At 70.6% G+C, this 227493-nt stretch carries 220 protein-coding genes, 8 tRNA genes and 3 pseudogenes (1 of these 231 only partly in view); 92 read left to right on the top strand and 139 right to left on the bottom strand.

Features of this window, described 5'->3' with window-relative positions:
• The 10 genes from KALB_RS01130 to KALB_RS01085 form a co-directional block, all read right to left on the bottom strand.
• On the bottom strand, positions 1–1153 hold the beginning of the coding sequence (locus tag KALB_RS01130; protein ID WP_042220093.1) for a DUF8508 domain-containing protein. 1331 nt of this gene lie to the left of the window's left edge; only the first 1153 of its 2484 coding nucleotides appear in the window; it begins with the start codon at positions 1151–1153; its stop codon lies beyond the left edge, outside the window.
• A 143-nt stretch (positions 1154–1296) separates the two neighbouring features.
• Positions 1297–2538, bottom strand: a complete 1242-nt coding sequence (locus KALB_RS48395) for an HNH endonuclease (protein WP_148309313.1) — start codon at positions 2536–2538, stop codon at positions 1297–1299.
• A gap of 216 nt (positions 2539–2754) precedes the next feature.
• Positions 2755–2839 (bottom strand) — tRNA-Ser (locus tag KALB_RS01120).
• Between the two features lie 30 nt (positions 2840–2869).
• A complete protein-coding gene (locus tag KALB_RS01115; RefSeq protein WP_025353884.1) occupies positions 2870–3166 on the bottom strand; it encodes a hypothetical protein in 297 nt (98 codons plus the stop codon).
• The gene (locus KALB_RS01110) at positions 3163–3597 is read right to left on the bottom strand and encodes an Asp23/Gls24 family envelope stress response protein (protein ID WP_025353883.1); all 435 of its coding nucleotides are present in this window, start codon (positions 3595–3597) and stop codon (positions 3163–3165) included. The genes KALB_RS01115 and KALB_RS01110 overlap by 4 nt, the downstream gene beginning before the upstream one ends.
• Complete coding sequence (locus tag KALB_RS01105) at positions 3594–4172, bottom strand: anti-sigma factor family protein (RefSeq protein WP_025353882.1); 579 nt, start codon at positions 4170–4172, stop codon at positions 3594–3596. The genes KALB_RS01110 and KALB_RS01105 overlap by 4 nt, the downstream gene beginning before the upstream one ends.
• Complete coding sequence (locus KALB_RS01100; RefSeq protein ID WP_042221499.1) at positions 4163–4741, bottom strand: RNA polymerase sigma factor; 579 nt, start codon at positions 4739–4741, stop codon at positions 4163–4165. Before KALB_RS01100 ends, KALB_RS01105 begins: the two co-directional genes overlap by 10 nt.
• A gap of 104 nt (positions 4742–4845) precedes the next feature.
• Positions 4846–5055, bottom strand: coding sequence for a CsbD family protein (locus KALB_RS01095; RefSeq protein WP_025353880.1), 210 nt, complete (start codon positions 5053–5055; stop codon positions 4846–4848).
• Between the two features lie 96 nt (positions 5056–5151).
• Entirely contained in the window at positions 5152–5607 is a 456-nt protein-coding gene (locus tag KALB_RS01090; RefSeq protein WP_025353879.1) for a nucleoside deaminase, read from the bottom strand.
• Positions 5604–6092, bottom strand: a complete 489-nt coding sequence (locus KALB_RS01085; RefSeq protein WP_025353878.1) for a tRNA adenosine deaminase-associated protein — start codon at positions 6090–6092, stop codon at positions 5604–5606. The genes KALB_RS01090 and KALB_RS01085 overlap by 4 nt, the downstream gene beginning before the upstream one ends.
• 102 nt (positions 6093–6194) lie before the next feature.
• On the opposite strand from KALB_RS01085, the gene KALB_RS01080 reads away from it, so the two are divergent.
• Positions 6195–7433: a M20 metallopeptidase family protein gene (locus KALB_RS01080; protein ID WP_025353877.1), complete on the top strand. Its 1239-nt coding sequence runs from the start codon at positions 6195–6197 to the stop codon at positions 7431–7433.
• A gap of 39 nt (positions 7434–7472) precedes the next feature.
• Positions 7473–8450 carry a prephenate dehydrogenase gene (locus KALB_RS01075; protein ID WP_042220089.1) on the top strand — a complete coding sequence of 326 codons (978 nt, stop codon included), beginning with the start codon at positions 7473–7475 and terminating at the stop codon, positions 8448–8450.
• A 100-nt stretch (positions 8451–8550) separates the two neighbouring features.
• On the opposite strand, the gene KALB_RS01070 is transcribed toward KALB_RS01075, so the two are convergent.
• From KALB_RS01070 to KALB_RS01060, 3 genes are all read right to left on the bottom strand, one after another.
• Positions 8551–9084 carry a hypothetical protein gene (locus KALB_RS01070; protein WP_025353875.1) on the bottom strand — a complete coding sequence of 178 codons (534 nt, stop codon included), beginning with the start codon at positions 9082–9084 and terminating at the stop codon, positions 8551–8553.
• 55 nt (positions 9085–9139) lie between these two features.
• On the bottom strand, positions 9140–9784 hold the full coding sequence (locus KALB_RS01065; RefSeq protein WP_051913439.1) for a putative glycolipid-binding domain-containing protein: 645 nt from the start codon (positions 9782–9784) through the stop codon (positions 9140–9142).
• Positions 9785–9927: 143 nt separating this feature from the next.
• Entirely contained in the window at positions 9928–11118 is a 1191-nt protein-coding gene (locus KALB_RS01060; RefSeq protein ID WP_158510698.1) for a thioester domain-containing protein, read from the bottom strand.
• Between the two features lie 651 nt (positions 11119–11769).
• Between KALB_RS01060 and coaA the strand changes: the two genes are divergently transcribed.
• The gene (gene coaA, locus KALB_RS01055) at positions 11770–12696 is read left to right on the top strand and encodes a type I pantothenate kinase (protein WP_025353872.1); all 927 of its coding nucleotides are present in this window, start codon (positions 11770–11772) and stop codon (positions 12694–12696) included.
• A 119-nt stretch (positions 12697–12815) separates the two neighbouring features.
• Here coaA and KALB_RS01050 read toward each other — a convergent pair whose 3' ends face one another.
• From KALB_RS01050 to KALB_RS01040, 3 genes are all read right to left on the bottom strand, one after another.
• Complete coding sequence (locus KALB_RS01050) at positions 12816–13718, bottom strand: LysR family transcriptional regulator (RefSeq protein ID WP_025353871.1); 903 nt, start codon at positions 13716–13718, stop codon at positions 12816–12818.
• Between the two features lie 11 nt (positions 13719–13729).
• Positions 13730–14872: an NAD(P)/FAD-dependent oxidoreductase gene (locus tag KALB_RS01045; RefSeq protein WP_025353870.1), complete on the bottom strand. Its 1143-nt coding sequence runs from the start codon at positions 14870–14872 to the stop codon at positions 13730–13732.
• Between the two features lie 75 nt (positions 14873–14947).
• On the bottom strand, positions 14948–15253 hold the full coding sequence (locus tag KALB_RS01040; RefSeq protein WP_025353869.1) for a hypothetical protein: 306 nt from the start codon (positions 15251–15253) through the stop codon (positions 14948–14950).
• Between the two features lie 359 nt (positions 15254–15612).
• Between KALB_RS01040 and KALB_RS01035 the strand changes: the two genes are divergently transcribed.
• Complete coding sequence (locus KALB_RS01035) at positions 15613–16308, top strand: GntR family transcriptional regulator (protein ID WP_025353868.1); 696 nt, start codon at positions 15613–15615, stop codon at positions 16306–16308.
• Here KALB_RS01035 and KALB_RS01030 read toward each other — a convergent pair.
• Together KALB_RS01030 and KALB_RS01025 are read right to left on the bottom strand one after the other, a co-directional pair.
• Entirely contained in the window at positions 16280–17758 is a 1479-nt protein-coding gene (locus tag KALB_RS01030; RefSeq protein ID WP_025353867.1) for an aromatic amino acid ammonia-lyase, read from the bottom strand. The genes KALB_RS01035 and KALB_RS01030 overlap by 29 nt on opposite strands.
• 18 nt (positions 17759–17776) lie before the next feature.
• Positions 17777–18172 carry a rhodanese-like domain-containing protein gene (locus tag KALB_RS01025; protein WP_025353866.1) on the bottom strand — a complete coding sequence of 132 codons (396 nt, stop codon included), beginning with the start codon at positions 18170–18172 and terminating at the stop codon, positions 17777–17779.
• Between the two features lie 62 nt (positions 18173–18234).
• On the opposite strand from KALB_RS01025, the gene KALB_RS01020 reads away from it, so the two are divergent.
• Entirely contained in the window at positions 18235–18690 is a 456-nt protein-coding gene (locus KALB_RS01020; protein ID WP_025353865.1) for an Lrp/AsnC family transcriptional regulator, read from the top strand.
• On the opposite strand, the gene KALB_RS01015 is transcribed toward KALB_RS01020, so the two are convergent.
• Positions 18678–19235, bottom strand: a complete 558-nt coding sequence (locus tag KALB_RS01015) for an HAD family acid phosphatase (RefSeq protein WP_025353864.1) — start codon at positions 19233–19235, stop codon at positions 18678–18680. The two genes, KALB_RS01020 and KALB_RS01015, sit on opposite strands and share 13 nt — an antisense overlap.
• A 230-nt stretch (positions 19236–19465) precedes the next feature.
• Here KALB_RS01015 and KALB_RS01010 point away from each other — a divergent pair, with 230 nt between their 5' ends.
• From KALB_RS01010 to KALB_RS48990, 6 genes and pseudogenes are all read left to right on the top strand, one after another.
• A complete protein-coding gene (locus tag KALB_RS01010) occupies positions 19466–20296 on the top strand; it encodes a transposase family protein (RefSeq protein ID WP_025353863.1) in 831 nt (276 codons plus the stop codon).
• A gap of 966 nt (positions 20297–21262) precedes the next feature.
• Complete coding sequence (locus KALB_RS43540; protein ID WP_051912865.1) at positions 21263–22069, top strand: hypothetical protein; 807 nt, start codon at positions 21263–21265, stop codon at positions 22067–22069.
• Positions 22059–22430 carry a roadblock/LC7 domain-containing protein gene (locus KALB_RS01000; RefSeq protein WP_025353861.1) on the top strand — a complete coding sequence of 124 codons (372 nt, stop codon included), beginning with the start codon at positions 22059–22061 and terminating at the stop codon, positions 22428–22430. The genes KALB_RS43540 and KALB_RS01000 overlap by 11 nt, the downstream gene beginning before the upstream one ends.
• Before the next feature lie 102 nt (positions 22431–22532).
• Positions 22533–22937, top strand: a complete 405-nt coding sequence (locus KALB_RS00995; protein WP_030107774.1) for a hypothetical protein — start codon at positions 22533–22535, stop codon at positions 22935–22937.
• Positions 22938–23263: 326 nt separating this feature from the next.
• Positions 23264–23491, top strand: a pseudogene (locus tag KALB_RS50150) (transposase family protein); the annotation flags it as partial.
• Positions 23492–23652: 161 nt separating this feature from the next.
• Positions 23653–23805 (top strand): hypothetical protein, encoded by a 153-nt coding sequence (locus KALB_RS48990; protein ID WP_236650149.1) that lies wholly within the window; start codon positions 23653–23655, stop codon positions 23803–23805.
• 198 nt (positions 23806–24003) lie between these two features.
• Here the strand turns inward: KALB_RS48990 and KALB_RS00985 are convergent, their stop codons facing one another.
• Both KALB_RS00985 and KALB_RS00980 read right to left on the bottom strand, forming a co-directional pair.
• Entirely contained in the window at positions 24004–24561 is a 558-nt protein-coding gene (locus KALB_RS00985; protein WP_025353859.1) for an HAD family acid phosphatase, read from the bottom strand.
• 59 nt (positions 24562–24620) lie between these two features.
• On the bottom strand, positions 24621–25433 hold the full coding sequence (locus KALB_RS00980; RefSeq protein WP_025353858.1) for a TetR/AcrR family transcriptional regulator: 813 nt from the start codon (positions 25431–25433) through the stop codon (positions 24621–24623).
• A gap of 73 nt (positions 25434–25506) precedes the next feature.
• Between KALB_RS00980 and KALB_RS00975 the strand changes: the two genes are divergently transcribed.
• The 3 genes from KALB_RS00975 (at position 25507) to KALB_RS00965 (ending at position 29443) form a co-directional block, all read left to right on the top strand.
• Positions 25507–27765, top strand: a complete 2259-nt coding sequence (locus KALB_RS00975) for an ATP-binding cassette domain-containing protein (RefSeq protein ID WP_025353857.1) — start codon at positions 25507–25509, stop codon at positions 27763–27765.
• An 11-nt stretch (positions 27766–27776) separates the two neighbouring features.
• Positions 27777–28613, top strand: coding sequence for a siderophore-interacting protein (locus KALB_RS00970; RefSeq protein WP_030107773.1), 837 nt, complete (start codon positions 27777–27779; stop codon positions 28611–28613).
• A 116-nt stretch (positions 28614–28729) separates the two neighbouring features.
• Positions 28730–29443 (top strand): DUF5710 domain-containing protein, encoded by a 714-nt coding sequence (locus KALB_RS00965; RefSeq protein ID WP_025353855.1) that lies wholly within the window; start codon positions 28730–28732, stop codon positions 29441–29443.
• Here KALB_RS00965 and KALB_RS00960 read toward each other — a convergent pair.
• The 4 genes from KALB_RS00960 to KALB_RS00950 all read right to left on the bottom strand — a co-directional run bounded on the left by KALB_RS00960 (position 29440) and on the right by KALB_RS00950 (position 31334).
• Entirely contained in the window at positions 29440–30741 is a 1302-nt protein-coding gene (locus tag KALB_RS00960; protein WP_236650148.1) for an FAD-binding oxidoreductase, read from the bottom strand. The two genes, KALB_RS00965 and KALB_RS00960, sit on opposite strands and share 4 nt — an antisense overlap.
• Positions 30742–30897 carry a twin-arginine translocation signal domain-containing protein gene (locus KALB_RS48985; protein ID WP_236650147.1) on the bottom strand — a complete coding sequence of 52 codons (156 nt, stop codon included), beginning with the start codon at positions 30895–30897 and terminating at the stop codon, positions 30742–30744.
• Positions 30898–31136: 239 nt separating this feature from the next.
• Positions 31137–31209 (bottom strand) — tRNA-Arg (locus tag KALB_RS00955).
• 35 nt (positions 31210–31244) lie between these two features.
• Positions 31245–31334 (bottom strand) — tRNA-Ser (locus tag KALB_RS00950).
• Positions 31335–31603: 269 nt separating this feature from the next.
• Between KALB_RS00950 and KALB_RS00945 the strand changes: the two genes are divergently transcribed.
• Together KALB_RS00945 and KALB_RS00940 are read left to right on the top strand one after the other, a co-directional pair.
• Positions 31604–32356, top strand: a complete 753-nt coding sequence (locus KALB_RS00945) for a CoA transferase subunit A (protein WP_025353854.1) — start codon at positions 31604–31606, stop codon at positions 32354–32356.
• Entirely contained in the window at positions 32356–33000 is a 645-nt protein-coding gene (locus KALB_RS00940) for a CoA transferase subunit B (RefSeq protein ID WP_025353853.1), read from the top strand. Before KALB_RS00945 ends, KALB_RS00940 begins: the two co-directional genes overlap by 1 nt.
• A 125-nt stretch (positions 33001–33125) precedes the next feature.
• Here KALB_RS00940 and KALB_RS00935 read toward each other — a convergent pair whose 3' ends face one another.
• The 5 genes from KALB_RS00935 to KALB_RS00915 form a co-directional block, all read right to left on the bottom strand.
• Positions 33126–33881, bottom strand: a complete 756-nt coding sequence (locus KALB_RS00935; RefSeq protein ID WP_025353852.1) for an ESX secretion-associated protein EspG — start codon at positions 33879–33881, stop codon at positions 33126–33128.
• A complete protein-coding gene (locus tag KALB_RS00930) occupies positions 33874–34104 on the bottom strand; it encodes a hypothetical protein (RefSeq protein ID WP_025353851.1) in 231 nt (76 codons plus the stop codon). Before KALB_RS00930 ends, KALB_RS00935 begins: the two co-directional genes overlap by 8 nt.
• 81 nt (positions 34105–34185) lie before the next feature.
• Positions 34186–34872 (bottom strand): dienelactone hydrolase family protein, encoded by a 687-nt coding sequence (locus tag KALB_RS00925; RefSeq protein ID WP_025353850.1) that lies wholly within the window; start codon positions 34870–34872, stop codon positions 34186–34188.
• A gap of 130 nt (positions 34873–35002) precedes the next feature.
• Positions 35003–35755 (bottom strand): sulfite exporter TauE/SafE family protein, encoded by a 753-nt coding sequence (locus KALB_RS00920; RefSeq protein WP_025353849.1) that lies wholly within the window; start codon positions 35753–35755, stop codon positions 35003–35005.
• Positions 35752–36348 carry a class I SAM-dependent methyltransferase gene (locus KALB_RS00915; RefSeq protein WP_025353848.1) on the bottom strand — a complete coding sequence of 199 codons (597 nt, stop codon included), beginning with the start codon at positions 36346–36348 and terminating at the stop codon, positions 35752–35754. Before KALB_RS00915 ends, KALB_RS00920 begins: the two co-directional genes overlap by 4 nt.
• A gap of 167 nt (positions 36349–36515) precedes the next feature.
• Here KALB_RS00915 and KALB_RS00910 point away from each other — a divergent pair, with 167 nt between their 5' ends.
• Complete coding sequence (locus tag KALB_RS00910) at positions 36516–36887, top strand: hypothetical protein (protein ID WP_025353847.1); 372 nt, start codon at positions 36516–36518, stop codon at positions 36885–36887.
• A gap of 47 nt (positions 36888–36934) precedes the next feature.
• On the opposite strand, the gene KALB_RS00905 is transcribed toward KALB_RS00910, so the two are convergent.
• From KALB_RS00905 to KALB_RS00895, 3 genes are all read right to left on the bottom strand, one after another.
• On the bottom strand, positions 36935–37492 hold the full coding sequence (locus KALB_RS00905) for a hypothetical protein (protein ID WP_025353846.1): 558 nt from the start codon (positions 37490–37492) through the stop codon (positions 36935–36937).
• A 535-nt stretch (positions 37493–38027) separates the two neighbouring features.
• Positions 38028–38112: transfer RNA gene (locus KALB_RS00900), tRNA-Ser, on the bottom strand.
• Between the two features lie 36 nt (positions 38113–38148).
• Positions 38149–38583 (bottom strand): MarR family winged helix-turn-helix transcriptional regulator, encoded by a 435-nt coding sequence (locus tag KALB_RS00895; RefSeq protein WP_042220081.1) that lies wholly within the window; start codon positions 38581–38583, stop codon positions 38149–38151.
• Between the two features lie 178 nt (positions 38584–38761).
• Between KALB_RS00895 and KALB_RS00890 the strand changes: the two genes are divergently transcribed.
• The 4 genes from KALB_RS00890 to KALB_RS46205 all read left to right on the top strand — a co-directional run bounded on the left by KALB_RS00890 (position 38762) and on the right by KALB_RS46205 (position 43758).
• On the top strand, positions 38762–40474 hold the full coding sequence (locus KALB_RS00890) for a bifunctional metallophosphatase/5'-nucleotidase (protein ID WP_025353844.1): 1713 nt from the start codon (positions 38762–38764) through the stop codon (positions 40472–40474).
• A gap of 144 nt (positions 40475–40618) precedes the next feature.
• Complete coding sequence (locus tag KALB_RS00885) at positions 40619–41611, top strand: EamA family transporter (protein ID WP_025353843.1); 993 nt, start codon at positions 40619–40621, stop codon at positions 41609–41611.
• A 362-nt stretch (positions 41612–41973) separates the two neighbouring features.
• Positions 41974–42894, top strand: a complete 921-nt coding sequence (ypfJ, locus tag KALB_RS00880) for a KPN_02809 family neutral zinc metallopeptidase (RefSeq protein ID WP_025353842.1) — start codon at positions 41974–41976, stop codon at positions 42892–42894.
• Between the two features lie 153 nt (positions 42895–43047).
• On the top strand, positions 43048–43758 hold the full coding sequence (locus tag KALB_RS46205) for a hypothetical protein (protein ID WP_148309311.1): 711 nt from the start codon (positions 43048–43050) through the stop codon (positions 43756–43758).
• Positions 43759–43780: 22 nt separating this feature from the next.
• Here the strand turns inward: KALB_RS46205 and KALB_RS00870 are convergent, their stop codons facing one another.
• A complete protein-coding gene (locus KALB_RS00870; protein WP_025353840.1) occupies positions 43781–44443 on the bottom strand; it encodes a GNAT family N-acetyltransferase in 663 nt (220 codons plus the stop codon).
• Between the two features lie 53 nt (positions 44444–44496).
• Between KALB_RS00870 and KALB_RS00865 the strand changes: the two genes are divergently transcribed.
• The gene (locus tag KALB_RS00865) at positions 44497–45483 is read left to right on the top strand and encodes an NAD(P)H-quinone oxidoreductase (RefSeq protein ID WP_025353839.1); all 987 of its coding nucleotides are present in this window, start codon (positions 44497–44499) and stop codon (positions 45481–45483) included.
• Positions 45484–45913: 430 nt separating this feature from the next.
• Here KALB_RS00865 and KALB_RS00860 read toward each other — a convergent pair whose 3' ends face one another.
• Together KALB_RS00860 and KALB_RS00855 are read right to left on the bottom strand one after the other, a co-directional pair.
• On the bottom strand, positions 45914–46546 hold the full coding sequence (locus KALB_RS00860) for a class I SAM-dependent methyltransferase (protein WP_025353838.1): 633 nt from the start codon (positions 46544–46546) through the stop codon (positions 45914–45916).
• A gap of 3 nt (positions 46547–46549) precedes the next feature.
• Positions 46550–47749, bottom strand: a complete 1200-nt coding sequence (locus KALB_RS00855; protein WP_025353837.1) for a cysteine desulfurase-like protein — start codon at positions 47747–47749, stop codon at positions 46550–46552.
• 126 nt (positions 47750–47875) lie between these two features.
• Here KALB_RS00855 and KALB_RS00850 point away from each other — a divergent pair, with 126 nt between their 5' ends.
• The 4 genes from KALB_RS00850 (at position 47876) to glfT1 (ending at position 51211) form a co-directional block, all read left to right on the top strand.
• A complete protein-coding gene (locus tag KALB_RS00850; RefSeq protein ID WP_025353836.1) occupies positions 47876–48433 on the top strand; it encodes a bacterial proteasome activator family protein in 558 nt (185 codons plus the stop codon).
• A gap of 129 nt (positions 48434–48562) precedes the next feature.
• Positions 48563–49480 (top strand): galactan export ABC transporter permease subunit Wzm/RfbD, encoded by a 918-nt coding sequence (gene wzm / locus KALB_RS00845; RefSeq protein ID WP_025353835.1) that lies wholly within the window; start codon positions 48563–48565, stop codon positions 49478–49480.
• A 13-nt stretch (positions 49481–49493) separates the two neighbouring features.
• Positions 49494–50309, top strand: a complete 816-nt coding sequence (gene wzt / locus KALB_RS00840; protein WP_025353834.1) for a galactan export ABC transporter ATP-binding subunit Wzt/RfbE — start codon at positions 49494–49496, stop codon at positions 50307–50309.
• A complete protein-coding gene (glfT1, locus tag KALB_RS00835; RefSeq protein ID WP_025353833.1) occupies positions 50306–51211 on the top strand; it encodes a galactofuranosyltransferase GlfT1 in 906 nt (301 codons plus the stop codon). The genes wzt and glfT1 overlap by 4 nt, the downstream gene beginning before the upstream one ends.
• 51 nt (positions 51212–51262) lie before the next feature.
• On the opposite strand, the gene KALB_RS00830 is transcribed toward glfT1, so the two are convergent.
• From KALB_RS00830 to KALB_RS00810, 5 genes are all read right to left on the bottom strand, one after another.
• Positions 51263–53194 carry a glycosyltransferase gene (locus KALB_RS00830; RefSeq protein ID WP_025353832.1) on the bottom strand — a complete coding sequence of 644 codons (1932 nt, stop codon included), beginning with the start codon at positions 53192–53194 and terminating at the stop codon, positions 51263–51265.
• 1 nt (position 53195) lies between these two features.
• A complete protein-coding gene (gene glf / locus KALB_RS00825) occupies positions 53196–54383 on the bottom strand; it encodes a UDP-galactopyranose mutase (RefSeq protein ID WP_025353831.1) in 1188 nt (395 codons plus the stop codon).
• Between the two features lie 161 nt (positions 54384–54544).
• Positions 54545–55765 (bottom strand): MAB_1171c family putative transporter, encoded by a 1221-nt coding sequence (locus KALB_RS00820; RefSeq protein ID WP_025353830.1) that lies wholly within the window; start codon positions 55763–55765, stop codon positions 54545–54547.
• Positions 55762–56268 carry an ImmA/IrrE family metallo-endopeptidase gene (locus KALB_RS43535; RefSeq protein WP_025353829.1) on the bottom strand — a complete coding sequence of 169 codons (507 nt, stop codon included), beginning with the start codon at positions 56266–56268 and terminating at the stop codon, positions 55762–55764. Before KALB_RS43535 ends, KALB_RS00820 begins: the two co-directional genes overlap by 4 nt.
• A gap of 10 nt (positions 56269–56278) precedes the next feature.
• Positions 56279–56713 carry a helix-turn-helix domain-containing protein gene (locus KALB_RS00810; protein WP_025353828.1) on the bottom strand — a complete coding sequence of 145 codons (435 nt, stop codon included), beginning with the start codon at positions 56711–56713 and terminating at the stop codon, positions 56279–56281.
• A 500-nt stretch (positions 56714–57213) separates the two neighbouring features.
• Between KALB_RS00810 and KALB_RS00805 the strand changes: the two genes are divergently transcribed.
• Positions 57214–59184 (top strand): DUF6541 family protein, encoded by a 1971-nt coding sequence (locus KALB_RS00805; RefSeq protein ID WP_025353827.1) that lies wholly within the window; start codon positions 57214–57216, stop codon positions 59182–59184.
• 110 nt (positions 59185–59294) lie between these two features.
• Complete coding sequence (locus KALB_RS00800; RefSeq protein ID WP_148309310.1) at positions 59295–61232, top strand: DUF6541 family protein; 1938 nt, start codon at positions 59295–59297, stop codon at positions 61230–61232.
• Positions 61233–61281: 49 nt separating this feature from the next.
• On the opposite strand, the gene KALB_RS00795 is transcribed toward KALB_RS00800, so the two are convergent.
• Positions 61282–62529 carry a hypothetical protein gene (locus KALB_RS00795; RefSeq protein WP_051912899.1) on the bottom strand — a complete coding sequence of 416 codons (1248 nt, stop codon included), beginning with the start codon at positions 62527–62529 and terminating at the stop codon, positions 61282–61284.
• Positions 62526–63569 (bottom strand): glycosyltransferase family 2 protein, encoded by a 1044-nt coding sequence (locus tag KALB_RS00790; protein ID WP_025353824.1) that lies wholly within the window; start codon positions 63567–63569, stop codon positions 62526–62528. Before KALB_RS00790 ends, KALB_RS00795 begins: the two co-directional genes overlap by 4 nt.
• A gap of 55 nt (positions 63570–63624) precedes the next feature.
• On the opposite strand from KALB_RS00790, the gene KALB_RS00785 reads away from it, so the two are divergent.
• Positions 63625–64722 (top strand): UDP-N-acetylglucosamine 2-epimerase, encoded by a 1098-nt coding sequence (locus KALB_RS00785; RefSeq protein ID WP_025353823.1) that lies wholly within the window; start codon positions 63625–63627, stop codon positions 64720–64722.
• A gap of 130 nt (positions 64723–64852) precedes the next feature.
• On the opposite strand, the gene KALB_RS00780 is transcribed toward KALB_RS00785, so the two are convergent.
• The 8 genes from KALB_RS00780 to KALB_RS00745 form a co-directional block, all read right to left on the bottom strand.
• Complete coding sequence (locus KALB_RS00780; protein WP_025353822.1) at positions 64853–65893, bottom strand: IS630 family transposase; 1041 nt, start codon at positions 65891–65893, stop codon at positions 64853–64855.
• 122 nt (positions 65894–66015) lie between these two features.
• Positions 66016–67905 (bottom strand): DUF6541 family protein, encoded by a 1890-nt coding sequence (locus KALB_RS00775; RefSeq protein ID WP_025353821.1) that lies wholly within the window; start codon positions 67903–67905, stop codon positions 66016–66018.
• Positions 67906–68237: 332 nt separating this feature from the next.
• Positions 68238–69434 (bottom strand): L-2-hydroxyglutarate oxidase, encoded by a 1197-nt coding sequence (gene lhgO / locus KALB_RS00770; protein ID WP_025353820.1) that lies wholly within the window; start codon positions 69432–69434, stop codon positions 68238–68240.
• Complete coding sequence (locus KALB_RS00765; protein WP_025353819.1) at positions 69431–69808, bottom strand: DUF2304 domain-containing protein; 378 nt, start codon at positions 69806–69808, stop codon at positions 69431–69433. Before KALB_RS00765 ends, lhgO begins: the two co-directional genes overlap by 4 nt.
• Positions 69805–70593, bottom strand: a complete 789-nt coding sequence (locus KALB_RS00760) for a glycosyltransferase family 2 protein (protein WP_025353818.1) — start codon at positions 70591–70593, stop codon at positions 69805–69807. The genes KALB_RS00765 and KALB_RS00760 overlap by 4 nt, the downstream gene beginning before the upstream one ends.
• Before the next feature lie 42 nt (positions 70594–70635).
• On the bottom strand, positions 70636–71310 hold the full coding sequence (locus KALB_RS00755) for an N-acetylmannosamine-6-phosphate 2-epimerase (RefSeq protein ID WP_025353817.1): 675 nt from the start codon (positions 71308–71310) through the stop codon (positions 70636–70638).
• Positions 71307–72221, bottom strand: a complete 915-nt coding sequence (locus tag KALB_RS00750; RefSeq protein ID WP_025353816.1) for an ROK family protein — start codon at positions 72219–72221, stop codon at positions 71307–71309. The genes KALB_RS00755 and KALB_RS00750 overlap by 4 nt, the downstream gene beginning before the upstream one ends.
• Entirely contained in the window at positions 72218–72931 is a 714-nt protein-coding gene (locus KALB_RS00745; protein WP_025353815.1) for a GntR family transcriptional regulator, read from the bottom strand. Before KALB_RS00745 ends, KALB_RS00750 begins: the two co-directional genes overlap by 4 nt.
• Before the next feature lie 121 nt (positions 72932–73052).
• On the opposite strand from KALB_RS00745, the gene KALB_RS00740 reads away from it, so the two are divergent.
• Positions 73053–74411, top strand: coding sequence for a sugar porter family MFS transporter (locus KALB_RS00740; protein WP_025353814.1), 1359 nt, complete (start codon positions 73053–73055; stop codon positions 74409–74411).
• 31 nt (positions 74412–74442) lie between these two features.
• Complete coding sequence (locus KALB_RS00735; RefSeq protein WP_025353813.1) at positions 74443–77475, top strand: LamG domain-containing protein; 3033 nt, start codon at positions 74443–74445, stop codon at positions 77473–77475.
• A gap of 19 nt (positions 77476–77494) precedes the next feature.
• Here the strand turns inward: KALB_RS00735 and KALB_RS00730 are convergent, their stop codons facing one another.
• Positions 77495–78307 (bottom strand): HAD family hydrolase, encoded by an 813-nt coding sequence (locus tag KALB_RS00730; RefSeq protein WP_025353812.1) that lies wholly within the window; start codon positions 78305–78307, stop codon positions 77495–77497.
• A 55-nt stretch (positions 78308–78362) separates the two neighbouring features.
• On the opposite strand from KALB_RS00730, the gene KALB_RS00725 reads away from it, so the two are divergent.
• Together KALB_RS00725 and KALB_RS00720 are read left to right on the top strand one after the other, a co-directional pair.
• Positions 78363–79241 (top strand): LLM class flavin-dependent oxidoreductase, encoded by an 879-nt coding sequence (locus KALB_RS00725; protein WP_025353811.1) that lies wholly within the window; start codon positions 78363–78365, stop codon positions 79239–79241.
• A 217-nt stretch (positions 79242–79458) separates the two neighbouring features.
• Positions 79459–79911, top strand: coding sequence for a helix-turn-helix domain-containing protein (locus KALB_RS00720; RefSeq protein WP_025353810.1), 453 nt, complete (start codon positions 79459–79461; stop codon positions 79909–79911).
• Between the two features lie 63 nt (positions 79912–79974).
• Here the strand turns inward: KALB_RS00720 and KALB_RS00715 are convergent, their stop codons facing one another.
• The 6 genes from KALB_RS00715 to KALB_RS00690 all read right to left on the bottom strand — a co-directional run bounded on the left by KALB_RS00715 (position 79975) and on the right by KALB_RS00690 (position 85634).
• Positions 79975–81450: an MFS transporter gene (locus KALB_RS00715; RefSeq protein ID WP_025353809.1), complete on the bottom strand. Its 1476-nt coding sequence runs from the start codon at positions 81448–81450 to the stop codon at positions 79975–79977.
• Complete coding sequence (locus KALB_RS00710; RefSeq protein ID WP_025353808.1) at positions 81447–81998, bottom strand: TetR/AcrR family transcriptional regulator; 552 nt, start codon at positions 81996–81998, stop codon at positions 81447–81449. Before KALB_RS00710 ends, KALB_RS00715 begins: the two co-directional genes overlap by 4 nt.
• Before the next feature lie 87 nt (positions 81999–82085).
• A complete protein-coding gene (serS, locus tag KALB_RS00705) occupies positions 82086–83351 on the bottom strand; it encodes a serine--tRNA ligase (RefSeq protein ID WP_025353807.1) in 1266 nt (421 codons plus the stop codon).
• Between the two features lie 14 nt (positions 83352–83365).
• Positions 83366–83791 (bottom strand): DUF350 domain-containing protein, encoded by a 426-nt coding sequence (locus KALB_RS00700; RefSeq protein ID WP_025353806.1) that lies wholly within the window; start codon positions 83789–83791, stop codon positions 83366–83368.
• 13 nt (positions 83792–83804) lie between these two features.
• Entirely contained in the window at positions 83805–84971 is a 1167-nt protein-coding gene (locus KALB_RS00695) for a glutathionylspermidine synthase family protein (protein ID WP_025353805.1), read from the bottom strand.
• Positions 84972–85634, bottom strand: coding sequence for a hypothetical protein (locus KALB_RS00690; RefSeq protein WP_025353804.1), 663 nt, complete (start codon positions 85632–85634; stop codon positions 84972–84974).
• Between the two features lie 66 nt (positions 85635–85700).
• Here KALB_RS00690 and KALB_RS00685 point away from each other — a divergent pair, with 66 nt between their 5' ends.
• Positions 85701–86669, top strand: coding sequence for a septum formation family protein (locus KALB_RS00685; RefSeq protein WP_025353803.1), 969 nt, complete (start codon positions 85701–85703; stop codon positions 86667–86669).
• An 11-nt stretch (positions 86670–86680) separates the two neighbouring features.
• A complete protein-coding gene (locus KALB_RS00680; protein ID WP_030111347.1) occupies positions 86681–87019 on the top strand; it encodes a metallopeptidase family protein in 339 nt (112 codons plus the stop codon).
• Here KALB_RS00680 and KALB_RS00675 read toward each other — a convergent pair whose 3' ends face one another.
• Together KALB_RS00675 and pheA are read right to left on the bottom strand one after the other, a co-directional pair.
• Positions 87020–87646 carry a histidine phosphatase family protein gene (locus KALB_RS00675; protein WP_318296742.1) on the bottom strand — a complete coding sequence of 209 codons (627 nt, stop codon included), beginning with the start codon at positions 87644–87646 and terminating at the stop codon, positions 87020–87022.
• A 61-nt stretch (positions 87647–87707) separates the two neighbouring features.
• Positions 87708–88628 carry a prephenate dehydratase gene (gene pheA / locus KALB_RS00670; protein ID WP_025353800.1) on the bottom strand — a complete coding sequence of 307 codons (921 nt, stop codon included), beginning with the start codon at positions 88626–88628 and terminating at the stop codon, positions 87708–87710.
• A gap of 112 nt (positions 88629–88740) precedes the next feature.
• Between pheA and KALB_RS00665 the strand changes: the two genes are divergently transcribed.
• Positions 88741–89340, top strand: coding sequence for a macro domain-containing protein (locus KALB_RS00665; RefSeq protein WP_025353799.1), 600 nt, complete (start codon positions 88741–88743; stop codon positions 89338–89340).
• A gap of 25 nt (positions 89341–89365) precedes the next feature.
• The gene (locus tag KALB_RS00660; protein WP_025353798.1) at positions 89366–89959 is read left to right on the top strand and encodes a flavin reductase family protein; all 594 of its coding nucleotides are present in this window, start codon (positions 89366–89368) and stop codon (positions 89957–89959) included.
• Here the strand turns inward: KALB_RS00660 and KALB_RS00655 are convergent.
• The gene (locus tag KALB_RS00655) at positions 89943–90446 is read right to left on the bottom strand and encodes a GNAT family N-acetyltransferase (RefSeq protein WP_025353797.1); all 504 of its coding nucleotides are present in this window, start codon (positions 90444–90446) and stop codon (positions 89943–89945) included. The two genes, KALB_RS00660 and KALB_RS00655, sit on opposite strands and share 17 nt — an antisense overlap.
• Before the next feature lie 47 nt (positions 90447–90493).
• On the opposite strand from KALB_RS00655, the gene KALB_RS00650 reads away from it, so the two are divergent.
• Positions 90494–91138 carry a response regulator gene (locus tag KALB_RS00650; protein ID WP_025353796.1) on the top strand — a complete coding sequence of 215 codons (645 nt, stop codon included), beginning with the start codon at positions 90494–90496 and terminating at the stop codon, positions 91136–91138.
• Positions 91139–91280: 142 nt separating this feature from the next.
• On the opposite strand, the gene KALB_RS00645 is transcribed toward KALB_RS00650, so the two are convergent.
• The 4 genes from KALB_RS00645 to KALB_RS00630 are packed head-to-tail and all read right to left on the bottom strand — an operon-like array spanning position 91281 to position 98195.
• The gene (locus KALB_RS00645; protein ID WP_025353795.1) at positions 91281–92408 is read right to left on the bottom strand and encodes a GAF domain-containing sensor histidine kinase; all 1128 of its coding nucleotides are present in this window, start codon (positions 92406–92408) and stop codon (positions 91281–91283) included.
• Between the two features lie 15 nt (positions 92409–92423).
• On the bottom strand, positions 92424–95687 hold the full coding sequence (cydD, locus tag KALB_RS00640; protein WP_042220068.1) for a thiol reductant ABC exporter subunit CydD: 3264 nt from the start codon (positions 95685–95687) through the stop codon (positions 92424–92426).
• Positions 95684–96691: a cytochrome d ubiquinol oxidase subunit II gene (gene cydB / locus KALB_RS00635; RefSeq protein ID WP_025353793.1), complete on the bottom strand. Its 1008-nt coding sequence runs from the start codon at positions 96689–96691 to the stop codon at positions 95684–95686. Before cydB ends, cydD begins: the two co-directional genes overlap by 4 nt.
• 13 nt (positions 96692–96704) lie before the next feature.
• Positions 96705–98195, bottom strand: coding sequence for a cytochrome ubiquinol oxidase subunit I (locus KALB_RS00630; protein WP_025353792.1), 1491 nt, complete (start codon positions 98193–98195; stop codon positions 96705–96707).
• 327 nt (positions 98196–98522) lie between these two features.
• Here KALB_RS00630 and KALB_RS00625 point away from each other — a divergent pair, with 327 nt between their 5' ends.
• A complete protein-coding gene (locus tag KALB_RS00625) occupies positions 98523–99125 on the top strand; it encodes a TMEM165/GDT1 family protein (RefSeq protein ID WP_030109130.1) in 603 nt (200 codons plus the stop codon).
• Between the two features lie 133 nt (positions 99126–99258).
• Here KALB_RS00625 and KALB_RS00620 read toward each other — a convergent pair whose 3' ends face one another.
• Genes KALB_RS00620 through KALB_RS00610 form a run of 3 tightly spaced genes read right to left on the bottom strand, consistent with a single transcriptional unit; the run spans position 99259 to position 101947 of the window.
• The gene (locus tag KALB_RS00620) at positions 99259–99900 is read right to left on the bottom strand and encodes an IclR family transcriptional regulator (protein WP_025353790.1); all 642 of its coding nucleotides are present in this window, start codon (positions 99898–99900) and stop codon (positions 99259–99261) included.
• 2 nt (positions 99901–99902) lie between these two features.
• A complete protein-coding gene (gene fahA, locus KALB_RS00615) occupies positions 99903–101084 on the bottom strand; it encodes a fumarylacetoacetase (RefSeq protein WP_025353789.1) in 1182 nt (393 codons plus the stop codon).
• Complete coding sequence (locus KALB_RS00610; RefSeq protein WP_081789138.1) at positions 101081–101947, bottom strand: hypothetical protein; 867 nt, start codon at positions 101945–101947, stop codon at positions 101081–101083. Before KALB_RS00610 ends, fahA begins: the two co-directional genes overlap by 4 nt.
• A gap of 79 nt (positions 101948–102026) precedes the next feature.
• Here KALB_RS00610 and KALB_RS00605 point away from each other — a divergent pair, with 79 nt between their 5' ends.
• Complete coding sequence (locus KALB_RS00605) at positions 102027–103214, top strand: homogentisate 1,2-dioxygenase (protein ID WP_025353787.1); 1188 nt, start codon at positions 102027–102029, stop codon at positions 103212–103214.
• A 1-nt stretch (position 103215) separates the two neighbouring features.
• Here the strand turns inward: KALB_RS00605 and KALB_RS00600 are convergent, their stop codons facing one another.
• Positions 103216–104292 carry a hypothetical protein gene (locus tag KALB_RS00600; RefSeq protein ID WP_025353786.1) on the bottom strand — a complete coding sequence of 359 codons (1077 nt, stop codon included), beginning with the start codon at positions 104290–104292 and terminating at the stop codon, positions 103216–103218.
• A gap of 124 nt (positions 104293–104416) precedes the next feature.
• On the opposite strand from KALB_RS00600, the gene KALB_RS00595 reads away from it, so the two are divergent.
• The 11 genes from KALB_RS00595 (at position 104417) to KALB_RS00545 (ending at position 117384) form a co-directional block, all read left to right on the top strand.
• Positions 104417–105664 (top strand): SWIM zinc finger family protein, encoded by a 1248-nt coding sequence (locus tag KALB_RS00595; RefSeq protein ID WP_025353785.1) that lies wholly within the window; start codon positions 104417–104419, stop codon positions 105662–105664.
• 145 nt (positions 105665–105809) lie between these two features.
• Entirely contained in the window at positions 105810–107192 is a 1383-nt protein-coding gene (locus KALB_RS43530) for a DUF5691 domain-containing protein (protein ID WP_025353784.1), read from the top strand.
• Between the two features lie 73 nt (positions 107193–107265).
• Positions 107266–108366, top strand: a complete 1101-nt coding sequence (locus tag KALB_RS00585) for an ATP-binding protein (RefSeq protein WP_025353783.1) — start codon at positions 107266–107268, stop codon at positions 108364–108366.
• Entirely contained in the window at positions 108366–110549 is a 2184-nt protein-coding gene (locus KALB_RS00580) for a DUF5682 family protein (RefSeq protein WP_025353782.1), read from the top strand. Before KALB_RS00585 ends, KALB_RS00580 begins: the two co-directional genes overlap by 1 nt.
• A complete protein-coding gene (locus KALB_RS00575; protein WP_025353781.1) occupies positions 110546–111706 on the top strand; it encodes a VWA domain-containing protein in 1161 nt (386 codons plus the stop codon). Before KALB_RS00580 ends, KALB_RS00575 begins: the two co-directional genes overlap by 4 nt.
• Before the next feature lie 112 nt (positions 111707–111818).
• Complete coding sequence (locus KALB_RS00570; RefSeq protein ID WP_025353780.1) at positions 111819–112628, top strand: DUF2470 domain-containing protein; 810 nt, start codon at positions 111819–111821, stop codon at positions 112626–112628.
• Positions 112629–112657: 29 nt separating this feature from the next.
• The gene (locus KALB_RS00565; protein WP_025353779.1) at positions 112658–113464 is read left to right on the top strand and encodes a CPBP family intramembrane glutamic endopeptidase; all 807 of its coding nucleotides are present in this window, start codon (positions 112658–112660) and stop codon (positions 113462–113464) included.
• Positions 113465–113614: 150 nt separating this feature from the next.
• Entirely contained in the window at positions 113615–114850 is a 1236-nt protein-coding gene (locus KALB_RS00560; RefSeq protein WP_025353778.1) for an arginine deiminase, read from the top strand.
• Between the two features lie 70 nt (positions 114851–114920).
• A complete protein-coding gene (locus KALB_RS00555) occupies positions 114921–115985 on the top strand; it encodes an aldo/keto reductase (protein ID WP_025353777.1) in 1065 nt (354 codons plus the stop codon).
• Positions 115986–116050: 65 nt separating this feature from the next.
• Positions 116051–116590 (top strand): hypothetical protein, encoded by a 540-nt coding sequence (locus KALB_RS00550; RefSeq protein WP_025353776.1) that lies wholly within the window; start codon positions 116051–116053, stop codon positions 116588–116590.
• A gap of 248 nt (positions 116591–116838) precedes the next feature.
• Positions 116839–117384 carry a ferritin gene (locus KALB_RS00545; protein WP_025353775.1) on the top strand — a complete coding sequence of 182 codons (546 nt, stop codon included), beginning with the start codon at positions 116839–116841 and terminating at the stop codon, positions 117382–117384.
• Positions 117385–117438: 54 nt separating this feature from the next.
• On the opposite strand, the gene KALB_RS00540 is transcribed toward KALB_RS00545, so the two are convergent.
• From KALB_RS00540 to KALB_RS00530, 3 genes are all read right to left on the bottom strand, one after another.
• Entirely contained in the window at positions 117439–117792 is a 354-nt protein-coding gene (locus KALB_RS00540) for a DUF952 domain-containing protein (protein ID WP_025353774.1), read from the bottom strand.
• A gap of 117 nt (positions 117793–117909) precedes the next feature.
• On the bottom strand, positions 117910–118863 hold the full coding sequence (locus KALB_RS00535; protein ID WP_025353773.1) for a DUF5926 family protein: 954 nt from the start codon (positions 118861–118863) through the stop codon (positions 117910–117912).
• Between the two features lie 21 nt (positions 118864–118884).
• Positions 118885–119727, bottom strand: a complete 843-nt coding sequence (locus tag KALB_RS00530; protein ID WP_030111301.1) for a glycerophosphodiester phosphodiesterase family protein — start codon at positions 119725–119727, stop codon at positions 118885–118887.
• A 102-nt stretch (positions 119728–119829) separates the two neighbouring features.
• Here KALB_RS00530 and KALB_RS00525 point away from each other — a divergent pair, with 102 nt between their 5' ends.
• Positions 119830–121014, top strand: coding sequence for a cytochrome P450 (locus KALB_RS00525; RefSeq protein WP_025353771.1), 1185 nt, complete (start codon positions 119830–119832; stop codon positions 121012–121014).
• Positions 121015–121132: 118 nt separating this feature from the next.
• On the opposite strand, the gene KALB_RS00520 is transcribed toward KALB_RS00525, so the two are convergent.
• The 9 genes from KALB_RS00520 to KALB_RS00480 form a co-directional block, all read right to left on the bottom strand.
• Positions 121133–122047: a DUF4328 domain-containing protein gene (locus KALB_RS00520; protein ID WP_025353770.1), complete on the bottom strand. Its 915-nt coding sequence runs from the start codon at positions 122045–122047 to the stop codon at positions 121133–121135.
• Between the two features lie 2 nt (positions 122048–122049).
• Entirely contained in the window at positions 122050–122385 is a 336-nt protein-coding gene (locus tag KALB_RS00515; protein ID WP_025353769.1) for a rhodanese-like domain-containing protein, read from the bottom strand.
• A 45-nt stretch (positions 122386–122430) separates the two neighbouring features.
• Positions 122431–123333 (bottom strand): hypothetical protein, encoded by a 903-nt coding sequence (locus KALB_RS48390; RefSeq protein ID WP_025353768.1) that lies wholly within the window; start codon positions 123331–123333, stop codon positions 122431–122433.
• The gene (locus KALB_RS00505) at positions 123330–123845 is read right to left on the bottom strand and encodes a SigE family RNA polymerase sigma factor (protein ID WP_025353767.1); all 516 of its coding nucleotides are present in this window, start codon (positions 123843–123845) and stop codon (positions 123330–123332) included. The genes KALB_RS48390 and KALB_RS00505 overlap by 4 nt, the downstream gene beginning before the upstream one ends.
• A 77-nt stretch (positions 123846–123922) precedes the next feature.
• A complete protein-coding gene (locus KALB_RS00500; RefSeq protein ID WP_025353766.1) occupies positions 123923–125731 on the bottom strand; it encodes a sodium/solute symporter in 1809 nt (602 codons plus the stop codon).
• 10 nt (positions 125732–125741) lie between these two features.
• Entirely contained in the window at positions 125742–126149 is a 408-nt protein-coding gene (locus KALB_RS00495; RefSeq protein WP_025353765.1) for a DUF485 domain-containing protein, read from the bottom strand.
• Positions 126146–127000, bottom strand: a complete 855-nt coding sequence (locus tag KALB_RS00490; protein ID WP_081789136.1) for a LytR/AlgR family response regulator transcription factor — start codon at positions 126998–127000, stop codon at positions 126146–126148. Before KALB_RS00490 ends, KALB_RS00495 begins: the two co-directional genes overlap by 4 nt.
• A gap of 80 nt (positions 127001–127080) precedes the next feature.
• Complete coding sequence (locus tag KALB_RS00485; RefSeq protein ID WP_030108396.1) at positions 127081–127962, bottom strand: S49 family peptidase; 882 nt, start codon at positions 127960–127962, stop codon at positions 127081–127083.
• Between the two features lie 28 nt (positions 127963–127990).
• Entirely contained in the window at positions 127991–129280 is a 1290-nt protein-coding gene (locus tag KALB_RS00480; RefSeq protein ID WP_025353762.1) for a sensor histidine kinase, read from the bottom strand.
• A gap of 144 nt (positions 129281–129424) precedes the next feature.
• Between KALB_RS00480 and KALB_RS00475 the strand changes: the two genes are divergently transcribed.
• The 3 genes from KALB_RS00475 to KALB_RS00465 are packed head-to-tail and all read left to right on the top strand — an operon-like array spanning position 129425 to position 132178.
• Positions 129425–130159 (top strand): (Fe-S)-binding protein, encoded by a 735-nt coding sequence (locus tag KALB_RS00475; protein WP_411931137.1) that lies wholly within the window; start codon positions 129425–129427, stop codon positions 130157–130159.
• Positions 130141–131565 (top strand): LutB/LldF family L-lactate oxidation iron-sulfur protein, encoded by a 1425-nt coding sequence (locus tag KALB_RS00470; protein ID WP_025353760.1) that lies wholly within the window; start codon positions 130141–130143, stop codon positions 131563–131565. Before KALB_RS00475 ends, KALB_RS00470 begins: the two co-directional genes overlap by 19 nt.
• Positions 131558–132178, top strand: a complete 621-nt coding sequence (locus KALB_RS00465; RefSeq protein WP_025353759.1) for a LutC/YkgG family protein — start codon at positions 131558–131560, stop codon at positions 132176–132178. The genes KALB_RS00470 and KALB_RS00465 overlap by 8 nt, the downstream gene beginning before the upstream one ends.
• A 16-nt stretch (positions 132179–132194) precedes the next feature.
• On the opposite strand, the gene KALB_RS00460 is transcribed toward KALB_RS00465, so the two are convergent.
• From KALB_RS00460 to KALB_RS00450, 3 genes are all read right to left on the bottom strand, one after another.
• The gene (locus KALB_RS00460; protein ID WP_025353758.1) at positions 132195–133061 is read right to left on the bottom strand and encodes an Fpg/Nei family DNA glycosylase; all 867 of its coding nucleotides are present in this window, start codon (positions 133059–133061) and stop codon (positions 132195–132197) included.
• Between the two features lie 14 nt (positions 133062–133075).
• Entirely contained in the window at positions 133076–133513 is a 438-nt protein-coding gene (locus KALB_RS00455) for a hypothetical protein (RefSeq protein ID WP_025353757.1), read from the bottom strand.
• Positions 133514–133676: 163 nt separating this feature from the next.
• The gene (locus tag KALB_RS00450) at positions 133677–135206 is read right to left on the bottom strand and encodes a sigma-70 family RNA polymerase sigma factor (RefSeq protein ID WP_025353756.1); all 1530 of its coding nucleotides are present in this window, start codon (positions 135204–135206) and stop codon (positions 133677–133679) included.
• Positions 135207–135468: 262 nt separating this feature from the next.
• Between KALB_RS00450 and KALB_RS00445 the strand changes: the two genes are divergently transcribed.
• Both KALB_RS00445 and KALB_RS00440 read left to right on the top strand, forming a co-directional pair.
• Positions 135469–135855: a DUF7674 family protein gene (locus KALB_RS00445; protein WP_025353755.1), complete on the top strand. Its 387-nt coding sequence runs from the start codon at positions 135469–135471 to the stop codon at positions 135853–135855.
• Positions 135856–135898: 43 nt separating this feature from the next.
• Positions 135899–135971 (top strand) — tRNA-Gly (locus KALB_RS00440).
• A gap of 130 nt (positions 135972–136101) precedes the next feature.
• Here the strand turns inward: KALB_RS00440 and KALB_RS00435 are convergent.
• Complete coding sequence (locus KALB_RS00435; RefSeq protein WP_236650145.1) at positions 136102–137805, bottom strand: TIGR03767 family metallophosphoesterase; 1704 nt, start codon at positions 137803–137805, stop codon at positions 136102–136104.
• A gap of 144 nt (positions 137806–137949) precedes the next feature.
• Between KALB_RS00435 and KALB_RS00430 the strand changes: the two genes are divergently transcribed.
• Entirely contained in the window at positions 137950–139125 is a 1176-nt protein-coding gene (locus tag KALB_RS00430) for a DUF445 domain-containing protein (protein ID WP_042220059.1), read from the top strand.
• Here KALB_RS00430 and KALB_RS00425 read toward each other — a convergent pair.
• Both KALB_RS00425 and KALB_RS00420 read right to left on the bottom strand, forming a co-directional pair.
• The gene (locus KALB_RS00425) at positions 139122–139385 is read right to left on the bottom strand and encodes a hypothetical protein (RefSeq protein ID WP_148309309.1); all 264 of its coding nucleotides are present in this window, start codon (positions 139383–139385) and stop codon (positions 139122–139124) included. The two genes, KALB_RS00430 and KALB_RS00425, sit on opposite strands and share 4 nt — an antisense overlap.
• A gap of 164 nt (positions 139386–139549) precedes the next feature.
• A complete protein-coding gene (locus tag KALB_RS00420) occupies positions 139550–141148 on the bottom strand; it encodes a chitinase (protein WP_025353751.1) in 1599 nt (532 codons plus the stop codon).
• 204 nt (positions 141149–141352) lie between these two features.
• On the opposite strand from KALB_RS00420, the gene KALB_RS00415 reads away from it, so the two are divergent.
• Positions 141353–141760, top strand: a complete 408-nt coding sequence (locus KALB_RS00415; RefSeq protein WP_025353750.1) for an ATP-binding protein — start codon at positions 141353–141355, stop codon at positions 141758–141760.
• Positions 141761–141789: 29 nt separating this feature from the next.
• Here KALB_RS00415 and KALB_RS00410 read toward each other — a convergent pair whose 3' ends face one another.
• The 3 genes from KALB_RS00410 to KALB_RS00400 all read right to left on the bottom strand — a co-directional run bounded on the left by KALB_RS00410 (position 141790) and on the right by KALB_RS00400 (position 143769).
• Positions 141790–142671: an alpha/beta fold hydrolase gene (locus tag KALB_RS00410; RefSeq protein WP_025353749.1), complete on the bottom strand. Its 882-nt coding sequence runs from the start codon at positions 142669–142671 to the stop codon at positions 141790–141792.
• A 12-nt stretch (positions 142672–142683) separates the two neighbouring features.
• On the bottom strand, positions 142684–143052 hold the full coding sequence (locus KALB_RS00405; protein WP_025353748.1) for a hypothetical protein: 369 nt from the start codon (positions 143050–143052) through the stop codon (positions 142684–142686).
• A 75-nt stretch (positions 143053–143127) separates the two neighbouring features.
• Entirely contained in the window at positions 143128–143769 is a 642-nt protein-coding gene (locus KALB_RS00400) for a zinc ribbon domain-containing protein (RefSeq protein ID WP_236650144.1), read from the bottom strand.
• Positions 143770–144061: 292 nt separating this feature from the next.
• On the opposite strand from KALB_RS00400, the gene KALB_RS00395 reads away from it, so the two are divergent.
• A complete protein-coding gene (locus KALB_RS00395; protein WP_025353746.1) occupies positions 144062–144904 on the top strand; it encodes a class I SAM-dependent methyltransferase in 843 nt (280 codons plus the stop codon).
• Positions 144905–145032: 128 nt separating this feature from the next.
• On the opposite strand, the gene KALB_RS00390 is transcribed toward KALB_RS00395, so the two are convergent.
• The 6 genes and pseudogenes from KALB_RS00390 to msrA all read right to left on the bottom strand — a co-directional run bounded on the left by KALB_RS00390 (position 145033) and on the right by msrA (position 147157).
• Positions 145033–145407, bottom strand: a complete 375-nt coding sequence (locus KALB_RS00390) for a type II toxin-antitoxin system death-on-curing family toxin (protein ID WP_025353745.1) — start codon at positions 145405–145407, stop codon at positions 145033–145035.
• Positions 145404–145610 carry a YlcI/YnfO family protein gene (locus KALB_RS00385; protein ID WP_081789134.1) on the bottom strand — a complete coding sequence of 69 codons (207 nt, stop codon included), beginning with the start codon at positions 145608–145610 and terminating at the stop codon, positions 145404–145406. Before KALB_RS00385 ends, KALB_RS00390 begins: the two co-directional genes overlap by 4 nt.
• 43 nt (positions 145611–145653) lie before the next feature.
• A pseudogene (locus KALB_RS46195) lies at positions 145654–145761 on the bottom strand (peptide-methionine (S)-S-oxide reductase MsrA); the annotation flags it as partial.
• Positions 145762–145801: 40 nt separating this feature from the next.
• A complete protein-coding gene (locus KALB_RS00380) occupies positions 145802–146098 on the bottom strand; it encodes a helix-turn-helix domain-containing protein (protein WP_025353743.1) in 297 nt (98 codons plus the stop codon).
• Between the two features lie 5 nt (positions 146099–146103).
• Positions 146104–146457, bottom strand: a complete 354-nt coding sequence (locus KALB_RS00375; protein ID WP_025353742.1) for a type II toxin-antitoxin system RelE/ParE family toxin — start codon at positions 146455–146457, stop codon at positions 146104–146106.
• Positions 146458–146488: 31 nt separating this feature from the next.
• Positions 146489–147157, bottom strand: coding sequence for a peptide-methionine (S)-S-oxide reductase MsrA (gene msrA, locus KALB_RS00370; RefSeq protein WP_025353741.1), 669 nt, complete (start codon positions 147155–147157; stop codon positions 146489–146491).
• A 134-nt stretch (positions 147158–147291) separates the two neighbouring features.
• On the opposite strand from msrA, the gene KALB_RS00365 reads away from it, so the two are divergent.
• The 3 genes from KALB_RS00365 (at position 147292) to KALB_RS00355 (ending at position 153168) form a co-directional block, all read left to right on the top strand.
• Positions 147292–148260, top strand: a complete 969-nt coding sequence (locus tag KALB_RS00365; RefSeq protein ID WP_025353740.1) for a hypothetical protein — start codon at positions 147292–147294, stop codon at positions 148258–148260.
• Between the two features lie 106 nt (positions 148261–148366).
• Positions 148367–149509, top strand: a complete 1143-nt coding sequence (locus KALB_RS43525; protein ID WP_025353739.1) for a hypothetical protein — start codon at positions 148367–148369, stop codon at positions 149507–149509.
• Complete coding sequence (locus tag KALB_RS00355; RefSeq protein WP_081789133.1) at positions 149506–153168, top strand: glycosyltransferase; 3663 nt, start codon at positions 149506–149508, stop codon at positions 153166–153168. The genes KALB_RS43525 and KALB_RS00355 overlap by 4 nt, the downstream gene beginning before the upstream one ends.
• Position 153169: 1 nt before the next feature.
• Here the strand turns inward: KALB_RS00355 and KALB_RS00350 are convergent, their stop codons facing one another.
• The 4 genes from KALB_RS00350 to KALB_RS00335 are packed head-to-tail and all read right to left on the bottom strand — an operon-like array spanning position 153170 to position 160105.
• Positions 153170–155095: a glycosyltransferase gene (locus tag KALB_RS00350; protein WP_025353737.1), complete on the bottom strand. Its 1926-nt coding sequence runs from the start codon at positions 155093–155095 to the stop codon at positions 153170–153172.
• Complete coding sequence (locus KALB_RS47395; RefSeq protein WP_158510697.1) at positions 155092–156384, bottom strand: hypothetical protein; 1293 nt, start codon at positions 156382–156384, stop codon at positions 155092–155094. The genes KALB_RS00350 and KALB_RS47395 overlap by 4 nt, the downstream gene beginning before the upstream one ends.
• A 36-nt stretch (positions 156385–156420) precedes the next feature.
• The gene (locus tag KALB_RS00340; protein WP_025353735.1) at positions 156421–157737 is read right to left on the bottom strand and encodes an alginate O-acetyltransferase AlgX-related protein; all 1317 of its coding nucleotides are present in this window, start codon (positions 157735–157737) and stop codon (positions 156421–156423) included.
• Between the two features lie 22 nt (positions 157738–157759).
• Entirely contained in the window at positions 157760–160105 is a 2346-nt protein-coding gene (locus KALB_RS00335; RefSeq protein ID WP_025353734.1) for a thiamine pyrophosphate-binding protein, read from the bottom strand.
• Between the two features lie 359 nt (positions 160106–160464).
• Between KALB_RS00335 and KALB_RS00330 the strand changes: the two genes are divergently transcribed.
• Positions 160465–160842, top strand: coding sequence for a hypothetical protein (locus tag KALB_RS00330; RefSeq protein ID WP_025353733.1), 378 nt, complete (start codon positions 160465–160467; stop codon positions 160840–160842).
• Between the two features lie 136 nt (positions 160843–160978).
• On the opposite strand, the gene KALB_RS00325 is transcribed toward KALB_RS00330, so the two are convergent.
• On the bottom strand, positions 160979–161716 hold the full coding sequence (locus tag KALB_RS00325; RefSeq protein ID WP_025353732.1) for a GNAT family N-acetyltransferase: 738 nt from the start codon (positions 161714–161716) through the stop codon (positions 160979–160981).
• Between the two features lie 87 nt (positions 161717–161803).
• Between KALB_RS00325 and KALB_RS00320 the strand changes: the two genes are divergently transcribed.
• The 3 genes from KALB_RS00320 to KALB_RS00310 all read left to right on the top strand — a co-directional run bounded on the left by KALB_RS00320 (position 161804) and on the right by KALB_RS00310 (position 163478).
• A complete protein-coding gene (locus tag KALB_RS00320; protein ID WP_025353731.1) occupies positions 161804–162175 on the top strand; it encodes a MerR family transcriptional regulator in 372 nt (123 codons plus the stop codon).
• The gene (trxA, locus tag KALB_RS00315; protein ID WP_025353730.1) at positions 162160–162471 is read left to right on the top strand and encodes a thioredoxin; all 312 of its coding nucleotides are present in this window, start codon (positions 162160–162162) and stop codon (positions 162469–162471) included. Before KALB_RS00320 ends, trxA begins: the two co-directional genes overlap by 16 nt.
• A 101-nt stretch (positions 162472–162572) precedes the next feature.
• Positions 162573–163478 (top strand): hypothetical protein, encoded by a 906-nt coding sequence (locus tag KALB_RS00310; RefSeq protein WP_051913064.1) that lies wholly within the window; start codon positions 162573–162575, stop codon positions 163476–163478.
• Positions 163479–163483: 5 nt separating this feature from the next.
• Here the strand turns inward: KALB_RS00310 and KALB_RS00305 are convergent, their stop codons facing one another.
• From KALB_RS00305 to KALB_RS00285, 5 genes are all read right to left on the bottom strand, one after another.
• Positions 163484–163993 (bottom strand): DUF4232 domain-containing protein, encoded by a 510-nt coding sequence (locus tag KALB_RS00305; protein WP_148309308.1) that lies wholly within the window; start codon positions 163991–163993, stop codon positions 163484–163486.
• Positions 163994–164106: 113 nt separating this feature from the next.
• Complete coding sequence (locus KALB_RS00300; protein ID WP_025353727.1) at positions 164107–165594, bottom strand: ABC transporter substrate-binding protein; 1488 nt, start codon at positions 165592–165594, stop codon at positions 164107–164109.
• Positions 165591–167453: a hypothetical protein gene (locus KALB_RS00295; RefSeq protein WP_158510696.1), complete on the bottom strand. Its 1863-nt coding sequence runs from the start codon at positions 167451–167453 to the stop codon at positions 165591–165593. The genes KALB_RS00300 and KALB_RS00295 overlap by 4 nt, the downstream gene beginning before the upstream one ends.
• Before the next feature lie 90 nt (positions 167454–167543).
• Positions 167544–169343, bottom strand: a complete 1800-nt coding sequence (locus KALB_RS00290) for a gamma-glutamyltransferase family protein (RefSeq protein ID WP_025353725.1) — start codon at positions 169341–169343, stop codon at positions 167544–167546.
• Positions 169344–169350: 7 nt separating this feature from the next.
• Positions 169351–170664, bottom strand: coding sequence for a UDP-glucose dehydrogenase family protein (locus KALB_RS00285; RefSeq protein WP_025353724.1), 1314 nt, complete (start codon positions 170662–170664; stop codon positions 169351–169353).
• Positions 170665–170800: 136 nt separating this feature from the next.
• Here KALB_RS00285 and KALB_RS00280 point away from each other — a divergent pair, with 136 nt between their 5' ends.
• Both KALB_RS00280 and KALB_RS00275 read left to right on the top strand, forming a co-directional pair.
• Entirely contained in the window at positions 170801–171763 is a 963-nt protein-coding gene (locus KALB_RS00280; RefSeq protein WP_025353723.1) for an aldo/keto reductase, read from the top strand.
• Positions 171764–172136: 373 nt separating this feature from the next.
• Positions 172137–172895, top strand: coding sequence for an SDR family NAD(P)-dependent oxidoreductase (locus KALB_RS00275; RefSeq protein ID WP_025353722.1), 759 nt, complete (start codon positions 172137–172139; stop codon positions 172893–172895).
• Between the two features lie 4 nt (positions 172896–172899).
• Here KALB_RS00275 and KALB_RS00270 read toward each other — a convergent pair whose 3' ends face one another.
• Positions 172900–174528, bottom strand: a complete 1629-nt coding sequence (locus KALB_RS00270) for a TM0106 family RecB-like putative nuclease (protein ID WP_025353721.1) — start codon at positions 174526–174528, stop codon at positions 172900–172902.
• Between the two features lie 80 nt (positions 174529–174608).
• On the opposite strand from KALB_RS00270, the gene KALB_RS00265 reads away from it, so the two are divergent.
• The gene (locus KALB_RS00265) at positions 174609–175040 is read left to right on the top strand and encodes a DUF6474 family protein (protein WP_025353720.1); all 432 of its coding nucleotides are present in this window, start codon (positions 174609–174611) and stop codon (positions 175038–175040) included.
• A gap of 103 nt (positions 175041–175143) precedes the next feature.
• On the top strand, positions 175144–175695 hold the full coding sequence (locus tag KALB_RS00260; protein WP_025353719.1) for an EF-hand domain-containing protein: 552 nt from the start codon (positions 175144–175146) through the stop codon (positions 175693–175695).
• 117 nt (positions 175696–175812) lie between these two features.
• On the opposite strand, the gene KALB_RS00255 is transcribed toward KALB_RS00260, so the two are convergent.
• Genes KALB_RS00255 through KALB_RS00240 form a run of 4 tightly spaced genes read right to left on the bottom strand, consistent with a single transcriptional unit; the run spans position 175813 to position 179357 of the window.
• The gene (locus tag KALB_RS00255) at positions 175813–176832 is read right to left on the bottom strand and encodes a glycine betaine ABC transporter substrate-binding protein (protein ID WP_042220047.1); all 1020 of its coding nucleotides are present in this window, start codon (positions 176830–176832) and stop codon (positions 175813–175815) included.
• Positions 176829–177575, bottom strand: coding sequence for an ABC transporter permease (locus KALB_RS00250; protein WP_025353717.1), 747 nt, complete (start codon positions 177573–177575; stop codon positions 176829–176831). Before KALB_RS00250 ends, KALB_RS00255 begins: the two co-directional genes overlap by 4 nt.
• Positions 177562–178716 (bottom strand): ABC transporter ATP-binding protein, encoded by a 1155-nt coding sequence (locus KALB_RS00245; RefSeq protein WP_025353716.1) that lies wholly within the window; start codon positions 178714–178716, stop codon positions 177562–177564. Before KALB_RS00245 ends, KALB_RS00250 begins: the two co-directional genes overlap by 14 nt.
• Positions 178713–179357: an ABC transporter permease gene (locus KALB_RS00240; RefSeq protein ID WP_025353715.1), complete on the bottom strand. Its 645-nt coding sequence runs from the start codon at positions 179355–179357 to the stop codon at positions 178713–178715. The genes KALB_RS00245 and KALB_RS00240 overlap by 4 nt, the downstream gene beginning before the upstream one ends.
• An 81-nt stretch (positions 179358–179438) precedes the next feature.
• Between KALB_RS00240 and KALB_RS00235 the strand changes: the two genes are divergently transcribed.
• The 4 genes from KALB_RS00235 to KALB_RS00220 all read left to right on the top strand — a co-directional run bounded on the left by KALB_RS00235 (position 179439) and on the right by KALB_RS00220 (position 182372).
• Positions 179439–179966, top strand: coding sequence for a hypothetical protein (locus tag KALB_RS00235; protein ID WP_052360420.1), 528 nt, complete (start codon positions 179439–179441; stop codon positions 179964–179966).
• A gap of 68 nt (positions 179967–180034) precedes the next feature.
• Positions 180035–180805 (top strand): YcnI family copper-binding membrane protein, encoded by a 771-nt coding sequence (locus tag KALB_RS00230; protein ID WP_025353713.1) that lies wholly within the window; start codon positions 180035–180037, stop codon positions 180803–180805.
• Complete coding sequence (locus tag KALB_RS00225) at positions 180802–181341, top strand: copper resistance CopC family protein (protein ID WP_025353712.1); 540 nt, start codon at positions 180802–180804, stop codon at positions 181339–181341. The genes KALB_RS00230 and KALB_RS00225 overlap by 4 nt, the downstream gene beginning before the upstream one ends.
• Positions 181338–182372 carry a copper resistance D family protein gene (locus KALB_RS00220; RefSeq protein ID WP_025353711.1) on the top strand — a complete coding sequence of 345 codons (1035 nt, stop codon included), beginning with the start codon at positions 181338–181340 and terminating at the stop codon, positions 182370–182372. The genes KALB_RS00225 and KALB_RS00220 overlap by 4 nt, the downstream gene beginning before the upstream one ends.
• Before the next feature lie 49 nt (positions 182373–182421).
• On the opposite strand, the gene KALB_RS00215 is transcribed toward KALB_RS00220, so the two are convergent.
• The 5 genes from KALB_RS00215 to KALB_RS00195 all read right to left on the bottom strand — a co-directional run bounded on the left by KALB_RS00215 (position 182422) and on the right by KALB_RS00195 (position 186546).
• A complete protein-coding gene (locus KALB_RS00215; RefSeq protein ID WP_025353710.1) occupies positions 182422–183222 on the bottom strand; it encodes an alpha/beta fold hydrolase in 801 nt (266 codons plus the stop codon).
• Positions 183223–183358: 136 nt separating this feature from the next.
• Positions 183359–183766: a hypothetical protein gene (locus tag KALB_RS00210; protein ID WP_025353709.1), complete on the bottom strand. Its 408-nt coding sequence runs from the start codon at positions 183764–183766 to the stop codon at positions 183359–183361.
• Between the two features lie 142 nt (positions 183767–183908).
• Positions 183909–184217, bottom strand: a complete 309-nt coding sequence (locus KALB_RS00205) for a hypothetical protein (RefSeq protein ID WP_025353708.1) — start codon at positions 184215–184217, stop codon at positions 183909–183911.
• A 101-nt stretch (positions 184218–184318) separates the two neighbouring features.
• The gene (locus KALB_RS00200) at positions 184319–185233 is read right to left on the bottom strand and encodes an aminoglycoside phosphotransferase family protein (protein WP_030108327.1); all 915 of its coding nucleotides are present in this window, start codon (positions 185231–185233) and stop codon (positions 184319–184321) included.
• Positions 185230–186546: a helix-turn-helix transcriptional regulator gene (locus KALB_RS00195; RefSeq protein ID WP_025353706.1), complete on the bottom strand. Its 1317-nt coding sequence runs from the start codon at positions 186544–186546 to the stop codon at positions 185230–185232. Before KALB_RS00195 ends, KALB_RS00200 begins: the two co-directional genes overlap by 4 nt.
• A gap of 276 nt (positions 186547–186822) precedes the next feature.
• Here KALB_RS00195 and KALB_RS00190 point away from each other — a divergent pair, with 276 nt between their 5' ends.
• Positions 186823–187047, top strand: a complete 225-nt coding sequence (locus tag KALB_RS00190) for a hypothetical protein (RefSeq protein WP_025353705.1) — start codon at positions 186823–186825, stop codon at positions 187045–187047.
• Positions 187048–187059: 12 nt separating this feature from the next.
• On the top strand, positions 187060–187425 hold the full coding sequence (locus KALB_RS00185) for a hypothetical protein (RefSeq protein WP_025353704.1): 366 nt from the start codon (positions 187060–187062) through the stop codon (positions 187423–187425).
• 238 nt (positions 187426–187663) lie between these two features.
• Here KALB_RS00185 and KALB_RS00180 read toward each other — a convergent pair whose 3' ends face one another.
• Both KALB_RS00180 and KALB_RS00175 read right to left on the bottom strand, forming a co-directional pair.
• Positions 187664–188938, bottom strand: a complete 1275-nt coding sequence (locus KALB_RS00180; RefSeq protein ID WP_025353703.1) for an MFS transporter — start codon at positions 188936–188938, stop codon at positions 187664–187666.
• A complete protein-coding gene (locus KALB_RS00175) occupies positions 188938–190251 on the bottom strand; it encodes a GH1 family beta-glucosidase (RefSeq protein WP_025353702.1) in 1314 nt (437 codons plus the stop codon). Before KALB_RS00175 ends, KALB_RS00180 begins: the two co-directional genes overlap by 1 nt.
• A 219-nt stretch (positions 190252–190470) precedes the next feature.
• Between KALB_RS00175 and KALB_RS00170 the strand changes: the two genes are divergently transcribed.
• On the top strand, positions 190471–191082 hold the full coding sequence (locus KALB_RS00170; RefSeq protein WP_411931139.1) for a TetR/AcrR family transcriptional regulator: 612 nt from the start codon (positions 190471–190473) through the stop codon (positions 191080–191082).
• An 8-nt stretch (positions 191083–191090) separates the two neighbouring features.
• On the opposite strand, the gene KALB_RS00165 is transcribed toward KALB_RS00170, so the two are convergent.
• Positions 191091–192296, bottom strand: coding sequence for an amino acid deaminase/aldolase (locus tag KALB_RS00165; protein WP_025353700.1), 1206 nt, complete (start codon positions 192294–192296; stop codon positions 191091–191093).
• Between the two features lie 88 nt (positions 192297–192384).
• Here KALB_RS00165 and KALB_RS00160 point away from each other — a divergent pair, with 88 nt between their 5' ends.
• Entirely contained in the window at positions 192385–193728 is a 1344-nt protein-coding gene (locus tag KALB_RS00160; protein ID WP_025353699.1) for a D-arabinono-1,4-lactone oxidase, read from the top strand.
• A gap of 220 nt (positions 193729–193948) precedes the next feature.
• Here the strand turns inward: KALB_RS00160 and KALB_RS00155 are convergent, their stop codons facing one another.
• Positions 193949–194608 carry an NAD(P)H-binding protein gene (locus tag KALB_RS00155; protein WP_025353698.1) on the bottom strand — a complete coding sequence of 220 codons (660 nt, stop codon included), beginning with the start codon at positions 194606–194608 and terminating at the stop codon, positions 193949–193951.
• A gap of 15 nt (positions 194609–194623) precedes the next feature.
• Complete coding sequence (locus KALB_RS00150; RefSeq protein WP_025353697.1) at positions 194624–195259, bottom strand: hypothetical protein; 636 nt, start codon at positions 195257–195259, stop codon at positions 194624–194626.
• Between the two features lie 639 nt (positions 195260–195898).
• Here KALB_RS00150 and KALB_RS00145 point away from each other — a divergent pair.
• On the top strand, positions 195899–196984 hold the full coding sequence (locus KALB_RS00145; RefSeq protein WP_025353696.1) for a hypothetical protein: 1086 nt from the start codon (positions 195899–195901) through the stop codon (positions 196982–196984).
• Between the two features lie 159 nt (positions 196985–197143).
• Here the strand turns inward: KALB_RS00145 and KALB_RS00140 are convergent.
• Positions 197144–197226 (bottom strand) — tRNA-Leu (locus tag KALB_RS00140).
• Positions 197227–197341: 115 nt separating this feature from the next.
• Between KALB_RS00140 and KALB_RS00135 the strand changes: the two genes are divergently transcribed.
• The 7 genes from KALB_RS00135 to pknB all read left to right on the top strand — a co-directional run bounded on the left by KALB_RS00135 (position 197342) and on the right by pknB (position 206959).
• On the top strand, positions 197342–198520 hold the full coding sequence (locus tag KALB_RS00135) for an FHA domain-containing protein (protein ID WP_025353695.1): 1179 nt from the start codon (positions 197342–197344) through the stop codon (positions 198518–198520).
• A gap of 44 nt (positions 198521–198564) precedes the next feature.
• Positions 198565–199026, top strand: coding sequence for an FHA domain-containing protein FhaB/FipA (locus KALB_RS00130; protein ID WP_025353694.1), 462 nt, complete (start codon positions 198565–198567; stop codon positions 199024–199026).
• Positions 199023–200453, top strand: coding sequence for a PP2C family protein-serine/threonine phosphatase (locus KALB_RS00125; RefSeq protein WP_025353693.1), 1431 nt, complete (start codon positions 199023–199025; stop codon positions 200451–200453). Before KALB_RS00130 ends, KALB_RS00125 begins: the two co-directional genes overlap by 4 nt.
• Positions 200453–201904, top strand: coding sequence for an FtsW/RodA/SpoVE family cell cycle protein (locus KALB_RS00120; RefSeq protein ID WP_025353692.1), 1452 nt, complete (start codon positions 200453–200455; stop codon positions 201902–201904). Before KALB_RS00125 ends, KALB_RS00120 begins: the two co-directional genes overlap by 1 nt.
• Complete coding sequence (locus tag KALB_RS00115; protein WP_025353691.1) at positions 201901–203388, top strand: peptidoglycan D,D-transpeptidase FtsI family protein; 1488 nt, start codon at positions 201901–201903, stop codon at positions 203386–203388. Before KALB_RS00120 ends, KALB_RS00115 begins: the two co-directional genes overlap by 4 nt.
• 2 nt (positions 203389–203390) lie before the next feature.
• Complete coding sequence (locus KALB_RS00110) at positions 203391–204824, top strand: serine/threonine-protein kinase (protein WP_025353690.1); 1434 nt, start codon at positions 203391–203393, stop codon at positions 204822–204824.
• A gap of 134 nt (positions 204825–204958) precedes the next feature.
• Entirely contained in the window at positions 204959–206959 is a 2001-nt protein-coding gene (gene pknB / locus KALB_RS00105; RefSeq protein WP_025353689.1) for a Stk1 family PASTA domain-containing Ser/Thr kinase, read from the top strand.
• Positions 206960–207012: 53 nt separating this feature from the next.
• Here pknB and KALB_RS00100 read toward each other — a convergent pair whose 3' ends face one another.
• Genes KALB_RS00100 through KALB_RS00095 form a run of 3 tightly spaced genes read right to left on the bottom strand, consistent with a single transcriptional unit; the run spans position 207013 to position 208864 of the window.
• Entirely contained in the window at positions 207013–207657 is a 645-nt protein-coding gene (locus tag KALB_RS00100; RefSeq protein WP_025353688.1) for an aminodeoxychorismate/anthranilate synthase component II, read from the bottom strand.
• 18 nt (positions 207658–207675) lie between these two features.
• Positions 207676–207831 (bottom strand): hypothetical protein, encoded by a 156-nt coding sequence (locus tag KALB_RS48150; protein ID WP_169743522.1) that lies wholly within the window; start codon positions 207829–207831, stop codon positions 207676–207678.
• Position 207832: 1 nt separating this feature from the next.
• Entirely contained in the window at positions 207833–208864 is a 1032-nt protein-coding gene (locus KALB_RS00095; protein WP_081789786.1) for a class E sortase, read from the bottom strand.
• A 146-nt stretch (positions 208865–209010) separates the two neighbouring features.
• On the opposite strand from KALB_RS00095, the gene crgA reads away from it, so the two are divergent.
• Together crgA and KALB_RS00085 are read left to right on the top strand one after the other, a co-directional pair.
• Positions 209011–209277, top strand: coding sequence for a cell division protein CrgA (crgA, locus tag KALB_RS00090; RefSeq protein WP_025353686.1), 267 nt, complete (start codon positions 209011–209013; stop codon positions 209275–209277).
• Positions 209278–209524: 247 nt separating this feature from the next.
• A complete protein-coding gene (locus tag KALB_RS00085) occupies positions 209525–209932 on the top strand; it encodes a PH domain-containing protein (RefSeq protein WP_025353685.1) in 408 nt (135 codons plus the stop codon).
• Here the strand turns inward: KALB_RS00085 and KALB_RS00080 are convergent.
• On the bottom strand, positions 209921–210790 hold the full coding sequence (locus tag KALB_RS00080; RefSeq protein ID WP_025353684.1) for a rhomboid family intramembrane serine protease: 870 nt from the start codon (positions 210788–210790) through the stop codon (positions 209921–209923). The genes KALB_RS00085 and KALB_RS00080 overlap by 12 nt on opposite strands.
• A 3-nt stretch (positions 210791–210793) precedes the next feature.
• Positions 210794–211339, bottom strand: a complete 546-nt coding sequence (locus tag KALB_RS00075) for a peptidylprolyl isomerase (RefSeq protein ID WP_025353683.1) — start codon at positions 211337–211339, stop codon at positions 210794–210796.
• Positions 211340–211390: 51 nt separating this feature from the next.
• Between KALB_RS00075 and KALB_RS00070 the strand changes: the two genes are divergently transcribed.
• The 3 genes from KALB_RS00070 (at position 211391) to KALB_RS00060 (ending at position 213899) form a co-directional block, all read left to right on the top strand.
• The gene (locus KALB_RS00070) at positions 211391–211792 is read left to right on the top strand and encodes a hypothetical protein (protein ID WP_025353682.1); all 402 of its coding nucleotides are present in this window, start codon (positions 211391–211393) and stop codon (positions 211790–211792) included.
• 140 nt (positions 211793–211932) lie between these two features.
• A complete protein-coding gene (locus KALB_RS00065) occupies positions 211933–212283 on the top strand; it encodes a DUF485 domain-containing protein (RefSeq protein ID WP_025353681.1) in 351 nt (116 codons plus the stop codon).
• Positions 212280–213899, top strand: a complete 1620-nt coding sequence (locus KALB_RS00060; protein ID WP_025353680.1) for a solute symporter family protein — start codon at positions 212280–212282, stop codon at positions 213897–213899. Before KALB_RS00065 ends, KALB_RS00060 begins: the two co-directional genes overlap by 4 nt.
• Positions 213900–213936: 37 nt before the next feature.
• Here KALB_RS00060 and KALB_RS00055 read toward each other — a convergent pair whose 3' ends face one another.
• From KALB_RS00055 to dnaA, 12 genes and pseudogenes are all read right to left on the bottom strand, one after another.
• Positions 213937–214476: a DUF2020 domain-containing protein gene (locus tag KALB_RS00055; RefSeq protein WP_025353679.1), complete on the bottom strand. Its 540-nt coding sequence runs from the start codon at positions 214474–214476 to the stop codon at positions 213937–213939.
• 164 nt (positions 214477–214640) lie between these two features.
• A tRNA-Ala gene (locus tag KALB_RS00050) sits at positions 214641–214713 on the bottom strand.
• Positions 214714–214770: 57 nt separating this feature from the next.
• A pseudogene (locus KALB_RS48980) lies at positions 214771–214887 on the bottom strand (DLW-39 family protein); the annotation flags it as partial.
• Between the two features lie 219 nt (positions 214888–215106).
• Positions 215107–215180 (bottom strand) — tRNA-Ile (locus tag KALB_RS00045).
• Positions 215181–215230: 50 nt separating this feature from the next.
• Positions 215231–216103: a DUF3566 domain-containing protein gene (locus KALB_RS00040; protein ID WP_025353678.1), complete on the bottom strand. Its 873-nt coding sequence runs from the start codon at positions 216101–216103 to the stop codon at positions 215231–215233.
• A gap of 42 nt (positions 216104–216145) precedes the next feature.
• Positions 216146–218665 (bottom strand): DNA gyrase subunit A, encoded by a 2520-nt coding sequence (gene gyrA / locus KALB_RS00035; protein WP_025353677.1) that lies wholly within the window; start codon positions 218663–218665, stop codon positions 216146–216148.
• A 51-nt stretch (positions 218666–218716) separates the two neighbouring features.
• The gene (gene gyrB / locus KALB_RS00030; protein ID WP_025353676.1) at positions 218717–220690 is read right to left on the bottom strand and encodes a DNA topoisomerase (ATP-hydrolyzing) subunit B; all 1974 of its coding nucleotides are present in this window, start codon (positions 220688–220690) and stop codon (positions 218717–218719) included.
• 264 nt (positions 220691–220954) lie between these two features.
• Entirely contained in the window at positions 220955–221602 is a 648-nt protein-coding gene (locus tag KALB_RS00025; RefSeq protein ID WP_411931184.1) for a DciA family protein, read from the bottom strand.
• 79 nt (positions 221603–221681) lie between these two features.
• Complete coding sequence (recF, locus tag KALB_RS00020) at positions 221682–222836, bottom strand: DNA replication/repair protein RecF (protein ID WP_025353674.1); 1155 nt, start codon at positions 222834–222836, stop codon at positions 221682–221684.
• Positions 222836–223720, bottom strand: coding sequence for a phosphogluconate dehydrogenase (NAD(+)-dependent, decarboxylating) (gene gnd, locus KALB_RS00015; protein WP_025353673.1), 885 nt, complete (start codon positions 223718–223720; stop codon positions 222836–222838). Before gnd ends, recF begins: the two co-directional genes overlap by 1 nt.
• A gap of 27 nt (positions 223721–223747) precedes the next feature.
• Entirely contained in the window at positions 223748–224884 is a 1137-nt protein-coding gene (gene dnaN, locus KALB_RS00010; RefSeq protein WP_025353672.1) for a DNA polymerase III subunit beta, read from the bottom strand.
• A gap of 1055 nt (positions 224885–225939) precedes the next feature.
• Positions 225940–227493: a chromosomal replication initiator protein DnaA gene (gene dnaA / locus KALB_RS00005; RefSeq protein WP_025353671.1), complete on the bottom strand. Its 1554-nt coding sequence runs from the start codon at positions 227491–227493 to the stop codon at positions 225940–225942.

Here is a 227493-nt window from a genome sequence, read left to right as displayed (position 1 = left end):
GGGACTCGTAGTAGTCCAGCGCGTACTTGTCCGGCTGGAGGGCCTGCGTCTCGATGTTGCCGCCGGTGGGCGAGAAGGCCGCGGGCACCGTGTCCGCACCGATCACCTCGGCAGCGGGCAGGGCGTTGCCGGAGGAGACCACCGACACCTTGGGGTTGCTCAGCTCCGTGATCGACTGGTACGCCGAGCTCGTGCCCTTCTCGTCAGGGTAGAACTCGTGCACGGTGCCGGAGACCAGCACCGAGTCGCCCGGCTTGACCGTGATCGCCGCCGAACTGGTGTAGGCGAACAGGCCCTCACTGGTGCGCGGATCGTTGTCCGGGTTCGGGTCCTGGAAGAAGAAACCCTTGCTGGAGCCGAAGTTGCGCACGCCGGTAACGATGCCCGGCACGTTGGTGACCTGCTTGCCGTCCAGCGGCGAGAGGCGGCCGGTGCCCTGGATGTCGTGGATCCGCGCCGTGCCCGGCTGACCGGGGTCGGTCGGGTCCCCGCCGCCACCCGGCGCGGTCTCGCCCTTGCTGTTGACCGGGGCCGGGGCGCCCACCGCGAAGTCCGCGGCGTTGTCGTCGGTGTCGGCCAGGCTCGCCACCCGGGCCAGCGCCGTCGCGTTGGCCGGAGCCGGGGCCGCGTTGCCCTCGCGGACCACCGCGCCGCCGAAGCCCACCAGGTCGCGCACCCTGCTGTCGGCCGCGCAGTCCGCCGCGGTCAGGCAGGTCAGCGGGTCCTTGCCCGCCACCAACGCCACCGTGCCCGCCGTCGCCGACATGTTGATCGTCCCGCTGGCGTCCGGGCCGGGCAGCGCCGCCGTGCCGCCAGCGCCCTTGCCCTCACCGACCAGGTACTTGCCGCCCGCCGCGATCGAGCCGGTCAGCGCCGTGACCTGCCAGGTGCTCGTCGGCTTCGGGGCCGCGGGCAGGTACTGCACGCTCCAGCCGTCCACCGACACGGCCGCCGCCGCCCGGTTGGCCAGCTCGACGTAGTCGCTGGTCAGGGTCGCGCCCGAGTTGCCGCCGCCGCCGTACACCTCGGCGATCAGCGCGTCGGCGCTCGGTGCCGCGCCCGCGGGCGGTGCCGTGACGGCCAGCCCTGCGGTCAGCAGCGCGGTCGCCGCCGTGCCGGCCAGGGCTCTGCGGCGGTGCGGAGATGGGGTCACCCTCGTCCTCCTCGATCAGTGGTCGGGGCATCCTCTCCCGCGATCCTCAGCCAGTGAAGGCTTTTCGCCGAAGGTTCACGCAGGCCAGCCGATCGGCCGGGCAGTTCACGTCCTGTTTGGACGCCGAAGAGCGGTTTGGACGACTACCTGGCCCAGTTCGCAGTCGCCGCCTCGAAGTGCTCGGCGAGCGCCGTCCGGTCCGGGCACTTCTCCTCGGCAATGGCCAGGGATCGGCCGTTCAGAGCGGCGTAGCCCGGGTGGTCCAGCAGCCTGGGGTCGACCGCGATCACGAGCGATTCCGGGTCGACCGCGAGCATGCCGCAGTCGAACAGGGCGTGGATGTCGGAGCGGAGCAGCATCCCCTCCTCGACCACGTGCTTCTCGTGGACCGCGAAGGAGCGCAGGTGCGCTGCCTGCAGTGCCTGCCCCGGGCAGGGCCCGGTGACCGCGCAGACGAACCCGTACTTGTCCACGAGGGCCTTGCGGAACCCCTTCTGCCCCTTGCGCACGCTGACCAGCGCTTTCCGCCTCCCCGCGGCCAGGCTTCCAGTGGGCGCGTCCTGCGTGGTCGTCGTCGGCGGCGGCACCGGGACGGAGAGCTGTTCCAGGAGGTTCACCACGCCGTTCAGGTGCAGCTCGCGGATCACTGGCTGCTTCGAGCCATTGACGGCGACCGCATCGACCTGGGCCATCGAGATCGCCCCCTCCAACTCCTGCCAGGTGCCTGCGTAGTGGGCGGTGTAGCGGTCGACAACCACCGCCTCCTGCACTGGTGTGTCGAATGCGCTCTTGCACGCCGAGCACCAGTAGGTCGGCTTGGTCTTCTTGCGGCGCTTGAAACTGGTCGAGCGGCACTGCGGGCACCGCAGCCTGGTCTTGGGCTGATCGCGCTCGACGTCGATGCGCTGGATCCGCCCCACCCCCAGCACGAACTTCTTGGCGCGCAACAGGACCAGGTCGCCCACAGCGGGTTGGCCGTGGTTCTGCACAGCGGAGTCGTACGCGTACTCAGAGTCGACCACGTCTGCGTAGCCGTCGTTGCCCTGGAAGTCACGCTGGTCACCGAGCGCCGCGAACGCCCAAGCCTTCGCCACCCGCTCGCCCTGGTTCAGCTCGCGCTCGACGATGTAGCCAAGGCGTTCCAGCAGCCTGGCCACAGTGGCCTCACCGCCGCTGAAGTCCGCAGGCCGCCAGAACTGCCCGGTGGCGTACCCGTGCGCGACCCCGACGATCGCCTTGGAGTCGTACCGTTCCCCTTCGTGCACGAGGAAGTACGACCGGGCCACACCGAACCTGTACTTGGCCAGGAACTCCAGGCGCCCGAGCCGCCTGCACTCCCCGATCGCCTCAAGCACCGCTTCACGCGTGATGTCCTCTAGCGCCACACCCCGACCCTAGAACCCACCCCCGACAAGTCAGCCCGCTCCTCAGGTGCCCCCAGCGGCGAACCCGTCCCCACCCCCCAAAGTCTGGAGCCCGCCCCCCAGATCGGGGGCCGTGGGGGCAGCGCCCCCACACCGGGGGTCTGGGGGTCGCCCCCCAGAACAAACGGCGAAGGGGCCTGTCCGCGCTTTCTGCGGACAGGCCCCTTCGACCCTGAGCGGTGACGGTGGGATTTGAACCCACGGAGGGTTGCCCCTCACGCGCTTTCGAGGCGCGCTCCTTCGGCCGCTCGGACACGTCACCGGGGAGAACAATACAGGACCGGTCGGGGGCCTATTCGTCGGGTGGTCGATCGACCAGGTCCACCAGCCGCAGTTCGACGTCCAGCTCGAAGGCACTGGTCAGGGCCTGCCGGGCGAGCAGTAGCTTGGGCAGCACGGGCATGGCCTCGGCGTCGGCGACCACGCTCACCACCAACCGGTCGGCCGTGGCTGTGATCCACGGCTCGTCCACGCCGGGCACCTTGGTGATCGGCGCGTCCTCGGCGACGGCCGGGTGCAGGCCGCCGACCTCGGCGAGCACGGCCCGCACGGCTGTGGCCAGGTCCTCGCCTGTGTCGGGTTCGGTCACGGCGCCACCGCCGCGACCTGTTGCTGCGGGACGCGCGCCTCGGGCGGGATCAGCGCCACGTCGACGACGGTGACCCGCACCTCGTCCACGCGCACGCCGAGGTTGTGCTGCACGTTGTCGCGCACGGTCCGCGAGACCTCGACCGACACCTCGCGCGCTGGCCGCCCGCCAACGGACAGCGCAACGCCGAGCCGCACGGCGGCGGGCTCGGCGCTGACCTGGATCCCGTCCACGGGGTCTGCGACGTCCCGGCCGGTGATCACGTCTCGCAGCTGTCTGCCCAGGTCGGCGACGAAGCCGAGCAGGGTCGGCTCCAGGCTGACCACGCCGTCCACCGACCGCGCGGCGGTGGCGGTCAGCCGCGCGATCGCCCGCGACTCGACGACCACGCCCTCGGCCACCTCCACCGCACCGCCCAGCGCAGTGGTCATGTCGCCCCCTCCCTGGTGTCCGCCTCGACCACGTCGAGGGTGAGTTCACGCAGCCGCATTCCCACGTGCGCGGACACGACCGCCTCGATCCGTTGCCGCAGCGCGGCCTCGTGCAGCCGGTACCCCTCGGGCACGAGCACCTCGACGCGCACGTCCAGCACGTCAACGGCGTCCACCGGGGCGTGCACCTCGCAGCGCCGCGCGCGCAGCACGGCGCCGGGCTGGGTGTCCACGGCGAAGCGCACGACCGCGGCCACCGCCTTGGTCGAGATGCGGGCCGGGTCGGGGCCGGACACCAGTGGCACCGTCTCGCCGCTGCGCGCCTCGGTGCGGACCACCCGCATGACCCGCTCCAGCAGGCTGGGCGGGGCGGAGACCTCCTCGTCGACGAGTTGTCTGGTCGCCGAGTGCAGCGCACGCAGACCGTCCAGCGCGGTCTGGCAGTGCGGGCAACTCGCCGAGTGGTGGTCCAACTCGGCGCCCGACACCACCGAGTCCCAGAGCGCGTCGACCGAACGCCCACAGGGCAGTCGTCCGGTCGAGGGGAAACGACGGCGGGGCGGGTTCAACGCCATGCGCGCATCACCTCCGCCAGTTTCGCCCGTGCCCGCGACAACCTGCCGCGCACCGACTGCTCGGAGGCGCCGACGACGCCAGCGATCTCGGCGTAGGACAGGCCGTCGACCTCCGCGAGCAGCCAGACCGCGCGTTGCGGGGCGGGCAGGCCTGCCAGTGCCTTGCGCAAAGCCTCCACCCCCGCCCCGGTCTGCGCGGCGCGCTCCGGATCGTGTCGTGTGACGGCCGCGGTCTCGGGCACGGTATCGGTCGGTTCAGTCTTGCGGCTCTTGCGTTTGCGCAACAGCACGAGGCACTGCCTGTGCGCGATGCGGAACAGCCAGGTCCGCACGGCAGCGGGTTCGGCGAGCTCCCCGAGCCGCCGCCACGCCGTCACGAAGACTTCCTGGGTGACGTCCTCCGCCTCGGCCCGGTCGGCCAGCATGCGCAACGCCAGGCCGAAGACCCGGTCCTGGTAGCGGCGCAGCAGCATCTCGAACGCGGCGACGTCCCCGTCGGCGGCCCTGGTGGCGAGCGTGGCGTCGTCGATGTCCGCGCTGGACGTCTCCTCCTGCTGGAGGTCCGACACCACTCACCTCCTCAAGCGCACCTGGGCCCACTCCCTGTGAACGGGAATGAGCCCATGGTGACAGTGGACCGCTCATGCCGCTGGGGACTGCTCCCCCGCACGGGTTACTTGCCGGACAGCTTGTCCTTGACCTCGTCCACCACGCCCGCGGCCTTGTCGCGCAGGTCGTGACCGGCCTCCTTGACCTCGCCGACGACCTGGTCCTTCTTGCCCTCGGCCTGGAGCTTGTCGTTGCCGGTGAGCTCGCCGATCTTCTCCTTGGCCTCGCCGATGAGCTGCTCGGCCTTGTCCTTGGCCTTGTCGAAGACGCTCATGGTGGTTCCTCCAGTGGGAAGGGGCCGGACTGCTTCCGACCCGGACAGAGGAGAGATGCCCGGTGCGCGCACAACCTCACGAACTTGTGACTGGGGTCACATTCGATGGTGGCGGAAGAACTCGTCCACCAATTGCGCGCACTCCTGCTCCAGCACCCCGCCGACCACCTCGGGCCGGTGGTTGAGCCGCCGGTCGCGCACCACGTCCCACAGGGAGCCGACCGCGCCCGTCTTCGGTTCCCACGCCCCGAACACGACCCGCGCCACCCGCGCCAGCACCAGCGCGCCCGCACACATCGTGCAGGGCTCGACCGTCACCGCGAGCGTGCAGCCCTCCAGCCGCCAGCCGTCCCCGTGCCGCCGGGCCGCCTCGCGCAGCGCCAGCACCTCGGCGTGCGCGGTCGGGTCGCCCAGCGACTCGCGGGCGTTGCACGCGCTGGCCAGTTCCGTGCCGTCCGGGCCGACGACGACCGCACCGATCGGCACGTCGGAGCCGGACAGCCGGGCCGCCCGCAGCGCCGCGCGGACCAGCTCCTCGTCCCCGGGCCTCACTGCTCCACGCGATCCACCAGCGCACTGAACTCGGCGCCGAAGCCGCAGCGCTGCGCGATCATCTGCAACTGCTCGTCCGGGTACAGGTCGACCTCGTCCACGATCACGTGCAGCTCCCCGTCGGGCAGCCCCAGGTCGGCGAGCAGCCCCAGGTCACCCTCGGGCCACAGCCCGTCGTCCTCCTCGTCCGGCGGCTCGACCCGCAGCAGGTCGAGCACGTCCGCCGCGATGTCGTAGTCCAGCGCCGCCGCGGCGTCGGACAGCAGCAGGGACACCCCGCTTGGACCGGGTCTGAGCAGGACGAAGAACTCGTCGTCCACGTTGAGCATGCCGAAGACGGCGCCGGTGGAGCGCATCCGGCGCAGTTCGGTTATCGCCGCGTCGAGCTCCCCCAGCGCGGTGCTGTCCATCGAGCTGCAACGCCACTTGCCGTCCTCACGGACGACCGCGACGCCGAAGCCCCCTAGCGGCTCGTGCACCGACATGCGCATACCGTATGCGCCCAGCCCATCACCCGGAAGCACCATCCCCCTCAGGCCGCTGATCTGTGCCCAGCCACGAGGCCGATCAGGTGGGACCATCGGGGGATGACCACTTCCGCTGCGCGCCCCGCCCGCACCCAGTCCAGTGACCCGCGGTTCACCGGGCTGATCGAGGCGGCCCGAGCCCTGCAACCCAGGACGGTCGCGTTGCGCAGGCAGGTGCACAAACACCCTGAGCTGGGGTTGCGGCTCCCGGGGACGCAGGCCGCCGTGCTGCACGCGCTGGAGGGTCTTCCGCTGACCGTGACCAAGGGCGAGTCCTGCGACTCCGTGGTCGCGGTGCTCCAGGGGGCACGCCCCGGCCCGACCGTGCTGCTGCGCGGGGACATGGACGCGCTGCCGCTGACCGAGCAGACCGGCTGCGGCTTCGCCTCCGAGGTGGACGGCGCCATGCACGCCTGCGGGCACGACACGCACGTGGCCATGCTCGCGTCCTCGGCCCGCCTGCTGTGCTCGCGCAGGGAGGCGCTGACCGGCCGGGTGGTGTTCATGTTCCAGCCCGGTGAGGAGGGCTTCCACGGCGCCAAGCTGATGCTGGACGAGGGCGTGCTCGGCGCTTCGGGGGTGCGCGTCAACGAGGCGTTCGCCCTGCACATCACGTCCACGCTGAAGTCCGGGGTGATCACCTCGCGGCCCGGCGCGATCATGGCGGCGGCCGACGTGTTCCGGGTCAAGGTGGTCGGCAGGGGCGGGCACGCCTCCATGCCGCACAACGCGCTGGACCCGGTGCCCGCGGCGGCGGCCATGGTCGGCGCGCTGCAAACGATGATCACCCGGCGGATCAGCGCCTTCGACCCGGCCGTGCTGACCGTCGGCCGCATCGCCGCGGGCACGACCAGCAACATCATCCCGGAGGTCGCCGAACTGGAGGGCACGATCCGCACCTTCTCCGAGGCCTCACGGGCCCAGGTGCACGCCGAGGCCAAGCGGGTGTGCGAGCACGTGGCGGCGGCGCACGGCTGCGCGGCCACCTTCCAGATCGAGCGCGGCTACCCGGTGACCGTCAACGACGAGGAGGTGGCCGCGAAGGTGCTGGGGCTGGCGAGCACCGTGCTCGGCAGCCGGTGCAGCGAGCCGATGGCGCAGCCCATGATGGGCTCCGAGGACTTCTCCTACGTGCTGCGCCAGGTGCCCGGGTCGATGGCCTTCCTGGGGGCCTGCCCGCCCGCGGTGGAGCCCGAGCGGGCGGCCCCGAACCACTCCAACCGGGTCGTGTTCGACGAGTCCGCGATGGAGCACGGGGTGGCGATGTACGCCGCGTTCGCACTCGACGCGCTCCGCTGAGCCTGGGGTGGTTTCGCTGAACCACGAGTTGGCGGCAGGATGGTGCGCGTGCTGCCTGTCTGCGTGCTCGGGTTGGGACTGATCGGGGGTTCGGTGCTGCGCGCTGCCAGCGCGGCCGGCAGGGCCGTGTGGGGTGCGACAGCCTCCACAGCCGACGCCGAGGCCGCGACCGCGGCGGGGTTCACCGTCGAGGCCAGCTTGGACGACGCGCTGCGGCGGGCCGACGAGGAGGACGCGCTCGTCGTGCTCGCCGTGCCGCTGACGGCGCTACCTGAGGTGCTGCGCTCGGTGGCCGCCTTCGCACCCGGGTGCAGGCTCACCGACGTCACCAGCGTGAAGGGCGCCGTCACCGAGGCCGTGCGGAAGATCAACCCGTACGCGCGCTACGTGGGCGGGCACCCCATGGCGGGCACCTCCCGCTCCGGCTGGGCCTCCGGGTCGGCCGAGCTGTTCCGGGACGCGCCGTGGGTCGTGACCACCGAGGACGACTCCGACCAGGAGGTGTGGGCCGAGGTCGTGCAGCTCGCGCTGAGCTGCGGGGCACACGTGGTGCCCACCTCCTCGGCCGCGCACGACGACGCCGTGGCCCGCATCTCGCACCTGCCGCACCTGCTCGCCGCCGTACTGGCCTCGGTCGGCGCCTCCGGCGGGCCGCTCTCGCTCGCGCTGGCCGCCGGGTCCTTCGGTGACGGCACGCGGGTCGCCTCCAGCAGGCCCGAACTGGTGCAGGCCATGTGCGAGGGCAACCGGGCCGCGCTGCTGGACGCCGTGGACGACGCGCTCGGCCGGCTCGGCGCCGCCCGCGGCTCGCTGGCCTCCACCGGCGGGCTGGCCGCCACCGTCAACGCTGGCCACCTGGCCCGCCGCGAACTGGAACAGCACCGGTCCGGCCCGCGCCAGGCGGTCAAGGTGGACCTGACCGCGGACAACGCCATGGCGACCCTGCGCGACCTGGGCAACCGGGGCGGCAGGCTGACCTCACTGGACGGCACGGTGGCCGTGGTGAAGACCCTCTGAGCTTGCCCGTGTCGGGTAGAGTGGAGCCAGCCGCGGCCCGTAAGCCGAGGAAGTGAGCCCGAACGACCGCCGGACGACGGAAGTTCGGGCTTCGCGCTGTCTAGAGCAGATCGGTGTCCACGCAGCGCACGACCAGCTTGGCGACTCGTCGCCGCCAGTCACCTCCGCCACCGAAGCACCAGGCGACGGCATCGGGCACCCAGAGCAGCGGTTCCTCGTGCGGGCGCAGGTGCTCGTAGACCAGGCCGGTCCGACGCGCGTGGTGGCCCATCGCGGTGCGGAGTACTCGCAGGTCGAGCCGATCACCGCTGGCCCGGCTCTCCAGCACCAGGCGCCGTGCGTTGGCCTCGACCAGGTCGGCTACGAGGCCGCGTAGGCAGTTCTCCCGCGCGAGTTCGCCGGGCTCCTGACTGGTGTACATCGCGACCCGCAGCCCGAGGCACTCCAGCCGCGCGATGATCTCGCGGCGGCGTGCGCATCCCTCGTCCTTGAAGTGGATCCGGCGCTGGCCACCCAGGCACAGGGAGCGCAGAGCTGTCCTGGTTCGTCCCAGCTTGTCCGGCTGCATGTGGCTGGCGGCCAGGAAGTAGGTGGCTCCCCGGCGGGACTCGTCGACGAACACGTGCACGCTCACCGGGCCGATCATCCCGCACCCGTCACGGAGTGCAGCGATCGGCCACGCAGAGCGATCAGACCCGGCTGGCGAGCCCTGGGTAGTCGATGACCAGGCCGTCGGGGTCCACCGTCAGGTCGTTGGCCGACTCGTCGCGCGCGAAGGACACCACGGAGCCGGTGTCGGACAACGAGACGGTCCGGTACCGCTCACGGACCAGTCGCACGGACAGGTCGGGCAGGGACACCCAGACCACCGGCAGCTCGTGCTCCCCGGATTCGCGGTGCAGTCCGAGCCTGCGGATCGGTAAGGCGTTGAACAGAACGCTGCTCTCCACGTTGACGTCCACGGCGCCCTCGAACTCGCTGCGCTCGGCCCCACGCCCGCGGTCGACCAGCCAGACCCCGTCCTCGGTGCGGCTGATGGACACCTGCCGCTCGTCCTCGGCGGTGGCGCTGCGCAGCAACAGCCGGGACACCACCCCGTCCTCGCCGACGGACAGCTCGAACGAGGCGTTGTAGGCCTCGTGGTCGCCGGACCTGGCCGCGACCACGCGCCCGGACGCCTTGATCCGGCTCTCGGAGAGCACCAGCCGCGCCGACTCCAGGCGGGGGCCGGTGAGTGCCTGCCAGGTGACCATGATGGGACGCCTGCCGAGCGGGGCAGCGGGGTGGTTCCGCCCCTCGGAGGGGGTCCGCTCAGTGGTGTTCGGGAGGTTCACAGTCCACCTTCGGCCGTTGCTCGCGTCGTTTCAGACCTGACTTCGGAGCGTACCCAAACGGGTGCCCCGATCACACCGTCGACAGCACTGAGGGCCTCCCAACACAGCCCGGGAGGCCCTCAGTGCTCAGTCGAGCGGGGTGATCAGTTGGCCCTGCGGCGACGCACGAAGAACAGCGCGCCGACACCGGCACCGACCAGCACGACACCGGCCACGATGGCCCCGATGACGGAGGCACCGGTGTAGGCCAGCGGGGTGTCGTTGGAGGCGGGCACCGGGACCGGCACCGGGGTGGTGGTGGTCACCGGGGTGCTGGGTGCGGGGGCGCTGGTGGTGGTGCTCGGCACCGGCGTGGTGGTGGTCACCACGGGGGCGACGGTCCAGTTCGCCTTGGCTTCCTGGTGCAGCTTCACGTCGGTGGGCTTGGCAACGATCAGCGACTGGGTCAGCGCGTTGCCCTTGGCGTCGGCGCCGACGAACAGGCGACCCGCCTTGAGGTGGGCCTCGGCGTCAACGGAGAAGCCGCCGTTGCCCTCCTTGGCGTCGGCCGGGACCTTGACGTAGATCTCGGTGCCGTCGACGACCTTGTCGATCGCCTTGCCGTCCTTGTCGGTCAGGGTCACGCCGTTGGGCAGGTTCTTGCTCAGGTCCACCTTGCTCGCGGTGGTCTTGACCGTGAACGGCCCGATCAGCTCACCGGTCTTGCCGGTCTTCTCGCTGGGCAGCAGGGACAGGCCGGGGGTCGGCTCCTGCACCGCCTTGGCGTTCTTGAGCAGGTACTTGTACGCGGCGACCACGTCGGCACCGGCCTCGGCACCGTTGTAGGGCGTGGCGTTGTTCTCGTCCAGGTCGGCACCGTCGGACAGGTGCCAGATCGCGGCCTGGGTGGCGGTGATCGCCTCGTGGGCGTTCAGGCCGTCGTGCAGCGTGCCGCCCGCCTTGGTGATGGCCGCGCCCAGCGCATCGGGGGTGACGTTCGGGTAGCTGTTCTGCAGCACCCAGTTGATCAGCTGGCTGTTCTGCTTGAAGCCGGGGGCACCGTGCTGCGAGGGGTCGTAGGGGTACTTGTCCCACGGCACCTCGGTCATCTTGACCTTGCCGTCGATCTCGACGTTCAGCTCGACGCAGTAGGTCAGGACGTTGGTGTTCTCGACCTTGAGCGGGATCAGGAGGGTCTGCTCGGTGGCGAACTTGTCGCCCTTGAGGACCACGTTGTAGCCGTGCGTCTCGTCCACGCTGGCCAGCGGGGTGTCGCGCTTGCCGTCACGCGGCTTGGCGTGCCCGTGGTTGTCCTTGCCATCGTCCGCGATGGCCATCGGGGCCGCAGCGGCCATGAGGGCAACCGACGCACCGAGCACAGCTGCGCCCACACGGAGCGGGTGGAACCGGGATGCCATGACTCTCCTTCAACCTGGCTAGCAGTGGTCCCCGACGGACTGCCTACTCAGCGGCGTTACACCAAGTTTCGAACGCCACACGAACTGATGTATTCGACCTCGCGGTGCTTACTCCGAACGGCTCAGAAGTGGCGTTCGTGTAGCTCGCCAGCAAGGAATGCGGCGCCACAGTACTCGATAGGGTGAACGTCACGGGCAGTCGACCCGCCAACGATCACCACATGGCCTCCCACCTGTGGGAATCCACCCCCCGAACCGCTTCCTGGGAGCGCTCTCCACGCTCCACACGGGACGGTTGGACCCGAGCCACGCTCAGCAATCACCGAGCGTGAGCGAAAAGCGGTTCACGGCACGCTCGGCCACGCATCAAGCGGTCCACCACGGATCGATGTTTCCGCAGTTGGAAACGATTCAGTTACAGCGAGCACCAGAGCTGCTTCAACAGTTCGCGATATGATCGTTATCCAACGGAGATCACTCCATTCGGGTGGTTACTCCGTTCGAGTTGCAAGATCGCGCGCGGCCGCGTCGTGAACATCACGTGTCCTCCGGGATGTTGAACCGGCCACCAATGGGGAAACTGAGCGGGTGACGCGCGTCCGCGACCTCAGCCCCTACGTAGAACTGGGCCGTCAGCACTGGCGGGAACTGCGGGCCAGCACCCCGCTGAGCCTGACCTCCGAGGAACTGCAGCGGCTGCGCGGACTCGGCGAGCGCATCTCGCTGGACGAGGTCGCCGACATCTACCTGCCGCTGTCCCGGCTGATCAACCTCCAGGTGGCGGCCAGGCAGCGGTTGCACGCGGCGACCACGACCTTCCTCGGCGAGGCGGCCGAGAAGGTGCCGTTCATCATCGGGGTGGCGGGCAGCGTCGCCGTGGGCAAGTCCACCACCGCCCGCATCCTGCAAGCCCTGCTGGCGCGCTGGCCGGACCACCCCAGGGTGGACCTGCTGACCACGGACGGCTTCCTGTACCCCAACGCCGAGCTGGAGCGGCGCGGGCTGATGACCCGCAAGGGCTTCCCGGAGAGCTACGACCGCCGCGCGCTGGTCCGCTTCGTCGCGGACGTGAAGGCGGGGGCGCACGCGGTGGAGGCCCCGGTCTACTCACACCTGAGCTACGACATCGTGCCCGACGTGCGCCAGGTCGTCCGGCAGCCGGACATCCTGATCGTGGAGGGGTTGAACGTGTTGCAGCCCGGTTCCCGGCTGGCGGTCTCCGACCTGTTCGACTTCTCCATCTACGTGGACGCGCACATCGACAACATCCGCCAGTGGTACGTGCAGCGCTTCCTCGCGCTGCGGCACACCGCGTTCTCCAACCCGGCCTCGTTCTTCCACCGGTACGCCACGCTGACCGACGAGGAGGCCGTACAGCGGGCGACCCAGATCTGGACCGAGATCAACGAGCCGAACCTGCTCAGCAACATCCGGCCGACCAGGGGCCGCGCCGCGCTGGTGCTGCGCAAGGACTCCGACCACTCGATCAGCCGGGTCCGGATGCGCAAGCTCTGAGTTGTGCACACCCGCCGAGTTGTCCACATCTGGATCTTCAGCAAGATCAACTGTCGGGGGTGGGCGGTAGACTGGTGACGGGGTCGCCCCCCTGGGAGTGGCGGGGGATGCACTAGTCGTTACGACTTGTCCCAGCCCGCGGCGACCAGTTCGCAGGCGGTGGCCAGGGCGTCGAGCACCACGGGCAGCAGGGGATTGGTGTTGCTGGAGCGGTGCAGGGCGAGGATCCGGCGGTGGGCCGCGGGCTCCGGCAAGGGCCGCACGACCAGGCCGGTGTCGTGCTCCAGCGCCAGCTTGGGCACGACGGCGACGCCGAGGCCCCGGCGGACCAGCTCGCAGACGACTCCGTAGTCGTTGCTGCGCAAGGTGATCCGTGGCGCGAACCCGGCCGCGGCGCAGAGGCGTTCCAGGGAGCGGGCGCCCGCGGTGTCGGCACGGGTGCAGATCCAGTGCTCGGGTCCGGCCTCGGTCAGCGAGCCGATCTCGCGGCCCGCGGCGGCGATGAGCACCAACGGTTCGGCCAGCAACGGGGTCTGCACGAGCTCGGCGGGCCAGCTACGGGGATCCAGGTCGTAGCCGAAGACCACGGCGGCGTCCCGCTCGCCGTCCAGCACGGAGGCGAGCACCTCGTCCGGTTCGCCCTCGTCCAGCAGCACGTCCACCCCCGGCCTGCGGTGCACCACGGCAGCCAGCGCCGCGGACATGACGCGCGCGTTGGCGGTGGCGAAGCTGGCCAGCCGCAGGGTGCCCGCCTCACCGCGGGTCAGCGCACGGACCTCGTGCTCCAGCTCGGACAGCGCGGCGAGGGCGTGCCTGCTCAGCACCGCCAGCCGCTGCGCGACGGCGGTCGGCCGCACGCTGCGCGCGGAGCGCTCGAACAGCTGGGCGCCGACAGCGCGTTCCAGCATGGCGATCTGCTGGGATACGGCCGAGGTGGTGTAGCCCAGCACCCGCGCGGCCTCGGCGAACGACCCCGACCGCACCGCTTCGGTGAGCGTGCGCAGGTGGATGGGGTTGAGCATGACAACCGAGGTTAGACGCAGTTGAGCTCCGGGCGCTGGGTGCTCGCGGCGAACCGCTGCGCGGACATGGCGGATACGTCCACCACCGGCCGGTGCCCGAGCACCAGGTCGCGCAGCACCTCGCCGACCGCGGGGCCCTGGAGGAAGCCGTGCCCGGAGAAGCCGGTGGCGTAGAGGAACCGGCTCACCCCGGCCGCCTCGCCGATCATCGCGTTGTGGTCGGGGCTCATCTCGTACAGCCCGGCCCAGCGGTGCGCGATGCCGACCTCGGACAGGGCGGGTGCCCGCCGCGCGATGGCCTCGGCCAGCCTGGGCAGCCAGGCCTCGTCGGGACTGAGCAGGAAACCGGGTTCCTGCTCAGGATCGGACATGCCGACCAGCAGGCCCCTGCCCTCCTCGTGGAAGTAGAACGTCGTGCCGAAGTCGATGGTCATCGGCAGGCCGGGCGGCAGGTCGGCGATCGGCTCGGTGACCACGATCTGCCTGCGCAGCGGCACAACGGGCAGGTCGATGCCGACCATCTCGCCCACGGCTGCCGACCAGGCCCCGCTGGCGCACACCACGACCGAGGTCATGACGCGGCCCTGGTCGGTGCGGACGGCGGTGATCCGGCCGTCCTGGACCTCGATGCCGGTGGCCGCGCGGCGCTGGCGGATCCGGGCGCCGTGCGCGCGGGCTCCTCGCGCGTAGCCCTGCACCACGGCCTCCGGCGTGCAGTGGCCGTCAGTCGGCGAATAGGCGGCGGCGAGCAGCCCCTCCGCCGCGACCAGCGGGGACAGCTCGCGCGCCTCCGCCACGGTGAGCATCCGGCTGGGCACGCCCATCTCGTTCTGCAGCACCACGTTCCGCTCGAACGCCGTCACGTGCTCGGGGTCGTCGAGCAGGAACAGGTACCCGTTCTGCCGCAGGTCGATCTCTCCGCCGGGCCGCTGGCCGAAGCGCTCGAAGGCGGCCAGCCCGCGCTGGCCCAGCGCGATGTTCACCGGGTCGGAGAACTGGGCGCGCACCCCGCCCGCGGCACGGCAGGTGCTGCCCGCGCCCAGCTCGTCGCGTTCCAGCAGCAGCACGTCCACGCCCGCCTCGGCGAGGTGGAAGGCCGCCGACAGGCCGACGACCCCGCCTCCGATGACGACCACCTCGGCTCGCTCGTCCATCAGCCCAAGGTAGGGCTGCCCAGCAGCGGTGGGACATCGCGACTTCGTGCTGCTGAGCGCCAGCGATCGTGGGGCTCAGACCAGGATCGCGGCCACCACTCCCGCGAGGGCGCCGAGCACCGCGCACAGCGCGCCGGACAGCCGGGGCATGGTCCGGCCGGGGACGCGGCACAGGATCAGGGCGCCGAGCTGGGACACCGCCAGCGCGGCGAGCACGAGCGCGCCCACGGAGAGCAGCCCGCCGGAGACGAAGCCCTCGGGCAGGTGCGGGAAGGCCATCGCCCCGGCGACGATGATCGACAGCCAGATCGAGGCCGCCGGTCCCACGCACACCACGACCACGAGCAGGGCGATCCAGTGGGTCGCGCGATTGCCGATCACCGGCCCACGGTATCCGTGCTACGGGTGTGGCGAGGTGCCCAATCCCCGCCACACCCGTGGCCTCGTGCGCCCGGTCAAGCAGCAGTCATCACTGTGGCAGGGGTCTTCTCCACTCCAGGGCGAACCTTGCTGCACCCGATCCGGTGACCTGTTCAACAATCCGACATGGGCACAGTTGAACGTTGTTGACCTTCGGGGTTGACTTGGTCTGGTGTCCGCCTGGGTTCATCCGGCGACCGAGCCACCCACGGCGTGCCGTGAAGGTGCCCTTCGCGACGTTCAACGTCCTGAAGGTGCCCTTCACGCCACCTCGCGGCACGGACTCGGCGCCCGCGGCGGCGGTACGAGGAGGGAACGTCGTGGCCGAGCTGAGCGGTGGGCCGGTGGAGCTGCTTGCGGCCGACCGGGGGCAGCTGGAGCGGGTGAGCACGGCCGAGCGGGTGGCCGACGTGCTGCGCACCCGGATCATCGTCGGCGACCTGCCGCCGGGCACGAGGCTGTCCGAGGAGGCGATCGGCTCGGCGCTGGGGGTCTCCCGCAACACCCTGCGCGAGGCGTTCCGGCTGCTCACCCACGAGCGGCTGCTGGCGCACGAGCTCAACCGCGGCGTGTTCGTGCGGACGTTGACCGAGCAGGACGTCACCGACCTGTACCGGCTGCGCAAGGTCGTGGAGTGCGGGGCGCTGCGCTACGCCGTGCTCGGTGAGCAGGAGCTGGCCGCGGTGCGGGCGGTGGTGCAGGACGCGGTGCGCGCCGCCGAGCGGGCGGACTGGGTCGCGGTCGGCACCCACAACCTGCGCTTCCACCAGGCCCTGTGCGCGCTAGCGGGCAGCCCGAGGGTGGACGAGATGATGCGCGGGATCCTGGCCGAGCTGCGGCTGGTGTTCCACGTGATGGGCGACCCGCGGCGCTTCCACGAGCCCTACATCACGCGCAACGGGGAGATCGTGGAGGTGCTGGCCAGCGGGGACCAGGCCGGGGCCGAGCGCATGCTCGCCGTCTACCTGGACGAGGCCGAGCAGCAGCTCACCGAGGGCTATCGGCAACACGTCTGAGCTGGTCGGGGACCTCGGTGTGCTCACCGGTGAGCAGCGCGCTCGCGGTGATCAGGTCCATGGTCAGCGGGCGGTCCTCGGTCTCGGGGGGCAGGGTGCGGACCGCGTTGTCGAAGGCGGCGACCAGGTCCTGGCTGCCCTCGGGGCGCAGCCCGCGCATGCGCAGCACCCGCACCGCGGCGATCAGCTCGCAGGCCAGCACGATCACGTAGTGCGGCACGACCTCGCCGGTCATCCGCGCCGACTGGGCGGAGAAGCTGGCGTGTTCCTCCACACCGCGGGACAGCGTGGCGTGGCCGAGCACGGCGGGCATGGCCATGGAGCGCACGCTGGCCAGTGAGGCGGCGGCGGTGTACTCGATGACCATCAGCCCGGAGCTGCCCGTGGGCTCGTCGGCGGCGAAGGGCCGCAACCCGGTGTAGGCGGGTTCGCAGAGCATCGCCAGCCGCCCCGCGGACAGCTGCGCGGTTTGCAGCACGGCCAGTCGCGCGCGGTCCAGGGCGAGGCTGAGGGTGATGCTGTGGAAGCCGCCGTGGTGGAACACGTCCCCGTCCACGACCGACACCAGCGGGTTCTCCGCTCCGGCGTTCAGCTCGACGGCCAGCACCTCGTCCAGCGCGGCCACCGCGTCCACGGCCTCGCCGTGCACCTGCGGGAAGCAGCGCAGCCCGAACGGGTCCTGCACGCGGGCCGGGACGTGCCGGATCTCGCCGAGCAGCGTGCGGACCCGCTGCGCCACCTGGCCGCTGCCCCGGTGCGGCCGCGCCTGGTGCACGACCTCGGCGAAGGGCTCCACCGAGCCGTCCACGGCGAGCAGGCTCAGCGCGGCGGTGGTGCAGGTCTGGTCGAGCAGCGCCGAGATCCGGGCCTGGGCCAGCGTGGCCTGCCCGATGGTCAACGCGTTGCTGCTCAGGAAGGCCAGCGCGTCGGAGGTGGCCAGTTCGATGGGCGGCAGCGGGTGCGGCCCGGCCCACGGCAGCTCGCCGACCAGGGTCAGCGCCAGTTCGGCGAGCGCCGTGAGATCGCCGGTGCCGATGGCCCCGACGGAGTGCACCTGCGGGTAGCAGCCCGCGTTGAGCGCCAGCGCGAGCGCGTCCACCACGTGCTCGGACACCCCGGAGTGCCCGGCGAGCAGCTGGTTGGCGCGGATGACCATCATGGCCCGCGCCTCGGGCTCGGTGATCAACGGACCGGTGCCGCCCGCGTGGCTGCGCAGCAGCCTGCGGCCGAAGGCGGGCACGTCCTGCTGGTCCACGCCGATGACCCGGTTCGCGCCGACCCCGGTGGTGCGGCCGTAGACCTGCCGCTGCCCGCTGACGTCCTGGGCCAGCGCGGCGGCCTGCCGCACCCGCTCGCGCGCCAGCGCGTCCACGCTCACCGGCACCCGGCCGACGGCGATCGCCACCACGTCCTGACCGGTCAGCGCGGTCCCGTCGAGAACTACTGCCACGAACGGGAGGTTAACTGCTCAGCAACCGCATTCCACCTGGTGTGCGGGGGCGGTGAGCCGGTCCGGCTCGCCTCTGCTGGTGCCCTGGTCGGTGCGCACCGGCAGGCCCTCGCGCACCCAGTACTCGTAGCCGCCGATCATCTCCCGGACCTGGAAACCCTTGCGGCTCAGGCGGAGCGCGGCCTTGGTCGCCCCGTTGCACCCCGGGCCCCAGCAGTAGGTGACCACGGGAACGGCCGGGTCGAGCGAGTCCTCCACCTCGCGCAGGTGCAGTGCGCCGGGCACGCGTCCCTGCCGCCAGGCGTGCTGGTCGCGGCTGTCCACGAGCACGAACCCCGGCTCGCCGGACTCCAACGCGGTGTGCACGTCGGAGACGTCGGTCTGGTGCGCCAGCTTGGCTTCGAAGAAGTTCACGGCACTGACGCTAAGCGGGGTTCTGCCTGGACTGAACCGACAATCCACGGCATCTTGGCCATATGACCGTGGAATCCCTGGACAGTACGGACTGGCGCATCCTGGAGCAGCTCCAGCGGGACGGCCGGATGAGCTACGCCGACCTGGCCCGCGCCGTGGCCATGTCGCCCAGTGCGGTCACCGAGCGAGTGCGGCGACTGGAGGAGGCGGGTGTGCTCGCGGGCTACTCGGCCGTGATCGCCCCGGAGCGGGTCGGGCTTCAGGTGATGGCCTTCGTGCGGCTGCGCTACCCCACCGGCAACTACCGGCCGTTCCACGCGCTGCTGGACAGCACCCCGGAGGTCGTGGAGGCGCACCACGTCACCGGGGAGGACTGCTTCGTGCTGAAGGTGCTGGCCCGGTCGATGCGGCATCTGGAGGAGATCACGGACCGCATCGCCGGGCTCGGTTCGGTCACGACGAGCGTGGTCTACTCCAGCCCGCTACCGCGCCGGGGCATCAGCGTTCAGGACAGCTGACCGTCGTAGTCGGGCAGCTTGAAGCCCCGCTCGTAGTCGCCGCCCTCGAGGTCGGTGGACCGGTTCCCGATGTTCGCGGTGATCGTGTAGCCCTCCTCGGTCAGCTCGCGGCGGCAGCGCTGCTTGCCCTCGGCGGTGCCCTCACCGGACTGGCGGGTGCAGATCCCGTCCACCGGGTAGCCCGCGCTGCCCAGCTGCGAGCGCGCCGAGGAGGAGCTGGTCCTGGCCGTCACGAACAGCACGGACACGTTGTGCTGGTCGGCCCATTGGGCCACGGCGAGCACCGGCTTGTTCGGCCTACCGGGGTTGTACTCGGTCTCCAGCGAGGTGTTGTCGATGTCCAGCACGATCGCCAGCTTCGAACCACCCTGCGCCACGCGGTCCCGCAACCACGGGATCACCGGGTCGACGGCCTGCTTCACGTCGGCCTGCCACTGCGAGTAGCTGGGCAGGGTGGACGGCGCGGCCGAGGCGGTGCCGGACAGTGCGGTCGCGGTCAGCGCGGTGGCGGCGAGAACAACGGCGCAGGCGCCCTTGAGGTTCATCGGTGCGTCTTCTCCTCAGCACGACGGGAATTGCCGCACGGAAGAATAAGCAGGCCGCCACCGCGAATGACCGCTCAAACCCGAGCATTGAGCTGATCTCACCGAAATCAGGCTGGTGAGCGCGCGGATGGGTCTGAGCTGCGTGAAGACGGAGGATTGCGTGGAGACGGGCGTGTAGTCCCTGGTAGAAGAACTCTCGCCAAAGACGTTCCACGCACCAGGGACTCCACGTGATTGCCTGTCGTGCCATCCTCGACGTGCCCCACGCACTCGCTCACTACCTCGGCCGTCTGCTTCACGCGGAGCGGCGCGAACGTCGCACTCCACGCCATGGCCGGGCGCTGACGTGCTTCGGACAGGCGGTGTTCGCGCTGCGCTGGTTTCGCGAGAGCCGCGATGTTCCCGCGCTCGCCCGCGACCACGGCATCTCACGCGCCACTGGCTACCGCTACCTGGCCGAGGTGATCGATGTGGTGGCCGCCCAAGCCCCGGACCTGCACGAGGCCCTGCGCACCGCCAAGGCCGACGGCGCCACGCACGTCGTGCTGGACGGCAAGCTGTTTGCCAGCGACCGGTTGGGCGAGCAGACCACCAGCGTCCGCGGTGAGCAGATCGACGCCTGGTACTCGGGCAAGGCCCGCGAGCCTGGCGGCAACATCCAGGCCGTGATGGCGCCCGACGGTTTCCCGTTGTGGGTCTCCGATGTGATGCCCAGCTCGGTGCACGACCTGACCACGGCTCGCGGCCACGTGCTCGGCGCCCTGTACTGGGCCGCGTCCCAACTCGACCTGCCCACACTGGTCGACAGCGGCTACGACGGTGCCGGGATCGGCGTGCTCACCCCGGTCAAACAGCCCGCCAACAAGCGCGCTCTCGACGTGGACACGCGCACCTACAACGCGTTGCTGCGCAGCCTGAGCTGCCTCGGCGAGCGTGGGTTCGCGCTGCTGACCGGCCGCTGGCGATCGTTACGCCACATCACCGCCAGCCCTCGCAAGATCGGCGACATCGTCAAGGCTGCACTCGTGCTCACGCATTTCGAACACGGTCGGCTCACGTGAAAGGTCGGCGAGATCAACTCACTTGAAGTAGGCATAACTCCGGGTTGGCAACCTGGGGTTATGGATTATCCGGACCGTCGCAACGGGTTCTTGGTCATTTTCCGCTGTCTGTGGTGCTGTGCCAACCGCTCGTCCCGGTCGCTCGCCTGGAGGCCGGCAGGGCGGGCTGTCGCTGATCAGCATCGGCGCGCCAGGTACAAGTGCGTCTCCGTCGTCACCTCGAACGAACCGCGGTGATCGTCGACGACTTGCGTCAGTTTGGCGGCCATGACGTGCTCGTAGATCGAGACTCGGCAGCACCAGTGGCGCTCTGCGGACTTGTCATGGTCCACAGCTCACAGACTTGTCACATGGTGCCGGTACATCTGTCGGTCGGATGAGGAGTCACTTTCGTTAGCTCCGATCACCCGAGAGGGTAGGTCATCACAAAGTATCACTCGATCGTGTGATGATTCTCTGCTGTGCGTAACATCCAGGTGCTCAAAAAGTATGCGATCGGCGTAGCTTCAACCCTGTTCGGGAAGTTGTGACGCATACGCTAAGTAATCTAGTAGGAGTCGGGACCGTGTCCAGCCTTGACGGCAGTGTCCGCACGTTGACTGGAGTCGGCGGGGTCGGACTGTCAGGACAGTTACCGGCCTGCGCGTGTCAAAGTCGCGGAGGTAGATCCTATTCGTTCCGAAAGGCAATCGGCTGCACAACTAAGGCACATCTAAGATTGTTGTGGCGGCTGGATGTGGCGAGTTGGGCACTGTACCTACACTCGCTTGAGCGTAGCAGAGGAGTGCGGTGACCGACGTCAACCAAACCCATTTGCGAGCAGCCTTTGATCGTCTGGCGCGTGCCCTGTCCCAGTGTCGAGCGAACGGAGTTTCCGGCAGTCTGCACGTTACCGGTAGACCCGGCGGAGTTTTCCATCTGCGAAGAGGTGTTGTAGTTGCAGTAAGTAGCCCGGGGGCTCCGGGAGTGGATGCGCTGCTGCTGCGCTCCGGTAGGATCAGTGAATCGGATTGGACTGCGGCCCTGCGCGTCGGCGCCGAAATGCGGTCTCATCAGGCTGAACTCGTCGCGCGGGGCAGTATTAAATCCACTGAGCTCCAGGTCATTTCGATGATGGCCGCGCAGGACGGAGCCTTTGCCGCTTTCGCGGGCAAGATCGAGGAATGCATCGTCCTCAAGGAGCCGCTCGATGTCCTGCTGCCGACGGCGGACGGCATCGACACGGACCGGCTGCTGCGGGAGGCCGCACGGCGGCTGGAAGCACTCGCCTCGCTGCCCTTCCCCGTGTCGCCGTATCGGGAACGGGTGGTGCCGGTGCGGGGAATCGACCTCTCGGCGGGCACCCTGACCGCTGCTCGTCAGGAGATACTCGCCAACGCCAGCGGCAGGCGCAGTTCGAGGGACATCGCCTTCTTGATCGGCCGTAGCGTCTACTCGGTCACGGTCGAGATCTCGCGGATGCTCAGCGAGGGCTTGGTGGAGGTCGTCCCGGGTACCTCCGTGACGGCTTCGCCCAACGCGTGCACCGTGGCACCGCGCGCCAGCGGTGAGGGCAGTCCTGTCGCGGTTGCCGATGGTGGCTCGACGGATGGTCTGCCACAGCGCCACCCAGGGGCGAGCGGCACTGCCAAGAACCAGAAAGCTCTCAAGCCGTCGGACTGGCTGCCACTGTCTCGACGACTCAGAAAGATAAGGGCGGGCCCGTCGTCGACACCGACAACAGGAACAATCGGAAATCTCTCCGAACCAGAAAGGAAAGGCATTGAGCCATGACGCGCTTGCCGCCCAGCTGCACGCGTTACGGGAACAGGTAGCCGGAATCACGGACACGCTGATAGCTGCAGTCGACGGCCTTCTCATCGTGGCCGACGCCGCGGACACGGTCGATATCGAGAGCGTCTCTGCGCTCGCTGCTGCTGACCTGGGGCTCGCTCGTAGGACCGCCACCGCGATCGGTCAGGGCACGTTCCGTCAGACCGTGGTGTACAACAGCGGCGGGTGCATGGCAGTGTACGCCATCGGCCGGTCCGCGCTTATGGTCGTACTTGGGGACGAAGGATTGGACATCGGACTACTCCAATTGGAATCCCAGCCTGTCATCGAGTGCATTGGCTCGATTCTGGCCGCCTCTTGAGTGAGGCAACACAGAGCAATTCCACCCCCTTTTTGTATGCCAGTCGACAATGCGCAAGCGAAGAAGAGGAAATTGAATACTTCGGGAAGTAATCAGCGGGGCATGTCGGAACGCGTGGCTGCCATAGTCAAGAGTCTGCGGAAGGAAGTGCCTGACTGCTTGGCGTCCGGTGTTGTCGACATGTCAACCGGCATGCTCCTGACCTACGATACGACCGACAGCCACCCTTCCGAGGTGCTTGATCTGTTGGCAGGAGCAACGCTCGACCTCTTTCAAGGTCGCACGGTCACGATGATCGAGGACATTTTCAAGGAGCGTCGAGGTATCAGCAGTGCCGAGCACTACTTCCAGGAGATCCTGGTCAACAGCAGCAACTTGACACACCTGTTCATTCGAAACAATCGGAATGAGGACGTCGTCGCCGTCGTGGTGTGCCCGAAGTCGGTGAACATCGGAATGCTCTTCGCTGCGACCAGGAGGGTGATAAAGGAACACGACGGATTCTAGGGTTCCTTCTCGCGCTGTGGTCCGTCGGGTTTTCCCTGGACAACGGCGTCCCTCTCCTACCCGGCCTCCATCTCGCCGAGGGTGGGCTGCCCCCGTTGGACTGACCGGTACCACTTGAGATGCATGCCCGGTGGCAATCGCGGAACCCGTCCACCTGGGCGGAGCTTCTCCGTTCAGAGCTCTTCGAACTTGATCGGGGTCTGATGGCCGGAGTGGCTGCCCTGCGGTCCGACTGACCGTCCGGTGCCCGGCGTAAGGGCCCGTGGCTCACTCGATGATCACTCTTGTTGTCGAGGCACGATGATCACAACAGAAGAGCCACGGGAATGCACAACAATACGACCCGGCTGCTGGGGCTGGAGGACCTGGCCGTTGTCGCGGTCGCCGACGACCGCGACAACGGACTGGCGGTGTACCCGGAAACCGCTGATGAGCGGGCGCGAGCATGCCCGAACTGCGGGGTGGACGCGTCACGGATGAAGGAATGGGTCACCACCGGGCCACGAGACCTGCCCGTGACCGGTCGGATGATGGACCTGAGGTGGCGTGAACGCCGCTGGATCTGCGGCCAGGCGGACTATCCACGCAAGACCTTCACCGAGCGCGTCGATCAGGCACCGGCCTGGGCTCGGGTCACGACCCGGCTGCGCCAGGCGACAGGGCCGCAGTCGCCGATGGTGGGCGCACGATCGTCCAATCAGCCCGCAATCATGGGTTGTCCTGGTCGGTGGTCGCCGCCGCGTTCGCCGCGCACGCCGCCACCGTGCTGGCGGCCGAGCCCGATCCGGTGGCGGTGTTGGGGATCGACGAGACTCGCCGGGACGACCGGTCTGGCGACATGATCCGGACACCGGGTTATGGGAGATGACCGTGGACCGCTGGCATGTCGGCTTCGTCGACGTCGCTGGTTGACAGGGATTGTTGGGCAGGCGGAGGGCTGCGATTTCTTGCGCGGAAACGCCGCGCGGTTGGCGGTTTTTTGTGGTAACTCGTTTCACGGCCTACTTTTGCGACCGATCGCGACATGACAGACAGAATTGATGTGGATCACTTCATTGACCCGAGGTTAGCTCAGCTGACCATCGTAATCCGGGAGCTGGAAACCCTTCTCGTAGTTCCCGCCCGCCATGTCGGTGGGGCGGTTGCCGATGTTCTCGGTGATCGTGTAGCCCGAGTCGGTGTACTCCTTGCGGCAGCGCTGCTTGGTTGCCGCGGGCCCGCTGTCGCCGAGCTTGCCCAGGCACAGGCCGTCCACGGTGTACCCGGCGTTGGTCAGCTGCCAGCGGGTGATGCTGGGCAGGATGTCCGGTCGGGCGGTGGCGAACAGCACGGACACGCCGTGACTGTGCGCCCACTGGGTCACCGCGAGCACGGGCTTGTTGGCCGCGCCGAAGTGGTAGTGGGTCTCCAGCGAGGTGTTGTCGATGTCCAGCACGATCGCCAGCTTCGAACCACCCTGCGCCACGCGGCTTTGCAGCCAGGGGATGGCCGGGTCGATGACCTTCTTGACGTCCGCCTGCCACTGCTCGTAGCTGGGCAGCGCTGCGGGGGCGGCAGCCGCCGGAACAGCCGCGCCCACCAGCACCGCACCCACCGCGGCCGCCACGATCCCCAGTTTGATCATTGTCCGCACTCCTTCGTCGGCATCCCGACCGCAGGCTAGCGGCAGGTCCGCCGCCCGTATCACAAACTTTCTGAATTTCCTTCACATGTTCGGCGCGCGGCGGCCTCGATGCCGTCCAGGACGACCGCCAGCCCGACCTCGAAGGTCTCGCGCGCCTCTTGTTCCAGGTAGGGCACGGTCTCGTCGCGCATCTGGAAGGCGCCCTCGCTCTCCATGCGGGTCACCGTCGGGAATCGCTGCGCGAAGTCGGGCGCCACTTCGAGCAGCACGGCTGATCGCGCGTACCACCAGTCCTCGTCCGACACCCCGGTCGCCGTGAACGCGTGCCGCGACTCGGCGACCGTCTGCGCGGTGCCACGCACGAAGTGGAACAGCAGCCCGACCACCCGCCGCAGCACGTACGCGGGCAGCCCCGCACCGGACAGGACCGTGACCACGGTCTCCAGCATCCGGTACTCGTTGGGCCCCAGCACGGGACGCGCCTGCGAGACCTGGAGCACCCACGGGTGGCGCAGGTAGAACGCCCACGCGTCCTCGGCCCAGTTCGCCGCCGCCGCACGCCACCCGGCCGCCAGGTCGTACTCGGTGGGCAGTTCCGCCAGCACCCGGTCGTACATCAGGTCCAGCAGCTCGGCCTTGCTCGGCACGTAGGTGTAGAGCGCCATCGCGGTGCGGCCGAGCCGCTCGCCCACCGCCCGCATGGACAGCGCCGCCATGCCCTCGGCATCGGCCACCTCGATGCCCGCCGCCACGATCGCGTCCACGCTCAGCCCCGGCTTCGGCCCGGGACCCGAACGCGTGCCCGCCGCCCCGCCCTGCCAGAGCAGTGCCATCGAGCGGCGCGCGTCACCCTGTGCGGCGTAGACGACCACTTGCAACTCCTTACAGCATAAAGTAACTTCGTCGAGCCATCTCTATACGTCATAAACTATCAGGAGAGGGTGCATGCACCTACCGGCCGACAGCCACGACGTGATCGAGGTGCGCGGGGCGCGGGAGAACAACCTGACCGGGATCTCGCTGGACATCCCCAAGCGCAGGCTCACGGTGTTCACCGGGGTGTCCGGCTCCGGCAAGTCCTCGCTGGTGTTCGGCACGATCGCGGCCGAGTCCCAGCGACTGATCAACGAGACCTACACGGCCTTCATCCAGTCGTTCATGCCCAGCCTGGGCCGCCCCGAGGTGGACTCGCTGCGCAACCTGAGCGCGGCCATCCTGGTCGACCAGGAGCGGATGGGCGCGAACTCGCGGTCCACCGTGGGCACCGCCACCGACGCGCAGACCGTGCTGCGCATCCTCTACAGCCGGTTGGGCGTGCCGCAGGTGGGCCCCGCCACGGCGTTCAGCTTCAACAGCGCCGAGGGCATGTGTCAGCGGTGCGAAGGGCTCGGCCGCGTCTCGGAGATCGACGTGGACCAGTTGGTGGACCGGGACCTCTCGCTGAACGAGGGCGCGATCACCGTGCCGAACTTCGCCGTGGACTCCTGGTACTGGCAGACCATCGTCAACTCCGGCTTCGTCGACCCCGACCGCAGGCTGCGCGACTACAGCGAGCAGGAGTGGGCCGACTTCCTGCACAAGCCCGCCACCAAGGTGAAGGTGGGCAGCTCGAACCTCACCTACGAAGGCCTGATCACCAAGGTGCAGCGGCTGTACCTGGTCAAGGACCGGGACTCCATGCAGTCGCACGTCCGGGCCTTCGTGGACCGGGCCGTGGTGTTCGGGACCTGCCCCGAGTGCGCGGGCACCCGGCTCAACGCCGCGGCGCGCGGCTCGAAGGTCAACGGCCGCACCATCGCCGAGTGCGCCGCCATGCAGGTCAGCGACCTGGCCGAATTCGTGCGATCTATAGAAGACGAGTCCGTTTCTCCATTGCTGGACACGTTGAGCGGAACACTGGACTCGCTGGTGGAGATCGGCCTGGACTACCTGAGCCTGGACCGCGAGTCCTCCTCCCTGTCCGGCGGTGAGGCGCAGCGCGTGAAGATGGTGCGGCACCTGGGGTCCAGCCTCACCGACGTCACCTACGTGTTCGACGAGCCCACGGTCGGCCTGCACCCGCACGACATCCAGCGCATGAACGACCTGCTGATCCGGTTGCGGGACAAGGGCAACACCGTGCTGGTCGTGGAGCACAAGCCGGAGACCATCGAGATCGCCGACCACGTGGTCGACCTCGGCCCCGGCGCCGGTGCGGCCGGTGGCCAGCTGTGCTTCGCGGGCACCGTGGCGGGCCTGCGCGCCTCCGGCACGCTGACCGGAAGGCACCTCGGCCACCGCGCGCGGCTGCGGGAGGTACCCAGGAAGGCCCGCGGCCAGCTGTCGATCACCGGCGCGAACCTGCACAACCTCAGGGACGTCAGCGTGGACGTGCCGCTGGGCGTGCTCACCGTGGTCACCGGCGTGGCCGGGTCCGGCAAGAGCTCACTGATCCACGGCTCGCTGCCCAAGCACGAGGGCGTCGTGGTGGTCGACCAGTCGGCGATCCGCGGGTCCCGGCGAAGCAACCCGGCCACCTACAGCGGCCTGCTCGACCCGATCCGCGCCGCCTTCGCCAAGGCCAACGGGGTCAAGGCCGCGCTGTTCAGCGCCAACTCCGAGGGCGCGTGCCCGAACTGCAAGGGCATCGGGCTGGTCTACACCGACCTCGCCATGATGGCCGGTGTCGCCTCGGTCTGCGAACAGTGCGAGGGCAAGCGGTTCACCGCCGAGGTGCTGACCTATCGCTTGCGTGGCAAGGACATCAGCGAGGTGCTCGCCATGTCCGTCGCGCAGGCCCGCGAGTTCTTCGGCTCCGGCCAGGCCCGTGCCGTGCTCGACCGGCTCACCGACGTCGGCCTGGGCTACCTCGGGCTGGGCCAGCCGCTGACCACGCTGTCCGGGGGCGAGCGCCAGCGGCTCAAGCTCGCCATCCGGATGGCCGAGAAGGCCGCCACCTACGTGCTGGACGAGCCGACCACCGGCCTGCACCTGGCCGATGTGGACCAGTTGCTGGCCCTGCTGGACCGGCTCGTGGACGCGGGCAACACGGTGGTGGTCATCGAGCACCACCAGGCCGTGATGGCCCACGCCGACTGGATCATCGACCTGGGGCCCGGCGCCGGGCACGACGGCGGCCGGGTCGTGTTCACCGGCCCGCCCGCCGAACTCGTGGCCACCGGCGGCACGCTCACCGCGCAGCACCTGCGCAAGTACCTGTCCTAGGGGGATTTCCGTTGCTGGCAGTACCTGTTTCGCTCATCGAGGTCACCGAGGTGCGGCGGCTCACCCCGCACATGCTGCGCGTGAGCTTCTCCGGCCCCGGGCTGGACGAGTTCCCCACCTGGCCAGACCAGCAGCTGAAGCTGCTGTTCCCCCGCGAAGGGCAGACCGCGCCGCGACTGCCCGAGCAGGACCCCGAGGACGTCCTGCGCTGGTACCAGGCGTTCATGGCCATCCCCGAACCCGAGCGGCCCTGGATGCGCAGCTACACCGTGCGCGCCCACCATCCCGAGCGCGCCGTGATCGACATCGACTTCGTCCTGCACGAGCACGGCGGGCCCGCCACCCGCTGGGCGCTGGCCGCCAAGCCCGGTGACCTGCTCGGCCGGTACGGCCCCGCCGCCATCTACGCCCGTCCCCTCGGCAAGGCCGACACCCTGCTGCTGGCCGGTGACGAGACCGCACTGCCCGCCATCGGCTCCCTGCTCGAATCCCTGCCCGACACCGCACACGCCCTCGTCTTCGTCGAGGTGCGCGACGCCGCCGAGGAGTTGCCGCTCACCAGCCCGGCCTCCGTGGACCTGCACTGGCTGCACCGCGGGTCCACGCCAGCCGGGCACAGCACCCTGTTGCTCGATGCCTTGCGCGCCACCGAGTTCCCCAGCGGCTCCCTGTTCGCCTGGATCGCCGGCGAGGCCGGATCCGTCCGCGCCCTGCGCCGCCACCTCGTCACCGACCGCGGCGTGGACCGCAAGTCCGTGGACTTCACCGGCTACTGGCGGCTGAGCCTGAGCCAGGACGACGCCCCCACCGCCGAGGACCTCGCCGAGGCCCAGGAACGCACCGCTTAGCCAGCTCTCGGGTGGCAGCAATGCCCAAGGGCAGTCCCCAAAATCCGGGAGAGGCCGGCGCTCGCCGTGACTAGCGTGGATCTTGAAATCGACGAGGTGAGTGCCCAGGGGTGGACATGGCCGACCGACGTGCCTGGCTGGACGTGCCCTATCAGGAGAAGGACGCGGCCAAGGCTCTGGGCGCGCGCTGGGACGCCGCGGCGAAGCGGTGGTACGCACCACGCCCAGGCATCGCGGGGCTGGCGCGCTGGGAGGCGTTGCCCGAGGTGCCTGACCTGCTTCCCGGTGAGGATCGGACTTTCGGTTCCGGGTTGTTCGTCGACCTGGTGCCGAGGTCGTGCTGGTTCACCAACGTCCGCTCGTGCGTGGACCAGCGGGATTGGGAAAGGCTGCGGCGCATGGTCGTTCAGCGTGCCCAGAGTCGCTGCGAAGCGTGCGGCCGTGCCGAGGACAGACCGTCTCGGCGTTGGCTGGAGGTACACGAACGTTGGGCGTATGACGAACACGCGCGCGTTCAGTCGCTACGCAGACTTATCTGCCTGTGCACGGACTGCCATCGGAGCACGCATTTCGGGCTGGCCCAGGTCATGGGACTCGCGGACCAGGCGTTCACACACCTCATGGCCGTCGCGCGCATGTCCCAGTCCCAAGCCGACGAGCACGTCCGCCAGGCGTTCCGGTTGTGGGAACAGCGATCCCGCACGGCGTGGACGCTCAACCTCGACATGCTCACGCACGCAGGCGTGACGATCGTCCCGCCGCCTGGCGCCGCGAGTCGCCCTGGCATCGCCGAACGTGTGCTCGGCGAAACCCGCGAACGCACCTCTTAGCCGACAAGTCCTTGCGGGAAGGCGAAAACCCGGTCCGGGTCGTACCGGCGAGCCGCTCGGCGCAGCCTCGGCAGGCTCGCTCCGTAGTAGGCGTGCGCCCAGTCGGGCATCTGCGGGTCCATGTAGTTCACGTAGCCGGTGGCCCCCGTGTGCCGGGTCAGCTCGTCACGGACCTGGCCCACGGTGTGCCGGACCGTCGGCTCGTCACCGGCCGCGCCGCCCACGTCGTGCAGCACCTGGATGATCGACAGGGCAGCACGGTGTGGGTACGCCGACTCGCCCCTGCCCACGGCCCCGCCGAGCGTGTCGAAGATCGTGTAGAGCCCGGCGGGGCCGGTGATCAGGTCGGCCACCGCCTGCGGGTCACGCAGCGGGGCGGTCAGCATGCGCGAGGCGCCCACGTAGGAGTTGCGCGGGTAGCCGCCGACCTGGCCGCCCCAGCTCGGACGGCAGCTCGCGCCGCCCAGGTCCGCGCAGCCCGCGAAGTGCTGCATGGCCTGCACGTGAGTCAGGTCCTGCTCCTCGCGGGTGAGCGGCTGGCTGCCGATCCTGCGGATCAGGTCGTCCACCCACGGCCGGGCCTGGCGCGCGGTGCCCACGAAGCAGCCCTCCGCGGCGAACGTGGCAGCACCGCCGCCGGGCACGCCCAGGGCCGCCGACATCTCGTCGGGCAGCGTCGGGATCCAGTCCTGCCACGCCGCGAGCATCGCGCCGACCGCACTGATCGGGAACGTCAGCGTGAACACCGAGGCCTCGCGCGCGGGCGCCGTGCTGAAGGTGAAGGACGTGACCACTCCGAGGTTGCCGCCACCCCCGCCGCGCAACGCCCAGAACAGCTCCGGCTCAGAACCCGGTGCGGCGGTCCGCAGGCAGCCGTCCGGCGTCACCACCCGCATCGAGGTCACCCGGTCGCAGGTCAGCCCGTACTTGCGGCTGAGCACCCCGATACCGCCGCCGAGGGTCAGCCCGCCGACGCCCACCGTCGCGCAGGTGCCACCCGGTAGCGCCCGGCCCACCTTGCCCAGCTCCGTGTAGACCTCACCCAGCAGGGCTCCGCCACCGACCACGGCACGCCCACCCGGCAGTGGGTCCACCGAGTTCAGCGCCCGCAGGTCGATCACCAGCCCGCCGTCGGGCGAGGAGTACCCCGCGTAGCTGTGACCGCCCGCCCGCGCCGCCACCGGGATCCGGTTCGCCGCCGCGAACTCCACGCACGCCTGCACATCCTCCGCCCGCACGCAGCGCGCCACCGCCGCCGGGCGCTGCCGGTCGTACAGCCTGAGGTAGCCGGTGCTCACCTACTCGTAGCCTGCGTCACCCGGTAGCAGGACCGGACCCGACATCCGTGCCCGCAGCCTCTCCCAGCGCGGTCCGCCCCCTGCGGCCCCACTCGTGCCGAGCACTGCCGCGCCCGCCCCCAGCACCTGCAGGAACCTGCGCCGGTCCACCGTCATCGATCCGCTCCCCCCGGACGTCAACCGATGCCGCACAGTGAAGCAGTCCCTGACACTCCACCTGTCGCGTTCGCCGGAACTCCACCCGAGAAGGCGCCCCCGCCAGGCGGCCGAAGCCGCGCCGATCCGGGAGTCCAGGGGGCGGAGCCCTCCTGGCTTGGGGCGTCGGGCGTGAGCCCCACAACAATGAAGCGAGGCCCCTGTTTGCGATCTCCGCAAACAGGGGCCTCCGCCTCGCGTGCGCCCGAAGGGATTCGAACCCCTAACCTTCTGATCCGTAGTCAGATGCTCTATCCGTTGAGCTACGGGCGCGTGTTCAGTTGTCGCCTGACCGAAGTCAGACGTCGCGGAGGCTCCGGGATTTGAACCCGGGATGGGCGATAAACCCAAACCGCATTAGCAGTGCGGCGCCATAGACCAGACTAGGCGAAGCCTCCCGGAGCCCTCGGCTACCGTCGATAAGACTACACAACATGTCCTCAAGAACCAAAACGGCCCCCTGACAACGCCGCTACCTGCGCTGATGCCCCGATCGGGGGCAGGGGGACACGCATCGCTACTGGATCGATGCCCAGTGCGGGGCCGACGCTCGGCGGTAGACCCGGCCTGCACGGCTTGGTTAGCGTGGCCACAGCCCGATCTTCGACACGGACTAGCGTGCTCACGAGGTGTGCCGTCCGTCACGAGGTGTGAAAGAGGAGCAGGAATGGACAAGGTTCGGCCCTCCGCCGCTGACGCGATCAGCGACCTACCCGCGGGGGCGAGCGTGGCCGTGGGCGGTTTCGGGTTGTGCGGTATTCCCAGCGACCTGATCCGCGCGGTGCACGGTGCGGGCGTTGACGGCCTGCGAGTGGTGTCCAACAACTGCGGGGTCGACGACTGGGGCCTTGGCATTCTGCTGCGCGATCGTCGGATCGAGCGGATGACCAGCTCGTACGTCGGGGAGAACAAGGAGTTCGCCCGCCAGTACCTGTCCGGGGAGCTGGAGGTCGAGCTGGTGCCCCAGGGCACGCTCGCCGAACGGCTGCGCGCAGGCGGCTGCGGAATCCCGGCGTTCTTCACGCCCGCGGGTGGCGGCACGATGATCGCCGAGGGCGGGCTGCCGTGGCGCTACGACTCCACCGGAGGCGTGGCCGTGGCCTCACCCGCCAAGGAGGTGCGCACCTTCGGCGACCGCGAGTACGTGCTGGAGGAGGCGATCGTCACCGACTTCGCGCTGGTCCGCGCGGCCAAGGGCGACCGGCACGGCAACCTCGTGTTCGACAAGACCGCGATGAACTTCAACCCGCTGTGCGCCATGGCCGGCAAGGTCACCGTGGCTGAGGTCGAGGAGCTGGTGGAGCCGGGCGAGCTCGACCCCGAGCAGGTCCACCTGCCCGGCATCTTCGTGCAGCGGGTGGTCGTGGTGACCGACAGCGAGAAGCGGATCGAGCGCCGTACCGTGCGGGAGGCCCAGTAATGGCTTGGAACAGGCAGGAAATCGCGGCCAGGGCGGCGGCTGAGCTGTCCGACGGCCAGTACGTGAACCTGGGCATCGGGCTGCCCACGCTGGTGCCGAACTACCTGCCCGAGGGCGTCACGGTCATCCTGCACAGCGAGAACGGCATCCTGGGCACCGGTCCCTACCCGACCGAGGACGCCATCGACCCGGACCTGATCAACGCGGGCAAGGAGACCGTCACGGTGCTGCCCGGCGCCGCGTTCTTCGACTCGGCGCTGTCCTTCGGCATGATCCGCGGCGGGCACATCGACATCGCGATCCTGGGCGCCATGCAGGTGTCCGCCAGGGGTGACCTGTCGAACTGGGCCATTCCCGGCAAGCTGATCAAGGGCATGGGCGGGGCCATGGACCTGGTGCACGGTGCGGGCCGGGTCATCGTGATCATGGAGCACGTGGCCAAGGACGGCTCGCCGAAGATCCTCAACGAGTGCACCCTGCCGTACACCGGACGGGGGGTTGTGCAGCGCATCATCACCGACCTCGCGGTGCTCGACGTGACCCCGCAGGGCCTGGAGCTGGTGGAACTCGCCCCCGGCGTGACCGTGGACGAGGTCCGCGCGGCCACCGAACCGGAACTGCTGGTGCCCGCGACCCTGGCCTGAGGGCCAGTTGTCCACAGGCGCCGAGTTGTCCACAGGCAGCCCCCAACCAAGATCCACTAGCCGCGCTGGCGGGTAGACTGGAGCTGGGGACGCCCCCCTGAGGAGTGGCGGGGGCTGCCTGGTGGTCAGGAGCTCAGCACGGGGCCGATCAGTTCGGTGATCATCGTGTCGAGGCGCTCGTGGTCCATCGGCAGCACGGTGACCCACTCGCCGCGGCGACGCAGCCCGTACCGGCCCCGCGCGGTGTCCAGCCAGGTCAGCGGCTCGGGTTCCCGCAAGAGGCCGCCGAAGCGGTCACGGCTGGTAGCGCTGGCCTGGCCACCGCCGAGGCGTCCGGTGAGCGCGCGCAGCAGGGTCTGCGCCTCCTGGGCGGGCACCCCGGCGGCCCGCAGCACGTGCAGGAACGCCTCGTCGCCCTCCGCGGCACCGGCCTGGCACGCCTCGCGGTAGTCGGCCAGCGCCAGGGTCACGGCGTGGCCCTCACCGGCCTGGCGCGGCGGCACGACCTCCAGCACGGCGCGCACCACGGTGTCGGCGCTGATCGGGGTCAGCCACACCCGGCCGTCCACGAGCACGGCGACCACCTCGGGGGTGACCATCGCCCGGCCGGCGCCCTCCCGGCTGGAGAACACGAGGTCCACCGAGTAGGGCGGGTCGGCGAGCGCGGTCAGCGCGGCGAGCAGGTCGTCAGCGGGACCGCGGACCACACCGAGCCCTCGGCCGCTCAGCGACTCCGAGGCCTGCGCCACGAGGCGTTCGCGGTCCTCGGCGGTCGGCCCGATGTGCGGTACCAGCAGCGGGGTCGGCGGTTCGGGCAGGCGCATCGCCCACCACAGCAGGAAGAGCTCAGCCTCGCTCAGCTCGATGCGGCGCTCAGCCACGGCGCAACCGCTGCACGGTCAGCGCCGCTTGCAGGTGTGCCTGGTACTGCCGGTCGAGCCGCCAGAAGTGGTTCTCCAGCAACAGTTCTGCCGATTGCCACGCCCATTCGGGCCGGTTTTCGGGCACTGTGAAAGGGTCCTCGACCCGCACCGGCGCGGGCAGCCTTCCGTGTCCGGCCGCGATCCGGTGCAGCGTCTCGTGCGGGAACACCATCCAGTCCATAGGGGACGCTTCGACCCCGGTGCGCGATTGCCCTTCCACAGCACCGGACTTTATCGACTGCGCGTCCCCCGTGGAGGTGAATCAGCGCAGGTGCGAGTCGAACCAGTTCAAGGTCCGCTGCCACGCCTCGGCGGCGGCCTGGTGGTCGGTGTCGAAGCGGTGGTTGGCGTCGGCGAAACGCACCACGTCGGTGGCCACGGGAGCCGCCGCGGCGGCCTCGCGCAGCTTCTCGACCTCCTCGACGGACACGGCCTCGTCCTTGTCCCCGTAGATGCCCAGCCACGGGCAGCTCAGCTCGCCCGCGACCTCGACCAGCGCGGGCAGGCCCTCGGCGAGCGGGCTGAGGATGCCCCCACCGGCCACGCTGACCGCGGCGCCCAGCGCCCGCCGGGTCGCGACCACCAGCGCGGCGGTGCCGCCGAGGTCGAACCCGATGACCCCGATCCGGTCGGCGGTGATGCCCCGCTGGGCGAGCCACACGCAGGCCACGTCCACGTCGGCCAGTGCCGCCTCACCGGACAGCGTGTCCAGCCGCTCGCGCACGGCGTCGGCGGGCAGCTCGTCGGCCTCCTCGTACAGATGCGGCGCGGCCACCAGCCAGCCCTCAGCGGCGAGGGTGCCCACCAGCAGGCGCACTGTGTCGGTGACCCCCAGCGCCTCGTGCAGCACGACGAGACCGCCCCGCGCGGTACCGTCCGGCTCGGCGACGGTCACACGCAGCTCACGGCCATCGGTCAACGACAGGATCTCAGTCCTGGTGTCCCTCATACCGCCACCCAACCACGCTGGGGTGAACTCCAGTCAACGTGACCAACCCTACGGATCAACTATCACTCCCTCGGTGCTCGCCTGGCGTGGGTTTTCCCGCCAGCCTGGGCCGTTCGCCGCAGCAACGGCATCACGTCAGCAGCTTGACGATCGCCACGATGCCCACGAGCACGATGAATCCGCGCAGTGCCCACGGCGGCAGCCGCCTGCCGATCCGCGCGCCCACCACCCCGCCCAGCATCGAGCCGACCGCCAGCAGCACCACGGCCAACCAGTCCACGTGTGCCACGAACACGAACACGACCCCGGCGACGAGGTTCGCGGTCATGGTCAACACGTTCTTGATCGCGTTGAGCCGCTGCAGACGCTCGCCGAGCAGGATGCCCATCATCCCGAGCGCCAAAACGCCCTGGGCAGCACCGAAATATCCGCCGTACACGCCGGTGCAGAAGATCCCGGCCAGCAGCAGTGGACCGCCGTGCGCCGAGGCCCGCTCAGTGCGCTCGGCGACCCGCTTGGCCACCAGCGGCTGGATCACCACCAGCACCAGTGCCACCGCGACGAGCACAGGCACGACTGCCTTGAACGCGCCCGCGGGCAGGGTCAGCAGCAGCACGGCACCGACCACCGCGCCGAGCCCCGAGGCGATGGCCAGCCGGACCAGCAGCGACCGCTGACCGACCAACTCATCGCGGTAGCCCAGTGCGCCGGTGAGTGATCCGGGGACCAGACCGAGGCTGTTGGACACGTTCGCGGTGACCGGCGGCAGGCCCACGGCGAGCAGCACCGGGAAGGTCACCAGGGTGCCCGAGCCGACCACCGTGTTGATCCCGCCCGCGAACAGCCCGGCACCTGCGATGAGCAGCGCTTCGAGCCAGCTCATGCGGTACGCGGCCGCCGCGAGACGTACACCAGCGCCGGCGGCACGTTCTGCCAGATCGTGCGGCTCAGCACGACCTCCTCGAACGCACCGCGCAGCCCGGCGAGCTGTCTGCGCGAAGGCGCGGCCCAGCGGGTCCACACATAGGTGAACTGGGTGAACGTGCCGGTGGGCGCCATGGCCTCGGCGATGGCCGGGATCAACGGTCCCTGGTAGGCGGCCCAGGGCAGGCCGCTGATCACCACGTCGGCGCTCAGCCCGCGCTCGGCGAGCAGTTCGGGGATCGTGCACGCATCGCCGATCAGCACCTCGACCTCGGGGAAGCGCTCGGCGAGCACGCCCGCGAGGCGCGGGTTCAGCTCGATCGCGATGTGCCGTCCGCGACCGGCCAGGCGGCGTTGGATCGCCCGGGTGAACGCGCCCGTTCCGGGCCCCAGCTCCACCACCACCGGATCGCCGTGCTCCGGGATAGGCGCGATCATCTGTTCGGCGAGCTGACGGGAACTGGGGATCGCCGAGGCCGTCACCAGGGGCGACCTGAGGAACTCCCGGAAGAAGATCTTGCTGTCGGCTGTCCTGGCGCCGGTACCGCTCACGTCTTTCCCCCTGCTCGGTTCAGCCGTGGCCTGGGCTCACCGTAGCCGCTGCTCAACGCCCTGGGAGCGTGACCGACACCACGGGCCGGGCCTGGTTCGGCCCGCTCCTCGGAAACCGTTACACGCAAAGAGATCCGCTCGGGGTGATACTCGAAGCGGGAGGCGTCATGAGCAGACCTGAGGCCGGAGACGAGTACGGACCCCGGTGGGCCGAGTCGGCGCACGACGCGGTCACCGACGACTTCGAGCCGTGGCGGCCGAGTTCCGGGTCGTCCGGCCACCACAGCGCCGCACCTCAGGTGGGCGGCAGCCTGGACGATGGCTACTCCGTGTTCGAGGACCTGCACCGGGGCAACCGGGTCAGCGCCACGCGGCACATCGGCGGCTCGCTGCTGCCCACCGTGCCGAAGGGCACCGAGGGCGAGGTCCTGGAGGTCGAGCACGGGCTGTTGTCGGACCAGGCGACCGTGCGCTGGGACAACGGCTACACCGAGACGGTCGACCTGAACTTCATCAAGCGCGAAACCGGCTGGTACTGAGAACTGGCGACCGGAATCCGCTCCGGCCGCCAGTTCTCGGCAATTCATCAGGACGCGGGGAAAACCCCGATGTTCCAGGCGCGACGGTCGCAGAACGTGAATCCGTTCTTGTCCTCGGCCAGGTGGTGGTAGTAGTTGTTCGTGTCCTGGCCCCACACATCGGCGTGACCGATGGAAACGCACTTCTGCCGACCGGGCGGGGTGTTCTGCGGATCCAGCGTCAACTGGAGTACGCGCATGGTGTTCCAGTCCAGTTCGGCGCCCTGCCCCGGAACACCCTCCAGCACGACACGGCTCCAGGTGTTCTGGAAGTCGCCCGGGTTCTCCAGGTGGGTCGGGTCCCCGTCGCCACCGGCGAGGGAGAGCCGCCACAGCCTGTTGTAGACCGTGCCGCCCTGCGGTGAGGTCTGCACGGAGTCCACCCAGGCCGGGGTCCAGATGTTGGTGCTGGACAGCCCCGTGACGTCCAGGTAGACGCGCACCACTGCCATCTTCACGCCCGAGGTGCTCGCCTGCGCCGCCGGGGCCGTCGCCGTCACCCCGACCAGAGCCGCCACCGCGGCCAGGCCTGCCACCAGGCCACGCATTCTCAGCTTCACGCTCATCCCCATTCCTCATGTCGACGCGGGAATCACGAGATACGCCCTCGAATTACCCCAGCCGCGCCAACACGAGAAACCCTCGCACAGCCCCCGCGCCCATCAACACCCCTCGCCCACCCACACACCCCAATAGCCAGATCCCCCGCCCCAAAGGGCGACCACCCGTTCGCAACAAGACAATCCCTGTCATCGACACGGATCGCCCCCAAATGGCGCCCCCAGCAGGCAGCCGAACACCCACCTACAAATGGAGGCACCGGAGGGCGCCCGGGATACCCGGGAAGGCAACACCCCTCCGAGGGCGGCCGAAGGCTCGCCCGGGGGTCCAGGGGGCGAAGCCCTCCTGGCTTGGGGCCCGGGGCGAGAGCCCCGGAGAACACCTGGAGCGACCCGGCCCGCGCTCTCCGCGGGCACACGTCCCCCAATCGCGGGGGTCCAGGGGGCGAAGCCCTCCTGGCTTGGGGCCCGGGGCGAGAGCCCCGGAGAACACCTGGAGCGACCCGGCCCGCGCCCTTCGCGGGCACACGTCCCCCAATCGCGGAAGCGGAGGGATTTGAACCCCCGGTACCTTTCGGTACGTCCGCTTTCAAGGCGGATGCATTCGGCCGCTCTGCCACGCTTCCTCTGGTGGTCAGCCTAGCTGGCGCCGCCGGGAGTGGTCACTCGGGATTGACCTGGCGCAGGTGGGCGTTGAGCCGTTCGAAGACCTGGGCGAGCACCTGCTGCTCCTCGGGCGAGAGCATGTCCACGATGTGGCTGCGTACGCCGCGGACGTGGGTGGGGGCGGCTTCGCGCAGCTTGGCCATGCCGAGGTCGGTGAGCGCGGCGAACACGCCCCTGCCGTCGCTGGGGCACTCGTTGCGGCTGACCAGGCCCGCGCGTTCCATGCGGGCGATCTGGTGTGAGACGCGGCTCTTGGAGGAGGCGACCTCGATGGCGAGCTGGCTCATCCGCATGCGCTTGTCGGGGCGTTCGGACAGGCGGACGAGGACCTCGTAGTCGGCGAGCGTGATGTCGTTGGTGTCGGCGAGTTCGCGGTGGAGCTGGCCCTCCAACAGGATGCTGGCCACCCGGTAGGCGCGCCACGCTGCCATCTCACCCTCGTCGAGCCACCGGGGCTCAGCCTGTCCAGCCGTCACGTGAGCAGGCTATTCCTGCCCCAACCGTCACGCGCGGTTCACCCGCTTCTCTGGTGTCGGACGAGGTCACGGGGCACACTGCCGCACGCGTACGCCCGAACGGGGAGTCGGGCCAGTAACGGGAAGGGACCCCATGACTGTCACCAGACGCCTCGGCGCGCTGGCCGTCACGACGGCGGCGGCACTGGCGCTGAGCGGGACGGCGGCGATCGCGGCGCCGGACTCGCACCAGCCCAGGCCGGTGTCGATCCGCCTGATCGGCATGAACGACTTCCACGGCAACCTGGAGCCGCCCGCGGGGTCGTCGGGCAAGGTCACGCTGTCCGACGGCACTTCGGTGCTGGCGGGGGGAGCGGCGTACCTGGCCACGCACGTGAAGCAGTTGCGCGCGCAGGCGCCGAACTCGCTGCTGTTCTCGGCGGGGGACAACGTGGGCGCCTCACCGCTGGCCTCGGCCCTGTTCCACGACGAGCCGACGATCGACTTCTTCAACCAGATCGGCGTGCGGGCCTCGGCCGTGGGCAACCACGAGCTGGACAAGGGCTACCAGGAGCTGGTCCGCAAGCAGTTCGGCGGGTGTAGCCCGGTGGACGGCTGCCAGTTCGAGAAGACCTTCCCGGGCGCGAAGTGGCCGTACCTGGCCGCGAACATGACCTTCGACAACGGGCTGCCCGCCGCGCTGCCGTTCACGGTGGACTTCTCCGGTGGCGTTCCGGTGGGCGTGATCGGCGTGCCGCTGAAGGACCTGCCGCTGGTGACCTCCGCGGAGGCGATCAAGGGCCTGAAGTTCGGCGACGAGGTGCAGGCGATCAACCGCTCGGCGGACCTGCTGGACCGGCTGGGCGTGAAGTCCATCGTGGTGCTGCTGCACCAGGGGGACAGCACCGAGGGCGGCGGCCCGAACGACTGCCGGGAGACCCCGGGCGCGGCGCTGGCCATCGCCCAGCAGGCCTCGCCGAAGGTGGACGTGATCTTCTCCGGGCACAGCCACCAGCAGTACAACTGCGTGGTCAAGGATCCCGCGGGCAACCCGAGGCCGCTGATCCAGGGCGCCTCCTTCGGCCGGCTGCTGTCCGTGGTGGACATCAAGGTGGATCCGAGGACCCGTGACGTCATTCGCGCGCAGACGGTGGCGCACAACGAGATCGTGACGCGGGACGTGGTCCCGGACCCGGCGGCCAAGGCGCTGGTGGACTCGGCGGTGGCCAAGGCTGCGCCGATCGCGAACAAGGCGGTCGGCACGGTCGCCTCGGACGTGGTCGCCGCGCAGAACGCGGCGGGCGAGTCGGCGCTGGGTGACGTGATCGGGGACGCCCAGCTGGACGCGACGAAGTCGGCTGGGGCGCAGGTGGCGCTGATGAACCCGGGTGGCATCCGGGCCGACCTGGTGTTCAAGTCGACGACGGCCGGGGTGCCGGACGGCACGGTGACCTACGCGAACGCGTTCACGGTGCAGCCGTTCGCGAACATCCTGCAGACGGTGACGCTGACCGGGGCGCAGCTCAAGGCGGTGCTGGAGCAGCAGTGGCAGCCGCAGCCCAACGGCACGGTGCAGGTGAAGATGCTGCAGGTCTCGTCCAGCCTGCACTACACCTGGTCGGCATCGGCCCCGGTGGGCAGCAAGGTCAGCGCGATCACGGTGGCCGGTCAGCCGGTGCAGCCGGACGCGACGTACAAGGTGACCGCGAACAACTTCCTGACCGGTGGGGGTGACGGCTTCAGCGTGCTGAAGTCGGGCACGAACACGGTGGGCGGCGCGATCGACCTGGACGCGTTCACCGGCTACCTGACGGCGCACCAGAACCTGGCGCCACCTGCGGCGGACCGCATCACCAGGGTGTCCTGACCCTGCTCGGAGGGGCCTCTCGCCCGCGGGAGGCCCCTTCCGTGTGCACGGACACAGCTAACTCGACAGCAAGTTGCTTGCATCCGACCTATATCGGACAGTAGAAAGCTTAGTGGCAAGCTACTTGATGGCGAGGAGTCAGTCATGGGACCGATCGGCCTGCTGCTGCGCACGGCGATCGCCCCCGCCCTGTGGGGGACCACCTACCTGGTCACGACGGAGTTCCTGCCCGCGGGCCACCCGATGTGGATCGCGGCGCTGCGAGCCCTGCCCGCGGGGCTGGTGCTGCTGGCGTTACGGCCTGGCCTGCCATCGGGGAGTTGGTGGCTCAGATCGCTGCTGCTCGGCACGCTCAACTTCGGCGCGTTCTTCGCCCTGCTGTTCGTTGCGGCGCAACGGCTCCCGGGTGGCGTCGCGGCAACTCTCGGCGCCACGCAACCCCTGCTGGTGCTCGGACTGGCCGCGCTGCTGCTGCGCGAGCGCCCACACCTGGCGATGGTGCTCGCCGCACTGGTCGGGGTCGCGGGCGTCTCCCTGCTGGTGCTGCGGGGTTCGGCGGCCTTCGACGCGGTCGGCGTCGCGGCGGGACTGGGCACCGCGGGCGTGATGGCACTGGGCATGGTGCTGACCCGGCGCTGGGGTCGCCCGACCGGCCGGGACGGCATGCCGGTGCACCAGTTGACCTCCACGGCCTGGCAGTTGCTGGGCGGCGCGGTCGTGTTGGTACCACTGGCATTGCTCACCGAGGGCGGCCTGCCCGCGATCGGCCTGCGCGAGCTGGGCGGCTTCGCGTGGCTCTCACTGATCGGCACCGCACTGACCTACGCGGTGTACTTCGCCGGGGTGCACCGGTTGCCCGCGGCGCTGACCTCATTGCTGTCGCTGGCGAGCCCCGTGGTGGCCACCCTGCTGGGCTGGCTGGTGCTGGGCCAGTCGCTGGGTGGGCCGCAGTTGCTCGGCGCGGGGCTGGTGCTGCTGTCGGTGGTGGCCGGACCGCTGCTGCGGCAACTGAGCGTCACAGGACGATTCCCCCTGTCCAGGGAACGACAAAGGGTTGTGATCAATGGCACATCGGCGCATGCTCGAATGACACGGATGGCCCAGCGAACAGCCAGAAGGGACCAGGTGGTGCAATGACGAAATCGCTTCATCGTGGCGGTGAGCGTCTCGGCTGCACCCCCGCGATCGGGTTGGTCGGTGCCGGTCCGGTCGCGACCGTGAGCAGCACTGGCTAGGTCTCGGGTGCGCGGGCGCCGCTTGGTGTCGGTTGCCTCTGGCGCACGTCGACGCTGTTGAGCCTTGTATACGGCGGCGTTTCCAGCGCCACGGCAGGGCTCCGCGCCACCTCGCCCAAACGATCGCTCCAGCCACGTTCCGATGGGAGAACCTGGGTGCGGTGACCTCTCGCGAACTGCGAGGTCACCGCACCCAGGCGCGTCGGGGCGCCTATCGTGGTCGGCGGCGGCCCGAAGTGGGCGAGAAGTCGATCGGGAGGCACCGTGCAGTTCAACGACGACTCCGAGCTGGACACCTCACAGGTTTCCGACTACCGGGGCTCGGGTGGCGGCGGCGGCGGTGGCGGCGGCATGGGGCTGGGTGGTGGCCTGGCGCTGGGCGGTGGCGGCCTGGGCATCATCGGGCTGGTGCTGTACCTGGTGATCAGCCACTTCGGTGGCGGGGGCGCGCGACCGGTCGCCGGGGGCAACGGCGCCCCGGACAACTCCAAGATCAGTGCGGAGTGCAAGACCGGGGCGCAGGCCAACACCGACCAGAGCTGCCGCCAGGTGGCGCTGGTCAACTCGATCCAGGCGTACTGGACCGACCAGTTCTCCCGCTCCGGCAAGACCTACAAGCAGTCCAACACCAACCTGTTCACCGGCCGGATCCAGACCGGCTGCGGCACCGGCACCACCGGCATGGGCCCGTTCTACTGCCCGGCCGACCAGAAGGTCTACATCGACCAGAGCTTCTTCTCGGAGTTGCAGAGCCGCTTCGGCGCCACCGGCGGGCCGTTCGTGGAGGGCTACGTGCTGGCGCACGAGTACGGCCACCACGTGCAGAACCTGCTGGGCACCAACCGGCAGGTCGGCAAGGACACCGGTCCGACCTCGGGCTCGGTGCGGCTGGAGTTGCAGGCCGACTGCTACGCGGGCGTGTGGGCCAACCACGCGAAGTCCACGCCCGGCAAGAACGGCAAGCCGCTGATCAGCAACATCACCGAGCAGGACATCGCCAACGCGCTGGACACCGCCTCGCGCATCGGTGACGACTTCATCCAGAAGAACCTGGGCAACGGGCACGTGGACTCCAGCAAGTTCAGCCACGGCACGTCCGATCAACGGCAGAAGTGGTTCAAGGCGGGCTACTCCTCGGGCAACCCGGCCAACTGCGACACGTTCCGGGCCACCGACCTGGGCTGATCGCTCACTCACCGCATCGGATCAGCGACATCGGCCGTTCGGGCTAACGAAGCGCTAACGAACCGGCCAAGCCCCGGGGACCGCACCGTCCGGAGTGGACGAACCGCGCGCATCATCCGGTTCCGAACGCACCCCGATGCGCTGGAGCACGCCATGAAGTCGACGGTTCGAAGATCCCTGACGACAGCGGCGTTGGTCGCCGCCTGCATGACCGGTGCGGCCGCCGCGGCGGGCGCCGTGCCCGAGGACCCGCCCCAGTCCGGCGACCAGCTGGCGACCGCGTACCCGGGCAACGTCGTCACGTGTGTGGAGGCCGGACTGGCCGGCGGGGCCATCTCGGTGACGGCCACCGTCGGCGACACCTACATCACGGTCACGGCGGTGCCCGCAGGGACCACGGTAACCGGGATCGTGGTGAAGGGCGGCCCGGCGTACAACACCTACCTGCCAACCGGTCTCGGTGCGCTGCCGTGGAGCAACCTGCACCCACCGCTGGTGCCCAGCGGCAATCCGGCGGGGATCAGCCACTGGTTCGCCTGCGGTCAGCAGCAGACAACCACCACGACCACCGCCAGCACGACGAAGACCACCACCGCAACGACCACTGCCACCGGCACGACGACGACCCCGCCGACCAAGACAACCACCACGACCTCAGCAACCACCACCACTGGCACGAGCACGGCTGTCACCACCGAGACCACAACAGCCGCCAGCACAACGACGACCACCGCGACTGGTTCCGACAGCCTTGCGTACACCGGCTTCAGCGGCGGCTGGCTGGCCGCGCTGGCGGCCGCGCTCCTGATCGGCGGAGTCGGGCTGGTCCTGGTTCCCAAACTGCTGGCACACCGCCGCCGGTGAGGTGGTTGGTCGACTGCGGCGCTCAGTCGTCGCGGTCGGCCGAGTGCCCGGTGCCCAACAGCGGCAGGCACGGCTGAAGACCCGTCACCTCGGGGCGCCAGCCAGGCCGGTGTTCGGCGAACCGCTCGGCCGTGACCACCATGCGCAACTGCGTCGCGGCCTTGCCACGGCGCACGTCACTCCAGGTGCCGTCCTCGACGTAACCGAGCTTGCGGCTGACGCGGAACGAGGCCTGGTTGTCCACGAACAGCGAGGTTCGGGCGCGTCGCGCGGCCAGGTGGTCGAACACGAGGCCAAGCACGGCGGCACGGGCCTCGGTGCCGTAACCCTTGCCCTGGTGCGCCATGCCCAGCCACGAGCCGCTGGTGACCTCCCTGGTGATGGCGAAGTCGGTGCCGTCGACGCCCTGCATGCCGATCACCCGGCCGTCCAGTCTGATCAGGAAGTTCAGGGTCCAGCGCGCCGCGGTCAGCGAGTTGCGCTGCCCCCAGAAGTACTGCATCACGTTGCGCGGGATCTCCTCGGCAGGGGCGTCGGTCCACGGCACCCCGAACGGCATCTCCTCCGGCGGGTGCACGCCGCGAGCGGCCAGCCTGCCGAGTTCGGCCAGGCCCGCGTCCTCGTCCGGGCGCAACTCCAGGCGAGGCGTGCGCAGCACCAGGTTCCACAGCGGCCAAGGCTCCATGACGTGATGGTGCCCGCAGCGCGGACAGACTGCGAGCGGATTACCGTCGGGGCATGCGCGCGATCACGATCAGCCAGCCCGGTGGCCCGGAAGTGTTGCGGTGGACCGAAGTGCCCGATCTCAGCCCCAGGCCGGGTGAGGTGCTGCTCACCGTCGCCGCCTCCGCGGTGAACCGGGCCGACCTGTTGCAGCGGCAGGGCTTCTACCCGCCGCCGCCCGGCGCCTCCGAGGTGCCCGGCCTGGAGTGCTCGGGCACGGTCGCCGCGCTGGGCGAGGGTGTGACGGGCTGGCAGGTCGGCGACCAGGTGTGCGCCCTGCTGGCCGGTGGCGGCTACGCCGAGCAGGTCGTGGTGCCCGCCGAACAGGTGCTGCCGCTGCCCGGTGGCGTGGACCTGGTCTCGGCGGCCGGTCTGCCCGAGGTGGTCTGCACGGTGTGGTCCAACGTGGTGCAGCTCGCCGGGCTCAGCGCCGGTGACGTGCTGCTCGTGCACGGCGGCGCGGGCGGCATCGGCACCGCCGCGATCCAGATCGGCAAGGCCCTCGGCGCGACGGTGGCCGTGACGGCCGGGTCGGCGGAGCGGCTGGCGCGCTGCGCGGAGCTGGGCGCCGACGTGACGATCAACTACCGCGACCAGGACTTCGTGGACGAGGTGCGCAAGGCCACCGACGGGCACGGCGCCGACGTGGTGCTGGACAACATGGGCGGCTCCTACCTGGACCGCAACGTGGACGTGCTGGCCACCGGCGGGCGGCTGGTCGTGATCGGCATGCAGGGCGGTCGCAAGGGCGAGCTGGACCTGGGCAAGCTGCTCGCCAAGCGGGCGAGTGTGGCGGCGACCGGGTTGCGCGGACGGCCCGTCACGGGCAGCGGGGGCAAGGCCGAGATCGTGGCCGACGTGCGGGCCAGGCTGTGGCCGCTGGTGGCCGAGGGCAGGGTGCGGCCGATCATCGGGTCGGTCGTGCCCCTGGCCGAGGCGAGCAGGGCACACCAGGCGCTGGAGAACGGCGAGGCCTTCGGCAAGGTGCTGCTCAAGGTGTGATGCGAGCTGGGGAGAGCGAGCCCGGCGCGCGGCTGGCCGGCACTCACGCGCCCCAGAGCGGGACTCGCGCGCGGCTGAGCGGGACTCACGCCCTCCAGAGCGGGACTCAGCCACACCAAACCGGGACTCACGCGCTGGAGAGCGGGACTCGCACGCGGCGGGCCGGGACTCGGCCGCAGCTAGGCGGGACCGGCACGCGGCTGAGCGGGGACTGGCACGCCGGAGACCGGGACTCAGTCGCAGCTAGGCGGGACTCGCGCACCCCAGAGCGGGACTCGGCCGCCCCAGAGCGGGACTCACGCACCAGAGAGCGGGAATCGGCCGCACCGGACCGGGACTCGCGCACCGGAGACCGGGACTCAGTCGCAGCTGGGCGGGACTCGCACGCGGCTGGCCGGGACTCGCGCGCCCCAGAGCGGGACTCGCGGGGTCAGGGGGTGAGGCGGGCGCAGGCGAGGCGGGGGGTGGTGGTGCGGAACCGCAGGCCGAACTCGCGGCGCCAGCGGTCCAGCACGGTCAGCTCGCCCGGCTGGCCCACGTCGTCGAGCAGCACGCTGGCGCCCGGGGCGAGCACCCCGCGCAGCACGGGCAGCGCGGGGTAGCGGATCAGGTCCTCGCCGGAGGGGCCGTCGACCATCAGCAGGTCGACCAGTCCGTGCTGGTCCACGTAGTCGGAGACCTCCTGGTGCACGACCTGTGGCGCGTACCAGCCGGTCTTGGCCAGCGCGGCGGGGTGCTTGCCCAGCGGCACGTGCACGACCCGGGCCACGTGGCCGAGGCCCTCGCGCCGCAGCTGGCTGCTCACGAAGGCGGCGCGCCGCTCGTCGTCCTCCAGGGACAGCAGGTGCCCGAAACCGCGCCGGGCCAGCAACCGGGCGATGACCACGGTGGACGAGCCGCAGCCGCACTCCACCAGCACGCTGCGCGCCCCGACGAGTACCTCGTCCAGCAGCGCGGTCAGGCAGGACGGAGCCAGCTCGCCCGCGGTGAACGGCAGGTACTCGGTCAGCAACGGGGCCAGGCGCAGCCAGGCCGCCAGGTCGGCGAACTCCCGCTGGTCCACGGCTCAGCCGAGTTCGGAGAGTGCTCTGATGAGCTGGTCGACCTCCATGGCGTTGGTGTAGTGCGCCAACCCGATGCGCACCGCACCGCCGATCTCGCCCACGCCAAGCACCGAGAACACCCCGGTCTGCCCGGAGTCGGCGAAGGCGCACACCCCGTGCCCGGCCAGGTGCTCCACGGCCTCGCTGGCCTTGACCCCGGACACCGTGAACGCCAGCGCGGGCACCCGGCGCATCGCGTCGCCGATCACCATGGCGTTGCGCGACCAGCGCAGCTCGTTGATCAGGTGCGCCAGCAACCCGGCCTGGTAGGACTTCACCGAGCCCAGCGAGGACAGCAGCCGCTCCCTGCGCGGGCCCACCGCGGCGTCGTCCAGCGCCGCCAGGTAGTCCACGGAGGCCACCAGCCCGGCCAGCAGCGGGTAGGCGTGCGGGCCCAGTTCGAGCCGCTCCGGGCCGCGCGCGCCCGCCTCCAGCGCCACCGAGGGCAGCCGGTCCAGCAGGGTGGCGTCGCGGAAGACCAGGGCGCCCACCGGGGGCCCGCCCCAGGAGTTGGCCGAGACGGCGACCACGTCGGCACCCATGGACACGATGTCCAGTGGCATGAACGGGGCCGCCGAGGAGGCGTCCACCACGACCAGCGCGCCCGCGTCCCGGGCGGTCGCGGAGATCTTGGCCAGGTCGGGTCGGGTGCCCACCGAGCCGGAGGCCGCGGTGATGGCCACCACCTTGGTCCTGGCCGACACCAGCCCGTCGTACTGCCAGGCGGGCAGCTCGCAGGTCTCGATGTCCACCTCGGCCCAGCGCACCGTGCCCCCGGAGCGCTGGGCGGCCCGTTGCCAGGGCGAGACGTTGGCCGGGTGGTCCAGTCTGGACACCACGACCTCGTCGCCCAGCAGCCAGCCGTCGCCGAGCGCGTCGGCCAGCCGTTGCAGCAGCACGGCGGAGCTGGGGCCGAGCACGACACCAGCGGGGTCGGCTCCAACCAGGTCGGCCACCGCCCTGCGGGCGGCGTCCACAATGGCCTCCGCCCGTTGGGAGGCGGGGAAGATGCCGCCCGGTCCGGAGACCGGGGCGCGCAGCGCGGTGGAAACGGCGGTAGCAACCTGTTCTGGCACCTGCATACCTGCTGGTGCGTCGAGGTGCACCCAGCCGTCGCCCAGCGCGGGGAACAGCCCACGTACCCGAGCGACGTCGAACGCCATGGCACACACCGTACGGAGGACGCCAAATCGCGCTACCCCCGGGTCGGATGACGACCCAAAGTGGGTATCGGGCCAAATTCACGGGCAGCTCGCCATCACCCGGATGACCGGGCCAGGATAGGGGGCATGAACCTGCCCAACGACGGCGAGTCCGGGAAGATCGAGAAAGAGCAGCACATCGTGGTTGTCGGGCCGGACGGTGCTCAGCTGGGCTCCGCGCGCATCCCCAGCGGGGAGGACGGCGAGGGCGGCCAGGACGTCAGCGGCCTGGTCGAGCAGCCCGCGAAGGTGATGCGCATCGGCACGATGATCAAGCAGTTGCTGGAGGAGGTGCGGGCGGCTCCGCTGGACGAGGCCAGCCGCAATCGCTTGCGGGAGATCCACAAGGCGTCCATCGCCGAGCTGGAGGACGGCCTCGCCCCCGAGCTGCGCGAGGAGCTGGAGCGGCTGTCCCTGCCGTTCACCGACGACTCCACGCCCTCCGACGCCGAGCTGCGCATCGCGCAGGCCCAGCTGGTCGGTTGGCTGGAGGGCCTGTTCCACGGCATCCAGACGGCGCTGTTCGCCCAGCAGATGGCGGCCAGGGTGCAGCTGGAGCAGATGCGCCGCGGCGCGCTGCCGCCCGGTTCGGGTGGTGGGGAGCACGAGGGCCCGCACATCCGCAGCACCGGTCAGTACCTGTGAGCGACGGGCACCCGGCGCGGCGTGACCACGCCGGGTGCCCGTTTTACTACGAACAGGTAAGCGGTGGAGACCGCTCCGTGACACGCCCACGCGTAGCAACACGTTCGGACGCCGGTACTCTTCCGTGTCGTGCATCCCTCCAGCACCATCGACCGCCCCGTGGAGCCGATCGCCTCGTCCAGCCGGACCTGGGCGCGTGCCTTCGGGGACATCCGTGACGGCCTGAACGCGCGCCAGCTCTGGGCGCACCTGGGCTGGCAGGACATCAAGCAGCGCTACCGCCGGTCGGTGCTCGGCCCGCTGTGGATCACCATCGGCATGGGCGTGACCGCGCTGGGCATCGGCCTGCTCTACGGCCTGTTGTTCGGCAACAACCCGGCGACGTTCCTGCCGTACGTCACGGTCGGCTTCATCGTGTGGAACTTCGTGCACGGCTGCCTGATCGAGGGACTGGACACCTTCATCGCCAACGAGGGGCTGATCAAGCACCTGCCCGCGCCGCTGTCGGTGTACGTGCTGCGCACGGTGTGGCGGCAGACCCTGATGTTCCTGCACAACATGGTCATCTACGTGATCGTGGCGGGCGTCTTCTTCGTCAGCATCAGCCATGCCTACACGCTGACGGACAAGATCACGCCAGGGGCCACGGTCACGGTCCATCCGGGCCTTGGCTGGTCCATGTTGCTGGCCATCCCCGGCTTCCTGCTGATCGCGCTCAACGGGGCCTGGGTCGCGCTGCTGCTGGGCATCATCAGCACCCGCTACCGCGACATCCCGCAGGTCATCAACGCCATCATCCAGCTGCTGTTCTACGGCACGCCGATCGTCTGGTCGCTGGACACGCTCGGCACGCACGCCGACACCGCGGCGCTGGTGTTGCAGTTCAACCCGCTGTTCCACCTGGTCGAGGTGCTGCGAGCACCGCTGCTCGGGCAGCAGATCGTCTGGCAGAGCTGGGTCGTGGTGCTGGGTATGACCGTGGTCGGCTGGGTGCTGGCCATGTTCGCCATGAAGAACTACCGCGCGCGCGTCTCCTACTGGGTCTGAGTGAGGCTTGGAAATGGTCAGCATCGACGTCTGGAACGCCTCGGTCGACTTCCCGATCTTCGACGCGAAGTCCCGATCCATGAAGAAGGCCGTGCTCGGCAAGGCGGGCGGCAAGATCGGCACCGAGAGCCGGGTCCCGATCATCGAGGCACTGCGGGACATCACGCTCTCGCTACAGCACGGTGACCGGGTCGGCCTGGTCGGGCACAACGGCGCGGGCAAGTCCACGCTGCTGCGGCTGCTCGCGGGCATCTACGAGCCGACACGGGGCTCCTCCCGGATCAACGGCCGGGTCGCCCCGGTGTTCGACCTGGGTGTGGGCATGGACCCGGAGATCTCCGGGTACGAGAACATCATCATCCGTGGCCTGTTCCTGGGCATGACCCGCAAGCAGATGGAGAAGCGGGTCGAGGACATCGCGGAGTTCTCCGAGCTGGGCAACTACCTGTCGATGCCGCTGCGCACCTACTCCACCGGTATGCGGGTGCGCCTGGCGCTGGGCGTGGTGACCTCCATCGACCCGGAGATCCTGCTGCTGGACGAGGGCATCGGCGCGGTGGACGCGGCCTTCCTGGACAAGGCCCGCACCCGGCTCAACGACCTGGTGAAGCGCTCCGGTCTGCTGGTGTTCGCCTCGCACTCCGACGAGTTCCTGATGGAGCTGTGCAACTCGGCGATCTGGATGGACCACGGCCAGATGAAGATGCGCGGCTCGCTGCGCGAGGTGCTCACCGAGTACAAGGGCCGCGACCCCTTCGAGGGCATGTCGCACGAGCAGCTGGAGCGGCTGGGCCAGCTGCCGGTGCTGCCGAACGGGGACCCGGCGTGACCGCCGCGTCGCCGCTGCCCAAGGGCGCCGTGGTCGCGGTTGTGGTCACCCGCAACCGCCGCGAGCTGCTGGCCAACTCGCTCAAGGTGATGGCGGCGCAGAGTGTGCCGCTGCACCACCTGGTCGTGGTGGACAACGGGCCGGAGCAGTCCGCCAAGGAGATCGTCGAGTCCTGCCCGATCCCGTCCACGTACCTGCTCTCGCACCGCAACCTCGGCGGCGCGGGCGGCTTCGCGCTGGGCATGCTGCACGCGCTGGCGCTGGGCGCCGAGTGGGTATGGCTGGGCGATGACGACGGCCGCCCCGCCGACGAGAACGTGTTGCAGGTCCTGCTGGAGGAGGCGCAGCGGCGCAAGCTGGCCGCGGTGTCCCCGGTGGTGGCCGACATCGACGACCCGAACCAGCTGGCCTTCCCGCTGCGCCGCGGCCTGACCTGGAAGCGCGGCACCTCCGAACTGGGTGAGGACTTCCTGCCCGGCATCGCCTCGCTGTTCAACGGCGCCCTGTTCCGCGCCAGCGCGCTGGACGTGGTGGGCGTGCCGGACTACCGGCTGTTCTTCCGCGGGGACGAGGTGGAGATCCACCGCAGGCTCATCCGCAGCGGGCTGCCCTTCGGCACCACCCTGCGCACGACCTACCTGCACCCCAACGGTTCCGGCGAGTTCAAGCCGATGCTGGGCGGCCGGTTCCACGCGCAGGACCCCGAGGACCAGATCAAGCGGTACTACACCTACCGCAACCGCGGCTACCTGCTGTCCCAGCCGGGCATGCGCAAGCTGGGCGCGCTGGAGTTCATCCGCTTCGGCCTGTACTTCCTGGGTGTGCGCAAGGATCCCAAGGCGTTCGCGCAGTGGGTGAAGCTCGTGCTGCAAGGTCGGCACGAACGCTTCTACCGGAAGTGAGAGAAGGCCCCGCACACACCGTGTGCGGGGCCTTCCTGCTTCTCACCGAACTCAGTTCTCGAACACCTTGCGCCAGGACTCGACCGAGGTCAGCTCCGGCAGGGCGTCGCGGTACACCTGCTTCATCCGCGGCCACTCGCGGGCGAGCCTGCGGTAGTTGTTGATGACCCGCTTGCCCAGTTCGCGGAACTCCCTGGGGTCGCGGCGGCGGAAGGACACCCCGCTGCCGTCCGCGTTGGACACGGTGGCGCTGTCCAGGTTGCCCAGCAGGAACCAGCGGGCGTTGTTCGCCGGAACGTTGATCTGCGGGCGGTCCATCGCAGCCGGTTCCGGCTCCTTGAGGTTGTGCAGCAGCGCCTCGAAGGCCCGCACCGCGATCACGGCGGGGTTCACCGGGGGACGCAGCATCTGCTCGGCCCGCACCATGTCGAAGGTGGGCGGCGGGAACTCCCGTGCCGAGGGCAGGGTCTGCGCGTCGGTGTACTTCTTGCGCAGCTGGGCAACGTCACCGATCGCGGTCCGCATCGAGTCGAACAGGCGGTCCGGACCTGCCAGGAAGTCCTCGATCGCCTTCTGCTGGAGGGCGACCGTGGAGTACTCCATGGACAGCAGGTGCCGCAGCGACAGCTTCAGGCCCTGTTGCACCAGGGTCTTGCGCACGTCGTACGGGCTGTGCAGCGCGGCAAGGATCAGCCGGTTGCGGGTGTGGAAGTACGCCTGCCAGTCGGTGGCGTCGTTCTTGTCGGTCCACGGCATGTGCCAGACCGCCGAACCGGGCAGGCTCACCGTCGGGTAGCCCTTGTGCAGCGCCCGCAGCGAGTACTCCGAGTCGTCCCACTTGATGAACAGCGGCAGCGGCATGCCGGTCTGCTCGACGACCTCACGCGGGAACAGGCACATCCACCAGCCGTTGTAGGTGACGTCGATGCGCCGGTGCAGCTTCTTGGACTTGCGCAGCGACTTGCTGGCGAAGTCGTGGTCGGTCACCGCGCCGGGAGCCGCCCGCCAGAAACAGGAGCCCAGGTCGATGACCTCGCCCATGGTGTGCAGCCGGGACCTGGCCTGCAGGTTGAGCATGTGGCTGCCGACGACCACCGGCTGCGTCGCGGCCCGCGCGAAGGCGTTGGACCGCAGCAGCGCGTCCGGCTCCAGCCGGATGTCGTCGTCCATCAGCATGATCTGGTCGGCGTCGGTGTTCACCAGCGACTCGAACATGCCGCGGCCGAAACCACCCGAGCCGCCCAGGTTGGGCTGCTCGATGACCTGGAGCCGGTCACCGAGCGCCTTGGCAGCCTCGGTGAAGCCCTCGGTGTCGCGCACCTTGACCGCGCCCTGGTCGGCGACGAACACCTTGGACACCACCGCGAGCACGGCGGGGTCCTCGCCCAGGGTGCGCAGCGCGATCACCGCGTCCACCGGGCGCATGGTGGTGATGGCCACCGCGATCTTCTGCTCGGGCAGCTGCTCGTCGGTGGTCCAGGCGCCGTCCTTGAGCTCCAGCGTGGAGTCGTCGGTGAACAGGTCGAACCAGATCCAGCCGCCGTCCTCGAACGGGGTCAGCTTGACCCGCAGGTCGACCTGGGTCCACTGCTTGGGGCTGCGGATCGTGCGCCCCTCCAGGTGCACGTGCTCGCCGCTGGGCTTGGACCGGTACATGTCCACCCGGCCCGAGCCGCGCAGGGTCAGCCGCAGCACGACCTCGCCCACCCGGGTCCAGCGCTTCCAGTAGCTGGCCGGGAAGGCGTTGAAGTACGAGCCGAAGGACACCTTGGCCGAGCGGGGCACGGTGACCTCGCAGCGACCCGACACGTGGCTGTGCGTGTTCTTGGACTCGTCCAGGTACAGCGGCCGGACGTCGAGCGGGTCACCGTCGCGCGGCAGGATGATGCGCTGGAGCACGGTGCCCGACGAAGCGCTGGCCTTGCTGTCGGCCGCTGCCTTGGCTGGCGCGGCCGGCTGGTCAGTCCTCGTCTGATCGGTCACGTCAGTCCTCCAGTGAGCCGTCCAGTGAACGGCCTTCGGTCAGGTAGGGAGCGATCTTGTTGTCGTACATGCTCAGCGCTGAGCCGATCGCCATGTGCATGTCAAGGTACTTGTAGGTGCCGAGCCGACCACCGAAGAGCACCTTGCGCTCGGCGGCCTCGCGCTTGGCGAGCTCGCGGTAGGCGGCCAGCTTCGCCCGGTCTTCCTCGGTGTTGATCGGGTAGTAGGGCTCGTCGCCCGACTCCGCGAACCGCGAGTACTCGCGCACGATGACCGTCTTGTCGGTCGGGTAGTCGCGCTCCGGGTGGAAGTGCCGGAACTCGTGGATCCGGGTGTAGGGCACGCCCTCGTCGTTGTAGTTCATCACGGAGGTGCCCTGGAAGTCGCCGACCGGCAGGACCTCGGTCTCGAAGTCGAGCGTGCGCCAGCCCAGCTCACCCGCGCTGTAGTCGAAGTACTTGTCCAGCGGGCCGGTGAACACCGTGAGGGTGCCCTCGGGGATCTGGCCGCGCACCTCGAAGTAGTCGGTGTCCAGCCGGACCTCGATGTTCGGGTGGTCGGCCATCTTCTCCAGCCAGGCGGTGTAACCGTCGACGGGAAGGCCCTCGTAGGCGTCGTTGAAGTACCGGTTGTTGAAGTTGTAGCGGACCGGCAGCCGGGTGATGATCGCCGCGGCCAGTTCCTTCGGGTCGGTCTGCCACTGCTTGGCGGTGTAGCCGCGCACGAAGGCCTCGTACAGGGGACGGCCGATCAGCGAGATCGCCTTCTCCTCGAGGTTCTTCGCGTCCGCCGAGTCGATCTCGGCCGCCTGCTTGGCGATCAGCTCGCGGGCCTCGTCCGGGGTGTGCGAACGACCGAAGAACTGGTTGATCATCCCCAGGTTCATCGGGAACGAATACACCTGGTCGCGGTAGCGCGCGAAGACCCGGTGCTGATAGTTGGTGAACTCGGTGAACTGGTTCACGTAGTCCCACACCCGCTTGTTGGAGGTGTGGAACAGGTGCGCCCCGTAGCGGTGCACCTCGATCCCGGTTTCCGGCTCCGCTTCGGAGTACGCGTTTCCACCGATGTGATTGCGGCGCTCCAGCACCAGCACGCGCTTGTTCAGCTGCGTGGCAGCTCGCTCGGCCACGGTGAGGCCGAAGAATCCAGAACCGACGATGATCAGGTCATAGCCCGAGAAGCTCACGGCGAGCCAGGCTACCGCAACCCGGTTTTGCCACGACACAGCGGCCGCCGCAAGGACCCTACCTCAGTCAACTACCCAACGTGGTCGAACTCGGATGTGATTTGACCGAAAGTGGCAACCGCGAGGACACCTGCGGGAAATGACGGCAGCGGTGAGCCGCGTCACGCCGGAGTGAGCGCGCGGTAGCGGCGTGAGATACGCCTGAGCCAGCGCACGTTCTCGGCGAGGTCGGTGGAGTCGGAGCCGGTGGGGATCGCCGACCTGTCGCCCAGGGGCGGCGGGTCCCCGGCGCGGAGCAGGCGCAGCGCACCCGCCAGCATCTCGGCCTCGGCCCGGTCCGGGCCGCCGGGCAGCGCCCGCTGGTAGACGGCCGGGTCGCAGTGGTCCAGCAGCGCGCGGCGAGCGTCCCAGATCTGCACGACCCGCAGGTGCAGCCTCAGGTCCATGTCCGCCCAGTGCGGGGCCCAGCGCTCGTTCCACGCGGTGCCGAGCCGCCGCGCGAGCCGGTTGCCGGGGAAACGGCGGTCCAGCCACTCGCTGAACCGGGACGGGTCCAGGCCCATGCGCACGTGCGGGAACGGCTCGGTCAGCGCGTGCCACAGCGGGTGCAGCGCGCGGTGCGCCCGGTGCCTGCGCAGCCAGCGGCCCAGCGCGGACAGTGCGGGTCCCCAGCCGGGCACCGTCAGCCCGATCAGGCCCATCGGCAGGGCGGCGCCGATCAACCAGGCGGTGACGTCGCCCTCCTTGAACAGCACCGCCCCGCTGATCACCGAGGTGCCGATGTAGGCGACCTTGAAGCAGCAGTACACGACGGCGATCGAGTCGCCGATGCCGCCGACCACCATGCCGCGACGGATCCACGGCTCGGTGGACAGCCGCGACCAGCGCCAGGACAGCACGGCGATCGTGCCGACCGCGGTGCTCAGGTAGAGGGTGAACACCATGATGTAGGCCGAGGTCCACGGCGCGTGCGCGTAGCGGGCGGAGAAGCCCTCCGTGTAGTCCATCGGCGGGGCGAGCGAGGCGAAGCCCACGGCCAGCACGACCGCGCACAGCAGCACCAACCCGTGCCGACGCGCCTTGCGCCAGGCCGTGGCGCGCTCGTTGATGGAGAACAGGAAGAGCAGGACCGCCATGTAGCCGCCCGTCATGGTGGCCACGTGGGAGGCGACGGAGACGCACCAGTCCAGCGGGTGCAGCGGCACGTTGCGCTGGGCGCCGAACCCGGCCACGCCGAGCAGGATGCCCAGCACCAGGAACACCATGGCCAGCACGGCGCCCCACAGCGCGGGGTTGCGCGGGTTGCGCACCAGCGAACGGATCATGTAGCCCGCGCACAGCGCCGCGATGGCCGCGGTCACCTGGATGACGTAGTCGATCACCTGGTCCCCCGGCGCATCAGCGCGGCCACGAACCGCTCGTTGGCCGCGGCGACCTCGGGACTGCTGTGCCGGACCGGGATCATGCTGCGGGACACGCCCGCGCGCAGCCAGATCAGCGCGGCGGTGATCTCCGCCACCTTCTCGTCCAGCCCGGAGTAGCCGTCCCGCTTGGCGAAGCGGTGCGCGCTGTCCACCAGGTCCGGGTCCAGCTCGGTGAGCTCCTCGTCGGTGAGGTCCTCTAGGGTCACGCCGCGGTGCGCGAACAGCACGTGCGCCGCCTCGTGCATGACCACGTGCTCCTGCTGGAGCGGGGCGAGGGCCTCGTCGTAGACGATCACGATGTCGCGTTCCCGCTCGATCACCAGTCCGCCCGCGCCGTCGCGGGGCAGCGGGGCGGGCAGCAGGGAGATGGCCTTGCCCCTGCGCTCGGCGATCTGGTCCAGCAGGTGGTCCACGTCGAACGGCGTGGACCAGTCCAGTTCGTCCAGGGTGCGGTCGATCATCCGCCGCAGGTCAGCCGCCTGGCCGATGGCGCACTCCCTCCGAGTCGCCGAGCTTCTCGATCAGCTGCGCGACGGCGGCCAGCCCGTCCGGGGACAGGCTGCCGAGCCGGGCGTTGAGCCCGCGGACCCCGTTGCGCTCGGCCGCCTCCTGCAACCTGCGGGCGGCGGCCAGCGCGTCGAGCTGCTCGTCGGCCATGGCGGCCTTCTCGTCGTCGAGGAAATAGGTGACCTTCACGCCGAAGTACTTCGCGAGCGCTTCCAGCGTTTCGATCTTCGGATTGACCTCCTGGCCGGTGCGCAGCTTCCAGACGGTCGTCCTGGATTTTCCGATGGCCTCGCCGATCGCCTGGTCGGCGACGCTGGCCTCGCCGTCCCGTTCCGCCTTCTTGGCGATCAGAGTGGTCAGGGCCTGCGCGAGCGTGCGCTGGCTGCCAGCAGGGGACATGTGGGGCTCCTCACCGGGACACGTGTTCAGGCAACTTTACTTGACAGCCTGACCTGGCCTTGCTCTATGCTGGGTCACGTCCATCGGGGTGCCAGGGGGGCATCCCGATGGACTCGGGGGGAGGGCCCGCACAGTTCTGGTGAGCGGTACAACACAACTCCGCAGTCTAGCAGCAAAGACCTGCGCTTATCCGCTCATTCACGCGGCAGGAAATGCCGTTGGGAATGATTTCGCGCGCCCATTCCAGAATGCACGGTGACCGGCATCCCCATGCCCGGACACCACACCGCGGTCGGCGCGGCCCACCCCAGGGGCTGTGCCGACCGCCTCCGCGCGGGCAGGTCCGTCTGATCGTCCAGGTATCGTCCTGTCCCGGGGGAGGCCCGGCCCGGTGCCGGGAGATCCGCGGTCCGTGTGCACGACTTCCGGGGGCCGCAACCCCGCACGTGTGCGGGGCAGCAGGCCACTGGCCTACGGACGGCGATGGAGCGAAACCTCTCATGACCTGGCTCGACGCGGTGCCCCTGGCACTGGTGTGCGCGGCGTGGCTGATCCTGCCCGGACTCCCGGTCACCTACCTGGCCGGACTGCGCGGCATCACCGCGGTGGGCGTGGCCCCCGCGGTCACCGTGGCCGTGACCGGCGTGTCCGCCGTGGCCGCCAACAAGCTCGGCATCGGCTGGTCGGTCTGGGTGCCGCTGGTGTCGGTGCTGGGGCTGGCCGTGCTCGTCGGACTGGGCGCCCTGCTGTTGCGCCGCCGGTTCCAGGTGGTCCGCCCGGCCGACCCGCGCGGGCTGCTGGTCGCCGCCCTGCTCGGCCTGGTGCCGGTACTGGTGATCGGCAGCGTGATCCTGGTCAAGGGCATGGGGCGCCCCGAGGAGCTGGCGCAGACCTTCGACACCGTCTTCCACTACAACGCGGTCGGCTACATCCTGGACAGCGGCAACGCGTCCTCGCTGACCCTCGGCACGCTCGGGCTGCCCGGCCTCGGCGGCAGCTTCTATCCCGGCGCCTGGCACGACCTCGTCTCGCTCGCCGTGCTCAGCACCGGCGCGGGCATCCCCGCCGCCTCCAACCTGATGGCCGGGGTGCTCGCGGTGGTCGTCTGGCCGCTGTCCTGCATGGTGCTGGTCCGCCAGGTGATCGGCCGCTCGGTCGCCGCGATGGCCTGCACCGGGGTGGTCAGCATCGCGTTCAGCACCTTCCCGTGGGGCCTGCTGGGCTTCGGCGTGCTGTGGCCGAACACCCTGGGCATGACCGTGGCCCCGATCGGCATCGCCGCGGTGCTCTCGCTGTCCGGGCTGGCCACCGACGACGCGCTGGGCAAGGCGCGCGCCTGGCCGCTGCTCGGGATCAGCTACGTGGCCGCCGGCCTGGCACACCCCAACGTGGTGTTCAGCATGACCGGGATCGGCTTCTTCGCCGTGCTGACCGGTGCGCTGCGCCGGTCGATCGGCCTGTACCGGGAAGGCCGCAGGGCGCGCGCGTTCGTCGGCCCGGTGGTGGTGGTCGTGCTCTTCGGCGCGGTGTGGTGGTGGGCGGCGCACGCCTCGGTGTTCGAGCCGATCCGCCGCTCCTACTGGCCGCCCTTCGAGTCGCCCGCGCAGGCGGTCGGCGAGGCGCTGCTCAACGCGCAGAACAACCGCACCGCCCTGTGGGCGCTGTCCGCGGTGGTGCTGGTCGGCATCGTGCTGGCCAAGCGCTACCGCGCGCTGCGCTGGGTGGTCGCCGGGCACGCGCTGTCGATCTTCCTGTTCGTGGTGGCCGCCTCGATGAACCGGCCGGACACCGCCAAGTTCACCGGCTTCTGGTACAACGACTCGTACCGGCTGGCCGCCATGCTGCCGATCACCGGCGTGCCGCTGGTGGTGGCCGCGCTGCTGTGGGCCGCCACCAAGACCACGGAGTGGGGCAAGCTGCCGCGACTGGGCGGGCTGCTGCGCTCGGTCACCGGGCTGACCGTGGTCCTCGCCGCGCTGCTCGTGGTGGCCACCAAGGGCCTGTACTTCGGGGCGCACGCCGAGTCGATCAAGTCGATCTACGCCGGTGCGCGCCGCTCCGCCGACAGCACACTGGTCAGCGACCGCGAACTCGCCTTCTTCCAGCGAATCAAGGACAAGATCCCGGCCGATGCCATGGTGGCCAACAACCCCTGGGACGGCACGGTCATGATGCCCTCGCTGATCGGCCGCAAGACGATCGGCGCGCAGCTGCTGCTGGACTCGAACCCGGCCTACACCTACCTCGCCCAGCACCTGGTGGACGTCGCGCGGGACCCGCAGGTCTGCCGGTACGCCAAGCAGCTTGGCGTCGGCTACCTGGTGATCGGGGACGGCACGTTCTGGTCGGCCGACGGCAGGCGGTTGCAGTACCCGGGCACGATCGACCCGGGCAGGCGCCCCGGCTTCCAGCTGCTGGACTCCGACGGCCCGATGAAGCTGTTCCGGATCACCGCCTGCGGCACGGGCTGAACCCGGAAATCCTCGCAGGTCGCGGGTTCATACACTTCGGACTGCCCTTCCACCTGGACGTGGCTTCGGCGCTGGCCTGACGGCCACCGATGCTGATGGAGCGGTCCCCCATGACCTGGCTCGACGCTGTGCCGGTTGTGCTCGTGTGCGCGGCCTGGCTGATCCTGCCCGGACTCCCGGTCAGCTACGCCCTCGGCCTGCGCGGGATCGCCGCGCTCGCGACCGCGCCGACCATCACGATCACGGTCACGGCCTTCACCGCCGTGGCCGCGGGCAAGGCCGGTGTGCACTGGTCGGTGCCGCTGGTGATCGGCGTGCACCTGGTGCTCGCCCTGCTCGCCGGGCTCGGCAGTCTGCTGCTGCGCCGCCGCACCGCGCGGCGGGAACCGGATCCGGGCTGGGTGCTCGGCGCCGCGCTGCTCGTGCTGGTGCCGACCGCGGTGCTCGGCGCGTTCGGCCTGGTGCCCGGGTTCGGCGGGGTGGAGACCCTGGCTCAGTCCTTCGACTCGGTGTTCCACTACAACGTGGTCGCGTCCATCCTGGACACCGGCAACGCCTCCTCGCTGTCCCTGGGCTCGATCACCTCGCCGAGTGTCACCGGCGCCTTCTACCCGGCCGCCTGGCACGACCTGGTCTCGCTGGTGGTGCTCAGCACCGGCACGTCCATCGCCGCCGCAACCAACCTGCTCGCCGGGATCGCCGCGCTCGTCGCCTGGCCGATCGGCTGCATGCTGCTGGCCCGCCAACTGTTCGGCCGCTCGCCCGCCGCGATGGTCTGCACCGGCGTGCTGAGCATCGCCTTCACCGCGTTCCCGTGGGGACTGCTCGGTTTCGGCGTGCTGTGGCCGAACACCCTGGGCATGGCGATGGCCCCGGTCGGCCTCGCGCTGACCGCCTCGATCGCCGGTGTGGCCGAACAGGACGTGATCGGCAGGGGCCGGGCCTGGCTGCTGCTGCCGCTCTGCTTCGCGGGCGCCGGACTGGCCCACCCCAACGTGGTGTTCACCATGGCGGCACTGGGCTTCTTCGTGGTGATGGCGGGCATGTTGCGGCGCAGGGCACGACTGCGCGCCGAGGGTCGCGGCGCTCGCGGCACGATCGACCTGCTGCTGGTGTTCCTCGGTTACGCGCTGGTCGGGCTGTGGGTCGTGACGACCCCGGTGTTCCTGCCGGTGCGGCGCACCTACTGGCCGCCCTTCGAGTCCCCGCTGGAGGCCGCACGGGACGTGCTGCTGAACTCGCCCAACCTCAAGCCCGCGCTGTGGGTGGTCTCCGTGCTGGTGGTCGTCGGCGCGGTGCTGTCGATCCGGCGCCCCGCACTGCGCTGGGTGGTCTGCGCGCACGCGCTGTCCGGCGTGCTCTACGTGTTGACCGCCTCGGTGAACGCGCACGGCAGCCAGCGGTTGACCGGCTACTGGTACAACGACTCGTTCCGGCTGGCCGCGATGCTGCCGATCACCGGCGTGCCGCTGGCCGTGGCCGCACTGGTCTGCGCGGCCACGGCCCTGCTGAAGGCCAGGCCGTCGCTGGTGCCGTGGCTCGCGACGGGGTTGACGGCCGTGGTCGTGGCGGCCACCGGCGGGCTGTACGCCAGGGAGCACGCGGACGTGCTCGCGCCGGTCTACCAGACCCAGGGCCGCAACCCGGACTTCACGCTCGTGGACGACTCGGAGCTGGCGTTCTTCCAGCGGGTCAAGGACAAGATCCCGGCGGGCTCCGTGGTGGCCAACGACCCGTGGGACGGCAGCGCCCTGCTCTGGGCGACCACGGGCCGCCGGGTCATGTCCCCGCAGCTCGGTTTCGACGTGCCCGAACCGCAGAAGTACCTGGCCGACCACCTGGTGGACGCGGGCCGCGACCCCAAGGTGTGCACGGTGGCCAAGCAGCTGGGCGTGAACTACATGCTGATCGGCAAGGGCCTGTTCTGGCCCTGGATCGAGGCGCCGAAGCAGCTGTACCCGGGCATCGCCGACCCGGGCAACCGACCCGGTTTCCGGCTCGTGGACAGCGACGGCTCCAGCAAGCTGTACCAGCTCACCGCCTGCTGAGTCCCGCTCACCGCCGGGCGAGTCCCGTCCGGCGGTGAGCGAGTCCCGCTCAGCGGCGGCGCAGCACCAGCGCCACCGCGACGCCCAGCCCGGCAGTCGGCGCGACGGCCAGCCCCAGCACCGCCCTGAACACGGTGTCGCCGGGGGCGAACAGCAGCAGCAACGCACTCACCGCGACCACCACGCCCCAGGTGATGAGCACGTGGTCGACCCGGGTGTTGGCGACCATGACCGCGGCGAACAGCAGGACCGCGGCCATCAGCACCGAGGACCAGACCAACCCGGCCACGGCCCAGCCCGCCACCGGCGCCAGGTTCGGGTAGATCACCGACAGGATCCAGGGGCCGATCAACCCACCGAGCGCGGCACCGACCAGCGCCAGCCCGAGGGCGCCGAGCACGATCTTGACCAACAGGGCTCGCAGCTGCCTGCGGCCGTCCTCGCTGTGCGAGAGCCGGACCACGGCGGGCACCGCCATGGCCTGCACCGGGGAGAACAGCAGCAACGGCAGCCGGGCCAGGGTGAGCGCGGAGAACAGGGCGCCGACCGCGGTGCTCTCCCCGCTGGAGGCCAGCAGCTTGACCAGCACGGGGTAACCGGTGATCACGCAGGCGGTCAGCCCGGCGCTGATCATCAGGATGACGATGCGCCCGGCCACGGCCCGCCAGGGCTGCCAGCCGCCGCGCCAGTCCACCAGCCGCGCCGAGGTGACCGCGAAGGCCAGCCACGCGAAGGAGCCCAGCGCCACCGCCACCGCGAGCCACACCATCCCGGTGAGCCCGGCCAGCACCACCACGCCGATCAGCACCAGCCGGATGAGCGCCTCGGTGACGATGATGCCGCCGTAGAGCCGGATCCGGTCCTGACCGACCAGCAGCCCGCGCACGCAGTACTGCGCGGTGAAGGCGAGCCCGCCGACGACCGCGATCAGCACCAGCTCCCCGTGCCCGCCGACGAGGCGGTTGGTGACCGGCGGCAGCAGCACGAGCACCGAGACCAGGATGATCAGGCCACCGGCGACAGCGGCGGTCTGCAACGCGGCCCCGCTGGTGGGCCTGCCCTCGCCCCTGGCCAGTGCGGAGAGCCGGGAGACCTCCTGCTCCAACGGGTTGAGCGCGGAGCCCAGCCCCATCAGCAGGCCCCAGAAGGCCAGGAAGGTCTCGACCTCGGTGGCCGGGAGCAGCCGGGGGAAGGCCAGGGTGATGGCCGCACCGAGGCCCGTCGCCACCAGGATCGCGATCGAGACGGTGCCGACCGACTTGCCGCTGACCGGAGCGTCCTCCGCGGCCAAGCTCACTTGCCCAGCCGCTTCCGCACGGCCAGCGTGAGGCCGCGCACCGCGCCCGCACCGAAGCAGGCGGCGAACAGCGGCAGCAGCGTGCCGACCGCCTTGGCCTGCCCGGTGCTGCCCCCGCTGCGGCGCACCACGGCGGCAGCGGCGGCCGAACCGGCCACGCCGATGGCCAGCGCGGTCTTGGGCCGCTTGACCAGCAGCACCAGCCCGCCGACCCCGGCGGCGGCGGCGACCGCGGCGGCCTTGCGCACCGGTCCCGGCGAGTCCAGATAGCTGTCGATGAATGTGGTGCCGCGGAAGTACGCGTGCCGCACGAATTTCTGGAGCGAATCGCGGCTGTGGTATTCGGCACTGAACGAGGGGCTGATGTGAATTCGGTGCGATTCCGCGATCGACCGGATCATCCGGGTGTCGTCGCTGGCCAGCTTGGGATCGTCGAACAGCGAGGAGAACGACTGGGCCGCCGCGAGCAGCACCTCGCGCGGGGCGGTGAAGAAGCCGGTGCCCTTCGGGAAGGCGTCGAAGTCCTCGGCGCCGAAGGACATCAGCTCCGGCTTGGCCAGGTAGCGGCGCCAGGCCACGGTGACCAGGCCGGACCAGAAGGCGCCGTACGGGCTGCCGTCGGTGGCCACGTTCACGTGCCCGTTCCAGACCACGCGGTCGGGGTGCTGGGTGAGCTGTTCCCGCAGGTAGGACAGGGAATCGGGGTCGACGATCACCCGGCTGTCCAGCAGCAGCACCTGGCTTCCCGAGGCCCTGCGCAGACCGGCCTGGCGCGCGGCGAACCGGCCCGAGTTGGCCTGCGTGACCACCACGACACCGGGCTGCGCGGACAGCTCGGCGAGCCGGGCCGGGGTGTCGTCGGTGCTGCCGTCGTCGACCAGCACGACCTCGATCGGCCAGGACGCCTTCTCGGCGGCCGTGAGCAGGGCCGTGACGGAACGCGTGATCCACTGCTCCTCGTTGAAGACCGGGATCACCACGCTCAGGCTCAGCCGCCCTGCTAGGCTTTCCTGGTTGTCAGGTGAGTTGCTCCAGCTCATCACACCTGACAGTATCCTCCCGGTACCCCGGTCCCCGGCTTAAGGGTCCCCATCCGTGATTGCCTTCATCGTTGGCACCACTGCCGAACTGATCAAAATCGCCCCCGTGTACCACGCGGTCGTGGCCAGGGGCGGCAAGCCGAAGCTCTGGTTCACCGCTCAGCACGTGGACGAGGTCGCCGACACCCTCGACGACCTCCGGCTGCCCGCTCCCGACCTGTGGCTGGTCCCGCAGGGCACCGCCCGCAACCTGGAGAAGCCCTCCCAGGTACCCGGCTGGGCGATGTCGGTGGCCAGGTCCGTGCTGTCCCAGCGCAAGCACCTGCGCCAGGTGCTCACCGAGGACGGCAAGCCCGGCCTGGTCGTCGTGCACGGGGACACCTTCACCACCCCGTACGGCTCGCTGATCGGCCGCATCCTGGGCGCCCGCGTGGCGCACGTGGAGGCGGGCACCCGCAGCGGCAGCCTGCTCAGCCCGCTGCCGGAGGAGGCCAACCGGCGGATCGCCGCGCACCTGGTGGACATCCACTTCGCGCCGACCCCGCGCGAGGTGCACAACCTGCGCAAGGTCAAGGGCGTCGTGGTGGACACCGGTGCCAACACGGTGATCGACGCGCTGCGGCTGGCGGAGGGCACCACCCCCGCGGTGGACGACCTGCCCGCCGAGTTCGGGCTGGTCACCCTGCACCGCTTCGAGTTGTTGCAGCGCCCGGAGAAGTTCCGCGAGGTGCTGGAGCTGCTGCGTGAGGCCAGCGCCCGGCTGCCGCTGCTGTACCTGGTCGGCGCGCACGAGCGCGAGCGGCTGGAGTCCCTGGACCTGTACCGACTCTTCGACGAGGACCGGTTCATCCTGCGGCCGAAGCTGCGCTACCTGGGCTTCCTGCCGGTGCTGACCCGCGCCAAGTTCGTGGTCACCGACTCCGGTGGGTTGCAGGAGGAGTGCGCCTACCTGGGCGTGCCCTGCGCGATCCACCGCGAGCGCACCGAGCGGCACCAGGGCCTTGGCGAGAACATCCTGCTGACCGGGATGCGCACCGAGCCGCTGCGCGAGTTCCTCAGCGACCCGGAGTCCCGGCGCCGCCCCTCGGCACTGGACAAGTACCAGCCCTCCGAGCTGATCGCCGACACCCTGTCGCAGCTGGGCTACTGCTGATCTGCTTGCACCGCAACGGGAAGGCCCCGGCCACTCGGCCGGGGCCTTTCTTGTGGGCCGGCGTCATGAAGGTGCCCTTCACGACGTTGAACGTCTCAAAGGGCACCTTCATGACAAGGCCGCCCGCCCTCTAAGCACGTGGCCAAAAGTCTTGTCCGAAACCTTCGGGTAGCCAGGGGCTGGTCCAGGGCGCGGCGGTGATCAGGTTCTGTTCGGTGCTCCGGTCGCGGAAGTAGGCGTGTGCCTGTCGGACGCGGCCGGCCATCGTGGCTGGCGCGGTGTTGGCGATGTGGTGCTTGAGGCCGGCCCAGACGCGTTCGACGGGGTTGTCCTGCGGGCTGTATTTCGCGCCCTCGATCAGTAACAGGCGCGGGTGTTCGGCCAGCCAGCGGCGAGTGATCCCGCTGTGATGGGTGCCGCCGTTGTCACAGATCACCGCGACAACAGGGGCGTCGGGGTAGGCGTCGAGTACCTGTTGCAGGAAGTAGCAGAACACCACGGAGACGTTCTTGACGGAGACGTGGTGGTGCCAGGCGCCGGTGGTGAGGTCGATCGCGCCGTGGATGGTGCGGCGGATGTTGCTGCCGGGAGTCAGGATCCGGTGACGCAGGCCGGTGGGCATCCAGCACGATCGGACCCGCGGCAGCAGGTCGAGGTGGGTTTCGTCCTCGGCCAGAACCACGGAGCCGGTGGGGAGTGCGGCGAGGCGGGCCTGGATCGTGGCGCAGGTCGTGTCGTGGTCGGGGTCGCCTTTGGCGATCAGCCGGGGACGCCGCCACCTGGCGTGTTCACGCAGTCGCCGGTAGAAGGTGCGCAGGCTCATTTCGGGGCGTCGGGCGGCGCGCCACAGTCGTGCGGTGGTCCAGGCTTTCGGGGTGTGCAGCAGGGTGTGGATGCGGTGTCCGAGCGTGGGGCTGCCCAGGCGGGGGCGTCCGCTGCGGGGTCGGTCGGGTAGCCCGTTGATGCCGTCGCGGGTGTGTCGGGTGATCCAGCGGCGCACCGTGACCGGCTCGTAGTGCAGAAGTTCCGCGATCTCGGGCGCGCTCATCCCGGACGCGGACAGCAAGACGATGACGATGCGGGTGGCGACTCGCCAGGGTCCGTGCAGCGCGGTGACCAGTTCGAGGTGCTGGGCAGGGGTCAAGTCGGCGTAGACATGCGCGGGGCGCATACTGGTGGAGGCCTCGTCGTGGTGGAGTCTGGTGTGGTAACCGAATCCAACCCGACGAGGCTCTTCACGTTCACGGCAAGGTCAACTCACGCGAGTTACAGACACAACTTCTGGCAACCTGCTTAGTCCGCGAGCTGGTAGACCGTGGCCCGCGCGTTGTGGAAGATCGGCCGCAGGGACCTGACCTGCTCCAGGTCGCGGAAGCCCTTCGCCCGTCCGCCGGCACCGTCCACGCTGCCCTCACCGACGAACACGTAGCGCACCTTCAACTGCTGCAAGGCCTTGCGCACCTCGGGGTTGCCGTCCAGCTCGTTGAGCCTGTCCAGCACCGTGGTGCGGTTGAGCCCGTCGGCCGTCTGCTCCTGCGGACCGATCTGCGCTGATCCGAACAGCGGTCGCACCCCGTCGATGGCCCACATCCAGGTGGAACCGTCGTGGGAGTCGTTGGCCACCACGGCCCCCTGCGGGATGTTGTCGTGCATCCAGTGCAGGGCCTGGATCTTCGTGTTGTCCACCACCGGGCCGTCCCGCCACAGGTCGCGCAGGCGGTCGGTGTTGCGGCCCAGGTACAGCCCGTGGGTGAGCAGTCCCAGCAGCACCAGCACGAGGCCGACGGCCACCGGCCCGGTCAGCGCGGGCCGGTCCTTCAACCCCGCGGAAACCTTGCCCAGCAAGGAGATCAGCGCATCACGCAGGGTGACCAGGCCGATCGCGGCCAGCCCGATCAGGCCGAGCGTGGCGATCGCGGCCAGCCGCCAGGAGTCGTTCCACCACGGGGAGTTCAGCACGTGCGAGAGCGTGGTGTCGTACCCGGCGTCCAGCACGGTCAGTCCGGTGAAGGCCAAGCCGCCGAGCAGCCACCAGAGCATCGAGCGGAACTTGGCCTTGTGCAAGCCGATCAGGCCGAGCAGCAGCAGTGCGGTGAACCACCACTGCGGCAGGTCCCGGCTCTTGGAGGAGGTCAGCAGCCTGCCCACCGCGTCGCCGGGTGAGTACGTGGCGGGCCACAGCACGTCACCGGCGTTGGCCACGGTTTGCAGGATCGCGGAGAACTGGAAGGCGCCGACGAGAACGGCCGCCAGGCCGAGCACGCCGAGCAGGGCCAGGTCGGGCAGGGCGGTCCTGCGGTTGGTGATCCACCGTTGTGCCAACAGGAACAGGCCGATCACGAACGCGGCCAGCGCGATGCTCAGGTGCACCGCGAGCAGGCCGACCATCGTCACGGCGGTCAGCAGCAGCGCACCGGCCGACCGGGTGTCCAGCATCCGGCCGAACACGGCGAAGAACGCGGGGATGAACGCCACGCCCGCGACGAACGGGAAGATCGGGCCCCACACGATGACGTCGTAGGGGAAGGAGGTGACGGCGCAGGACAGCACCCCGGCCGCGGCGCACAGCGCGGGGCTGTTGCTGAACTGCCTGACCATCACGATGCTGGCCAGCGCGAACAACCCGACGACCACGCCGTTGCTGATGTCCAGCAGTGCCACCACGTCCGCGCCGGTGAGCTGGCGGACCGTCGCGGCCAGCACGTGGTAGGCGTTCGGGTAGTAGTAGCTGGACACGTCCGGGTGGCTGAGCACCTTCAGCGCCGAGGGCAACGAGTTGCCGGTGTCGGCGATGAACCGGATGGCGTTGGCGTGGTAGCCCGCGTCCCACCACTGCGGCACGAGCGTGAAGCCGTTGGACGCGCGCTTGACCGCGAACAGGCCGACGAGCCCGGCGACCGCGAGGGCCGCCAGCACGCCGAGGTGGTCGACCAGCCGCCAGGGAGCGCGCTGCTCGGCGACCTCGAACCGACCGCGCAGCACGGTGCTGATACCGAACACCAGTGCCGCCAGGACCGCGGTGCTCAACGCCAGCGTCACCGGGGACCAGTCGATGCCGAACTTCGGCAGCAGCGGGCCGAACACGCCCACCACCCCGTAGGTCAGCAGTGGGGCGGCACCGGCGAGCAGCCACCCGCGCAAACCGCCCGCGAAACCGAGCAGCAGGCCCGGTACCGCGATCACAACAAGATAGACGGCAACAAGAAAGTATTCAGACAGCACTTCAGAGTCCCCCCACGGGATTCCCGCCGACAAAAAGGATCGACAAATAGAGCCGGTGAGTGCGGGACCTGATTTGGCTCCACTTACAGTCCCGCCACCAGCTATCTATGTAGAGGACGCGCGGCACCGCCCCGCGTTGCATGGCAGGTCAGCGAGGAGCCCCAAGAAACGCGATCGTTATTTCTGGACACAACTAAAATAGCGATCGACTGGAAATTAACCCCTTATGCCCAAGGCCCCAGCGACCATTCGGCGGAATGCACGCAACGGCGATACCGCCGACCAGCGGAGGACTACTGAACCTGTTCCTCGGCGAGGTCGGCGAGGTGGCGGGCGATCTCCAGCGAACTGGTCGCCGCGGGCGAGGGGGTGTTGAGCACGTGCACCTGGCGGGCGGCCGTCTGGCACCAGAAGTCGTCCACGAGCGAGCCGTCCGGCCGCACGGCCTGGGCCCGCACCCCGGCGTCCGCGCGCACGATGTCCGCGGCGCCCACGGCGGGCACGAGCCGGGCGAGGCTGGCCGCGAACCGCTTGCGGGACACCGAGCGGCGCATCTCGTCCACGGCGACGCGGGGGAACTTGGCGGCCAGCCGCCAGGTGCCGCTGAACCCGGCCGCACGGGCCAGGTCGGGCACGGAGACGTCCCGCCAGCGGTAGCCCTCGCGGCTGAGCGCCAGCACGGCGTTGGGGCCCGCGTGCACCCCGCCGTCGATGCCACGGGTCAGGTGCACGCCAAGGAAGGGCAGTGCCGGGTCGGGCACCGGGTAGATCAGCCCGCGCACCAGGTGGGCGCGCTCGGGCCGCAACTCGTAGTACTCGCCGCGGAAGGGCACGATCTGGACCTGCGGGCGGACCCCGGCCAGCTCGGCGACCCGGTCGCTGTGCAGGCCCGCGCAGTTGACCAGGACATCGGCCCGCAGCACACCGCCGGGCGTGGCGACCTCGACCCGGTCGGCGCGGGAGCGGATGCCCAGCGCGGGGCTCGCGGTGCGCAGGTCGGCGCCGCGCTCGGTGAGGCGGCGGACGAACGCCCTGGCCACGGCCGGGTAGTCGATGATGCCGGTGCTGGGCACGCGCAGCGCGGCCAGGCAGGACACCTCGGGCTCGAACTCGCGGGCCTGCTCGGGGGTGAGCCAGCTGGCGGGCACCCCGTTGGCCGCGGCCCGCTCGGCCAGCACCCGCAGGCGGTCCAGCTCACCGGGTTCGGTGGCCACGACCAGCTTGCCGCAGACCTGGACCGCGATCCCGTTGTCCCGCGCGAAGTCCACAATGGACTTGTTGCCCGCCACGGACATCCTGGCCTTGAGCGAGCCGGGCTTGTAGTAGAGGCCCGCGTGCACCACACCGCTGTTGTGACCGGTCTGGTGCGCGGCCCAGTCGTTCTCCTTCTCCAGCACCGTGACCCGGTGTCCTCGGGACACGGCGAGCTCGTGCGCGGTGGCGAGACCGACGATCCCGCCACCGATCACCACCACGTGGGTGCTGCTCATTCCCTGCGTTCGCCCTGCCGCTGCTCGGTGAGCTGCTCGACCTCCAGGCGCAGGATCGCCAGGTCCTCGGCCAGCTTGCGGGTCTCGTCCTCCACCCTGGACAGTTCCCAGGACAGGTGCAGGGTCACCCCGAGCAGGAACAGGATCGCCAGGAAGAACAACAGGTTCGAGGGCACGTAGAAGCCCACCGAGTGGGCCAGCATCGTGAGCCCGTCCTGACCGAGGCAGGTCAGCACCAGGATGATGATGCCGATCACCAGCCAGAGCACCGCGTACTTCTCGGTGAGCTGGCGCCTGCGCAGCAGTTCGATGATCAGGCCCAGGATGATGACGCTGCCGATGATGCCGACGATGTAGGCGGTCGTGCCGTTCACCTCGCCGCCTCCTTCTGCACCAGGCCGACCCCGGCGGCGACGGCGGGCTCCTCGTTGCGCACGGACACGTTCCACTTGCGGATCAACGCCAGCAGCAGCGCGAACCCGGCGCGGAACAGGTAGACGGTGGACTTGATCGGGCTGTGGCTGGGCGTACCGGCCCGGCGCGGGCGCATGTGCGCGGGCACCTGGACGATGGCGCAGCCCGCGCGCACCGCGATCACCAGCGACTCGATGGTGTCACCGAGGTACTCCACCGGGTAGTACTCGGCGAACAGCGGCAGCGCGCGGCGGCCGGAGGCCTTGAAGCCGGAGGTGGTGTCGGTGAGCTTGGTCTTGGCCACCCAGGACAGCACGACGGCCAGCACGCTCATGGCCCACTTGCGCGGGCCCCTCGCCTTGTACTCGCCACCGCCCTCGGCGAACCGGGCGCCGATCACCACGTCGGCCCGACCCAGCTCGGCGAGCAGGGCGGGCACCTCGGTGGGGTCGTGCTGGCCGTCCGCGTCGACCTGGACGGCGGCGTCGTAGTCGTGCCGGACGGCGTAGCGGAACCCGGCCCGCATGGCGCCGCCGACACCGAGGTTGTAGGGCAGGTCGAGCACCAGCGCGCCAGCGCGCTTGGCGACCTCGGCCGTGCGATCGGTCGACCCGTCGCTGACCACGAGGATGTCGGTGTCCGGCAGGGCGGCGCGAATCTCGCGCACGGTCTCCCCGACGGCTGCTTCCTCGTTCCAAGCGGGTACCACGATCAGAGCACGACCGCTAAACGACTTCGTGGACACGGTGCCAAGGGTAGCGGCACCACCGCGCGACCCTGCGCGGGCTCAGCGCGCGGCCAGCGCGTCCACGAACCGGGCGGTGATCGTCTGCGGCGCGGTGATGGCGGAGCCGACCACGACCGACCACGCCCCCGCCTCCAGCGCCCGGCGGGCCTGCTCGGGGCTGGCGATACGGCCCTCGGCGACCAGCGGCACCGCCAGCCGCTTGGCCAGCTCGGCGACCAGGTCCAGGTCCGGCCCGGTGGGCACCGGGCCACCCGTGTAGCCGGAGAGCGTGGTGGACACCAGGTCGGCACCTGCCTGCTCGGCGGCCAGCCCCTCGTCCACGGTGGCCACGTCGGCCATCACCAGCCTGCCCAGCTCGTGCACGGCGGCCACGGTGTCGGCGAAGCCGCGGCCGTCCGGGCGGGGCCGCAGAGTGCCGTCCACGGCGACCACGTCGGCGCCCGCCTCGGCCACCGCGCGGGCGTGCCCCGCGGTCGGGGTGATGTAGACCCCGGTGTCACCGTCCTTCCAGAGCCCGATCAGCGGCAGCGTCACCACGGAGCGGATCGCGCGCACGTCCGCCACCCCGTTGGCCCGGATGCCCACGGCGCCCGCGGGCGCGACGGACCTGGCCATCGCCGCCATGAAGGTCGGTCCGTGCAACGGCAGCCCGGCGGCGGCCTGGCAGGACACCACGAGGCCGCCGCGGATCGCCGCGAGCAGGTTCTCCTTCATCGCTCTCCTTCGAATGCGAGTACGGCCGCGCCTGCCAGTGGCGCGTCGGTGCCGAGCAGAGCGGGCCGCAGCGCGACCCGGGACGGTCCGGGCAGGGCGGCCGAGCGCAGCGCGCGCTCCACCGGCCCCAGGAAGGGCTCGCCGATCTCGGCCACCCCGCCGCCGAGCACGACCACCTGCGGGTCCAGCGCGTTGGCCAGCCCGGCGAGCGCGGCACCCAGTGCGGCCCCGCCCTCCGCCAGCACGGCCGAGGCGGCCTGCTCCCCCGCGAGCGCGCGCTCGGCGATCGCACGCAGGTCGGTGACCTGCTCGCCGGTGACCTCCCGGTACCGGCTGGTCATCGCCGGACCCGAGGCCACGGCCTCCACGTGGCCGGTGGCCCCGCAGCTGCACCGACGGCCCTCGGCCCCGGGCACGGGCAGGTGCCCCAGCTCCCCGGCACTGTGCGTGGCGCCACGCCGCAGCACCCCGTCGAGCACGATGCCGCCACCGATCCCGGTACCGACCGTCACGTACACCCCGTCGCGCAGCCCGCGCCCCGCGCCGAAGTGGTGCTCCCCGAGCGCGAGCGCGTTGCCGTCGTTGTCCACGCGGACCGGCAGCCCCGTCAGCGCACGCAGTTCCCCGGCCACATCCGTGCCCGCCCAGCCCGGCAGCAGGTCGGTGGCCGACAGCACCGTGCCAGTCGCGGCGTCGACCACGCCGCCCGTGCCCACGCCCACCCCCACGACCGGTGTGCCCGCCGCGAGGGCCCGGACCAGCTCGGCCATGGCGGCCAGCACGGCGCGGGCCCCGTCGCGCGCCGGGGTCGGCACCACCGTGCGCCCGCGCACCACCCCGTCCGCGCCCACCAGGGCACCGGCGATCTTCGTGCCGCCCACGTCCACGCCGACCGCCCAGCGCGCCGTCACGGCTGCTCCCTGGTCACCGTGAACCGGATGTCGTAGCGGTCGGCCCGGTAGATGCTGACGGTCCGCTCCACCGGGGTCCCGCGCAGATCACTGGCCAGGCGCAGCACGCGCAGCGCGGCCGTGCCCGGCGGCACGCCCAGCAGCGCGGCGTCGCCCTCACCGAGCACCACGGCCTCCACGACCTGGTCGGCCACCACCGGCCTGCCCTCGGCGCCCAGCATCTCGTACAGCGAGCCGCCCACCTCCTGCTCCAGCAGGTCCGGTACGCGCCCGGCGGGCAGGTAGGCCATCTCCAGGCACATCGGCACCTCGTCGGCCAGCCGCACGCGGACCAGCCGCACCACCTGCTCGTCCGGTCCGAGCTGGAGGTCCTCCCGGATCGGGCCGTCGGCGGGGATGCGGTCCGCGGTGATCACCCGTGAGCTGGGCCGCAGGCCCCGGCCCGCCATGTCCTCGCTGAACGAGGTGAGCGAGACCGACTTGGAGATCACCTGGTCGGCCACGAAGGTGCCCGCACCCTGCACGCGGTAGAGCGCACCCGCCTTGGCCAGCTCGTCCAGCGCCTGCCGCACGGTGGCCCTGCTGACCCGGTACTGGGCGGCCAGGTCACGCTCCGTGGGCAGCGCCTCGTGCGCGGGCAGCTTCTCCACGTCGGCGAGCAGCCGCCTGCGCAGCCGCTCGTACTTCGGAACGTTGCTACCAATCGTCATATAGGTACGTACCAATCCAGACACGAACGGCGGCGTTGCGCTCTGTACAGGTTCGAAGTATAGATTGTTACGGACCAATCTGGGGACCTTCTCGAACCATTGAGTGGAAGGGAGGCCCACGATGGCCACAGAGCGAGAGCGCCCCCGCCCTGGCTCGGTCGTGTACGGGATCGCCACCGTCGCGGCCGTCGGCGGGCTGCTGTTCGGCTACGACACGGGTGTCATCTCCGGCGCGCTGCTGTTCATCACCGACGAGTTCGGCCTCACCCCGCTCAGCTCGGGGCTGGTGGTCAGCGCGATCCTGGTCGGCGCCATGCTCGGCGCGCTCGGCTCGGGCCCGCTCGCCGACCGGTACGGCAGACGGGTCGCGATCATCGGTGCCGCCGTGGTCTTCGCGGTCGGCGCTGTGCTCGCGGGCACCGCCACCTCGGCGGAGATGCTGGTACTGGCCAGGGGCGTGCTCGGACTGGCGATCGGCTCGGCCTCGGCGCTGGTCCCGGTGTTCATCAGCGAGGTCTCCCCCGCCCACCTGCGCGGGCGCCTGGTCGCGGTGAACCAGCTCATGATCACGATCGGCATCGTGGTGGCCTACGCCGTGGACTACGCCTTCGCGGCCAACCGGGACTGGCGGGCCATGTTCCTGGTGGCCGTCGTGCCCTCGGTGCTGCTCGGCGTCGGCATGTACTTCCTGCCGGAGACCCCGCGCTGGCTGGTCAGCAAGGGCCGCCTCGACCAGGCCCGCGCGGTGCTCGGGCTGGTGGACCGCACCGCGGACGCGGAGCAGGAGATCGAGCGGATCCGCGCAGTGCGCGCCGAGGGCAGGGTCCGGCTGCGCGAACTGGCGGGCAGGTGGCTGCGGCCCGCGCTGATCGCGGGCATCGGCCTGCAGATCCTCGGCCAGGCCACCGGGGTCAACACGGTCATCTACTACGCGCCGACGATCTTCTCCAACGTCGGGCTCGGCACCTCCGCGGCGATCCTGGCCACCGTGGGCATCGGCCTGGTGAACCTGCTGATGACCGTGGTCGGCATGGCGCTGGTGGACCGGGTCGGGCGGCGCCCGCTGCTGCTGGTCGGTGTCGCCGTGATGGCGGTGGCGCTGATCGTCATGGCCGGCTCGATCACCCTGCTGGGCAGCTCGGGTGCGGCGACCACGATCTCGCTGGTCTGCGTGGTGGTCTACATCGCGGCCGTGGCGGCGAGCCTGGACGTGGTCGTGTTCATCATTCCGGCTGAGATCTACCCGTTGCAGGTGCGCGGGACCGCGATGAGCGCCACTCTCTTCGCGAACTGGGGCATGAACTTCCTCGTCTCGTTGACCTTCCTCACCCTGCTGACCAGCCTCGGCACGGCAGGCACGTTCTGGCTCTACGCCGGTCTGTGCGTGGTGATGGTGATCTTCACGGCGACGCTCATCCCGGAGACGAGAGGCCGCTCGCTGGAGCAGATCGAACTGGATCTGCGCGGAAGGGTCGACTAGACGGCCCGAGGCCGTGGGAAGGGGATGCGCGATGGCCAACCCGACAGGAACGCTCGCGGCAGCCGTGCTGGTACTGGCAGCAGGCATCCCACTGGCACCCGCCGCGTCCGCGGCACCCGCCGAGGCGGTGGCCACCGTCGCCGTGTTCGGCGGGGCGCACACCGAGGACATGACCCGGCTGTTCAACCAGATCAACGTCAACACCGTGGTCAGACCCCTGAGCCAACTCGGCTCGACCTCACTGGACGGGGTGGACGCGGTGCTGGTCACCGCGGACGGCTACCCGTCCCGCCCCACCCAGCTCGGCGGCGCCGCGGCCGCCAACCTCGCCCGCTTCATGGACCAGGGCAAGCGGGTCTACGTGGAGTTCGCCACCGGCGACACCGGGGCGATGGTCCAGTCGGCCGTCTCCCCCGTGCTGGCCACCTTCCCCCGGGTCTACGTCAGCGGGGACTCGGCCTTCGGCAACGGCCTGGGCAACAACGCGATCCTCGACGAGCACAACTCGTACTACCTGCCGATGAGCGCACCCGAGGGTTCCTCGGTTCCGCTGAGCTACGGCACGGTGGCCGGGGTCGGCACCGCCGTGTTCGGGCCCTCGGCGGACGCCCGGCCCGCGCTGATCGTGGCCGACCACGGGCCGGGGCAGCTGTTCTACGCCACCAGCGCGATGTCGAACTACCTGCAGGGCCGCTACGTGCTCAGCGCCCGCTGGCAGCAGCTGTGGGTCAACATCGCGGTCCAGTTGCTGCCGGACTCGGTGCGCGGCAAGGCCTTGCGCGCCTACGCCCCGATCAAGGCGTACACCACGCCCAGGGTCTGGGCCGAGCCGAACACGCCGGTCACGCTGAACATCGAGTCGCCGAGGGACCAGTCGCTGGTGGTCACCCTGGACGGCCAGCCGCTGCCCGCCCCGCGCTCGGCGGCCAACGGCGCGCTGGCCGCCCCGCAGGTCAGCCTCGCCCCCGGCACCCACGTGTTCACCGTGCGGGCACAGAACTCGATCTCCGCGACCACCGTGCCGATCACGGTGCAGCACCGCGACCAGGCCTACCGCTCCATGCTGGCCAAGGCGGTCGACTGGTACCAGCGGTCGGGGGTCATGCTGGGCCGCGGCGACGGGTCCGCCGCCGTGGCCGAGGGGTTCAGCTCCGAGATCGGGCCGGACGGGCGCAACCCGTTCAAGCCCGACATCCGCGGGGACGGGGTCACCGAGACCGCCTACGCGTTCCAGCTCTACGGCCAGCTCACCGGCAACCGCCAGTACACCAACACCGCCTCCAACATCATGGACCAGGTGTACGGGCGGATGCAGATCCCGACCCAGGACGCGCTGTACGGGCTGTTCGAGACCCGCGGCTACTGGCCGGGGGCGCACACCCCCGAGGAGTACGTGTTCCGCGACGACGAGGGCTGGATCAGCCTGCTCACCCAGGTGTACGCCCAGATCGTGCCCAACGACCGGCACATGGTGCAGGCCCTGCGCTCGGTGGAGAGCCTGAACCGGACCGCCCGCGCGGACGGCATCCAGCCCTACGTCGGGCCCGGGACCGACATGCTCGGGGTGAGCTGGGACTTCATCGCGCACCTCGCGGTGAGCCCGCAGTTCGGCTCGGACCCGCACTACCAGAGCATGGCCGCCGCCGCCCTGTTCTACGCCTATGCCACGACCGGCGCGGAGAAGTACCTGAGGACCGCGCTCAACAGCGTGGACTTCTTCCTGTCCCAACTGCCCAACATCGGCATGGAGAAGAGCCGCTCCGAGGAGTACGGCCGGGCACTGCTCGTGCTGGCCGCCGCCTACCACTACACCGGGAACGGCAAGTACTACCGGGTGCTGTCCGACTTCGCGTCCTTCTACGCCAGGTTGCAGGACCCGGCGACCGGGGCGATCCCGGAATGGGACGGGGTCAACCCGCGCAGCAACGAGGATTACGGCACCTACGAGAGCACGGTGATCCAGCAGAACGGGGACAAGGTCACCGACCAGCTCTACACCACCGGGTTCCTCGCCATGAACCTGTGGATCGCCTACAAGGCAACGGGTATCGGCACGTTCCGCGCACTGGACCTGAACCTGATCGACTACCTGAGCAGGATCCAGATCCAGAGCGCGGACCCCACGCTCAACGGCACCTGGATGCGCGCCTTCGACTACGGCAACTGGGAGTACTACGGCAGCGGGGCCGACGTGGGCTGGGGCCCGTACGCGGTGGAGACCGGCTGGACCAACGCGCCCATCATGATCGGCACCCTGCTGTACCTGCTCGACCAGTCGTTCTGGCCCTCACCGGTGGCCGCGCGGGACGCCGACGTGCGCCGGGTCACCGGGGAGTTCGACGAGATCGCCAAGACCCTGCCCAGCCCGCAGTACGGCGAGCTGTTCAACAGCCCCGTGCTCAACCGGCCGGACAAGGCGTTCACCCTGGAGGCGTGGATCCGGCCCGACCAGCGGACCGTGGACAAGCGGTACGTGGGCCTGGTGTCCAAGACCACCAGCAGTCTGTGGCTGCGCGGCGGCCACCTGTACGGGGAGTTCCTGACCACCTCGGGCAACTGGATCACGGTGCAGTCCCAGGCCACCGTGCCCGCCAACGCGTGGACGCACACCGCGGTGACCTACGACGGCAACACCCTGGCGTTGTGGATCAACGGCGCGAAGACCGAGGAGGTCCCGGCGGTAGGCCTGTCCGTGCAGCGCACGGGGGAACCGCTCGCCGTGGGCGCCCACAACCCGCAGTACCTGGGCCAGGGCTACTTCTTCGGCGGTCAGATCGACGAGGTGCGCAGCTCCGACATCGCCCGCACCTGGGAGGGCGTGCCCACCGGTCCGTACACCCCTGACGGCAACACCTTGGCTCTGCTGCACTTCGACGAGCAGGGCAACCCGATCATCGACTCCAGCGGCAACGGGCTGGTCGGGGACCTGGTCGGCGGTCCGAGGTGGACCGGGTCCGGCCGGTTCGGCGGCGGACTGTCGCTGAGCCCGAACCCGAGCGCGCCGAACCAGCGCGACGCCGGGCACCGGGGCAGCGGCCGGGCGGCGCTCACCGGCGGACGCTAGCGACGACGCGGGGACGGGCTCAGAACCAGCGCTCGAGCACGAGCGCGAGCCCGTCCTCGCTGTTGCTGCCGGTGATCTCGTCGGCCGCGGACTTGGCCTGCGGGTGCGCGTTGGACATCGCCACCCCGTGCCCGGCCCAGGACAGCATCGACACGTCGTTGGGCATGTCGCCGAACGCGATGACGTCCCCGCGCTCGACCCCGAGCAGTTCGGCGACCTCGGCGAGGCCGGTGGCCTTGGTCACCCCGGCGGCGGCGATCTCGATCAGGCCGTTGTTGCTGGAGTAGGTGACGGCGAACTGGTCCCCGAGCAGCGCGGTGGCCGCGGTGGCCATCTCCTGGCTGGTCATGCCGGGGTGCCTGGCCAGCAGCTTGATCGCGGTCTTGCCGAGCACCTCGCCCCGGCTGGCCGCGGCCGAGTCCGGGTTGGGCCACGGGTGCTGGTACTCCGGCTCCGCGAGGAACTGCCGCTCGGCCTCGCCCATCGCGGTCTCGGCCACCCGCTCGGTGGCCAGCAGGGAGCCGGGGACGGCCGTGGCCAGTGCCGTGGCCAGGTCGCTCAGCTGCACCGGGTCCAGGCCGTGCACCCGGAACACCCGGTCGGCGGCGATGTCGTAGAGCGCGGCCCCGTTGGCGCACACCGCGTAGCCGCTGACCCCGGCCTCCACCGCGACGCGGGGGACCCAGCGCGGCGGGCGGCCGGTGACCAGCACGAACGGGGTGCCCGATGCGAGCACCCTGCCGATCACCTCGGCCGTGCGCGGGGAGATCCGCTCGTCGGGGGTGAGCAGGGTTCCGTCGACGTCGGAGGCGACCAGAAGTGGCTTTTGCACCAGTCCATGGTGCCTGACCGGCGGCCCCCTCAGCGTCCCGCTACTGTCCGAAGCTGTGCGCGTTGGCATTGTGATCCTCCCTGAACATCGTTGGTGGGTGGCCGAGCCGAAGTGGCGGGCAGCCGAGGAGTACGGCTTTCACCACGCCTGGACCTACGACCACCTGGGCTGGCGCTCGCTGGTGGACGGACCGTGGTTCGGCTCGGTGCCGACGCTGACCGCGGCGGCGGCCGTCACCTCACGGATCAGGCTGGGCACGATGGTCGCCTCGCCGAACTTCCGGCACCCCGTGCCCTTCGCCCGCGACCTGACCACGCTGGACGACATCTCCGACGGCCGGTTCACGCTCGGCATCGGGGCGGGCGGGCTGGGCTACGACACCGAGGTGCTCGGCGCGGAGCAGATCTCCGCGGGCACCAGAGCCGGCCGCTTCGAGGAGTTCGTCGAACTGCTGGACTCGCTGCTGACCAAGCCCAGCACCACCTGGCAGGGCGAGCACTTCGCCGCCGTGGAGGCAAGGTCGGCCCCCGGCTGCGTACAGCTGCCGAGGATCCCGTTCGTGATCGCGGCCAACGGACCGAGGACGATGCGGCTGGCGGCCCGGTTCGGTCAGGGCTGGGTGACGACCGGCACCGACCGGGAGAGCCTGGACAGCTGGTGGCGCTCGGTGGGCGAGGCCTGCCGGCGCATGGACGAGGCACTGGCCTCGGTCGGCCGTGAGCCCGCCACGCTGGACCGCTACCTGCAGTCCGATGCCTGCCCGCAGTTCTCGCTGTCCAGCAGGGAGTTCTTCGAGGAGGTGCTGGGCAGGGCCGCGGAGCTGGGCTTCACCGACGTGCTCGCCCCCTGGCCCCGCCACGACGGGGTGTACGCGGGCGCCGAGTCGGTACTCGAGGAAGTCGCCGCCGAGGTACTGCCCAAACTTTTCACCTGATCGTGTGTACCCCAGGTCACTGCGGAACCGCCTCGCGAGACCGAGCGTCATACCGCTTGCAGACCGGGGTGAGGGGAACGAGAGGTCCCCGCGTGCGAGGACAGGGGCAGTCCGAGCGCGCGGGGGCCTTTGCGTGTCAGCCGGTGGCACATTGTCCTCGCAATGTGCACTTAGGGCAGTTAGACTCAGGGTAGCCGTGTCGGCCTGAGAGGACGCCATGACCACCCGCCTGGACCAGCACACCGTGCAGCCGCCGGAAGACCCCGCACGCGCACACGACCTGCGGACGCTGACCGCCGCGCTGGACTCGGGCAGCCAGCCCGAGGTGATCGGGCAGGACGGCACGCGCACGGCGCTGCCCGCCGAGATCCTCGCGGTCCTCAGGCAGGTGGCGGGCGCCCTGTCGCAGGGTCAGGCGGTCACTGTCGCGGCGCACGACACGATGCTGACCACCACCCAGGTCGCCAAGGTGCTCGGCGTGTCCCGGCAGCACGTGGCCAGGTTGATCGACTCGGGCACGCTCGCGGACACGATGGTCGGAGCCCACCACCGCGTCGCGCTCTCCGAGGTGGCCGAGTACCAGCGTCGCCGCGCCCTGGTACGGCAGTTGACCCAGGATGCCGAGGACTACGACCTCGGCCCCGAGGGCGAGACCTTCCCGACTGGCTGACCGCCCGCACCGTGCCCAGGTTCGTCGAAGTCGTGTCCCCGCTGGTGCTCTAGCGGCGGCGTGTCAGTGGGTCGCGGCCCGGTCGCGCAGCAGCGTCCTCGCGGCGATCGCGGCGATGACCAGCAGCACGGCGGCGGCGAGCCCGGCCAGTTGCAGCCCGGCGACGAAGGACTCGCGGGCGGTGTCCACCACCTGGGCGCGTACCTCGGCGGGCAGGCCGGAGGCGCTGGCCAGCGAGTCGCGCACCGCCTCGACGGCGGGGGCGGGCAGCCCGGCGGGCAACCGCAGGTCGGCGCGGTACACGGCGGTCAGCACCGAGCCGAGCACCGCGATGCCCAGGGCCGTGCCCAGCTCGTAGGAGATCTCCGAGACGGCGGAGGCGGCACCGGCCCGCTCGGGCGCCACGCTGCTCAGCACCAGGTCGGCGGTGATCGTGAACGCCACGCCCGCCCCGGAGCCGATCACCAGCAGGGCGAGGCCGATCACCGGGTACGGGGTCTGCGGGCCGAGCCAGAACGTGCCGACCAGTGCCGCGCCCATCGCGCCCAGCCCGGCGGCGGTGACGCGGGCGGCGGACCAGGCCCTGGCCAGCGCACCGGCCACCAGCCCGGCGACCACGGCACCGACCGTGGCGGGCAGTTCGAGCAGACCGGCCTCCATCGGGCCGTAGCCCTGCACGAGCTGGAGGAACTGGGAGAAGAAGAACGCCACCCCGGCCAGGCCGAACATGGCCAGCAAGGTGGACAGCACGGCCCCGGTGAACCGCCGCTGCGCGAACAGCCGCACGTCCACCAGCGGCACGGGCAGCCGCAGCTGGCGCCGCACGAACAGGGCCAGGGCCAGCACGCCGACAGCGGCGCCGACCAGGGTGCTCGGCTCGAACCCGTTGGCGGCGAACTCCTTGATCGCGTACACCACGCCGACCACGCCGACCAGGGACAGCACGGCGCCGACCAGGTCCCACGGCCCCGGCTCGGGGTTGCGCGACTCGGGCAGCACGAACGCGCCCACCGTGATCAGCACCAGCATCACCGGGACGTTGATCAGGAACACCGAGCCCCACCAGAAGTGCTCCAGCAGGAAGCCGCCGACCAGCGGGCCGACCGCGGCGCCCGCCGAGGCCATGGCGCCCCACACGCCGATGGCCAGGCTGCGCTCCTTGGCGTCGGTGAACAGGTTGCGGATGATCGACAGGGTGGAGGGCATGAGCGTGGCCCCGGCGACCCCGAGCAGGCCGCGCGCGAGGATCAGCACCCCGGCGCTCGGCGCGAAGGCGGCCAGCACGGAGAGCAGGCCGAACGCCGTGGCACCGATCAGCAGCAAGCGCTTGCGGCCGATCCGGTCGCCCAGCGTGCCCATGGTGACCAGCAGTCCGGCCAGCACGAACGAGTAGGCGTCACCGATCCAGAGCAGTTCCACTGCCGAGGGGTTGAGGTCCCTGGCCAGGAAGGGCACGGCCAGGCTCAGCACCGTGGCGTCCACGGCGATCAGCAGCACCGCGAGCACCAGCGTGCTCAGTGCGACCCAACGCGACTTCATGACTGGTTCCTCCGCACGGCCCCGTTGAGCAGCAGTTCGGTCAACACCCGGTTGGCGTCCTTGGCGGCCAGCCGCCCGTGCTGGACGGCCCAGCCGGTGCCCGCGAGCAGCGAGCTCAGCGCGTCGGTGAGGAATTCGGCGGGCAGTTCCACGCGGAACGCCCCGCTCTCCTGCCCGCGCCGGAACAGCCCGATCAGCGCCAGGTCCAGCTCGGCCCAGAGCTGGTCCATCTCGGGGTCGCCGGCGATCTGGTTCTCCCCCATCAGGAAGGCCCACAGGTCGGCGATCGGTACCAGCTCCGCCACCAGCCTGCGCACGGCCGCCACGGGCTCCCCCTGCTCGGGCCTCGCCCGCTCGATCGCGGCCCGCGCGTCGGCCAGCGCCAGCTCCGCCAACTGCTTGACCAGTGCGTTGCGGCTGGGCACGAGCCGGTGCAGGGTCGCCCGGCTGATGCCCGCGGCCTTGGCCAGCTCGTCCATGGGCGCGTTCGGCTGGCGCACCAGCACCCGCACCGTCGCCCGCAGCACCCGCACCCGATCCGTCGCCATGAGACGAAGGTACATCAAATGAGACATCCACGTCTCAAACCGCGGGTAAAAGGGAGCGGGGTCACCCGTGGGTGACCCCGCTGCCGACTACTTGACCGGGGTCAGCACGTCCTGACCGCCGAGGTACGGGCGCAGCGCCCGCGGCACCACCACGGAGCCGTCGGGCTGCTGGTGGTTCTCCATGATCGCCACGATCCAACGCGTGGTGGCCAGGGTGCCGTTGAGCGTGGCCACGGTCTGTGGCTTGCCGTCGGCGTCCCGCGAACGGATGTTGAGCCGCCTGGCCTGGAAGGTGGTGCAGTTCGAGGTGGAGGTCAGCTCGCGGTAGGCCGACTGGGAGGGCACCCACGCCTCACAGTCGAACTTGCGGGCCGCCGAGGCGCCGAGGTCGCCGCTGGCCGTGTCGATGACCCGGTACGGGACCTCGACCTTGGCCAGCATCTCCTCCTCCCAGGCCAGCAGGCGCTGGTGCTCCTCGCGGGCCTGCTCCGGCGCGCAGAAGGAGAACATCTCGATCTTGTCGAACTGGTGCACCCGGATGATGCCCCGGGTGTCCTTGCCGTACGACCCGGCCTCGCGGCGGTAGCAGGAGGACCAGCCCGCGTAGCGGCGCGGACCGCCGGACAGGTCGATGATCTCGTCGGCGTGGTACCCGGCCAGCGGCACCTCGGAGGTGCCGACCAGGAACAGGTCGTCCTCGCGCAGCCGGTACACCTCGGTGGCGTGCGCCCCGAGGAAGCCGGTGCCCTCCATGATCTCGGGCCGGACCAGCGAGGGCGTGATCATCATGGTGAAGCCAGCGGCCACGGCCTGCTGCATGGCCATGTTCATCAGCGCGAGCTGCAACTGCGCGCCGATGCCGGTGAGGAAGTAGAACCGCGAGCCGGAGACCTTCGCACCGCGCTCCATGTCGACCGCGCGCAGGCCCTCCATCAGCTCCAGGTGGTCGCGCGGGGTGAACTCGAACTCGCGCGGCTGGCCGACGGTCTTGAGCACGGTGTAGTCGTCCTCGCCGCCGTGCGGCACCCCGTCCTCGACCAGGTTGGCGATGCGCTTGTGCGCCTCGGTCAGCGCCTGGTCGGCGGCGGACTGCTCGGCCTCGGCGGCCTTCACCTCGGCGGCCAGCTCCTTGGCCTTGGCCAGCAGCGCGGTGCGCTCCTCGCCCTGGGCCCTGCCCACCAGCTTGCCCAGCTGCTTCTGCTCGGCGCGCAGGGAGTCCGCCCGGGACACCGCGGAGCGGCGACTCTCGTCGGCGGACAGCAGGCTGTCCACCAACGACGGGTCCTCACCACGTGCGCGCTGCGAAGCGCGCACCACGTCCGGGTTCTCGCGCAGTGTCCTGAGGTCAATCACGCCGTGAAATCTACTCAGCTGATCGCGACGGCCACCACGAGCCCCAGGGCCAGGTGCGCGGCCGCCACCACGACGCTGACCGGCGAGAACTTCTCCGCGGCGAGCAGGGCGCCGATGTCGATGCGCATGGCGAACTCGAAGACGCGGATCGCGATCACCTGGACGATGATCCCGATCAGGCCGAAGACCAGCGCGGACACGATGCCCTCGGACAGCTTCGCGGGCGAGTTGTAGATCGCCACCAGCACGATCAGCGCCACGCTGAGCAGCCCGGAGGCGGTCACCGCCGCCGCGTTCGGACGACCGTCCCTGACCAGCTTCGACAGCTTGCCTGGGGTGGTCCAGTCGATCACGTAGAAACCGATCAGCATCAGCACGAGACCGATCACCGCGTAGAGCGCGATCGCGCCGACGCCCTGGCCAAGAGTCGCGAGGGTCACGGCTGGTCAGTATTCACGACTCGACTATCCGATGTGGAACGAAAGAGGCCCCGTCGTCGGTCACAAGTCCGACACTTTCCCGGATGCCCAGGCCCGCGGCGGCATCGTCCACCACCCAGGCACCGAGCACCGGCCGGTAGCCGTCGAACTCCGGCAGCGGGTCGAACAGCTGGTAGACGTGGCCCTCGCGGCCGTACACCCCGCCGGTCTCGGTCTCGTAGCCCGGGGCCACGATCGTGATGTTGGCGCCCTCCCTGCCCAGCAGCGGCTTGCGCACGTACTCGGTGAGGAAGCCCGGGTCGCCAAGGAACGCGGGCAGCAGGTTCGGGTGGCCGGGGTGCATCTCCCACAACACGGCCAGCAACGCCTTGTTGGACAGCAGCATCTTCCACAGCGGCTCGACCCACAGCGTGCCCGGCAGGGTCTCCACGGCGTGGCGGCCGAACTGCTCCTCGACCACCCACTCCCACGGGTACAGCTTCACCACGGTGTTCATCGGGGACTCGGCGAGGTCCACGAACCGCTTGAGCAGCGTGTCCCAGCCGATGTCCTCGATGGACAGTCCCACCGTGTCCATGCCGCCCTCGGCCGCGGTCTCCTGCAGATAGGCCACGGTGAGGTGGTCCTCACCCGTGGTGTCCCCCTCGGACCAGGTGAAGTGCAGCTCGTTGTTGGGCAGCAGGTTGCCGAGGTCGCGCCACCGCTCCACCAGCTTCTCGTGGATGGAGTTCCACTGGTCGTCCTCGGGGAACACGTCGGTCTTCCAGTTCCACTGGATCACCGAGGCCTCCAGCAGGGAGGTCGGCGTGTCCGCGTTGTACTCCAGCATCTTCGCCGGGCCCGAACCGTCGTAGCGCAGGTCGAAGCGCCCGTACACGTGCGGGTCCCTGCGCTTCCAGGACTCGGCGATCGCCGGCCACAGCCACTCCGCGATGCCGAAGTCCCGGTAGCGCTCGGTGGTCACCACCGTGTCCACCGCCTCCAGGCACATCGAGTGCAGCAGCTCGACGTCGGCCTCCAGCGAGAGGATCTCGTCCATCTCGAACACGTAGTGCGCCGACTCGTCCCAGTACGGGCGCTGCGTGCCGTTCACGCCGACCGAGGGCGAGCCGAACACCAGCCCCTGGTCGGCGACGATCTGCTGCCACCCAGGCCGTGGCCTGGAGGTCTCCCGGTGCACTCAGCTGCCCCCGCTCGTCCCGCTCTTGCCGCCGCTGCTGCCGCCGCTCTTGCCCGCGCTGCTGCCGCTGTCCCCGCTGCCGCCCTTCACGCCGAAACCGCCGCGCTGGATGGTCTGGCCGCTGGAGGACTTCACCTCGGTGCCGCTGCTCGGCGCGGTGATGGTGCCGCCGGTGGCGCGCTGCCCGATGCTGCCGCTGCCGCCGTAGTAGTAGTGGTACTGCCGCCCGCCGGAGAACAGGAACCAGCCGGTGCCCGGGTTGTACGAGCCGCCGTTGGACGAGTAGTACGCCGAGTTGACGTTGCAGTACTGGTCGTCGACCACGACCCCGCTGTTGTCGGTGCACCGCGCGGTCACGCTGGTGGACGGACCGGACAGCGCGTAGGAGGCGGCGATCACGCCGACCAGCCCCACGCCGACCCCGCCACCGATCAGCGCCCGCTTGCGGATCTTCTTCTTGCGGGCGAGCTGCGCCTGCTCGACCTCCTCGGCCTCCTGGCGCTCGCGCTCCTCGGCGGCGGCCCGCTCGCGGGCGCGCTTCTCGGCCAGTGTCGGCGGCCTGGGCTTGGTCGAGGAGTCCTGGAAGCGGACGCTGCCCTGCTTGGGCTTGTTCTCCTCGGTCCGCTCGGGCTTGACCTCGTCCTCGGGTGTGTCGTCGGCCATCGGCTCCTCCTGCCAGAGACGGTACCCAGTGTCGGTTACTGGCCGGCACAGGCATCATGGGTTCTGATGCCAGAACTCGCTGAGTGGTTTCATCCAAAGCGGCAGACCGGCCAGACCCGTCTGCTGATGGTCGGCGCCGTCCTCGGGGCGCTGGTCGTACTGACCACGAGCACGCTGTTCTCGTGGCCGATCAAGGGTATGCCCGCGGGCGCCGCGACGGACGCGAACGCGGCCTTCGACGCACCCGACGGCAGCTGCCTGACCTGGGCGGACAACGGTGAGATCAGCCGTGTCGACTGCTCGGCGAAGCACCTGTTCGAGATCGCGGGCACGGTGGACCTGACCGCCAGCTACCCGTCCGGGGCCCCCTTCCCCGACGGCACGCTGTGGCAGAAGATCTCCCAGGACAAGTGCACCCCGGTCACCGCCAAGTACATGTCGGACAAGCTCGATCCCAACGGCAAGTACAGCACCGGGGCGCTCAAGCCCAAGGAGCAGCAGTGGTCGGCGGGCGCCCGGCAGGTGCGCTGCGGGCTGCAGGCGGCGGGACCGCGCGGCAAGCTCCAGCCGACCACCGGCTCGGCGACCAAGTCGGACCAGTCCCCGGTGTACCCGGAGGGCACCTGCCTGGGCATCGAGGGCAAGGACCTGGGCGACCCGGTGGCCTGCACCGAGGCGCACGCCTACGAGATCATCGGCGTGGTGGACCTCAAGCCTCAGTTCCAGGACGCCTACCCCACCGAGGACAAGCAGAAGGCCGCGCTGTCCCAGGCCTGCGAGAAGATGACCACCGCCTACACCAAGGGCTTCGACCTGACCAAGGTCGGCCTGGGCGTGACCTGGGACACGATCAAGCAGGAGAGCTGGAACCTGGGCTCCACCAAGGTCAACTGCAAGGTGGGCCAGAAGCTGCCGGACGGCTCCGGGCTCCAGAAGATCACCAACTCGGTGCGCGGGGTCGGCCCGCAACTGGTGCCCAGCAGCACCCAGAACGCGCCGACCAACACCCCGCAGGACTCGGGCTCGGGCAACTAGTGGCCTTCTCGATGAGCCCAGCCCGGTTCGAGGAGCTGGTCGGTGAGTCACTGGACCTGGTGCCGCCGCGCTTCGCGGAGGCCATGGACAACGTGGTGATCCTGGTCGAGCCGCGCAACGAGGAGGACCCGACGCTGCTCGGGCTCTACCACGGCGTCGCACTGACCGAGCGGGGCTACGACTACGGCGGCGCGCTGCCGGACCGGATCTTCCTCTACCGCGAGGCGATCCTGGACATCTGCGAGACCGAGCAGGACGTGGTCGACGAGGTGGCGGTCACCGTCGTGCACGAGATCGCGCACCACTTCGGCATCGACGACCACACCCTGCACGAACTCGGCTGGGGCTGATCACCCCAGCGGCACGCCGGCCCACTCCAGGCAGCGCCAGCCGCCCGCGGCCGTGGGGTCCAGCTCCAGCACGACCCGTCCCGTGTTGGGCAGCAGGTGCGTCTCGGCCAGTTCCGCCGGGATGTTGTCGGCCAGCGCGAAGGAGGCCAGGCGGATCGCCGCCCCGTGGCTGACCAGCACCACCACCCCGTCGGCGTGCCGCTGGCGGAGCTGCTCGACCACCGGCAGGAAGCGGGCCAGCGCCTGGTTGGCCGACTCGCCGCCGGGCATCGGCGCGTCCAGGTCCTCCCCGGAGGTCCACTTCGTGAACACCCCGAAGAAGGTCCGCAGCGAGTCCTCGTCGTTGAGGCACTCCAGGTCGCCGACGAACACCTCGTGCACGCCCTCGACCACCACCACGTCCAGCCCGTGCGGCTCGGCGATCGCGGCGGCGGTCTGCCGTGCCCGCACCGCCACGCTGGAGTAGACCGCCGACACCGGCTCCCCGGCCAGCACACGGCCGACGGCCACGGCCTGCTGCTGCCCCTGTTCGGTCAGCGGTGGGCCGGGCGGCTTGGAGTCCAGCGCGTGCACCACGTTCGACGGGGTCTGCCCGTGCCGGACCAGGACGAGTCGCAGCGTGCTCACGCCCTCACCTCGCCAGCGCTCAGCGAGCGCGTTCGCACCGGCGCTGCGTTGAATGGCTCGCTCACGCGCGCTCACCCCGCCGCACGGCCGCCACCCAGTCCGTGGCCGCGGCGAAGTCCTCGTCCCGCGTGGGCGCCGCGACCTGGGTCTGCGTGCCGTCGGTGCGCGGGTACGAGCCCAGGAAGCGCACTTCCAGGCAGCGCCGGTGCAGGGCCGCCAGCGCGTCGGCGATGCGCTGTTCGGCGAGGTGGCCCTCCACGTCCAGGAAGAACCGGTACTCGCCGAACCGGTCCTTGGTGGGGCGGGCCTCCAGCCGGGTCAGGTTGATCTCCCGCAGGGCCAGCTCGTGCAGCAGCCCGGAGAGCGCGCCGGTGCGGTTGACCGCGACGGCCACCAGCGAGGTGCGGTCCGCCCCGGTCGGTGCGGGCAGTGCGCCGGGCCTGGTGACCAGCAGGAACCGGGTCACCGCGTCGGCCACGTCGGCCACGCCCGTGGCGAGCTCGTGCAGCGGGTAGTGCTCGACGGCAACGGGTGCGCTGACCGCCGCGTCGTACTCCCCCGCGTGCACCGCGCGGGCCGCTCCCGCCGTGGAGTTGACCGCGATCGCCGTGGCCTTGGGCAGGTTCGCCTCCAGCCAGCCCCTGACCTGGGCGAGCCCGTGCGGGTGGCTGGCCACGGTCTGGATCTGCGCGGCCTCGGTGCCCGGCCGGACCAGGACGCTGAAGTGCACCGGCAGCACGTGCTCGGCCACCGCGACCACCGGCTCGCCCAGTGCCAGCGCGTCCATGGTGGCCGGGACCGCGCCCTCCACGGAGTTCTCCACCGGCACGCAGCCCGCGGCGACCTCGCCGGAGCGGACCGCGGCGACGACGGCCGGGATCGTGTCCAGCGGCAGCAGCTCGTGCTCCCGCGGGTCGGCCAGCGCACGCGCCGCCTGCTCCGTGAAGGTTCCCTGGGGTCCGAAATAGGCGATGCGCGGCACCTCACCACCCTACGGCCACCGTCGACCCGCGCTTCGTTGAGGCGTAGATCACCCACTCGGACGGTGGCCTCCCCAGTTACGCGCCGTGTCGGTGGCCTGCAATGCTTGGGTCGTGACCGCTGACACGGAGGGCGACACGACCGCTCCGCTGCTCAAGCTCGTGCTGTGTGCCGTCGAAGCGCCGTTGGCGGCGGCCTGGAAGACCGTCGCCGAGAGCCGTGAGGGCATCAGCGTGCACCCCGGTTCGGTGCTGGACATCGAGGCCGAGGCCGTGGTGAGCCCGGCCAACTCCTTCGGCTGGATGCGCGGCGGCATCGACGCGCTCTACTCCCGCGCGTTCCCCTACGTGGAACAGCACGTGCGCAGCGGGGTGCTGGCCTACCACGGTGGCGAGCTGCCGGTGGGCGAGGCGCTCATCGTGCCAACGGGTGAGCCTGCCCCCGAATGGATGATCAGCGCACCCACCATGCGTGAGCCCGGTGAGCAGCTGCCCGCCGACACCGTGCACCCGTACCTGGCGGCGCGCGCCGTGTTCCGGCTCTGGCTGCACGGTCGCCTGGAAAGCGGTGTCCCCGTGCGGTCCGCCGTGCGCACGGTCGCCATGCCCGGTCTGGGCACCGGCGTGGGCGAGGTCGATCCGGTGACCTGTGCGCGGCAGGTCGCCGCCGCCTGGGACGAGGTCTTCAGCGAACTGCCGACCGCGAGCGGCTGAGCCGGTCGGCTTGCACACTGGGGTGGTGCGCACTGATTTCGATCCCCAGGCCCTGCCCGCCCGCGAGTTCTACCGGCTGCTGACCGCCGTGGTGGTGCCCCGGCCGATCGCCTGGGTGTCCTCCACCTCCGGTGCGGGCGTGGACAACCTCGCGCCGCACTCGTTCTTCACGGTGTCCTGCGTGACCCCGCCGGTGGTGCAGTTCACCTCGGTCGGCCGCAAGGACAGCCTGCGCAACATCGAGGACACCGGCGAGTTCGTGGTGAACCTGGCTCCCGAACCGCTGTTCGAGCAGATCAACGCCAGCGCGACCAACTTCCCGCCCGGTGTGGACGAGTTCGCCGAGCTGGGGCTGGCCAAGGAGCCCAGCGCGCGGGTCCGGCCGCCCCGGGTGGCGCAGTCCCCGGTGGCGTTGGAGTGCTCCCTGCACAGCACGCTGCTGCTGGGCGATTCCACGGTGGTGTTCGGCACCGTGCTGCACGCAGCCGTCGACGAGCGGGTGCTCATCGACGGGCACCCGTCCATCGACCGGCTGCGCCCGCTGGCCAGGTTGGGCGGGGACGAGTGGTCCACCATCGGCGAGGTGCGGGAACTGGCCAGGATCAGGTATTCGGGCTGAACAGCAGGCGTTCCAGGTCGATCTCGTCGTGCAGCGGGATGTCGTAGGGCCCCGTGGCGGGGATCTGCGGTTTGAGTCTGCGCGCCTCGTCAACCGCGCCCTGGCGCACTGTGAGCAGGCGGAACTGCCTGCGCTGGTAGAACCGCAGCGCGTCCAGGTTGGCGTTGGTGGTGGTCGCCGTGATTCGGGCGAGTCCGCGCCTGCGCGCCTCGCCGACGACGGCGGCCACCAGTTCGGAGCCGATGCCCATGCCGCGCACCAGCGCGTCCAGGGTGACGATCTCCAGCGTGTCGCCCGCGGTGTCGAAGGTGACCAGGCCGACCAGCCTGGTCTCGCGCACCGCGAGCAGTCCTTGCAGCGCCGCGGGGCGGAAGACCGTCCCGTGTACCACCACTGTCGCCCCACCCCACAGCTCTGTCATCAGCCGGCCCAGCGCGGGGCGGTCGGCATTGGCGATGTGCTTGATTCGTAGGGTGTCGTCGGCCACGGCTCAACAGTGGCACGTCCGGTCATCGCAACGGATACCGTGGGTGGGTGTCCGTCACAGTGTTGCTCGTCGATGACCACGAGGTGGTGCGCCGGGGGCTGCGTGACCTGCTCGACGGTGAGGACGGGGTGGAGGTCGTCGCCGAGGCCGGTGGTGTCCAGGAAGCGCTGGTGCTGGCCCGTTCGCTGCGGCCCGCCGTGGCCGTGGTGGACATGCGGCTGCCCGACGGGGACGGGGTCAGCCTGTGCCGCGAACTGCGCGGCCTCGCCGAGGGCGACTGGCAGGGCCCGCACTGCCTGGTGCTGACCGCCTTCGATGACGAGGAGGCGCTGTTCGGCGCCATCATGGCCGGTGCCTCGGGCTACCTGCTCAAGCAGGTGCGCGGCCAGGACCTGGTGAAGGCCGTGCGCGAGGTGGCCCAGGGCCGTTCCCTGCTGGACCCGGTGACCACCGCCCGCGTGCTGGAGCGGATGCGCCGCCCCGCCGCCACCGACGAGCTGGACGCGCTCACCGAGCAGGAACGCAAGGTGCTGAACCTGATCGGCGACGGGCTGACCAACCGGCAGATCGCCGAACGCCTGTTCCTGGCCGAGAAGACCGTCAAGAACTACGTGACCTCGGTGCTGGCCAAGCTGGGCATGGAACGCCGCACCCAGGCCGCCGCCTGGGTCGCCAAACGCTCCCAGCGGTGAGGGTTTGGCTAGTCGTAACGACTACTGCATCCCCCGCCACTCCCAGGGGGGCGACCCCGCTTCCAGCCTACCGCCCGCCCCACCCCGTTGATCTTGCTGAAGATCCACATGTGGACAACTCGCCAGCTGTCCACAACCAGCCTCAACCGACTGGTACCTCCCAGACGACCGTGGTACCGCTGCGGGCCGAGGAGTCGACCACACACCGGCCGCCCACCGAGGTGGCCCGCTCCTCCAGGTGACGCAGGCCGCGCCGGGTCACGTCCGGCGGGATGCCGCAGCCGTCATCCACCACGCGCAGCCGCAGGCCGTGCTCCCCGCGCTGCAACTCCACCGTCACGGCACTGGCCCCGGAGTGCCGCACCACGTTGGACAGTGCCTCCCGCAGCGCGGCACGCGCGTTGTCCGCCACGGCCACCGGGACGTCCACCATGTCGCCCTCGATGAGCAGCTCGGGTTGGAAGCCCAGCAGCTCCCCCGCGGTGTTGACCTCCGACCGCGCGGACTCCAGCAGGTCGGTGGCGGTGCTCGTGTCGGAGGGGTCGCCGCTGCGCAGGGCGCGCACGTGCCCACGCACCTCGGCGATGGTCTGGTCGAGCTGGTCCACGGCGTCGGCCAGGCGCTGCGCCTCCTGGTCGGTGAGCTTGCCCGCGAGCCTGCGGTCGAGCAGGTCGAGCTGCACCCCGGCGGCGTAGAGCCGCTGGATGATCACGTCGTGCAGGTCGCGGGCGATGCGTTCGCGCTCCTCGTACACGGCCAGCCGCTGGCGGGCGGTCCAGCCCTCGGCCAGCACCAGCGCCAGCCCGGCCTGTGCGGCGAAGGCCGTGAGCATCTCGATGTCGGTGGCGGTGAACGGGACGTGCCCGCGCCTGCGGTACACCGCGAGCGCGCCCAGCCTGCGCTCCCTCGTGCCGAAGGGCACCACGGCGAACGGCCCGTAGATGCGCAGTTGCGGGGGCACGAACGGGGCGGTCACCGGGTTGGAGGTCAGGTCGTCCACCACGACCGGGATGCCGCTGCGGGCGACCCTGGCAGCCGCGGACCGCGCGGAGAGCACGATGCCGACCGGATTGGTGCCGCCGTGCGCGGCCTCCACGGTGAGCCGGTCGTCCTCCCCGCGCACCGACACCAGGCACAGATGGGCAGCGGCCAGCTCGGCCGCGCCCCGGACGACCAACGGCAGCACGGCGTCCGGGTCGTCACCGGACAGCGCTGCCGTGGTGATCTCGGTGGCGACCTGGAGGGTTCGGCCGGCAAGCGTGGGGTCCATGATGCGCATACGAGGTTAGGCCGCCTCTCGCTCGCGCACCCGGATCGTGCCAAGGCTCACCTCGATCACCAGATCGGCCAGCTCCGCCTCCTCGGGTCGGTGTGTGACGTGTACGACGGTACGGCCCGCGAGTCGATCACGCAGGCGGTCCAGCAGGACACGCGCTGTCGGCTCGTCCAGGTGCGCGGTGGGCTCGTCCAGCAGCACCAGGTCCGCGTGCTCGGCCCGCAGCAGCGCCCTGGCCAGCGCGAGCCGCTGGGCCTCACCGCCGGAGACGGTCGCTCCCCCGGCGCCGAGCACCACGTCCAGCCGGTGCGCCCAGCCCGGTAGCTCGGCGGCCACCAGCGCCTCGCGCAGGGCTTGGTCGCTGGCCGCCGGGTCGCCCAGGCGCAGGTTCTCGCGGATCGTGGTGGACACCAGCTGGGGCTCCTGCGGGCACCAGGACACCCGACCAGGCAGTCGCAGCTCGCCCTGTTCGGCAGGCAGGAAACCCAGCAGCAGAGCCAGCAGCGTGGACTTGCCCGCGCCGGACGGCCCGACCACGGCCACGTGCGTGCCGGGTCTGATCGGCCCCAGGGTGACCCCGGTCAGCGCGGGGGCCCCGGCACCGGGCCAGCGCGCGGTCACCTCGTGCAGGTGCAGGTGTTCGCCCGGAACGGGAGCGTCCCGAAGTCCCATGTCGGGACGGTCCCGTTCCGGGCGGTCCCCGAGCAGCTCAGTGACCCGCTGATGGGCGGACCTGAGTGCACCCCACTGCTGGGCTGCCACGGGGAGTCCGGCAACCGCCTCGGCGGCCGCCAACGGCACCAGCACCACCAGGGGCGCCAGCACCGGGTCGAGTTGCCCTGCGGCGACGGCACTCGCCGCGAGCCATGCGCAGGCCACGGTGGCCGCACCGATGGCGGCCGTCACCACCGCACCGGCCGCGCCCGCGCCGAACGCCTGACGGCGTGCGGTGGCCGCGAGCGCGCTGTCGGCGGCGGCGAGTTCGCTGCGGCGCAGGCGGTGCGTGCCGTAGGCGATCAGGTCGGCTGCGGCGTCGAACAGCACGAGCACCTTGGCGGCCACGTCACGGCGCCCAGCGGCCAAGGCGGTGCTGGCCCTGCGCTCGACGAGCAGCGCCACCGCCGGACCGGCCACGCCCGCCACCAGCAGGCCGATGCCCAGCGCCAGCCCCGCGGCGGGCAGCACCGCCGACTCCAGTACGACCGCACCGATCGCCACCAGGCCGCCGACCAGCGGTGGGATCAGCACGCGTGGCACCAGGTCGCGCACGGCGTCGGTGTCGTCCACCAGCCGCTGCACCCCGTCGGTGCGGCGCAGCGCTGTGGTGCGCGCGGGCCCGAGCCGGACCACCGCCTGCCAGAGCCGCACCCGCAGCTCGCCGCCCAGCCGGAACGCGGCGTCGTGCGTCACGAGCCGTTCCACGTAGCGCAGCACACCCTTGCCGAGCCCGAAGGTCCGCACGGCGACGATGGCCACCGACAGGGTCAGGATCGGCGGCTGCTGGGCGGCCCTCGCGATCAGCCAGGCCGCCGTGGCGGTGAGCGCGATGCCGCAGCCCACGGCGGCGACACCGAGTGCGGCCCCGGCCAGCAGGCGCCAGCTGACCAGGTCACGCACGCGGGCGCGGACCTGGTCGGTGCTCGGCCTGCTCGCGGCGAGCACCGGCGCGGTGGGCGGCGCGGGCTGGTCCTGGTCGGCGATCCGGTGCGTGGCCAGCAGCACGCCCACCCCGCTCGCGGCGACCTCGGTGATCACCGACATGACCCGTGCCGCGGTGGCCGGATCGAGGTGGGCCGTCGGCTCGTCCAGCAGCAGCCAGCGCGCGCCCTGCTCGATCCTGAGCAGTGCTCGCACGAGGGCGACTCGTTGCCGCTCGCCCGTGGACAGCTCTGCCAGTGGCCGGTCCACCAGGTGTTCGGCGCTGACTCTGCTTGCGGCACCGAGGATGTCGCCGCCGATGAGGTCGAGTTCGGCGCGCACCGTGTCGGCGCTGAAGACGGGCCGCTGCGGCACCCAGGCGAGCTGTCGGCGCCATGTCGACAAATCCACTGTGGACAGGTCGACCCCGTCAACGGTCACCTGGCCCGCGTCCGGGCGCACGAAACCGAGCAGCACGGCCAGTGTCGTGGACTTGCCCGCCCCGCTCGGCGAGTCGAGCCGGTGGATCTGGCCTGGCCGCAGCGTGAACGACAGGTCCTCGGGCGCGAGCCGGTCCCTGCGCCGGACGCCGAGCCCGCGCACGACGATCGCGCCGGTACCGGCCTCCGCGGTGCCCTCGTGGTCCCGCGTGCCGATCTCGGCCACCCTGCGGACCGCCTCGACCCCGTCCTCGCTGGCGTGGAACGCGGCGCCCGCGGCACGCAGCGGCAGGTAGCACTCCGGCGCGAGGATCAGCACCAGCAGGCCGGTGGCCAGGCCGAGGCTGCCCGCGACCAGCCGCAGGCCGATGTCCACGGCCACCAGCGCCACGGACAGGGTGGCCACGGTCTCCAGCGCGAAGGCGGACAGGAAGGCCACCCGCAGGGTCGCGCCGGTGGCCTTGCGGTGTTGCTCGCCGACCTTGCGCACCGCCTCGGCCTGTGCGGGGGCACGGCGGAACGCGGTGAGCACTGGCAGGGCGCGGACCAGTTCCAGCAGGTAGCCGGAGAGCCGGGCGGTGGCGTCGGCGGCCCGTGCGGCGCGGTGCTCGGTGAACTTGCCGATCAGCGCGGCGAACAGCGGGATCAGCGGTACGGTGAGGGCGATCAGCAGGGCCGAGGTCGGGTCGGCGACCAGGATGCAGGCGCCGACCAGCGCGGGCACCACGGCGGCGGTGACCAGCGCGGGCAGGTACTTGGTGAAGTAGGCGTCCAGGGCGTCCAAGCCCTTGGTGGACAACACGGTGAGCTCGGCCGACCCGCGCTCGACGATCCACTCCGGGCCGAGGTCCAACGCGCGGTCGAGCGCCCTCGCGCGCAGTTCCTCCTTGGCCCCGGCCGCGGCGCGGGCGGCGGCGGTCTCGGTGGCCCAGCTCAGCACCGCCCTGGCGAGCACCGCGGCAGCGGCGAGGGCCAGCGGTCCGCCCACCTGGTCGGTGTGCCCTGCGGCGACCGAGGCAAGCAGCGTGGCCAGGGCCCAAGCCTGGGCGACGAGGGCGGCGGCGGTGAGCACCGCGAGCACGGCGCAGGTGACCAATGCTCGGCGCGCTGACCGGGACAGACCCGGTAGCGCGCCGAGCGGGCCTCTCCTCGGGCGGTCAGCTTGGCGGGAAGGCCGCCCGGGAGAAGTCGTCACGGAACGTGCACCTCGGGGATGTGCTTGGTGCCGATGCGGCGCCGGAACACCCAGTAGGTCCAGCTCTGGTAGAGCAGCACGGCCGGGGTGCCGAAGGCGGCGACCCAGGTCATCACCCCCAGGGTGTACGGGCTGGAGGCCGAGTTGGCCACGGTCAGCGAGTACGCCGGGTCCAGTGTGGACGGGATGACCGCGGGGAAGGCGGAGCCGAACAGCACCACGACCACGCCCACGAGCAACACGCCGAGCAGGGCGAAGGACTGGCCTTCACGCCCGGCGCGCAGGCGCACCAGCGCCAGCACCCCGGCCAGCAACGCGACCGCGGCGAGGACCAGGGTCCAGGCGCTGCCCTGCCGGACCTGGAGCAGCACCAGCAGCACGGCAATGGGGACCAGGCACAGCGGGCCGATGCGCAGCGCGAAACCGCCTGCCCGCTGGCGGATCTCGCCCTCCGTCTTGAGCGCCAGGAACACCGAGCCGTGCAGGATGCTGAACCCGGCCACCGCGAGCGCGCCGAGCAGGGCGAGCGGGGTGAACAGCGCGAGCGGGCCACCGGACAGCGCGCCGTCCTTGGTGAGCGGCAGGCCGGTGGCCATCGCGGTGAGCACCAGGCCCCAGCCCAGCGGCGGGATCCAGGAACCGAGCTGGATCACCACGTCCCAGCGGCGACGCCAGCGCGCACTGTCCACCTTGCCGCGGTACTCGAAGGCGACCCCGCGCCCGATCAGCGCCAGCAGGATGAGCAGCACCGGCAGGTAGGCGGTGGACAGCATCGTGGCGTACCAGGGCGGGAATGCCGCGAAGGTGGCGCCGACGGCCACGAGCACCCACACCTCGTTGCCGTCCCACACCGGGCCGATGGTGTTGACCATGACTCGTCGCTCGGTGTTGTCGCGGGCGAGCAGGCCGAGCAGGATGCCGACCCCGAAGTCGAAGCCCTCCAGGAAGAGGTAACCCAACCACAGGACGACGATCAGGCAGAACCAGATGGTCGACAGATCCACGTGCACCCCTCCCTCAGTAGGCGAAAGCCAGGACGTCTTCGGACTTCTCGGTGTCGGTCGGCGGCGGCATCACACCGGCGACCCCGGCCCTGGCGTACCGCACGAGCAGGTACACCTCCACGACCGCGAGCACCCCGTACACGGTGGTCAGCGCGATCAGCGAGGTGAGCATCTCCCCCACCGACACCCCCGAGGACACGGCCTGCGCGGTGTACATCCAGACACCGTCCACTCCGGACGGGTTGGGCACCACCACGAAGGGCTGGCGGCCCATCTCGGTGAAGATCCAGCCGAAGCTGTTGGCCAGGAAGGGGGTCGCGATGGAGAGCAGTGCCAAGCGTGGGAACCACTTGGTCCGTGGGATGCGTCCCCGGCGGGTCAGCCAGAGCGCGAGCAGGGCGGCGGCCGCGGCGATGCCGCCGAACCCGATCATGAACCGGAATCCCCAGTAGGTGACCGGCAGCACCGGCACGTAGTCGATGGGCTTGCCGGACAGCTCGCCCAGCTTCGGGTCGACCGGGTAGTTGCTGCCGTACTTGGCCTGGTACTGGTGGATGAGGTCGCCGACGCCCTTGACCTCGGTGGAGAAGTCGTTGTGCGCCAGGAAGGACAGCAGCGCGGGCACGGTGATGCTCTTGACGTTCTCGCAGTCCTGCCTGGACACGTCCCCGTAGGCGAAGACGGAGAAGCTCGCCGGGGCCTCGGTGTGGCACAGGGCTTCCGCCGCGGCCATCTTCATCGGCTGCTGCTCGAACATGAGCTTGCCCTGCGCGTCCCCGGTCAGCGCGACGGCGGCGAAGGAGATCATGCCGATCCAGGCGCCGAGCTTGAGCGAGCTGGACCAGACGCGGCGGTCCGGGTCCTCGGCGCTGGAGTCGCGGTGCTTGCGCCACAGATGCCAGGCCGAGATGCCGACCAGGAAGGTGCCCGCGACGGCGAAGCCGCCCGCGACGGTGTGCGGGAACGCGGCCAGCGCGGTGTTGTTGGTGAGCAGTGCCCAGATCGAGTTCAGCCTCGGCTTGCCGTCCACGAACTCGATGCCGACCGGGTGCTGCATCCAGGAATTCGCCGAGAGGATGAAGTAGGCCGAGACGGTCGAGGCCAACGAGGCGGCCCAGATGCAGGCCAGGTGCACGCGTTTCGGCAGCCGTTCCCAGCCGAAGATCCACAATCCGAGGAACGTGGACTCGACCATGAAGGCGACGAGGCCCTCCATCGCCAGCGGTGCGCCGAAAACGTCACCGACGAACTTCGAGTAGGAGCTCCAGGCCATGCCGAACTGGAACTCCTGGACGATTCCGGTCACCACGCCCATGGCGAAGTTGACCAGCATGAGCTTGCCCCAGAACTTGGTCATCGCCAGGTAGTGCCGCTTGCCGGTGACCACCCAGGCGGTCTGCATGATCGCGACCACAATGGACAACCCAATGGTCAACGGCACCATCAGGAAGTGATAGACGGTGGTGATTCCGAACTGCCACCTGGCGACATCAAGAACGTCCACGACATCACTGTGCCAGCGGGAACCGGGTTCCGCTCAGGTGCGAGCGTCCCGTTCGCGGAGGACCTAGGTCCCGGTGGCCGAGGTCACGGTGGGCGGCGAACCCATGAGCCGGTTACAATGATTGCGCCTGAGGGGAGTAGTTCCCACGATCGCTGGAAACAGCGGTCTGGCGAGAGCATCGACATACTGATCCTCACGGGGATCCGGTGCCTCACCCGCGTCAGCGCGGGCGAACGAGACCTCCGGCCGGGTAGACGCATACCCGGTCGGGGTCGTGCGTTCCGCCACTCCCCCCGTCCGGGCCGGACGGGAAGGACTCGGGACCTCATGGCTTCACCCTTGCTCATGCTGCTGACGGCGTTCGCCGTCGTGCTGGCCGTGGAGCTGCCGGACAAGACGCTGGTGGCCACGCTCGTGCTCACCACGCGCTACCGCGCCGCGCCGGTGTTCCTGGGTGTGTGCGTGGCGTTCCTGGTGCAGTGCGTCGTCGCGGTCGCCTTTGGCAGCCTGCTGACCCTGCTGCCGACGAACCTGGTCACCGGCGTGGTCGCCCTGCTGTTCGGCATCGGCGCGGTGATGCTGCTGCGCGAGGGCTTCGCCCGCGTCGAGGACGGCGAGCAGGACGCCGCCCGCTCCGGCAACGGACCGGTGCCGTTCTGGCGTTCCGCGCTGACCTCGTTCGGCGTGCTGTTCGCCGCCGAGTGGGGCGACGCGTCCCAGCTGGCCACCGCGGGTCTGACGGCGCACTACGGGGACCCGCTGATGATCGGCATCGGTTCCTGGCTGGCGCTGGTCGTGGTGGCCGGTGCCGCCGTGCTGATCGGCCGCAAGATCCGCGACCGGGTGAAACCGCACCTTGTGCAACGGGTCGCCGGTGTGCTGTTCAGCGTGTTCGCGCTGATCGCGGCCTGGGAGACGATCTTCGGCTGAGGTCTGGCCGCCGGGTTGTGCACAGGCGGCGAGTTGTCCACATGTGGATCTTCAGCAAGATCAACGGGGTGGGGCGGGCGGTAGGCTGGAAGCGGGGTCGCCCCCCTGGGAGTGGCGGGGGATGCAGTAGTCGTTACCGCAAGGCCGCGGTCACCAGGCCCGCGGCGTGCACCACCAGCGGGCCGACGATCTCCAGGTCGAGCGGTTCCATCGACACCACACCGACACTGGCGCGCAGCGAGGGCACACCGCGCACCGGGGCGGCCGCGCCGTAGGCCCCTGGCTGCAACTCACCGGTGCTGTCGACCCAGCCGGGACTGCCGGGCGGCAGGGCGAGCGCCTTGCCCGCGGCGCCGCGGTGCACGGGGTGCCGGGTGCCCACCCGGTAGGCCACGTGGTAGATCGTCCAGGAGGGCTCGACCACGGCGACGGCCTGCGCCTCGTTGCCCTCGGCCACGGTCAGGTGCGCGGTGGCGCCGACCCTCTCGGCGAGTTCGCGCAGTGCGGGCGAGGCGGCGATACGCAGCTGCGGCAGCACCTTCTCAGCCAGCCGCAGTACACCAAGACCGAGCCGCACCTTGGAGCCGTCCCGGCGCACGAGCCCGCGCGCCTGTAGGGGCACCAGCAGCCGGTAGACGGCCGCTCTGGAGGCCCCGATGGCCATGGCGAGGTCGCTGATGCTCGGCGCCTCGGTGTCCGCGTCGGCGACGGCCTGCAGCAGCGCCAGACCCCGTTCCAGGGTCAGCGAGCTCTCGCGCGTCGCCGACGCGGCCACGGCTAGTCGGCTGCCAGGACGGTGCCGGCCACCTCGGCGAAGCCGACCACGGAGCCGTCCTCGCCCGGCGCCGTCGCGGTGATCACCACGGTGTCCCCGTCCTCCAGGAAGGAACGCTGCGAGCCGTCCTTGAGCGTCACCGGCTCCTTGCCGGACCAGGTCAGCTCCAGGAACGAGCCGCGGTGCCACTTCTCCGGGCCGGACACGGTGCCGGAGGCGAAGAAGTCCCCGGGGCGCACGGTGGCCCCGTTGACCGTCATGTGCGCCAGCTGCTGGGCGAAGGTCCAGGACATCTGCGCGAACGGCGGCTCGGACACCACGGTGTCGTTCCAGCTCACCTCGATCGACAGGTCCAGGCCCCACGGCTGGTCCTCGACCAGGTAAGGCAGCACCTCGTTGGGCAGCGCGGGCGGCTCGACGCGGGCCAGGGCCAGCGCCTCCAGCGGGGTGATCCACGCGCCGACCGAGGTCGCGAAGGACTTGCCCAGGAACGGCCCGAGCGGCTGGTACTCCCACGCCTGGATGTCGCGGGCGGACCAGTCGTTGACCAGCACCACGCCGAACACGTGCTCGGCGGCGGCGGAGGTGGGCACCTGGCTGGCGACCGGCCCACCGCAGACGAAGCCCACCTCGGCCTCGATGTCCAGGCGCACGCTCGGTCCGAAGACCGGCCCGTGCTCACCCTTGCGCTGGCCCTTGGGGCGCACCACGTCGGTGCCCGACACCACGACCGTGCCCGCCCTGCCGTGGTAGCCGACCGGCAGGTGCGTCCAGTTCGGCAGCAGCGGCGCGTCATTGGGCCGGAAGATCCGCCCCACGTTCTCCGCGTGGTGCCGCGAGCAGTAGAAGTCCACGTAGTCGGCGACCGTGAACGGCAGCCGGTTGCTCACCTCGGCCAGCGGGACCAGCGTGCCGCCGCGCGGGGCGACCGTGTCGTTGACCAGCTCGGTCAACCGGGCCCGCAGCTCGCTCCACGCCGGGCGGCCCGCGGCCAGCAGCGGGTCGAGCGTGTCGGCGGAGACCAGGTCGGTGAGCCGCTCGCTGAACGAGTTCGCGATCGGCCGCAGCGGCAGCGCGTGGTCGCCCACCCGCACCGCGACGCCGTCACCGGTGACGCCGTAGGGCAGCGTCTGCGGACCGAAGGGCCGGTCCGAGGCGAACGCCGGGTCCTCGATCCACGTCATAGCAGCCCCAGCTTCTCCAGGTCGGCGACCGGTTCGCCGAGCGAGCAGGACCCGTAGGAGGCGAACACGCCCCGCACCGCGTGCGCGGCGGGATCGGACAGCGCCTTGGCCTCTTCGGCCAGCGCCTCACCGTCGGTCTCGGACAGCGCGGCGCGCACGTCCTTGCCCGACAGCGCGCGGGCCGTGGCCACCAGCAGGTTGAGGAAGCCGTGGTGGGTGAACCCGGTCTCCTCGTCGGTGTGGCGGACCGCGTTGTGCAGCCCGGCCGTGGCCTTGAAGGACACCCCGCCGCTGGCGACCACGGACAGGAAGTCGGCCACCTGGTCGACGCTCGGGAAGGCCTCCTGGCTGAGCCCACCGCAGCGGATCTTGGGCCAGCTGCCGTGCTCGATGACCCGGCCGACCCCGTCCAGCCACTCGGCGCCACCCCTGCGCGGCTCGACCACGCGGATGACGTCCTCCGGCACGAACTCCGAGACGCGCTCGAGCCACACCTCGTCGACGTCGGAGGGAGCGGGCATCTCGACCATGCGCAGCGACAGCAGCTCGGCGCGGGACTCGACGATGGACACCGCCTTGGGCACCCCGCCGAGACCGGTGTCGATGACCAGTGAGAGGGCCACCGGCTTGACCGGTTTGGCCTTGATCAGCTCGGTGATGAGCTCGGGTAGCCGGGAGGCCGGGCACAGGAACAGGCCCAGCACGCCGGCGTATTCGCCGGTGCGCGCGTCCAGGTGCCCCCGGACGGCGTCGACCATCGTCGCGTTGCCCGGGGGGAACAGCGCCGCGTCGTCTACGAGCCTCGCTAGCAGGGGCGGAGTGCCGCGTGGACCGGGCGCACGGAGTTCTACAGCGCTTGACACGGGTGACACGCTAGCGGTGTACCGGCAACTGAACAAAGATGTCCGATAGTCGGACACCTCGCGGGAGTTTGTGAGAGCGATGGCCCATTACCGCCAGGTGGGTGAGATCCCACCGAAGAGGCACACCCAGTTCCGCACCCCCGAGGGCGGTCTGTACGCCGAGGAACTGATGGGAGTCGAGGGCTTCTCCTCCGACTCGGCCCTGCTCTACCACCGGCACCTACCCACCGCGATCGTGGACGCGCAAACGCTTGCCGACCACCGCGGGGCAACCACACCGAACCTGCCGCTGAAGCCCCGCCACTACCGGTCCCAGGAGCTGACCTGGGCCGATGCCGGCGCGGTCGACGCGGTGACCGGTCGGCGCACCCTGTTCGGCAACGCGGACGTCACGATCTGCTTCGTGGCCGCGAACACGCCGAGCCCGCTGTACCGCAACGCCGCGGGCGACGAGCTGCTGTACGTGCAGACCGGCGCCGGGACGATCGAGACGATCTACGGCGCGCTCACCGTGGGCGACGGGGACTACGTCGTCATCCCGACCTCTTGCACCTACCGGGTGGTCCCCGAAGGCGCCGAGCCGATGCGCCTGCTTGTGTTGGAGGCCACAGGCCACGTCGGTCCGCCGCGCCGGTACCTGTCAGCCAAGGGCCAGTTCCTGGAGCACTCGCCCTACTGTGAGCGCGACATCCGCGGCCCCGTCTCCCCGCTGCTGGTGGACGGCGAGGACGTGGACGTGGTGGTGCGCCACCGCGCCGGGCTGACCCGGTTCACCTACGCCAACCACCCGTTCGACGTGGTGGGCTGGGACGGCTGCCTGTACCCGTGGGTGTTCAACATCCGCGACTTCGAGCCGATCACCGGCCGGGTGCACCAGCCGCCGCCCGTGCACCAGACCTTCGAGGGCCCGAACTTCGTGGTCTGCTCCTTCGTGCCGCGCAAGGTGGACTACCACCCGCTGTCCGTGCCGGTGCCCTACAACCACGCCAACGTGGACTCCGACGAGCTGCTGTTCTACGTGGGCGGCAACTACGAGGCGCGCAAGGGCTCGGGCATCGGCCTCGGCTCACTGTCCCTGCACCCCTCGGGCTGCACGCACGGCCCGCAGCCGGGTGCGGTCGAGGCCTCGCTCGGCGTGGACTACTTCGACGAGACGGCGGTCATGGTCGACACCTTCCGGCCGCTGGAGCTCGGTGAGGCGGCTCAGGCGTGCGAGGACCCGAGGTACGCCTGGTCCTGGGCTCGGCGCGGGCCGGACTGGTCCTGACTCAGACCCGGGCCACCGCGATGATCGGGTAACCGGGCACGCCGACGGCGCAGAACCTGCCGCGCTGCGGCGTGCCCGCGACCCACAGGGTGCCCGTCGCACTGATGTTGGCGACCACGTCCACGGTCGCACGGGGCAGCAGCACGGGCACCTGTGTGCCGTCCGGCAGGTACGCCACCAGGCGGCACGGCCCGCCGGCCTGCCTGGGCAGCCAGGACTGCACGACGACCGGGAACGAGGTCCACTGGTCCGCGGCGCGCAGCAGGGTGGGCAGGCGCAGCACCTGGCGACTGCCCGCCAGCATCATGAGGCTGACGACCACCACGCCGACCACGGCGCCGACAGCAGCGCCTGGCGGCAGCAGGTCGCCGACCAACCCGTAGGCCGCGAACACGACCAGTACGACCACGAGCGCGCTCAGCAGCGAGTTGCGCACCCGCGCGCGCACGCGAAGCGCTCCCCACACCGCGAGCTTGTCCTCGGCGGGATGCATCGAGGTGCCCGCGTCCAGCGGGTCCACCGTGGCCCCGGTCGGTGCGGGTACGACCCTCGCGGGCAGCGGCACCGGGAAGGCGTCCGCGAAGACCACGGCGTCACCGTTGGCGTCCGGCCCGATCAGCCACACCTCGTTGGCCCGCTGGATCACCTGGCGCAGCCCCGAGGTCACCAGGCCGACGCGCAGGTGCACGGCGCCGTCCTGCACGGCGAGCACGGTCTGGTTGCCCTGGTGCGCGACGACCCGCACGCGGACCCGCTCCGGCACACCGCTAAGCAGCCGCCGCATCGCGGGCAGCCACTGGCCGACCCGCGCCTGGAAGGTCGCGTACGAGACGAGCGTGAGCGCGGCCATCGCCAGCACCAGGCCGGAGAACAGGTTGATGCCGCGCGAGGCCAGCACCAGCACCAGCGCCGACCCGGCGAGCAGCAGGATCGAGCGGACCATGCGCGCCGGGGCCTTGGCCAGCGCGGTCATCGTCACCGCCACGGCGTTGTCCTGACCGGCCGGGCGGTCGGCGGGCGGGCGCCACACCGGCACCGGGCCTGCCGCCAGCACGGGTTGTTCGGTCGTCTCGGACATGCCGCTCCCCCTCGGGTCCACCCGCGGATTCCTACCAGGGCGACCGGGTCGGCGCACCTCGCGAGGCCAGACCGTGACCAGCGGGAACACCGGACTGTCAGACCAGACCCGTACCGTCCGTGCCATGGACGTGGAGGCGGTGCTGGCGCTGGCGCCGGACCGGCAGGTGGCCACCGGTGCCACCAAGCTCGCCGTGCCTGCCAGCTGGCACGGGGCGGGCCGGGCCGAGGGCGCGCTGTGGGGCGAGTGCGCGGGCAGCGGTAAGAACCCGTACCTGGTGTGCGTGGACCTGCTGGACCGGGCCACGCGTTGTTCCTGCCCGTCAAGGAAGTTCCCGTGCAAGCACGCGGTCGCGCTGCAACTGCTGCACGCCCGGGAGGTGCTGCCCGAGGCGGCGCGGCCGGAGTGGGTGGAGCAGTGGCTGACCGGTCGACGGGCCAGGCAGACCGAGGCGGCGCGGCGCCCGGCCAAGCCCACCGAACGCAGGGAACAGGCCGTGCGGGCGGGCATCTCCGGGCTGCACGACTGGCTGGCCGACCTCGCCGATGGCGGGCTCGCCGCCCTGCCTGGCAAGGAAACCCAGTGGTGGCAGGGCATCTTCGCCCGGATGATCGACGCGCAGGCGCCCGGCGTGGCGGCGGCCACCGCCGAGTTGCGCTCGGTGGTCGCGGCGAAGCGCCCCCGCTGGTACGAGGAGGCCGCCGACCACATCGGACGGTTGCACCTGCTGGCCGTGCTGGCCACCGGGGAGGACGAGGTGGTGCGCACGCGGATCGGCTTCACCACCACCGAGGAGGAGGTGCGCGCGGGCGAGTCCTGGTCGGACGACTGGGTGGTGCTGCTGCGCGCCGACAGCGACGACGGACGGGTGCGCACGGTGCGCCAGTGGGCGTGGGGGCGGGCACGAGCCGAGTGGGTGGTCGTGGCGAAGCACGCGGCCGGGGGTGCGGTGCCCGCGCCCGCGCTGACCCCCGGTGCGGAACTGGCCGCCGTGTTGCACCCGTACCCCGGCGGGCGGCCGAGACGGGTGGCCGTCGGCGAGGTGAGCGGTACCGGCCCGGCGGGCCCGATCCCGTTGCCCCGCACGTGGTCCGCGGCGCTGGCCGAGGTGGAGCCGCTGCTGGTCGAGGACCCGTGGCAGCGGCTCGTGCCGCTGTGCTGCGGCCCGGTGCGGGCCGCCAGGGCCGGTGATCAGCTGGTGCTGGTCGACGAGTCGGCGTACCCGCTGCGCGTGGCCTGGGGGCAGCCGCTGGCCCGCGCGCTGGCCGCGGGCGGCGGCGCCCCGTTCGACGCGCTGGGCCTGTGGGACGGAGTGGCGTTGCAGCTCTGTGCCGTGGCCGAGCCGGGCGGAGCACCGGAGGTGTTGCTGTGAGCGAGCTTGCGAGCTCACCAATAAACACAGGGAGCCTGCTCTCAGGCCGACGAGCACAGCGAGGAGCGCCCGAGAGCGAGCTTGCGAGCTCACTATTGGGCACAGGAGCGGTCGCGAGAGCGCAGGGCGCTAGCGAGGTGGGCTCGTGAGTGCGATCGAAACCCAGTGGCAGCAAGCAGTTCAGCAACTGCTGGTCGGCGCGCGGCGCAGTGGGGTCAGCCGGGACGAGTTGCTCGCCGAGGTCGCCGCGCTCGGGCTCGCCCGGTTCGGCGCCCGCCTGCCCGTACCCGGTGAGCCGATCACGGAGATCCCGAGCGCGCCCGCGGAGGTCAAGCCCTCGACCGGTCCCGCGGCCCGATCGGTGCTGGCGCAGATCCTCAGCTGGGACGACGACGCGCTGCTCACCGAGTGGTGCGCCACCGCGAACAGGCACGGAGTGGTCGCCGCGCCCGCGCACCTGCCCCAGTTGCTGGCGCTGGGCGCGGCGCGGGCCACCCTGCGGCCCGCGATCAACCTGGTGCTCGGCGTGCGTGGCCGCTGGCTCGCCGAGGTGGCCGCCGACTGGGGTTGGGCGCGGGGCCGCACCGAGCACGAGCCGGTGGACCTGGACGCGCCGCCGGGCCGCCGGCTGACCGCGCTGCGGGCCGCCCGCAGGCAGGATCCGGCAGCGGTGCGCGAGCTCGTCGCCGAGCAGTTGCCCGAGCAGCGCAGGGCCTCGGACCGCCAACTGCTCGTCAACGCGCTGGAGGTCGGCCTCGGCGCGGCGGACGAGCCGCTGCTGGAGGCCGCGCTGGACGACCGCGCGGCCGGGGTGCACGACGTGGCGGTGCGGCTGCTGCGCCGACTGCCCGGCTCGGCCCTGTCCCAGCGGGCCGCCGACCGGCTGCGCGAGGGGCTGCCCTGCGCCGAGGTGCTGCCCGGTGGCCGGTACGACACCGAGCCGGACGAGGCCGAGCTGCGGGACCTGATCCGGGACGGCAGCACGGAGAGCGGCCTCGCGGGCAGGCTGCGCGGCGCGGCGGCCAGTGTGTCGCCGGAGTTCTGGGACGTGGAGCAGGTGCTGACCGGACACTGGGCCAAGGCCTTGCTGCAAGGAATCGCCGAGGCGCTGCCGCTGGCGGCGGACCCGGTGCCTTGGGCGGTGGCGGCCAGTCAGGTGCTGACCGGCATGGCCATGCTGGACGCCATCGACGCGCTGCCGGGGCGGACCGCGGCGGAGGTGCTGGTGGCGGTCTCGGGCGGCTGGAAGTACGACATGCTCGACCACGGCTGCTCGCAGCTGCCGGGGCCCTGGCCTCCGGACATCACCGCCGTGCTGCTGGACCGGTTCGGCAACGCCGTGACCCCGGGCTGGCGCACCGGCCGCCCACCCCCGGTGCTGCTCACCAGGGGCGATGTCGGGGTGCTCGATGAGCACTGGCCGCGCATCGCCCAGCGGTGGCCGGAACACACCAACGAACAAGCAGTGCTGCGGCTGCGCGTGGAACTGCGCGACGCGTTCGAGAACGACCGGAAGGAACTCCCGTGAGTGAGCTTGCGAACGAACCATCGAGCACAGGCCGCGGGGGCGGCGCTGCGCCGAGCGCAAGCGAGGTGCGGCGGTGACCTCGGAACCCGTGCTGCGCCCCTCGGCGGAGCAGCAGTACGCAGGCGAGCTGGCCGCGCTCGCCGCGGTCGACGACCGGCCGAGGCCGCCGCGCTGGCGGCTGTCCCCGCAGGCGGTCGTGCGCTACGTGCTGGGCGGCACGCTGTCCGACGGCACCGAGATCGTGCCCAAGTACGTGGGCGACCGGCGCATCGTGGAGGTGGCGGTGGCGACGCTGGCCACCGACCGGGCGCTGCTGCTGGTGGGTGTGCCGGGCACCGCCAAGTCCTGGCTTTCCGAGCACCTGGCGGCCGCGATCAGCGGGGACTCCACGCTGATCGTGCAGGGCACGGCGGGCACCAGCGAGGAGGCCGTGCGCTACGGCTGGAACTACGCGCGGCTGATCGCCGAGGGGCCGAGCGAGGCGGCGCTGGTGCCAGGGCCGGTGCTGCGCGCGATGCGGACCGGGGCGGTGGCCAGGGTCGAGGAGCTGACCCGGATGCCCGCCGAGGTGCAGGACTCGCTGATCACCGTGCTGTCCGAGAAGGCGCTGCCGGTGCCGGAGCTGAACCTGCACGTGCAGGCGGTGCCGGGCTTCACGGTCATCGGCACCGCGAACGACCGGGACCGCGGGGTCAACCAGATGTCCTCGGCGCTGGCCCGCCGGTTCAACACCGTGGTGCTGCCGCCACCGGCCAGCGAGGACGACGAGGTGGAGATCGTCAGCACCCGTGCCGCGCAACTGGGCCGCGCGCTGGAACTGCCCGCCGCCCCGCCCGCCCTGGACGAGGTGCGCCGCGTGGTGCGGGTGTTCCGCGAGCTGCGCAACGGGTCCACTGTGGACGGTCGCACTCAGCTGAAGAAGCCCAGCGGCAGCCTGTCCACCGCGGAGGCCATCTCGGTGGTGACCAGCGGCATGTCCCTGGCCGCGCACTTCGGGGACGGCAACATCGGTGCCGACGAGCTGGCCGCCGGGCTGCTCGGCGCCGTGGTCAAGGACCGGGTCTCGGACACCGCGGCCTGGCAGGAGTACCTGGAGGCCGTGGTCAAGGAGCGGCCGGAGTGGCGTGACCTGTACCGGGCCTGCCACGACCTGGACACCAGCGGGTACGCCTGATGCCCGCACTGCCCGAGCGGGTCAGCCTGCTCGGAATCCGCCACCACGGGCCGGGTTCCGCGCGGATGGTGCTCGCCGCGCTGGAGACGCTGCGGCCCGAGCTCGTGCTGGTGGAGGGGCCGCCCGAGGCTGACGGGCTGGTCGAGCACGTAGGCGAGCTCGTGCCCCCGGTCGCGCTGCTGATGCACGACGAGGCGGAGCCGTCCACGGCCGCGTTCTGGCCCTTCGCCCGCTTCTCCCCCGAGTGGCAGGCGATGTGCTGGGCGCACCACAACGGCGTGCCGCTGCGCTTCGCCGACCTGCCCGCCGCGGCCACGCTGGGCGCCGAGGACGAGCCGGACCCGGTGAGTGTGGACCCGCTCGGCGTGCTGGCCGAGGCGGCCGGGTTCGACGACCCGGAGCGCTGGTGGGAGGACGTGGTCGAGCACAGCGGGGCCGGTGACCCGCTGGCACTGGCCACGGCCGTCACCGAGGCGATGACCGCGCTGCGCGAGGAGTTCGAGGACCACGTGGGGCCGCGCACCCTGCGCAGGGAAGCCCAGATGCGGCAGGTGATCCGCCAGGGGCTCAAGGAGGTCACCGGGCCGATCGCGGTGGTCTGCGGGGCCTGGCACGCGCCCGCGCTGCGCGAGCTGCCCACGGTGTCCGCGGACAACGCGCTGCTGCGCGGGCTACCCCGCAAGAAGGTGTCGGGCACGTGGGTGCCCTGGAGCCACGGCAGGCTGGCCGCTGCCGGTGGCTACGGGGCGGGCATCGCCGCACCGGGCTGGTACGCGCACCTGTGGGAGCGCGCCGAGGCCGGTGACGCCGTGCCACGCTGGTTCGCCCGCGCCTGCCAGGTGCTGCGCGCGGAGGATCTGCCCGCGTCCACGGCGAGCGCGGTCGAGGCGGTCCGGCTGGCCGACGCGCTGGCGGCACTGCGCGGGCGGCCGTCCCCGGGGCTGGCCGAGGTGAGCGAGGCGGCGCTCGCGGTGCTGTGCGGCGGCGAGGACACCCCGCTGCGCCTGGTGCACCAACAACTCGTGATCGGTGAGGAACTGGGCGAGGTCGGTGCGGGCGTGCCGCGCTCCCCGCTGGCCGCCGACCTGGAGCGGTTGCAGCGGCGGCTCCGGCTGCCCGCCAGCGCCACCGAACGGCAGCTGCGGCTGGACCTGCGCAAGGACACCGACCGCGAGCGGTCCAAGCTGCTGCGCAGGCTGCGGGTGCTGGACGTGCAGTGGGGCGAGCCGGACAGCACACGTGGGCTGGGCACCTTCGCCGAGGCGTGGCGGGTCAGGTGGGACCCGAGCATGGCGGTCGCGGTGGCCGCCGCGGCACGGCACGGCACGACGGTGGCGGCGGCCACCGAGTTGGTGCTGCACCAGCGAGCCGGGTCGGTGGAGAAGGTGGCGAAGGCCGCCGACGTGCTCTGGTACGCCGTGGGCTGCGAGCTGCCCGCGGCCGTGACCGCCGCCCGCCGGGCGCTGGACCGCTGCGCCGCGGCGGCCACCGACGCCGTGGAACTGCTCTCGGCACTGCCCTCGCTGGCGGGCACGGTCCGCTACGGCTCGGTGCGGGGTACCGATCCCGAGCTGCTCCGGCTCGCCCTGCACGGCCTGCTGGCCCGCGGCGCCGTGGGCCTGCCGCTGGCCTGTCGGGGCGTGGACGACGAGACGGCCGAACACCTCGTCACGGCGCTGGACGCGGCGCAGGAGGCGGCCGGGCTGGCCGCCGACGAGGAGCACAAGTCCCTGTGGCGCAACGCCTTGCTGAAGCTGGTCGGCCTGGACGAGGCGCACGGCCTGCCAGCGGGGCGGGCCACCCGCCTGCTGTGGGAGGCGGGCGATCTGGACACCGACCGGGTGGCGGCACGTCTGCACCGCGTGGTGTCCACCGCCGGCGGGGCGACCATGTTCGTCACGGGGTTCCTGCGCGGGTCCGCGGCGCTGCTGGCCGCCGATCCGAGGCTGTTCGACCTGATCGACGGCTGGCTGACCGGCCTGTCGGCGGAGGCGTTCGCGGACGCGGTCCCGTTGCTGCGCAAGGCGGTCGGCGATTTCAGCGCGGCCGAGCGGCGCACGCTGGGCGAGCGGGTGGCCACCGGGGGCGGCGGCACCTCGGCCGGGGACGGCGCGTGGGACGAGCCGAGGGCGCAGCGGCTGAGCGCGCACGTGCGGGGACTGCTGGAGGGGGCTGGCCGATGACGGACGAGCAGGAGCGGTTGCGGCGCTGGCGGTTGCTGCTCGGCGGGGCGGCCGGGCAGCTGGGCGGGCTGGGTGCGGACGACCAGCGCAGGGACTCGGCGCTGACCGCGCTCTACGGCGGCGGCGAGGGCGGGGACGGCAAGCGGGGCGCCAACCTGGCGGGCAGCGCCCCGGTGCTGCACCGCTGGCTCGGGGACGTGCGCGACTACTTCCCGACCTCCGTGGTGCAGGTGATGCAGCGCGACGCCGTCGACCGGCTCGGGCTGAACAAGTTGTTGCTGGAGCCCGAGTTGCTGGCCTCGGTGGAACCGGACGTGCACCTGGTGAGCACCCTGGTCTCGCTCTCGCGGGCGATCCCGGCGCGCACCAGGGAGACCGCCCGCGCGGTGGTGCGCAAGGTGGTGGCGGAGATCGAGCGCAGGCTGGCCGACCGGGTGCTGGCCGCGGTGCACGGCTCGATCGACCGGTCCCGGCGCACCCGCAGGCCACGACTGTCCGATGTGGACTGGTCGGCCACGATCCGGGCGAACCTGAAGAACTACCAGCCCGCACAGCGCACGCTGGTGGTCGACGGGCTGCGCGGTCAGCAGCGGCGCAGCCGCACGGCCTCGCTGCGCGACGTGGTGCTGCTGGTGGACCAGTCGGGTTCGATGGCCGAGTCGGTGGTCTACTCGGCGGTGTTCGGCGCGGTGCTGGCCTCGATCCGCGCGGTGGAGACCCGGCTGGTGGTGTTCGACACCGAGGTGGTCGACCTGACCGAGAGCCTGGACGACCCGGTGGACGTGCTGTTCGCGACCCAACTCGGCGGCGGCACCGACATCAACCGCGCGGTGGCCTATGGGCAGTCGCTGGTCCGCCGTCCCGCCGACACCGTCGTGGTGCTGATCAGCGACCTGTTCGAGGGCGGGGTGGCCGGTGAACTGCTGCGCCGGGTGCGCGAACTGGTCGCCAGCGGGGTGACCGTGGTGGTGCTGCTGGCGCTGTCCGACAGCGGGACCCCAGCCTACGACCACGAGCTCGCGGCGAAACTGTCCGCGCTGGGTGCCCCGGCTTTCGCGTGCACCCCGGACCGGTTCCCCGAGCTGCTGGCCACCGCGCTGCGCCGGGAGGACGTGGGGGCCTGGGCCGAGCAGGCCGGGATGGGGGTGGGCCGCTAGCAGGTGCGAAGAACTCGGCCGCGGTCCATCCTCCTGGTGGGGGACCTGACGAAGGTGGGGTTTCCAGCAGGCCCCACTCAGGTTAGGCTCGCCTAAGTTCAGGAGGTGAGTGATGACCCAGGCCACCCGTCGGCCCCAGGCACCGAACTCGGCCGAGCGCGCGCGGACGATCGCCGCCCGCGGCGGCAAGGCCGCCCTGGTGCCCTCGCCCGGCCCCGAGCTGGGGCACTGCTCCAGCGCCGAGGCCGAGGCGGAGCGGGTCAGCCCGCTGCTGCACCACGTGCACGCGGACGGTTCGGCGACCCTCCTGCTGGACGACGACCACCCCCTGGTCTCGGCCACCTGGCAGGCGCCGCGCGGGGAGCTGACCGCGATGCTGGAGCTGACCGACGCGGCCCCGGTGCCGCTGCGGGAGCCGGTGCGCGGACTGCTCTGGATCACGGGCTGGCTGCGCGCACTGACCGGGGAGGAGGCCAGGGCCGCCGTGCTGGAGGTGGTGGAGCGCCGCCCCGACCCGAGGCTGCTGGACGCGGGCCACGGGGCGACCGTGTTGCGGCTGACCCCGGCCTCGATGGTGGTGGCCGACGCCGAGGGCACCAGCTCGATCCGGCCCAGCGAGTTCAGCGAGGCCGAGCCGGACCCGTTCGCGCACTACGAGGACGGCTGGCTGCGGCACCTTGAACTGTCCCACCGGGATGTGGTGGAACTGCTGTGCCGGCACCTGCCGGACCACCTGCGCGGCGGGCACGTCCGGCCGCTGGGACTGGACCGCTTCGGGCTGCGCCTGCGGGTGGAGGCCGTGGAGGGCGACCACGACGTGCGGATCGCCTTCGCGCACCCGGTGACCACGCCCAAGGAACTGGCCGCCGAGCTGCGCAGGCTGCTGGGCTGCCCGTTCATGGCCCAGGTCCACTACGGCTGACACACGGGAACCGGGGTAGCGTCCGCCGCGTGGCGAGCACCCTCCGCAGCTGGCTGGCCCCCGCGCGGGTCAGCGACGACCTGGTCACCGACCCGGTTCAGCGCCGTGGCTACACCCTGGAACTGCTGATCGTCTTCAGCATGACGCTCGGCCTTTCCGGGTTGCGCAGCCTGCTCTCGCTGCTGAACTCGCTGTTGCAGCCCAAACCGCTGAACCAGCAGAGCGTGGCGCTGAACGTGCAGCAGTCCACGATCAGCCTGCTGGACCTGCTCGCCCAACTGGCCAGCGTGCTGCAACTGCTGGCCTGGGGCGCGCTCGGCGCGTACCTGCTGTGGCGGGCGGGCATCGGGCTGGCCAAGATCGGGCTGGACCGCACGCGCCCCGGTCGCGACCTGCTCGGCGGGCTGGGACTGGCCGCGCTGATCGGCATTCCCGGCCTGGCCTTCTACTTCCTGACCAGGGCGCTGGGCGTGAACCTCACCGTGGTGCCCTCGGCCCTGGGCGACACCTGGTGGCGCGTCCCGGTGCTCGTGCTCTCCGCCTTCGGCAACGCCTGGGCCGAGGAGGTGCTGGTCGTCGGCTACCTGATCACCCGGCTGCGCCGCTTCGGCTGGGGCGAGAACCGCTCGCTGCTGGCCGCGGCCGTGCTGCGCGGCTCGTACCACCTGTACCAGGGCTTCGGCGGGTTCCTCGGCAACATCGTCATGGGGCTGGTGTTCGGCCGGGTGTGGCAGCGCACGAACCGGCTGTGGGCGCTGGTCCTCGCACACACCCTGCTCGACGTGGTCTCCTTCGTCGGATACGCGCTGCTCCGAGGGGTTGTACCCGGCCTGTAGTGAACCCGAACGGCGCATGCAACGATTCGTTGCTCAGAAGCGTGAACTTATTAACGAATCGCTTGTCACAAGTGCATTCTGTTTCTGAAATCACCGTCACACCCACTTGAGGGGCGACAATTCAACCGTCGCGTGGTTACCCTCAACCCCGTGACCTCCCACATCAGCTCCGCCACGGACGAGCACCCCACGCCGAGGGTCGACAGCGAGGTCGGTCCGCTGCGGACGGTGCTGCTGCACCGCCCCGGCCTGGAACTCAAGCGGCTCACCCCGCGCAACAACGACCAGTTGCTGTTCGACGGCATCCCGTGGGTCGGCAGGGCCCAGGAGGAGCACGACGCCTTCGCCGCGGTGCTGCGCTCGCGCGGGGTCGAGGTCCTGCTGCTGGCGGACCTGCTGATGACCGCGCTGGACGACCAGCGGGCGCGGTCGGCGGGCATCTACGCCTCGGTGGACGAGCGCAGGCTGGGCATCGACCTGGCCGACTCGCTGCGCTCGCACCTGTCCACGGTGGGGCAGGAGGAACTGGCCAACGTGCTGATGGCGGGCATGACCTTCGAGGAGCTGCCCGCCGCCGAGGGCGCCTCGCTGGTGCGGCACATGCACCGCCCGCACGACTTCGTCATCGACCCGCTGCCCAACCTGCTGTTCACCCGCGACTCCTCGGCCTGGGTCGCGGACCGCGTCGCGGTGTCCTCGCTGGTGATGCCCGCACGGCGGCGCGAGTCCTCGATCACCGACCTGATCTACGCCTACCACCCGCGCTTCGCGAAGACCTCCCGCGCCTACGGTGCGCACTCGGCCCCGTTGGAGGGCGGGGACGTGCTGCTGCTTGCCCCCGGCGTGATGGCCATCGGCGTCGGTGAGCGCACCACCCCGGCGGGCGCGGAGTCCTTCGCCCGCTCGGTGTTCATGGACGGCCTGGCACACACCGTGCTCGCGGTGCCGATCGCCCAGGAACGCGCGACCATGCACCTGGACACCGTCTGCACCATGGTCGACGTGGACGCCGTGGTGATGTACCCGGCGATCCGCGACACGCTGTCGGCCTACTCGCTGCGCCCCGACGGCAGCGGCGGGGTGCTGGTGGACGGCCCCGCGCCGTTCCTGTCGGCGGCGGCCGAGGCGATGGGCATCGAGCGGCTGCGCGTGATCGACACCGGGCTGGACTCGGTGACCGCCGAGCGCGAGCAGTGGGACGACGGCAACAACACCCTGGCGGTCGCGCCGGGTGTGGTGATCGCCTACGAGCGCAACGTGGAGACCAACGCACGCCTGGAGGAGGCCGGGGTCGAGGTGCTGCGGATCAGCGGCTCCGAGCTGGGTTCGGGGCGCGGCGGCCCGCGCTGCATGTCCTGCCCGGTGCTGCGGGACCCGCTGAATTAGGGCCGCTGTGGAGTAACTCCAGGGCCATGATGGAAGGGAGACAACCGAATCATGGCCCTGGGAGTCCATTGTGGAGTATCGCAATCTGGGTGGTAGTGGCTGCTCGGTCTCGGCGTTCGCGCTGGGCACCATGACCTTCGGCAACACCACCAGCGAGGCGGATTCGTTCACGCAGCTCGACAGGTTCGTCGAGGTGGGCGGCACCCTCGTGGACACCGCGGACGTCTACGTCGGCGGGGAGTCCGAGAAGATCATCGGCCGGTGGCTCGCCGACCGGCCGGACGAGATCACCGACCGCGTCGTGCTCGCCACCAAGGGCCGCTTTCCCACCAGCGAGGAGCCCAACGGGGCGGGTCTGTCCCGGCGGCACCTCGACCGCGCGCTGACCGCCTCCCTGCGCAGGCTCGCGGTGGACGCCATCGACCTGTACCAGGTGCACGCCTGGGACCCGGTGACCCCGATCGAGGAAACCCTGTCCTTCCTGGACAGTGCGGTGCGCGCGGGCAAGATCCGCTATGTCGGACTGTCCAACTTCACCGGCTGGCAGGTGCAGAAGACGGTGGACGTAGCCGAGTTCGGCGGGTTCGCCCGGCCGGTGACCCTGCAACCCCAGTACAGCCTGCTGTGCCGGGAGATCGAGTGGGAGATCGTGCCCTCCTGCGAGGAGAACGGGCTCGGCCTGCTGCCCTGGTCCCCGCTGGCTGGCGGGGTGCTCACCGGCAAGTACGAGCAGGGGGCCAAGCCCGCCGAGGACACCCGGCTGGCCGAGGAGCGCATGGCGCTGTTCTTCGCCGGGCGCACCCAGGAGCAGCGGACCTGGGACGTGGTCGACACGCTGCGGCAGATCGCGCAGGAGCGCGACTCCACCCCGTCCCGCATCGCGCTGGCGTGGGTCGCGGGCCGTCCCGCGGTCAGCTCGGTGATCCTCGGGGCGCGCACCGTCGAGCAGTTGGCGGACAACCTCGGCGCGGTGGACCTGGTGCTCACCGAGAAGGAGGAGCAGCGGCTGACCGCGGCCAGCGAGGTGTCCGTGGACTACCCGTACGGCGGTATGGCCCTGCAACAGCGGACCCGTCCGCTGGCCGGCGGCTGGCCCGCCCGGATGGGGGCCGGTACCACGGCGCCCCCGAGGTGAACCCCTGATCGGGTGACGGGGTAGACATGGCGGCACAGCAGGCGAGACAAAGAGGAGCCACCAGGGTGAGCGGTTTCATCCACTGGTACGAGAACGGCTGGTCCGCCGACCGCGCCGCGAGAACTGTCGCCAGGATCGAGTCACTGGGTCTGTCCCTGTCCGAGGACACCGACCGGAACGCGCTGCTGGGCCGACTCTCGCTGACCGAGATCACCCGGCTGGACGTGGAGTTCTGGCTGGACGCGGACACGGCGCTGTACGGCCGGTTCCGCAGGGTCGGCGGCGACGTGGTCGCGCAGGAGTTCGACCTGGACGGCCTGTCCTCGGTCGAGCAGAACCAACTGGTGCAGGGCATCGCCGAGTTGTTCGGCGAGGACGCGGACAACACGGTCGGCTTCGTGGTCGACCGCTCGGGCTGTTCCGAGGACGTCGAGTGGGACGAGGTCGTGCTCGGCCACCCGAAGATCGTCACGGTACGACCGGACGTGCTCGCACTGCCCTGCACCGTGATCGAGGACCTGCACCCGGAGTTGCAGAAGCTGAATGGTCGGGCAATGGGTGCGTTGACCGTCTACGACCGGACCAACGTGCTCGCCGGAGCCTGATCCGGCGGAGTTGTCCACAACCAGTGCACAGGTTCGGTGCACAGCCTGCCCCGGTGCGGCTCGCGGAGTTCCCGCAGCTCACCGGGGCTTTCGCGTTCTGCGACCGGAAGTTGCACAACTCCTGTCACCAGGTTGTGCACAGTTGTCCCCAGGTTGTCCACAGCCGGAATTAGGTGAGGATAACCAGGGCGGGTCAATAGCACATCCTTACTTGCGAATACCAGACCCATTCGGAGTACGGTTGTGGCATGTCCCCCCACAACGGCACCACGAAGTTCCACGAATTGCTGCGGGCGCAGATCCGCAACGAGTTCACCGCCGCCCAGCAGTACACGGCGATCGCGGTCTGGTTCGACGGCCAGGACCTGCCCCGGCTGGCGGCGCACTTCTACCGCCAGTCCCTCGAGGAGCGCAACCACGCCATGATGATCGTCCAGTACCTGCTGGACAACGACATCACCGTGGCCATTCCCGGCGTCGGCGAGGTGCGCAACGAGTTCGACTCCGTGCGCGAGCCGGTCGAGCTGGCGCTGCAGCAGGAGCGCACCGTCACCGACGAGATCACCACGCTGGCCAGGGCCGCCCGCGACGAGGGCGACTACCTCGGCGAGCAGTTCATGCAGTGGTTCCTCAAGGAGCAGGTCGAGGAGGTCTCCTCGATGTCCACGCTGCTGCACACCGTGGACCGCGCGGGGGACAACGTCTTCCACATCGAGGACTTCCTGGCCAGGGAGTCCGTGGGCGAGGAGGGCAACGACCCGACCGCGCCGAAGGTCGCGGGCGGCAAGGTCTGACCCGGCGGTGGTCCGGCGGCGTCGCGGGGACCGCCACCGGACCACTGTGCTCGGTTACTGCTCGGCCAGTTCCCTGGGCAGCGCGAAGACCCCCGACTCGTCCGGCGGGAAGTCCACGACGGCCAGCACCGCGGAGGTGTTGATCGGCCCGTAGACGTGCGGGAACAGGATGCCCGCCGGGTGCTCGGGCACGCCCTGCTCCCAGCGCACGGTGGCGTCCAGGCTGACCGGGTCGATCACCAGTAGCACCAGGTCGGTGCGACCGGCGAACACCGCGTTGGCGGGGATGTGCGCCGTGCCGGGGTCGGAGCAGTGCACGAAGCCGACCTCGTCCAGGGAGGCGGGGGCGTGCACGCCCTCCTCCTCGGCGACCGCCCACTCCGCCTGTGAGCAGATGTGCAGGATCATGAGTTATCCACATCCTCCTGTGGACAGCCTGGGGACAACTGTGGACAACCAGACTGCTCTTGTGGGCAACTACTTGTGGGCAACTAGCGGAGCGTCACCTGGCGGCCCCGCAGTGCCCTATCGCAGCGTGACCTGGCGGCCCCGCAGCCCGTCGTGGGCGCGGCGCTCGCTGTCGGTCAGCTGCTCGTCCGCCGTGGCCAGTGCTCCGGTCAGCCGGGTGCTGAGCGCCTCGGCGCCCGCGGCCCACTCGCTGGAGTGCAGCTCGGGGTCCAGGTCCCAGACCGGCACGGACAGGCCGTGCGCGCGGAAGGACCCGGCGTAGCGGGAACCCTCGCCCAGGTTCAGCTCGTTGCGGGCCGCCAGCTTGGCCATGGCGTTGAGCAGCTGCTCCTCCGGCTCGGGGCGGACCCAGCGCAGGTGTGCCTTGTCGCCCGCGTCCACCCAGTAGGCGGCGTGCACCCCGGGGGCCGACAGCCGCGCGCTGGGCATGATCGCGGCGTTGGCCCGCTCCAGTGACAGGGCCACGTCCCCGGTGGCCTGCGTGTCCTCGGGCAGCCACCAGGCGAAGTCCTCGTGCAGCACCGGCTCCAGCGGCTGGTCGGCGACCAGCAGGTCCTGAAGGCGGCCCGGCTCGTCCCCGTTGTCCACACCCACGATCGGCAGCGCGTCCCCGGGCTCGGCGGTCAGCGCCCACCGGATGGCCCGCGCCACGTCCCGGCTCAGGTCCCCGGAGCGGGTCTGCACCTGGAGCCCGACGAAGGCGACGCCGTCGCTGCGGACCAGCGCGGCCGCGGCCATGGGCAGGACGGTGGCCAGAGTGACCTGGCGGGGCACGTCCCCGGCGAGCGGCAGGGCGGCGGTGGCGGAGGGCACGAACTCGCGCAGCGCGATCAGCTCCGGCTCGGCGGCCAGCCCCTCGAACGGGCGGGAGATGATCACGTCGGCGGGGCCGCCCGCGGAGCCGTGACACGCCTTGTAGCGCTTGCCCGATCCACAGGGGCACGGCTGCCTGGGGTTGACGCCGTCAGTGCTGTTGACCGCCGGGCGCTTGACAGCCGTCCGCTTGGCCACGGTTCCTCCAGGTGCTGGTGCTCAGGACTGGGCGACGGTAGCCGACGGTCCCTGGCCCAGCAGTCGCCGGGTGTTGGCGGGTGCGTTGGTGGCCAGGTAGCGCACGCCGAGCCGCTGGCACAGCTCGATGTCGGCCTGCTCGTCCACGGTCCAGCAGTACGTGTCGTGGCCGCGCTCCGCGCTGCGCGCGACGTAGTCGGGGTCGTTGCGCAGCATGTGGATGCCCGGCCCGGTGATGTCCGCCCAGGGCGGCAGCTCCCCCGAGCCCCTGCCGGGCGTGAACCGGGCCAGCAGCAGCACGGTCGGCAGCTTCGGGGCGTGTTCGCGGACCCTGCGGACCGCGCGGGTGGAGAAGGACATCACCACGATGGGCGACTCCTCCTTGGCCGCGGGCGTGGCCAGCCCGTGCCGGTGCAGTTGCGCGACGAGCTTGGCCTCCACCAGCCCGGCGTAGCGGACCGGGTGCTTGGTCTCCACGAACAGCTTGACGCTCGGCCTGGTGTCGGCGATGAGCCCGAGCAGCGCTTCCAGGGTCAGCAGCCCGCGTTCGGCCGGGTCGGCGGAGGGCACCGCGAACGGCTCGTGCACCAGTTCGTCCGCGGAGTCCGGCAACTCGTGGTGCCACTGCCCGTAGTCGAGCTCGCTGAGCCGGTCCAGGGTCAGCTCGCTGACCACCCCGCGCCCGTTGGAGGTGCGGTTGACGGTGCGGTCGTGCAGGCACACCAGGTGGCCGTCCCTGGTCAGGCGCACGTCGCACTCCAGCCCCTCCGCGCCCTGCTCCAGGGCCAGGGCGTAGGCGGCGAGCGTGTGTTCGGCACGGTGCTGGGAGGCACCCCTGTGCGCGACGATCTCGGGGCGGTGCACAGCCGCATCATGCGGCAAGCGGGTGAACCGCAGGTGACGGGGTGCGGACCATTCCGCCCTGGACCTCGGCTCGGTGTGCGACTTAGCGTGCAGTGCATGACAATGTTCGACCCGCAGGACCCCGAGTTCCTCGCCGACCCTTACCCCGCGTTCGACGCGTTGCGCGCCGTCGGCGAGGTGCACGACCACCCCGGGCTCGGCATGGCCGTCGCGGTGTCGCACTCGGCGTGTTCGGCGGTGCTGCGCCACCGCGGCCTGGGCCGGGTCTGGTCGGACGTCAAGCCGGTGGAGCAGTTCGCCGCGGTCAACCTGCTGCACCGCAACTCGCTGCTGGAGAGCGAGCCGCCCAAGCACACCCGGCTGCGGAGACTGATCGCGGGCGCCTTCGCGCGCGGGCACGTGGAGCGGCTGCGCCCGTGGGTCGCCGAGCTGGCCGGCAGGCTGGTGGACGGGCTCGCCGAGAAGATCGAGGCCGGGGACAGCGCCGACCTGCTCGTCGAGGTGGCCGGCCCGCTGCCCGTCGAGGTGATCGCCGAACTGCTCGGCGTACCCGGCCCCGACCGGGCGCTGTTGCAGCCGTGGTCGAACGCGATCGTGAAGCTCTACGAGTACGGCCTACCGCCGCAGACCCGGGAGGCCGCCGAGCGCGCCGCCGCCGAGTTCGTGGCCTACCTGCGGGAGCTGATCGCGCTGCGCCGCAGGCAGCCCGGGTCGGACCTGGTCAGCGACCTGGTCGCGGAGACCGACACCGATGGCGCCCGGCTGACCGAGGACGAGCTGGTGGCCACGGCGGTACTGCTGCTGATGGCCGGGCACGAGGCTTCGGTGAACGTGGTCGGCAACGGGGTGCTCGCCCTGATGCGGCACCGCGACCAGTGGCAGCGCCTGGTCGAGGACCCGGCTCTGCTGCCGACCGCCGTCGAGGAGCTGATCCGCTTCGACTCCCCGCTGCAACTGTTCGAGCGCACCGCCGCCACCGAGGTCGAGATCGCCGGCCACGTGGTGAAACCCGGGGAGAAGATCGCCGCCCTGCTCGGTGCCGCCGCCCGCGACCCGCTCGTCTTCGACTCCCCCGGCACCCTGGACGTGGGCCGCTCCCCCAACGCCCACCTCGGTTTCGGCGCGGGTATCCACTACTGCGTCGGCGCCCCGCTCGCCCGCCTGGAGATCGGCGCCACACTCTCGGCCTTGACACGCCGCCTGCCCACCGCCCAGCTCGCCGAAACCCCAGCTCGACGCGCTGAGTTCGTCATCCGCGGCCTGCGCTCGCTGCACCTGACGAGCTGAGTTGTCCACAGCCGCCGAGTTGTCCACATGTTGATCTCCGCCAAGATCAACTGCGGGCGGCGGGCGGTAGACTGGACTTGGGGTCGCCCCCCAGGGAGTGGCGGGGGATGGAGTTAGGTCAGCGGACCGACCCGGGCGCCCGGACGGCGCGCAGTGGGGGCGCGGGGCTGTCGGTGACGCGCAGGACGCGCAGCCGGTGCACGGTGGTCAGGTCGACCGGTTCGAGCAACGTGGTGATCCGGGCGATGAACTGGGCGCTGGCCACGGCGAGGAACGCGGCCACGAGGTCGGCGAGCAGGTGCAGCTCCACGCCGTTGGCCATGCCCTGCACGCTGCCGTCCAGGAACAGCACGAGCATCGTCACGAGGAACAGCACCTGGCTGAGGGCCCAGGCTCCCCACCACCACAGCAGCTGCCGGGAGGGCTTGGGGCGCTCGGAGGCGGGCTGGCGGGCCGCGGTGTGCTCCAGCTCGGCGAGGATCGACCCGGCGAGCACCAGGTTCAGTCCGGGAACCAGCAGGCCGAACAGCACCTGGCGACGGGAGCGGGCGGGCACCTGGTCGGCGGCGGTGGCGGCGACCTGCCTGGCCCGCAGCAGCCAGCCGAGCGCGAGCAGCGCGGAGGCCACGGCGCTGACGGCCGACACGACACCGGCGGTGACGACCAGCGCGTCGGAGTAGGCCAGGACCTCACGGGAGAGCGCACCGTCCCGGCTGAGCAGCAGCAGCACGAACCGCCAGCCCTCGCCGACGGCGGCAAGCCCGAGCGTGGCGGCGGTCAGCCACAGGGTCAGCGCCGCGTTGCGGGCCAGCATGCGCAACTGGTCCACCGGCTTGGCGGTGGAGCCGCCCGTGGGCACGGACACCGGCCAGCGCCAGGACAGCCGGGGGAAGCCCCAGCGCGGCGGAGCCGGGTACGAGGGCGGGCCGGTGTACGGCGAAGGCCGCCGGAACCGGCCCGTCCGCGAACCTGACTGCGGCAGCGCACGGGGCGGCGGGGTGGCCACCCACTCCCACTGCCGCTGGGGGTGCACGGTCAGATCACCTCGGGCTCGACGCCGTCGTGCTCGCCGACCATCGTGCGGCCCGTCGCGGCCCAGGCACCCATGCCCCCGGCCACGTTGGTGGCGTCCCAGCCGTTCTGGTTCAGGTACGCCGTGGCGCGGGCGGAGCGGCCGCCGCTGCGGCAGATCACGTACACCTCGTTGTCCTGCGGTACCTCGGCCAGCCGGGCGGTCAGGTCCCCGAGCGGGATGTGCAGCGCTTCGGGGGCGTGCCCGGCCTGCCACTCGTCGTCCTCGCGCACGTCGAGCAGCACGGCGTCCTCGGGCAGTTCCTCGACCGCGACGGTCGGCACCTGCAGCGGCATCATGCGGCAAATGCTGCCACGCCGCCCCGTTGGTCGGCTGTGAGGGCGTCAGCCGAGCGTGGCCAGGTAGTCCCCGACCTGCGTCAACTGCTGTTGGGTCAGCGGCACCGAGCGCCGCCCCACCCCCTTGGGCACCGCCAGCTGACCGGTGTCCTTGGTCCAGTTGACGCTGCCGAACCCCTCGGCGACCAGCACGTACAGGTGCCGGTTGGCGGTGTAGACCCGCAGCGCCTGCGAGGGGTGGCCGGGGTCGTCGCTGTTCACGCCGTAGAGCTGAAGCACCGTGCCGTTGGACAGGGTCTTGCGCAGCGGCGTGGTGCAGCCGCCGTAGACGAACGCCTCGGCGTCGGCGGCCTCGGCTGGCGCCCCGGCGTAGGCCCTGACCTCGGTCAACAGGCTGCCGGGGCCGCCCGAGTCGGTGATGTCGATCCAGACCGTGCCGAGCAGGCCGTCCGACCGCTTCAGCGAGGAGGACCAGTCGGTGTTGGTCAGCGCGACCTTGGCCGAGGGGGCCACCCGCTGCACGGTCTCGGTCAGCACCTTGGCCAGCAGGGCGCCGTCCAGCTCCGGGGCCCTCGAGTTGTCCGGCATCGTCACCCAGTGACCGCAGGTCACCTTGGCCCCCGGTTCCGGGGACGCCGGACTGGCGGTCACCGGAGCGGGTCCCCAGCCGGACGGCAGGTTGCCCGTCGAGGCGACCACGGTGGTCGGTGGGCTGGCCACCGGGGCCTCACCGGGCCCCTGCCAGCCGCGCAGCACGGCGGAGCCGAGCCCGACCCCGGCCACCACCGTCACCACCCCGGCGGCGGCGACCAGCCTGCGTGCCCGCACCCGGCGCCTGCCCCGTCGCAGGACCTCGTCCAACTGGGTGCGCACGGGCGGGGCCGGGGCGTCCAGCTCGGCGCGCAGGGCGGCGAGCAGTTCCTCGTCGTGCCTGTCCACCAGCCTCACCCCGCCACCTGCAACAACAGGACGTCCCCGGTGACAGCCCCGTACGCCTTACGCAGGGTAGCCAGGCCACGCGCGGTCTGGCTCTTGACGGTCCCGGTGGTGCAGCCCAGGGTCTCGGCCACCTCCTCGACGGACAGGTCGCGCACGAATCTCAGCACCAGCACGGCGCGCTGCCTCGGCGGCACCTCCTGCAACGCCGCGAGCAGGGAGGGCCGGTCCTCGGAGGCCGACAGGTCCGGCTGCACCGCCTGGTCGGGCGGGTCGGCGACCACCTGCTCGCGCCGCCTGCCGCGCCGCTTGGTGTCCAGGAAGGTCCTGGTCAGCACGGTGTGCAGGTAGGCGTCCGCGCTGTCGATGCGGACCTTGTTCCACCGGCCGTACATGCTCACGAAGGCGCTCTGCGCGATCTCCTCGGCCTCCAGCCAGTTGCCGCACAGGGCGTGCGCGGTGCGGCGGGCGGAGTCGAACCTGCTGGTGAAGAACTCGGCGAAACTCTCGTCACGCTGTGCCACGCCAACGTCCTTCCGCTGCCACACAGACTCATCCCAAGGGGTGACGTCGAACGGGTGGAAAGGGTTGCTCCCCGTTGTCAGGAACGTCGGGCCCGGAGCCTGGAGCGGATGGCCAGCCTGCGGTGCCGCCCATCGGACTGGCCCTCGCCGAACCGCAGCACATCCCGGTCCTTGATGAAGCCGAGCGGGTCGGGGGCGTGCAGCCGCAGCATGATCCGGTTGACCTCCTCGGGGCGGCGCCGGTGGGTCGCCTTGCTGACGATGATCATCGTGCCGAAGGCGAGCGGCACCGTGACCAGCGCGGGCTGCTGCAACAGGGCGGGCGCCCAATCCCCGGTGTAGCCGCTGACGATGTCGGTGATCATCGCGCAGGCCACGCACACCCCGCCGACCACCATGCCCGCGCCCGCGCCGATCCAGGTCAGCCCGCGCCACCAGATGCCCAGGATCAGCAGCGGGCAGAAGGTGGAGGCGGCCATGGCCAGCGCCATGCCGACGCCGAGGGACACGTCATGCGAGCGCAGGCCCAGGGCAGCGGCCACCGGCACGACCATCACCAGCAGGGTGGACCAGCGGAAGTCGCGGACCCGGCCGCGGGACACGTCGGTGGACACCACCCCGGCCAGGCTCACCAGTAGCCCGGAGGAGGTGGACATGAACGCGGCGAACGCGCCCGCGGCGGCCAGCGCGCCGATCATCTGGCCGAACACGTTGGGCAGCATCGCCTGCGGCAGCAGCAGCAGCGCCGTGTCGGTGCGGCCGGTGACCAGCAGCCCCGGCTCGTACAGCCTGGCCAGCGCCCCCAGCAGGGCCGGGAACAGGTAGAACGCGCCGAGCAGCAGCAGCACGTGCAGGGTGGTGCGGCGGGCCGACCGGCCGTCCGGGTTGGTGTAGAAGCGGGCCAGGATGTGCGGCAGGCCCAGGATGCCCAGGAAGGTCGCGAAGATCAGCGAGTAGGTGTTGAACAGGGCCGACCGGCCACCGGACTGCGGGCGCAGCCAGTCGGAGTTGTGCACGGTGGCGCCCTCGACCATGGGCACCGTGGCGCCCGCCGGGAAGCTCAGCCTGGTGTGCGCGGAGACGTCCTTGACCCCACTGAGCCAGATCGCCTTGCCGTTGGCGGGCATGCCGTCGACGACCCCGTTGACCTCGAGCCGGATCGGCTCCACCACCCTGATCCGCACCGAGTCGTCCAGGGTGACCGTGGTGTCCGCGGTGAAGACCGGGATCTTGGTGGAGGTCAGGTCGTGCTGGCCCTCCGGGGGGCCGCCCACCACGAACACCGTGAACAGCACGAAGGCGGGCGCGGTGATCGCGAAGACCTTCACCCAGTACTGGAAGGCCTGCACCAGGGTGATCGCACGCATGCCGCCGGAGAGCACGTTGACGATCACCACCACGGTGACCAGCACGATCCCGGCCCACTCCGGGGTCCCGGGCACCACGGTGGCCAGCGTGAGCCCCGCGCCCTGCAACTGCGGGATCAGGTAGATGTAGCCGATCGCCACGGTGACGATGGCCGCCACACCGCGCAGGCCCTTGGAGCCGAGCCGGGCCTCCACGAAGTCCGGCAGGGTGTACGCCCCGGAGCGGCGCAGCGGGGCGGCCACGAACAGCAGCAGCGCGAAGTAGCCCGCGGTGAAGCCGATGGCGTACCAGAGCTGGTCCGGCCCCTCCTTGAGGACCAGCCCGGCGATGCCGAGGAAGGAGGCGGCGGACAGGAACTCACCGGAGATCGCCGCCGCGTTCTGGTTGGCGGAGACCCTACGCCTGGCGACGAGGAAGTCCCTGGTGGTGTTGGCCGTGCGGGAGCCGTAGTACCCCAGGTAGAAGGTCAGCACGACGACCACGACGATGCACGCGCACGCCCACAGGTTGAAGGTCACGTGGCCCCGCTCAGCGATCGACCATGCTGACGAAGTCCCGCTCGTGCCGTTCCGCCCTGCGCACGAACCAGACCCCCATGCCGTAGATCAGCGGGTACGGGGCGGCCCCGAGCAACACCCAGGACAGCCGGATACCGAACACCGTCAGGTCGGCGAAATCAGGGAACAGGTAGAACAGCAGGGGCAGGCTCGCCAGGGTCACCATGGTCAGCAGTGCCATGGTCAGCGCGGTGCGGAACTGGGCGCGGACCAGGCTGCGCACCAGGTGCTCGCCGACGCTGGTCTGCTCCTCCAGCTCAACGATGGTGCGGGCGACGCCGCGGGTGGCCTTGCTCTCGGCCAGGACGACCTTCTTGCGGCGCTGCGGCCTGCGCGTCACGCCCTCCTGCTGCCCCCCGTCCTCGCCCTCACCGGTCACGTCCCGTTGCCCCAGCCGTGCTTGGGCTGGCGCACCAGGCGGTCCTTGAGCTCACGGGTGTGCCTGCGGCTGACCGGCAGTTCCTTCTCGTCGGTGCCGGTGCCCACCACCACGGTGTAACCCGACGAGCCCATGCGCAGCTCGGTGACCAGCGGCAGGGACACCAGGAAGGACCGGTGGATGCGGATGAAGCCCGCGTCGGCCCAGCGCTCCTCCAGCTGTGCCAGCGGGATGCGCACCAGGTGGCTGCCCTCCACGGTGTGCAGCCGGGCGTAGTCGCCCTGGGCCTCCACGTAGCGCACGCTGGAGCGGGGCACCAGCTTGGTGGTGCCCGCCAGTTCGACCGGGATGACCTCGTCGTCCTCGCGCTGCTCCGGCAGGCCGCCCGCCGGGGTCTGCGGGGCCGCGGTCAGTGCGCGGAACTTCGCCACCCTGTCCACCGCCATGTCCACCCTGGCCTGTTGCGGCGGCTTCACGATGTAGTCCAGCGCGCCCAGCTCGAAGGCGGTGACCGCTTCCTCGGACAGCCCGGTGACGAACACCAGCTGCGGCTTCTCCCGGAACGCGTTGATGACCTGGGCCAGCTCCAGACCGGACAGTCCGGGCATGGAGATGTCGGCGAACACGGCGTCCACGGGGCACAGCCCGCGGTCCAGCCGCTGCTTGGTCTCCGGGTCCGAGCCGCGGATGACGCGCAGCGCCTCCGCGGCGTCGTACGCGCCGATAACCCGCCTGACCTGCGGGTTCTGGTCCAGCAGGTAGGTCAGTTCGTCCAGCCCGTGTGCCTCGTCGTCCACGGCCAACACGAGGAGACCCGGCGTGGTGTCCTGAATGCTCACTGTGCCGCGCAATCTTGCCGATCGACCGGTGTTGTGTCCATCTTCGACCACCCGCCAATTCGGGTGAAGCTGGCCCCCGTGCAGCAGGCCAGCTACAGACCGAAACGCGACCAGGCCACGCGTTGTTCAACCGCGTCCACCGCCGCCAGCAGGCGATCCGCGGGCGAGGCCAGCGCGGCCGAGGCGAGGCCCAGCCTGGCCAACAGCGGCCTGCGCGGCTCGGCGAGGGCCAGTTCGGCCTCCGGGAAGCGCTGCTTGACCACCTGGCGTGCCGAGCCCAGGCCGTCCACCAGCCCCAGCCCCAGCGCCTTGGCCCCGGTCCACACCTCGCCGGAGAACAGCTCCTCGGCGGAGCCGGTCAGCTTGTCCCCGCGCCGCTCGCGCACCCAGTCGGTGAACTGCTCGTGCAGCTGCGCCTGCATGGCCTTGAGCCAGCGGACGTCCTCCTCCTTCTCCGGGCTGAACGGGTCGAGCCGGTGCTTGTTCTCCCCCGCCGTGTGCACCCTGCGCTCCACGCCGAACCGCTCCAGCAGCCCGTTGAGGCCGAAGCTCGCGCTGATCACGCCGATCGAGCCCACCATGGAGGTGCGGTGCGCGTAGATCTCGTCCGCGGCGCAGGCCAGCCAGTAGCCGCCGGAGGCCGTCACGTCCTCGCAGAAGGCCAGCACCGGCACGCGCTTCTCGTCGGCCAGCTCGCGGATCCGCTCGGCGACCAGCGCGGACTGGGTCGGCGCCCCGCCCGGCGAGTTGATCGTCAGCGCCACGGCTACCAGCCGCTCGTGCCCGAACGCCTTGGTCAGCGCCGAGTCCACCGCGTTCAGGCTGATGCTGCCCCGGTTCACCGGCGAGGGGGTCGGGGTGATCACGCCGTGCAGCCGCACGACGGAGACCACGGGCGACTTGTCGACCCGGTCCCCGATCAGGGGCAACCTCGACACCAACTTCTCGGTCAGCTTGTCCGCGGCACCAGTCATGACAAGCGACCCTACGCGTGCGGGCCCCTCAGCGGACCGGGCTGAGCCGTCCCCGTCGCCCGTCCGGCTCGGGGCGGTTGCCCTCGCCCTCGCCGTCGGCGGCCGGGTCGTCCTGCACCACGGCCAGCACCGGTCGCACGCCGGGGCTGAACTTCGGCACCCGCATGGTGACCTTCATGCCCGCGTCGGGCGCGGTCTCCACCATGAGCGCGTAGTCGTCCCCGAACACCGTGCGCATCCGGTTGTTGATGTTGCCGATGCCCACGTGGGCCCCGGTCTTGTGCGCGTCCTTGAGGTCGTCCAGCAGCAGGTCGGCGTCCATGCCGATGCCGTCGTCCTCCACGCTGATCAGCGCCTCGCCGCCGTTGTCCTGCGCGACCACGGTGACCGTGCCGCCGCCCGGCTTGTTGGCCAGCCCGTGCCGCACCGCGTTCTCCACCAGCGGCTGCACCACCAGGAACGGCACGACCACGTTGAGCACCTCCGGGGAGATGCGCAGGCGCACGTTGAGCCGCTCGTTGTAGCGAGCGCGCTCGATGGTCAGGTAGCGGTCGACGTTGCGCAGCTCCTCGGCCAGCGTGGTGAACAGGCCGTTGGTGCGGAAGGAGTACCTGGTGAACTCGGCGAAGTCCTGCAACAGCTCGCGGGCGTGCTCGGGGTCGGTGCGTACCAGTGAGCCGATCGTGTTCAGCGCGTTGTAGACGAAGTGCGGGGAGATCTGCGCCCGCAGCGCCTTGACCTCGGCCTGCATCAGCCGCTGCCGGTGCTCCTGCAACTCGCCCAGCTCCAGCTCGGTGCACACGAAGCGGGCGACTTCCAGGGACATCCGGTACAGCCGCTTGCTGCCGACCCCGCCGACGATGATCAGCGCGCCCCTGGTCTTGTTCTCCACGGTCAGCGGCACGATCACCGCCTGGCGCATCTTGCACTGGCCCTTGTCGTTGCACTCCAGCGTGTCGTGCTCGACGAACTCGCGCTTCTCCCCGCTGATCGCCTTGGCGATGGCGTCCTGCAGGTCCACGTAGTGCTCGTTGGCGTCACCGTCCCAGGACAGCAGCGCACCGCGCTCGTCGGTCATGCCGACCGCCACGCACTTGAGCAGCTCGACCAGGTTCTTGCACGCCTTGTCGGCTGCGTCGGGCGTGAGACCTTCCCGCAGGTCCGGTGCGGCCTTGGACATGCGGTGCAGCGCATCGGCGACGGCCTCGTCCACGGACGTGCTCACCCGCCGTGCGCGGCACAGGAGCACGAAGAGCCCGAGCACGGCGAGCGTCGCGATGATGCCGAGCACTGTCTGCTCGGTCAGGAGCTCGACCACCAGGCAATGCTGCGCTGAACCGGGCCGGTCGGCAAGCTCCCTTCAGGCTGACGGCACCCGCTGATCGGTGAACGGTCGACTACTTTGCGTCCGGACCGATCGCTCCGGTAGACATCCGATGATTTGGCAGGCAGGGTGGTCGGCGTGCCAGGAGCCCCACGGGTCGGGTTGTTCGCCACCTGCCTGACCGACACCTTCTTCCCCGCGACGGCCCGTGCCGTGGTGCGGCTGCTGGAGCGGCTGGGCTGCACGGTCGAGTTCCCCATGGAGCAGACCTGTTGCGGGCAGATGCACTACAACACCGGTTACCGGGACGCGGCCAGGCCGCTGGCCGCCGACTACGCGCGCACCTTCGCGGGCTACGACGCGGTGGTCGCGCCCTCGGGCTCCTGCGGGGGCATGATCCGCGAGGTGCACCCCGAACTGCACGGCAGCGCCCCGGCGTTCACCCACACGTACGAACTGTCCGAGTTCCTGGTGGACGTGCTCGGCGTAACCGATGTCGGCGCCTACTTCCCGCACCGGGTCACCTACCACCCGACCTGCCACTCGCTGCGCATGCTCGGCGTCGGCGACAAGCCGCTGGAGCTGTTGCGCGCGGTGCGCGGCATCGACCTCGTCGCGTTGCCGGAGGCCGAGTCCTGCTGTGGTTTCGGCGGCACCTTCGCGGTGAAGAACGCCGACACCTCCACGGCGATGCTCGGCGACAAGATGCGCTGCGTGCTGGACACCGGCGCCGAGGTGCTCAGCGCGGGCGACAACTCCTGCCTGATGCACATCGGCGGCGGCCTGTCCCGGCTGCGCACCGGCGTGACCACCCTGCACCTCGCGGAAATCCTTGCCAGCACTGAGGAGGAGCCTTGGGCACCAACCCGGTGACCTGGCTGGGCACCCCGGCCTTCCCGGTGGCGGCACGTGCCGCGCTGGGCGACACGCAGCTGCGGCGCAACCTGCGCAAGGCCACGCACACGATCCGCGACAAGCGGGCCAAGGCCGTCGAGGAACTGCCCGACTGGCAACAGCTCCGGCTCGCGGGTGAGGCGGTCAAGGACGAGGTCCTGTCCAACCTGGACACCTACCTCGAGCGCTTCGAGGCCGCCGTCACGGCGCGCGGTGGGGTGGTGCACTGGGCCCGGGATGCCGCGGAGGCCAACGAGATCGTGCTCCGGCTCACCCGTGCCGCGGGGGCCGAGGAGGTGGTGAAGGTCAAGTCCATGGCCACCGCCGAGATCGGGCTGAACGAGGCGCTCGAGGCAGGCGGGGTGCGCGCCGTGGAGACCGACCTCGCCGAGTTGATCGTCCAGTTGGGACACGACAGGCCCTCGCACATCCTGGTGCCCGCGATCCACCGCAACCGCTCGGAGATCAGGGAGATCTTCCAGCGGGAGATGGCCGAGGCGCCGGCCTCCGACGAGCCGCGCGCACTGGCCGAGGCGGCGCGCCGGCACCTGCGGGCGAAGTTCCTGTCCGCCAGGGTCGCCGTGTCCGGGGCCAACTTCGGTGTCGCCGACACGGGTTCGGTGGTCGTGGTCGAGTCCGAGGGCAACGGCCGCATGTGCCTGACCCTGCCGGAAGTACTGATCACCGTGATGGGCATCGAGAAGCTGGTGCCCAGCTGGCGCGATCTCGAGGTGTTCCTGCAACTGCTGCCGCGCTCGTCCACCGCGGAGCGGATGAACCCGTACACCTCGGTGTGGACCGGGGTCACGCCCGGCGACGGACCTCAGCAGTTCCACCTCATCCTGCTGGACAACGGGCGCACCGACGCGCTGGCCGACCGCGCCGGCAGGCAGGCCCTGCGCTGCATCCGGTGCTCCGCCTGTCTGAACGTGTGCCCGGTGTACGAGCGGACCGGCGGCCAGGCGTACGGCTCGGTGTACCCGGGACCGATCGGCGCCATCCTCACCCCGCAGCTGGTCAACGACATGCACGACAAGCAGGCCGCCTCGCTGCCCTACGCATCCTCCCTGTGCGGGGCCTGCTTCGAGGTCTGCCCGGTGCGCATCAACATCCCCGAGGTGCTCGTGCACCTGCGGGCGAAAGCCGTGCAGGCCAAGGGGAAGCGCACGCCCGAGGCGATAGCCATGGCCGCGCTCGGCTGGGTGCTCGCCGACCCGAAGCGCTACGAGGCCGCGCAGAAGGCCGGTTCGCTGGCCCGGTACCTGGCCCGCGGCGGCCGGATCAGCGCACTGCCCTGGCCCGGCTCGAAGTGGACCGCCGCCCGCGACGTGCCCGCGCCGCCCGCGGAGTCGTTCCGGAGTTGGTGGAGGCGAACCCGTGGCTGATGCCCGCAGCACCGTGCTCGGCAGGATCCGGTCCGCGCTGGCCGACCGGCCCGCACCCGTGACGATCCCTCGCGACTACCACGCGAGCCGCCCGCTCGGCGACCTGCTCGCACTGGCCGCCGAACGGATCGCCGACTACCGCGCCGAGGTGCACGCCGTCACCGCCGACGCGCTGACCAGCACCATCGCCGCCCGGCTCGCCGCCCGCGGGGCCCGGCGAGTCATCGGACCTGTGGACCTGCCGCCCGCCTGGCAGGTACCCGGGGTCGACTGGCTGCTCGACTCCCCGACGCTGTCGATCGGTGAGCTGGACGGGTCCGACGGCGTGCTGACCGGGTCCGCCGTGACCATCGCCGAGACCGGCACCATCGTGCTGGACGCCGGGTTCGCCCAGGGCCGCCGTGCGCTGACCCTGTTGCCCGACTACCACCTGTGCGTCGTGCTCGCCTCGCAGGTCGTCGGCACCGTGCCCGAGGCACTGGCCCGGCTCGACCCGCTGCGCCCGCTCACCTTCATCAGCGGGCCCTCGGCCACCAGCGACATCGAACTGGACCGGGTCGAGGGCGTGCACGGCCCACGCACCCTGGAGGTCGTGCTGGTCACCGACGCCTGATCACGGGGCTGGCGCCTCACTTCAGCAGGCGGGAGAGCCTGCGGTCGGCGAGGGGCTTGCCGCCGGTCTGGCAGGTGGGGCAGTACTGGAAGGACTTGTCGGCGAAGGACACCTCCCGCACGGTGTCCCCGCACACGGGGCAGGGCAGGCCGGTGCGGGCGTGCACGCGCAGGCCGGAGCGCTTCTCCCCCTTGAGCCGGGCGGCGCCCTGGCCGACGGAGCGCTGTACGGCGTCACCGAGCACGGAGGTCATGGCCTCGTGCAGGCGGTCGACGGCCTCCTCGGACAGCTTGCCCGCGGTGGCGTACGGGGAGAGCCGTGCGGTGTGCATGATCTCGTCGGAGTAGGCGTTGCCGATCCCGGCGAGCAGGGACTGGTCGGTCAGCGCGGTCTTGAGGCGCTCGGTGCGACCGGCCAGCAGGGCGGCGAGCGCCTCGCGGTCCAGCGAGAGCGCGTCGGGGCCGAGCCGGGCGATGCTGGGGACTTCCTGCGGGTCGGCGACGACCCACACGGCGAGGCCCTTCTTGGTACCGGCCTCGGTCAGGTCGAACCCGGGGCCGGTGCCGGGCGGCCCGAGGTGCACGCGCAGCGCGAGCGGACCCTTGCCGCCGGGTCGGGGCGGGGCCGCGGCGAGCGTGTCCGCCCAGCGCAGCCAGCCCGCCCTGGCCAGGTGCACGACCAGGTGCAGGCCGTCGCAGTCCAGGTCGAGGTGCTTGCCGTGCCGTCCGGCACCGGTGACCGCCCTGCCGTGCAGCGCGGTCCACGGCGGGCTCGCGGTCTTGAGCACGGACAGGGACGCGACGTCGAGCCGGGCGACGGTGCGCCCGACGGCGTGCTCGCGCAGGTGGTGGGCGAGTGCTTCTACCTCGGGAAGCTCAGGCACCTGCCCAGTATCACCTAGTCGACCGGTTGCAGCGGCCCGTCCACGTTGGGCAGCGAGTAGACCTCGATGTTGCGGGCCACCTTGGCTGCCTCGTTGCGCACGTTGAGCACGCCGCGCACCGTGCCGACCCAGCGCTCCGGCGGGTGCTCGTCGAGGTCGCCGGGGGTCTCCGCGACGATGGTCCACGGCCTGCGCAGGGCCCAGCGGGCCGGGAAGAACAGGAAGACCAGGGCCAGGGCCAGCAGCAGCCACGCGGGCACGACCACACCGGCCGGTGTCCAGACGATCAGCACGATGGCCAGGATCGCCAAGATCATGATCATGCCGATGCCGGGGCCGTGCCCACCGGCGACATCGTGCTCGAAGTCGTCAGCGGTGTCGGTGTTCGCCCACGACATCCGCGCGCGAACGGTCCACATCCGCCCGTCCGCACCCCGTACCAGGCGCGTCATCACCGCCTCCTCGCGATCGCTGCCTCGACACTGGAGCGTGCCTCAACGGTAGCGCGAGACGGTTGGGCCCGAAGGGTGAAACTGCCTTGCACCAGGACTCCGTCCGGGTCGACTTCACTGCACAGCGTCACGGCGCATTCTGTCGGTATTGCGCCGATCGCGCTCAGTGACCCCGGTCACCTTCCCCGTTCGGGCTGGTCGGCGGCGGTGTGGTGGTCACCGTCGGCGTCGTGGTCGTGGTCGTCGGGACCGCCGTCTTGGTCGGCGCGGGTTTGCCGGTGCCCTTGGTCGGCTTCGGCTTGCCCGTCGTGGTCGGCTTGGTCGTCGGCGTCGGCTTCGTGGTGGTCGTCACCGGGATCACCATGATGGTCGGCCCGGTGATCACCGTTTCCTCGGTGGGATCGCCGGGGTCGACCGGCCGCTCCAGCACCGTCACCCCCGGGTCGGTGCTCACGGTGGTGTGCTGAAGGCCGTCGTCCCCGGTCCCGCTGCGCCAGGTCGGCTGGTCCACCGAGGACTGCTGCTGATTGTTGGACGCGATCTGCTGGATGCCGCCAGTCGAGGGCCGCCGCTGGGCCTGACCACCGCCGGTGCCCCCCGGCGCCGAGGGCACCTGGGTGGCCGCGATCGCGGTGCCGGGGCCGTTGGCGCCGGTCGGCTGGCCGGGCGAGTCCTGCACGGTGGTCGGCAGGCAGACCTGCGCCTCGTTCTGGTCGCTACTCGGCTTGGGGATGGACAGGTTCGTGCTGGACAGCCAGGGCCCGATCGTGAGCCCGAAGACGCCAACGGCGGCCACGGCACCAGCGGTCAGCACCAGCTTGAGCCGGGCGGCGAACACGGCGCTTTTCGCGAACAGGCCCGAGGTCACCGCGCCGACACCGGCGCCTCCGGCGGCGACGTGCGTGACGGTCGCGGCCAGGCCGACCCCGACCGCGGGCAGCAGCAGTCCGGCGTGTGCCCGCAGGCTGGAGCAGACCTCGCTCAACTCGCCCTGTAGCGACTGGCAGGACTCGCAGCCGCGCAGGTGGGCTCGGATCCGCCTGCCCTCGACGCCCTTGATCGTGCCCGCGGTGTAGGCCCCGAGCTTGTCCCGGACCGAGCGGCAGCCCGTGGCGCCGTGCTCCTCGGACAGGTGGGCCTGCAGGTACGCGGCGCGCAGGCCTTCCCGCGCCCGGCGGGCCAGCGCGGCGGTCGCGTTCGCGCTCAGCCCGAAGTGCGGGGCGACCACGGCCGGCCGCTCGCCCTCCACCTCGACCTGCCACAGCACGCTGCGCCAGCGCTCGGGCAGGCTGGTGAACGCCCTGGTGATCAGCGTGCTCTCGGCCAGCCGGGTCGAGGTGTCCGCGCACGGCTCCGCGCGGCGGTTGAGCTCCTCGTCCTCGACCGGGACGTCCCTGCGCCGCGCGCTCCACTCCCAGGAGACGCGGCGGGCAACTGTTAAAAGGTAAGTGCGGACGTGGTCGGTGGGCCCGGATCCCCTGCGCAACGCCTGGAGCACCCGGAAGAAGGCCTCGGCGGTCAGGTCCTCGGCCTCGGCGGCATCCCTGACCTGCTGCATCGCGAATCTGCGCACGGCGTCGGCGTGCCGCGAGAACAGCTGACCGAAGGCGCTGTCATCGCCTGCTCGCAGCCGGTCCAGCAGCGCGCGGTCGTCCTCGGACCTCCCCGCAGACGGGCGGCTGAACTCTGCCATCTCCGCCCCTCTCGCCCAGGTCGGCGCCGTCCCTCACTGGGAAAGGCCACCGAAAGTGTGAGGTACGACCCCACTATCAGGTGTAACCAAACGTAACAGGGGTAGGCAACCCCAGTTGTTCATACTGGGAGGACAAGTCGGCCTCATACCGCCGATCGGCCTCACACGGTCGTGCTGACCACGGGTGTCGGACCGGTCACGGCTCGACGTCAGCTTCGCGCCCCCGGCCGGAGAAGGCCCTCCCCGTGAGTAGCCTTCTCTCGTGGTGGAGTGGCGTGGTGAGGCGTCGGCGCGGTTCCCCGAACTGCGCGACTACCTCGAACGCGACTCGTGGTCCTGCCACGTCTTCCTGTTCGAGGTGCTGCAACTCGCGGTGGACGCGCACCGGGCGGCCGACGAGGACCTGTTGAACCGGTCCTACGGCTTCGCCCAGTGGTGCTTCGACCAGCCGGGCGGCTTCCTGTCCAACGCCGCGGTGGTCAGCTTCTACGAGCACGTCTTCGACGCGTGGGAACTGCGACACGAGGTCGCCGACCGGCTGTCCCCCGCCGTCACGGCGAAGGTCCGCCCGCTGTGGGAGTGGCGGCTGCCCGCGGACCGGTTGGCCGAGGTGGACCGGCTGTTGGGGGTCGCGGGACACCCCGCGTGAAGGCACCCCTCGGCATGGGATATGCTGTGCACAGCACGGCGTTGCGGACGTAGCGCAGTTGGTAGCGCATCACCTTGCCAAGGTGAGGGTCGCGAGTTCGAGTCTCGTCGTCCGCTCGTGTCCGAGGGGCCTGTCTTCGTGGAGAGCACGAAGACAGGCCCCTCGCTTTTGTTTTGGGGGGCCGAGCCCCCCAAGCCCCCCACGGAATGGCCCTACGGGGCGGGGACTTGGTTCGGGGCTGGGCGGCTACGGGCGGACGGTAGTGGGGGTGGGGAGGATCAACTCGGTGTTGTGGTCGGGGGCGGTGCCGAGGCGGGTGGCGGAAGCGTGCAGGTCGTTGAAGGACAGCTCGCGGTAGAGGGCGGCGAGACCGGCCTGGGAGAGGTCGCCGAAATCGGTGCGGTAGCCGGCGGCTGACTCGATCAGGGTGGTGAACAGCGAGACGGTGCCATCCCGGTTGTCGACCAGTTCGATCACGCGGGCGTGCTGCGGGTAGTCGCAGTGCGAGGCGGTGTTGATCTCCCAGAAGGAACGTTCCGGCACCTCGTGGCCGTGCGCGGTGATCCTGTTGACGTGCGTGTGGCCGTTCACCCAGGCCAGCACGTTGGGGAAGCGCTGCAACAGGGCGACCAGCTCGGCGCCGCTGTGCCTGCCCTCCCACGGGCGGGCGGGATCGGGCAGCAGGTTGGTCATGGAGCCGCTGGTGTGGTGGCTGAAGATCAGCACGTGCTGGTCGCCGGAGCCGCCGCGCACCAGGTGGCCGTCGGCGTCGTAGTAGCGGGAGCTGACCGACTTGAGCAGGCCCTCCAGCCAGGTGAGCTGGCGGGTGCTGAGCGAGCCCTCCGCCCAACCGGCCGGGTTGGTGCTGTCCAGGCTGATGCCGAGCACCCCGGGCGCCACCTGGAACGAGTAGTAGGCGGTGCCGGTGTCCCGGTAGCCGTGGCCGACCGGGCCGGGGCCGGTGTTGGCGGGGTCCAGGTGCGCGGCGATGTACTGGGCCGGGGTGAACGGCTTGCGGCGCGGGTCGGCGGTGACCTCGCGGACCGAGCCGATGTTGGCGGTGAGCACGGCGATGGCGGTGACCAGGTCCCCCTTGGCCAGCGCCGTGGCGAGGCGCTCGGCGGCCGAGTCGTCCATGCCCTCGATCTTGACGCCGCCGGTGTAGAGCTTGTCCAGCAGCGCGATGTTGGCGGGCAGCGTGCCCTCCACGCTGTCGTCGTGGTTGCCGAAGGTCGAGTACCAGGGCGTGCACAGGCCAGGGGCGGTGAACGGCCGGGTTGCCGCGGCGAGGAAGCCGGGGACCTGCGGGAAACCAGCCTGCTTGTACCGGTCCAGCAGCGGGGACTCGGGGTTCCAGAACAGCTTGCTGCCGGAGTTCTGCACGCCCTCGAACCGGCTCAGGTCCCCGGTGTTCGGGGTGATGGTGCCACCGTTGAGCACCGACATCATCCAGTCCAGCTCGACCAGCTCGTGGTTGTCGGTGTTGTCCCCGGTGGCGACGACGAAGTCGAAGGGGCGCCCGGTGTACGGGCCGGAGGCGAGGCTGTTCACCCGCTGCACCAGCGAGCTGGCACCGAGCGCGGACAGGGTCTCCTGCACGCGGTGCGCACCGGCACCGGCGAGCGGGTGCAGGTACTCGAACCGGGCCGGGCTCTGCGCGTCGACCAGGTGCAGGTCGGTGAACTGGACGAAGGAGGCGAGCGGGGTGCGCCGGTCGTCCCGGCCCGGGCTGCCGGTGCCCAGGTCCTCGCGGACCAGCAGCGGCCAACCGGGACCGGCGGTGAGTCGGCGGTAGCCACTGTCCCCCAGCGGCATGGCAACGGTGTCCAGCGTGGTGCCAGCGGTGCGGACCGCGCGCTGACGCGTGGTGGCCAGCGCGGTCGTGGGAAGGCTGAGCGCGAGGGCCGCAGCCCCCATGCCGCCCAGGAAGCCCCGTCGGTTCAGTCGCAAGACAACCCCCTCACGGTTTTGTGAAGAAGATTCATGGATGAACGTAGACCGTGACTGAACACGCCGGGAAGGACTGCCGAACCAAGTCCCAACGAAGGTAGGTTCTCCACCGTGAGCTGGCATGACCTCGCCGTCTACGTGTCAATGCCGTTCATCGCTGCCGTCGTGGGTTACGTGACCAAGCGCGTGGCGATCAAGATGATGTTCGAGCCGATCGAGTTCGTCGGCATCAAGCCGGTGCTGGGCTGGCAGGGCATCCTGCCCAAGAACGCCGAGCGCATGGCGGCCACGGCCACCGACACACTGATCAACAACCTGCTCAGCCCGCGCGAGGTGGTGGCCAGGCTCGACCCGGAGCGGATCGCGCGCGAGGTGGAGCAGCCGCTGCTGCACGCCGTGGAGGCGATCACCCGCGAGGTGATGTCCCAGTACCAGCCGGACCTGTGGGAGATGCTGCCGGGCGCTGCGCAGCGGCTGCTGATCCGCCAGGTGCAGGCCGAGGCGCCGAAGATCGTCAAGAATCTGCTCGCCGAGATCATCGAGGACATCGACGGGGTGCTGGACATCCGGCACATGGCGGTGACCAACCTGTCCAGGGACAAGGTGCTGCTCAACCGGCTGATCCGGGACATCGCCAAGCCGGAGTTCCGCTTCATCGCCCGCTGCGGCACGTACTTCGGCTTCGCGCTGGGCCTGGTGCAGCTGGGCGTGTGGGCGCTGACCCACCAGCCGCTGATCATGCCGCTGTTCGGCCTGCTGGTCGGCTGGTTCACCGACTGGCTCGCCCTGAAGATGATCTTCTTCCCGCGCGAGCCGAAGCGCTACCTCGGGCTGGTCACCTGGCAGGGCCTGTTCCAGAAGCGCCGCGAGCAGGTGGCCGCCGACTACGGGGACCTGATCGCCCGCGAGGTGATCACCGTGCCGAACGTGGTCGAGGAGGTGCTGCGCGGCCCCAAGTCGGACCGGCTGTTCACGCTGATCCAGAACGAGGTGCAGCGCTCGGTGGACGCGCAGACCGGGCTGGTCAAGCCGTTCGTGGTGGCGGCCGTGGGTTCGCGCAGGTACCAGGAGATGAAGGTCGCCGCGGCGGCCAAGGCCATCGAGCACATCCCGGCCGCGGCCCGCAGCGCCGAGCACTACGCCGAGGACGCGCTGGACGTGCGCAACACCATCGTGGAGCGCATGACGAAGCTGAGCCCGACGGAGTTCGAGGGCATCCTGCGCCCGGCGTTCCGCCAGGACGAGTGGAAGCTGATCACGGTCGGCGCCGTGATCGGCTTCCTGGTCGGCGAGCTGCAGGTGCTGCTGCTGCTCGGCTAGCCCTCCAGCCGGTACATCCCGAAGATCATGAACGCGGTCTCGAACCGGATGGCCAGGTCACCGAAGCCGTTGCCCCACACGCGCACGCTGAGCACGTCGGTGCCGGGGCTGGTGGCGAAGGCCAGCGTGACCTCGGTGTCACCCTCCAGGGGCATCTCGTACCAGCCGTCCTCGGAGGTCGAGTCGCTGGTGATCAGCCCGAGGTCCACCGAGCGCCAGTCGCCCTCGTCGAGCTGCTGCCCGGCGAACGTGCTGGCCACCTCCACGAACGCCTTGGCGTTCTGCGCGAGGATCCAGCCCTCGGCGAGCAGCTCTCCCTTGCTGATGGCGGCCTCCAGTGTTGCGTTGCTGCGCCCCGGATCCCGAGCTTACCTGCACGGACCTGGCGCCCCGCCGGGTTTGTCGGCGGGGCACCACGCCGCGCTCAGCCGCCGAAGTACGAGCTGAAGTTGTTCTGGAACTCCCAGTTGGTGAACTTGTCCCAGTTGATCGACCAGGTCATCAGCCCGCGCAGGTCGGGGTGCGTGCCGTGCACCACGTACCCGCCGCAGTTGCTGCCCTTGGTGAGGCAGTCCAGGGCCTGGTCCAGCTGGGCGGTGGGAATCCAGCCGTTGCCCGCGTTCTGGTTGGCGGGCACGCCGATGGCGATCTGGTCGGGGCGCAGCGCCGGGAACCGGTTGTTGGTGTTGCCCGCCACCGGGAAGCCGGTCAGCAGCATGTCGGTCATCGCGATGTGGAAGTCGGCCCCGCCCATCTGGTGGTACTGGTTGTCCAGGCCCATGATCGGCCCGGAGTTGTAGTCCTGGACCGTGAGCAGGGTCAGCGCGTCGCGCAGCGCGTAGATCACCGGCAGGAAGGCCCCCGCCCGCGCGTCCTGGGCGCCCTGCGGGCCGGGCCCGTAGAACTGGTAGCCCAGCTGCACGAAGAAGGTCTCCGGCGCCATGGTGAGCACGAACTTGTCCCCGTAGCGGGCCTTGAGCTGCTTGAGCGCGGAGATCAGGTTCACCACGATCGGCGTGGTCGGGTTCTTGAAGTCCGAGTCACCGGCGTTGAGCTTCACCGACTGGTTCTCGAAGTCGACGTCCACCCCGTCCAGGCCCCACTTGTCGATGATGGCGCTGACCGAGCTGACGAAGTTGGTCACCGCGGCCGAGGAGGTCAGCTGCACCTCGCCGTTGGCCCCGCCGATGGAGATCAGCACCTTCTTGCCCTTGGCCTGCTGGGCCTTGACCCCGGCCAGGAACGCCGCGTCGCTCTCCACCCCCGCGCACTCGCTCGCCCCGCAGCGGTTGAACACCACCGTGCCGTTGCCCGCCGAGTCGGCGAAGGCCAGGTCGATGACGTTCCAGCGGTCCGGCACGTTGGCGATGGGCAGGTAGCCCGAGCCGTTGGCGAAGCTGGCGTGCAGGTAGCCGACCAGCGCGTGGGCGGGCAGGCCCTGGTTCGGCGTCGGAGTCGTCGTGGTGGTGGTCGTGGTCGGCGGCGGAGTCGTGGTGGTCGTGGTCGTGGTGGTCGTCGGCGGAGTACTGCCCGGACCGGTCAGCGACACGTCGTCCAGGTAGTAGGCGGGCTGGCCGTACCAGCCGTGCGCGTAGATCGTGACGCTGGTGGTGGACGGGCCGGTGGTGAAGCTGGTGGACAGCTGGGTCCACGTGGCGGCCGAGGTCCAGGTGCTCGGGTCGGTGGTGCCGGTGCCGGTGGCGCCCAGGTAGACGTAGCTGCCCTGTACCCAGGCCGAGAGCGAGTACTGCGAGTTGGGCTGCACGCTGACGACCTGCGAGCACTGGGCGAAGTCCTGGCCGGCGGGGGTGGCCGAGGCCGCCCCGCTGCCGGAGTGCACCGGCGTGCTGACGGCGGCTCCCCCGGAACAGATCCAGCCGGACAGGCCGGACTCGAACCCGGCGTTCGCGGCCAGGTTCGGGGCCTCCGGTGCACCGGTCGCGGACTGGGCGGTGAGCCCGGTGGTGACCAGTGCGGCCACTGTGACCCCGGCTAACAGGTGGACCAGCGATCTGCGTGCCATGCCTGACCTCCGCGTGGATGCGACGCACGTCACAGGGATTGGACTAGACCACATTCGGGGGTGTCAAGGTCTAGACCAAATTCGGTCACTCGGCGGACAGGCCGGTCAGGCCGATACTGTCCGGGTGATCGGTGGCATGACAGCGGCGCACACTGGGCATCCTGTGCACGTGGACCGAGCCCGCCGCGACCGCATGGGAAGCACATGAACGAAGACCCGCTGCCCGAACCGCCCACCGACCACGAGGAGGTGCACTTCGACCTCGCCGGGCTGGTGGGCATCCGCGAGCTGGTGGCAGGACGCGCCCGGGCGCAGGGCCTGACCGGTGAGCGCGCCGAGGACCTGGTCCTCGCGGTGCACGAGCTGGCGGCCAACAGCGTGCGGCACGGCGGCGGCAGCGGGACGTTCCGGCTGTGGTGCGAGGGCACCGCGCTGGTGTGCGAGGTCAGCGACAAGGGCTGGATCACCGACCCGCTCGCCGGGCACCGCAAGCCCGCGGTGGACCAGTGCGGTGGGCGTGGGCTGTGGCTGGTGCACGAGCTGTGTGACGCGGTGCTGATGCGCTCCAGCGAGGCGGGCACCTCGATCCAGGTGCGGATGTCACCGCCCTGAGGACGGTCCGCACCCGGATCGGGGCGGGGCTAGTCGGTCTGGGCCCGCTTCGTGTTGCCCGCGATCGCGTCCACGATCTGCGGCCACGCGCCCGGCGGCAGGTCGTGGCCCATGCCGGGCACGACGAGCAGTTCGGCACCGGGCACGGCCTCAGCGGTGGCCCGCCCGCCGCTGACGTCGATCAGCTTGTCCTGTTCGCCGTGGATCACCAGCGTGGGCAGCCGCACCTCGCGCAGGTCCGCGGTGCGGTCCGGCGCGGAGACGATCGCCGCCAGCTGCCGCTGGAAGCCCATGGGCCGCACCGACCGCTCGAAGGAGGCCGCCGCGCGCTCGGCGAGTTTGGCCTCGTCCAGCGGGAACCCGGGCGAGCCGAAGGCCTGCGCCGCGCGCACCGCGTTGGCCGCGGCCTCCTCGCGGGTGGTCGGCGGGGTCTGCATCAGGGCCGCCATGGCCTCCGGCGTGGCCTGGCCCACCGCGCGGTCGCCGGTGGTGGACATGATCGAGCAGACGCTGAGCAGCCGGTGCGGGTGGTCGATGGCCATGCGCTGCACGATCATGCCGCCCATCGAGGCGCCGACCACATGCGCGCGGTCCACCTCCAGCTCGGACAGCAACTCCGCCGCGTCGGTGGCCATGTCGCCGATGCCATAGGGCACCGTGCTGAAGTCGCCCGCGTACACCGCGGGCACGTCCAGCACCGGCAGGTGGTCGTCCAGGCTGCTGGACAGGCCGATGTCCCGGTTGTCGAACCGGATCACGTGGAAACCGCGCTCCGCCAGCAGCCGGCAGAACTCCGGGTCCCACAGCGTCAACTGCGCGCCCAGCCCCATCACCAGCAGCATCGCCGGGTCGTCCGGATCACCGAAGGTCTCGTACTCGATCTCGATGCCGTTGGCGGTCACACGCGGCACGGTGGCGTCCTCTCACAGGTCGGGCAGCGGGTCGGGCGGCAGGAACTCGTCCCCGGACATCTCCGCGTCGGCCGCCCGCACAACCGACAGGTACTCGTCGTCGATCTCCAACAGCATGCTGCCCAACGAGATCACCGGCCCGGCGCCCTCCTCCACCGGGGTGAGCCGGGAGGTCCTGGGGAAGCTGGCCCACACCGAGTCCGGCTCGTTGCGGCGCAGTTGCTTGCACGCCAGCACGGTGATCCTGGACCGGCTGACGACCACCAGCACGCTGATCATCCCCGGCGGGCCGGCCGAGATCGCGGGGAAGACGTAGTCGATCTGCTCGTCAGGCTGCAGGAACTCCAGGCAGCTGCGTCGGACGGCGGTGGACAGTGGCACGACGCCTCCCTCGACGTAGTACCACCGAGTGTGCCCGAGCAGGTCAGACCGCGTCGACCTCGGGCAGTGCGGGACTCAGAGCCTCGAGCCGCAGTCCGAGCAGAAGACCGCACCGAGCTTGTTGTTCTGCGAGCCGCAGCCGCCGCAGGGCACCGGTACCGCCATGGGTGAGCCGCAGGCGGAGCAGAACTTGCCGCCGTCCACCTTGGCCTTGCAGCTCGGGCAGTTCAGCTTGGCCCTGGTCGACATGTCCACGTTCGCGGTCCAGTCGGTCTCGTACGCCTTCTGCCGGACCTGCTGGACCTGCGCCTCGGCCTGCGCGCGGGCGATCTCCTCGGCCAGCACCGGTGAGCAGCGCAGGCACTGACCGATCTCGTCGTTCCAGCACAGGGCGGCGCACATCCAGTCGCCGCAGCCCCTGCACTGCCGGAAGTTGTCCCTGACCTGCTCGACCGCCGTGCCCAGCGCGCGGTCCTTGGCCGGGGAGTTGGTCGCGCGGTCGTAGCGCCACTGCTCCGCGGACCGGCTGATGTCCTCGGCCGCGCCACCGAACAGGGAGCCGACCACCCGCAGCAGGCCGCGGCCCATCTCCACCTTGTCCCGCTGGAACGGCGACCGGTAGCCGTTGCCACACCGTTCGCAGTAGAACTCGAACTGGTAGCCCTCGGTGTTGGACAGGTCGTGGAAGTTGTCGGTGAACGGCACAAGTCCAGGCACGAGCGAACGATAGCCGGTTGCGCACGTCCGCACACAACAATTGACAACACCCCATCGCACAAAAGAGCAGAACAATGCACTTAGGTGCAATTCACCCGCCCTTTCGGGCAGGGCTCGCCGCACGCGGACACGCCTCGTGCCGGCCCGGTCACGAGCCGCCAGCAGGCGCAGACCTGACCGCTGAGCTGCGAGTTCGTCCGAGTTGCCCGTTGTCGGTCCGAGCCGGACGGTCCGCCGACTAGTCTGTCCGGGCAGTGGCAGCCGGGAACGGACGATGACCGCAGGAGAAACAGTGAGCAAGGAAAGCCAGACGAGCGGCATCTACCAGGAGCCGCGCGAGGTCACCGATATCTCGGACTGCTACTTCTACCACACGATGGACATTCCCGGTCACGGCACGGTCGAGGGTGAGTGGGATCTGCGCGGCAAGGAATACCAGTACCTGGGCGGCGTGGACTTCGCGGGCAAGCGGGTGCTCGAACTCGGCCCCGCCAGCGGGTTCCTGACCACGTACATGGAGAGCCGGGGCGCCGAGGTCGTCGTGCGCGACCTGTCCGAGGACTTCTCCTGGGACACCGTGCCGTTCGCGGGCATGGACTACGCCGAGGCCGACGAGAACCGGCGCAGCCACCTGCGCAAGCTGAACAACGGCTTCTGGCTCAACCACGCCGCGAACAAGTCCCGGGCCAAGGTCACCTACGGCACCATCTACACGGTGCCCGAGGAGATCGGCCCGGTGGACATCGCCACCTTCGCCAGCATCCTGCTGCACGTGCGCGACCCGTTCGCCGCGCTGCACAGCGCCTCCAAGCTGGTCACCGACAAGATCATCGTCACCGACCTGTACCCGACCACCGACTTCCACCTGGTGCCCAACATCGTGGACGCGCAGGGGCCGCAGGGCGAGGAGACCGCCACGCTGACCGCGCTCGGCGAGGCCAAGATGGTGTTCCTGCCCCGGCACGAGGACCAGGCCTACGCGGACACCTGGTGGATGATGAGCCCCGCCATCATCCAGCGCTTCCTCGGCGTGCTCGGCTTCGAGAAGACCGAGGTCACCTACCACCACGCCCCCGCACGCGGGCACCGCACGTTCCTGTACACCGTGGTGGGCCACCGCACCCGCCAGCCCTGAGCCACCGATCCCGCCGCCCCGGCCCAGCGGCCCGGGGTGGCGGGACGGCTCAGGCCGCCGAACCGCGAAGCAAGTCGTCGGCGCCACCGCCGCAATCGCCATGCCCAGCCATCGCCGCCTCTTCCCGTTCAGGCGGTCCGGGCCCGCAGCACCGACGCGATCTTGTCGAGATCGTCCTCGTCGCACGCGGCCACAGCGAGCACGAACTCGGTCGCCTCGTTCACGTCAGGTGTGAAGTCAGCACCATTGAGCGCCAGGAACGTGCGGCACGCGACCCATGCGAGGCGCTTGTTGCCGTCGACCAACGGGTGATTGCGCAGAACGGAGTGCAGTAGCGCGGCTGCCTTCACGTGAAGATCCGGGTAGGCGTCCTGGCCGAACGCGGTCGCCTGCGGCCGGTGAGCCGCAGAGTCGATCAACCCTGCGTCCCGGATCAACGCTTTCCCACCCATGGTCAAGTGCGCGATCGCCACGAGATCGTTTGTGGTCAGGTACTGGGTCACGCTTTGGCCAGCCGGTCAAGGATCTCGGCATCCTTCGTGACGACCCTGCGAGCAACGGCCATCACGGAAGCGTGTCGCAAAGCCTCGAGCCGCTCCCTGATCGCCTCGACCACGAAGCTGTTGATCGACACGTCCTCCGCGTCGGCCGCCGCGCGGAGTGCGGCGTCCAGTTCGTCCGGCACCCGCAGTGTCATTGTGGTCATACAAGCATGCTATCGCGAAGTGGTGGCGTGAGGCGGTGGCATGTCACTCCGCGACAGGTGCGAGCCCCACCGGGCAGCTCACACCCGTACCGCCGAGGCCGCAGTAGCCGTGCGGGTTCTTGGCCTCGGACAGGTACTGCTGGTGGTAGTCATGCCGTGAGCGCAATAGCACCTGGCACCGGAGGCCACGATCAGGCAGCTGAGCTACCCGGCGTCAGCTGCACAACGAGCTTCGCCTCCAGCGCACGAGCGAGCCGTTCAAGCACTGGAATGGTCGGAACCGTTCCCCCCGCCTCGAATCGAGCGACGGCGGGTTGGGTCATCCCTGCGGTCTCGGCGAGCTGCGACTGCGTCCAGCCGCGCTGCTCCCGCATCTCACGAACGGCCTTGCCCAGCTCGAACGCAAGCCGTGCCGCCTGATACGCCTCTTCAGCTCCCGGCTCCGCCATGCGCTCATCACGGAGCTGCCGCCAATCGCTACCGGCCATTGCCTTCACTCCCCGTCGTGCGCATCCACGGTGTGCTCCTGCGCGATGCACAGTCGCAATGCACGTCGCGCACGATCCACCTCGCGTTCTTCCCGCATGCGAGTCTTGCGGAACACCGTGAGCAGCACGATCCGCCTCCCCGATGCGATCCAATACGTGACCCGCACAGCTTCGCCGTCCAGGTGGAACCGAAGCTCGCGCAGCTTGCCGTCCAGTTGCCGGGTGTACGGCTCTCCCAGCAGTGGCCCCTGGTCGGCCAGCAGGTCGATGTAGAACGCCGCCGTCGCAAAGTGAGCTGTGGGCAGGTTCTCCAGCCAATCCCGTACCTCCGGCTCCAGCTCAACAGTACCCCAGCTCATACCATCGATGCTATACCGAAGCCGGAAGCTGTCACCCCTCGCCGATGCCGAGCCCCACCGGGCAGCTCACACCGGTACCGCCGAGGCCGCAGTAGCCGTGCGGGTTCTTGGCCTCGGACAGGTACTGCTGGTGGTAGTCCTCGGCGTAGTAGAAGGTGTCCAGCGCCGCGAGTTCGGTGGTGGTGGCGCCGTGACCGGCGGCGGCCAGTGCCTTGTCGTAGGCGGCACGGCTGGCCTCGATGACGGGCTGCTGCTCGGGTGCGGTCCAGTAGACGGCGGAGCGGTACTGGGTGCCGACGTCGTTGCCCTGGCGCATCCGCTGGGTGGGGTCGTGCCCCTCCCAGAAGACCTTGAGGATCCCGTCCAGGCTGATCACGGCCGGGTCGAACACGACGAGCACGGCCTCGGTGTGCCCGGTCAGCCCGCTGCACACCTCCTCGTAGCTGGGGTTGGGCGTGTACCCGCCCGCGTAGCCGACGGCGGTGGTCCACACGCCGGGGGTCTGCCAGAACTTGCGCTCGGCGCCCCAGAAGCAGCCCATGCCGACGACCAGGGTGTGCAGCCCCTCGGGGAAGGGCGGCTGGATCGGCCGGTCGGTGAACACGGCATGAGCAGCCGTGACCGGCATCGTCGCTTTCCGGCCCGCCAACGCATCGGCAGGGCTTACCATCTGTTGCTTGTCACGCCCGAACCACGCCATACGACCACTGTACGAGCCGGTGACCGGCCTACGGCGATCCGTAAGCACCCCGCAACAACCGGGCGCTGCGGGCGGCTGACGACGATGTGAGCGACCATGTCACCCAGTGGTGTCGGCAGTTGAGGAGCGGTGCGATGACGTGGCAATCGGAGCTGCGCGAGCTGGACGCCGCGTTGCGGGAGCAGAGGATCTCCCCCGCCGACTACCGGCGCAGACGTGACCACCTGTTGGCGGAGGCCTCGGGCGGGATGCCGCCGGGGCCGAACACGCCGGTGATGCGCCCCGCCGACCAACCGGGTCAGTCCGAGGTGGTGCCGCCCTGGTCCCCGCTGGCGCCCCAGCCCCAGCCCGCGCAGCAACCGCAGCAGCCCGCGCCCTCGCAGCAGCCCATCCTGCCGATGCCGGGCACGCCCTACCAGTCGCAGCCGAGTCTGGACGCCGACGTGTTCAGCGTGCGGGCGACTCGCCCGCGGCGCTCGGGGCGCGGCCTGGTGCTGGTGGTCGTCGTGGTGCTGGTGGTGCTGGGCCTGGGTGTGGGCTGGTGGTTCGGCTTCGGGCCGGGGACTGGGGGTGGCACCAGCCCGACGGAGTCCGCCGGGGTCCCGACCAACGCCGTGGTGGCGCAGGCGGTCACGGTGGACAAGCTGCCGCAGCTGCCCGGCACGGCCCGTGCGGACAAGGGCAAGCTGAGCCTGGACGACGGGGTGCAGAAGGGGCTGTTCACCAGCGCGCAGGCCGATCTGCTCGCGAAGAACTCGGTGACCGACGCCGTGTTCACCGGCTCCGGGGACCAGAAGACCTTCTACCTGGTGTTCGCCTTCAACTCCTCGGACCAGGCCAGGGCCGAGGCCCTGCTCAATGACCTGCTGGACTTCCAGAAGCTGGGTGGTTTCACCCCGGCGCAGGTCAGCGAGGTGCCGAAGGGGGTCAGCGTGGTGAGATCGGTCACTGGCCAGGGCGCCCAGTTCCGTGCCCTCTACCGTTCGGGGCGGTCGGTGCTGGTGATCGCGGCGGCACAGGCGGCGCCCGCCGACGAGCAGGCGGTGGCCTCGGCCGTGCAGGACGCGACGCGCAGGACGGTCACGGGCATACCGGTGGGGTGACCTACCAGGTCACAACCCTGTTTCCTCAGTGCCGAGTCGCCGGAGGCGGGCCGGGGCGGTTCGGCACAATGTCATGCGGTGAGTTGAACGATCCGGAGGGTTGGCGATGTCCTGGCAAGAGGAGCTGCAGCAGCTCGACAACGAGCTGGCCCAAGGCCGGGTGACCGCCGAGGACTACCGCCAGCGGCGTGACCAGCTGCTCAGCCTCGCCCAGCAGGGCGGGCAGCAGGAGCAGCAGGCCCCCGCCCAGCAGCAGAACAGCCCGTTCGCCGCGCCGTTCCGCTGGCAGCCGCCCGCGGGGCAGAGCCCGGCCGAGACGACCCAGGTGATCCGGCCGATCTCCGACCAGCAGCCGCCCCCGGCCGACTCCGCCGACCGCACCCAGGTGGTGCCGGGCGCGGGCCAGCAGGTGCCGCAGGGTGAGCGCACCCAGGTGGTGCCGAACGTGGGCGGCTACCAACAGGGCCCGCAGACCCCGCCGCCGTGGGCCGCGCAGCAGGCACCGCAGCCGCAGCAGTCCGGGGACTTCACCGCGCCCTGGTCGAACAACGACCTGCCGCCGGACTTCGGCAAGGCGAGCTGGCCTCGCCAGGGCCCCGAGGTGTTCGACAGCTCGGGCGGCGGGGGCAACCGCGGCAAGATCATCGCGATCGTGGTGGCGGTCGTCGTGGTGCTGGGCCTGGCCGGTGGCATCTACTTCTTCACCACCTCCGGCTCGAAGCCGGAGGCCAACCCGGACCAGGGCGCGAGCACTACTCAGGCCGCGCCGACCACGAGCACCGGCCCGCAGCTGCCGAAGGGCCCGTTCGTGCCGATGCAGGGCACGATCGGGCTGAACGCGACGGTCACCATCGACGCCGCGGTGCTGGCGAAGATCCCGACCGAGTCCGAGGGCCCGTTCCTGAAGTCCAAGGGCGTCACGCAGGTCGCCGCGGTGACCGCGGTCAAGGACGGCACGACCACCGGTGTGTGGGCGTTCACCCCGGGCCAGGGCAGTGACCCGAAGGCGCTGCTGGACTCGATCGACGAGGTGTTCGTCAAGGCCAACTACAAGGACGTGCCCGGGGCACCCGCGGGCACCCGCGCCCGGTTCCTGACCGACCCCAACGGCACGGCCTACCGCGCGCACTACATCGCCAACGGAGTGGTGATCCGGGTCGAGGCGTTCGGCAAGGACGCCACGGCCGCCGAGCGGGCGTTCCGCGACCTGCTGTCCGCGGAGACCGCGAAGTACCCCGTGGCTCAGTGAGCGAGCTTGCGAGCGAACCATTGAGCACCGGGCCCGCGCCGAGCGGGATCAACTACGCCGACGGAGCTGAGTCGGCGGTCCTGCGCGCGCTGCGTGCGGCCGCCGATGTCAGCGCGGGCTCGACCGAACTCGCGCGGCAGATCCGCTCGTGGGAGCTGAGCTACCATTTCTCCCCGCAGCGGCTCGGGTTGCTCGCGCCGCTGCGGCTACGGCCCGGCGCGCGGGCGCTGGACCTGGGTTGCGGCACCGGCGTGCTGAGCCGGGCGCTGGGTGAGGCCGGTCTGGACGTGCTGGGTGTCGAGGGCGCCGAGGACCGGGCCGCGGCGGCTCGCGAACGGTGCCGGGATCTGCCCGGGGTGCGCATCGTGCAGGGCGCCGTGGAGCGCGAGCTCGCCGGGGCCGAGCCGGTGGACCTGGCGCTGCTGTGCGGGGTCCTGGAGTACAGCCCGCAGTTCGGTGACGGCCCGGAAGCCTTGCTGCGCCTGGTTTCCGGTGCGCTGACCGAGTCGGGTGCCGTGGTGCTGGCGATCGAGAACCAGCTCGGTCTCGGCTACCTGCTCGGCCGCGACGAGGACCACCACGGCAAGGCGTGGATCGGGCTGGCCGACTACCCCGGTGACCGTGCGGTGCCGACCACCTGGACCCGGTCGAGGCTGGCGGAACTGCTCGCGGGCGCCGGGCTCACGGCGCAGCGCTGGCTGCTGCCGTACCCGGACTACAAGCATCCGAGAGTGGTGCTGGACGCCGAGGTGTTCGACCGCGCCGATGCCGTGGACGTGGTCGACAAGCTGGTGCGCGACCCGTTGCAGGGCGCGTTCGGCGGTGGCCTGGCGGCCGGTCCCGGGCGGGTGCTCAACCGGCTGGTCACCGGCGAGGGCTTCGGTGCCGAGGTGGCGCCGTCCTTCCTGGTGGTGGCCGGGCGCAGCCCCGAGGCCGTCGCGGCGGTCACCGAGCCGGGGCTGGCGTGGCTGGTCAGCGGGAACCGGCGGCCGAACTGGCGCCGCACCCGCAGGCTGGACGCGGACCTGGTGCTGCGGGCCACGCACTCCCCCGCCGCTGAGCCGATGCGGTGGCTGCGGCAGCAGGCGCCCACCGAGGAGCCGTGGGTGCCGGGCCGTCCCGTGGACCAGCTGCTGTTGGACGCGCTGCACCGCGGTGACCGCGCCGAGCTGAAACGGCTTCTGGTGGCGTGGAAGGACATCTGCCTCGCGCAGGCCAGCCCGCTGACCGCCGAGGACGAGCGGCACCCGTACCTGCCGGGGCGCGAGGGCGTGCCCGTGCTGCCCGCGGACCTGTTGGACGCGCACCCCGGCAACGTGATCGTCCGCGCGGACGGCGAGGCGATCCGGGTGGACCGCGAGTGGCGGGCCGGTACCGGGGTGGACGCGGAACTGGCTCTGCTGCGGGCTTTGCTGGAGTTCAGCCGCGAGCTGGCCGCCAGCGGAGCGCCGCACCCGTGGCCCGCGGACACCACCATGCGCGGGCTGCTGCGCGAGCTGTGCGAGCCGATCGGCCTCACGGCGGCGCTGGACCGGCGCGGTGCGGAGCTGCTCAGGGCCGAGGCCGCGCTCCAGGAGCTGGTCACCGGGGTGGACCCGGAGCAGGCCGTCCGCTCGATGAGCGCCGAACTGGACCGCGTACCTGGAATTCCACTGTGGACTGTCCAAGGTGGACTGGACACGATCCGGCACACCTTCCGCAGGCACGACGAGCTGCTCGGCGAGCTGGCCGAGGCCCGGACCGAGCTGGACCGGCTGCGCGCGGAGCTGGCACGCGGCCGCGAGCAGGCCGCCGAGGAGCTGGCCGGTGCCGAGCAGGACAAGGCGGAGCTGCGGCACACCCTGGGCATGGCGCGGGCGAGCCTGGACCGGATGGACGACCGGATCGGCATGGTGTTCGCCGAGCTGGCCGAGGTCAACCGCGAGGCCGAGCGCGAGCGGCAGGCCGCACGGGAGGCGCAGGAGCGGAACGCGCAGACCGCGGGGCAGTTGCACGCCCTGACCGAACGGCTGGTGCGGACCAGGGCGCGCCTGGACCTGCTGGAGAACTCCTCGCTGGTGCGGGCGGGCCACCGCTACCTGTGGCCCGCGGCGCGGGCCGCGCGCGGGGTTCGCGACCTGGCGCTGGGCCGCAACGGGGAGGAGCCGGACGGCGTGCTCCGGCGGCTGGGCAGGTTGGCGCCCTCCGTGGTCCCGCTGGCGGCGGCACGAGTGCGCGGCCAGGCGCGGCCGTCCCGGGAGCACGGACTGCACCACGCGATCGAGCTGCCTCGTGAACCGGTGCACCTCGGGCGTGGTCAGGTGCTGGACGTGCACGGCTGGGCGGTGCACACCGACCTGCCGATCAGCTCGCTGTCGATCGTCGTGGACGGCACGGAACACCGCGCGAGCTACGGCTACAAGCGGGTCGACGTGGTGCACGCGCTGGAGGCCCAGCTCGGCATCACCGTCGCTCAGGGCTCGGGCATGCGCGCGCGGATCCCGCTCACCGCGGTCGAGGCCGACCGGGTGGCGCAGGTTCTGCTGCGGGTCCGGCTCACCGACGGCACGGTGCTGGAGCGCGAGCTGCCCGCACTGCACCTGCACGCGGGAACCGGGGCCGAGCCGTCACGGATTCGTTGGCACGGAACGGGTCCACGGGTCGCGGTGTGCCTGCCCGCGCATCAACCCAGTGCCGAACTGCTGTCGGCCCAGGTGGACGCGTTGCGGGCGCAGACCCACACCAACTGGGTCTGCCTGATCAGCGATGACGCCTCGGCGCCGCGGGCGCGGGCCGCCGTGCGGGAGCTGATCGCGGGCGACGAGCGCTTCGTGCTGGTGGAGCACGAACGGCACGTGGGCATGTTCGGCAACACCGAGCGGGCGCTGGGCCTGGTGCCCGCCGATGCCCAGTTCGTGGCGCTGAGCGACCAGGACGTGGTGTGGGACAAGGACAAGCTGGAGTCCCTGCTCGCCGGGTTCACCGAGGACCGGGTGCAGCTGGTGTACTCCGACGCGCGGCTGCTCGACGAGCGGCAGCACGTGCTGACCGACTCGCTGTGGGGTGAGCGGCCCAACCAGTGGCAGGACCTGGAGTCCCTGCTGCTGTTCAACACGGTGACCAGCGCGGCGGCGATGGTGCGCGCGGACCTGGTGCGCGAGCGGGTGTTGCCGTTCCCGCTGACCCCGCCGTCGATGTCGCACGACCACTGGCTGGCGGTGGCGGCACTCGCGGCGGGACGACTGTCCTTCGTGGACCGTCCACTTCAGACGTACCGGCAGCGGGGTGGCGAGGTGCCGCACTGGCAGCCGCCGTGGAGCCCGGGCACGCTGACCGTGCTGCTGGCGGGCATCGGCCGGGACCGGCTGCTCGGCGCGGAGGACCTGCGGCTGCTCGACGGGGCGGCGGTGGACCAGTTGCCGGGGCTCGCGCAGTTCGCGGGCACCTTGTTGCTGCGCAACCGGGACCGGCTCGGCGAGCACACGCGCGCCGACCTGCTCCGGCTCACGCTGGCCGATCACGCGCGGGGCGCGGCCCTGTCCCTGCTGGCACGAGTCCTGCGCGGGAAGCCGGACACGGCTGGGGTGGAGCGGTACCTGCTGGCGACCGTGCTGCGCCGCCAGGCCAAGAACCGGCGCCTGCAACCGAACCCGGTGCGCAGGCCGCCGACCCTGGACTGATTCACCTGCGGGGTGGCAGCACCCCGCAGGCGGCCATCACGGCATCCACGTCGTGCCGGAACCGGCGCGCGGAGAAGTGCTCGCGGCAGGTCTCCAACAGGGCGGCCTGCACCTCGGTCCAGAGCACGTCGTCACCGAGCAGGCGCTGGCACAGCTCGACGAGCTCGGCGGGCGAGCTGCCGACCAGGTGCTTGGCGGTCCAGCCCAGGTGCAGGCCCTCGCCGCCGACCGGGGTGGTCACGAAGGGCAGACCGGCGGCCATCGAGTCCACGAACTTGATCTTGACCCCGGCGCCGTAGCGCATCGGCACCACGTGCAGCCGCGACTTGGCCAGCCACTGCGCCGGGCTGGCGACCTTGCCGACCACCTCGATCGTCTGGCTGCGCAGGGCGAGCACCGCGGGCGAGGGGTCCGCGCCGATCACGCGCAGCCGCAGGTCCGGGTCGGTGCGCAGCAGGCTCGGCAGCACCTCGTTGGCCAGCGCGAGCACCGCGTACTCGTTGGGGGTGCCGGGAGTTCCGTCGAAACCGCCGAAGAAGGCCAGCCCCGAGCGGGATTCCAGGCCTGGCACCTGCTCGGGCACCTGCACCGGGTAGCAGACCACGTGCATCGGCGTGCCGGGCGCGACCCGCGAGGCCCAGTGCGCCTCCTCCTCGCTCACGCACACCCCGATGTCGGCCCAGGTGAACGCCTCGACCTCCTCGGCGCGCAGCTCGGCGGCCTCCAACGCGAACCGGCGGCGGGCGTCCGGGTCGGTGGCGGTCTCGAAGTGCTGCTCGGGCCTGCGGTGGAACAGGGCCTCCGAGTCGTAGATCCGGATGGCCTGCGGCTGGCTCTCGGCAACGGGAATGCCCATGCGGCCCAGGTTGTGCGGCCGGAACACCACGATCACGTCGTAGAGTCCGGCCCGCTGCCAGCCCCAGCGCACCGGGTCCTCGACGCCCCACACGACCTCGACCCCGCGTGCGGCCAGGCTCGGCGCGTACTGCTCGGCCAGGTCGGGAAGTGCTGCCAGGTAAGTGATCCGTGCCGTCGGGCAGGCGTCCACCCACGCGTCCAGCACGGCCTGGGTGCGCGGGTCGCCTCGTCCCCGGTCGGCCTGCGGCACGCGGTCGTCGATCAGCAGCACCCGGTACGGCGTGTGGTTGTCGCGCAGCCACCACAGCCGGTGCTGCTGCGCGGGCAGCGCGGTGACGGCCGGTCGCCGGGACAGCTCCTCGGTCCAGCGGCGCTGGAAGATCCCGTGGTTGAGCCGCATCAGCTCCAGCGCGCGCTCCGAGCCCGCGCTGCCGTGCCGGGCGTGCAGCACCTGAGAGGCAGGTTCGACCCAGGTCTGCCAACCGAGCTTGCGCAGTTGCAGCGCGAGGTCCACGTCCTCGAAGTAGGCGATCTCGTACTCCGGGGAGAAGCCGCCCGCTTCGAGCAGGGCACGCCGCCGCACCAGCAGGCAGGCCGCCGAGGCGTAGTCCACCTCGCGCGGGAACAGCGGGGCCTCGTCCCAGGCGCGGCACCAGCCGTCCCCGCCGATGATGCTGCCCGCCTCCTGCACCGTGCCGTCCTGGTTGAGCATCACCGGGGCCACGGCGGCGGCCTCCGGCTTGCTGTCCAGCACGGCCAGCAGCGGGTCCAGCCAGCCCTCGCCGAGCTCGACGTCGGCGTTGAGGAAGCACACCAGCTCGGTACGGCTGCGCTGCACGCCGAGGTTGCAGCCCGCGCCGAAACCCAGGTTCTCGCGCATCCGGAGCACGGTGGCCCCGGTGAGGTTGCGCTCCAGCCACTCGCCGGTGCCGTCCGGCGAGGCGCTGTCCACCACGATCACCTCGTGGGGCTGCGGGGTGTGCTCGGCGAGCAGGCGCAGGCACTGGACGACCAGGTCCCGGCCGCCGTAGGACACCAGGACGAAGGTGATCCGCGGCGCCCCGGTCACGGGTTCTTGATCTTCCCGTACGCCTCGCGCAACGGCTGGGACCAGCGCAGCAACTTGGTCCTGCGCAACGCGTCCAGCTCGCGCACGGCGTGCCCGGACTGCGCGGCCAGCGCCTGGTGCCGGTCGGCCAGCTGGCGGTGCAGCTCGCGCTCGTGGTCCAGCTCGGCACGCAGCTTGTCCAAGTCGTTGTGCACGGACACGACCTGGTCCATCAGCACCTGGCGCTCGTGGACCTGGCGCTGGCGCAGCTGGGAGTGGGCCACCCGCAGGGCCTCGTTCTCCTCGACCAGGTCGACGATCCGCCGCTGCGGGTCCTCGCCACCGGCGGCCAACAGGTTCTCGGCGGCGATCGCCAACGAGTCCAGGTGCGCACCGGCCGCGGCCTTGGCTGCGTCGGCCTCCACGGCGGCGACCGACTCCAGGGCCTGCACCAGCGCGGGCACGTCCCCGGCGACCACGCGGCTGGGCGCGAACTCCTGCACCGGCCAGCGCTCCTCCCCGCTGGGGTCGAGCAGCACGAAGGGCACGCCGAGACCGGCGCACACCGCGGCCACGTGCTCGTCGGCGGCGATCACGGCGTCGGCGGCGGCCAGCGCGGCGATCCGGTCCTCGAAGGCCAGGTCGGCGGGCAGCACGCGGTCGCCGAGCTCACCGGGAACCGGGCCGGTGGGCATGACCAGCACCTCGCGGTCGCCGAGGGCGGCACGCAGCGCGGGCAGGTCCACCTGTGCGACCAGGTCGGCGGTCAGGTGCAGCAGCAGGAAGCCCCTGTCGGCGGGCAACTCGCCGAGCTGGCGCAGTTGGCGCTGCCGTGCGAACAGGGCGGGGCGCTCCACGAGGTTGCCCGCGAGCACACCCAGGTGCGGCACGATCGGCACGTGGCCACCGGCCCGTGCGCTGGAGCGGGCGTCGCGCACCGCCAGCACGGTCGGCGTCTTGCCAGCCAGGCGCACGCCCGCGGACAGCACGGTCGGTGCGGCCTCGGTGGCGAAGCACGGGGCCGCGGCCTTGGCCTCCTCGGTGCCGTACAGCGCGCCGAGGTCGGCGCCCAGCGCGAAGCTCGGGCAGAGCACGCTGACGTGCGCGGTGTGCTTGCCGGTGAGCCGCACGGCGACGATCCCGCCGTCGGAGACGCTCGGCCGGGATGCGCCCAGCGGGGTGTAGAGCGGGATGCCCCAGCCGGGCAGGCGCCTGTGCAGCTCGCGCTCCAGCACCCTCGGGTACACCTGGTCGCCCACGCCTGGCAGGTCACTGCTACCCCACAGGGCGATGACACCTTCTGTTCGCACGGGCAGCACTGTAACCAATGGGCCGGGCCGCCCAGGTCACCTTCGCGGATGTGCGAGCAGGGCCTGCACCAGGGTGTCCACGATGGGCTGCTGCACGATCGGGCTGACCCCCGAGGTGATGTTGCGCTCCACGACCTCGACCACCACCGTGTCGCTGTCCACCATGCGCTGCGCCTCGGCGTTCGGGTCGGCCTGCACCAGGGCCACGTTGGCGATGCTGACGTCGGCGAAGGCCGCACCCACGAAGGGGATCGCGAAGTTGGTGAACGAGTCGGAGACCAGCGTGGTCTTGCCGGGGATCATGCCGGTGAGCAGGTTGTTGGTGGTGTACGTGGCCACCGTGCGCGGGTCCGGGGTGGTGCGCGGGCTGCGGTCGGTGCGCCCGTCCGGGGCCAGCATGTAGGTGTTGATGTTGTCCACCCCGGTGCGGCCGATCATCGGCGGCAGGTCGGCCACCCCGTCGCGGGTGCCGGTCTGCGCCACCCGCCAGGTGCTGGTGGTGCCGGGCAGCACCTTCTCCGCGATGGCCTTGGTCATCACCAGGCCGCCGTCGTAGGTCCAGTGCGTGTCCTGCGGGAAGTAGACGTGGCCGCCGTGCTTGGCCGCCTCGGCGCGCAGGGCCTCGCGCAGGTCGAGCGCCCCCGTCTCGGACACCAGGCGGGGCCAGAACTGCTGGCCGAACGCCTCCGAGCAGGACTTGCCCGCGTAGTGGTCGGGCAGGTTCTCCGGTTCCTGGGTGGACTTGTCCGGGGGCACGACGAACACGAACCGGCGGCCGGAGTTCTCCACCGCCCACTTGAGCCGGGCCAGGTTGCTCAGCACCTGGTCCAGCGGCACCGTGGGCTGGCAGCGGCTCTGCATGTCCACGCCGAAGTACATCCAGCCGTTCTTGCCCTCCACCACGCGCGGGAAGCCAGCGACCGGCGGCGGCTCGATGTCGGTGGTGCCGCTCTGCGGGGACTGGGGGCCGGTCGGGGCGGGCGCGATCGGCCCGGACTGGTTGGGCTCGCCGCCGCCCAGCATCGGGGCCTCGCCGAACAGGCCGCGGCTGATCGCGTCGTTGAGCGAGATCGCCCCCGGCCGGAAGGACAGGTTGTCCACCGCCCACGGGGCCAGCCCGGTGAAGAAGCCCCAGCCCTGGGACAGGCTGGGGAACTGGTGCACCGCCCGGTTCTCGATGGACGGTGGTGGGCCGAACAGGACCAGGCCCACCACCGGGGTCAGGAAGAACACCAGCGCGCTGATCAGCGAGAACCGCTGCCTGCCGTGCCGGGGCCGGTACAGCGGGTGGTCGGTGGGCAGCCACGACTCGTGCCTGGGTATCGGCTGCGTGTCTTCCCCCGAACGCTGCATTCGGGCACCCTAACCGACCTGCTCAGTCCACCAGGTCCAAAGCCGCATCCCTGATCGCTGTGACGTCGATGCCGTGCAGCCGGTGGGCGTCGGCCACCGTCGAGGACTGGCCGAACCCGGTCACGCCCAGCGTGGTCGTCGGCACCCCGCGCACCGCGCCGAGGAACGCCAGCGTGTGCGGGTGACCGTCCAGCACCGTCACCAGCGGGGCCCGCTCCCGCGGCGGCAGCAGCACGTCCAGCACCGACTCGTCCACCAGTTCCGCGGGCCCGCCCGTCGGCAGCCCGGTCCGCGCCCGCGTGGCGCGGAACAACAGGTCCGCGCTGGTCACCACGTTGACCGCGGCCGAGATCCCGTGTTCCGCCAACTCCTCGGCGGCCCGCACCGCCTGCGGCACCGTGACGCCCATCGCCGCGATCACCACGTCCACCCGCTCGGGGGCCCGCAGCCGGTAGCCGCCCGCCACGGCCTGCCGCCTGCGCTGCTCGCGGTCGGCCGCGGGCACCTCCGCCAGCGACTGGTCGACCGGCCGGGTGGACAGCCGGAAGTAGGCGCTGCACCCGTCCGGCCTGCCCACGAACCGCATGGCGTGCAACAGGGTCCACTCCAGGTCCTGGCCGAAGGCTGGCTCGTAGGCCACGACCCCCGGGTGCTCCAGCCCTACCGAGGGCGTGATGACGCTCTGGTGCGCACCGCCCTCGGCCGCCAGCGTCACCCCGGAGGGCGTGCCCACCAGGATGGACTGGCCGCCCGCGTAGATGCCGAAGGTCCAGGGCTCCAGCGCACGGTTCACGAACGGGTCGTAGATGGTGCCGATCGGGATCAGCGGCTGGCCCCAGCGGCTCCACGTGGCGCCCAGCTCCCCCAGCGCGCCGACCAGGTTCACCTCGGCGATGCCCAGTTCCACGTGCTGCCCGGTGGTGTTCTCGGCCCAGCGGATGCGGGTCTCCGGGTCGTCCGCGAACCAGTCCTCCGGCCCGACCTCGTCGGCCTTGAACACCCCCACCTTGTTCAGCCACCCGGCCAGGTTCGTGGAGGACGCCACGTCCGGCGACACCGTCACCACTCGCGCGGCCACCTCCGGCGCCGCCCTGCGCAGATCGGTGAGCAGCCGCCCCAGTGCCGCCTGCGTGGACAGCCCCGAGCCGCGATGCCCCGCCGACACCTCCACCGGCACGGTCGGCGGCGCGGTCCTCGCGATGTCAGGCCGCCGCAACCTCTCCGCGACCTGCCCGCACAGCTCCGCCTCCGCCGAGCCCACCTCGAACGGCCGCCACGGGTCGCCGACCTCGGTGTGCAGCGAACGGGCCAGCTCCGCGTACTGGTCGGGGGTGAGCAGCGCGGAGTGGTTCGCCGGGTGGCCCTCCGTGGGCAGCCCGCGGCCCTTGATCGTGTAGGCGAAGACCACCGTGGGCCTGGTCGGGTCGGCCTGCTGGAACGCCGTGGTCAGCCCGCCGAGGTCGTGCCCACCCAGGTCGCGCACCGCGCTGTGCAGGGTCGGCCCGTCCACCGAGGCGAGCATGCGCACCAGCGCCGGATCCGGTGTGCCGCCCGCGATCCTGGCCCGCAGCTCCTCCCCGCGCACCCGCAGCAGCCGCTGGTACTCCGCGTTGGGCATGCCGTCGATGCGCTGGCGGAGCAGCTCCCCGCCGTCCCGGCTGAACAGCTCCTCGAGCACGGGCCCGTACTTGCAGGTCAGCACCTCCCACCCGGCGGAGCGGAACATGCCAGCGAGCCGCTCGTAGGCGATGCCGGGCACCACGCGGTCCAGGGACTGGCGGTTGAGGTCGACCACCCAGAGCAGTTCGCCCAGCCGCACGACCTGCGGGTCGAGCACGGCCTCCCAGACCGCCCCCTCGTCCAGTTCCGCGTCCCCGAGCAGCGCGATCATCCGCCCGTTCGGGCTGGTCTGCTTGCCGCCACCAAAGTGCGCGTCGACGTACCGCCGCGCCAGCGCAGCCCAGATCGTGGCTGTCGCACCGATGCCCACGCTGCCGGTCGAGAAGTCGACGGTGTCCGGGTCCTTCGTGCGCGAGGGGTAGGACTGGAGCCCGCCCAGGTCCCGCAACCTCGTCAGGTACTCGGTGTCCAGGTCACCCAGCAGGTGGTTGATCGCATGTAGCACCGGCGAGGCGTGCGGTTTCACGCTGACCCGGTCCTGCGCGCTCAGGCCGGTGAACCAGAGCGCGGTCATGATCGAGGCCATCGAGGCGGAGCTGGCCTGGTGGCCGCCGACCTTCACGCCGGAGGCATCGCCCCTGAGGTGGTTGGCGTGGTGCACGATCGAGGTCGCCAGCCAGAGGATGCGCCGTTCGACGGCGAGCAGGGTCTTGTCTGCGTCGACGCTGACGCGGGCCACGGTGGTCACGAATGACAAACGTAAACCATACGGGACGGTAACCCACTCATGTGATACGCATCACTTAAGTGTGCATTCAGTTTCTTTCCGTGACGACCAATCTCTGTGGATGCGCTCCCAGGCTACTGAGAGTGGCTACTAGTTAAACTGTTAACAGCACCTGTATTCCCCGAATGGGTGAATCTCTGCGACCGTTCTCCTGGGCTCGGTGGCACCAAGGACCGCCGGGTGTCGTGGGGGCATCAACCTTGGAGGCGGCAGTGGCTTTGCAGGTGGCAGCACTGGTCGTGGCCAGTCTGGTGTTACTGGTCCGGATCGTCGTCGCACTCTACGACCGACCCTCGAAGCCGACAGGTCGGTAGGCCGCCGTGGACAGGGCCTTGCGCAAGCTCGCCGAACTGCGTGAATGCGGTTTCCAGTTCATGAACCTGCCCGATGCCGACGGCCAACTGGACCGGATCATGGGTTTCCGGCACCTGCGGGGTTACCTGGATTCGCTGGTCTTCCGCTCGGAGACCGAGGCCCGCGCCGGACGCATTCCCGCCGTGCACGCCTCCACCCGGCACGTGCGCGCCGTCTGGCTGTACGAGGGCACCCTCTCCGACACCATCGACCGCCTACTGGAGCTGCCGCTGCCCGGAGCCCCCACGGCCCCCACCCTGGCCAAGTGCGGCTCGGCCCCCGACCTGCTGCCCAACGGCCTGAACCCGTTCCAGCTGTGGACCCCACCGGGCGCGACGGCCTGACCCACCCAGTCCATCCCCCGCCACTCCCTGGGGGGCGACCCCGTTTCCAGCCTACCGCCCGCCCCACCCCGTTGATCTTGCTGAAGATCCACATGTGGACAACTCGCCGCCTGGGGACAACTCAAGTCTGCGCAGGTCAGCCGGGTAGCGAGATGTGTAGGATGCGCCCGGTCGTGGTGAACCCGGCCCGGTTGTAGATCGCGGCCTCACGCTCACCCGCGGCCGTCAGGAAGGGCGTGTCCAGGCCCGCGTTGTACGCCGTGCGCGTCAGGTAGCTGGTGACGGCCGCGGCGATGCCACGTCGCTGCCAGGCGGGCCGCACGCCGATGCCCGCGATCTCCGTGGCGCCCGCGGTCGGGGCGGTGTACATGCCGCCACCGGCCGGCTCGCCGGAACGGGTCCGCACGAGCATCGCCATGCCGCCACGGTTGAGCATGGCGCGGGTCCTCGCCACGTCGGTGGCCTCGGGCGCGGGACTGCCGTACGCCTCGCACAGCGCGGTGTGCAGCGCCAGCAGGTCCTCGTCGGAGGTCACGGTGAGCGCCTCGAACTCGGGGTCCAGCTCGATCTCGGGCACCGACTCCGGGGTGCAGGTCATCAGCGGGTGCAGCCGCTCCACCTCGAACCCGGCCGACTCCAGCCGCGGCTGCACGGCGGGGGCGCTGGAGGGCACGTACTCCAGCCGCGGCTTGCGGTTGCGGGAGCGGAACTCGGCGACCAGCACGTCGACCTCGGCGGACGTGGGCTCAGCACCGATCTCCGGCATCGCGTAGTTCACGTACGGGTTGTCGCTGTGCGCGTCGAACCTGGCGAGGAACGGCCCGATCCGGGTGTCGCGGCCCGCCAGCAGGTACTCGGTGATCTGCGTGTCCACGGCGCGCAGGCTAGACCCGGCGGCCCCGGCGCACACCGGATTTTCGCCCCTGGCCTTGACGTCGGTGTGAAGGTCTAGCTTCGGTCCATGCGCATCGGTGAACTCGCCGAACTGACCGGCACCTCGACCAGGTCGCTGCGGTACTACGAGGAGCAGGGCCTGCTGTCGGCACGGCGGGACGCCAAGGGCTACCGCGAGTACGACGAGGCCGATCTGCGGGCGGTCCGGGAGATCCGCTCGCTGCTGGCGATCGGCTTCGGGCTGGAGGACACCCGGCCGTTCGTGGCCTGCCTGCGGGCGGGCGGCGCCAGCGGGGACTCCTGCCCCGACTCGGTGGCCGTCTACCGGCGCAAGCTCGCCGAGATCGACGACTGCATCGACCGGTTGCAGGCGGTGCGCACACAACTGGCCAGGTCCATCGACAGGTGTTCAGGGGAGAGACGATGCTGCCCGAGGTGACCGACGCCGACTTCGGCGAGCAGGTGCTGACCAGCGACAAGCCGGTGCTGGTGGAGTTCTGGGCGAGTTGGTGCGGGCCCTGCCGCATGGTGGGACCGGTGCTGGCCCAGATCGCCGAGGAGCACGCCGAGCGGCTGCGCGTGGTCAAGCTCGACATGGACGCCAGTCCGGGGACCGCCCGCGACTACCAGGTCATGGCCGCGCCGACCATGCTGCTGTTCGAGAAAGGGCAGGTCACGCGAACCATCGTGGGGGCAAAGCCCAAGGCCGCGCTGGAACGGGTTCTCTTCGGCTGATCGGGTGCCGCGCTTGCGCGTGACGGCCGTCTCGCTGACACTCCGAATTCGTACCGGGTCACACCCTGCACGATCCGGTGGTGAGGTGAGTGATGAGCCCGATGAGGGTCCTCCGACAACTCGAAGACGCCCTGGAGCACGGACCGTTCGAGCGCGCGCTGACATTGGCCGTCGATGCCAGCGGGCTGAGCCTGCACCAACTGCAGTGCTCACTGGCCGATCAGGGCGTGCAGATCAGCACCACAACCCTGTCCTACTGGAAGAACGGCCGCAGCAGGCCGGAGCGCCCCGACTCGCTGCGCGGCCTGGCAGTGCTCGAGACAGTGCTGGAACTGGAGCCCGGGGCGCTGGCCGGGCTGCTGGGCCCGCGCCGACCGCGGGGCCGCTGGCTCGACCCCACGGTGGGCCAGATGTGGGGCGGGGTCAGCTACCTGGAACCGCTGCTGACCTGGCTGGACATGCCCTCGCGGGCGCCGCTGCGCAGGCTGAGCCTGCACGAAGCGCTGCACGTGGGCCCGGACCGGATCAACCGCAGGCTGCAGATCCGCGAGGTGCTGCGGGCCAGTGAGCAGCGGGTGGGCCGGACCGTGGCGATGCTGCGGGGCATTCCCGGCGGCTCGCCGCCCACGCTGACCTCCACCCGGTACTGCCGGGTGGGGCGGGTGCGCTCGGTCGCCGCCGACGCGTTCCTGATCGCCGAGCTGGTGTTCGACCGCCAGCTGGCCGAGGGCGAGACGACGATCCTGGAGTACGAGTTCGAGTTCGCCGACACGGTGCCCGACGACCGCTACGACCGGCGGTTCATGCAGCGCACCTCGGAACACCTACAGGAGGTGCACTTCTCGCCGGAAGCGCTGCCCGCGAGCTGCCAGTCGTACCGGATGGACTCGCCGACCTCGGCTGAGGACGTGCTGGGCGAGGTGCGGGTCGACGCCGCGCACCCCGCCCACCTGGCCCAGGTCGACGTCTCACCCGGCATCTACGGGCTGAGCTGGACCTGGGCCTGAGCGGTTCAGCCGCGCACGGACCCGACCATCAGGTGGCCGCCGTTGAACACGTGGCCGCCGGTCCAGGTGACCGTCACGGGCCCGCGCACGCCGTCCAGCGAGAACTCCAGGGCGGCGGGCGCGGGCGCGTCCGGGTCGTCGCCGTCGGCGACCGGGATGCCGGTCCAGCGCAGCGGCAGTTCGGCCGCGTGGCCCGGGCCCACGGTCACCGGCGGGGCGGCGGCTCCCTCCTGCTCGGCGCGGGTGGGCAGCAGCGCGCCGTTGCCGTCCACGAAACGCGGGTCGAGCAGGTAGCCGGACAGGGTGCAGCTCGCGCCCTGGTTGGCGGTCAGCGTCAGGAACGAGGCGCGCTGACCGACCCCGGGGTCGATCTGACCGAGTGTGCCGTTGAGGTCGGCGGCCGAGCACGTGCTGTAGTGCGGCGCGGGTGCGGCGGTCGCGACCCCCGCGGTGCTGCCGACCAGGATCGCGGCCATCACGAGAGCGGCTGCGGAGCGCGTGGTGCTCGTCCTCAAGAGAATTCCCTCCAGTCACTTTGTGTAATCAGTAGACGTCTGATAACTCGACAGCGTTGATCCACAGTGACGCCTGTCACTACTCACTGTTCCACGTGGAACCGGCGCTCCGGTCAACGTCCGGGGGTCATCGGCTGCCCGCTTCTGGCGGAGGACAGTTGCACGAAGTCGACCTTGCCGGTGGGGTCGCGGCGCAGGATCGGCACGGCTTTCGCGATCGGGTTGCCCGAGTTGTCCAACGAGATCCAGCCACTGGCCCCCGGCACGGCCTGGCTGTCGTGCAGTCGATTCCACTCCTGCTCGACATCGGCCGGGCCGACCGACAACCCGCCCTGGTTCGCGATCAGCTGGGTCGCCTTCACGACGGTGGCGACCGCGTCGTAGGCCATGATCGCCACCCCGTCGTCCAGCGAGTCCCGGTCAGCCTGGAACAGGCTGCCGTAACAGGTGTCCCGGCAGCCCCGGAAGACGGCCGCCGCCTGCGACTGCACCGCATCGGGCCTCGTGGTCCAGGTGGCCGGGTGCGCGAGCCCGGTGTAGAGCAGGGTCACGTTCGTGGCCAGGCCCTGCCGGAACTGCTCGCCGGGGTCGGTCAGGTTCGTGGTGTCGTCCCCCGCGACCACCGTCAGGTGCTTGCCCGTGCACTGCCTGCCGGAGAGCCTGCTGACGAAATCGCCCAACGCCTTGCCCCGCCCCGCGAAGAAGATGGCGTCCGGGGAGTTGTAGCAGATGTCCGACAACATCTGCTGGAACGTGTTGACCACACCGCTCAGCGAGGAGTCGAACTTCTCCGTCTGGCCGACCAGGCGGTGTTCGGCGTCCGGGAAGTTGGCGGCGAACGCGCTGGCGATGGTGGCCGAGTAGTTGTCGGTGGCGTTGACGTCCTGCACCAGCATCGCCTGCGTGGTCGACTGGTGCAGGTACGCCACGACCGCCTTCACCTGGTCCGAGTTGGACGGGGCGATGCGGACCAGGCCGGGGATGCCGCTGAAGTTGTCCGCGGTGATCCTGGACCCGACCGAGGGGATGTGCGCCTGGGACAGGCTGAGCACGGCGTCGTGGGTGCTGGTCAGGCTCTGCCCGAGCCCGGAGACGGCCACCAGGTGGTCCTCGCCGACCGCCCGGCGCTTGAGGTCCTCGACCACCGGGCGCCACTGGTCGCTGCGGCTGCCGGTGTTGGCGATCAGGATCCTGATCCGCGGCAGGCTGCCGGAGGTGTTGGCCACGACCTGCGCCAGCGCGGCGCCCTGCAACTCGTGCCGCACCGCCACCGGTGTGCTGCTGTCCTGGTCGGTGGGCAGCGTCGGCTGCATGACCGCGATGCTGACGTAGGGCTTGCCGCTGGCCAGCACTTCCTTGTTCTGCTTGAGGATCAGGTCCGACACCTCGGCCAGGTCCTCGGAGAAGTGGTAGCTGCCATCGGTGACGCCCACGCACTCCCCGGTGCTCGCCGCGTCCACCCCGTCCGCGCAGTGGCCGCGGGTGAACCACAGGTAGCCACCGACCCCGAACACCAGAACGACGGGCAGCACCAGGGCGATCGTGCGCAACGCCTTGGACAGCAAGGACTTCGGCACCGGGATGATCGGGTTCTGGTTCACCTGCGGTACTCCTCGGCCCGGTCCAGCAGCACCCGGGACCAGTTGTGCCGCTTGGCCAGGTCCCGGTAGCCGGACTCGATCTCCTGCCACAGCGTGCGTCTGGGGTCGCCCAGCGGGTCGGCGTTGATCCACAGCGAGGCCACCAGCCACCCGGTGGCCGGGTCCACCCCGGACTCACTGACCAGCGCCGCCGCCTGGTCGAACGCGCTCCTGTCCTGGGGCAGCGCGTTGGGCGCCGCGGTGATCGCGTCCAGCTGGGTCAGCCACTGCTCGTCGGACTCGTGTGTGAACACGCGCTCCAGGTGCTGCACGACTTCCTTGAACTCCCCGAGCGCCAGCCGGTGGTAGTTGACGTGCACCAACTGGCTGGCCCGCGTGCACTGCCTGCGGTGCACCGACTCCCAGCTGTTCGCCCGCCCGCGGTTGAGCCGCGTCAGTTCGTGCAGCAGCACCCTGCGCATCCACGGGTGCATCCCCGTACCGTTCTCGGCCAGCAGCAACCGATTCCCCAGCAACCCGTACGGGTCGCCGGGGGCGCCGGGACGGTCCGCGCCCAGGTCCTCGGTCGCCCCGCCCCGCTCGACGGTCGGTGTGGCCGAGGTGTTGATCAGCAGGCGCTGCTGCTCAGCGGTGAGGCCGTACAACAGTTCCCGTCGCGCCACCGGAACCAGCTCGGCGAAGGCCGCGCGCAGCGACACCTCGTCCCGGTCGGTCTCGGCCATGGCGGCGCTGAGCCTGGTCACCGCCCACGGCAGCCCGCCGGTGAGCCGGTGCACCACCCGCGCGTCCTCCTCGTCCTGCACCGTGTCCCGCCGGTCCGCCGTAAGCAGGTCGCCCACCTCGTCCAGGCTCAGGTCCCTGGCGGCGACCAGGTACCAGCGCGCGTCGCGCCCGCGACCCGCCGGGGACCAGTCGGCGAGCGTGGCCTGCTCCGGTGTGCGAACCGCCCGGCCGCGCTTGCGCGCGGACGCCGACGGGCTGTGCCAGTGCGAGTCCCACTCGCGGAGCCAGCTGCGACTGGTGCAGACCACGAGGAACGGGTCGGGCATCTCGGGGTCGCGGCTGGCCCGCATGAGCGTTGCGAGCAGCTTGCGACCGCTCACCGAGTCCACGTTGTCCAGCAGCACCAGGCAGTTCGTGGTGCGCTGGCCGGAACGCCACAGGCCGCGGTAGGCCCGGCGCATGTCCAGCAGGAACGCGGTGCAGAACATGTCGTCGAGCTCCTGGTCGGCACCGTGCGCGTGCCACTTGATCATGTCCAGCAGGGCGCCGTACGGCCCCGGCGGCGCGGCGCTGGCCTCCTTGGACAGCCGGGCCCCGAAGGTGAGCCTGCGCCGCCTGCTGACCCAGCCGAGCCCACCCCACAACAGCTTCAGCACCGAACCTGTCCACGAGGGCACACCGGTCGCGGTCACCAGGCGCAGCAGTTCCTCGATCTCATCGGCGGAACGCTCCAATGGGTCCTGCTTGCGCAACAACTCATTGACCATCCTGATCGCCTGTGAACGACTGTTCAGCGGCAGTGCACTTCCGACCATCAGAAGGCAGAGTGCGAGATGCGGGAACGCGATCTGACCGAACTGCCCGCACTTCGCCGACAATTCGAAGGCCAGCTCCGAAATGATCTTCCTGGTCGGCCGTTCGGCAACCCCGTCCAGGTCTACCCTGACCACGGGAAGTCTGCCCCGGCAATCCTCGTGCAGATGTGCGAGAAAGGCCGTCTTACCGCTTCCCCTCGGCCCCACCAGCGTGACGACCGGCAGGTCGGCACCCCGTCTTCGACCGAGGCTCGCCCTGTCTCTGCGCAGGCACTCCGCGATCAGCCGCTCGACACCCGCACGCCCGTAGAGTTCCGCCATCGGTTCCCCCCGGCGCGCTGTCGCTTGGCGGAAAATGGTGCCACAAGCGACAGCGGACCAGTGACGGCAAAAAGGGTGACACTGTTCGGGTCAACGCCCTACCGCATAGCCCTGCATACCGCGGGCGTTAGCTCCTGCACGGAGCAACTTCGTCGCTGGATCGCGTGAAACCGCGGACAAGCGACCCAACGCCCAGGGTCCCGCGTCGACAATCCTGTGCCCGCGCTCGCGCAACTGGCCGATCACCTCGGCGCCCAGTCGCGATTCCACCACCAATTCACCGGGCTGCCAGCTGCGCGGGTAGAACGAGCTCGGGAACGCCGTGCTCTGCCAGGCGGGCGCGTCGATCGCCTGTTGCAGGTTCATACCGCCGAGGGTGTGCGCCAGCCAGAAGCAGAGCTGCCACTGGTCCTGCTGATCGCCGCCGGGCGTGCCGAAGGCCAGCACCGGCTCGCCCTCGCGCAGCGCCAGCGAGGGCGTGAGCGTGGTGCGCGGGCGGCGGCCGGGCGCCAGCGAGGCGGGCAGCCCCTCCTCCAGCCAGAACATCTGCGCCCGCGTGCCCAGGGCGAAGCCCAGTGCCGGGATCGTCGGCGAGGACTGCAGCCAGCCACCCGATGGCGTGGCCGAGATGATGTTGCCCCAGCGGTCCACCACGTCGATGTGCACGGTGTCCCCGCGCACCCGGCCGTCCCGGCTCACCGTGGGCTCGCCCAGCGCCCCGGACACGGCCGCCTCACCGCCGCCGATGCCCCGCCCCTGCGTGATGAACTCCGCGAGCCGGGGCGCCCGCCCACCGGGTGCGCCGGGGCGCAGTTCGAGGGAAGCCTTGTCGCCGACCAACTTCGCGCGTTCCGCCGCGTACCCGGTGGACAGCAGGTCGGTGATCGGCACGTCCGCGCTGTCCCCGTACCAGGCCTCGCGGTCGGCGAAGGCGAGCTTCGCGCACTCCACCGCCAGGTGCACGGTCTCCGCCGTGGGCAAACCGTCCACATAGGACAAGCGGTCCGCGAACCGGTCCAGCAGGAGCAGTTGCTGGAGCAGCACGGGTCCCTGCGACCAGGGACCGCACTTGGCCAGGGTCCACGGCCCGAACTGCGCGGTGACCGGGTCCTCGTAGCTGGCGGACCAGTTCGCCAGGTCCGCACCGGTGAGCAGGCCTGGGTGGTCGCGGCCCGAGTCGTCGCGGAACGCCTTGCGGCTGAACGACTCGATCTCCGCGGCGACGAAGCCCTGGTACCAGGCGCGGCGCCCCGCCTCGATCTGCGCCTCGCGGTCGGCCCCCGCCGACTCGGCCTCGGCGAGCAGCCGCTCCCAGGTGTCGGCCAGCACGGGGTTGCGCATGCGGGAGCCGGGCGCGGGCACCCGGCCGCCGGGCAGCCACAGGTCGGCGGAGGTGGTCCAGTGCTCGCGGAACAGGTCTGCGACCGTGGCGATCGTGGCCGGGATCCGTTCCACCAGCGGGAATCCGTCCCGCGCGTAGCCGATGGCGTAGCCAAGCACCTCGCGCAGCGACTTGGTTCCGTGGTCGCGCAACAGGGTCAGCCAGCCGTCCCACGCGCCGGGCACCGTGGCCGCGAGCAGCCCGCTGCCCGGAACCAGGTCCAGACCCAGGTCCCGGTAGTGCTCGATCGTGGCGGCGGCCGGGGCGACCCCCTGTGCGCACAACACCTTCGGCCGCGGATCGCCCGCCGTGGCGAACACCGCGGGCACCTCACCGCCGGGCCCAACCAGGTGTGGCTCCACGACCTGGAGCACGAAGCCCGCGGCTACCGCCGCGTCGAAGGCGTTGCCGCCCGACTCCAGCACGGCCATGCCCGCCGCCGAGGCGAGCCAGTGGGTGGACGCGACCATGCCGACCGTGCCGGCCAGTTCAGGGCGAGTGGTGAACACTCCCCCATCACACCACGGCTGCCAGCACCTGCAAGGGGTTCGCGGGCCCGCGGCCCACACCCCACCAGGTCAGCCCGCAGCGCTGGAGGGCGTCGGGGTCCAGGTGGTTGCGGGTGTCCACCACCAGCGGGGAGTCCACCAGCTCGGCCACCCGCGACCAGTCCAGGCAGCGGAACTCCGGCCACTCGGTGAGCAGGGCGACCACGTCGGCGCCCTTCACGGCGGCGTACGCGTCGTCCACCACCCGCACGCCAGGGACCTCGCCGCGCACACCGGGGTCGTAGCCGGTGAGCTCGGCCCCCTCGGCCAGCAGCAGCTCCGCGACGGCCAGCGCCGGTGAGTCGCGCAGGTCGTCGGTGCCCGCCTTGAAGGCCAGGCCCAGCAGGCCGATCCGCTTGCCGCGCAGCCTGCCGCCCGCCGCGTGCCTGATCTTGGACACGACCCGCTCGCGCTGCCGCGTGTTGGTGTCGATGGTGGCCGTGAGCAGCGGGAAGTCGAAGCCGACCGCACCGGCCACCTGGACCAGCGCGTGCGTGTCCTTGGGCAGGCAGGACCCGCCCCAGCCCGGCCCCGGCTGGAGGAAGGACTGGCCGATGCGCCGGTCGTAGCCCATGCCCTCGGTCACGTCGGCCACGTCCGCGCCCAGCCGCTCGCAGAGTTCGGCGATCGCGTTGACGTAGGACAGCTTCATGGCCAGGAAGCAGTTCGCCGCGTACTTGACCAGCTCGGCACTGGCCGCGTCGGTGAGCACCGTGGGCGCGCCCAACCGGGCGTAGAGCGCGGCCACGCGTTCGGCCGCGTCCTGGGTGTCGCAGCCTACGACGATCCGGTCCGGGTTGAGGAAGTCGCGCACGGCCGTGCCCTCGCGCAGGAACTCCGGGTTGGACACCACCGGCACGTCCTTGCGCTTGAGCAGCGCGCTGACCCTGGCCGCGGTGCCGACCGGCACGGTGGACTTGTTCACCACCACGCAGCCGACCGGCAGCACGGTGCGCACCTCGGCGATCACCGACTCCACGGCGGCCAGGTCGGCGGCGCCGCCCGCGCCCATCGGGGTGGGCACGCACAGGAACACCACCTCGGCGTCGACCACGGCCTGCGCCGCACCGACCACGAACTCCAGCCGCCCCGCGGCCAGCCCCTCGTTGACCAGTTCGGACAGTCCGGGCTCCAGGATGGACACGTGCCCGGCGCGCAGCCGGTGCACCTTGGCCACGTCCACGTCCGCGCAGACCACCCGATGACCGAGGGAGGCCAGACAGGCTCCCGTGGTCAGACCGACGTACCCGGTGCCGACCACCGCGATCCTTCGAGCGAACACCTCGCACCACCCCGAACCGGTAGCAGGGCCATCGCAGTGAAGGTGGCAGGCGCAGTTGAAGACGCGCATAACTCGAACCGTCCGTCACGAGTTCGGACGGTGACGTTAACCCGCACACGGACGTAAGGTGCCGCCCGTGGAGCAGAGACGTCTCGGTGATTCGGGTCTTGTCGTCAGCGCGGTCGGGCTCGGCTGCAACAACCTCGGCAGGCCGGGTACAGCGACGGAGTCGCTGGCCGGGGCGCGGGCCGTGGTGGAGGCGGCCCTGGACAACGGGGTGATGTTCTTCGACGTGGCCGACGTCTACGGGGCGCCCAGGGGTCGCAGCGAGGAGCTTCTGGGGCAGGCCCTGTCGGGGCGCCGCGAGCACGCCGTGATCGCCACCAAGTTCGGCGTGGACATGCAGGGTGTCAACGGCCCCGACTTCGGCGCGCGCGGCTCGCGGCGCTACGTGCGGCGGGCGGTGGAGTCCTCCCTGCGCAGGCTGAACACCGACTGGATCGACCTGTACCAGCTGCACCGCCCCGATCCGGCGACCCCGCTGGAGGAGACCCTGTCGGTGCTGGACGACCTGGTACACGAGGGCAAGATCCGCTACGTGGGGCACTGCAACCTGGCCGGGTGGCAGCTGGCCGACGCCGCGTGGTCGGCGAACTCGGCGAACGTGGCCGCCCCGGTGTCCGCGCAGAACCACTACTCCCTGCTGGAGCGCGAGGTGGAGCGCGAGGTCGTGCCCGCCTGCCAGCGGTTCGGTCTCGGGCTGCTGCCGTACTTCCCGCTGGCCAACGGCCTGCTGACCGGCAAGTACAGCCGGGAGGGGCAGCCGCCCGCGGGCAGCAGGCTGGCCGGGCGGGACCGGCTGCTGGCCGACGCGCCCTGGGACCGGATCGAGAAGCTGCGCGCCTTCGCCGAGGAGCGCAGCATGCCGATGGCCCAGCTGGCGATCGGCTGGCTGGCCGCGCAGCCCACGGTCGGCTCGGTGATCTGCGGGGCGACCAACCCGGACCAGGTCAGGGCGAACGCGAAGGCAGCGGACTGGACCCCGCTGCCCGAGGAGCTGGACGTGATCGACGAGATCTGCCCGCCTGGCAGGCGCTGAGCCAGTTGTCCACAGGCGCCGAGTTGTCCACACGTGGATCTTCATCAAGATCAACTAGGGGGTGCGCGGGGTAGACTGGAACTGGGGACGCCCCCCGAGGAGTGGTGGGGGATGCCCCTGAGTGGGGGTCCGACCCAGGTCGTAGCGGAGTGTGATGCTCATCATCCCCCGGTAGCAGGCGAGCAATCCCCTCGCGGCCGACGCGGGCGCGGGCCGGAGCACAGCACAGTGGTCTACATGGAAATCCTGCTGTTCGCGCTGATGTTCTGCGGCCTCGCGCTCGTGGTGGCGCTGCCGCTGCTGGCGATGCTGCACCTCTCGGAGAGGCCCACCAACCAGGACTTGTGAGCCGGTCAGGTCGTAGCCTCCCGGCATGCAGATCTCTGACAACGCCGCGATCGTCACCGGTGGTGCCTCCGGGCTCGGCGGCGCGACCGCACGCGCGCTGGCCGCGCGGGGGGCCAAGGTGTTCGCCCTGGACCTGCCCAAGTCCATCGAGAACGCCGAGACCGTGGAGGGCGTCACCTACCTGGCCGCCGACGTGACCAGCGGCGAGCAGGTGCAGGCCGCCGTGGACACGGTGACCGCGGGGGACGCGCCGCTGCGCATCGTGGTCAACTGCGCCGGGGTGGGCACCGCGGGCCGCGTGGTGGGCAAGACCGGCCCGCACGACCTGGACGTGTTCCGCAAGGTCATCGAGGTCAACCTGATCGGCACGTTCAACGTGCTGAGGCTGACCGCCGCCGCCATCGCGAAGACCCCCGAACTGGAGGGTGGGCAGCGCGGGGTGGTGGTCAACACCGCCTCGGTCGCCGCCTACGACGGGCAGATCGGGCAGGCGGCGTACGCCTCCTCGAAGGGCGGCGTGGTCGGGCTGACCCTGCCCGCGGCCCGTGACCTGTCCGGTTCCGGCATCCGGGTGATGACCATCGCCCCGGGCATCATCGACACCCCGATGCTCGCCGGGGTCACCGAGGAGTTCCGCGCCGGGCTAGCCTCCGGTGTGCCGTTCCCGAAGCGCCTGGGCCTGCCCGCCGAGTACGCGCAGCTGGCTGTGGCCATCGTGGAGCACGACTACCTCAACGGCGAAGTGATCCGCATGGACGGCGCGCTGCGCATGGCGCCCCGCTAGGTCGTCACAGGTCCCCGGCGTAGGGCAGCCGCCCCATCGCCGGGGACGCCATCCAGTCCCGCAGCGCCAGGGTGGCCCGCACGTCGTCCTCGTTGTACTCCAGCAGCCGGTGCCGCTGGGAGTGCTCGGCGGGCAGCCCGTCCATGCCGACCGCGTCCCGGTACCAGCGCATGGAGTTCTCGCCCCCGGCCTCGGGGTCGCGCCAGTGGAACCCGGCCATCGGGGCGATCGTCTTGAGCCCCTTGCCGTGCGCGCAGAGGAACTGGTCGCGGACGCTGCCGAACACGTCGAACCAGGCGTCCGAGCTGATGAACGCCTGCACCTGCTTGACCGTGGGCACGCCGGGCTGCCCGGCGAACCGGTCCGCGGAGGCGATCAGCCAGCGGTTCTCGGCCAGCTCGTTGTAGCAGTAGGCGCGGAAGCTCAGCCCGCGCGCGGTGGCCCGCAACCGCACGCCCATCAGCCAGTTCCAGAACTCCGCGAAGGACCGGGCCTCGTCCGCACAGGGCACCGGGTCCCAGGTGACGAACGGCCGGTAGCCGAGGGGCTCGCCCACGTCGGCCCCGCTGACCAGGCAGCCCCACAGGTAGGCGCCCGCGTCCCCGAAGCTCTCCATGTCCACGTCGACCTCGACGTCCGCGCGCGGCACGGTGACCTCGCGGACCCGCCGCACCACGGTGAGGTCGCGCAGCCAGGCCCTGGCCAGCACCACGGCGTCCTGCGGGGGCATGCCGACCAGCGGCACGTCCCGCAGGTCGGCGGTGGCGAGCTGGTCCACCGTGGTGATGCCGACCTTGCGCAGCTGCACCGCGTCCTCGCCGCGCACCACCAGGCTGACGTCCCTGGCCTCACGCAGGTCCACCTCGCACACCGGCCACCACGGGCAGCTGCGGCACTCCACGATGCGCGAGGGCCTGGCCAGCGGTTCCGCGCCGATCGAGGCCGCGGTGGCCACGGCGAGCCGGTCGCCGAAGCGGCTGTCGTACTCCGAGAGCGCGGTGCGGCCCCCTGGCCAGGTGGGCGCGTCCAGGTCGTGCCAGAGCACCACGTCGGCGTCCATGCCGATCACGCCGCCGTAGCTGCGGCCGCCCGCCGCGAAGCCCGCGGCCTGCAACATGCGCTGGGCGTGCGCGAGCCGCAGCTGGTCACGCGGCTGCGGGCGCACCTTGCGCCGCGGATCGGCGCGCATGCCGATCGGGGTCGGCTCGCCCACCGGGGTGGTCCGCGCCCCACTGCCCGGATCGGTGATCTTGTGCCGCACCACGAGCACCGGCACGTAGCCGCCATCCACCCGCACCAGCAGGTCGATGCCGCCGCGACGGCCGCCCCCGAGGTCGCGCGGCAGGACCGGCGCCCAGACGTAGCGCGCCCCCGCGGCCAGCGCGGCCAGGGTGGCCCGCTCCCGGTCGGCCGTGCGCGCGTCGAGCGGGATCTCGGTCCAGTCCGAGCCCACCACCTTCGCCATCCGGTCGGCCACCAGCCTGCGGTGCGCCATGGCGTCCGCGCGCCGCTGCTCCCCGGACGGGTCCGGCGGGGCCTTCGGGGCGTCCACCATGGACGGGTCGCTCTCCAGGTGCACGCGTCGCCGACAGCGGGTCACCACACCAGCGTCGAGCAGCACCGAGGACGTCACGCCAAGCAGCCTAAGCCCGCCCACCGACATGCGTGCTCACCGCCCGGTGGATCTCCACCGGGCGGACTAGAGTCCCCGGCGTGGCAGCACGCAAACCCCGGTTCACGCCTGCTCGTGCCAAGAACCTGCTCGGCATCGCCAAGGTGGTCGGCCCCACCGTGGTCCCGGTGGTCGCCCCGTACGCGCTGAAAGCTGCCGGTGCCGTGCGCAACTCCTACGACCGCATGCGGGCACGCCGCCTCGGGGTCGAGGTGGACCAGCTCGCCTCGTACTCGGGGCGCGGCGGCGCGCTGCACGCCAGGATCGCCGGGGTCGCGGGTGCGCTGCCCGACCTGCGCGCCGCCGGCCACGCCGGGTTCGCCGAGGCCGCAGAGCACACGCTGACCCAGCTGGCCGCCGCCGTGCGCGCCGCCGAGACCATGCCCACCAGCCGCCGCAAGGCCGCGCACCGGGCCGTGTCGGCCGAGCTGGACCGCGTGGAGGAGGAGTTGCTGCGCCTGCTCGGCGTCTGACTCATCCCTTGGTGTGCTCAGGTCCAACACTGATGGGTCTGTCCGGTCCGTCCGCGCCCCAATAACGTCGTCGGCAGACGATCACCACACCGGGAGAGGGCGCATGCTGAGCGAGCTCCAGCTCAAGAACATCCAGTCCATGTTCGACGTGCTCGACCAGGACGGCAACGGCCTGATCGAACGGGAGGACCTGACCTCCGTCGGCGAGGGCATCACCGAGGTGTTCGCGCACGAGGAGTCCTCGCCGCACCACGCCGCCGTGACCAAGGCCTACGAGGCGTGGTGGGAGCAGATCCGCGCCGGGGCCGACGCCGACGGGGACGGCCGGATCACCAGGGAGGAGTTCGTCGCCGCCGTGGAGAAGGGGCTGCTGTCGGACCCCAACTACCTCGACGTGATCGCCGCCGCGGCCGACACCGTCTTCGACGCCGCCGACGTGAACGGCGACGGGGTCCTCAACCAGACCGAGGTCGTCGCCCTCTACAGCGGGGCCGGTGTGGGCGCCGCGGCGGCGATCGGCGCCTTCAAGCAGATCGACACCAACGGGGACGGCAGCATCAGCCGCGAGGAGTGGCAGCAGTCCGTGCGGGGCGCCTTCACCAGCACGGACCCCGGCTCCACCGGCGCCAACATGCTGGGCAACGCTTCCAGCTGAGGAACAAATCCCCCACCACTCCCTGGGGGGCGTCCCCGTCACCAGTCTACCGCCCACCCCCGACACCTGATCTTGCTCAAGATCCACATGTGGACAACTCGCCGCCTGTGGACAGCCTCAGGGCCGCGCCTGCTTGGGCATCGTGACGAAACCCTGCTCGACCAGCCAGTCCCTGGCCACGTCGGCGGGGTCCTTGCCCTGCACGTCGACCTGGGCGTTCAGCTTGAGCATGGTGTCGTTGTCCAACCGTTCGGCGACCGGCCGCAGCACCTGCTCGATCTGCGGGTGCTCGGCCAGCACCTTCGAGGACACGTTGACGGCGGCGTTGTACTGCGGGAAGAAGTGCCTGTCGTCGGCGAGCACGCCCAGGTCCAGGGACAGGATCCGGGCGTCGGTGGTGAACACCTCGCCGAAGTTGCAGGCGCTGGCGTCCTTGGTGGCCTGGTAGACGGCCCCGGTGCCGAGGATCTTGACGTTGCCGGGCGGCACGTCGATCCCGTAGTGCTTGGTCATGCCGGGGAACCCGTCGTTGCGGCTGGCGAACTCGGTCTCCAGGCAGAACGTGGCGGCCGAGGGGTCGCGGCGGGCGAGCGCGGCCAGGTCGGACAGGGTGTGCACCCCGTACTTGTCCTGCACCTGCTTGGTCATCGCGATGGCGTAGCGGTCGTTGACCGGGGACATGGCGATCCAGTCGATGCCGTGCGCCTTGTCCTCGGCGCGGACCTTGGTGAACTGCTCCTGGGGATCGGTGATCACGTCGTTGTGCCCGAGGTAGCTGATCCACGCCGTGCCGGTGTACTCCCAGGTCAGGTCGATCTGCCCGGCCTTCAACGCGTTGCGGGCGCTGGTGGAGCCCTGGATGTTGGTGAGGTCGCGCACCTCGGCGCCCGCGGCGGACAACGCCAGCTCGGCGAGGTAGCCCAGCACGATGTTCTCGGTGAAGTCCTTGGAGCCCACGGCCAGTTCGACCCCGCGCAGCTCCGGCACCTCCTTGATCGAGCCCGGCCCCACCCGCACCGGCACGGCCGAGCCCGAGCTCAACCCGCAGCCGCCGAGCAGCACACCGACCAGCAGCAGTCCTACGACACGCCGCACCACCGCCCTGTGCCCGATTGATTCGCTCGCAAGCTCGCTCATCGCAACCCCCTCGGAGCCAGGTAGCGCTCCGCGAGCGCACCGAGCCAGTCCACGAGCAGTGCCAGCGCCATGGCCAGCACCGCGCCGGTCACCAGCACCGAGTACCGGCCCAGCTTGTCCCCGGTGTCGATCAACACGCCCAGTCCGCCGCCCGCGACGAAGAAGGCCAGGGTCGCCGTGCCGACGGCGAGCACCAGTGAGGTGCGCAGCCCGGCCAGGATGAGCGGCACGGCCAGCGGCAGTTCGATGCGGCGCAGCACCGCCGAGGCCGACATGCCGATGCCCCGACCGGCCTCGACCAGCGAGGGGTCCACCTGCTGGATGCCGACGATGGTGTTGCGCAGCACCGGGAGCAGCGCGTACAGGGCGATCGGCAGCGCCGCGATCCAGAACCCGGTCGCGCCGGTGACCAGGAAGAACAGCACGAGCAGGCCGATCGCGGGCGCGGCCTGGCCGATGTTGGCCAGCACCAGCACGAAGGGCGCGGCCGGCCTGGCCCAGCGACGGGTCAGCACCACACCCAGCGGCACGCCGACCAGCACCACGATCGCCGTGACGGCCACCGACAGCAGCAGGTGCTGCCAGGTCAGGCCGAGAATGGTGCTGACGTTGATGTTGCGCTGCTCGATGTCGTCCAGCGGCCCCGAGGCGATCACGCCCAGCACCGCGGCCAGCCCGACCAGCACGACCACCGGCTGGGCGAACAGCCGGATCCGCTCGGCCCTGGGATTAGTCGTGGTCATGCTCGTGCTCCTCCCGCAGGGTGCGGATCACGTCCATCACCGTGTCTATGCGCACGACGCCCAGGTACTCGCCGTGCTGCCCGGTGACCGGCACGTGCCCGCCCTCGGTGAGGATCGCCTCCAGCGCGTCCTGCAGGGTGGACCGCTGGGTGACGGTCGCCTCCACCGGCCTGCCCAGGGTGCTCAGCGCACCGCCGCCGACCAGTTCGCGCACGTGCACCCAGCGCACCGGCCGCCTGCGCGCGTCGAGCAACAGCGCGTACTTGCTGTTCTGCATGGTGAGCCGCACGTGCAGGGCGGCGGGATCCTCGTCGGTAGGGGCCGTGACCGCCTCGTCCAGGTCCACGTCCTTGACCCGCAGCAGGGTGAGCTGCTTGAGCGAGGCGCCCGCGCCGACGAACCCGGCCACCGTGTCGTCGGCGGGGTTGGCCAGCACGGCCTCGGGCGTGTCGTACTGGAGGATGCTGGACCGGGGGCCGAGCACGGCGATCCGGTCGCCGAGCTTGACCGCCTCGTCGAAGTCGTGCGTGACGAACACGATCGTCTTGCGCAGCTCGGACTGCAGCCGCAGCAGCTCGTCCTGCAGGTTGCCCCTGGTGATCGGGTCCACGGCGCCGAACGGCTCGTCCATCAGCAGCACCGGCGGGTCGGCGGCCAGTGCCCTGGCCACGCCGACGCGCTGCTGCTGGCCGCCGGAGAGCTGGCGCGGGAACCGGTTCCGGAACTGGGCCGGGTCCAGCCCGACCAGGTCGAGCAGCTCCTCGACGCGGGCGCGCACCTTCTGTTGTTGCCAGCCGAGCAGGCCGGGCACCAGGCCGATGTTCTCGCCGACGGTCATGTGCGGGAACAGCCCGGCCTGCTGGATGGCGTAGCCGATGCCTCTGCGCAGCTTGTCCGGGTTCAGCGAGAGCGCGTCCCGGCCGCCGATGGTGATCCGCCCCGAGCTGGGCTCGATCAACCTGTTGATCATCTTCATGGTGGTGGTCTTGCCGCAGCCGGACGGCCCGACGAACACCACGACCTGACCGGCCGGGATGGTCATGCTGAACTCGTCCACGGCGGCCACCTGGCTGCCCGGGTACCGCTTGGTCACCTGGTCCAGGCAGATCTCCACACCGCTGACGGTGCCTTCTCCGGTCACGCCACACCCCTCGAAATCGTCAGCCTGCCGAGCAGCACGTAGGCCCCGTCCAGCACCAACGCGACGATCACCACACCGATCGTGCCCGCCAGTGCCAGGTTGATCGCGTTGGCGCTGCCCACCCGGGACAGCCCGCTGAAGATGACGTTGCCCAGGCCCGGCCCCTTCACGTACGCCGCGATGGCCGCGATGCCCATCAGCAGCTGGGTGCTCACCCGCATCCCGGTGAGCACCGCGGGCCAGGCCAGTCGCAACTGCACCCTGGTCAGCACCCCCGCACGGCTCATGCCGATGCCCCTGGCTGCGTCCAGCACCGCGGGGTCCACCCCGGCCAGCCCGACGATCGTGTTGCGCACGATCGGCAGCAGCGCGTAGAGCACCAGCGCGGTGACCGTGGGCGCCACACCCAGGCCCAGCACGGGGATGAGCAGCCCGAGCAGGGCGAAGGACGGGATGGTCAGCACGGCGCTGGTCAACGCCGTGGCCACCGCGGACCCGGCCGGACTGCGGTGAACCGCGACACCCAGGGCCACGCCGAGCACCGCCGCGATCAGTGTGCACTGGATCACAGCGCTGGCGTGCTGTGCGGCGTCGACCAGCAGTTCCTGCCAGCGCGACGCCACGTAGTCAGCAAAGCTCATGGGTTACCCCTACCCGTTTGGTCTAGTCCTCAAACACGTAGGTGTCCCCCGGTTGCCGAGGTGAACCCCTACTCTCATCGGGTGGCGCGACGGCATCCCCCGATCCGCGGCGCGGTGCGTGCACTGCGCGGCGGGATGCTGGCCACCAGCTCCACCGCGCTGGCGGTGACCGCGCACGGGGTGTCCGGTGGCGGCTGGTCGGAGGTCCTGCCCGCGCTGCCGATGACCCTGCTGGTCGGGCTGGCCGGTACCGCGCTGGCCGACCGGGGCCGCGGCAGTTGGACGATCCTGGGTGCGCTGGGCGTGGCCGAACTCGCCCAGCACTCGCTGCTGTCGGTGATGGGCGGGGAGCACTACATCACAGTGCCCCAGGTCATGCTGTGCGCGCACGTGATCGCGGTGCTGCTCACGGCCGCGCTGCTGGCCAGGGCGGACGCGGCGGTGGTCGCCGTGGCCTCGGCCGTGGCCCGGCTGGTGCCGCTCGCCCTGTCGCTGTGCCCCCCTCCCTTCGCCGCCCCGCGCCCCGCCGTGCCCACGCACTCCGGGCACGTGCTCGACGTGCTGCTGCGCAGGGTGTGCACGCGCCGGGGCCCGCCGGTTCTCTCCTGATCCGCGTAATCCCCCGACAACGACCGGTCAGCGCACCGGCCGTCCCCTCACGTCCCCAGGAGAGCCCCGTGTCCACTCTGCGCACCTCCGCGCGCGTCGGCAGCGTCCTCGCCGTGGCAGGCATCGCCGCGCTGCTGTCGGCCCTGCCCGCCTCGGCCCACGTCACCGCGAACACCGCCAAGGCCGTCCAGGGCGGCTTCGCCAAGATCACCTTCAAGGTGCCCAACGAGGACCCCACCGCCGGCACCACGAAGGTCGTCGTGAACTTCTCGCAGGACTACCCGGTCCCTGGCGCCTCGGTGAAGCCGGTGCCGGGCTGGAAGGCCCAGGTCGAGATCGCCGACCTGCCCAAGCCGATCAAGGAGAACAAGGCCGACGTCAGCAAGGCGGTCAAGACGATCACCTGGACGGCCGACCCCGGCACCAGGATCAACCCCGGTGAGTTCCAGGAGTTCGACGTCTCCGCGGGCCCGCTGCCCGACGACACCGACGTGCTGACCTTCCCCGCCGTGCAGACCTACGACAGCGGCAAGGTCGTCAACTGGACCGACCCGACGCCCAAGGCCGGGCAGCAGGAGCCGGAGCACCCCTCGCCCTCGATCAAGCTGGCGACCAAGGCCAACGACCCCGGCACCATGGACATGACCGGGCACGACTCCGCCGCGGCGGGCGGCTCGGCCCCCGCGGCGGCGGGCACCGCGGGCACCGACGACACGGCCCGCTGGCTGGGCGGTGCCGGACTGGTGGTCGGCGCCCTGGGCCTGGGGCTGGGTGCCGGTGCCGTGCTGCGCAGCCGCAGGCCCGCCGCGAGCGGTGCCGAGGGGAGCAAGTCCGAGTGAAGCGGTTCGCCGTGTCCCTGCTGCTGGCGGTGGGGGCGATGCTGGGCCTGGCCGTGCCCGCGTTCGCGCACAACGTGCTGATCAGCAGCGATCCCAAGGACGGCGCCTCCGTCGAGGTGGGTCCGAGCCAGGTCACGCTGAACTTCGACCTGCCCATCCAGGCGGGCGACTTCAACGTGGTCACGGTGAACGGCCCGGGCGGCACCCGCTGGGAGGGCGGGGCCGCCACCGTGGCGGGCAGCTCGATCTCGGCCCCGGTGCGGCCGCTGGGCGCGGCGGGCGAGTACACCGTCGGGTACCGGATCCTGTCCGCCGACGGCCACCCGGTGTCCGGGGCGGTGAAGTTCACGCTCAGCAAGGCGGGCACCGGCACCCCGGCCACGCCGAGCAGCACCGCGGCGGCCTCGCCGGGTGCGTCCGCTGACGGCGGCGGCATGCCGGTGTGGCCCTGGGTCGTGGGCGGCGTGCTGCTGCTGGCGGTCGGTGTCGTGGTGGCGCTGCGGGCGGGCAGCAGCAAGGAGGACGAGTCGAAGTGACGGCTACCCGGACCACCGCGCGCAACGGGTACGGCCTGGTCGGCGGGCTGGTGCTGGCCGCTGTCGCCGGGGCGCTGATCGGCACCTCGCTCACCGGTGAGACACCGGTGCCCGGGGTGGCCGAACCCGGCGTGGTGGTCCGGTTCGGGCTGCCGCTGGTGCGGGTGCTGCTGGACGTGTCCGCGCTGGGCACGGTCGGGCTGAGCCTGCTGCCGATGCTGCTCGGCTTCGACCGGCCCACGCAGACCGAGCCGGTGCTGCGGCTGGCCCGCAGGGCCGCGGTGATCACCTCTGCGGGCTGGGTCGTCGGTGCCCTGCTGTCGCTGGTGTTCCAGACCGCCGACCTGCACCCGGACCAGGGGCCTACCATCGGCTCGATCGTGGACTACGTGCGCACCATCGGCGCGGGCCAGGCGCTGGTGATCAGCGCGGTGGTCGCGCTGATCTACCTGGGCTTCGCCGTGCTGGCCGTGCGGCACGGCGAGTCGGTGCCCGCCGAGCTGCGGGTGGTGCTGTCGGTGTTCGGCCTGCTGCCCATCCCGGTCACCGGGCACGCCTCGAACTTCGGGCTGGCCTGGGGCGGGCACGGCCTGACCATGGTCTCGATGGAGCTGCACGTCATGGCGGCGGCGGGCTGGACCGGTGGGCTGGCCGCACTGGGTGTGCTGGTGGCCAGCAACCGGACGTTGCTGGCCACCGCGCTGCCCAAGTTCTCCAAGCTGGCCACCCTGTGCATCGCCGTGGTCGGGGTGACCGGCCTGGTCAACGCCTTCCTCACGCTCTACGAGACGCCCGGAGTCGACCCGGTCGGCGGCCTGTTCACCACCCACTACGGCTGGATCGTGCTGGGCAAGCTGGCCTGCTTCGCTGTGCTCGCCGCGCTGGGCGCGAACATCCGGTTCCGGCTGCTGCCGCTGATCGTGCAGCACCAGCGGGTGTCCGCGCTGGTCAGCTGGATCTCGCTGGAGGTCGCGGTGATGGGCCTGGCCTACGGGCTGGCCGTGGTGCTCACCCGCGCTCCCGTGGCGTGACTCTCCCGCGCGCGACGGGAACCGACCTGCCGGGCGGGAGTCCGATCGCTCAGATGCCGGCGGCCTGAGTGCTTGCGCTGCCCTGCAACAGCACCGATGCCACCTGTGCGGGGTCGTCGCTCATCGGCACGTGACCGCAGCCGGGCAGCGGGATGTGCCGGGCGGCGGGCAGCGCACGGCGGGCGCGTTTCGCCTGGTAGGGCAGCAGCAGGCTGTCCCGGGTGCCCCAGGCGATCGTCACCGGGATGTCCTCGGGGATCTGCCCGGCGAAGGGCGTGCCCTCCTTGACGATCGCCTTGTAGGCGGGCCACGCGATCTTGAACGCCTCGTAGTCGTGCAGCGCCTGGTCCGGGTCCAGCCTGCCCGGGTGCGCCACGATCGCGGCGTACATCAGGCCGCGGCCGAGGGCGCTGCGGGTCAGCTTCGGCACGGCGGGCTCGATGACCCGGCCGATGCCGCGCATCGTGCCGAACACCGCCTTGGTGTAGCTGAAGTCCCAGTTGGCACGCCAGAAACCGGCCGGCGACAGCACGGTCGCCGACCGGACCTGGCCACGTACCGCCAGCTCCAGAGCCAGTCGACCACCCAGTGAGTTGCCCGCGACATGTGGACGCGACACCCCCAGGGCCGCGCACAACTGTCCGAGCTGGTCGATCGTCTGGTCGAGCGCGGTACCCGCCGAGGGATCCAGTGTGGGGGACTCGCCGTGGCCCGGCAGGTCGACCATGATCAGGTCGCGGTGCGGGGCCAGCCGGTCCACCAGCGGTGCCCAGGCCTGCCTGCGGTGAGTGACACCGTGCAGCAGGACGAGCGGTTCGCCTGAGCCGGTCCGTTCGTACGCCAACGCCATGAGGACACCTCCGCGCCTACCTACTCGCGGTAACTATACCGACAAGTAACACCCGTGCCACGGCGATCAACCCGGGCGAGGCGTTCCGGCAGGCGCGGAGGGTTTCCCGCAGGAGGGGAGTCTGCGGGAGGCTTCCTCAGCCGTTGTTCAGCCACTCCTTGATCATCTTCTCCCACTGGCGGTCGTCAGTGGTCTCCATGAATTCCTTGCGGTTGATCAGGAGGTAGAACTCGCCCTGCACCGTGCTGTCGATGATGAGGGGCTTACCGGCGTTGAGCAGACCGCCGATGAAACGGCCGTAGTGCTCGGTGAACTCCGTCTTCACGGACTTGATGTCCGCACGCGTGAGCTCGAGGTCGCCGCTGTCGCTCCACTGGCTGAGAACCAGCTTGTCGTCGTAGAGCGTCACATCACCCCGGCGCTGGAACAGGGCCTTCTGGCTGACACCAGCAGCCACCTTGTCCGCACCCGTCTTGCGGGACAACTCGTCCGTGGTCGCACCGACGTAGTTGCCCTGTGCAATCGCTGCTTGGTTCGAAGTCACGAGATGAATACTTCCCTTTTCGAGTGCCGATCGCATCGACACATAGACCAGATCGCCGTAACTTTGGTAGAAGCCCCGGCAACTTTGGTAGGGCAGCGCCCGCGATCAGGTCTTCCAGGCAGGTTTTCCCTGCACAACCGCGTCAGTCGCGGTCGATGACCTGCGCGGCGGATGGCTGCTTGCGCAGGGTGGTCAGCCTGCCCAGCACGCCCTGTCCCCTGCGCTCCAGCTCCTTGCGGTCGATCCAGCCCGCCGCGTAGTGCCGGTACGCCTGGGAGAGCATGACGAGCTCGGCGAGGTAGTCGGCGGACCTTCGGCGCCTGGCCTCGGGCAGCGCGGGCAGCAGCGGCAGCTGGCTGTCCACCACCTCGTCCAGCAGCTGCGCGGTGCGCAGGGCACGCCTGGCCCGCCACCCGGTCCACGCGAAGAAACGCCTTCTACCAAAGCCCATCACAGTGACAGCCCACCTCGCCGCCGTACGCACGCCCCCCGAGGACGTCGTGATGCCTCTGGAGTCGTTCGGGGCCGAAATTGCGTTACCGGGATGTGACGCTACCGGTAGGGGGCCCACCGGGAGAAGATGTCCCCGGCACGAACTGAGCGCAGCCGGCGGCGCAGCTCCGAGCGGATGTTCGGGTTGCTGCGGGCTATCGGCAGGACAGCGGCGGTGAGCTTGAGCTCACGCACCTCGCGCAGCACCGCGAAACCATCCCATTGGGTGACGTCGAAGCCGTACGCCTCGGCCAGCTGGGCGTGCTTGTTGACGGTGTGGTGGAACCGCAGCTGCCCGACCGCGATCGGCACCAGGTCCCACTCGCGCGGGCCGAGCACGGTGGTGTCGAAGTCGCACAGCACCGTGCCGCCGGGCGTGGTGATCAGGTTGCCCAGGTGCGCGTCCCCGTGCACCACCCCGCGGGGCAGCTCGTAGCGGACCTCGCCGAGCCGGGCCTCCACCTCGTCACAGCGGCGCAGCAGGAACTCCACGTCATCGGGGTCCCAGCCCTCGGCGTCACCGATCCGCCTGCGCAGGTCGTCGATCGGGTTCCACTCCGGCAGGCTCGCGTCCTCCACCGGGATCTCGTGCATCTGCTTGAGCAGCACCGCCAGCTCGGCGACGGTGGGCTCCTCGCCGGTGTCCGGCACCTCCTGCCAGAACGTGGCCGAGTGCACGCCGATGTGCAGCGGCTGCGGCACGTCGGGCAGCAGCTCCACGGCGGGCACCCCGTAGTCGGCGAGCAGCTTGGCCGCGTTCACCACGTTGTCGGCCCGGTGCCGCAGGCCCGGTGTCAGCACGATCCGCACCACGACCGGGTGCCGGGCGAGCCGGAACACGGCGTTGTTCACGAAGCGGATGAGCTCCGCACCTGTCGCGTCGAGGCCCACCTCCTCGCACGCCTTGGCGAGGACGGCCCGCAGCCGTTCCCTCGTCGATCGCCCGTCAGACACCGAAGCCGTCACAGTGGTCATACCGTCCGATACACCTTGATCCGCTCGGCCAGGTCCAGCGCGGCCGAGTTGTTCTTGCGCCTGCTCGCTTCCAGCTGGAGCGGCTTGAGCCGGTCCGAGATGCGCTTGGACTTGATCGCATCGCCCAGCTTCATGGCCTGGTTGCCGACCTTCACCCCCTGATCCACGTCACCGACCCGCATGTGGTTCTCGGCCAGCATGCTCAGCCCGAACACGTGGGTGCGCTGCATGTTGCTCTCGTAGCCGTCGTTGCACTTGATCAGCTCGTTGACCGCGAGCGGCGCGTACTTGAGGCGGTTCTCCTCGAACTCGCCCAGGGCGCTCAGCGCCGAGCCGATCATCCCGTGCAGGTCGTTGACGTCGAAGAACTTGACCCAGCCGGGCGCTTCCTCACCCTGCGCCCGCTCGAACTCGTCGCGGGTCCGCCCGATCATGCGCTGCACCTGGTCCTGCCGGTTCAGCCTGCCGTAGGCCCAGGCCTCGTTCGCGCAGAGCACGGCCACGGTCAGCGCGGACCCCGACTCCTGGGCCGCGATCTGGCCCAGCTGGAACATCTTCAGCGCCTCACCGGCCGCGTCGTTGTGCAGGTAGACCCGGCCCATCCGGTACAGGATGTTGGCGACCAGGCCGTTGTCCCCGCCGAGCTTGGCCAGCTCCAGCGCCTTCGCGAAGTGCGTGCGCGCCGAGTCCAGCAGGCCGGTGTCGAAGGAGGTCCACCCGGCCAGGCTGTGCATGTCGGCCACGGCCTTGTAGAGCCTGTTCTGCACCACGTCGGAGGCGGTCACCTCCAGCAGCTGCCGCGTCCAGGACAGCTGGGCGACCACGGCGTCGCGGCAGAAGCCGCCGCCGTACTGGTAGTCCAGCGAGCGCAGCGCTCGCGTGGCCGCCTCGATCTGCCGGACGTCGGTCAGTCCGATCCGGTTCGGGGTCGGTGTCTGCGCCGCGGTCGGCACCCACGCGCCGCTCTCCGGGCCGAGTACCTGGGCGCCCATCGTCACCGAGGCCGCGTGCTGGAGGAACCGGCGGCGCTTGGCCTCCTCGTCCTCACGCTGCTCGGCCTCGTCCGCCCCGCCGACCACCTTGAGCGCGGTGGCCTCGTCGTAGGCCAGGCCCATGTAGCCGCGTGGCACACCGAGGCCGTCGGCGATCCTGGCCAGCACGTCGTAGGCCATGACCTGGCGGCCCTTGAGGATCTCCGAGACCTCGGACTGGGACTGGCCGGTGAGGGCCGCGATCTGACGCTGGGACACGCCAACCCGTCGCAGCTGCTTGTAGACGGAACTGACGTCCCGTGCAGCCAGCGCGTCGCGCATCTCCTGGCGCTCCCAGTTGTCCGGCGTAACTGGAGAGCTCTGGGAACCGATGGTGTTCAATTCCGCCCCCTCACGGTTCGACGGGCGTCATCCGAAGAGTAAGGGCACTTCTCCCCGGCGGTGAAGCCCTGATCGGCAGGGCTGATCGGTCGGGCCGAACCTGGCTGACCGTTCACCGTGCATCTCCCACCGATCAGCGCTGTGACACCCCACTACGTTTCAACTGGTCCCAATCTAGTTTTCCGTAAGCGGTCGAGCACGGAGGGACACAGCAGCGTGGATCTGGTCGAGCGAGCTGCCACCCCCTCCGTCGGCACCCGGCGCGCATGGCGCATCCACTGCAGCGATGTGGTTAACCGGGAGCGGTGCCTGACCGTCGTCGTGGACAAGGGCAAGGTGGTCCTCGTCGGACCTCCTGGCGAGACCGCGGTGCTGTCCGCTGGCCAGCTCGGCCAGCTGAGGACGGCGCTGCGCGAGGCCGCCGACCAGGCGGAAAGGTGACGGTGAACTTCCGTGGACGAGATTCTCGGCCAGGTTCTGAGGAACGCGGTGTGGGAACGCCTGGACATGCTCTCCGAGCTGGCCAACCAGGCTGACGCCCCCTCGCTGCTCTCCGTCGCCCGCTCCGAACTGCCCCGGCTGACCGACGGCTGGCGCGCACTGCTCGCCGCGCACGAGCCCGACGAGCGTGGCAACTGCCCCGAGTGCTCGACCCGCTGGAGGCAGCAGAAGTCCCCGTGCTCGGTCTGGCGTGCCGCCTACGAGCACCTGGTTGCCGGCGGCCTCGCCGCCCGCCCAGCACGACACATGCTCAGCCACCAGGAGCAGCCAGCCCCCGTTCAGCGAGGAGCACACCGAACCGCGCTGGCTGCCCACTAGCTGGCGGTTCCAGCCAGTCCGGGAAACCCCGACCCCGGACGAGCCGGACCACCGCCAACGGCCGACGACCCGGAGACGCCCGAACCCCCGACCGAGACGTACCGGGTCGTCGGCCTAAAACTCCACAAGCTCCCGCGGGCCGGTGCTGTGTGCACCACGCCTCCCAACCGGCACCGGCCCGCGGTCACCAAACTCGGCGTTGGTGTCTGTTTTCCCCGGACAGGCACCAACGCCGTCCTCATGTCACGGCCCTGATCCTGGTGACCATGAAGCCGCCGACCAGCGTGGCGACGGCGGACAGGGCGAACAGCGCGGGGTAGCCGCCGGTGGTGCCGAGCACCAGACCGGCCACGACCGGGGCGATCACCAGGGGCAGCGAGTTGGCCACGTTGATGACACCGAGGTCCTTGGCCCGGTTCGAGGCGGCGGGCAGCACCTGGGTGAGCACGGCGAGCGCCACCGCCCAGTAGACGCCGAAGCCGACCCCGAGCAGTGGGGCCGCGACCAGGGCGGCGGGCCAGCTCTGCGACACCACGAGCACCGCCGCGGCCAGGGCCATGACCAGCGAGGACGCCACCACGTAGGGCTTGCGGCGCCCCGAGGAGTCCGACATCCGGCCGGCGACCAGCGCGCCGATGATCAGCGCGACCCCGTACAGCGCCATCAGGATCAGCAGACCGGTGGTGGGGTCCGGGTAGTGCACGGCGTCGGCCAGGAAGTACAGCAGGTACAGGGTGCCAAGGGCGTTGCCGAAGTTGACCATGAAGTGGGTGCCCCACCCCCAGCCGAAGTCGGGGTGCCGCCGCGGCGAGATCCACAGGTTCGCCACCACCTCGCGGAACCGGCCGCCCGGCCGCAGCCGCCTCGGCAACACGGCGTCCGGGGTGCACAGCACGAAGGCCAGCGCCCCCAGCACGACCAGCACCGCACAGGCCGCGTAACCAGGCGAGATGCCGGTGATCACCACCGAGACCAGTGCCGCACCGGCCACCGTGCCGAGCATCTGGCTGATCCCGATGAAGCCGCCGATCTCGGCGCGCTGGTCCACCGGGACCCGGTCGGGCAGCGCTGCGGTGAGGCTGGCCAGCATGCCGTTCAACCCGGCTTGCACCAGCGACCAGCCGAGCACCATGACCGGCACGTTCGGCGCCGCGGCCAGCACGAGCAGGCCGACCGCACCCAGCGCGGCGCCGAGCAGGGTCCACGGGTGGCGCCTGCCCAGGCGCGAGCAGGTGCGGTCCGACAGTGCGCCGATCACCGGGTTGGCGAACAGGGCCACCACCGCGCCGATGCCCGTGACCAGGCTGAACACCGCTTCCTTGTCGCTGTGGGCGAGCAACTCGGCCTGCTCCGGCAGCAGCACCTGGATGGGCGCGTAGATGCCCAGCCAGAGCCCGAGGTTGGCCAGGAACAGCAGGGTGGTCCAGCCGCCGCGGACTTTGGTCACGGGTTCGGTGAGCGCACGGTCTCCGTCGTCGAACGGTCCTCCGTCCAGCTCAGCGGCCTGGGCCATCAGCGGGTACCCCCGATCAGCGCCCGGTACCAGTGGAAGGAGGACTTCGGGGTACGGCACTGGGTCGTGTAGTCCACGTCGACCAGGCCGAACCTCGGCTGGTAGCCCTTGGACCACTCGAAGTTGTCCAGCAGGGACCACACGAAGTAGCCCCGCACGTCCACGCCCTGCTGCATCGCCGCGTGCAGCGCGCGCAGGTGGCCGTCCAGGAACTCGATGCGCTGCTGGTCGTCCACCCCGTCGTAGCTGCACCCGTTCTCGGTGATGTACACCGGTGGCAGCGCGGACCCGTGCCGGTCGCGCAGTTCGAGCAGGAACTGCCGGAACCCGTCCGGCACGACCGGCGAGCCGTTGGTGGTCATCGGGTAGCCCTCGACGGCGCCCAGGTCGAAGGGCAGCGGGTTGCCCTCGGACGGGGCGCTGACCTGGGTCGGCTCGTAGTAGTTGACCCCGTAGAGGTCCAGCGGGGCGGCGATGGTCGGCAGGTCCTCGGCGAACCCGGTGGGCAGCAGCGGGTGCAACTGCTCGGGGTAGCTGCCGGCGAGCACCGGGTCGGCGAACAGCCAGTTCAGCAGGTCGCTTGCGTAGTCGGCGGCTGCCCGGTCGGCGGCCGAGTCGGTGGCCGACCAGATCGGGCCGTGGTTGTTGGCGGTGCCGATCTGCCGTGCGCCCGCCGCGCGCAGCGCCTGCACGGCCAGCCCGTGTGCGAGGTTCTGGTGGTGCGCGGTCGGCACCGAGTCGAGCAGCAGGAACTGGCCCGGTGCGTACTGGCCGATCCCGTAGCCGTAGACGGTCGTCACCATCGGCTCGTTGAGCGGGATCCACATCGCCACCCGGTCGGCGAGCCGCTCCCCCACCAGCGCCGCGTAGTCCGCGAAGTGCTTGGCGGTGTCCCTGGACAGCCAGCCGCCCGCGTCCTCGACCGGCTGCGGGGTGTCCCAGTGGTAGAGCGTGGCTGCGGGCGCGATGCCCGCCTCGCACAGCGCGTCCACCAGCCGGTCGTAGAAGCCGAGCCCCTCGGCGTTGGCCGGTCCGGTGCCCTCGGGCTGGATCCTCGGCCAGGCGATGGAGAACCGGTACGCGTCGACGCCGAGCTGGGACATCAGCGCGATGTCCTCGGGGTAGCGGTGGTAGTGGTCGCAGGCCACCTCCCCGGTGTGACCGGAGTACACCCGATCGGGTGTCGCGCAGAAGGTGTCCCAGGTGGATCGTCCCCTGCCACCCTCGGAGACGGCACCCTCTACCTGGTACGCCGAGGTGGAGACACCCCACAAGAAGCCATCGGGGAAGGACGGGAGGGCAGGCTCAGTCATGGCACCACCTCAGTTACTGGCGTTACCCGCCGGTAGACGTGAAACTTGTTCGGATCCTAGGCGTGTTGGACGTCACAGGGAAGTGCCTGCCCGGGGTCACCGGCAAGATGACCTCCTATCGCCGTCACTCGAGGAGTCAGCGTGTCCGCCAAAGACCTTCTTGCAGGGTCGAACGTCAAGTCCGATGACCTGCGTACGGGGTCGGCCATCGTCACGGAGGTGACTCCCCTGCGTCGCAAGCCGGTGCAGCAGCGCAGCGCCCAGCGCGTGGAACGCATGCTGGAGGCCTGCGCGGCACTGATCGAGGAGGTCGGCTACGACGGGGTGACGACAACACTGATCGCCGAGCGGGCCGGGGTGGCGGTCGGCTCCCTGTACCAGTTCTTCCCGGACAAGCGGGCGGTCGTGCAGGCGCTGACCCTGCGCAACCTGGAGCGGTTCATGGCCGTGGTGGTCCAGCGCTTCGAGTCCACCGAGCTGGACCACTGGTGGGACGCGGTCGACTCGATGTTCGACGTGTACGTGGAGATGCACCGCACGGTGCCCGCGTTCAGCAGACTGCACTTCGGCGACGTGGTGGACACCCGCCTGCTGGACGAGGGCAAGGACAACAACACCGTGATCGCCGAGGGGCTCGCCGCGATCATCGCGCAGCGCTTCGACCGGTCGATGGACGAGCTGGCCCTGCCCGTGGCGGTGGCCATCGAGGCCGCCGACGGGGTGTTGAAGTTCGCCTTCCGGCGCAACGACAGCGGGGACCAGAAGGTGGTCGACGAGGCCAAATCGATGATCAAGGGCTACCTGTCGACCCGGCTGGGCGACCCCGAGTAGCACCCGGCTCAGCCGAACGCGTGGCCCTCGCCCCGGTAGGTGGGGGCCGTGCGTTCGACCTGGTAACCGCGGACCAAGTGGAACTCACGGAAGCGCTCCGCCAGCTCACCGGCCTTGGCGTGCCGCAGCCACACCCGGTCGCCGACCCCGAGCTGCGCGACGGCCTTGCCGACCACCGGGGTCTGCACCTCGCCCGCGCCCTCCAGCGCGGTCAGCTTCAGCCCGGTCGGCAGGTACGGGGTGGGCACGCGGTCCGGACCGATCGGCCCGGAGGCCAGGTAGCCCCCGGCGAACAGGGTCGCCGAGTGCGGCCCCGGCCTGCGCACCACCGGCAGCGCGAACAGTGCGGCGGGCCGTGGCTGGAAGCCCTGGTAGGTGTCGAACAGGGTGGGCCCGAGCAGCCCCGACCCCGCCGCCAGCTCGGTGACCGCGCTCTCCTCGGCGGTGCGCTCCAGGCTGCCGGTGCCACCGCCGTTGACGAACTCCAGCGGGGTGAGCGCGCTGACCGCGGCCACCGCCTCCGCCCTGCGCCCGGCCAGCTCGCTCGCCGAGTGGCGCTGCATCCAGCGCACGGCCGCGGCGCGCAGCGGCTTGCCGGGCGGGGCGTCGCCGATGCCGGCGATCTGCCCCTCGTAGGCCATGATGCCGACCAGCGTGAACCCCGGCCTGGCCAGCACCTGCTTGGCCAGCGCGAGGGCATCGGCCGGGGTGTGCACCGGCGAGCGCAGCGGCCCGACGTGCACCGCCCGCGAACCGCGCAGGGGCCGCCAGGAGGCGTCCAGTTCCAGGCAGACCCGGATGTCGGGGTGTCCGCCGCCCAGCGCCGCGTCGACCAGGTCCAGGTGCCGCACGGAGTCGACCATGATCGTGACCGCGGCCCGCGCCGCCTCGTCCACGGCCAGCTTCTGCAGTGCGGCCCGGTCCACCGTCGGGTAGCCGACCAGCACGTCCTGGCTGACTCCCTCGGCGACCAGCCATCTCGCCTCGTCCAGCGAGTACGCCATCACACCCGCGTAGCCGGGCAGCTCCAGCACCCGTTCCAGCAGGGTGCGGCAGCGGACCGACTTGCTGGCAACGCGGATCGGCCGGCCGGCCGCCCTGCGCACCAACTCGGTGGCGTTGTGGTCGAAGGCGTCCAGGTCGACGATCGCCAGCGGTGGGTCGATGCCCTCGGTGGCGGCGTCGTAGCGGACGCGCTGCTGTTGCGGTGACACCCTTGCACGGTACGACCGAACACCTTGAAAGGTGAATACTTTTCACCTAACTTGTGTGCACCGGATCACACGATCGCGGAGGGCAACGATGGTCGGACGCATCCCGACGGGCACCAGGTCGGCACGTCCCGCGCCGTGGCAGAACTGGGCGGGCACTGAGCGGTGCCACCCGGTGCACGTGGCCCGGCCCGGCAGCGTGGAGGGCATCGCCGAGGCGGTCCGCAACGCCGCCAGGGACGGGTTCACCGTGCGCCCGAGGGGCAGCGGGCACTCGTTCACCGGGGTCGCCGCGACCGACGGCGTGGCGATGGACCTCGGCGAGTGGTCCGGACTGGTCAGTGCCGAGGGCTCGACGGGACTGGTCACGGTGCGCTCCGGCACCCCGCTGCACCAGCTGAACTCCGAACTGGACCGGCTCGGCCTGGCCATGGCCAATCTCGGCGACATCGACACGCAGACCGTGTCCGGGGCGATCTCCACCGGGACGCACGGCACCGGCGCCCGGCTCGGCGGGCTGGCCACGCAGGTGCGCGGGCTCGAACTGGTGCTCGCCGACGGGTCCATGGTCAGCTGCTCCCCCGGCGAACGCCCCGAGCTGTTCAGCGCGGCGCGGGTCGGCCTCGGCGCACTGGGCGTGATCAGCACGGTCACCCTCCAGTGCGTGCCCTCGTTCGTGCTGCACGCCAGGGAGTACCCCGGTCGGCTGGACGAGATCCTGGAGCGGTTCGACGAGCTGACCGAGTCCGAGGACCACGTGGAGTTCCACTGGTTCCCGCACGGCGACCGCGTGCTGGTGAAGCGGAACACGCGACTGCCCGCGGGCACCGCGCCGGAGCCGATGTCGCGGGCTCGGCGGTTCTACGAGTACGAGCTCATGGAGAACGGTGCGTTCGGCCTGGTCTGCCGGCTCGGCCGCGCGATCCCGTCCACCGTGCCCGCGCTGAACCGCATGGTCGCCAACCTGGTGTCCGAGCGCTCGTACAGCGACGTGTCGCACCGGGTGTTCACCACGCCCCGGCGGGTGCGGTTCGTGGAGTCGGAGTACGCCGTGCCGCGCGAGTCGCTGCACGAGGTGCTGCGCGAGTTCCGCGCCTCGATGCCCACGCTGAAGCACCCCGTGATCGTCCCGGTGGAGGTGCGAGTTGCCGCCGCGGACGACATCCCGCTGTCCACCGCGTACGGCAGGGACACCGCCTACATCGCGATCCACCAGTACCTCGGCATGCCCTACCGGGACTACTTCGACCGCTTCGAGTCGATCGTCGGCGCGGTGGGCGGCCGCCCGCACTGGGGCAAGATGCACACCCTGCGCGCCGAGGACCTCGCCGAGCGGTACCCGAGGTTCGAGGACTTTCGGAAAGTCCGTGCCGCGGTGGACCCCGACGGGGTGTTCCGCAACGCGTACCTGGACCGCGTGCTCGGCCAGCCGTGACCCTGCGTCAGTGTGCACACCTGTGTGTTACTGAGTCGCCACTCAAGGGATTCGCCCAGCTCCGGGTATGCGCAAACGTTTGTCCACAGCTGGCCGAGTTGTCCACAGGCTGTGCGTGAGCATGATCCACAACGGGGGTGCGCGGTAGACTGGATGCGGGACGCCCCCCGGTGAGGGTGGGGGGTTCACTGAACAGGTTCAGGGCGGGGAAAGATGCTGTTCAGTTGAGCAGCGACCGGACCGCCGAGCTGATCGGCACCTCGCCGTTGACCAGTTCCAGCACCTGCCCCGCGGTGCGCGGCTCGTCCAGCAGCGCGGCCAGCACGGCGGCCACGTCGGCCCGGGTCACCGTGGCCCTGGGGACCGAGGGCGGCGCGAGGTGAACCTGTCCGGTCGGCGCGTCGTCGGTGAGCCCACCGGGACGCAGCACGGTCCAGTCCAGGTCCCTGGCGCTGACCTCCTGCTCGGCGGCGAGCTTGGCGCGCAGGTAGGCGGCCCAGATCTCGTCGGTGCCGGGGGCTGGGGCGCGGTCCACGCCCATCGAGCTGACCAGCAGGTAGCGGCGCACACCGGCAAGTTCGGCGGCCTCGGCCAGCAGCACGGCCGCGGCGCGGTCCACGGTGTCCTTGCGGTCGGCCCCACTACCGGGTCCGGCACCTGCGGCGAACACCACGGCGTCGGCGCCCTTGAGGTGCCCGGCGAGCTCATCGGCCCCGGCCCGCTCCAGGTCGCACACGACGGCCTCGGCGCCCGCGGCGTGCAGGTCCTCGGTGTGGTCGGGGTTGCGCACCAGCCCGACCGGCGCGTCCGCTCTCGCGGCGAGCAGCCGCTCCAGCTCCAGCGCGATCTTGCCGTGTCCGCCCGCGATCACCACTCGCATGTGCCCGACCCTAGTTCAGCTGGCGGTGGCCAGCACCTGCTCGTAAACGACCTCGTTCACCCACCGGGAGACGGCGGTCTGCTCGGCGGGCAGGTGCTCCTGCGGGCCGGCGAGGTCCATCGAGACCGAGCCGTCGGGGTCGGCGGTCACCACGGACACCCCGTAGCGGCGAGCCCTGGGCAGGCAGTTGGTCAGGTAGTCGTCGGTGAGCGCCACGGAGGAGGGCAGCACCACGGCGGCGTCCCCGTGCAGGGCGAAGGGCACGGCGGAGGCCAGCCCGGTGCGCCAGTGCTTGGCGACGGCGACCACGCCGACGATGCGGATGGCGGGCGGCGGCACGCGGCCTGCCAGCTCCGGCCACACCCAGGTGGCGACGGTGGTGCGGTCGACGACCGGGCCGCAGCCGAAGCACAGCCGCTCGGCGTGCGCGTCGGGCAGCAGTTCCGCGACCACGACGACCTTGCGGCCCAGCAGCGTCAGCTGCGGGAGCACGACGCCCTTCCAGCCGAGGCGCTCGACGGCCTGCGCCGCGAGCTGGTCGGCGGGTGCGGGGAGTTCGATCGCGGGAACGGCGCGGGTCGGCAGCGCGTTGGCGTTCTTGTGGACTGCTGCCGTGTTGCCTGCGGCGGTGTTGCCTGCTGGGCGGCTCACGAACTTCGCCTCCTCATCTCAGCCTCGACGACTGCGCCGTCGCGTTCGAATTTCTTGCATTACTGGAGTACCAGGTCTGACCGGCGCGGATTCACCTGAAGATGCCCTCCTGCGACTGGCGGCAACATGCGGTCGGTGACCGGTCGATGACGGGGCAACCGACTTCGGCCCGGCGATGCTGCCGTTCGTGTGAATGGCGGCGGTGGGCGGTCGTGCCTCGCTACTCAGACGATGACCTGGCCAATCCCGGCGCATAGCCGCAGGCAGGGGCGCCTGCGGGCGCTGTCGGTAGCGCTCACGGGCCGCAGCGCGGACAGCACGCCAGGCGTGCGCCCTCCCGTTGAGCGGATGGGCGCCGAGGCACCGGTGCCGACCACTGACCGTTCGTCGCGCCAGGACGACCGGACGCCCCGACCGGTCGTCGTCGGTGAGCGGTCGGCGTGCCGTTGCGCACCTGCGGTCACAAAACCGGTACAGTCCGTTCCCGGCACCCGTGCGGTGCCTGGCTGGTCCACCTCAGTCCCGGCGCCGGGTGGAAAAACCGCCGAAGGGTGCGCACTCCCCAAGAACCAGGTCCCTTTCAGTCCTGTCCCGCGTCGTTCTCCCATCGCCGAGCCGGGCGGCCAGATGAGAGGACACATGCCCAACCGCACGTCGTTGATCCGTCGTCTCGCCGAGCTGCGCTCCAGCTACACCGGGGAGACCGATTCCTCCGTGCTGCCCGCGATCAGCCAGGGCGGCCAGCTGCTGGACCCCGACGAGCGCGCCCAGCTGCTCTCGACGCTGGCCCACAACTGGGTCACCCGCGCACTCGGCGAGAACAGCCTGCCCCCGCTGCCCGCCCGCATCCGCCAAGCAGTCCTGCCCGACGCCACCACCCGGGACCAACGCGAACTCGAATCCGGCATCCTCGCCGCCGCCGGACGCGCCGTGAACTACCTCCACCTGCGACGCCCCGCCGACCTGCTGCGACCCGCCCGCGTGTTCCGCATGGTCCGCTCACTCCCAGGCGACCTCGTCCTGCACATCGAGCCACCCGCACTGGCACCACTCATGCTCGAACTGATGCCCCGCATCACCGCCGACGACGTCCTGGGCCTACCCGGCCTCCGCGCCCGCCTGCACCGACGCCACGTCGAGCTCTACCTCGTCGACACCGACCCACCCGCCACCGTCCTGATCTCCAACGTCTCCTACCGGCAATGGCTCGCCGCCATGGCCTTCGTGGAGTCGGCGGCACCGGTCAGCGGCGGGGTGCGCTGGCTCGGCAACGACGTGCAGCCGCTGACCCCGCAGGAGGCCGAGGTGCTCGCCAGCAGGCACCGCGCACCGGGGCCCGCCCACCTGACCAGTGCGCTGCTGCGCAGGGCGCTGGTCTTCGGGGACGCCCTGTGGTTCAGCTCATGGGCGAACGGCTGCGCCACGGCGAAGGTGGAGTGGCCACTGGGCCCGTCGCTGCCCCAGGTGGCCAGCAAGCTGATCCACCCCGTGTTCGGGCTGCCCGGTGACATCTTCCGCATTCATCACCCGAACGAGGACTACCTGGCCATCACCGACGAGGCCGGTCCGCGTTGTGCCGATCACCCGTTGTCCGGGGCCGCGTGCCTCGTGTTGCGCCCCACTCACGGACCTGACAGTGGATTCGCCGAACACGTGTTGACCACCGGTTGGCACGAGGCCGCCGCCCCCTGGGACGAATGGGCCGCCACCCTCACCCCCAAGTGATCGACATCACCCATTTCCCATGCCGCACAACCGATAGGGGGCGCGGGGGCAGCGCCCCCACATCGGGGGATCGGGGGTCTGGGGGTCGCCCCCCAGAACAAAAAAACGAAGCAGGGGCTTAGTCGCGCTTTTTGCGACTAAGCCCCTGCTTTCGCGGAGTGGGCGAGGGGGGAGTTGAACCCCCACGTCCTTTCGGACACACGGACCTGAACCGTGCGCGTCTGCCATTCCGCCACTCGCCCTCGGTGACAGGAAGAACCCTAGCACGGTCGTGGCACGGACTCCTAATTGGCCCGTGTCCCGCCTCGCGCACACGGATACGATCGGTGCCAGGGAGTCGTCACGTGGAGGAGTGAAGTGGGTCGTGTGCAGCGCTTCGAGCGCCGCCTTGAGGGCGTTGTCGGCAACGCCTTCGCGCGTGTGTTCGGGGGCAGCGTCGTCCCGCAGGAGGTGGCACAGGCGCTACAGCGCGAGGGCGAGCTCAACGTCCGCGAGCTGGCAGGTGGCCACCAACTCGCACCGAACCACTACCGGGTGCTGCTCGGACCTGCTGATCACGACCGCCTGGCGGGCGCGGAGCAGGACGAACAGCGAATCACCGAGTTGCTGGAGGACTGCGTCCGCGAGCACCTCGCAGAGCACGGATGGGACACCTATGGTGACGTCGTAGTCTCCCTGGAGCGCTCCGAGGCGCTGCACACGGGACAGTTCCGAACCAGCTCGTCCGTCGACCCGGATGTCCGACGGCCAGCACCACCTCGCACCGCAGGAGACCGATCCATGAGCCAGCCACCGGGCCAGTACCCACCGCAGGACCCGTACGGACAGCACCCGGGTCAGCAGGGGCAGGGCCAACAGCACGGTTACCCGCAGCAGCAGGGCGGCGGGTACGACCAGGGCTACCCCCAGCAGGGCGGGTACGACCAGTACGGGCAGCAGGGCGGCGGGTACCCCCAGCAGGGCGGTTATGACCAGGGTTACCCGCAGCAGCAGGGCGGCGGGTACGACCAGGGCTACCCCCAGCAAGGTGGGTACGACCAGGGCTACCCCCAACAGGGCGGCGGGTACCCGCAGCAGGGCGGCTACGACCAGGGCTACCCGCAGCAGGGCGGCGGCTACGACCAGTACGGCCAGCAGGGCGGCGGCTACCCCCAGCAGGGCGGGTACGACCAGTACGGGCAGCAGGGCGGTTACGGCCAGCCCGACCCGTACGGCGCTCCCGGCGGCGCACCCGGCGGCCCGCGCCAGATCACCGCGGTCCTGCAGTTGGACGACGGCTCGAACCGCACGTACAACCTGAAGCAGGGCGGCAACGTGGTGGGCCGCGGCCAGGACGCGGACTTCCGGCTGCCCGACACGGGGGTCTCCAGGAGGCACCTGGAGATCACCTGGGATGGTCAGAGTGCAATGCTCGCGGACCTCGGCTCCACGAACGGCAGCACGGTGAACGGCACTCCGGTGCAGACTTGGCAGCTCGCGGACGGCGACGTCGTCCGGGTCGGCCACTCTTCAATCGTGTTCCGCACGCAGGGCTGAGAGGTCGGCGGCGGGGCGGTAACGAGCGGGAGCGGTCACAACAGGTGCCAGAGCTGGTTTTGCAGCTGACCAGAGCAGGGTTTCTCGCCCTGCTCTGGTTGTTCGTGCTGGCCGCGTTGCGCGTGGTCCGCTCCGATCTCTACGCCGCATCCGGACTGAGAGCCGCGGTGCCCGGGGTCTTCCGCAAGGGGACGAAGCAGCCTGCCAAGGGGAAGACGGCACGGCAGCTCGTCGTCACGCAGGGAGCACTCGCGGGCACCCGCATCTCACTGGACGGCAGACCGATCCTCGTCGGCAGGGCCGATGACTCGACGCTGGTGCTGGACGACGACTTCGCCTCCACCCGGCACGCGAGGCTGTCCCTGCGGGGCAGCGACTGGTACGTGGAGGATCTCGGCTCCACGAACGGAACATATCTGGACCGGGCGAAGGTCACGGCACCCCTCCGGGTCCCGCTCGGTGCCCCGATCCGAATCGGCAAGACAGTGATCGAGCTGCGCACATGACCCTCGTCCTCCGCTACGCCGCCCGCAGTGACCGTGGCCTGGTTCGCTCCAACAACCAGGACTCGGTGTACGCGGGCCCGCGTCTCCTCGCGCTCGCCGACGGCATGGGCGGCCACGCCGCCGGTGAGGTGGCGAGCAAGGTGGTCGTCGCCGCCCTGGCCCCGCTGGACGACGACGAACCCGGCGACGACCTGCTCGACCAGCTCCGCGGCGCGGTGCTCGACGGCAACGGCGCCATCGCCGAGCTCGTCGCGCACGACCCGGACCTGGACGGGATGGGCACCACGCTGACCGCCGTGCTGTTCTCCGGCAACCGGCTCGGCCTGGTGCACGTTGGCGACTCGCGCGCCTACCTGCTGCGCAACGGCTCGTTCACGCAGATCACGCACGACGACACGTTCGTCCAGTCGCTGATCGACGAGGGGCGGATCACCGAGGAGGAGGCCAACGTGCACCCGCAGCGCTCGCTGCTGCTGCGCGCGTTGACCGGCCACGAGGTGGAGCCGAGCCTGGCGGTGCGCGAGGCGCGGGCCAACGACCGGTACCTGCTGTGCTCCGACGGCCTGTGCTCCTACGTCAGCCACGAGACGCTGACCGAGGCGATCAAGATCCCGGACCCGCAGGCCTGCGCGGACCGGATGATCGAGCTCGCGCTCAAGGCGGGTGGCCCCGACAACGTCACGGTGATCATCGCCGACGTGGTGGACGTGGACTTCGGCGACGACGCGCCGATCGTCGGCGGTGCCGCGGGCGACGGCAGCAGCGAGCAGCCGCCACCGGACTCCCCCGCCTCGCGGGCGGGGGCGATCACGGCGGCGCGCACCCCACCACCGCAGCCGCTCGCCGTGCAGCCACCGGAACCGGACCCCAAGGCGAGGACTCGCAAGCGGGTCCGGTTGGCCGTCTGGATCGTGGTCGTGCTCGCCGTGCTGGGCATCGGCGCCGCGGGCACCGCCTGGTGGGTGCTCAGCCAGTACTACGTGGGCGCGACCGAGGACAACAAGGTCGTGATCTTCCAGGGGGTGAAGGGCGGGCCGGTGCTCGGCGTCGCGCTGCACCGGGTCGCGGAGTCCTCCTGCCTGGATGCGGCGCAGCAGAACTGCCAGGCGCTGACCCTGGACGACCTGCAGGAGTCCGCCCGCGAGGACGTGCGCAAGGGCGTGATCGCGGACAAGCAGGGCCTGGAGGGCGCGCGGGACACCGTGAAGCGGCTGTGGCACAACGCGCTGCTCGCGCCCTGTTCCGCCACGCCCGTGCCCACCTCGGCCGGGCAGCCAACCTCCACGACCTCGGCGACGTCTACCACTGTGCCGCCCTCGTCGGCGACCGCGACCGGCGCCGCGGCGACGAGCACGCACGCCACGACGGAGTCCAGCGCACCCGGTGAGCCGCAGGTGCCGGGGCGCAACTGCAGGAAGGTCGGCTGATGTCCCTGCCGCCCGGCGTACTGGGCGCGGCGACGACACACATGAACGTGTCGGGCCAGCCGTCCGCTACGCCGACCCGACGAGGCACCGAGCTGGCCATGCTCGGTTTCGTCGCCGGGTTGGTGGCACTGGCGCTGGTGGTCATCTCGGAGAACCAGACCCAGTCGCTGAACCCGAACCTGTTGCTCTACGTGGGTGGGTACGCGGTGCTGTGCGCTGGGGCCCACTTCGCGGTGCGCAAGTTCGCCCCGTACGCGGATCCGCTGATCCTGCCGTGCGCGGCGCTGCTCAACGGGCTGAGCATCGCGATGCTGTACCGGCTGGACCCGGTGCTGGCGCTGCGCGCCTTCAACAACGGGGACTCCTACTCCAACGCGGCGCCCAAGCAGCTGATCTGGACCGCGGTGTCCCTCGTGGTGATGACCCTCACCCTGTGGCTGGTCAAGGACCACCGCACGCTGGCCCGCTACGGCTACACCTTCGGCCTGGCGGGACTGTTCCTGCTGGTGCTGCCCGGTGTGCTGCCGTGCAGCATCTCCTGCGCCGGTGGCGCCAAGCTGTGGATCATCCTCGGCCCGGTGTCCATCCAGCCCGGTGAGTTCGCCAAGGTCCTGATCATCGTGTTCGTGGCGGCCTTCCTGGTGTCCAAGCGGGACCTGTTCACCATCGCCGGGCGCAAGGTGCTCGGCCTGGAACTGCCCCGGCTGCGCGACACCGGCCCGCTGCTGATCGCCTGGGCGGTGGCGATCGTGGTGTTGATGATCGAGAAGGAGCTCGGCGCCTCGCTGATGTTCTTCGGCACGGTGCTGGTGATGGTCTACCTGGCCACCGAACGCTCCGCCTGGATCTGGATCGGCGTCGTGCTGTTCATCGGCGGGGCCACCGTGGCGTACAAGCTGTTCACGCACGTGCAGACCCGCGTCACCAACTGGGTGGACCCGTTCGCCGACGCGCAGAACGACGGCTTCCAGATGGTGCAGTCCCTGTTCAGCCTTGGCAGCGGCGGTGTGGCCGGTTCGGGCTGGGGCGCGGGCCACCCCGAGCTGGTGCCGGTGATCCAGAGCGACTTCATCGTGGCCGCGTTCGGCGAGGAGCTGGGCTTCATCGGCCTGGCCGCGATGCTGCTGGTCTACATGCTGCTGGCCATGCGCGGTCTGCGCAGCGGGCTGGCCGTGCGCGACACCTTCGGCAAGCTGCTCGCGGGCGGGTTGGCGTTCCTGTTGCTGTGGCAGGTCTTCGTGGTGGTCGGTGGCATCAGCAAGCTGATCCCGCAGACCGGTCTGACCGCGCCGTTCCTGTCCGCGGGCGGGTCCTCGCTGATCGCCAGCTACATCATGGTGGCGCTGCTGCTGCGCATCTCCGACGCCGCGCGCAGGCCGCAGGCCACCCGTCCCAAGCCGCAGGCACCGATCGCCGAGGCGAACACCGTCCTCGTGGAGCGCCCGTCGTGAACAAGCCGCTGCGCCGAGTGGGCCTCGCCATGATGGTGATGGTCCTGCTGCTGCTGGCGAACCTCACCTACGTGCAGGTGATCAAGGCCGACACCTACGCCTCGGACCCGTCCAACCGCCGCTCGCTGCTGGAGGAGTACAGCCGCCAGCGCGGGCAGATCGTCAGCTCGACCGGGACGATCCTGGCGAACTCGGTGGAGACCAAGGACTCCCAGCGCTTCCTGCGGCAGTACCCGAACGGGGCGATGTACGCGCCGATCACCGGCTACTACTCCTCGCTGTACGGGGCCTCGGGCATCGAGAGCGCCGAGGACGACGTGCTCAACGGGTCCTCGCCGAAGCTGTTCGTGCGCAGGCTGTCCGACCTGATCACCGGGCGGGACCCGCGCGGCGGCAACGTCAAGGTGACCATCGACCCGAAGGCGCAGGCCGCCGCGTACAACGCGATGACCGCCAAGGGCTACACCGGTTCCGTGGTGGCGATCAAGCCGAGCACCGGCGAGATCCTGGCCATGGTCAGCACGCCCTCCTACGACCCGAACCCGCTGTCCTCGCACTCGTCCACCGACCAGAGCAAGCTGATGGACCAGCTCAACAAGGACCAGAACCAGTCGGGCATGAACCGGGCCATCCGGGAGAAGCTGCCACCCGGCTCGACCTTCAAGCTGGTGGTGGGCGCGGCCGCGCTGAGCAACGGGACCGCCGACGCGACCACGCCGAGCCTGCCCGCCGACGCCTCGATCACCCTGCCGGGCACGAGCACGCCGCTGGCGAACTTCGCCAACCAGGCGTGCCCGGAGAGCAGCAACAACCAGGTGTCGATGACGGTCGCCATGAAGTACTCCTGCAACACGGCGTTCTCCACGCTGGCGGGCAAGGTCGGCAAGGACAACCTGATCGCGCAGGCGGCGAAGTTCGGCATCGGGCAGACCGACCTGAGCATCCCGCTGTCGGTGGTGCCCTCCACCGTGGGCAGCATCCCGGACCAGGCGGCGCTCTACCAGACCGGCATCGGCCAGCGGGACGTGGCGCTGACCCCGCTGCAGGACGCGGTGGTGGCGGCCACGATCGCCAACGGCGGGGTGCGCATGCAGCCCCAGCTGGTCAAGGACATCCTGGCCCCGGACATGTCCTCGATCTCCTCGTTCTCGCCGGAGGAGGCCCCCGGCGGTCCCGCGGTGAGCAAGGACGTGGCCAACCAGCTGCGCGACATGATGATCCAGTCCGAGCAGCACACCGGCGGCGAGGGCAAGGTCGCCGGCCGGGTGATCGCCTCCAAGACCGGTACCGCCGAGCACGGCACCACGCCGAAGCAGACCCCGCCGCACGCCTGGTACGTGGCCTTCACGCCCGCGGACAACCAGCAGATCGCGGTGTGTGTCGTGGTGGAGAACGGCGGGGACCGCGGCCTGGCGGCCACGGGTGGCTCGGTGGCGGCGGGCATCGGCAGGGCCACCATCAACGCCTACCTGTCGGGGGGCTGACCGTGCTCACCTCCGGGCAGCTGCTCGCCGACCGGTACCGGTTGGTGCGGCGCATCGCCGTGGGCGGCATGGGTGAGGTCTGGGAGGCGACCGACTCCCGGCTCGACCGCGCCGTGGCGATCAAGGTGCTCAAGCCGGAGCTGAGCGGGGACGCCGAGTTCCTGCACCGCTTCCGCACCGAGGCCCGGACCACCGCCTCGCTCAACCACCCCGGCATCGCCGCGGTGCACGACTACGGCGAGACGGCCTCGGTGCCCGACGGGCCGCAGGACACCGCTTACCTGGTGATGGAACTGGTGGAGGGCGACCCGCTCGCCGCGCTGATCGCCCGCAACGGCAGGCTGCGCGCGGACTGGACCCTGGACATCCTGCACCAGGCGGGCACCGCGCTGCAGGCCGCGCACGAACGCGGTTACGTGCACCGGGACGTCAAGCCGGGCAACATTCTCGTCACACCGAACGGCAAGGTGAAGATCACAGATTTCGGCATCGCCAAGGCGGCCGACGCGGCACCGGTGACGCGGTCCGGCATGGTGATGGGCACCGCGCACTACATCGCGCCGGAGCAGGCCGTCGGCCAGGAGGCCGAGCCCGCCAGCGACGTGTACTCGCTGGCCGTGGTCGGTTACGAGTGCCTGGTCGGGCACCGGCCGTTCCTGTCGGAGAACGCGGTGACCGTGGCGATGATGCACATCCGGGAGATCGCCCCGCCGCTGCCGCCCGACGTGCCGCCGGGCACCCGGGCGCTGATCGAGGCGACCCTGGTCAAGGACCCGCGCCAGCGCTACCGGGACGGCGGGGAGTTCGCCGCCGCGGTGGGCGCGGTGCGGGCCGGTCTGCCGCTGCCCACCCCGTCCGGGCTCGCCGTGGCCGCGCCGATGCACGTGCAGGGTCAGCCGGGTGGACCGCCCAGCTATCCGCAGTCCGCCACCCCGATGGGGTCCATTCCGGTGGTTCCGCAGCAGGGTCCCCCTGCGGGCGCTCCGATGAGTCCGGGCACCGGTACCTTCCTCCTGGGCCCGCCGCCGCAGAACCGCCCCAACCGGGTCGGCCTGTGGGTGCTGCTCGCCGTGCTGGTCGCCGTGCTCGTCGCGCTGCTGGCCGCCTGGGGTGTGCACGCCTGGCTGGGTTCACCCGGCGGCACGGCGCCCGGCTCCGGCAGCACGGGGCAGCACCCGACGGCCGGGGTGATGGGAAGTGATCGAGACGTGCCACAGGCGGTCACGGTGGACGAGGCGGCGTACCGGGGTACGACCGCCGCGGCAGCCGAGGAACGCCTGCGGCAGCAGGGTTTGTCGCCGGAGGTCCGCACGGCGACGGGCGGGCAGCCCACGGACCCGCAGCGGTGCTGGGTCAGCGGCGTGACACCGAACGGGCTGGTTGCGGCCCGGTCGACGGTGGCGGTGCTGTGCTCGGAACGGGGTCCTGGTGGTTGACGTGGAGTACGGGGGCATGATGAGAAAACCGCTGACGAGGAACGAGACGACGCACCGATGAGCGAGCTTGCGAGCGAGTCATTCAGCGCAGTGCCCGCGCGAAGCGCTGCACCGAGCTCCAGCGAGGTGCGGTGATGAGCACTCCGCGGCTGCTCTCCAACCGTTACGAATTGGGCGATACCCTCGGCTACGGCGGGATGTCGGAGGTCCACAAAGGACGCGACGTCCGGCTCGGCCGGGACGTCGCCGTCAAGGTGCTGCGCGCCGATCTCGCCAGGGACCCCCAGTTCCAGGAACGCTTCCGCCGTGAGGCGCAGAACGCCGCCGCGCTGAACCACCCCGCGATCGTCGCCGTCTACGACACCGGCGAGACCAGGACCGAGTACGGGCCGCTGCCGTACATCGTCATGGAGTACGTGGACGGCAGGACGCTGCGCGACATCGTCAAGACGCAGGGCCCGCTGTCGGGCAAGCGCGCCATGGAGGTCATGGCCGACGTCTGCGCGGCGCTGGACTTCAGCCACCGGCACGGCATCATCCACCGCGACGTGAAGCCGGCCAACGTGATGATCACCAAGACCGGCGCGGTCAAGGTGATGGACTTCGGCATCGCGCGTGCCGTGCACGACGGCCAGGCCGCGGTGACCCAGACCGCCGCGGTGATCGGCACCGCCCAGTACCTGTCCCCGGAGCAGGCGCGCGGTGAGGCGGTGGACGCGCGCAGCGACGTGTACGCGGCGGGCTGCGTGCTGTTCGAGCTGATGACCGGGCAGCCCCCGTTCACCGGGGACTCGCCGGTCGCGGTGGCCTACCAGCACGTGCGGGAGGAGCCGCCCGCCCCGTCCTCGGTGAACCCGCAGGTGACGCCCGCGCTGGACTCGATCGTGCTCAAGGCCATGGCCAAGGGCCCGGCGAACCGCTACCAGTCCGCCGCCGAGATGCGCGCCGACCTGGTGCGCGTGCTGTCCGGGCAGCGGCCGTCGGCGCCCGCGGTGATGACCGCCGAGGACCGCACCTCGATCATGGGCAATGGTTCGGCCCGCACCCAGGTCGTGGGCAGGCACCGCCCGGCCCCGGCCGAGGAGGAGTCCTCCTACGACCCGTACGACGCCGAGGCGGAGGAGGCCGAGGAGCGGCGCAGGCGGCGTAAGAAGGCGCTGACCATCGGTGGCGTCGTGGTGGCCTGCATCGCGGTGCTGGCGCTGGCGGCCTGGTTGACCACCCAGCTGCTCGGCGGCGGTGGCGGGTCGACTGCGAACTCGCTGCCGGACGTCACGAAGATGAAGCAGACCGTCGCCACCTCGACCCTGCACGACGCGGGCTGGACCAACGTCGTGTCCGAGACCGTGGCCTGCTCGACCCCCGTGAACGGCGGGCAGGCAGCCTGCGGCACCGACGACATCGGCAAGGTCATCAAGCAGGACCCGGCCGCCGGTTCCGCGACCGACAAGGGCGCGAAGATCACGCTGACCATCGGCGCGGCCCCGCAGGCCAAGCCGGTGCCCGACGTGTCCGGCAAGTCCCAGGCGGACGCCACGAAGATCCTCAACGAGGCCGGGTTCAACGTGAACCCGAACACCGGCACCGAGGCCACCGACAACCCCGCCCTGGTCGGCAACGTCAGCTCCACCAACCCGGCCGCGGGCACCAGCGCGACCCCCAGCACGCAGATCACCCTGTTGCTGGGCAAGGCGCCCGAGTCGCAGACCGTGCCCGACGTGCGCAACCAGACCTACGAGGCCGCCTCGGCGAACCTCACCCAGGCCGGGTTCAAGGTCAGCAAGCAGACGATCTCCAGCACCCAGCCCGCTGGCATCGTGGTGAAGCAGAACCCCGACGGCGGCAGCAAGCAGAAGCCGAACACCACGATCACCCTGTTCGTCTCGCAGGGCGACCAGTTCACGATGATCAACATCGCGGGCAAGACGAAGAGCGAGGCCCAGCAGGCCCTGCAGGCCCTCGGCTGGAAGGGCAACTTCAGCACCACCGAGGTCAACACCACCGACCCGACCCAGGTCGGCAAGATCTCCGACTTCGATCCCTCGGTGGGCAGCTCGGTCAGCCAGAACAGCTCGATCAACATCAGGGTCTACAAGTTCGGGCTGGGTACGACGACCTCGAGCTCGAACAACTAGTCCGGAACACACGAGAGGGGCGGCACCGATCCGGTGCCGCCCCTCTTCGCGTCTCAGCCCACCGAGGCCGCGGCGGCCAGTCGGCGCATGCCCTCCTCCAGCTCGGCCACCCGCTCCTCGGGCACCGGGTGGCCGCAGGTGGCCAGCCAGTTCGCCAGCATGCGGTGCCCGCCGTCGGTGAGCACCGACTCGGGGTGGAACTGCACGCCCTCGATCGGCAGCTCGCGGTGCCGCATGCCCATCACCACCCCGCTCTCCGTGCGGCCGGTGACCTCCAGCTCGGCGGGGATGGTCTCGGGCAGCACGGTCAGCGAGTGGTAGCGGGTGGCCACGAACGGGTTGGGCAGCCCGGCGAGCACGCCGGTGCCGGTGTGCCGGACGAGGCTGGTCTTGCCGTGCAGCAGCTCGGGGGCCCGGTCCACGGTCGCGCCGAACACCACGCCGATCGCCTGGTGGCCGAGGCACACGCCGAGCACCGGCACGCCCCGCTCGGCGCAGTGCCGGATCACCTCGGTGCTGGCGCCCGCGCGCTCGGGGGTGCTGGGCCCGGGGCTGATCAGCACGCCGTCCACCCCGTCGACCTCGGCCAGTTCGACCGCGTCGTTGCGGCGCACCACGCACTCGGCCCCCAGCTGGGCCAGGTACTGCACCAGGTTGTAGACGAAGCTGTCGTAGTTGTCGACCACCAGCACGCGCATGGTGCCCAGGCTACGTGGCTAGCCGGTGGTGACCTGGTTGAACGGCAGCTTCGGTTCGATCCACGGGAAGACCACCAGCATCAGCAGGGCCACGATGCCCGCGACCAGCAGCAGAGCCTCGACCACCTTGAGCGCGACGGGGCCGGGCAGGTGGCGCCAGATCCAGCCGTACACGTCAGTCCGTCTCCTTCAGCTCGGTCGGCGTGACGTCCGGGTGCGCCGGGTCCTTGTGGTAGGAGTTGGTCAGCACCGCGTGCAGGATCAGCCGGTGCGAGGCCGAGAACTTCGGCGTGCAGGTGGTCAGGGTCATCAGCTTGACGATCTTGTCCGCCTGGAGCTTGGCCTCGGGCTGGTGCGGGACCGGGGCGATCACGTCACCCTGCGAGGGCAGCACCGTCTCCTGGCCGACCACGCCGCTGTAGGCGCCGCCGATCTTGACGCCCTTGCAGCGCGGCTGCGTGCCCTTACCGGAGGTGTCCCAGCTCGCGCGCTCCTCGGCCTTGGGCATCATGCGGTACACGAACCAGTCGGTCTTGGTCTCCACCACGATGGCGTCGCAGGAGCTGACCAGGTCCAGGTCGTTGAACGGGGCGCCCTTGCCCACCCGGTGCCCGGCCACGGCGAAGTTGCCCGGCTCCCCCGGCAGCGCGGTGCCCTTGTAGTGGCCGGGGCCGATGTCCAGGTCGGCGTCGGTGGTGCCCTCCACCAGGGTGAAGTGGTAGTCCGGCCCGAGCGCCGGGATGTAGATCTTCGCGAAGCCCTGGCCCTCGGTCAGGTCGTAGTGGGTGCCGCGCTGGTTGCCCGGGTCGCCGACGGTGTCCTTCCACTGGGTGTCCAGCGAGGAGGTGGCCTGGTTCTGCTTGCCCGCGGAGATCAGGTCGGTCCAGTACACCTCGTAGACCACGAACAGCAGGATGACCATGCCAGCGGTGATGAACAGTTCGCCGATGGTGCGCACGACCTTGCGGCCGGTCTCCTTCGGCGGCGGCGGGGCCTCGTCCTCCTCGTCTTCCTCGTAGTACGGGATGTCGTCCACGAAGGCCGTGTCGTCCTCGGCGGCGGACCGGTGCGTGTACAGCTCACTGGTGGGCTGGTCAGCGCCGTTGTCGTGCTCGATGACGTCGATGCGTGGGATGAACTCGGTGGGCTGGTCAGGCCCCGGGCGCGGACGCCAGCCAGCCGGTCGCCCGCCCCGTGGCGGCGGCATGGTGTTCAAGGACGAACCTCCCGTGACTGCGCGCCCCAACTAGTGGTTCGCTGACCTCCTCGATTACGTTAACGTGTTGCACCTGGCAGTGGTTGCTCCTCGGCGACCACGCATGTTGCTCGGCACGCGAGGTCAGGCGAGGAAAGATGCCCAAGTCGAAGGTCCGCAAGAAGACGGTCTACACGCCACCGACGGACCGGCGTACGCCGGTGAAGGCCAAGCTCGCTGGGCCGTCACACCCGTTGTACGTGGCGGCGATGCTGGGCATCATGCTGCTCGGTCTCGCCTGGTTGGTGGTGTACTACCTGGTCCCGACCGGCATCCCGTTCATGGAGCCGCTGGCCGCGTGGAACTTCGCGATCGGCTTCGCTCTCATGATCATCGGGCTGCTGATGACCATGAAGTGGCGCTGAGACGGCGCTCACACCCAGCGTTGCGAGGACCCGGACGGCTCACACGTCCGGGTCCTCTCTTGTTCGCCCGGAGTTCAGAAAGTTCACCCGGGCGTCACCGAACCACATCGATGTAAGTCATCCCCACTGGGGACAACTCCTGTGGACAACCTTGCGCAAAAAGGCACAAGCGCCGGTAGTCGGCCTCAGTTGTCCACACCCCCGAGCAAGCTTGATCACTGGACCTGGTGAGAGAAGGCTGGTCGACGTGACGCAACGCAGCTGGTCACCGCAGGTCTCGCTGGTGGCTCTGGGCTGGGCTCTGACCGCGGCAGCGGTGCTCTGGGTGGTGCTGTCCGCCCAGGACCCGCCCGGCAGGCTGCTGCTCGGCGTGGTCGCACTACTGCTGGCACTGCTCTCGCTGCACGGCACGGTGGCCAGGCCCCGGCTGAGCGCGGACGAGCACGGGCTGACCGTGCGCGGGCTGTTCGGCAGGCGCAGCTGGCCCTGGCCGCAGGTGCGGGTCCGCGTGGACCACCTGCGCAGGCTCGGCCGCACCGTCAGCTCGCTGGAGCTCACGGTGCTGCCGGACGAGGAGCTGGTCATCCTGGGCAGGCTCGACCTGGGTGCCGACCCGGTGGACGTGGTCGAACAGTTGCGGGCGCTACGCCCCTGACTGGATCAGGCTGACCAACTGCTGGTCCCTGGTCACGAACAGGGCGATGAGCAGCACGGTCAGTGCGAGCAGCGTGCCGGTCTGCCACTGGTTCCGGTTGCGCGCGGGCGCGTAGAAGATGGCCGCCGAGGCGAGCACGCCGGCCACCAGCCCGCCGAAGTGGCCCAGGATCGAGATGTTCGTAACCGTGAAGGTGATGAACACGTTGATGCCGAGCGTGATCAGGATCGGCCTCGGGTCCAGCTTGAGCCGCACGATGGCGACCAGGTAGCAGCCCATCAGCCCGTACAGCGCGGTGGACGCACCGGCCACCGGCTGGCCGAGCTCGCCGAACAGGAACACCGCGAGGTTGCCGCCCACCATGGACAGGAAGTACAGGGCGAAGAACCGGACCGGGCCGAGCAGCCGCTCCAGGTCCCGGCCGATCAGCCACAGCGACACCATGTTGACCGCCAGGTGCAGCGGCCCAATGTGCATGAAGCCCGCGGTGAGCAGCCGCCACCACTCGCCGGTGAAGGCCACCAGGCCCGGGGCCATCGCCCAGTCCTGGAACAGGTCCGAGCGGGCGTTGTTGGCGATGCTCTGCGCCTGGTAGGCGGTGACCGCGAACAGCGCGAGGTTGACCACGATCAGCGCAGGCACCAGCACGGCCTGGCCGCGCAGCCGGGCACCGGCCACGGTGGTCGGCTGGCGCACGGCGGTGCGGCCCTCGTTCACGCAGTCCACGCACTGCTGGCCGACGGCCGCGTCGCGCAGGCAGGCCGGGCAGGCGGGCCGCTCGCAGCGCGTGCAGCGCAGCGCGGTCGGGCGGTCCGGGTGCCGGACGCAGCCGGGCAGGCCGGTGCTGGGGTCAGTCACGAGTCACTCGTGGTCGATCGTGATCTTCTCGATGACCACCTCGGTCAGCGGCCGGTCGTCCCCGTCGGTTGGCGCGCTCGCGATCGCGTCGACCACGGCGCGGGACTCCTCGTCGCGCACCTCGCCGAAGATCGTGTGCTTCATGTTCAGGTGCGGGGTGCGCCCCACGGTGATGAAGAACTGCGAGCCGTTGGTGTTGCGCCCCGCGTTGGCCATCGCCAGCCGGTACGGCTTGTCGAACAGCAGTTCGGAGTGGAACTCGTCGGCGAACTCGTAGCCGGGCCCACCGCGCCCGGTGCCGGTCGGGTCGCCGCCCTGCACCATGAAGCCCTGGATCACCCGGTGGAAGATCGACCCGTCGTAGAACGGGCCGCTGAGCTCCCCCTTGGCGTTGGGGTCCGAGTAGGACTTCGTGCCCTCGGCCAGCCCGACGAAGTTGCGCACCGTCTTGGGCGTGTGGTTCACGAACAGGTACAGGCGGATGTCACCCTGCGTGGTGTGCAGGGTCGCCCCGACGACGGTATCCAAGCTGTCTGCCACGTCATCCATCGTGCCATCCACGGCGGGATCCCGGCCGCAGGGGCACTATGGGTGGGTCCGATGCACATCGAGACGAGTCTGGTGGAGTTGGCGATGAAGCAGGTCGAGGCCGTGTCCAAGGTCGGCGAGGCCATCCGGGAGGCTGCCGAGGAGGTCGTCGGCGAGGCCAAGCAGGAGCTCACCAGGGCGACCCGGCGCACGCGCAAGCACCTGGCCGCGCAGACGAGGCAGGCAGCCGAGGCGCTGGCCAGCAACCTCGAACCGGCGACGCGGCGGCAGGCACGCCGGTGGCCGTGGATCGTGGGGCTGCTCGTGGCCGCCGCGGGCGCCGCCGCGCTGGTGGTGCTCTCGCGCAGGCCGAAGGAGGTCCGGCTGGAGGACGTCCGCGAGGACGAGGCCGTGACGATCCCCGAGCCGTCCAGGGGCGAGAGGCAGACCGAGAACGGGCGAGTCAGCCGCTGACACCGGCCCGCCCCAAGTTTTACAACGCCGTTATGGCGATCTTTGCCCTCGGTTGCGGGACTGTGCCCAAATGGGGGTTTGCGATGTGACCTCGGCCACCCTAGGTTCGCGCGCGTAAACGAACCCGTTTGGGAGGATCCGTGGGCACCACACAAGACACTCCGGTCGACCCCGTCGAGGGGGACACCGACTGGAGCGCGGTCCAGTCCAGCCAGGAGTTCGTCCAGCTCCGCCGTCGGCTGCGCGGCTTCGTGTTCCCGATGGCGGGGCTGTTCCTCGCCTGGTACCTGCTCTACGTACTACTCGCGGACTATGCCCACGGGTTCATGTCCACCAAGCTCTTCGGCAACATCACGGTGGGCCTGGTCTTCGGACTGCTCCAGTTCGTGTCCACCTTCGTGATCACCTGGCTCTACGTCCGGTACGCCAACCGGAACCTCGATCCCGCGGCAGAGCGGATCCGCGACCAGATCGAGGGGGACCGGGCATGAGGACGACCACTCTCGCCGAGGGCGTCGAGGGCAGCAACTCGCTGCTGAACATCAGCATCTTCGGCGCGTTCGTGCTGATCACGCTGGTGATCGTGTTCCGGGCCAGCCGCAACACCAAGACCGCCACCGACTACTACGCGGCGGGCCGCGCGTTCACCGGACCGCAGAACGGCATCGCCATCTCCGGCGACTACCTGTCGGCCGCGTCCTTCCTCGGCATCGCGGGCGCCATCGCCATCAACGGCTACGACGGCTTCCTGTACTCCATCGGCTTCCTGGTGGCCTGGCTGGTCGCCCTGTTGCTGGTCGCCGAGCTGCTGCGCAACACCGGCAAGTTCACCATGGCCGACGTGCTCAGCTTCCGGATGAAGCAGGGCCCGGTGCGCACCGCAGCGGCGATCTCCACCCTGGCGGTCACCTTCTTCTACCTGCTAGCCCAGATGAACGGCGCGGGCGGGCTGGTCGCCCTGCTGCTGGGCGTCACCAGCGGGGTCGGCCAGGCCGTGGTGATCACCGTGGTCGGCGTGATCATGATCGTGTACGTGCTGATCGGCGGCATGCGCGGCACCACCTGGGTGCAGATCATCAAGGCGGTACTGCTGATCGTCGGCGCCGCCGCGATGACGGTCTGGGTGCTGGGCCACTACGGCTTCAACCTGTCCTCGCTGCTCGGCGACGCGGTCGCCCACGGGGGCAAGTCCGGTGAGGCGCTGCTCGGCCCCGGCAAGCAGTACGGGGCGACCGGCGTCTCGCGGCTGGACTTCCTGTCCCTGGGCATCGCGCTGGTGCTGGGCACCGCGGGCCTGCCGCACGTGCTGATGCGCTTCTACACCGTGCCGACCGCCAAGGAGGCGCGTCGTTCCGTGGTGTGGGCGATCGGCCTCATCGGCGTGTTCTACCTGTTCACCCTGGTGCTGGGCTACGGAGCGGGTGCGCTGGTCGGCCCCGACAAGATCAACGCCGCCCCCGGCAAGGTCAACTCGGCGGCCCCGCTGCTGGCGCAGGCCCTGGGCGGGCCCGTGCTGCTCGGCTTCATCGCCGCGGTGGCCTTCGCGACGATCCTGGCCGTGGTGGCCGGGCTGACCATCACCGCATCGGCCTCGTTCGCGCACGACGTGTACGTGAACGTGATCAAGAAGGGTTCGCGGGACGCCGCGAAGTCCGAGGTGAAGGTGGCCCGCTGGTCCGCGGTGGTGATCGGCATCGTGTCGATCATCGGCGGCATCGTCACCAACGGCCAGAACGTGGCCTTCCTGGTGGCGCTGGCCTTCGCCGTCGCGGCCTCGGCGAATCTGCCGACGATCCTGTACTCGCTGTTCTGGAAGCGGTTCAACACCTCGGGCGCGGTGTGGAGCATCTACGGCGGCCTGATCGTCACCGTGGTGCTGATCGTGTTCTCGCCGGTGGTCTCCGGCACCAAGACCTCGATCTGGCCGGACGCGCACTTCGACTGGTTCCCGCTGTCCAACCCGGGCATCGTGTCGATCCCGGTGTCCTTCCTGCTCGGCTACCTGGGCACGGTGCTGTCCAAGGACAAGGCCGACGCGGCCAAGTACGCCGAGATGGAGGTCCGCGCGCTGACCGGCGCCGGTGCCGAGAAGGCCATCGAGCACTGAGTGCGGAGGGGGCTGGGTGACCAGCCCCCTCCCCTGCTCACAGCCCCAGCGCGCTGATCGCCTGCTTGACGATCTGCTTCGCCTTGATCGTCTGCTTCTGGTCGGTGTTCACCACGACCGCCGAGCCGCCCTTGGCCACCGCGTAGACCGCGCCGCTGGCCGCGGACAGCGAGCCGCCCTCCCAGCCGCCGGTCAGTTCGGCCTTGTCCGAGGTCTTCACCGGGGCCGCCCGGTCCACCAGCCCCTTGGCCGCCGCCGCGTCACCCACGTACACCTGCACGGTGACCTGCTTGCTGTTGCCGAAGCTGTAGAAGAAGCAGGCCGGGTGCGGCTTGTCCGCCGACACCTGCACCTTGGTGACCTTCTCCCCGTTGGCGTCCGCCACGAACTCCGAGCTCAGGTAGGGGCACTGCCCGTCAGCCGCCGGCTGCGGCGTGCCGGGTACCGCCGCCGCGCTGGTGGTGGCCGGTGCACTGCTGCTCGCCGTCGTGCTGGTCGGCGCCGGTTGGCTGCCCGGCGAGGAGCACGCCGCCAGCCCGAGGACCAGGAAACCACCGACCACACCCACTCGTCGCATCACTCCCCCATCCTCTACGCGGACCGGACCCCACGCGTTCCGGGGTCGGCTGCTCGCCAAGGCGGCCGCAGGCTCGCCACCGGGGGTCTGGGGGTCGCCCCCCAGAACAAAAGACGAGCGCCCCGGTTCGCGCATTCTGCGAACACGGAGCGCCCACAAGCGAGTGGAGACGAGGGGAATCGAACCCCTAACCCCCGCCTTGCAAAGGCGGTGCTCTGCCAATTGAGCTACGTCCCCGTGCCCGAGGACGAGCGATCATTCAGGCCGCCCGCCCTCGGACCAAGCTGGTGTTCAGTCGGTCGGCGCCGTCGCCTCGCGCCACAGGTCGGCCTCTGCCTTCGCCGAGCGCTGACGGCGCACGAACAGCAGGACAACCGCAGCCACGGCCGCGATAGCGATGTACTTCTTCACGTCGAGTCGCCTCCTTGGCGCTTCCGCCCCTGAGCATGGGGACTGTGCCGTCCCCCACGATACAACGATCCGGTCACCACCGAAGTTCCGTCACCCCGTAGAGAACGGGGGTCCAGGGGGCTTGCCCTCTGGCTTGGGGTCTGGGGCGAGAGCCCCAGAACTACTCCGGAACGATGAAGGCCCGCGCGCAGCGCGGGCACATTCAACCGAATCGTTCCGTGGGCCCAGGAGGACTTGAACCTCCGACCTCTTCGTTATCAGCGAAGCGCTCTAACCGCCTGAGCTATGGGCCCTCGATCTGGGAGAAACCTTACCGCACGAGTGGCGGTGATCCCAAACCGGGTCACTCCCTCTCGGAGAGGGTGACTTCGATGCCTCCGGCCAGGTCAGCGGAGACGTTGTAGATGAACGCGCTCACCGTGCCCAGCGCAGTGAACAGGATCACGTTCACCAGGCCGACCACGGCGGCGACCCCGAACACCCTGCCGACGTTGATCAGGTCACCGCCGCTGGTGTCCCCACCCTGCACCAGGTCGTTGTAGGTGCCGTTCAGCTTGTTCCACACGCCCATGCCCTGGAGCACGCCGTAGAGCACGCCGACGGCGACCATCCACACCAGGAACATGGCGAAACCCAGCACCAGCGCCAACTTCAGCACCGACCAGGGGTCGACCCGCTTGACCTGGAGGCTGGCCCGCCTGGGCCCGCGCCCCGGCCTGCGCAGCGCGGTGGGGGCCGCCCCGCCTCGTGCGGACCCGGCGCCACCGAGGTTGACGGAGGTGCGTGCGGCCGCACCGGCCGCCGCGGCACCGGGGGTCGCCGCGGCGGCGGCCGTGCCGGTGACCACGGGCCGGAAGTTGGTGGTGGCCTGCGAACTGGTGTCCACGGCGGGCGCGCTGTAGCCCGCCGGGGCCTGCGGGTACGCGCTGGGCGCGACGGGCGAGACCGTCGGCGCCTGCACGGTTTCCGCCTCGATGGCGGCGTTGTCCGCGGTGACCCGCTGCCAGGGCGGCGGCGCCGAGGAGGTCTCCGCCCCCTCGGCGGGCTTGCCGACCTCGATCTTCTTGGTCTCCTGCTCGTGGTTCGCGCCATTGGTCGACGGCGCCGCCGGGGCTGCCTGCTCAGCAGGGGCCGGACTGTCGGTGGCGACCGACTTGGTCTCGGCGTCCTGCTCGGCCTTGGCTTCCGGCTTGTCCGGGGTCTCCGGAGTAGTCACGAGCTAGTCCTCGGGTCGTTGGCGTGCTGGTCCCTGATCGGTTTACTCGGCCTCTGCCTGCTCCTGCTCGGCAGGGACCGCCCCCTCCTCGGAGACGTCCTGGGGCTCGTCCGCGTTGCGTGCGACCCCCACCAGGGTGGTGCCCTCGTCGAGGTTCATCAGGCGCACCCCCTTGGTCTGCCTGCTGGCCTTGCGCACCTGGACGGCGCTGGTCCTGATCACTCCACCAGAGGAGGTGATGGCGTACAACTCGTCCTCGTCGTCGACGATGACCGCACCGACCAGCCTGCCACGCTTGCTGTCGTACTGGATCGTCAACACACCCTTGCCGCCGCGGCCCTGCACCGGGTAGTCCTCGATCGGCGTGCGCTTGGCATAGCCACCGTCGGTGGCCACCAGCACGAACTTGTCCTCCTGCACCACGCCCATCGCCAGCAGTTCGTCACCGCTGTTGAAGCGCATGCCCAGCACGCCGGAGGTGGCGCGGCCCATCGGGCGCAGGGCGTCGTCGGTGGCGTGGAAGCGGATCGACTGGCCACCGGCGGAGACCAGCAGCAGGTCGTCGTCCGAGCTGCACAGCACGGCGCCGACCAGCTCGTCGTCCTCCTTGAGGTTGATGCCGATCAGGCCGCCGGAGCGGTTGGAGTCGAAGTCGGCCAGCTTGGACTTCTTCACCAGGCCGTTCTTCGTGGCCAGCACCAGGTACGGGGAGACCTCGTAGTTCGGGATCTCGATGACCTGGGCGATCTCCTCACCGGGCTGGAAGGCGAGCAGGTTGGCCACGTGCTGGCCGCGCGCGTTGCGGTTGGCCTCGGGCAGTTCGTAGGCCTTGGCCCGGTAGACCCGGCCCATGTTGGTGAAGAACAGGATCCAGTCGTGGGTGGAGCACACGAAGAAGTGCGCCACGATGTCGTCCTGCTTGAGCGCGGCGCCCTGCACGCCCTTGCCGCCGCGCTTCTGCGAGCGGTACAGGTCGGTCTTGGTGCGCTTGGCGTAGCCGGTGCGGGTGATCGTGACCACCACGTCCTCGACCGCGATCAGGTCCTCCATGGACACGTCGCCGTCGAAGGGGATGATCCGGGTCCGCCGGTCGTCGCCGTACTTGTCGACGATCTCGGTCAGCTCGTCGCGCACGATGGCGCGCTGCCGCTCGGGGCGGGCCAGGATGTCCTGCAGGTCCGCGATCTCCAGCTCGATCTCGGCCAGCTGGTCGACGATCTTCTGCCGCTCCAGGGCCGCCAGGCGGCGCAGCTGCATCTCCAGGATGTGGTTGGCCTGGAGCTCGTCCACGGTCAGCAGCTCGATCAGGCCGCTGCGCGCCTCGTCCACCGTGGGCGAGCGGCGGATCAGCGCGATGACCTCGTCCAGCATGTTCAGCGCCTTGACCAGGCCGCGCAACAGGTGCGCGCGCTCCTCGGCCTTGCGCAGGCGGTACCTGGTCCGCCGGACGATGACCTCGATCTGGTGCTTCACGTACAGCCGGATCATCTGGTCCAGGCGCAGCGTGCGCGGCACGCCGTCGACCAGGGCCAGCATGTTCACGCCGAACGAGTACTGCAGCTGGGTGTGCTTGTAGAGGTTGTTCAGCACCACCTTGGCGACCGCGTCGCGCTTGATGGTGATGACGATGCGCATGCCGATGCGGCTGTTGGACTCGTCGGCGATGTTGGAGATGCCGGTGAGCTTGCCGTCGCGGACCAGGGTGGCGATGTTCTCCACCAGGTTGTCCGGGTTGACCTGGAAGGGCAGTTCGGTGACCACCAGGATGGTGCGCCCCTTGCTGTCCTCCTCCACCTCGACCACCGCGCGCATCCGCACCGAGCCGCGGCCGGTGCGGTAGGCGTCCTCGATCCCGCTGGTGCCCAGGATCAGGCCGTACGTCGGGAAGTCGGGGCCCTTGACGCGCTGCATGACGGCGGCGAGGGTCTCCTCGTCCTCCGCGTCGGGGTTCTCCAGCGCCCAGACCACCGCGTCGGCGACCTCGCGCAGGTTGTGCGGCGGGATGTTGGTCGCCATGCCGACCGCGATACCCGCGCTGCCGTTGATCAGCAGGTTCGGCACCCGGGAGGGCAGGACGGTCGGCTCCTGGATGCGACCGTCGTAGTTGTCCCGGAAGTCGACGGTCTCCTCTTCGATGTCGGCCAGCATGTGCATGGCCAACGGGGTGAGGCGGCACTCGGTGTACCGCATGGCGGCGGCGGGGTCGTTGCCCGGGGAGCCGAAGTTGCCCTGGCCGTCCACCAGCGGGTAGCGCATCGCCCACGGCTGGGCCAGGCGCACCAGCGCGTCGTAGATCGAGGAGTCGCCGTGCGGGTGGTAGTTGCCCATCACGTCGCCGACGACGCGGGCGCACTTGTTGTAGCCGCGGTCGGGGCGGAAGCCGGAGTCGAACATGGAGTACAGCACGCGCACGTGCACCGGCTTGAGACCGTCGCGCACGTCCGGCAGGGCACGCCCCACGATCACGCTCATCGCGTACGCGATGTAGGAGCTCTGCATCTCCTGCTGGATGTCGACCGGCTCGGTGCGGCCGCTGTTGCCCGGCGACAAGGTCTCAGTCACGACTGGCCATTCCTCTCACACGCGTTGGCCCCGCTGCGGTACTGCTCGAACTCAGACATCCAGGAACCGCACTTCCTTGGCATTGCGCGTGATGAACGAGCGACGTGCGTCCACGTCCTCGCCCATGAGCACGCTGAACAGCTCGTCGGCGGTGGCCGCGTCGTCCATGGTCACCTGGAGCAACACCCGGTTCGCCGGGTCCATCGTGGTCTCCCACAGCTCGGCGGCGTTCATCTCGCCGAGACCCTTGTAGCGCTGCACACCGTCGTCCTTGTTGATGCGCTTGCCAGCGGCCAGGCCGCTCTCCATCAGGCCGTCGCGCTCGCGGTCGGAGTAGGCGTACTCCGGCTCGGCGCCGCGACCCCACTTGATCTTGTACAGCGGGGGCTGCGCCAGGTACACGTGCCCGTGCTCGATCAGCGGACGCATGAACCGGAACAGCAGGGTGAGCAGCAGGGTGCGGATGTGCTGGCCGTCCACGTCGGCGTCGGCCATCAGCACGATCTTGTGGTAGCGCAGCTTGGCGATGTCGAACTCGTCGTGGATGCCGGTGCCGAAGGCAGTGATCATGCTCTGCACCTCGGCGTTCTTCAGCACGCGGTCGATGCGCGCCTTCTCCACGTTGATGATCTTGCCTCGGATCGGCAGGATCGCCTGGTACATGGAGTCCCGGCCCTCCTTGGCCGAGCCGCCCGCGGAGTCACCCTCGACGATGTAGACCTCGCACTCCTCCGGGTTGGTGGAGCGGCAGTCCTTGAGCTTGCCGGGCAGGCCGCCGATCTCCAGCGCACCCTTGCGGCGCACGAGTTCGCGGGCCTTGCGCGCGGCCAGCCGGGCCTGCGCCGAGCTCACCGCCTTGCTGATGATGATCTTCGCCTCGGCCGGGTGGCGGTCGAACCAGTCGGCCAGCCACTCGTTGCACGCCTTCTGCACGAAGGACTTCGCCGAGGTGTTGCCCAGCTTGGTCTTCGTCTGCCCCTCGAACTGGGGCTCCTTGAGCTTCACGGAGATGATCGCGGCCAGGCCCTCGCGGATGTCCTCACCGCTGAGGTTGCCGTCCTTCTCCTTGAGCAGCTTCTTGTCCTTGGCGTACTCGTTGACCACTCGGGTCAGGGCCGCGCGGAAGCCCTCCTCGTGCGTGCCGCCCTCGTGGGTGTTGATCGTGTTGGCGAAGGTGTAGACCGACTCCGAGTAGCCGGTGTTCCACTGCATCGCGATCTCGACCTCGAGGTCGTCACCCTTGGCGTCGAAGGCGATGACCTTCTTGTGCAGTTCCTCGCGGCTCTTGTTGATGTGCCGGACGAAGTCCTCGAGCCCGCCGGGGTAGTGGAAGACCTGCTCCTTGATGGCGGCGACCTGACCCTCGGCGTCGGCCTCGGTGTCCTCGTCGGCGACCCGCTCGTCGCGCAGCACGATGGTCAGCCCCTTGTTCAGGAACGCCATCTCCTGCAGGCGGCGCGCGACCGTCTCCAGGTTGTAGACGGTGGTCTCGAAGATGTCCGGGTCCGCCCAGTAGGTGATGACGGTGCCGGTGCTGTCCGTGGGCGCCAGCTTCTCCAGCGCGTGCGCGGGGGCGGAGCGCTCGTACCGCTGGCGCCACTGGAAGCCGTCGCGGCAGATCTCCACCTCCATGCGGGTGGCCAGCGCGTTCACCACGGAGACGCCGACGCCGTGCAGACCGCCGGAGACCGCGTAGGAGTCGCTGTCGAACTTGCCGCCCGCGTGCAGCGTGGTGAGGATGACCTCGACCGCGGGCCGCTTCTCCACCGGGTGCTCGTCCACCGGGATGCCGCGGCCGTCATCGGTGACCTGGACCCCGCCGTCGGCACGCAGCACGACCTCGACCTTGCTGGCGTACCCGGCCATGGCCTCGTCGACCGCGTTGTCCACGACCTCCCAGATGAGGTGGTGCAGACCGCGCTCGCCGGTGGAGCCGATGTACATACCCGGTCGTTTGCGAACGGCTTCGAGGCCCTCGAGCACGGTGATGGACGACGCGTTGTACTCACTCTTGTTGGCAGCCACGAGCCTCGATGTCTCCCTCTGGGACGCCACGCGGGACGGGTGTGCGAACCGGCGCGGACGACCATCCGGCGCTCCCGGGTTCACTCCTCCATTGAGTGTACCGGTCGACCTCGCCCAAATCGCGCCAAGGACCCACCTGAGATCGTCACAGAGGCGTTGAACCGAGTGAACATAGGTCCGCGTGGCTGCGGGCGTCACTCGGTCCGGCTACGTTCCTCTCCGACGCTCACTGACCGGCGCGTCGCAGTTTCATGTGAAACATCGTCAGCCGTACGTGTCGCGCGGGCCTCGCCCGGGCGCGTGCAGCGGCCCGAACCGCCAGTTGGGCGCCGAGGGCCCCTGGACCTTGAGCCGCTTGACCACGTTGGGCCCGATGCCCGCCGCGATGCGCTGCAAGAGCTGGCGCTGCAACAGTCGGAGCTGGGTGGCCCAGGCCGTGGACTCGGCCTGCACCACGAGTTCGCCGTCACGCAGGGTGATGGGCTTCGCGTGCTGGGCCACGTCCTCGCCGACCAGTTTCGCCCACCGCGCGAACACCTGCCCGCCGGAGAGCTGCTCGGTCCAGCCCCGCTCCGCGGCGATCCGGGCGGCCAGCCTGCCCAGCGGTTGCGGGTCCCGGTCGTCCGCGCCGGGGCCCGACCACCGGCGCCGGCGGCCACTGCCCGCGCTCGGGTTACGCAGCTTGCCCCGGCGCCCGGCGCCCCGCGCCTTGACCGAGGCGCGGGCCGATTCGAGGGCCGCGCGGGCCAGGTCGGAGCCCTTCAGTCCCTCCGGCAGGCCCTCGATCCCCCGCGCGGGTTGTCCACCACCGGGTGACGCAGCTGTGGAGTTCTCGGGGTCATTTAGGCCATTTGTCCTATTTTCCGAGGCTCCAGAGCCTGGCTGACGCCCCGGAGTGACCGAGTTATCCACACCATCCACAGGTTTGTCCCCAGTTGTGCGATGGGACACACCTCGCTTGTTCACCCCGAGTGGCCTATTGACGGGCGGTTCAGCCGACACGGTTCACCTCGCCCTCGTGGACCTCGTAGCGGGCACCCGCAAGTTCCTCGGGCACGTCCTCGGCAACGGCAGCGGTCACCAGCACCTGCTCCGCCGCCGCGGCCACCTTGGCCAGCTGCTGCCTGCGCCTGCGGTCGAGCTCGGCGAACACGTCGTCGAGCACGAGCACCGGTTCGGCGCCATCATCGCGCAGCAACTCGTACGCACCCAGCCGCAACGCCAGTGCGAAGGACCACGACTCTCCGTGACTGGCGTAGCCCTTGGCCGGGGCCGCGCCGAGCACCAGTTCCAGGTCGTCCCGGTGCGGTCCGACCAGGCTGACCCCGCGTTCGATCTCCTGCGGGCGGACCCTGGCCAGCTCGGTGAGCAAGGCCGCCTCCAGGCTGGCGATGTCCGCGCGCGGACCTCCCGGCACGCCGTAGCCCTCGGGCAGCGACTCACCCAGCGAGCAGCGGTACCGGATCTCGGCGGGCCGCGACTCCGGTGCGACCCCGGCGTACGCCGCGCTGACCAGCGGCCCGAGGTCGGCGACCAGGTCCAGCCGCCCGGCGAGCAGCTGTGCGCCGTGCGCGGCGAGGTGGCCGTCCCAGACCTCCAGCGTGCGGATGTCCCCGCTGCCACCGGCGCGCCGGGCCGAGCCAGCGGTCTTCAGCAGCGCGCCCCGCTGGCGCAGCACCCGCTCGTAGTCGGAGCGGACCCCGGCGTACCGGGGCGCCCGCGCCACGAGCAGGTCGTCGAGGAACCGCCTGCGCTCACCGGGATCGCCGCGCACCAGCGCCAGGTCCTCCGGCGCGAACAACACGGTGCGCAGGATGCCCAGCACGTCGCGCGAGCGGGGAACCGGACCGCGGTTGACCCGTGCCCGGTTCGCCTTGCCCGGCGTGATCTCCAGCTCGACCAGCAGTTCGCGGCCCGCGTTGACCACGGCCGTGCGCACCACGGACCGCGCGCAGCCCATCCTGACCAGCGGGGCGTCGGTGGCCACCCGGTGCGAGCCCAGGGTGGCCACGTAGCCGATGGCCTCGACCAGGTTCGTCTTGCCCTGGCCGTTCCTGCCGACGAACACGCTCACGCCGGGGTCGAACGACAGGTCGGCGTGCTCCCAGGAACGGAAGTCGACGACCTGTAGGTGGCGGACGTACATCAGGCTTTCTGCACGGCGTGCCCACCGAACTGGTTGCGCAGCGCGGCGACGGCACGCATCGCGGGCGAGTCCTCCTGCCGCGAGGCGAACCGGGCGAACAGCGCCGCCGAGATCACCGGCGCGGGCACCGAGTGGTTGATCGCCTCCTCGACGGTCCACCTGCCCTCGCCGGAGTCCTCCACGTAGCCGCGCAGGTCGTCCAGCTCCGGGTCGGAGTCCAGCGCGCGCACCAGCAGGTCGAGCAGCCAGGACCGGACCACGGTGCCGCGCTGCCAGGCCTTGATGGTGGCGGGCACGTCAGTGACCAGCTCGGAGGCCTCCAGCAGCTCGAAGCCCTCGGCGTAGGCTTGCATGAGGCCGTACTCGATGCCGTTGTGCACCATCTTGGCGAAGTGGCCCGCACCGACCGGGCCCGCGTGCGCGAAGCCCTCCTCGCGCGGGCCCTCGGGGCGCAGCGCGTCGAAGATCGGCATTGCCCGCTCGACGTGCTCGTGCTCCCCGCCGACCATCAGGCCGTAACCGACCTCCAGGCCCCAGACGCCGCCGGACACACCGCAGTCCAGGTAGCCGATCGACTTCTCGTGGAGCAGCGTGGCGTTGGCCTTGTCGTCGGTGAACCGCGAGTTGCCGCCGTCGATGACCAGGTCGCCCGCGTCGAGCAGGTCGCCGAGCTCGCGCACGGTCTGCCTGGTCGGCTCGCCCGAGGGCACCATGACCCACACCGTGCGCGGTGCGTCCAGTGCCTTGGCCAGCTCGGCGAGTGAGGCCACGTCGGTGACCTCGGGGTTGCGGTCGTAGCCGACGACCTCGTGGCCGGCCTTGCGCAACCGCTCGCGCATGTTGAAGCCCATCTTGCCAAGGCCGATGAGTCCGAGCTGCACGATCGCAGTCCTCCCGTGTTAGCAGGCTGCTCAGCCGGGCAGGCGCACCGGCATCAGCAGGTAGAGGTAGCCCTCCACCACGCTTCCATCCTCGCTGACCGGCTTGATCAATGCAGGCCTGCTCGGTGTGGTGAACGACAAGTGTGCGCGATCAGTCCCTACCGCCTGCAGGCCGTCCAGCAGGTAGCCCGGGTTGAAGGCGATGGTGACCGGCTCGCCGGTGAACTCGCAGGGCAGCTCCTCCTCGGCGCTGCCCTCGTCGTCCCCACCGGCGGACAGCCGCAGACCGGCCTCGGTGAACTCCAGCCGGACCTGGGTGCCGCGCTCGGCGACCAGCGAGACGCGCTTGATCGCCTGAACCAGCGAGGTGACCTCGATGATCGCCGCGGAGGCGTGGTCGGCGGGCAGCAGCTGGCGGTACTTGGGGAACTCCGCGTCCAGCAGGCGGGTGGTGGTGCGGCGGCCGGTGCCGGACAGGCCGAGCAGCCCGTCCCCGGAGGCCAGCGAGAGCTCCACCGTGGTGCCGCTGCTGCCGAGGGTCTTGGCCGCCTCGGCCAGGGTGCGCGCCGGGACCAGCACGGCGGTCTCCACCTGGTCGGCGGGCTGCCACTCGAACTCGCGCATGGCAAGGCGGAACCGGTCGGTGGCGACCATGGTCAGCTTGTCCCCGTTGAACTCCACCCGGACGCCGGTGAGCATCGGCAGGGTGTCGTCCTTGCCCGCGGCGACAGCCACCTGGGACACGGCCGAGCTGAAGATCTCACCCGGGAGGGCACCGGCACGCTGCGGCATGGCGGGCAGCTGCGGGTAGTCCTCGACAGGCATGGTCGGCAGGCTGAACTTGGCGCTGCCACAGGTGATCGCGACCCGGGCGCCGTCCACGGAGATCTCGACGGGGTGGTTGGGCAGGGCCTTGGTGATGTCGGCGAGCAGTCGCCCCGAGACCAGGGTCTTGCCGCCCGCGGCGATCGTCGCGGGGACGCCCACCGTGGCGGAGACCTCGTAGTCGAAGCCGGAGACGGTCAGCGCCTCACCGGTGTCGCCCTCCTCGGAGCCAGCGTCGAGCAGCACCCCGCCCAGCACCGGGACCGGTGGCCGGGACGGCAGGCTGCGCGCGACCCAGGCGACGGCGTCCGCGAGTCCGTCGCGCTCGACGCGGATCTTCATGGGGGCGTCCTTTCCGGTTGGCCACGACCCACGTGTGGTCGGGCTGGCGCATCCAGGCTCTGGAGGAGGGGTCCCAACCGTAGAGCGTGTGACGGCCTCTCGTCATGTCGGGGCCGACCTCTCGCCCCGGCGAGTAGTCCCCACCTCCAGGCCACCCCCTGTTTTTCTTCTTTTCACCTCTTCGAAGAGAAAACTCGTAACAGCAGTAGGGGCTGTGGATTGTGTGGACAGACCCCGTTTGCGCTGTTCAGGTGACGTCCGACCCTGTGGGCAAGTACCCCCAGTCACCGGTGGACAACTCGGCTACCCCGTGGACAACTTCCGGGCTGCTCCGTTCGGTCCACAGTTGGGCCGAGTTGTCCACACAGCTGTCCCCAGATGTGGGTCCGCGCGTCCCCAGGTCTTACACAGGGTGGCAAGCCTTTCCACAGACCCAAAAGTGGCCTGGGTCTCCCCGGAGCGGGCAGTTGTGGACAACTTTTCTCAGAAACCGGGTCCCGCGAGGGGGTACCCACCCCAGAAAAGTTCACGCGACGGTGGTTGCGCGGCAGAGTTTTCTGGCCGGGGTACCGGGCTCGGCGCGGGGGTCAGCGGGGAAAAGTCCGGCGTTCGGCGGGGTGTCGCGGGCGGCGCGGAGCCGCGGACAGGGGTGAGGACCCGGGCGGACGGCGCCGAGTTTTCTGGTTCGGGTACCCGGCGCGGCGTCGGTGGCTGCGGGAAAAGTCTGCCGCCCCGCCCCGGACCCCGCGCGACCGCCCACCTGTTTCTGGCCGGGGGTCCTGGCCGGGCGCGACACCTCACTGGGAAAAGTTCGGCGCTCGCCGGGGTGATGCGGCCGGCATCACCGGCCGACCCGACACCTTTCTATAGGGAGTGCGTTGCGCGGCCCAGGACCCAGCTCAGAAAGATCCGGCGTCGGCCAGGGGTTTCTCACCGGGCTCGGCGCGCGACCGGGCACCGTCAACAGAAAGGTGTCGGCGGGATCGGGGTGGGTCAGGACATGGCACGGGGGCGAGCGGTGGTCCGCTCGCCCCCGTGTTGCAAGGAGGGGTGGGTCAGCTGCGCGCGCGCTGCTTGATGCGCGAGGTCAGCTCCTGCACCTGGTCGTAGATGCGACGGCGCTCGGCCATCTCCTTACGGATCTTCTTGTCCGCGTGCATCACCGTGGTGTGGTCCCGGCCGCCGAAGGTCTGTCCGATCTTGGGCAGCGAGAGGTCGGTCAGCTCGCGGCACAGGTACATGGAGATCTGCCTGGCCTGGGCCAGCGCCTTGGTCTTGCCGGGCCCGCACAGGTCGTCGATGGACACGCCGAAGAACTCGGCGGTCACCGCCATGATCGTCGGCGCGGTGATCTCCGGCGCGTGCGAGTCCGGGATCAGGTCCCGCAGCACGATCTCGGCCAGCTGCACGTCCACCGGCTGCCGGTTGAGCGAGGCGAAGGCGGTGACCCGGATCAGCGCCCCCTCCAGTTCGCGGATGTTGCGCTCGATCCTGGCGGCGATGAACTCCAGCACCTCGGCGGGCGCGGCCAGCCGGTCCTGCGCGGCCTTCTTGCGCAGGATGGCGATCCGCGTCTCCAGCTCGGGCGGCTGGATGTCGGTGATCAGGCCCCACTCGAACCGGGTGCGCAGCCGGTCCTCCAGGGTCTCCAGCCGCTTGGGCGGCCGGTCGGAGGACACCACGATCTGCTTGTTCGCGTTGTGCAGGGTGTTGAAGGTGTGGAAGAACTCCTCCTGCGTTCCCTCCTTGCCCTCCAGGAACTGGATGTCGTCGACGAGCAGCACGTCGATGTCCCGGTAGCGGCGCTGGAAGGCGACCTTGCGGTCGTCACGCAGTGAGTTGATGAAGTCGTTGGTGAACTCCTCCGTGGACACGTACCGCACGCGCATGCCGGGGAACAGCCGCTGGGCGTAGTGCCCGACCGCGTGCAGCAGGTGGGTCTTGCCCAGCCCGGACTCACCCCAGATGAACAGCGGGTTGTACGCCCTGGCGGGTGCCTCGGCCACCGCGACGGCCGCGGCGTGCGCGAACCGGTTGGAGGCGCCGATCACGAAGGTCTCGAACGTGTACTTCTCATTCAGCCTGGTCTGCGAGTTCGTCTGGCTGCTCGGCTGGACGGCGGGGTTGCCGCTGAACGTGGGCCAGATCTCGTGCACCGTGGCGAGGGCCTCGCGCTCCTCGTCCACCTCGGTGGCGTCGTCGTCCTCCGCGGCCGAGGAGTCCTCGGCGGGGATCGCCGGCATCGGGGCGGTCTGCTCCATCGGCGCCACCGCGGGCGGCCGGGGCGAACCGTTGAGCGGGGGCGGCTGCGGCACCGGCGGCGGGGTGGAGGCCGCGGGCGGCACCACGGTGTCGACCTTGACCGCCAGCGAGACCGGGCGGTTGAGCCTGCGGGAGAGCGCGGCGGTGATCGGGTCGCGCAGGGCGCGCTCGATCGCCTCCTTGGCGAAGTCGCTGGGCGCACCGAGCAGGACGGTCCCGTCCAGCAGTCCGATCGGCCGGGTCACCCGCATCCAGGCGCGTTGCAGAGAGGACAGTGCCCCCGCGGCGAGCAGCTCCTGGACGACCTGGTCCCACACCTGACCGAGGTTGGTCTGGTCGTCGGACAC

The sequence above is a fragment of the Kutzneria viridogrisea DSM 43870 genome (genome assembly GCF_000525635.1).
Taxonomy (GTDB): Bacteria; Actinomycetota; Actinomycetes; order Mycobacteriales; family Pseudonocardiaceae; genus Kutzneria; species Kutzneria viridogrisea.
This window is presented reverse-complemented; position numbering and strand designations above follow the sequence as displayed.

What these genes read in the sequence shown, in the direction of transcription:
- KALB_RS01110 (WP_025353883.1), bottom strand. Translation starts at nt 3,597, where the DNA reads ATGACCACTGCGCTGGGCGGTGCGGTGGAGGTGGCCGAGGGCGTGGTC.
- KALB_RS01105 (WP_025353882.1), bottom strand. Translation starts at nt 4,172, where the DNA reads ATGGCGTTGAACCCGCCCCGCCGTCGTTTCCCCTCGACCGGACGACTG.
- KALB_RS01095 (WP_025353880.1), bottom strand. Translation starts at nt 5,055, where the DNA reads ATGAGCGTCTTCGACAAGGCCAAGGACAAGGCCGAGCAGCTCATCGGC.
- KALB_RS01085 (WP_025353878.1), bottom strand. Translation starts at nt 6,092, where the DNA reads ATGTCGGTGCACGAGCCGCTAGGGGGCTTCGGCGTCGCGGTCGTCCGT.
- KALB_RS01080 (WP_025353877.1), top strand. Translation starts at nt 6,195, where the DNA reads ATGACCACTTCCGCTGCGCGCCCCGCCCGCACCCAGTCCAGTGACCCG.
- KALB_RS01075 (WP_042220089.1), top strand. Translation starts at nt 7,473, where the DNA reads ATGGTGCGCGTGCTGCCTGTCTGCGTGCTCGGGTTGGGACTGATCGGG.
- KALB_RS01060 (WP_158510698.1), bottom strand. Translation starts at nt 11,118, where the DNA reads ATGGCCGCTGCGGCCCCGATGGCCATCGCGGACGATGGCAAGGACAAC.
- KALB_RS01050 (WP_025353871.1), bottom strand. Translation starts at nt 13,718, where the DNA reads ATGCTCAACCCCATCCACCTGCGCACGCTCACCGAAGCGGTGCGGTCG.
- KALB_RS01045 (WP_025353870.1), bottom strand. Translation starts at nt 14,872, where the DNA reads ATGGACGAGCGAGCCGAGGTGGTCGTCATCGGAGGCGGGGTCGTCGGC.
- KALB_RS01020 (WP_025353865.1), top strand. Translation starts at nt 18,235, where the DNA reads ATGACCGTGGAATCCCTGGACAGTACGGACTGGCGCATCCTGGAGCAG.
- KALB_RS01015 (WP_025353864.1), bottom strand. Translation starts at nt 19,235, where the DNA reads ATGAACCTCAAGGGCGCCTGCGCCGTTGTTCTCGCCGCCACCGCGCTG.
- KALB_RS00995 (WP_030107774.1), top strand. Translation starts at nt 22,533, where the DNA reads ATGTCGGAACGCGTGGCTGCCATAGTCAAGAGTCTGCGGAAGGAAGTG.
- KALB_RS00985 (WP_025353859.1), bottom strand. Translation starts at nt 24,561, where the DNA reads ATGATCAAACTGGGGATCGTGGCGGCCGCGGTGGGTGCGGTGCTGGTG.
- KALB_RS00975 (WP_025353857.1), top strand. Translation starts at nt 25,507, where the DNA reads ATGCACCTACCGGCCGACAGCCACGACGTGATCGAGGTGCGCGGGGCG.
- KALB_RS00965 (WP_025353855.1), top strand. Translation starts at nt 28,730, where the DNA reads ATGGCCGACCGACGTGCCTGGCTGGACGTGCCCTATCAGGAGAAGGAC.
- KALB_RS48985 (WP_236650147.1), bottom strand. Translation starts at nt 30,897, where the DNA reads ATGACGGTGGACCGGCGCAGGTTCCTGCAGGTGCTGGGGGCGGGCGCG.
- KALB_RS00945 (WP_025353854.1), top strand. Translation starts at nt 31,604, where the DNA reads ATGGACAAGGTTCGGCCCTCCGCCGCTGACGCGATCAGCGACCTACCC.
- KALB_RS00940 (WP_025353853.1), top strand. Translation starts at nt 32,356, where the DNA reads ATGGCTTGGAACAGGCAGGAAATCGCGGCCAGGGCGGCGGCTGAGCTG.
- KALB_RS00930 (WP_025353851.1), bottom strand. Translation starts at nt 34,104, where the DNA reads ATGGACTGGATGGTGTTCCCGCACGAGACGCTGCACCGGATCGCGGCC.
- KALB_RS00925 (WP_025353850.1), bottom strand. Translation starts at nt 34,872, where the DNA reads ATGAGGGACACCAGGACTGAGATCCTGTCGTTGACCGATGGCCGTGAG.
- KALB_RS00920 (WP_025353849.1), bottom strand. Translation starts at nt 35,755, where the DNA reads ATGAGCTGGCTCGAAGCGCTGCTCATCGCAGGTGCCGGGCTGTTCGCG.
- KALB_RS00910 (WP_025353847.1), top strand. Translation starts at nt 36,516, where the DNA reads ATGAGCAGACCTGAGGCCGGAGACGAGTACGGACCCCGGTGGGCCGAG.
- KALB_RS00905 (WP_025353846.1), bottom strand. Translation starts at nt 37,492, where the DNA reads ATGAGCGTGAAGCTGAGAATGCGTGGCCTGGTGGCAGGCCTGGCCGCG.
- KALB_RS00895 (WP_042220081.1), bottom strand. Translation starts at nt 38,583, where the DNA reads ATGGCAGCGTGGCGCGCCTACCGGGTGGCCAGCATCCTGTTGGAGGGC.
- KALB_RS00890 (WP_025353844.1), top strand. Translation starts at nt 38,762, where the DNA reads ATGACTGTCACCAGACGCCTCGGCGCGCTGGCCGTCACGACGGCGGCG.
- KALB_RS00885 (WP_025353843.1), top strand. Translation starts at nt 40,619, where the DNA reads ATGGGACCGATCGGCCTGCTGCTGCGCACGGCGATCGCCCCCGCCCTG.
- KALB_RS46205 (WP_148309311.1), top strand. Translation starts at nt 43,048, where the DNA reads ATGAAGTCGACGGTTCGAAGATCCCTGACGACAGCGGCGTTGGTCGCC.
- KALB_RS00870 (WP_025353840.1), bottom strand. Translation starts at nt 44,443, where the DNA reads ATGGAGCCTTGGCCGCTGTGGAACCTGGTGCTGCGCACGCCTCGCCTG.
- KALB_RS00865 (WP_025353839.1), top strand. Translation starts at nt 44,497, where the DNA reads ATGCGCGCGATCACGATCAGCCAGCCCGGTGGCCCGGAAGTGTTGCGG.
- KALB_RS00855 (WP_025353837.1), bottom strand. Translation starts at nt 47,749, where the DNA reads ATGGCGTTCGACGTCGCTCGGGTACGTGGGCTGTTCCCCGCGCTGGGC.
- KALB_RS00850 (WP_025353836.1), top strand. Translation starts at nt 47,876, where the DNA reads ATGAACCTGCCCAACGACGGCGAGTCCGGGAAGATCGAGAAAGAGCAG.
- wzt (WP_025353834.1), top strand. Translation starts at nt 49,494, where the DNA reads ATGGTCAGCATCGACGTCTGGAACGCCTCGGTCGACTTCCCGATCTTC.
- KALB_RS43535 (WP_025353829.1), bottom strand. Translation starts at nt 56,268, where the DNA reads ATGATCGACCGCACCCTGGACGAACTGGACTGGTCCACGCCGTTCGAC.
- KALB_RS00810 (WP_025353828.1), bottom strand. Translation starts at nt 56,713, where the DNA reads ATGTCCCCTGCTGGCAGCCAGCGCACGCTCGCGCAGGCCCTGACCACT.
- KALB_RS00805 (WP_025353827.1), top strand. Translation starts at nt 57,214, where the DNA reads ATGACCTGGCTCGACGCGGTGCCCCTGGCACTGGTGTGCGCGGCGTGG.
- KALB_RS00800 (WP_148309310.1), top strand. Translation starts at nt 59,295, where the DNA reads ATGACCTGGCTCGACGCTGTGCCGGTTGTGCTCGTGTGCGCGGCCTGG.
- KALB_RS00790 (WP_025353824.1), bottom strand. Translation starts at nt 63,569, where the DNA reads ATGAGCTGGAGCAACTCACCTGACAACCAGGAAAGCCTAGCAGGGCGG.
- KALB_RS00780 (WP_025353822.1), bottom strand. Translation starts at nt 65,893, where the DNA reads ATGCGCCCCGCGCATGTCTACGCCGACTTGACCCCTGCCCAGCACCTC.
- lhgO (WP_025353820.1), bottom strand. Translation starts at nt 69,434, where the DNA reads ATGAGCAGCACCCACGTGGTGGTGATCGGTGGCGGGATCGTCGGTCTC.
- KALB_RS00755 (WP_025353817.1), bottom strand. Translation starts at nt 71,310, where the DNA reads ATGAAGGAGAACCTGCTCGCGGCGATCCGCGGCGGCCTCGTGGTGTCC.
- KALB_RS00745 (WP_025353815.1), bottom strand. Translation starts at nt 72,931, where the DNA reads ATGACGATTGGTAGCAACGTTCCGAAGTACGAGCGGCTGCGCAGGCGG.
- KALB_RS00740 (WP_025353814.1), top strand. Translation starts at nt 73,053, where the DNA reads ATGGCCACAGAGCGAGAGCGCCCCCGCCCTGGCTCGGTCGTGTACGGG.
- KALB_RS00735 (WP_025353813.1), top strand. Translation starts at nt 74,443, where the DNA reads ATGGCCAACCCGACAGGAACGCTCGCGGCAGCCGTGCTGGTACTGGCA.
- KALB_RS00720 (WP_025353810.1), top strand. Translation starts at nt 79,459, where the DNA reads ATGACCACCCGCCTGGACCAGCACACCGTGCAGCCGCCGGAAGACCCC.
- KALB_RS00715 (WP_025353809.1), bottom strand. Translation starts at nt 81,450, where the DNA reads ATGAAGTCGCGTTGGGTCGCACTGAGCACGCTGGTGCTCGCGGTGCTG.
- KALB_RS00710 (WP_025353808.1), bottom strand. Translation starts at nt 81,998, where the DNA reads ATGGCGACGGATCGGGTGCGGGTGCTGCGGGCGACGGTGCGGGTGCTG.
- KALB_RS00690 (WP_025353804.1), bottom strand. Translation starts at nt 85,634, where the DNA reads ATGGCCGACGACACACCCGAGGACGAGGTCAAGCCCGAGCGGACCGAG.
- KALB_RS00685 (WP_025353803.1), top strand. Translation starts at nt 85,701, where the DNA reads ATGCCAGAACTCGCTGAGTGGTTTCATCCAAAGCGGCAGACCGGCCAG.
- KALB_RS00680 (WP_030111347.1), top strand. Translation starts at nt 86,681, where the DNA reads ATGAGCCCAGCCCGGTTCGAGGAGCTGGTCGGTGAGTCACTGGACCTG.
- KALB_RS00645 (WP_025353795.1), bottom strand. Translation starts at nt 92,408, where the DNA reads ATGGACCCCACGCTTGCCGGCCGAACCCTCCAGGTCGCCACCGAGATC.
- KALB_RS00625 (WP_030109130.1), top strand. Translation starts at nt 98,523, where the DNA reads ATGGCTTCACCCTTGCTCATGCTGCTGACGGCGTTCGCCGTCGTGCTG.
- fahA (WP_025353789.1), bottom strand. Translation starts at nt 101,084, where the DNA reads ATGACGTGGATCGAGGACCCGGCGTTCGCCTCGGACCGGCCCTTCGGT.
- KALB_RS00605 (WP_025353787.1), top strand. Translation starts at nt 102,027, where the DNA reads ATGGCCCATTACCGCCAGGTGGGTGAGATCCCACCGAAGAGGCACACC.
- KALB_RS00600 (WP_025353786.1), bottom strand. Translation starts at nt 104,292, where the DNA reads ATGTCCGAGACGACCGAACAACCCGTGCTGGCGGCAGGCCCGGTGCCG.
- KALB_RS00595 (WP_025353785.1), top strand. Translation starts at nt 104,417, where the DNA reads ATGGACGTGGAGGCGGTGCTGGCGCTGGCGCCGGACCGGCAGGTGGCC.
- KALB_RS00580 (WP_025353782.1), top strand. Translation starts at nt 108,366, where the DNA reads ATGCCCGCACTGCCCGAGCGGGTCAGCCTGCTCGGAATCCGCCACCAC.
- KALB_RS00575 (WP_025353781.1), top strand. Translation starts at nt 110,546, where the DNA reads ATGACGGACGAGCAGGAGCGGTTGCGGCGCTGGCGGTTGCTGCTCGGC.
- KALB_RS00570 (WP_025353780.1), top strand. Translation starts at nt 111,819, where the DNA reads ATGACCCAGGCCACCCGTCGGCCCCAGGCACCGAACTCGGCCGAGCGC.
- KALB_RS00545 (WP_025353775.1), top strand. Translation starts at nt 116,839, where the DNA reads ATGTCCCCCCACAACGGCACCACGAAGTTCCACGAATTGCTGCGGGCG.
- KALB_RS00540 (WP_025353774.1), bottom strand. Translation starts at nt 117,792, where the DNA reads ATGATCCTGCACATCTGCTCACAGGCGGAGTGGGCGGTCGCCGAGGAG.
- KALB_RS00525 (WP_025353771.1), top strand. Translation starts at nt 119,830, where the DNA reads ATGTTCGACCCGCAGGACCCCGAGTTCCTCGCCGACCCTTACCCCGCG.
- KALB_RS00515 (WP_025353769.1), bottom strand. Translation starts at nt 122,385, where the DNA reads ATGATGCCGCTGCAGGTGCCGACCGTCGCGGTCGAGGAACTGCCCGAG.
- KALB_RS00485 (WP_030108396.1), bottom strand. Translation starts at nt 127,962, where the DNA reads ATGACTGGTGCCGCGGACAAGCTGACCGAGAAGTTGGTGTCGAGGTTG.
- KALB_RS00455 (WP_025353757.1), bottom strand. Translation starts at nt 133,513, where the DNA reads ATGACGCGCCTGGTACGGGGTGCGGACGGGCGGATGTGGACCGTTCGC.
- KALB_RS00450 (WP_025353756.1), bottom strand. Translation starts at nt 135,206, where the DNA reads ATGGCAGAGTTCAGCCGCCCGTCTGCGGGGAGGTCCGAGGACGACCGC.
- KALB_RS00430 (WP_042220059.1), top strand. Translation starts at nt 137,950, where the DNA reads ATGCCGTTCATCGCTGCCGTCGTGGGTTACGTGACCAAGCGCGTGGCG.
- KALB_RS00420 (WP_025353751.1), bottom strand. Translation starts at nt 141,148, where the DNA reads ATGGCACGCAGATCGCTGGTCCACCTGTTAGCCGGGGTCACAGTGGCC.
- KALB_RS00415 (WP_025353750.1), top strand. Translation starts at nt 141,353, where the DNA reads ATGAACGAAGACCCGCTGCCCGAACCGCCCACCGACCACGAGGAGGTG.
- KALB_RS00385 (WP_081789134.1), bottom strand. Translation starts at nt 145,610, where the DNA reads ATGACCACAATGACACTGCGGGTGCCGGACGAACTGGACGCCGCACTC.
- KALB_RS00380 (WP_025353743.1), bottom strand. Translation starts at nt 146,098, where the DNA reads ATGGCCGGTAGCGATTGGCGGCAGCTCCGTGATGAGCGCATGGCGGAG.
- KALB_RS00375 (WP_025353742.1), bottom strand. Translation starts at nt 146,457, where the DNA reads ATGAGCTGGGGTACTGTTGAGCTGGAGCCGGAGGTACGGGATTGGCTG.
- msrA (WP_025353741.1), bottom strand. Translation starts at nt 147,157, where the DNA reads ATGGCGTGGTTCGGGCGTGACAAGCAACAGATGGTAAGCCCTGCCGAT.
- KALB_RS00365 (WP_025353740.1), top strand. Translation starts at nt 147,292, where the DNA reads ATGACGTGGCAATCGGAGCTGCGCGAGCTGGACGCCGCGTTGCGGGAG.
- KALB_RS43525 (WP_025353739.1), top strand. Translation starts at nt 148,367, where the DNA reads ATGTCCTGGCAAGAGGAGCTGCAGCAGCTCGACAACGAGCTGGCCCAA.
- KALB_RS00340 (WP_025353735.1), bottom strand. Translation starts at nt 157,737, where the DNA reads ATGCAGCGTTCGGGGGAAGACACGCAGCCGATACCCAGGCACGAGTCG.
- KALB_RS00320 (WP_025353731.1), top strand. Translation starts at nt 161,804, where the DNA reads ATGCGCATCGGTGAACTCGCCGAACTGACCGGCACCTCGACCAGGTCG.
- trxA (WP_025353730.1), top strand. Translation starts at nt 162,160, where the DNA reads ATGCTGCCCGAGGTGACCGACGCCGACTTCGGCGAGCAGGTGCTGACC.
- KALB_RS00310 (WP_051913064.1), top strand. Translation starts at nt 162,573, where the DNA reads ATGAGGGTCCTCCGACAACTCGAAGACGCCCTGGAGCACGGACCGTTC.
- KALB_RS00295 (WP_158510696.1), bottom strand. Translation starts at nt 167,453, where the DNA reads ATGGCGGAACTCTACGGGCGTGCGGGTGTCGAGCGGCTGATCGCGGAG.
- KALB_RS00275 (WP_025353722.1), top strand. Translation starts at nt 172,137, where the DNA reads ATGCAGATCTCTGACAACGCCGCGATCGTCACCGGTGGTGCCTCCGGG.
- KALB_RS00260 (WP_025353719.1), top strand. Translation starts at nt 175,144, where the DNA reads ATGCTGAGCGAGCTCCAGCTCAAGAACATCCAGTCCATGTTCGACGTG.
- KALB_RS00255 (WP_042220047.1), bottom strand. Translation starts at nt 176,832, where the DNA reads ATGAGCGAGCTTGCGAGCGAATCAATCGGGCACAGGGCGGTGGTGCGG.
- KALB_RS00250 (WP_025353717.1), bottom strand. Translation starts at nt 177,575, where the DNA reads ATGACCACGACTAATCCCAGGGCCGAGCGGATCCGGCTGTTCGCCCAG.
- KALB_RS00240 (WP_025353715.1), bottom strand. Translation starts at nt 179,357, where the DNA reads ATGAGCTTTGCTGACTACGTGGCGTCGCGCTGGCAGGAACTGCTGGTC.
- KALB_RS00215 (WP_025353710.1), bottom strand. Translation starts at nt 183,222, where the DNA reads ATGGCGTTGGCGTACGAACGGACCGGCTCAGGCGAACCGCTCGTCCTG.
- KALB_RS00205 (WP_025353708.1), bottom strand. Translation starts at nt 184,217, where the DNA reads ATGGGCTTTGGTAGAAGGCGTTTCTTCGCGTGGACCGGGTGGCGGGCC.
- KALB_RS00200 (WP_030108327.1), bottom strand. Translation starts at nt 185,233, where the DNA reads ATGACCACTGTGACGGCTTCGGTGTCTGACGGGCGATCGACGAGGGAA.
- KALB_RS00195 (WP_025353706.1), bottom strand. Translation starts at nt 186,546, where the DNA reads ATGCGCGACGCGCTGGCTGCACGGGACGTCAGTTCCGTCTACAAGCAG.
- KALB_RS00180 (WP_025353703.1), bottom strand. Translation starts at nt 188,938, where the DNA reads ATGGCCCAGGCCGCTGAGCTGGACGGAGGACCGTTCGACGACGGAGAC.
- KALB_RS00175 (WP_025353702.1), bottom strand. Translation starts at nt 190,251, where the DNA reads ATGACTGAGCCTGCCCTCCCGTCCTTCCCCGATGGCTTCTTGTGGGGT.
- KALB_RS00160 (WP_025353699.1), top strand. Translation starts at nt 192,385, where the DNA reads ATGGTCGGACGCATCCCGACGGGCACCAGGTCGGCACGTCCCGCGCCG.
- KALB_RS00155 (WP_025353698.1), bottom strand. Translation starts at nt 194,608, where the DNA reads ATGCGAGTGGTGATCGCGGGCGGACACGGCAAGATCGCGCTGGAGCTG.
- KALB_RS00145 (WP_025353696.1), top strand. Translation starts at nt 195,899, where the DNA reads ATGCCCAACCGCACGTCGTTGATCCGTCGTCTCGCCGAGCTGCGCTCC.
- KALB_RS00125 (WP_025353693.1), top strand. Translation starts at nt 199,023, where the DNA reads ATGACCCTCGTCCTCCGCTACGCCGCCCGCAGTGACCGTGGCCTGGTT.
- KALB_RS00120 (WP_025353692.1), top strand. Translation starts at nt 200,453, where the DNA reads ATGTCCCTGCCGCCCGGCGTACTGGGCGCGGCGACGACACACATGAAC.
- pknB (WP_025353689.1), top strand. Translation starts at nt 204,959, where the DNA reads ATGAGCACTCCGCGGCTGCTCTCCAACCGTTACGAATTGGGCGATACC.
- KALB_RS00100 (WP_025353688.1), bottom strand. Translation starts at nt 207,657, where the DNA reads ATGCGCGTGCTGGTGGTCGACAACTACGACAGCTTCGTCTACAACCTG.
- KALB_RS00095 (WP_081789786.1), bottom strand. Translation starts at nt 208,864, where the DNA reads ATGCCGCCGCCACGGGGCGGGCGACCGGCTGGCTGGCGTCCGCGCCCG.
- crgA (WP_025353686.1), top strand. Translation starts at nt 209,011, where the DNA reads ATGCCCAAGTCGAAGGTCCGCAAGAAGACGGTCTACACGCCACCGACG.
- KALB_RS00075 (WP_025353683.1), bottom strand. Translation starts at nt 211,339, where the DNA reads ATGGATGACGTGGCAGACAGCTTGGATACCGTCGTCGGGGCGACCCTG.
- KALB_RS00070 (WP_025353682.1), top strand. Translation starts at nt 211,391, where the DNA reads ATGCACATCGAGACGAGTCTGGTGGAGTTGGCGATGAAGCAGGTCGAG.
- KALB_RS00060 (WP_025353680.1), top strand. Translation starts at nt 212,280, where the DNA reads ATGAGGACGACCACTCTCGCCGAGGGCGTCGAGGGCAGCAACTCGCTG.
- KALB_RS00055 (WP_025353679.1), bottom strand. Translation starts at nt 214,476, where the DNA reads ATGCGACGAGTGGGTGTGGTCGGTGGTTTCCTGGTCCTCGGGCTGGCG.
- recF (WP_025353674.1), bottom strand. Translation starts at nt 222,836, where the DNA reads ATGTACGTCCGCCACCTACAGGTCGTCGACTTCCGTTCCTGGGAGCAC.
- dnaN (WP_025353672.1), bottom strand. Translation starts at nt 224,884, where the DNA reads ATGAAGATCCGCGTCGAGCGCGACGGACTCGCGGACGCCGTCGCCTGG.